At 71.3% G+C, this 227,047-nt stretch carries 208 protein-coding genes, 1 tRNA gene, 5 pseudogenes and 1 riboswitch (2 of these 215 only partly in view); of the genes and pseudogenes, 118 read left to right on the top strand and 96 right to left on the bottom strand.

Features of this window, described 5'->3' with window-relative positions; all coding sequences use genetic code 11:
• From AB0B39_RS06015 to AB0B39_RS05980, 8 genes are all read left to right on the top strand, one after another.
• Window positions 1-20, top strand: partial view of an FAD-dependent oxidoreductase gene (locus AB0B39_RS06015; RefSeq protein ID WP_357491385.1) — the 3' end only. 1,456 nt of this gene lie to the left of the window's left edge; 20 of the gene's 1,476 nt are visible here — the last part of the coding sequence; its start codon lies beyond the left edge, outside the window; it ends in the stop codon at window positions 18-20.
• A gap of 95 nt (window positions 21-115) precedes the next feature.
• Window positions 116-1,120: a LacI family DNA-binding transcriptional regulator gene (locus AB0B39_RS06010; protein WP_357491383.1), complete on the top strand. Its 1,005-nt coding sequence runs from the start codon at window positions 116-118 to the stop codon at window positions 1,118-1,120.
• Between the two features lie 346 nt (window positions 1,121-1,466).
• Window positions 1,467-2,846 (top strand): extracellular solute-binding protein, encoded by a 1,380-nt coding sequence (locus tag AB0B39_RS06005; protein WP_234583190.1) that lies wholly within the window; start codon window positions 1,467-1,469, stop codon window positions 2,844-2,846.
• A gap of 129 nt (window positions 2,847-2,975) precedes the next feature.
• Window positions 2,976-3,884: a sugar ABC transporter permease gene (locus tag AB0B39_RS06000; protein WP_234583191.1), complete on the top strand. Its 909-nt coding sequence runs from the start codon at window positions 2,976-2,978 to the stop codon at window positions 3,882-3,884.
• 11 nt (window positions 3,885-3,895) lie between these two features.
• Window positions 3,896-4,783: a carbohydrate ABC transporter permease gene (locus AB0B39_RS05995; protein WP_234583192.1), complete on the top strand. Its 888-nt coding sequence runs from the start codon at window positions 3,896-3,898 to the stop codon at window positions 4,781-4,783.
• A 142-nt stretch (window positions 4,784-4,925) separates the two neighbouring features.
• Window positions 4,926-6,548: a glycoside hydrolase family 13 protein gene (locus AB0B39_RS05990; protein ID WP_357573619.1), complete on the top strand. Its 1,623-nt coding sequence runs from the start codon at window positions 4,926-4,928 to the stop codon at window positions 6,546-6,548.
• A gap of 146 nt (window positions 6,549-6,694) precedes the next feature.
• Entirely contained in the window at window positions 6,695-9,601 is a 2,907-nt protein-coding gene (locus AB0B39_RS05985) for a discoidin domain-containing protein (RefSeq protein ID WP_357573618.1), read from the top strand.
• Between the two features lie 186 nt (window positions 9,602-9,787).
• Window positions 9,788-13,489, top strand: coding sequence for a discoidin domain-containing protein (locus AB0B39_RS05980; protein WP_357573617.1), 3,702 nt, complete (start codon window positions 9,788-9,790; stop codon window positions 13,487-13,489).
• A gap of 1 nt (window position 13,490) precedes the next feature.
• On the opposite strand, the gene AB0B39_RS05975 is transcribed toward AB0B39_RS05980, so the two are convergent.
• Window positions 13,491-14,291 carry a crotonase/enoyl-CoA hydratase family protein gene (locus tag AB0B39_RS05975; protein WP_357573616.1) on the bottom strand — a complete coding sequence of 267 codons (801 nt, stop codon included), beginning with the start codon at window positions 14,289-14,291 and terminating at the stop codon, window positions 13,491-13,493.
• Between the two features lie 196 nt (window positions 14,292-14,487).
• Between AB0B39_RS05975 and AB0B39_RS05970 the strand changes: the two genes are divergently transcribed.
• Window positions 14,488-15,342, top strand: a complete 855-nt coding sequence (locus tag AB0B39_RS05970; protein WP_234583197.1) for a Rieske 2Fe-2S domain-containing protein — start codon at window positions 14,488-14,490, stop codon at window positions 15,340-15,342.
• A gap of 573 nt (window positions 15,343-15,915) precedes the next feature.
• Here the strand turns inward: AB0B39_RS05970 and AB0B39_RS05965 are convergent.
• The 12 genes and pseudogenes from AB0B39_RS05965 to AB0B39_RS05910 form a co-directional block, all read right to left on the bottom strand.
• Window positions 15,916-16,938: pseudogene (locus AB0B39_RS05965) on the bottom strand (LysM domain-containing protein); the annotation flags it as partial.
• Between the two features lie 14 nt (window positions 16,939-16,952).
• Window positions 16,953-17,384: a pilus assembly protein TadG-related protein gene (locus AB0B39_RS05960; RefSeq protein ID WP_357491374.1), complete on the bottom strand. Its 432-nt coding sequence runs from the start codon at window positions 17,382-17,384 to the stop codon at window positions 16,953-16,955.
• On the bottom strand, window positions 17,381-17,848 hold the full coding sequence (locus AB0B39_RS05955; protein WP_357573615.1) for a TadE/TadG family type IV pilus assembly protein: 468 nt from the start codon (window positions 17,846-17,848) through the stop codon (window positions 17,381-17,383). Before AB0B39_RS05955 ends, AB0B39_RS05960 begins: the two co-directional genes overlap by 4 nt.
• Window positions 17,845-18,291 (bottom strand): TadE family protein, encoded by a 447-nt coding sequence (locus AB0B39_RS05950; protein WP_357573614.1) that lies wholly within the window; start codon window positions 18,289-18,291, stop codon window positions 17,845-17,847. The genes AB0B39_RS05955 and AB0B39_RS05950 overlap by 4 nt, the downstream gene beginning before the upstream one ends.
• Window positions 18,292-18,298: 7 nt before the next feature.
• Window positions 18,299-18,502 (bottom strand): hypothetical protein, encoded by a 204-nt coding sequence (locus tag AB0B39_RS05945; RefSeq protein ID WP_234583202.1) that lies wholly within the window; start codon window positions 18,500-18,502, stop codon window positions 18,299-18,301.
• A 25-nt stretch (window positions 18,503-18,527) separates the two neighbouring features.
• Entirely contained in the window at window positions 18,528-19,397 is an 870-nt protein-coding gene (locus tag AB0B39_RS05940; protein ID WP_357573784.1) for a type II secretion system F family protein, read from the bottom strand.
• Between the two features lie 37 nt (window positions 19,398-19,434).
• The gene (locus AB0B39_RS05935; protein WP_357573613.1) at window positions 19,435-20,337 is read right to left on the bottom strand and encodes a type II secretion system F family protein; all 903 of its coding nucleotides are present in this window, start codon (window positions 20,335-20,337) and stop codon (window positions 19,435-19,437) included.
• 4 nt (window positions 20,338-20,341) lie between these two features.
• Complete coding sequence (locus AB0B39_RS05930) at window positions 20,342-21,883, bottom strand: CpaF/VirB11 family protein (RefSeq protein WP_357573612.1); 1,542 nt, start codon at window positions 21,881-21,883, stop codon at window positions 20,342-20,344.
• Entirely contained in the window at window positions 21,873-22,673 is an 801-nt protein-coding gene (locus tag AB0B39_RS05925; protein WP_234583205.1) for a ParA family protein, read from the bottom strand. The genes AB0B39_RS05930 and AB0B39_RS05925 overlap by 11 nt, the downstream gene beginning before the upstream one ends.
• A 2-nt stretch (window positions 22,674-22,675) precedes the next feature.
• Window positions 22,676-23,335, bottom strand: coding sequence for an SAF domain-containing protein (locus AB0B39_RS05920; protein ID WP_234583206.1), 660 nt, complete (start codon window positions 23,333-23,335; stop codon window positions 22,676-22,678).
• Between the two features lie 46 nt (window positions 23,336-23,381).
• The gene (locus tag AB0B39_RS05915; RefSeq protein WP_357573783.1) at window positions 23,382-24,287 is read right to left on the bottom strand and encodes a hypothetical protein; all 906 of its coding nucleotides are present in this window, start codon (window positions 24,285-24,287) and stop codon (window positions 23,382-23,384) included.
• Between the two features lie 47 nt (window positions 24,288-24,334).
• Window positions 24,335-24,901, bottom strand: coding sequence for a hypothetical protein (locus AB0B39_RS05910; protein WP_357573611.1), 567 nt, complete (start codon window positions 24,899-24,901; stop codon window positions 24,335-24,337).
• Window positions 24,902-25,597: 696 nt separating this feature from the next.
• Here AB0B39_RS05910 and AB0B39_RS05905 point away from each other — a divergent pair.
• Window positions 25,598-26,305 carry an A24 family peptidase gene (locus tag AB0B39_RS05905; RefSeq protein WP_357573782.1) on the top strand — a complete coding sequence of 236 codons (708 nt, stop codon included), beginning with the start codon at window positions 25,598-25,600 and terminating at the stop codon, window positions 26,303-26,305.
• 174 nt (window positions 26,306-26,479) lie between these two features.
• On the opposite strand, the gene AB0B39_RS05900 is transcribed toward AB0B39_RS05905, so the two are convergent.
• The 5 genes from AB0B39_RS05900 to AB0B39_RS05880 form a co-directional block, all read right to left on the bottom strand.
• Entirely contained in the window at window positions 26,480-27,106 is a 627-nt protein-coding gene (locus AB0B39_RS05900) for a phosphatase PAP2 family protein (RefSeq protein ID WP_357573610.1), read from the bottom strand.
• 410 nt (window positions 27,107-27,516) lie between these two features.
• Complete coding sequence (locus AB0B39_RS05895; RefSeq protein ID WP_357573609.1) at window positions 27,517-28,494, bottom strand: zeta toxin family protein; 978 nt, start codon at window positions 28,492-28,494, stop codon at window positions 27,517-27,519.
• Between the two features lie 17 nt (window positions 28,495-28,511).
• Window positions 28,512-28,784, bottom strand: a complete 273-nt coding sequence (locus AB0B39_RS05890) for a hypothetical protein (protein WP_357573608.1) — start codon at window positions 28,782-28,784, stop codon at window positions 28,512-28,514.
• A gap of 7 nt (window positions 28,785-28,791) precedes the next feature.
• Window positions 28,792-29,520, bottom strand: coding sequence for a histidine phosphatase family protein (locus tag AB0B39_RS05885; protein ID WP_357491358.1), 729 nt, complete (start codon window positions 29,518-29,520; stop codon window positions 28,792-28,794).
• A gap of 62 nt (window positions 29,521-29,582) precedes the next feature.
• The gene (locus tag AB0B39_RS05880; protein ID WP_234588520.1) at window positions 29,583-30,047 is read right to left on the bottom strand and encodes a hypothetical protein; all 465 of its coding nucleotides are present in this window, start codon (window positions 30,045-30,047) and stop codon (window positions 29,583-29,585) included.
• A gap of 141 nt (window positions 30,048-30,188) precedes the next feature.
• Between AB0B39_RS05880 and AB0B39_RS05875 the strand changes: the two genes are divergently transcribed.
• Both AB0B39_RS05875 and AB0B39_RS05870 read left to right on the top strand, forming a co-directional pair.
• Complete coding sequence (locus AB0B39_RS05875) at window positions 30,189-30,986, top strand: SAM-dependent methyltransferase (protein ID WP_357573607.1); 798 nt, start codon at window positions 30,189-30,191, stop codon at window positions 30,984-30,986.
• Between the two features lie 72 nt (window positions 30,987-31,058).
• Entirely contained in the window at window positions 31,059-32,222 is a 1,164-nt protein-coding gene (locus tag AB0B39_RS05870) for a low temperature requirement protein A (RefSeq protein WP_357573606.1), read from the top strand.
• Between the two features lie 132 nt (window positions 32,223-32,354).
• Here the strand turns inward: AB0B39_RS05870 and AB0B39_RS05865 are convergent, their stop codons facing one another.
• The 3 genes from AB0B39_RS05865 to AB0B39_RS05855 form a co-directional block, all read right to left on the bottom strand.
• Window positions 32,355-34,376 carry an ABC transporter permease subunit gene (locus tag AB0B39_RS05865; RefSeq protein WP_357573605.1) on the bottom strand — a complete coding sequence of 674 codons (2,022 nt, stop codon included), beginning with the start codon at window positions 34,374-34,376 and terminating at the stop codon, window positions 32,355-32,357.
• Window positions 34,373-35,803 (bottom strand): extracellular solute-binding protein, encoded by a 1,431-nt coding sequence (locus AB0B39_RS05860; RefSeq protein WP_357491352.1) that lies wholly within the window; start codon window positions 35,801-35,803, stop codon window positions 34,373-34,375. Before AB0B39_RS05860 ends, AB0B39_RS05865 begins: the two co-directional genes overlap by 4 nt.
• Window positions 35,804-36,058: 255 nt before the next feature.
• Window positions 36,059-36,829: an IclR family transcriptional regulator gene (locus AB0B39_RS05855; RefSeq protein ID WP_357491350.1), complete on the bottom strand. Its 771-nt coding sequence runs from the start codon at window positions 36,827-36,829 to the stop codon at window positions 36,059-36,061.
• 217 nt (window positions 36,830-37,046) lie between these two features.
• On the opposite strand from AB0B39_RS05855, the gene AB0B39_RS05850 reads away from it, so the two are divergent.
• From AB0B39_RS05850 to AB0B39_RS05830, 5 genes are read left to right on the top strand one after another with little or no spacing between them, the layout of a single operon-like run.
• A complete protein-coding gene (locus AB0B39_RS05850; RefSeq protein ID WP_357491349.1) occupies window positions 37,047-37,598 on the top strand; it encodes a sigma-70 family RNA polymerase sigma factor in 552 nt (183 codons plus the stop codon).
• Complete coding sequence (locus AB0B39_RS05845) at window positions 37,595-38,401, top strand: zf-HC2 domain-containing protein (protein ID WP_357491347.1); 807 nt, start codon at window positions 37,595-37,597, stop codon at window positions 38,399-38,401. The genes AB0B39_RS05850 and AB0B39_RS05845 overlap by 4 nt, the downstream gene beginning before the upstream one ends.
• 11 nt (window positions 38,402-38,412) lie before the next feature.
• On the top strand, window positions 38,413-39,213 hold the full coding sequence (locus AB0B39_RS05840; protein WP_234588531.1) for an ATP-binding cassette domain-containing protein: 801 nt from the start codon (window positions 38,413-38,415) through the stop codon (window positions 39,211-39,213).
• On the top strand, window positions 39,210-40,532 hold the full coding sequence (locus AB0B39_RS05835; RefSeq protein WP_357573604.1) for a hypothetical protein: 1,323 nt from the start codon (window positions 39,210-39,212) through the stop codon (window positions 40,530-40,532). The genes AB0B39_RS05840 and AB0B39_RS05835 overlap by 4 nt, the downstream gene beginning before the upstream one ends.
• A complete protein-coding gene (locus tag AB0B39_RS05830) occupies window positions 40,529-41,101 on the top strand; it encodes a hypothetical protein (protein WP_357573603.1) in 573 nt (190 codons plus the stop codon). The genes AB0B39_RS05835 and AB0B39_RS05830 overlap by 4 nt, the downstream gene beginning before the upstream one ends.
• A gap of 21 nt (window positions 41,102-41,122) precedes the next feature.
• On the opposite strand, the gene AB0B39_RS05825 is transcribed toward AB0B39_RS05830, so the two are convergent.
• The 5 genes from AB0B39_RS05825 to AB0B39_RS05805 form a co-directional block, all read right to left on the bottom strand.
• The gene (locus AB0B39_RS05825) at window positions 41,123-41,380 is read right to left on the bottom strand and encodes a Txe/YoeB family addiction module toxin (protein WP_208569020.1); all 258 of its coding nucleotides are present in this window, start codon (window positions 41,378-41,380) and stop codon (window positions 41,123-41,125) included.
• Window positions 41,377-41,652, bottom strand: a complete 276-nt coding sequence (locus AB0B39_RS05820) for a type II toxin-antitoxin system prevent-host-death family antitoxin (protein ID WP_357573602.1) — start codon at window positions 41,650-41,652, stop codon at window positions 41,377-41,379. Before AB0B39_RS05820 ends, AB0B39_RS05825 begins: the two co-directional genes overlap by 4 nt.
• 666 nt (window positions 41,653-42,318) lie before the next feature.
• Window positions 42,319-45,996 (bottom strand): hypothetical protein, encoded by a 3,678-nt coding sequence (locus AB0B39_RS05815; RefSeq protein ID WP_357573601.1) that lies wholly within the window; start codon window positions 45,994-45,996, stop codon window positions 42,319-42,321.
• Between the two features lie 118 nt (window positions 45,997-46,114).
• Window positions 46,115-46,438: a hypothetical protein gene (locus tag AB0B39_RS05810; protein ID WP_357573600.1), complete on the bottom strand. Its 324-nt coding sequence runs from the start codon at window positions 46,436-46,438 to the stop codon at window positions 46,115-46,117.
• Between the two features lie 902 nt (window positions 46,439-47,340).
• Window positions 47,341-49,389, bottom strand: a complete 2,049-nt coding sequence (locus AB0B39_RS05805; protein WP_357573599.1) for a WD40 repeat domain-containing protein — start codon at window positions 49,387-49,389, stop codon at window positions 47,341-47,343.
• Between the two features lie 273 nt (window positions 49,390-49,662).
• Here AB0B39_RS05805 and AB0B39_RS05800 point away from each other — a divergent pair, with 273 nt between their 5' ends.
• Window positions 49,663-49,815 carry a hypothetical protein gene (locus AB0B39_RS05800; protein ID WP_357573598.1) on the top strand — a complete coding sequence of 51 codons (153 nt, stop codon included), beginning with the start codon at window positions 49,663-49,665 and terminating at the stop codon, window positions 49,813-49,815.
• 193 nt (window positions 49,816-50,008) lie between these two features.
• Here AB0B39_RS05800 and AB0B39_RS05795 read toward each other — a convergent pair.
• Window positions 50,009-50,506: pseudogene (locus tag AB0B39_RS05795) on the bottom strand (IS5 family transposase); the annotation flags it as partial.
• Window positions 50,507-50,869: 363 nt separating this feature from the next.
• Complete coding sequence (locus AB0B39_RS05790) at window positions 50,870-51,184, bottom strand: hypothetical protein (RefSeq protein WP_357573597.1); 315 nt, start codon at window positions 51,182-51,184, stop codon at window positions 50,870-50,872.
• 56 nt (window positions 51,185-51,240) lie between these two features.
• On the opposite strand from AB0B39_RS05790, the gene AB0B39_RS05785 reads away from it, so the two are divergent.
• Window positions 51,241-51,648, top strand: a complete 408-nt coding sequence (locus tag AB0B39_RS05785) for a DUF6188 family protein (protein ID WP_357573596.1) — start codon at window positions 51,241-51,243, stop codon at window positions 51,646-51,648.
• A gap of 863 nt (window positions 51,649-52,511) precedes the next feature.
• On the opposite strand, the pseudogene AB0B39_RS05780 reads toward AB0B39_RS05785, so the two are convergent.
• Window positions 52,512-52,973: pseudogene (locus tag AB0B39_RS05780) on the bottom strand (HAD hydrolase-like protein); the annotation flags it as partial.
• On the opposite strand from AB0B39_RS05780, the gene AB0B39_RS05775 reads away from it, so the two are divergent.
• Window positions 52,972-53,157 carry a hypothetical protein gene (locus AB0B39_RS05775; RefSeq protein WP_357573595.1) on the top strand — a complete coding sequence of 62 codons (186 nt, stop codon included), beginning with the start codon at window positions 52,972-52,974 and terminating at the stop codon, window positions 53,155-53,157. The pseudogene AB0B39_RS05780 and the gene AB0B39_RS05775 overlap by 2 nt on opposite strands.
• Window positions 53,158-53,372: 215 nt before the next feature.
• Here AB0B39_RS05775 and AB0B39_RS05770 read toward each other — a convergent pair whose 3' ends face one another.
• Together AB0B39_RS05770 and AB0B39_RS05765 are read right to left on the bottom strand one after the other, a co-directional pair.
• Window positions 53,373-53,546, bottom strand: coding sequence for a hypothetical protein (locus AB0B39_RS05770; RefSeq protein WP_357573594.1), 174 nt, complete (start codon window positions 53,544-53,546; stop codon window positions 53,373-53,375).
• Window positions 53,543-53,761 carry a flavin reductase gene (locus AB0B39_RS05765; RefSeq protein WP_357573593.1) on the bottom strand — a complete coding sequence of 73 codons (219 nt, stop codon included), beginning with the start codon at window positions 53,759-53,761 and terminating at the stop codon, window positions 53,543-53,545. The genes AB0B39_RS05770 and AB0B39_RS05765 overlap by 4 nt, the downstream gene beginning before the upstream one ends.
• A gap of 484 nt (window positions 53,762-54,245) precedes the next feature.
• Between AB0B39_RS05765 and AB0B39_RS05760 the strand changes: the two genes are divergently transcribed.
• Window positions 54,246-54,470: a winged helix-turn-helix domain-containing protein gene (locus AB0B39_RS05760; protein WP_357573592.1), complete on the top strand. Its 225-nt coding sequence runs from the start codon at window positions 54,246-54,248 to the stop codon at window positions 54,468-54,470.
• 157 nt (window positions 54,471-54,627) lie between these two features.
• Here the strand turns inward: AB0B39_RS05760 and AB0B39_RS05755 are convergent, their stop codons facing one another.
• The gene (locus tag AB0B39_RS05755) at window positions 54,628-54,972 is read right to left on the bottom strand and encodes a hypothetical protein (RefSeq protein WP_357573591.1); all 345 of its coding nucleotides are present in this window, start codon (window positions 54,970-54,972) and stop codon (window positions 54,628-54,630) included.
• A 747-nt stretch (window positions 54,973-55,719) separates the two neighbouring features.
• Window positions 55,720-56,097, bottom strand: a complete 378-nt coding sequence (locus AB0B39_RS05750; RefSeq protein WP_357573590.1) for a hypothetical protein — start codon at window positions 56,095-56,097, stop codon at window positions 55,720-55,722.
• 239 nt (window positions 56,098-56,336) lie between these two features.
• Here AB0B39_RS05750 and AB0B39_RS05745 point away from each other — a divergent pair.
• Window positions 56,337-56,712, top strand: a pseudogene (locus tag AB0B39_RS05745) (tyrosine-type recombinase/integrase); the annotation flags it as partial.
• A gap of 83 nt (window positions 56,713-56,795) precedes the next feature.
• Here AB0B39_RS05745 and AB0B39_RS05740 read toward each other — a convergent pair.
• A tRNA-Lys gene (locus tag AB0B39_RS05740) sits at window positions 56,796-56,867 on the bottom strand.
• A 202-nt stretch (window positions 56,868-57,069) separates the two neighbouring features.
• Between AB0B39_RS05740 and AB0B39_RS05735 the strand changes: the two genes are divergently transcribed.
• Window positions 57,070-57,372: a hypothetical protein gene (locus tag AB0B39_RS05735; RefSeq protein ID WP_357573589.1), complete on the top strand. Its 303-nt coding sequence runs from the start codon at window positions 57,070-57,072 to the stop codon at window positions 57,370-57,372.
• A gap of 129 nt (window positions 57,373-57,501) precedes the next feature.
• Window positions 57,502-58,584 carry an NAD-dependent epimerase/dehydratase family protein gene (locus AB0B39_RS05730; RefSeq protein WP_357573588.1) on the top strand — a complete coding sequence of 361 codons (1,083 nt, stop codon included), beginning with the start codon at window positions 57,502-57,504 and terminating at the stop codon, window positions 58,582-58,584.
• Between the two features lie 94 nt (window positions 58,585-58,678).
• Here the strand turns inward: AB0B39_RS05730 and AB0B39_RS05725 are convergent, their stop codons facing one another.
• From AB0B39_RS05725 to AB0B39_RS05695, 7 genes are all read right to left on the bottom strand, one after another.
• Window positions 58,679-59,875 (bottom strand): hypothetical protein, encoded by a 1,197-nt coding sequence (locus AB0B39_RS05725; RefSeq protein WP_357573781.1) that lies wholly within the window; start codon window positions 59,873-59,875, stop codon window positions 58,679-58,681.
• A gap of 104 nt (window positions 59,876-59,979) precedes the next feature.
• Window positions 59,980-60,729 (bottom strand): ZIP family zinc transporter, encoded by a 750-nt coding sequence (locus tag AB0B39_RS05720; RefSeq protein WP_357491332.1) that lies wholly within the window; start codon window positions 60,727-60,729, stop codon window positions 59,980-59,982.
• A 42-nt stretch (window positions 60,730-60,771) separates the two neighbouring features.
• A complete protein-coding gene (locus AB0B39_RS05715; protein WP_357573587.1) occupies window positions 60,772-61,962 on the bottom strand; it encodes a GNAT family N-acetyltransferase in 1,191 nt (396 codons plus the stop codon).
• A 90-nt stretch (window positions 61,963-62,052) separates the two neighbouring features.
• Window positions 62,053-62,745 carry a hypothetical protein gene (locus tag AB0B39_RS05710; RefSeq protein ID WP_357491328.1) on the bottom strand — a complete coding sequence of 231 codons (693 nt, stop codon included), beginning with the start codon at window positions 62,743-62,745 and terminating at the stop codon, window positions 62,053-62,055.
• Window positions 62,742-63,587: an ATP-binding cassette domain-containing protein gene (locus AB0B39_RS05705; protein ID WP_234588551.1), complete on the bottom strand. Its 846-nt coding sequence runs from the start codon at window positions 63,585-63,587 to the stop codon at window positions 62,742-62,744. The genes AB0B39_RS05710 and AB0B39_RS05705 overlap by 4 nt, the downstream gene beginning before the upstream one ends.
• Window positions 63,584-63,922: a PadR family transcriptional regulator gene (locus tag AB0B39_RS05700; protein ID WP_357491326.1), complete on the bottom strand. Its 339-nt coding sequence runs from the start codon at window positions 63,920-63,922 to the stop codon at window positions 63,584-63,586. The genes AB0B39_RS05705 and AB0B39_RS05700 overlap by 4 nt, the downstream gene beginning before the upstream one ends.
• A 101-nt stretch (window positions 63,923-64,023) precedes the next feature.
• Window positions 64,024-64,743, bottom strand: a complete 720-nt coding sequence (locus AB0B39_RS05695) for a protein phosphatase 2C domain-containing protein (protein WP_234588555.1) — start codon at window positions 64,741-64,743, stop codon at window positions 64,024-64,026.
• Window positions 64,744-64,805: 62 nt separating this feature from the next.
• Here AB0B39_RS05695 and AB0B39_RS05690 point away from each other — a divergent pair, with 62 nt between their 5' ends.
• A complete protein-coding gene (locus tag AB0B39_RS05690; protein WP_357573586.1) occupies window positions 64,806-65,861 on the top strand; it encodes a LuxR C-terminal-related transcriptional regulator in 1,056 nt (351 codons plus the stop codon).
• A 7-nt stretch (window positions 65,862-65,868) separates the two neighbouring features.
• Here the strand turns inward: AB0B39_RS05690 and AB0B39_RS05685 are convergent, their stop codons facing one another.
• Window positions 65,869-66,429, bottom strand: coding sequence for an XRE family transcriptional regulator (locus AB0B39_RS05685; protein ID WP_234588557.1), 561 nt, complete (start codon window positions 66,427-66,429; stop codon window positions 65,869-65,871).
• A 55-nt stretch (window positions 66,430-66,484) separates the two neighbouring features.
• Here AB0B39_RS05685 and AB0B39_RS05680 point away from each other — a divergent pair, with 55 nt between their 5' ends.
• Window positions 66,485-67,717: a benzoate/H(+) symporter BenE family transporter gene (locus tag AB0B39_RS05680; protein ID WP_357491321.1), complete on the top strand. Its 1,233-nt coding sequence runs from the start codon at window positions 66,485-66,487 to the stop codon at window positions 67,715-67,717.
• Between the two features lie 43 nt (window positions 67,718-67,760).
• Here AB0B39_RS05680 and AB0B39_RS05675 read toward each other — a convergent pair whose 3' ends face one another.
• The 4 genes from AB0B39_RS05675 to AB0B39_RS05660 form a co-directional block, all read right to left on the bottom strand.
• Window positions 67,761-68,129, bottom strand: coding sequence for a hypothetical protein (locus AB0B39_RS05675; protein ID WP_234588559.1), 369 nt, complete (start codon window positions 68,127-68,129; stop codon window positions 67,761-67,763).
• A gap of 79 nt (window positions 68,130-68,208) precedes the next feature.
• A complete protein-coding gene (locus tag AB0B39_RS05670) occupies window positions 68,209-68,460 on the bottom strand; it encodes a hypothetical protein (protein WP_357573585.1) in 252 nt (83 codons plus the stop codon).
• 81 nt (window positions 68,461-68,541) lie between these two features.
• Window positions 68,542-69,015, bottom strand: a complete 474-nt coding sequence (gene mscL / locus AB0B39_RS05665) for a large conductance mechanosensitive channel protein MscL (RefSeq protein ID WP_357573584.1) — start codon at window positions 69,013-69,015, stop codon at window positions 68,542-68,544.
• Between the two features lie 39 nt (window positions 69,016-69,054).
• The gene (locus AB0B39_RS05660; RefSeq protein ID WP_234588561.1) at window positions 69,055-69,771 is read right to left on the bottom strand and encodes an FCD domain-containing protein; all 717 of its coding nucleotides are present in this window, start codon (window positions 69,769-69,771) and stop codon (window positions 69,055-69,057) included.
• Window positions 69,772-69,947: 176 nt separating this feature from the next.
• Between AB0B39_RS05660 and AB0B39_RS05655 the strand changes: the two genes are divergently transcribed.
• A complete protein-coding gene (locus AB0B39_RS05655; protein WP_357492063.1) occupies window positions 69,948-71,099 on the top strand; it encodes an MFS transporter in 1,152 nt (383 codons plus the stop codon).
• Window positions 71,100-71,112: 13 nt separating this feature from the next.
• Here AB0B39_RS05655 and AB0B39_RS05650 read toward each other — a convergent pair whose 3' ends face one another.
• Window positions 71,113-71,469 carry an STAS domain-containing protein gene (locus AB0B39_RS05650; protein WP_007454464.1) on the bottom strand — a complete coding sequence of 119 codons (357 nt, stop codon included), beginning with the start codon at window positions 71,467-71,469 and terminating at the stop codon, window positions 71,113-71,115.
• Between the two features lie 165 nt (window positions 71,470-71,634).
• On the opposite strand from AB0B39_RS05650, the gene AB0B39_RS05645 reads away from it, so the two are divergent.
• Genes AB0B39_RS05645 through AB0B39_RS05620 form a run of 6 tightly spaced genes read left to right on the top strand, consistent with a single transcriptional unit; the run spans window position 71,635 to window position 77,223 of the window.
• Window positions 71,635-72,495: an STAS domain-containing protein gene (locus AB0B39_RS05645; RefSeq protein ID WP_357491316.1), complete on the top strand. Its 861-nt coding sequence runs from the start codon at window positions 71,635-71,637 to the stop codon at window positions 72,493-72,495.
• Window positions 72,495-72,905, top strand: coding sequence for an STAS domain-containing protein (locus tag AB0B39_RS05640; RefSeq protein WP_234587807.1), 411 nt, complete (start codon window positions 72,495-72,497; stop codon window positions 72,903-72,905). Before AB0B39_RS05645 ends, AB0B39_RS05640 begins: the two co-directional genes overlap by 1 nt.
• A complete protein-coding gene (locus AB0B39_RS05635) occupies window positions 72,902-73,321 on the top strand; it encodes an ATP-binding protein (protein WP_234587805.1) in 420 nt (139 codons plus the stop codon). Before AB0B39_RS05640 ends, AB0B39_RS05635 begins: the two co-directional genes overlap by 4 nt.
• Window positions 73,309-74,325 carry an ATP-binding SpoIIE family protein phosphatase gene (locus AB0B39_RS05630; RefSeq protein ID WP_357573583.1) on the top strand — a complete coding sequence of 339 codons (1,017 nt, stop codon included), beginning with the start codon at window positions 73,309-73,311 and terminating at the stop codon, window positions 74,323-74,325. The genes AB0B39_RS05635 and AB0B39_RS05630 overlap by 13 nt, the downstream gene beginning before the upstream one ends.
• A complete protein-coding gene (locus tag AB0B39_RS05625) occupies window positions 74,322-75,683 on the top strand; it encodes an ATP-binding protein (RefSeq protein ID WP_357491311.1) in 1,362 nt (453 codons plus the stop codon). Before AB0B39_RS05630 ends, AB0B39_RS05625 begins: the two co-directional genes overlap by 4 nt.
• 1 nt (window position 75,684) lies before the next feature.
• Entirely contained in the window at window positions 75,685-77,223 is a 1,539-nt protein-coding gene (locus tag AB0B39_RS05620) for a SpoIIE family protein phosphatase (protein ID WP_234587802.1), read from the top strand.
• 37 nt (window positions 77,224-77,260) lie between these two features.
• Here AB0B39_RS05620 and AB0B39_RS05615 read toward each other — a convergent pair whose 3' ends face one another.
• A complete protein-coding gene (locus AB0B39_RS05615) occupies window positions 77,261-78,064 on the bottom strand; it encodes an AraC family transcriptional regulator (RefSeq protein ID WP_357573582.1) in 804 nt (267 codons plus the stop codon).
• Window positions 78,065-78,095: 31 nt separating this feature from the next.
• Here AB0B39_RS05615 and AB0B39_RS05610 point away from each other — a divergent pair, with 31 nt between their 5' ends.
• The 4 genes from AB0B39_RS05610 (at window position 78,096) to AB0B39_RS05595 (ending at window position 81,592) form a co-directional block, all read left to right on the top strand.
• On the top strand, window positions 78,096-78,674 hold the full coding sequence (locus AB0B39_RS05610; protein ID WP_357573581.1) for a TIGR03086 family metal-binding protein: 579 nt from the start codon (window positions 78,096-78,098) through the stop codon (window positions 78,672-78,674).
• A gap of 163 nt (window positions 78,675-78,837) precedes the next feature.
• A complete protein-coding gene (locus tag AB0B39_RS05605; RefSeq protein ID WP_234587799.1) occupies window positions 78,838-79,374 on the top strand; it encodes a PadR family transcriptional regulator in 537 nt (178 codons plus the stop codon).
• Window positions 79,371-80,072 carry an ABC transporter ATP-binding protein gene (locus AB0B39_RS05600; RefSeq protein WP_234587798.1) on the top strand — a complete coding sequence of 234 codons (702 nt, stop codon included), beginning with the start codon at window positions 79,371-79,373 and terminating at the stop codon, window positions 80,070-80,072. The genes AB0B39_RS05605 and AB0B39_RS05600 overlap by 4 nt, the downstream gene beginning before the upstream one ends.
• Entirely contained in the window at window positions 80,069-81,592 is a 1,524-nt protein-coding gene (locus AB0B39_RS05595; protein WP_357573580.1) for an FtsX-like permease family protein, read from the top strand. The genes AB0B39_RS05600 and AB0B39_RS05595 overlap by 4 nt, the downstream gene beginning before the upstream one ends.
• Window positions 81,593-81,628: 36 nt before the next feature.
• Here AB0B39_RS05595 and AB0B39_RS05590 read toward each other — a convergent pair whose 3' ends face one another.
• On the bottom strand, window positions 81,629-81,814 hold the full coding sequence (locus AB0B39_RS05590; RefSeq protein WP_357573579.1) for a hypothetical protein: 186 nt from the start codon (window positions 81,812-81,814) through the stop codon (window positions 81,629-81,631).
• A gap of 153 nt (window positions 81,815-81,967) precedes the next feature.
• Complete coding sequence (locus AB0B39_RS05585) at window positions 81,968-84,064, bottom strand: S9 family peptidase (RefSeq protein WP_357491300.1); 2,097 nt, start codon at window positions 84,062-84,064, stop codon at window positions 81,968-81,970.
• 96 nt (window positions 84,065-84,160) lie between these two features.
• Here AB0B39_RS05585 and AB0B39_RS05580 point away from each other — a divergent pair, with 96 nt between their 5' ends.
• Window positions 84,161-85,519 carry an FAD-binding oxidoreductase gene (locus tag AB0B39_RS05580; RefSeq protein ID WP_357491298.1) on the top strand — a complete coding sequence of 453 codons (1,359 nt, stop codon included), beginning with the start codon at window positions 84,161-84,163 and terminating at the stop codon, window positions 85,517-85,519.
• 22 nt (window positions 85,520-85,541) lie between these two features.
• Here AB0B39_RS05580 and AB0B39_RS05575 read toward each other — a convergent pair whose 3' ends face one another.
• Window positions 85,542-87,611, bottom strand: coding sequence for a SpoIIE family protein phosphatase (locus AB0B39_RS05575; protein ID WP_357491296.1), 2,070 nt, complete (start codon window positions 87,609-87,611; stop codon window positions 85,542-85,544).
• A gap of 355 nt (window positions 87,612-87,966) precedes the next feature.
• Between AB0B39_RS05575 and AB0B39_RS05570 the strand changes: the two genes are divergently transcribed.
• Both AB0B39_RS05570 and AB0B39_RS05565 read left to right on the top strand, forming a co-directional pair.
• On the top strand, window positions 87,967-92,334 hold the full coding sequence (locus AB0B39_RS05570) for a HAMP domain-containing protein (protein WP_357491294.1): 4,368 nt from the start codon (window positions 87,967-87,969) through the stop codon (window positions 92,332-92,334).
• A complete protein-coding gene (locus AB0B39_RS05565; RefSeq protein WP_357491292.1) occupies window positions 92,331-92,885 on the top strand; it encodes a response regulator in 555 nt (184 codons plus the stop codon). Before AB0B39_RS05570 ends, AB0B39_RS05565 begins: the two co-directional genes overlap by 4 nt.
• Before the next feature lie 9 nt (window positions 92,886-92,894).
• Here the strand turns inward: AB0B39_RS05565 and AB0B39_RS05560 are convergent, their stop codons facing one another.
• Complete coding sequence (locus AB0B39_RS05560) at window positions 92,895-93,392, bottom strand: helix-turn-helix domain-containing protein (RefSeq protein ID WP_234587782.1); 498 nt, start codon at window positions 93,390-93,392, stop codon at window positions 92,895-92,897.
• A gap of 92 nt (window positions 93,393-93,484) precedes the next feature.
• Here AB0B39_RS05560 and AB0B39_RS05555 point away from each other — a divergent pair, with 92 nt between their 5' ends.
• Window positions 93,485-94,381 (top strand): ABC transporter ATP-binding protein, encoded by an 897-nt coding sequence (locus AB0B39_RS05555; RefSeq protein WP_357573578.1) that lies wholly within the window; start codon window positions 93,485-93,487, stop codon window positions 94,379-94,381.
• On the top strand, window positions 94,378-95,991 hold the full coding sequence (locus AB0B39_RS05550) for an ABC transporter permease (RefSeq protein WP_357573577.1): 1,614 nt from the start codon (window positions 94,378-94,380) through the stop codon (window positions 95,989-95,991). Before AB0B39_RS05555 ends, AB0B39_RS05550 begins: the two co-directional genes overlap by 4 nt.
• 118 nt (window positions 95,992-96,109) lie before the next feature.
• Here the strand turns inward: AB0B39_RS05550 and AB0B39_RS05545 are convergent, their stop codons facing one another.
• Window positions 96,110-96,445: an STAS domain-containing protein gene (locus AB0B39_RS05545; RefSeq protein WP_007454492.1), complete on the bottom strand. Its 336-nt coding sequence runs from the start codon at window positions 96,443-96,445 to the stop codon at window positions 96,110-96,112.
• 164 nt (window positions 96,446-96,609) lie between these two features.
• Here AB0B39_RS05545 and hemL point away from each other — a divergent pair, with 164 nt between their 5' ends.
• Genes hemL through ccsB form a run of 6 tightly spaced genes read left to right on the top strand, consistent with a single transcriptional unit; the run spans window position 96,610 to window position 102,629 of the window.
• Window positions 96,610-97,950: a glutamate-1-semialdehyde 2,1-aminomutase gene (hemL, locus tag AB0B39_RS05540; RefSeq protein WP_357491285.1), complete on the top strand. Its 1,341-nt coding sequence runs from the start codon at window positions 96,610-96,612 to the stop codon at window positions 97,948-97,950.
• A gap of 3 nt (window positions 97,951-97,953) precedes the next feature.
• Complete coding sequence (locus tag AB0B39_RS05535; protein WP_234587777.1) at window positions 97,954-98,601, top strand: histidine phosphatase family protein; 648 nt, start codon at window positions 97,954-97,956, stop codon at window positions 98,599-98,601.
• On the top strand, window positions 98,601-99,170 hold the full coding sequence (locus AB0B39_RS05530) for a TlpA disulfide reductase family protein (protein ID WP_357573576.1): 570 nt from the start codon (window positions 98,601-98,603) through the stop codon (window positions 99,168-99,170). Before AB0B39_RS05535 ends, AB0B39_RS05530 begins: the two co-directional genes overlap by 1 nt.
• Complete coding sequence (locus tag AB0B39_RS05525; RefSeq protein ID WP_357573575.1) at window positions 99,170-99,997, top strand: cytochrome c biogenesis protein CcdA; 828 nt, start codon at window positions 99,170-99,172, stop codon at window positions 99,995-99,997. The genes AB0B39_RS05530 and AB0B39_RS05525 overlap by 1 nt, the downstream gene beginning before the upstream one ends.
• A complete protein-coding gene (locus AB0B39_RS05520; protein WP_357573574.1) occupies window positions 99,997-101,652 on the top strand; it encodes a cytochrome c biogenesis protein ResB in 1,656 nt (551 codons plus the stop codon). The genes AB0B39_RS05525 and AB0B39_RS05520 overlap by 1 nt, the downstream gene beginning before the upstream one ends.
• Entirely contained in the window at window positions 101,652-102,629 is a 978-nt protein-coding gene (gene ccsB / locus AB0B39_RS05515; RefSeq protein WP_357573573.1) for a c-type cytochrome biogenesis protein CcsB, read from the top strand. The genes AB0B39_RS05520 and ccsB overlap by 1 nt, the downstream gene beginning before the upstream one ends.
• 70 nt (window positions 102,630-102,699) lie before the next feature.
• Here the strand turns inward: ccsB and AB0B39_RS05510 are convergent, their stop codons facing one another.
• The 3 genes from AB0B39_RS05510 to AB0B39_RS05500 all read right to left on the bottom strand — a co-directional run bounded on the left by AB0B39_RS05510 (window position 102,700) and on the right by AB0B39_RS05500 (window position 105,072).
• On the bottom strand, window positions 102,700-104,061 hold the full coding sequence (locus tag AB0B39_RS05510; RefSeq protein ID WP_357573572.1) for a hypothetical protein: 1,362 nt from the start codon (window positions 104,059-104,061) through the stop codon (window positions 102,700-102,702).
• Between the two features lie 78 nt (window positions 104,062-104,139).
• Window positions 104,140-104,415 carry a hypothetical protein gene (locus tag AB0B39_RS05505; protein ID WP_357573571.1) on the bottom strand — a complete coding sequence of 92 codons (276 nt, stop codon included), beginning with the start codon at window positions 104,413-104,415 and terminating at the stop codon, window positions 104,140-104,142.
• 180 nt (window positions 104,416-104,595) lie between these two features.
• Window positions 104,596-105,072 (bottom strand): MarR family winged helix-turn-helix transcriptional regulator, encoded by a 477-nt coding sequence (locus AB0B39_RS05500; RefSeq protein ID WP_357573570.1) that lies wholly within the window; start codon window positions 105,070-105,072, stop codon window positions 104,596-104,598.
• Window positions 105,073-105,146: 74 nt separating this feature from the next.
• On the opposite strand from AB0B39_RS05500, the gene AB0B39_RS05495 reads away from it, so the two are divergent.
• On the top strand, window positions 105,147-105,701 hold the full coding sequence (locus AB0B39_RS05495) for a carboxymuconolactone decarboxylase family protein (RefSeq protein WP_357491274.1): 555 nt from the start codon (window positions 105,147-105,149) through the stop codon (window positions 105,699-105,701).
• Window positions 105,702-105,705: 4 nt separating this feature from the next.
• On the opposite strand, the gene AB0B39_RS05490 is transcribed toward AB0B39_RS05495, so the two are convergent.
• Entirely contained in the window at window positions 105,706-106,581 is an 876-nt protein-coding gene (locus AB0B39_RS05490; RefSeq protein WP_357491272.1) for an alpha/beta hydrolase, read from the bottom strand.
• Window positions 106,582-106,873: 292 nt separating this feature from the next.
• Between AB0B39_RS05490 and AB0B39_RS05485 the strand changes: the two genes are divergently transcribed.
• A complete protein-coding gene (locus AB0B39_RS05485; protein ID WP_357573569.1) occupies window positions 106,874-108,334 on the top strand; it encodes a menaquinone biosynthesis decarboxylase in 1,461 nt (486 codons plus the stop codon).
• Window positions 108,334-109,245 carry a menaquinone biosynthesis prenyltransferase MqnP gene (gene mqnP, locus AB0B39_RS05480; RefSeq protein ID WP_357491268.1) on the top strand — a complete coding sequence of 304 codons (912 nt, stop codon included), beginning with the start codon at window positions 108,334-108,336 and terminating at the stop codon, window positions 109,243-109,245. The genes AB0B39_RS05485 and mqnP overlap by 1 nt, the downstream gene beginning before the upstream one ends.
• On the opposite strand, the gene AB0B39_RS05475 is transcribed toward mqnP, so the two are convergent.
• A complete protein-coding gene (locus tag AB0B39_RS05475; protein ID WP_357491266.1) occupies window positions 109,242-110,204 on the bottom strand; it encodes a terpene synthase in 963 nt (320 codons plus the stop codon). The genes mqnP and AB0B39_RS05475 overlap by 4 nt on opposite strands.
• Window positions 110,205-110,365: 161 nt before the next feature.
• On the opposite strand from AB0B39_RS05475, the gene AB0B39_RS05470 reads away from it, so the two are divergent.
• Window positions 110,366-110,995: a UbiX family flavin prenyltransferase gene (locus tag AB0B39_RS05470; protein ID WP_357573568.1), complete on the top strand. Its 630-nt coding sequence runs from the start codon at window positions 110,366-110,368 to the stop codon at window positions 110,993-110,995.
• A gap of 100 nt (window positions 110,996-111,095) precedes the next feature.
• On the opposite strand, the gene AB0B39_RS05465 is transcribed toward AB0B39_RS05470, so the two are convergent.
• A complete protein-coding gene (locus tag AB0B39_RS05465) occupies window positions 111,096-111,362 on the bottom strand; it encodes a BldC family transcriptional regulator (protein WP_007454516.1) in 267 nt (88 codons plus the stop codon).
• Between the two features lie 269 nt (window positions 111,363-111,631).
• On the opposite strand from AB0B39_RS05465, the gene AB0B39_RS05460 reads away from it, so the two are divergent.
• The 3 genes from AB0B39_RS05460 to AB0B39_RS05450 are packed head-to-tail and all read left to right on the top strand — an operon-like array spanning window position 111,632 to window position 114,100.
• Entirely contained in the window at window positions 111,632-112,090 is a 459-nt protein-coding gene (locus AB0B39_RS05460) for an Lrp/AsnC family transcriptional regulator (protein WP_234587753.1), read from the top strand.
• A 56-nt stretch (window positions 112,091-112,146) separates the two neighbouring features.
• Window positions 112,147-112,977 carry an SDR family oxidoreductase gene (locus AB0B39_RS05455; RefSeq protein ID WP_357573567.1) on the top strand — a complete coding sequence of 277 codons (831 nt, stop codon included), beginning with the start codon at window positions 112,147-112,149 and terminating at the stop codon, window positions 112,975-112,977.
• 31 nt (window positions 112,978-113,008) lie between these two features.
• Window positions 113,009-114,100 (top strand): PLP-dependent cysteine synthase family protein, encoded by a 1,092-nt coding sequence (locus tag AB0B39_RS05450; protein ID WP_357491259.1) that lies wholly within the window; start codon window positions 113,009-113,011, stop codon window positions 114,098-114,100.
• A gap of 72 nt (window positions 114,101-114,172) precedes the next feature.
• On the opposite strand, the gene AB0B39_RS05445 is transcribed toward AB0B39_RS05450, so the two are convergent.
• The 4 genes from AB0B39_RS05445 to AB0B39_RS05430 all read right to left on the bottom strand — a co-directional run bounded on the left by AB0B39_RS05445 (window position 114,173) and on the right by AB0B39_RS05430 (window position 120,615).
• Window positions 114,173-114,793, bottom strand: coding sequence for a putative glycolipid-binding domain-containing protein (locus AB0B39_RS05445; RefSeq protein WP_234587810.1), 621 nt, complete (start codon window positions 114,791-114,793; stop codon window positions 114,173-114,175).
• Window positions 114,794-114,901: 108 nt separating this feature from the next.
• Window positions 114,902-116,737 carry a DEAD/DEAH box helicase gene (locus AB0B39_RS05440; protein WP_357573780.1) on the bottom strand — a complete coding sequence of 612 codons (1,836 nt, stop codon included), beginning with the start codon at window positions 116,735-116,737 and terminating at the stop codon, window positions 114,902-114,904.
• 361 nt (window positions 116,738-117,098) lie between these two features.
• Window positions 117,099-118,964, bottom strand: a complete 1,866-nt coding sequence (locus AB0B39_RS05435; RefSeq protein ID WP_357573566.1) for a hypothetical protein — start codon at window positions 118,962-118,964, stop codon at window positions 117,099-117,101.
• 112 nt (window positions 118,965-119,076) lie between these two features.
• Window positions 119,077-120,615, bottom strand: a complete 1,539-nt coding sequence (locus AB0B39_RS05430; RefSeq protein ID WP_357573565.1) for a C40 family peptidase — start codon at window positions 120,613-120,615, stop codon at window positions 119,077-119,079.
• A gap of 237 nt (window positions 120,616-120,852) precedes the next feature.
• Here AB0B39_RS05430 and mqnE point away from each other — a divergent pair, with 237 nt between their 5' ends.
• The 3 genes from mqnE to AB0B39_RS05415 all read left to right on the top strand — a co-directional run bounded on the left by mqnE (window position 120,853) and on the right by AB0B39_RS05415 (window position 122,824).
• On the top strand, window positions 120,853-122,022 hold the full coding sequence (gene mqnE, locus AB0B39_RS05425; protein ID WP_354853815.1) for an aminofutalosine synthase MqnE: 1,170 nt from the start codon (window positions 120,853-120,855) through the stop codon (window positions 122,020-122,022).
• A 23-nt stretch (window positions 122,023-122,045) separates the two neighbouring features.
• Entirely contained in the window at window positions 122,046-122,483 is a 438-nt protein-coding gene (locus AB0B39_RS05420) for a hypothetical protein (protein WP_357491253.1), read from the top strand.
• Between the two features lie 62 nt (window positions 122,484-122,545).
• On the top strand, window positions 122,546-122,824 hold the full coding sequence (locus AB0B39_RS05415) for a DUF4229 domain-containing protein (RefSeq protein WP_357491251.1): 279 nt from the start codon (window positions 122,546-122,548) through the stop codon (window positions 122,822-122,824).
• 103 nt (window positions 122,825-122,927) lie between these two features.
• Here the strand turns inward: AB0B39_RS05415 and AB0B39_RS05410 are convergent, their stop codons facing one another.
• Entirely contained in the window at window positions 122,928-124,265 is a 1,338-nt protein-coding gene (locus tag AB0B39_RS05410; protein ID WP_357573564.1) for a C39 family peptidase, read from the bottom strand.
• Between the two features lie 213 nt (window positions 124,266-124,478).
• On the opposite strand from AB0B39_RS05410, the gene AB0B39_RS05405 reads away from it, so the two are divergent.
• The 4 genes from AB0B39_RS05405 (at window position 124,479) to AB0B39_RS05390 (ending at window position 129,631) form a co-directional block, all read left to right on the top strand.
• Complete coding sequence (locus tag AB0B39_RS05405) at window positions 124,479-126,356, top strand: M14 family metallopeptidase (RefSeq protein ID WP_357573563.1); 1,878 nt, start codon at window positions 124,479-124,481, stop codon at window positions 126,354-126,356.
• Between the two features lie 176 nt (window positions 126,357-126,532).
• Window positions 126,533-126,597: riboswitch (cobalamin riboswitch) on the top strand.
• Window positions 126,598-126,706: 109 nt separating this feature from the next.
• Window positions 126,707-127,636 (top strand): ABC transporter substrate-binding protein, encoded by a 930-nt coding sequence (locus AB0B39_RS05400; RefSeq protein WP_357491245.1) that lies wholly within the window; start codon window positions 126,707-126,709, stop codon window positions 127,634-127,636.
• Window positions 127,637-127,667: 31 nt separating this feature from the next.
• Window positions 127,668-128,765 carry an iron ABC transporter permease gene (locus AB0B39_RS05395; protein WP_357573562.1) on the top strand — a complete coding sequence of 366 codons (1,098 nt, stop codon included), beginning with the start codon at window positions 127,668-127,670 and terminating at the stop codon, window positions 128,763-128,765.
• A gap of 71 nt (window positions 128,766-128,836) precedes the next feature.
• Window positions 128,837-129,631: an ABC transporter ATP-binding protein gene (locus AB0B39_RS05390; RefSeq protein WP_357492058.1), complete on the top strand. Its 795-nt coding sequence runs from the start codon at window positions 128,837-128,839 to the stop codon at window positions 129,629-129,631.
• Here AB0B39_RS05390 and AB0B39_RS05385 read toward each other — a convergent pair.
• From AB0B39_RS05385 to AB0B39_RS05365, 5 genes are all read right to left on the bottom strand, one after another.
• Window positions 129,603-130,376: a VOC family protein gene (locus tag AB0B39_RS05385; RefSeq protein ID WP_357573561.1), complete on the bottom strand. Its 774-nt coding sequence runs from the start codon at window positions 130,374-130,376 to the stop codon at window positions 129,603-129,605. The genes AB0B39_RS05390 and AB0B39_RS05385 overlap by 29 nt on opposite strands.
• Before the next feature lie 93 nt (window positions 130,377-130,469).
• Window positions 130,470-131,207, bottom strand: coding sequence for an ABC transporter permease (locus tag AB0B39_RS05380; protein ID WP_357573560.1), 738 nt, complete (start codon window positions 131,205-131,207; stop codon window positions 130,470-130,472).
• 11 nt (window positions 131,208-131,218) lie between these two features.
• Window positions 131,219-132,172, bottom strand: coding sequence for an ABC transporter ATP-binding protein (locus tag AB0B39_RS05375; RefSeq protein ID WP_357491237.1), 954 nt, complete (start codon window positions 132,170-132,172; stop codon window positions 131,219-131,221).
• Complete coding sequence (locus tag AB0B39_RS05370; RefSeq protein WP_234584813.1) at window positions 132,169-132,495, bottom strand: transcriptional regulator; 327 nt, start codon at window positions 132,493-132,495, stop codon at window positions 132,169-132,171. The genes AB0B39_RS05375 and AB0B39_RS05370 overlap by 4 nt, the downstream gene beginning before the upstream one ends.
• The gene (locus tag AB0B39_RS05365) at window positions 132,492-133,130 is read right to left on the bottom strand and encodes a transporter (protein ID WP_357573559.1); all 639 of its coding nucleotides are present in this window, start codon (window positions 133,128-133,130) and stop codon (window positions 132,492-132,494) included. Before AB0B39_RS05365 ends, AB0B39_RS05370 begins: the two co-directional genes overlap by 4 nt.
• Before the next feature lie 180 nt (window positions 133,131-133,310).
• Between AB0B39_RS05365 and AB0B39_RS05360 the strand changes: the two genes are divergently transcribed.
• Window positions 133,311-133,874 (top strand): hypothetical protein, encoded by a 564-nt coding sequence (locus tag AB0B39_RS05360; RefSeq protein ID WP_357573558.1) that lies wholly within the window; start codon window positions 133,311-133,313, stop codon window positions 133,872-133,874.
• A gap of 71 nt (window positions 133,875-133,945) precedes the next feature.
• Here the strand turns inward: AB0B39_RS05360 and AB0B39_RS05355 are convergent, their stop codons facing one another.
• Together AB0B39_RS05355 and AB0B39_RS05350 are read right to left on the bottom strand one after the other, a co-directional pair.
• A complete protein-coding gene (locus AB0B39_RS05355) occupies window positions 133,946-136,273 on the bottom strand; it encodes an AAA family ATPase (protein WP_357573557.1) in 2,328 nt (775 codons plus the stop codon).
• 695 nt (window positions 136,274-136,968) lie between these two features.
• Entirely contained in the window at window positions 136,969-138,219 is a 1,251-nt protein-coding gene (locus AB0B39_RS05350; protein ID WP_357491229.1) for a DUF222 domain-containing protein, read from the bottom strand.
• A gap of 353 nt (window positions 138,220-138,572) precedes the next feature.
• Between AB0B39_RS05350 and AB0B39_RS05345 the strand changes: the two genes are divergently transcribed.
• From AB0B39_RS05345 to AB0B39_RS05330, 4 genes and pseudogenes are all read left to right on the top strand, one after another.
• Window positions 138,573-139,151: a winged helix-turn-helix domain-containing protein gene (locus tag AB0B39_RS05345; RefSeq protein ID WP_357573556.1), complete on the top strand. Its 579-nt coding sequence runs from the start codon at window positions 138,573-138,575 to the stop codon at window positions 139,149-139,151.
• A 43-nt stretch (window positions 139,152-139,194) separates the two neighbouring features.
• Window positions 139,195-139,788: pseudogene (locus tag AB0B39_RS05340) on the top strand (MFS transporter); the annotation flags it as partial.
• Window positions 139,789-140,229: 441 nt separating this feature from the next.
• Window positions 140,230-141,000 (top strand): MFS transporter, encoded by a 771-nt coding sequence (locus AB0B39_RS05335; RefSeq protein ID WP_357573779.1) that lies wholly within the window; start codon window positions 140,230-140,232, stop codon window positions 140,998-141,000.
• On the top strand, window positions 140,952-141,803 hold the full coding sequence (locus AB0B39_RS05330; RefSeq protein ID WP_357491221.1) for a menaquinone biosynthesis protein: 852 nt from the start codon (window positions 140,952-140,954) through the stop codon (window positions 141,801-141,803). Before AB0B39_RS05335 ends, AB0B39_RS05330 begins: the two co-directional genes overlap by 49 nt.
• 183 nt (window positions 141,804-141,986) lie before the next feature.
• On the opposite strand, the gene AB0B39_RS05325 is transcribed toward AB0B39_RS05330, so the two are convergent.
• Complete coding sequence (locus AB0B39_RS05325; RefSeq protein ID WP_357491219.1) at window positions 141,987-142,949, bottom strand: hypothetical protein; 963 nt, start codon at window positions 142,947-142,949, stop codon at window positions 141,987-141,989.
• Complete coding sequence (locus AB0B39_RS05320) at window positions 142,949-143,938, bottom strand: hypothetical protein (protein WP_357573555.1); 990 nt, start codon at window positions 143,936-143,938, stop codon at window positions 142,949-142,951. The genes AB0B39_RS05325 and AB0B39_RS05320 overlap by 1 nt, the downstream gene beginning before the upstream one ends.
• A 371-nt stretch (window positions 143,939-144,309) precedes the next feature.
• Here AB0B39_RS05320 and paaA point away from each other — a divergent pair, with 371 nt between their 5' ends.
• The 29 genes from paaA (at window position 144,310) to AB0B39_RS05175 (ending at window position 173,774) form a co-directional block, all read left to right on the top strand.
• Entirely contained in the window at window positions 144,310-145,389 is a 1,080-nt protein-coding gene (gene paaA, locus AB0B39_RS05315; protein ID WP_357491215.1) for a 1,2-phenylacetyl-CoA epoxidase subunit PaaA, read from the top strand.
• A complete protein-coding gene (gene paaB / locus AB0B39_RS05310) occupies window positions 145,386-145,673 on the top strand; it encodes a 1,2-phenylacetyl-CoA epoxidase subunit PaaB (protein ID WP_234584771.1) in 288 nt (95 codons plus the stop codon). Before paaA ends, paaB begins: the two co-directional genes overlap by 4 nt.
• On the top strand, window positions 145,670-146,395 hold the full coding sequence (paaC, locus tag AB0B39_RS05305; protein WP_357491213.1) for a 1,2-phenylacetyl-CoA epoxidase subunit PaaC: 726 nt from the start codon (window positions 145,670-145,672) through the stop codon (window positions 146,393-146,395). The genes paaB and paaC overlap by 4 nt, the downstream gene beginning before the upstream one ends.
• Entirely contained in the window at window positions 146,392-146,868 is a 477-nt protein-coding gene (gene paaD / locus AB0B39_RS05300) for a 1,2-phenylacetyl-CoA epoxidase subunit PaaD (protein WP_357491211.1), read from the top strand. Before paaC ends, paaD begins: the two co-directional genes overlap by 4 nt.
• Entirely contained in the window at window positions 146,865-147,974 is a 1,110-nt protein-coding gene (gene paaE, locus AB0B39_RS05295) for a 1,2-phenylacetyl-CoA epoxidase subunit PaaE (RefSeq protein ID WP_357491209.1), read from the top strand. The genes paaD and paaE overlap by 4 nt, the downstream gene beginning before the upstream one ends.
• Window positions 147,971-148,372 (top strand): hypothetical protein, encoded by a 402-nt coding sequence (locus tag AB0B39_RS05290; RefSeq protein WP_357573554.1) that lies wholly within the window; start codon window positions 147,971-147,973, stop codon window positions 148,370-148,372. Before paaE ends, AB0B39_RS05290 begins: the two co-directional genes overlap by 4 nt.
• Window positions 148,373-148,424: 52 nt before the next feature.
• The gene (locus tag AB0B39_RS05285) at window positions 148,425-148,703 is read left to right on the top strand and encodes a type II toxin-antitoxin system prevent-host-death family antitoxin (RefSeq protein ID WP_357573553.1); all 279 of its coding nucleotides are present in this window, start codon (window positions 148,425-148,427) and stop codon (window positions 148,701-148,703) included.
• Entirely contained in the window at window positions 148,700-149,110 is a 411-nt protein-coding gene (locus AB0B39_RS05280; protein ID WP_357573552.1) for a type II toxin-antitoxin system VapC family toxin, read from the top strand. The genes AB0B39_RS05285 and AB0B39_RS05280 overlap by 4 nt, the downstream gene beginning before the upstream one ends.
• A 75-nt stretch (window positions 149,111-149,185) precedes the next feature.
• On the top strand, window positions 149,186-150,376 hold the full coding sequence (mqnC, locus tag AB0B39_RS05275) for a cyclic dehypoxanthinyl futalosine synthase (protein WP_357573551.1): 1,191 nt from the start codon (window positions 149,186-149,188) through the stop codon (window positions 150,374-150,376).
• 217 nt (window positions 150,377-150,593) lie between these two features.
• Window positions 150,594-151,802: a hypothetical protein gene (locus AB0B39_RS05270; protein WP_357573550.1), complete on the top strand. Its 1,209-nt coding sequence runs from the start codon at window positions 150,594-150,596 to the stop codon at window positions 151,800-151,802.
• Between the two features lie 203 nt (window positions 151,803-152,005).
• Window positions 152,006-153,268, top strand: a complete 1,263-nt coding sequence (locus AB0B39_RS05265; protein ID WP_357573549.1) for an LPXTG cell wall anchor domain-containing protein — start codon at window positions 152,006-152,008, stop codon at window positions 153,266-153,268.
• Between the two features lie 188 nt (window positions 153,269-153,456).
• Window positions 153,457-154,167 carry a demethylmenaquinone methyltransferase gene (locus AB0B39_RS05260; RefSeq protein WP_357491203.1) on the top strand — a complete coding sequence of 237 codons (711 nt, stop codon included), beginning with the start codon at window positions 153,457-153,459 and terminating at the stop codon, window positions 154,165-154,167.
• Window positions 154,168-154,235: 68 nt separating this feature from the next.
• Window positions 154,236-154,460, top strand: a complete 225-nt coding sequence (locus AB0B39_RS05255; protein WP_357573548.1) for a hypothetical protein — start codon at window positions 154,236-154,238, stop codon at window positions 154,458-154,460.
• Window positions 154,461-154,599: 139 nt separating this feature from the next.
• Window positions 154,600-155,877 carry a geranylgeranyl reductase family protein gene (locus AB0B39_RS05250; protein ID WP_234584654.1) on the top strand — a complete coding sequence of 426 codons (1,278 nt, stop codon included), beginning with the start codon at window positions 154,600-154,602 and terminating at the stop codon, window positions 155,875-155,877.
• A 135-nt stretch (window positions 155,878-156,012) separates the two neighbouring features.
• Window positions 156,013-156,378 (top strand): NADH-quinone oxidoreductase subunit A, encoded by a 366-nt coding sequence (locus AB0B39_RS05245; protein WP_007454588.1) that lies wholly within the window; start codon window positions 156,013-156,015, stop codon window positions 156,376-156,378.
• A 14-nt stretch (window positions 156,379-156,392) separates the two neighbouring features.
• Window positions 156,393-157,070: an NADH-quinone oxidoreductase subunit B gene (locus AB0B39_RS05240; protein WP_234584640.1), complete on the top strand. Its 678-nt coding sequence runs from the start codon at window positions 156,393-156,395 to the stop codon at window positions 157,068-157,070.
• A gap of 55 nt (window positions 157,071-157,125) precedes the next feature.
• Window positions 157,126-157,863, top strand: coding sequence for an NADH-quinone oxidoreductase subunit C (locus AB0B39_RS05235; RefSeq protein ID WP_357491199.1), 738 nt, complete (start codon window positions 157,126-157,128; stop codon window positions 157,861-157,863).
• 112 nt (window positions 157,864-157,975) lie between these two features.
• Window positions 157,976-159,301: an NADH-quinone oxidoreductase subunit D gene (locus AB0B39_RS05230; protein ID WP_234584613.1), complete on the top strand. Its 1,326-nt coding sequence runs from the start codon at window positions 157,976-157,978 to the stop codon at window positions 159,299-159,301.
• The gene (nuoE, locus tag AB0B39_RS05225) at window positions 159,298-160,458 is read left to right on the top strand and encodes an NADH-quinone oxidoreductase subunit NuoE (RefSeq protein WP_357573547.1); all 1,161 of its coding nucleotides are present in this window, start codon (window positions 159,298-159,300) and stop codon (window positions 160,456-160,458) included. The genes AB0B39_RS05230 and nuoE overlap by 4 nt, the downstream gene beginning before the upstream one ends.
• Window positions 160,455-161,771, top strand: a complete 1,317-nt coding sequence (gene nuoF, locus AB0B39_RS05220; protein ID WP_234584607.1) for an NADH-quinone oxidoreductase subunit NuoF — start codon at window positions 160,455-160,457, stop codon at window positions 161,769-161,771. Before nuoE ends, nuoF begins: the two co-directional genes overlap by 4 nt.
• The gene (locus AB0B39_RS05215; RefSeq protein ID WP_357573546.1) at window positions 161,771-164,278 is read left to right on the top strand and encodes an NADH-quinone oxidoreductase subunit G; all 2,508 of its coding nucleotides are present in this window, start codon (window positions 161,771-161,773) and stop codon (window positions 164,276-164,278) included. Before nuoF ends, AB0B39_RS05215 begins: the two co-directional genes overlap by 1 nt.
• Window positions 164,275-165,627, top strand: a complete 1,353-nt coding sequence (gene nuoH, locus AB0B39_RS05210) for an NADH-quinone oxidoreductase subunit NuoH (RefSeq protein WP_357573545.1) — start codon at window positions 164,275-164,277, stop codon at window positions 165,625-165,627. The genes AB0B39_RS05215 and nuoH overlap by 4 nt, the downstream gene beginning before the upstream one ends.
• Before the next feature lies 1 nt (window position 165,628).
• On the top strand, window positions 165,629-166,270 hold the full coding sequence (gene nuoI, locus AB0B39_RS05205) for an NADH-quinone oxidoreductase subunit NuoI (RefSeq protein WP_234584599.1): 642 nt from the start codon (window positions 165,629-165,631) through the stop codon (window positions 166,268-166,270).
• The gene (locus AB0B39_RS05200; RefSeq protein ID WP_357573544.1) at window positions 166,267-167,037 is read left to right on the top strand and encodes an NADH-quinone oxidoreductase subunit J; all 771 of its coding nucleotides are present in this window, start codon (window positions 166,267-166,269) and stop codon (window positions 167,035-167,037) included. The genes nuoI and AB0B39_RS05200 overlap by 4 nt, the downstream gene beginning before the upstream one ends.
• A 58-nt stretch (window positions 167,038-167,095) precedes the next feature.
• Window positions 167,096-167,395, top strand: a complete 300-nt coding sequence (gene nuoK / locus AB0B39_RS05195) for an NADH-quinone oxidoreductase subunit NuoK (RefSeq protein ID WP_357491189.1) — start codon at window positions 167,096-167,098, stop codon at window positions 167,393-167,395.
• An 11-nt stretch (window positions 167,396-167,406) separates the two neighbouring features.
• A complete protein-coding gene (gene nuoL / locus AB0B39_RS05190) occupies window positions 167,407-169,332 on the top strand; it encodes an NADH-quinone oxidoreductase subunit L (protein ID WP_357491187.1) in 1,926 nt (641 codons plus the stop codon).
• A 64-nt stretch (window positions 169,333-169,396) separates the two neighbouring features.
• On the top strand, window positions 169,397-170,932 hold the full coding sequence (locus tag AB0B39_RS05185) for an NADH-quinone oxidoreductase subunit M (RefSeq protein WP_357573543.1): 1,536 nt from the start codon (window positions 169,397-169,399) through the stop codon (window positions 170,930-170,932).
• A 112-nt stretch (window positions 170,933-171,044) separates the two neighbouring features.
• Window positions 171,045-172,598, top strand: a complete 1,554-nt coding sequence (nuoN, locus tag AB0B39_RS05180; protein ID WP_234584574.1) for an NADH-quinone oxidoreductase subunit NuoN — start codon at window positions 171,045-171,047, stop codon at window positions 172,596-172,598.
• A 90-nt stretch (window positions 172,599-172,688) separates the two neighbouring features.
• Complete coding sequence (locus tag AB0B39_RS05175; RefSeq protein ID WP_234584573.1) at window positions 172,689-173,774, top strand: polyprenyl synthetase family protein; 1,086 nt, start codon at window positions 172,689-172,691, stop codon at window positions 173,772-173,774.
• Window positions 173,775-173,853: 79 nt separating this feature from the next.
• On the opposite strand, the gene AB0B39_RS05170 is transcribed toward AB0B39_RS05175, so the two are convergent.
• Complete coding sequence (locus AB0B39_RS05170) at window positions 173,854-175,053, bottom strand: MFS transporter (protein ID WP_357491184.1); 1,200 nt, start codon at window positions 175,051-175,053, stop codon at window positions 173,854-173,856.
• Between the two features lie 154 nt (window positions 175,054-175,207).
• Here AB0B39_RS05170 and AB0B39_RS05165 point away from each other — a divergent pair, with 154 nt between their 5' ends.
• Window positions 175,208-175,990, top strand: a complete 783-nt coding sequence (locus AB0B39_RS05165) for an IclR family transcriptional regulator C-terminal domain-containing protein (RefSeq protein ID WP_234584571.1) — start codon at window positions 175,208-175,210, stop codon at window positions 175,988-175,990.
• A 111-nt stretch (window positions 175,991-176,101) separates the two neighbouring features.
• Here the strand turns inward: AB0B39_RS05165 and AB0B39_RS05160 are convergent, their stop codons facing one another.
• On the bottom strand, window positions 176,102-178,231 hold the full coding sequence (locus AB0B39_RS05160) for a PhoX family phosphatase (RefSeq protein WP_357573542.1): 2,130 nt from the start codon (window positions 178,229-178,231) through the stop codon (window positions 176,102-176,104).
• 215 nt (window positions 178,232-178,446) lie between these two features.
• Here AB0B39_RS05160 and AB0B39_RS05155 point away from each other — a divergent pair, with 215 nt between their 5' ends.
• Together AB0B39_RS05155 and AB0B39_RS05150 are read left to right on the top strand one after the other, a co-directional pair.
• A complete protein-coding gene (locus AB0B39_RS05155; protein WP_266249813.1) occupies window positions 178,447-178,962 on the top strand; it encodes a sigma-70 family RNA polymerase sigma factor in 516 nt (171 codons plus the stop codon).
• On the top strand, window positions 178,959-179,678 hold the full coding sequence (locus AB0B39_RS05150) for a zf-HC2 domain-containing protein (protein WP_357491179.1): 720 nt from the start codon (window positions 178,959-178,961) through the stop codon (window positions 179,676-179,678). The genes AB0B39_RS05155 and AB0B39_RS05150 overlap by 4 nt, the downstream gene beginning before the upstream one ends.
• Window positions 179,679-179,863: 185 nt before the next feature.
• On the opposite strand, the gene rarD is transcribed toward AB0B39_RS05150, so the two are convergent.
• The 4 genes from rarD to eccE all read right to left on the bottom strand — a co-directional run bounded on the left by rarD (window position 179,864) and on the right by eccE (window position 183,885).
• A complete protein-coding gene (gene rarD / locus AB0B39_RS05145) occupies window positions 179,864-180,781 on the bottom strand; it encodes an EamA family transporter RarD (protein ID WP_357491177.1) in 918 nt (305 codons plus the stop codon).
• Complete coding sequence (locus AB0B39_RS05140) at window positions 180,778-181,275, bottom strand: GNAT family N-acetyltransferase (protein WP_357491175.1); 498 nt, start codon at window positions 181,273-181,275, stop codon at window positions 180,778-180,780. Before AB0B39_RS05140 ends, rarD begins: the two co-directional genes overlap by 4 nt.
• A 118-nt stretch (window positions 181,276-181,393) precedes the next feature.
• Window positions 181,394-181,780: a phage holin family protein gene (locus AB0B39_RS05135; protein WP_234584566.1), complete on the bottom strand. Its 387-nt coding sequence runs from the start codon at window positions 181,778-181,780 to the stop codon at window positions 181,394-181,396.
• A gap of 110 nt (window positions 181,781-181,890) precedes the next feature.
• Window positions 181,891-183,885 (bottom strand): type VII secretion protein EccE, encoded by a 1,995-nt coding sequence (gene eccE / locus AB0B39_RS05130; RefSeq protein WP_357573541.1) that lies wholly within the window; start codon window positions 183,883-183,885, stop codon window positions 181,891-181,893.
• A 287-nt stretch (window positions 183,886-184,172) separates the two neighbouring features.
• Here eccE and AB0B39_RS05125 point away from each other — a divergent pair, with 287 nt between their 5' ends.
• The gene (locus tag AB0B39_RS05125) at window positions 184,173-184,493 is read left to right on the top strand and encodes a WXG100 family type VII secretion target (protein WP_234584564.1); all 321 of its coding nucleotides are present in this window, start codon (window positions 184,173-184,175) and stop codon (window positions 184,491-184,493) included.
• 20 nt (window positions 184,494-184,513) lie between these two features.
• On the top strand, window positions 184,514-184,807 hold the full coding sequence (locus AB0B39_RS05120) for a WXG100 family type VII secretion target (protein ID WP_234584563.1): 294 nt from the start codon (window positions 184,514-184,516) through the stop codon (window positions 184,805-184,807).
• A gap of 85 nt (window positions 184,808-184,892) precedes the next feature.
• Here AB0B39_RS05120 and mycP read toward each other — a convergent pair whose 3' ends face one another.
• Window positions 184,893-186,116 (bottom strand): type VII secretion-associated serine protease mycosin, encoded by a 1,224-nt coding sequence (gene mycP, locus AB0B39_RS05115; protein WP_357573540.1) that lies wholly within the window; start codon window positions 186,114-186,116, stop codon window positions 184,893-184,895.
• Between the two features lie 152 nt (window positions 186,117-186,268).
• On the opposite strand from mycP, the gene AB0B39_RS05110 reads away from it, so the two are divergent.
• Window positions 186,269-189,427 carry an SseB family protein gene (locus AB0B39_RS05110; RefSeq protein WP_357573539.1) on the top strand — a complete coding sequence of 1,053 codons (3,159 nt, stop codon included), beginning with the start codon at window positions 186,269-186,271 and terminating at the stop codon, window positions 189,425-189,427.
• Complete coding sequence (locus AB0B39_RS05105; protein ID WP_234591389.1) at window positions 189,424-189,789, top strand: hypothetical protein; 366 nt, start codon at window positions 189,424-189,426, stop codon at window positions 189,787-189,789. Before AB0B39_RS05110 ends, AB0B39_RS05105 begins: the two co-directional genes overlap by 4 nt.
• Before the next feature lie 4 nt (window positions 189,790-189,793).
• Here AB0B39_RS05105 and AB0B39_RS05100 read toward each other — a convergent pair whose 3' ends face one another.
• From AB0B39_RS05100 to acs, 5 genes are all read right to left on the bottom strand, one after another.
• Window positions 189,794-190,726: an alpha/beta hydrolase gene (locus tag AB0B39_RS05100; RefSeq protein WP_357491166.1), complete on the bottom strand. Its 933-nt coding sequence runs from the start codon at window positions 190,724-190,726 to the stop codon at window positions 189,794-189,796.
• A 65-nt stretch (window positions 190,727-190,791) separates the two neighbouring features.
• A complete protein-coding gene (locus AB0B39_RS05095; RefSeq protein ID WP_357573538.1) occupies window positions 190,792-191,193 on the bottom strand; it encodes a hypothetical protein in 402 nt (133 codons plus the stop codon).
• 205 nt (window positions 191,194-191,398) lie between these two features.
• Window positions 191,399-193,825, bottom strand: coding sequence for an immune inhibitor A domain-containing protein (locus AB0B39_RS05090; RefSeq protein ID WP_234591394.1), 2,427 nt, complete (start codon window positions 193,823-193,825; stop codon window positions 191,399-191,401).
• Window positions 193,826-194,157: 332 nt separating this feature from the next.
• Window positions 194,158-196,950, bottom strand: a complete 2,793-nt coding sequence (locus AB0B39_RS05085; protein ID WP_357491162.1) for an immune inhibitor A domain-containing protein — start codon at window positions 196,948-196,950, stop codon at window positions 194,158-194,160.
• 242 nt (window positions 196,951-197,192) lie between these two features.
• Complete coding sequence (gene acs / locus AB0B39_RS05080; RefSeq protein WP_357491160.1) at window positions 197,193-199,157, bottom strand: acetate--CoA ligase; 1,965 nt, start codon at window positions 199,155-199,157, stop codon at window positions 197,193-197,195.
• Window positions 199,158-199,540: 383 nt separating this feature from the next.
• On the opposite strand from acs, the gene AB0B39_RS05075 reads away from it, so the two are divergent.
• Window positions 199,541-200,287, top strand: a complete 747-nt coding sequence (locus AB0B39_RS05075; RefSeq protein WP_357491158.1) for an oxidoreductase — start codon at window positions 199,541-199,543, stop codon at window positions 200,285-200,287.
• A gap of 6 nt (window positions 200,288-200,293) precedes the next feature.
• On the opposite strand, the gene AB0B39_RS05070 is transcribed toward AB0B39_RS05075, so the two are convergent.
• The 7 genes from AB0B39_RS05070 to AB0B39_RS05040 form a co-directional block, all read right to left on the bottom strand.
• Window positions 200,294-200,926: a TetR/AcrR family transcriptional regulator gene (locus AB0B39_RS05070; protein WP_234584132.1), complete on the bottom strand. Its 633-nt coding sequence runs from the start codon at window positions 200,924-200,926 to the stop codon at window positions 200,294-200,296.
• Window positions 200,821-202,185 carry a methyltransferase gene (locus tag AB0B39_RS05065; RefSeq protein WP_357573537.1) on the bottom strand — a complete coding sequence of 455 codons (1,365 nt, stop codon included), beginning with the start codon at window positions 202,183-202,185 and terminating at the stop codon, window positions 200,821-200,823. Before AB0B39_RS05065 ends, AB0B39_RS05070 begins: the two co-directional genes overlap by 106 nt.
• On the bottom strand, window positions 202,182-203,114 hold the full coding sequence (locus AB0B39_RS05060; RefSeq protein ID WP_357573536.1) for a hypothetical protein: 933 nt from the start codon (window positions 203,112-203,114) through the stop codon (window positions 202,182-202,184). Before AB0B39_RS05060 ends, AB0B39_RS05065 begins: the two co-directional genes overlap by 4 nt.
• A 201-nt stretch (window positions 203,115-203,315) precedes the next feature.
• Window positions 203,316-204,119, bottom strand: a complete 804-nt coding sequence (locus tag AB0B39_RS05055; protein ID WP_234584135.1) for an HAD-IB family hydrolase — start codon at window positions 204,117-204,119, stop codon at window positions 203,316-203,318.
• A 581-nt stretch (window positions 204,120-204,700) separates the two neighbouring features.
• A complete protein-coding gene (locus tag AB0B39_RS05050) occupies window positions 204,701-205,420 on the bottom strand; it encodes a hypothetical protein (protein WP_357573535.1) in 720 nt (239 codons plus the stop codon).
• A gap of 208 nt (window positions 205,421-205,628) precedes the next feature.
• Entirely contained in the window at window positions 205,629-206,165 is a 537-nt protein-coding gene (locus AB0B39_RS05045; protein ID WP_357573534.1) for a hypothetical protein, read from the bottom strand.
• A 205-nt stretch (window positions 206,166-206,370) separates the two neighbouring features.
• Complete coding sequence (locus AB0B39_RS05040; protein ID WP_357573533.1) at window positions 206,371-206,985, bottom strand: DUF4240 domain-containing protein; 615 nt, start codon at window positions 206,983-206,985, stop codon at window positions 206,371-206,373.
• A 396-nt stretch (window positions 206,986-207,381) separates the two neighbouring features.
• On the opposite strand from AB0B39_RS05040, the gene ssd reads away from it, so the two are divergent.
• From ssd to AB0B39_RS05005, 7 genes are all read left to right on the top strand, one after another.
• On the top strand, window positions 207,382-208,485 hold the full coding sequence (ssd, locus tag AB0B39_RS05035; protein ID WP_234584139.1) for a septum site-determining protein Ssd: 1,104 nt from the start codon (window positions 207,382-207,384) through the stop codon (window positions 208,483-208,485).
• Window positions 208,482-209,693, top strand: a complete 1,212-nt coding sequence (locus AB0B39_RS05030; protein WP_357491148.1) for a TadA family conjugal transfer-associated ATPase — start codon at window positions 208,482-208,484, stop codon at window positions 209,691-209,693. The genes ssd and AB0B39_RS05030 overlap by 4 nt, the downstream gene beginning before the upstream one ends.
• Window positions 209,690-210,877: a hypothetical protein gene (locus tag AB0B39_RS05025; protein WP_357573532.1), complete on the top strand. Its 1,188-nt coding sequence runs from the start codon at window positions 209,690-209,692 to the stop codon at window positions 210,875-210,877. The genes AB0B39_RS05030 and AB0B39_RS05025 overlap by 4 nt, the downstream gene beginning before the upstream one ends.
• A gap of 119 nt (window positions 210,878-210,996) precedes the next feature.
• Window positions 210,997-211,560, top strand: coding sequence for a type II secretion system F family protein (locus AB0B39_RS05020; RefSeq protein ID WP_357573778.1), 564 nt, complete (start codon window positions 210,997-210,999; stop codon window positions 211,558-211,560).
• 22 nt (window positions 211,561-211,582) lie between these two features.
• The gene (locus AB0B39_RS05015; RefSeq protein ID WP_234584142.1) at window positions 211,583-211,750 is read left to right on the top strand and encodes a DUF4244 domain-containing protein; all 168 of its coding nucleotides are present in this window, start codon (window positions 211,583-211,585) and stop codon (window positions 211,748-211,750) included.
• Window positions 211,751-211,863: 113 nt separating this feature from the next.
• Window positions 211,864-212,178, top strand: coding sequence for a TadE family type IV pilus minor pilin (locus tag AB0B39_RS05010; RefSeq protein ID WP_357492050.1), 315 nt, complete (start codon window positions 211,864-211,866; stop codon window positions 212,176-212,178).
• Window positions 212,178-212,621, top strand: a complete 444-nt coding sequence (locus AB0B39_RS05005) for an Rv3654c family TadE-like protein (RefSeq protein ID WP_357491144.1) — start codon at window positions 212,178-212,180, stop codon at window positions 212,619-212,621. The genes AB0B39_RS05010 and AB0B39_RS05005 overlap by 1 nt, the downstream gene beginning before the upstream one ends.
• A gap of 123 nt (window positions 212,622-212,744) precedes the next feature.
• On the opposite strand, the gene AB0B39_RS05000 is transcribed toward AB0B39_RS05005, so the two are convergent.
• From AB0B39_RS05000 to AB0B39_RS04990, 3 genes are all read right to left on the bottom strand, one after another.
• Window positions 212,745-213,323 (bottom strand): hypothetical protein, encoded by a 579-nt coding sequence (locus AB0B39_RS05000; RefSeq protein ID WP_234584144.1) that lies wholly within the window; start codon window positions 213,321-213,323, stop codon window positions 212,745-212,747.
• Between the two features lie 119 nt (window positions 213,324-213,442).
• A complete protein-coding gene (locus AB0B39_RS04995) occupies window positions 213,443-213,646 on the bottom strand; it encodes a hypothetical protein (protein WP_234584145.1) in 204 nt (67 codons plus the stop codon).
• A 99-nt stretch (window positions 213,647-213,745) separates the two neighbouring features.
• The gene (locus AB0B39_RS04990; RefSeq protein ID WP_357573777.1) at window positions 213,746-216,124 is read right to left on the bottom strand and encodes a DEAD/DEAH box helicase; all 2,379 of its coding nucleotides are present in this window, start codon (window positions 216,122-216,124) and stop codon (window positions 213,746-213,748) included.
• A gap of 188 nt (window positions 216,125-216,312) precedes the next feature.
• On the opposite strand from AB0B39_RS04990, the gene AB0B39_RS04985 reads away from it, so the two are divergent.
• From AB0B39_RS04985 to AB0B39_RS04955, 7 genes are all read left to right on the top strand, one after another.
• Window positions 216,313-216,669 carry an STAS domain-containing protein gene (locus AB0B39_RS04985; RefSeq protein ID WP_007454668.1) on the top strand — a complete coding sequence of 119 codons (357 nt, stop codon included), beginning with the start codon at window positions 216,313-216,315 and terminating at the stop codon, window positions 216,667-216,669.
• Window positions 216,669-217,103, top strand: a complete 435-nt coding sequence (locus tag AB0B39_RS04980; protein ID WP_234584146.1) for an ATP-binding protein — start codon at window positions 216,669-216,671, stop codon at window positions 217,101-217,103. The genes AB0B39_RS04985 and AB0B39_RS04980 overlap by 1 nt, the downstream gene beginning before the upstream one ends.
• Window positions 217,104-217,441: 338 nt before the next feature.
• Window positions 217,442-219,802: a sodium-translocating pyrophosphatase gene (locus AB0B39_RS04975; RefSeq protein ID WP_357573531.1), complete on the top strand. Its 2,361-nt coding sequence runs from the start codon at window positions 217,442-217,444 to the stop codon at window positions 219,800-219,802.
• A 102-nt stretch (window positions 219,803-219,904) separates the two neighbouring features.
• Entirely contained in the window at window positions 219,905-220,447 is a 543-nt protein-coding gene (locus tag AB0B39_RS04970; protein WP_357491139.1) for a hypothetical protein, read from the top strand.
• A complete protein-coding gene (locus AB0B39_RS04965) occupies window positions 220,438-221,187 on the top strand; it encodes a hypothetical protein (protein ID WP_357491137.1) in 750 nt (249 codons plus the stop codon). Before AB0B39_RS04970 ends, AB0B39_RS04965 begins: the two co-directional genes overlap by 10 nt.
• Window positions 221,188-221,620: 433 nt before the next feature.
• Entirely contained in the window at window positions 221,621-224,467 is a 2,847-nt protein-coding gene (topA, locus tag AB0B39_RS04960; RefSeq protein ID WP_357573530.1) for a type I DNA topoisomerase, read from the top strand.
• 79 nt (window positions 224,468-224,546) lie between these two features.
• Window positions 224,547-225,773 carry a CapA family protein gene (locus AB0B39_RS04955; RefSeq protein ID WP_357573529.1) on the top strand — a complete coding sequence of 409 codons (1,227 nt, stop codon included), beginning with the start codon at window positions 224,547-224,549 and terminating at the stop codon, window positions 225,771-225,773.
• Between the two features lie 47 nt (window positions 225,774-225,820).
• Here the strand turns inward: AB0B39_RS04955 and AB0B39_RS04950 are convergent, their stop codons facing one another.
• Window positions 225,821-227,047: the 3' portion of a D-arabinono-1,4-lactone oxidase gene (locus AB0B39_RS04950; protein ID WP_357573528.1), read on the bottom strand. Its footprint extends 90 nt past the window's final position; 1,227 of the gene's 1,317 nt are visible here — the last part of the coding sequence; the start codon falls outside the window, past its right edge; the stop codon is at window positions 225,821-225,823.

Raw genomic sequence — 227,047 nt, 5'->3', positions numbered from 1 at the left:
CGCTGCGCAACCTGTCCTGACGGCGCTGAACGGTGACGAGGCACAACAGCGTGACAGCAAAATTCGACCATTCTGCTGTTCATTTCTTTCATCCAGGTGACGTACGATTGCGGCCGTGACCAAGCGGTTGACTGAAGTTGCCAAGAAGGCGGGCGTCAGCGAGGCCACCGTCAGTCGGGTGCTCAACGGCCGGGACGGGGTCTCCGAGACGACCCGGACGGCGGTGCTGACCGCGCTGGACGTGCTCGGCTACGAGCGGCCGACCAAGCTGCGCGGGGAGCGGGCCCGGCTGGTCGGGCTGGTGCTGCCCGAGCTGCAGAACCCGATCTTCCCGGCGCTCGCCGAGGTGGTCACCGGGACCCTTGCCCAGCGGGGCTACACCCCGGCGCTCTGCGCCCGCACCATCGGTGGCGTGTCCGAGATGGACTACGTGGAGATGCTCCTCGACCACCAGGTCTCTGGCGTGATCTTCGCGGGTGGCTCGTACGCGCTCGCCGACGCCAAGCACGACCACTACCGGCGGCTCACCGATCGGGGCCTTCCCGTGGTCCTGGTTAACGCCGGTGTGGACGAGTTGGGCTTTCCCCGGGTCTCCACCGATGACGCGGTGGCGGTGGAGCAGGCGTACGGACACCTGCGTTCGCTCGGCCACGAGCGGATCGGGATGGTGCTCGGCCCCGAGGGGCACGTGCCGTCCCGTCGCAAGCTGGACGCCATGGTCCAGGCCGCGGGTTGGGGCGACGCCGAGCGGGAGTGCGTCGAGCGATCCAGCTTCTCGATGGAGGGCGCGCGGGTCGCCGCGACGAAACTGGTCGAGCGCGGCGTGACCGGCATCATCTGCGCGAGCGACGTGCTGGCCCTGGGCACCATCCGAGCCGCCCGGCGGTTGGGTCGCGCGGTGCCGGCGGACATCTCGGTGGTGGGCTTCGACGACTCGGCGTTCATGACCTGCACCGACCCGCCGCTGACCACCGTGCGGCAGCCGATCGAGACGATGGGGCAGGCCGCGGTGGACCTGCTGGTCACCCAGATCGAGGGTGCCGGCGTCCTGCAGGACGAGCTGCTGTTCGAGCCGGAGCTGGTGGTTCGCGGCTCCACGGCGCCCGCGCCCGGCCGCTGAGCGTGCCCCTGTCGTACTAGACCGACCGCCCACCGGCCGTCGACCGCTTCCCGCGGTCGGCGGCCGGTTTTTCGTGGTCGTCCGCAGCGCGGCGATCACTGCCGGATCACCCGTGGGCCAGAGCGGCCGGAAAGCCATCAAACCCGGCGCAAAACACGTCACTGTCGGTGTCTGCCGTAACTATGTCGTGTCTTTTCAAAACCCCGTCGACACCTTGCTGAAATGAGTCGCCCTCGTTACAGTGACTCCACTCACACCTGGCTCCGGCGCAGCTACAGGGCGTCAGGTCGCATCACCGCAGATCAGCGCATCTCATGGAGACACCCGTTCCCGAAGGGATGGACAGATGTCCGTACCGCAATACCGAAGGGCTGCGGCGCTGGCGCTCGTGGCCGGCCTGGGGTTCAGCCTCACGGCATGCTCCACGAAGAGCGACGACAAGGACACGACCGCCGGCGGCAAGGTCACCATCACCGTCGACTGCCAGCCGGTCGGCGCCCAGAAAGAGCTGTTGAAGAACTGGAACGACGACGTCGTCGAGTTCCAGAAGCAGAACCCGGACATCGTCGTCAAGAGCGTGAGCGTCGGCGAGCAGTGCAACAACCCGCCGGACTTCACCGCCCGCCTCGCCGGCGGCACGGTGACCGACGTGTTCTACGGGTACATGACCGATCTCCAGCAGGTGCTCGACTCCGGCCAGGCGATGGACATCACCGGTGTCGTCAACAAGGACACGATCCCCACCTGGGACAGCGTCGACCCGGCGCTCAAGGAGGCCTTCACCGACGGCGGCAAGCTGTACGCCGTCCCGGTGAAGAACTACTCGATGGGCCTGGTCTACAACAAGGTCCTGTTCGAAAAGGCCGGGCTCGACGTCAACAACCCGCCCAAGACCTGGGCCGACGTCCGGGCCGCCGCCAAGAAGATCTCCGCCCTCGGCAACGGCATCGCCGGCTACTCCGAGTACAGCGCCGGCAACACCGGCGGCTGGCACTTCACCTCGCTGCTCTACTCGCAGGGCGGCCAGGTGCTGACCCCGGACGGCAAGAAGGCCGACTTCAACAACGCGATGGGCAAGCAGGTCCTGCAGAACATCAAGGACATGCGGTACGGCGACAACAGCATGGGCTCCCGCCAGCTGCTCCAGTGGGGTGACCTGCTGACCAACGCCGGAGCGGGCAAGGTCGGCATGTTCATCGGCGCCCCGGACGCCACCCAGGCGATCGTCAGCCAGTTCCAGGGCAAGTTCCAGGACTGGGCGATGGCTCCGCTGCCCGGCCAGGACGGTCCGGCGAAGGGCACGCTCGGCGGCGGCGAGGGCTACTTCTTCAAGAAGGACCTGTCTCCGGAGCAGGTCAAGGCCGGTCTGAAGTGGATCGCCTACCAGAAGCTCACGCCGGGCAAGGGTCAGTTCGACTACGTCCGGGCGAAGCCGCAGAACTACCCGGTGGGTCTGCCCCAGCCGTTGCTGTTCGCCAACGGCAGCGACGCGCAGAAGCAGGAACTCGAACTGCGTAAGGCGAACGCGAACGTCGACACCGCGAACTTCGCGATCTTCGAGGCGACTCCGGTGCCGATCAAGGGTGAGCCCCGCAACGCGCAGGCGATCTACGCGGTCCTCGACGCCGCGATGTCCGGGGTGCTGACGAACCCGAACGCGAACATCGACGCGCTGCTCAAGACGGCCGAAGAGAAGGTCAACCAGCTCCTGGCCGCCGAGAGCTGACCGGCAGGTGTGGGGGCCGGTCAGCCGGCCCCCACACCCGGCGCCGCACCGTCCGCGTCACTGACTTCCGCAGGAGTTGCCTTGGCGATCACCGCCGTCCCCCAGGCCCCCAGGAAACCGGGTCGCCCGATGTCGCCGTACGCGACAGGGCCGCAGCGCACGAGCCTCGGCCGCAAGGTACGGGACAACCTCACCGGGCACGCGTTCCTGATCGGCGCCGTGCTCTGCTTCGTGGTCTTCTCCTGGTACCCGATGGTCCGCGGCATCGTCATGAGCTTCCAGCGGACCAGGCGCGGCGAGACGACCTGGGTGGGCTGGGACAACTACTCCCGTCTCATCGCCGACCCCAGCTTCTGGCCCGCCTGGAAGAACACGCTCTACTTCACGGTGCTCGCGCTCGTGCTCGGCTACGCGGTGCCGTTCTTCGTGGCGATCCTGCTCAACGAGTTCCGCCACGCCAAGGGATACCTGCGGGTCCTGGTCTACCTGCCGGTCATGCTGCCGCCGGCCTCGGCGCTGTTCCTCTTCAAGTTCTACGCGTACGACCCCAGCGAGGCGGGGCTGTTCAACGCGATCCTGAAGGCACTGCACCTGCCCACCTCGCAGTGGATGCAGTCACCGGAGATGACGATGCCGGCGATGGTGATCGCGTCCACCTGGATGAACATGGGTGGCGCGGTGCTGATCTACCTGGCGTCGTTGCAGAACATTCCCGGTGAGCTGTACGAGGCGGCGGAGCTCGACGGCGCGGGGATCTGGCGGCGGATCCGCCACGTCACGATCCCGCAGACCCGGCTGATCCTCGCGCTCCTGGCGATGCTGCAGATCGTCGCCACGATGCAGCTCTTCATCGAGCCGCTGATCCTCGCCAACGGCGCGGGCGCCGAGGATTCCGCGACCTCGGTGGCGTACCTCATCTACCAGCACGGGTTCTTCCAGAACGACCTCAACGGCGCCGCCGCGCTGGGCGTGATCATGCTCGTGGTGCTGGCCGGCTTCTCCGCCGTCTACGTGCGACTGACTGCGAAACAGGACTAGGACGGCGGCCAATGGCACAGGATTCCGGTACCCGGACCCTCATCTCCCACTCCCAGCTGAGCCGGGGGCGCGGCAAGGTCATCTACTGGACGCTGCTCGTGGTCGTCGTCGCGGGTTTCACGCTCGTCTTCCTCGGGCCCCTCTACTGGATGGTCACCGGCGCGCTCAAGTCCGGCCAGGAGATCGCGCAGACGCCGCCGTCGCTGTTCCCGAAGGACCCGCAGCCGCAGAACTACATCGACGCGTGGAACAACCTGGCCCTCGCCAAGCTGCTGTTCAACACGTTCTACTACGCCATCGGGGCGGTGCTGTTCCAACTCGTCCTCGACAGCGCCGCCGCGTACTCCCTGTCGAAGCTCCGGCCGATCTTCGGCAACACGATCCTCGCCCTGATGCTGGGCACCCTGATGATCCCGGCGATGGTCCTCATCGTTCCGCAGTACGTGACGGTGCTCGACCTGCCGATCCTGCACATCAACCTGCTCGACTCGCCGTTCGCGATCTGGCTGCCGATGGTCGCGAACGCCTTCAACATCTTCCTGTTGAAGCGGTTCTTCGACTCGATCCCGGAGGAGTTGATGGCCGCCGCCCTGATGGACGGGGCGTCGTCGCTGCGCACGCTCTGGTCGATCATCCTGCCGCTGTCGCGTCCCATTCTCGGCGTCGTCTCGATCTTCGCCGTGACCGCGGTCTGGAAGGACTTCCTCTGGCCGAAGCTGGTCATGCCGTCGCCCGAGACCCGGACGGTGAGTGTCGGCATCTACACCTTCGCCGGTGGTACGCCGATGAACGTGGTGATCGCCGCGTCGGTCATCGCCGCCATCCCGACTGTCATCATCTTCCTGATCTTCCAACGGAACATCATGTCCGGTCTGACCACGGGCGGCATCAAGGGATAGCCCACGACCGCATCCACCCGCGCGACGAACGACGACAGTTCGTCCCGACACATATCTCCCTGCGGCGAACCCGCCGACGTACTGACGCAGAAAGCAGGTGCTCGTGTCCACAGCTGACAGAAGTCCGTGGTGGCGTGGAGCCGTGATCTACCAGGTGTATCCCCGGAGCTTCGCCGACGGCAACGGCGACGGCATCGGTGACATCGCCGGCATCCGGTCCCGGTTGAACCACCTGTCCGCGCTCGGCGTCGACGCGATCTGGTTCAGCCCCTGGTACCCGTCGCCGATGGCCGACGCCGGGTACGACGTGTCCGACTACCGCGACATCGATCCGGTCTTCGGCACGCTCGCCGAGGTGGAGGCGCTGATCGCGGAGGCGCACGACCTCGGCATCCGGACGATCGTCGACGTGGTGCCCAACCACTGCTCCGACGCGCACCCGTGGTTCCAGGCCGCGCTGGCCGGCGGCCCGGGAGCGCCCGAACGGGACCTGTTCTGGTTCCGTCCCGGCCGGGGCCCGAACGGTGACCAGCGGCCCACCGACTGGGTCGGCGAGTTCGGCGGCGAGACCTGGACCCGCACCACCAACCCGGACGGCACGCCCGGTGACTGGTACCTGCACCTGTTCGCCCCCCAGCAGCCGGACTTCAACTGGGACCACCCCCGTGTGCGGGCCGAATTCGAGGACATCCTGCGGTTCTGGTTCGACCGGGGCGTCGACGGCATCCGGATCGACTCCGCCGGCCTGCTGGTGAAGGACGGGACGCTGCCCGAGGTCGAGCCGGACCGGCCGCACCCGTTCCACGACCTGGACGGGGTGCACGACATCTACCGGGGCTGGCGTCGCGTCGCCGACGAGTACGCCGACCGGGCGCTGATCGGTGAGGTGTGGCTGCCGGACCGGCAGCGGTTCGCCAACTACCTGCGCCCCGACGAGCTGCACGCGGCGTTCAACTTCGACTTCCTCGGTTGCGCGTGGGACGCCTCGGCGCTGCGCGAGAGTATCGACGGGACGCTCAGCGCGCACGCGCCGGTCAACGCGCCGGCCACCTGGGTGCTCTCCAACCACGACGTGACGCGGCACGTCACCCGCTACGGCCGGGCGGACACCACGTTCAGCTTCGCTGCCAAGCGCGAGGGGATCCCCACCGACCTGGAGCTGGGCACCCGCCGGGCCCGGGCCGCCGCGCTGCTGTCCCTGTCGCTGCCCGGCGCCGCCTACGTCTATCAGGGCGAGGAGCTGGGGCTCTGGGAGGTCGAGGACATCCCGTACGCGCTGCGGCAGGACCCGATGTGGGAACGCTCCGGTCGAATCGACCCCGGTCGCGACGGCTGCCGCGTGCCGCTGCCCTGGGCCGGGGACGAGCCGCCGTTCGAGTTCAGCCCCGAGGGTGCCGCCGCGCCGTGGCTGCCCCAGCCGGCCGACTGGAAGGACCGCACGGCGCTGGCGCAGACCGGCGACGCGGCCTCGATGCTGGAGCTGTACCGGGCGGCGATCCACCTCCGGCGGGCCGAGGCGGCGCTCGGCGACGGTGAGCTGACGTGGCTGCCCGCCCCGGACGGGGTGCTGGCGTTCAGCCGCGGCGGTGGCTTCCGCTGCCTGGTCAACCTCACCGACGGTGCGGTGCCGCTGCCCGCCGACGGGGAGTTGCTGCTGGCCAGCGGCCCTCTCGACGACGGTCTGCTGCCGTCGGACACGGCCGTCTGGCTGCGTACCCCCGAAGAGGTGGACGGACCGCGCGCGGACGCCGCCGCCCTGACCTGATCCGACCGACGTGGTGCCGGCGGTCCCGTCCCGACCGCCGGCACCGCACCACCCGAGCACCGCGCCCGAGGAGGGAGTACGAGGGACCGCTACGCCGCACCGACACGGGGGACCTGGCCTGCCTGACGAAAGGGAGAGCGCAGCTCATGGCCAACCACACCACCGCCACCCCGCACCACCTCCGACACCCGGCGCGCGCCGGGCTGGCCGCGATCGCCGCCACCCTGCTCGCCGCCACCTCGCTGACCGTCCTCGCGGTCACCGGCAGTGCCACCCCGGCCTCGGCGGCGGGGTTGTCCCCCTTCGACATCTCCGGCCGTGGGGCCACCGTCCCGTTTCTCGAACAGGAAGCCGAGAAGGCCGCTCACAACGGCACGAAGATCGGCCCGGACCGGCGCTACGGCACGCTGCCGTCGGAGGCGTCCGGCCGCGAGGCGGTCACCCTCGACGCCGTCGGCGAGTACGTCGAGTTCACGCTCACCGCCCCGGCCAACGCGGTCACCTTCCGGCACAGCCTGCCGGACAGCCCCTCCGGCACCGGCCGGGACGCCGCCCTCGACCTGCGGGCCAACGGCACGCTGCTGAAGTCGGTGCCGGTGACGTCGAGGTACGGCTGGTACTACGGCGGATACCCGTTCAACAACAACCCGGGCGACACGAACCCGCACCACTTCTACGACGAGACCCGGACGATGTTCGGCACCACCTACCCGGCCGGTACGAAGATCCGGTTCCAGGTCTCCTCGACCGCCCAGTCGCCGTCCTTCACGATCGACCTGGCGGACTTCGAGCTGGTCGCTCCGGCGATCGCCAAACCCTCCGGTGTCATCGACGTGGTCACTGACTTCGGCGCCGACCCGAGCGGCGCGACCGATTCGACAGCGAAGTTCCAGGCCGCGGTCGACGCCGGAAAGGCCCAGGGCCGCGCCGTCTGGATCCCGACCGGCACGTTCACCCTCTGGGACCACGTCGTGGTCGACGGGGTGACCCTGCGCGGCGCGGGCCCGTGGTATTCGGTGCTCGGCGGGCGGCACCCCACCGACCGCAAGCGGGCCGCCGGCATCTACGGCAAGTACGTCCCCGGCGGCGGCTACACGGGTGAGATCCGGTCGCACGAGGCCGGCGGGCCGAGCCGCAACGTCACGCTGCGGGACTTCGCCATCATCGGCGACATCCGCGAACGGGTGGACGAGGACCAGGTCAACGCCCTGGGCGGGGCGATGACCAACTCGGTGGTGGACAACCTGTGGCTGGAGAACACCAAGGTCGGGGCGTGGATGGACGGCCCGATGGACAACTTCACCATCCGCAACAGCCGGATCCTGGACCAGACCGCCGACGGGGTGAACTTCCATACCGGCGTCACCAACTCGACGGTGACCAACACGTTCGTGCGCAACACCGGCGACGACGCCCTGGCGATGTGGGCGCAGAGCGTGCCGAACGTCAACAACTCGTTCACGCACAACACCATCGGCGTGACGCTGCTGGCGAACCACCTGGTCAGCTACGGCGGCCGGGACATCAAGATCACCGACAACGTGACCGCCGACTCGCTCACCAACGGCGGTGGCATCCACGTCGCCAACCGCTACCCGGGCGTGCAGGGTGACACCGCGGTCCGGGGCACCTGGACGATCGCCCGGAACACGCTGATCCGCAACGGCAACTCGGACTACAACTGGAACTTCGGCGTCGGGGCGATCTGGTTCTCCGCCCTCAACGAGGCGTTCAGCCAGGCCACCATCAACATCACCGACACCGACATCCTGGACAGCTCGTACGCCGCGCTGCACTGGATCGAAGGCCAGACCAGCGGGATCAACCTCACCAACGTACGGATCGACGGCGCCGGCACGTACGCGCTCCAGGTGCAGGCGCCCAGTCAGGTGTCGTTCACGAACGTGCGGGCCACCAACATCGCGCAGAGCAACCCGATGCACAACTGCGTGGGCGGCGGCTTCCAGATCACCCAGGGCTCCGGCAACTCGGGCTGGTACACCCCGACCCCGTACTGCGGCCCGTGGCCGGAGCCGCAGTGGGGTGGCGGCCCCAGCACCCCGCCGACCACCGGCCCCACCACCCCGCCACCGACCACCGCACCCCCGACCACGCCGCCCCCGACCACGCCGCCGCCCACCGGCGGGAACCTGGCGCTGAACCGGTCGACGACCGCGACCAGCACCAACCAGAGCTACTCGGCGGGCAACGCCGTCGACGGCAACGCGGCCACCTACTGGGAGAGCGCCAACAACGCCTTCCCGCAGTCGATCACCGTGGACCTGGGTGCGGTCCGCTCGGTCGACCGGGTGGTGCTCAAGCTGCCCGCCGGCTGGGAGCAGCGCACCGAGACGCTGTCGGTGCTGGGCTCCACCGACGGCTCGTCGTACGCCACGCTGGCGTCGTCCGCCGGTCGGGTCTTCGCCCCGGGCACGGGCAACACCGTGTCGATTCCGCTGCCCTCCGGTGACCGCCGCTACGTCCGGGTCACCGTCACCGGCAACACCGGCTGGCCGGCCGCCCAGCTCAGCGAGGTCGAGGTGTACGGGGGAACCGCCACCACGCCGCCGCCGACCACCGCACCCCCGACGACGGCCCCGCCGACCACCGCCCCGCCGACGACGCCCCCGCCCAGTGGCAACCTCGCCGCCGGACGGTCGATCACCGAGACCAGCCACTCCGACGTGTACGCCGCGCCCAACGCGGTGGACGGCAACGCCAACACCTACTGGGAAAGCGCCAACAACGCCTTCCCGCAGTCGCTGACGGTGGACCTGGGCGCCACCCGTTCGGTGTCCCGGGTCGTGCTGAAGCTGCCGCCGTCGTCCGCGTGGCAGACCCGTACGCAGACGCTGTCGGTGCTCGGCTCCACGAACGGCTCGACCTTCAGCACCCTGAAGTCGTCCGCCGGCTACACCTTCAACCCGGCCAGCGGCAACACGGTCACCGTGACCTTCACGGCGACCAGCCAGCGGTACCTGCGGCTGACCGTCACCGGCAACACCGGCTGGCCCGCCGGCCAGCTCAGCGAGTTCGAGGTCTACTCCAGCTAGGCCGACGGCCCCCGCCCGAGCGGGGCGGGGGCCACCGGTCGGGAGCCCGGCGCAGCGCGGCGCCGGCCCGCCCACACCCGTCCCGCACCGCACCGTCCCCCACCTGTCGCGGCACGACGGGCGTACCCCTGCACCCGTCACCGGGCAACGCACCCCACACCACCCCCGAAAGAGGTGTAGCCACCGATGTCCAGAAACGGCACCACCCGAGGCACCCCGCGAACCGGCTCGCCCGGTTCCGCCCACCCGGGCGGCCGAGCGCCGGCCCGCCGGCGGCTGCTCGCCGGCGCACTCGCCGGACTGCTCCTCGCCGCCGTTCCCGCCGTCACCCCCGCGACCGCGGCACCGGCAGCGACGCCCGCCTCCGCCCCGGCGGGCTCCGCCCGCGCGGCCCTGCTCGCCGGGCTCTCGGCCACCATGAGCGCCAGCAGCTACAACCAGAACTACGTGGCGGGCAACGCCAACGACGGCAACGCCACGACCTACTGGGAGAGCGCCAACAACGCGTTCCCGCAGTGGATCCAGGCCGACCTGGGCGCCACCGTCAGCGTGGACCGGGTGGTGCTCAAGCTGCCGCCCTCGGCGGACTGGCAGACCCGCACCCAGACCCTGTCGGTGCTCGGATCCACCAACGGCTCGACCTTCAGCACCCTGAAGTCGTCCGCCGACTACACCTTCAACCCGAGCAGCGGCAACACCGCGACCGCCAGCTTCACCGCCACCAGCACCCGTTACGTGCGGGTGCAGGTCACCGGCAACACCGGCTGGCCGGCCGCACAGTTCTCCGAGGTGGAGGTGTACGGCGCCAGCGGCAGCACCGACACCCAGGCGCCGAGCGCCCCCGGCAACCTGGCGTACACCCAGCCCGCCAGCGGGCAGATCCGGCTCACCTGGTCGGCGTCGAGCGACAACGTCGGGGTGACCGGCTACGACGTCTACGCCAACGGCGCGCTGCGCGGCAGCGTCAGCGGCTCGACGCTGACGTACACCGACAGCCAGGCGGACACCGCCACGGTCTCGTACTACGTGCGGGCCAAGGACGCGGCCGGCAACCAGTCGTCGAACAGCAACACGGTGACCCGTACCGGCACCGGCAACCCGACCGGGACCAACCTGGCGGTCGGCAAGCCGATCACCGCGTCCGGCTTCGTGCACACGTTCGTGGCGACGAACGCCAACGACAACAACGTGGCCACCTACTGGGAGGGCAACGGCAACCCGAGCACGCTGACCGTGCAGCTCGGTGCGAACGCCAGCCTCAGCCAGGTCGTGTTGAAGCTCAACCCGGACTCGGCGTGGGGCACGCGTACCCAGAACATCACAGTCCTCGGCCGGGACCAGGGCTCGTCGACCTTCACCACGCTCGTCGGCGCGACGAACTACACCTTCAACCCGGGCAGCGGCAACACGGTGACCATCCCGGTCTCCGCGACCGCCGCCGACGTGCGGCTCTCGATCGCCTCGAACACCGGCGCCCCGGCCGGCCAGGTAGCCGAGTTCCAGGTCTTCGGCACTGCCGCGCCGAACCCGGACCTCACCGTGACGGGCATGTCGTTCAGCCCGTCCGCGCCCGTGGAGACCAGCACCGTCACGCTCTCCGCGACCGTGCGGAACGCCGGCTCGGCGGCCTCCGCCGCGACCACCGTCAACTTCTACCTGGGCTCCACGCGGGTCGGCACCGCGTCGGTCGGTGGCCTCGCGGCCGGCGCGTCGACCACCGTCAGCGCCAGCATCGGCACCCGCGACGCGGGCAGCTACCCGCTCAGCGCGAAGGTCGACGAGTCGAACACCGTCGTCGAGACCGACGACACCAACAACAGCTACACCAACCCCAGCCCGCTGGTGGTCAGCGCGGTCGCCACCAGTGACCTGGTCTCCTCGGCGGTCGCCTGGTCGCCGGGTAACCCGTCGGCCGGCAACACCGTCACGTTCTCCGTGTCGATCCGCAACGCCGGCAGCGTGGCGTCCGCGTCCGGCGCGCACGGCATCACCCTCACCGTGCTCAACGAGTCCGGCACGGTCGTGCGTACGCTGACCGGCTCGTACTCCGGTGTGATCAACGCCGGGGCCACCGTCGGCCCGGTCAACCTGGGCACCTGGACGGCCGCGAACGGCAAGTACACCGTCCGGGTCGTGCTCGCCGCCGACGCCAACGAGCTGCCGGTCAAGCAGACCAACAACAGCAGCGACCGTCCGCTCTTCGTCGGGCGCGGCGCCAACATGCCGTACGACATGTACGAGGCCGAGGACGGCGTGGTCGGCGGCGGCGCGGCAGTCGTGGGCCCGAACCGGACCGTCGGCGACCTGGCCGGTGAGGCATCCGGCCGGCGTGCGGTGACCCTCAACTCGACCGGCAGCTACGTCGAGTTCACCACCCGGGCCAGCACCAACACGCTCGTCACCCGCTTCTCCATCCCGGACGCGTCCGGCGGCGGGGGCATCAACTCGACGCTCAACATCTACGTCAACGGCACCTTCCACAAGGCCATCGACCTGACGTCCCGCTACGCCTGGCTGTACGGCAACGAAACCAGCCCGGGCAACTCGCCGAGCGCGGGCGGACCGCGGCACATCTACGACGAAGCCAACGTCATGCTCAACTCGACAGTGCCGGCCGGCAGCAAGATCCGCCTCCAGAAGGACGCGGCCAACACCACCAACTACGCGATCGACTTCATCAACACCGAGCAGGTCTCGCCGATCGCGAACCCGGACTCGGCCCGCTACGTGACGCCGGCCGGCTTCACCCACCAGGACGTGCAGAACGCCCTGGACCGGGTGCGGATGGACACCACCGGCAACCTGATCGGGGTGTACCTGCCCGCCGGCAACTACTCCACCTCGTCGAAGTTCCAGGTGTACGGCAAGGCGGTCAAGGTGACCGGCGCCGGGCCCTGGTACACCCGGTTCAACGCCCCCTCCGGCCAGGACAACACCGACATCGGCTTCCGGGCCGAGAACTCGGCGGCCGGATCGTCGTTCGCGAACTTCGCCTACTTCGGCAACTACACCTCGCGCATCGACGGCCCGGGCAAGGTGTTCGACTTCGCCAACGTGTCGAACATCGTGATCGACAACATCTGGGCCGAGCACCAGGTCTGCCTCTACTGGGGCGCCAACACCGACTACATGACGATCAAGAACTCGCGGATCCGCAACCTGTTCGCCGACGGCATCAACATGACCAACGGCAGCACCAACAACCTGGTCAGCAACAACGACGCCCGGGCCACCGGCGATGACAGCTTCGCGCTGTTCTCGGCGATCGACGCGGGCGGCGCGGACATGCGGGACAACATCTACGAGAACCTGTCGTCGACCCTGACCTGGCGGGCCGCCGGTGTGGCCGTCTACGGCGGCTACGGCAACACGTTCCGCAACATCTACATCGCGGACACGCTCGTCTACTCCGGCATCACCATCAGCTCGCTCGACTTCGGCTACCCGATGAACGGCTTCGGCGCGAGCCCGCCGACCCGTTTCGAGAACATCTCGATCGTCCGGGCCGGTGGGCACTTCTGGGGCGCGCAGACCTTCCCGGCGATCTGGGTCTTCTCCGCCTCGAAGGTGTTCCAGGGCATCAGGGTCAGCGACGTGGACATCGTCGACCCGACCTACAGCGGCATCATGTTCCAGACCAACTACGTCGGTGGGCAGCCGCAGTTCCCGGTCACCGACACGGTCTTCACCAACATTTCGATCAGCGGCGCCCGCAAGAGCGGTGACGCCTACGACGCGAAGTCCGGCTTCGGTATCTGGGTGAACGAGATGCCCGAGTCCGGGCAGGGGCCGGCCGTCGGGTCGGTGACCTTCAACAACCTGCAGTTGAGCAACAACGCGGTGGACATCCGCAACACCACGTCGACCTTCACCATCAACCGCAACTGAGCTAGCCGGTAGCCGACGCCGTCGGGGGGTCCCACCCTCCCGGCGGCGTCGTGCCGTGCCGGCCCTCGCCCGCGGCGAACCGGGCCGCGCCGGCCGCCGCGTCGGTGGCCAGCGAATCCATCCCGTACGCCAGTTCGGTCGCCAGCGCCTCGGCCTCGGGACGTCCAGCGCCGGCCAGCACGGCCGCCCGGTCGTTGCGCAGGCAGGTCTGGGGATGCCTGGCGATCGCCGCGGCCAGCTCCTCGGCCGCCGCCCGCGCCTGGCCCGGCGGCACCACCCGGTTGACCAACCCCATGGCGTACGCCTCGTCGGCCGGCACCGCCCGCCCGGTGAGGATCAGGTCCATCGCGCGGCTCTCCCCGATCAACCGGGGCAGCCGGACCGTCCCGCCGTCGATGAGCGGCACTCCCCAGCGACGGCAGAACACCCCGAGCGTGGCGTCGGACTCGGCGACCCGCAGGTCGCACCAGAGCGCCAGCTCCAAGCCGCCGGCCACCGCGTACCCGGAGATCGCCGCGATCACCGGCTTGCTGAGCGCCATGCGGGTCGGACCCATCGGGCCGTCTCCCTCCGGCTCGACCCGATTGCCGCTGGGCGTGCCGATCGCCTTGAGGTCGGCGCCCGAGCAGAACGTGCCACCGGCACCCCAGAGCACGGCCACCGCCGCCGTCGGGTCGGCCTCAAAGGCCCGAAAGGCATCCGCCAGGGCCCGCGCGGTAGGCCCGTCCACAGCGTTCCGAGCCTCCGGACGATCCACGATCACCGTGCTGACGGCCCCCACCCGCTCCACCCGCACACCCATCCCCCCAGCATCCCCCCGAACCTCCCACCCCCGCACCCCCACACCCGCCCCGTCGATCTTGCACTTTCGGTCGGCGGATCGCGGCTTGTGCCCTGGTTCGTCGGGACAGAAAGTGCAAGATCGGCGCGTACGGGGACGCGGCAGGTTTGTCGCCGGTGGTCGGTTTGTGATGGCGATCGCCGGGAAGTCGGTACCTGTGCGAGCGCTATTGACGAAAGTTGAGCAGGACTCCCGGCTGGACCGCACGGGAGACCGTCTGCAGAAGGTGGTTCTCGGGACGCTGCGTCCGCGGCGGCTGCGGGACCTGCTGCACGGCGTGACGTTGGGGCATCCGCTGCATCCGGCGATGGTGCAGGTGCCGGTCGGCGCGTGGATCAGCGCCGCCGTGCTGGACCTGATGCCGGGGCAGCGCCGGCCGGCCACCGTGCTGGTCGGCCTGGGCACGGTCAGCGCGCTGCCGGCGGCGGTCGCCGGTCTGAACGACTGGGCGGCGCTCTCCCGGGACCAGCGCCGGGTCGGCCTGGTGCACGCCGCAGCGAACACCGTCGGCGTGGGTCTCTACGCCGGCTCGTTGGCGGCGCGGCTGTCCGGGCGGCACGGTGTCGGTCGGGCGCTCGGTTTCCTCGGCCTCTCCGCCGTGAGCCTCGGCGCGTACATCGGAGGCCACCTGGCGTACAAGCAGGGCGCCCAGGTCAACCAGAGCGTGTCCGAGCTGCACCGGATGAGCGACGGCTGGCACTCACTTGCCGACATGGCCACCCTGCCGCAGCGCACACTGATCACCCGGGAGGTCGACGATGACATCTCGGTGATCCTCTACCGCCACGGTGACGAGGTCACCGTGATGCTGGAGCGCTGCCCGCACCAGAGCGGACCGCTCGGCGAGGGCGAGGTCCAGGAGATCGACGGCCACGCCTGCGTGGTCTGTCCGTGGCACGGCAGCGCTTTCCGGCTCAACGGCGGCGAGGTCGTGCAGGGGCCCTCCGGCAACGACCAGCAGATCCTGCCGACCCGCATCCAGGACGGCGTCCTGCAGACCCGCCTGCCCTGACACGCTCCGCTGAGCGTGGCCGGACGGCGTCGGTGTTCCCGCGCGCCGTCGGGCTGGTGTGGCCCTCATCGAATGCCGTCGGCGTCTCCGCGCGGTCGGGCTGGTGTTGCTGTCATTGGATGCCGTCGGCATCTCCGCGCCGCCGGAGCGGTGTTGGTCTCGGCTGACATACCTCAGAGTCATAGATATACCTCTGAGGTATGTCGCTCTTCAGGCCGCGTGCCGCCGCGTGGCCGGTCAGCTTCGTCGGTGTCGACCGGTCGATGGCTCGTCCGGCACGGCATCCCAGCCGGACCCGTCGGCACCCAATCCGTGCTGGTCACGGCCGGTCCAGCCGGCCTGACCCGTCGAGCCCGCCGGGCCAGCCCAGCCCTCCTCGCCGGTCCGGGCCGGCACGCCGCTGGGGGCCGGGCCTCCGGTCGGCGGTGCCGTGCTCTCGGTGGCGGCTGCCGCACGGCTGGCGGCCCACGCGGCGCCGCTGCTCCGACGACCACTGCGGGAGCTGCCGCTGCTCCGACCCGCGCCGCGTCGGGGTGCGCGGGCAGCCGCGGCCATCCGGGGGGCGGCACCGGCGGTGGCGGGACGGCGGCGCAGCCCGAGAACCGCGCCGATCTGTGCACCCACGATGCTCGCCACGGCCAGCACGGCGGAGACCGCGAGCGGTCGGTTCACCCGGTCGGTGGTTGCGGCCCGAGCCGCGCCGACTGTCATCGGGGGTACCTGACCTGTCGACTCCGTACCGCCGGGGGGCGCCTGTTCCGCCCGCTCCGGCGCGGTCCGCTCGGGGGCCGGCCGCTGAGCCGGCGGCTTGGGCGCGGCGGGCCGGCCGACGAGTTTGCCTGTGGCGTGCGTGCGGGCGCCCTGGTCGGCGGCCTCCGTCGGCAGCCGGAGCAGTTGGCCGGGGCGAATCCGGTCCGGGTCGTCCAGCCGGTTCAGCTTGGCGAGCTGTCGATAGTCGCCGAACTCGTCGAGGTACCGCTCGGCCACCTCGCCGAGGTAGTCGCCCCGCGCCACGCGATACACCGGCGCCGCCTGGTCACCGGCGCTCGGCCCACCCGGCGCGACCAGCCCGAGCGGCCCGCTGCCCGTCGTCGCGAGCGGCCCGCTACCGGCCATCCCGAGCGCCCCACCGTCGGGCAGCCGGGCGGCGCTGCTCGAAGCGCTCGACTGGGCGTACGCCGGACCGGTGTAGACCGCCGCGGCGCTGGCGGCGGCCGGGCTGGCGGCGAGGATCAGCGCGACCGAACCGACAAGCGCGGCGGCGGCCTTCTGCTGGCGGCTCATCCCCGGCAACTTCGGCGCCGGTCGGCGCAGAATCTGCGCACCCAGCTCCACCACCACGGAGAAGGCGAACGTGGCCCAGCCGAACCAGCCCGCCAGCGCCAGGGCCCGCAGGAAGAGCTGCCCGTCGTCGCGGCTGGTCAGGACGGTGCCCACCTCGGCGAGGCTGGGCAGATGGTCGGGCAGGGGATTGCCCGCGAAGGCGAGCAGCGCGACCGGCGCACCCGCCACCAGAGCGAAGAGCACGACGAGCGCGCCGACGCCGGTGAGGACGCGTCCGGTCCGCCGTACGACGGACCGACCCGATGCGGACATGGCGGCCTTCCTTCCTACGGTCCTGCGGTGATGGCCCGCGCGGTCGCCTCGCCGGTGACGGTGACCCGGTCGGCGAAGCCGAACAGCCCGAGCATCGAGCGGCGGTAGGTGATCGTGACGCGTACCCGGACGACTGTCTCCCCGGCGATCTGCGGGAAGCTCACGGTGTGGCCGGTGGTGCCGGCTGCGGAGAGGTAGTTGGCGACCGCGACGCGGGCCTGCGGCTGGTCGATCCGCGTCGGCCCGCCCTCGATCGCGGTGGCCCGGTCGATGGCCTGCCCGCCCGCGCGGGCCGCCTCGGCGGCCAGGTTGTCGGCGCGTTGCAGCGTGCGCAGCTGGCCGGCGCCGTCGAACGAGAGCCCCACGATGGCCAGTACGCCGACCATCGCCACCGCCAGGAAGATGCTGACCCGGCCGTGGTCGCCGGAGATCGTCCGGTCGTTCATCCCCGACTCCGGTAGCGGTCCAGTGGTGAGGTGAAGCTGGCCTCGATGCGGTTCTCGCTGGGCATGCCGGGCACCGCCGAGAGGCGCAGATCCCGGAAGGACACCCGGCAGGCGACAGTGACGGTGACCGTCGCGTCCTGGCCGAGCGCGCTGCGGTAGGCCCGGTCGAAGCTGGTGACGGCGCCTCCGACCGTGCCGCTGAACGTCACGGTCGGAGTGCCGGTGCAGTTCAGCCCCCGCCAGTCCAGCTGCTGCTGAGCCGCCTCGCGTGCTTCCTCGCGGGCGTCGGCCGGATTCCGGGAGATCGAGGCGGCGCGGGCCGCGTCGTGTGCTGCGGCGTCGAGGGCCTCCGCCGCCACCGCACTGCGTCCGGCCACTCCGGCCAGCACCATCAGCGCGATGAACGCGGGCGCGAGCACCGCCACCTCGATGGAGACCGAGCCCCGCTCGGCGGGCCGGTTCACGGCGGGGTCACCCGCTCCACCGTCCCGTGCGCGGTCTGCTCCACCTCGAAGTCCACGCCGGGCACCACGGACAGGGACCGGCCGGTCACCGTGCAGGTCACCTCGACATCGGTGGTCACACAGCTCGGGCCGCCGGCCTTGTTCCAGCCCAGCAGCCAGCCGCCGGTGGCGGACAGGAACCGGGTGGCGCTTGCCGTCCCGGCACCGTCGGACGCGTTGTAGAGCCGCTGGGCGTTGACCCCGCTCTGGGCGGCGTTCAACGCCGTCGAACGGGCCAGGAAGACGGCCGAGACCTGGAGCGAGGCGAACAGCAGCACCAGGATCAGCGGCATCACCACGGCCAGCTCCACCGGGTTGGCGCCCCGCTCCCGGTCGCCGGCCACGAGGCGACACCGGGCGGCGTGAACCGCCCGGCGCCACCTTGCGAACGCGGCTCGGCGCATCTGCCGGCTACTTCGGGTTCGTGTGGCTCGGGATGGCCTTCATCCAGTCGTTGGCCTTGCCGAGGGCCAGGCCGGTGACGATTGTCGCCACGAAGACCAGACCGAAGATGATCACGGCGGTCGGTACCGGGCTGTCGCCCCGCTCGCCGTCGCGCCGCAGCTCGGCGAAGCGCGTCGTCACCACGACGTGCAGGTAGGTGAGGATGGACATGGCGTACTCCTTCTCGGGGGTCGGATCAGACACGGGCGATGAACGGATAGACGACGAAGCCGAGCAGCACGAAGACGAGAAGTGCGCCCGGGATGTCGAGTCGGCTGGTCACGCCCTCGGCGCGGGCCAGGTTGTCGGTGCGGATCTGGTCGCGCAGCGAGTCGGCCCGGCTGCGCAGCGTCTCGTGCACCTGCGCACCCTCGCTGCCGGAGGAGCGCATGATCGCGCCGACGTCGCCCAGCTCCGGGATGCCGATCTTGTCGGCGAGGTCACGCAGCTCGTCCCAGGGCGCGTGCATCTGCATCTGGGCGATCCGCAGCGACTCCCGCAGCCTGTCGAACACCCAGCCGTCACAGACCGCTGCGGCCCGCTCCAGCGACTGCACCGGCCCGTGCGCGGCGGAGAGCTGCAGCGCCACCAGATCCAGGTACGTGCAGACGGCCTGGCGGAACTCGTCGCGGGCGGCGTCCGCCTTGGCCAGCACCGAGCGGTGCGCCAGCAGAGCGGCGATCAGCGCCATGCCGAGGCCACCCAGCACCGGTACGACAAGCGGCAGCGAGACGCCGAGCACGAACAGCGCCACCCCGAGCAGCGTCGGCGTGGCCAGTCCGATGAGCGCGGACAGCAGCACCGACAGGGCGTACTGCTCGGGGGTCTGGCCGATCAGGGCGAGCTGCCGGTGCGGCGGTCGCAACCAGCGGGACAGCCCGGTCAGCCAGTCCAACCGGCGGGAGGCGGGAGCGGCCACCCGCCCGGTGCCCGGCGGCTGGTGCAGGCGGCGCAGCGCCGGCCCGAGCGCGGGGGTCGCCGGCACCAGCTCCCGGATCACCAGGAACAGGCCCAACCCGATCGCCGCTCCACCGGACACGGCGACGCCGAGGAGCCAGTTGACGATCACCGCAGGCTCCTTCCGGGGACGGTGGCACTCGCGCTCACGCGATCACCTCCTGGGGGTCGGGCGCCGGCAGGAACCGGGCCGGCCGCTGCGGCTGGCTCATCGACCGCACCCAGGCCAGCAGGCCGATGAAGGCGGCACCGAGAGCGGCCATCACCACCTGACCCGTCGGTGTGCCGTACGGCGTGATGTATTCGGTGTTGACCAGCCCGTACGCCAGCGTCGCGAGCGTCATCCCGGTCAGGAAGCGGACCGTGAACCGGGGCTGGGTGCGCTTGGCCTCGATCTCCCGGCGGGTCGCCACCTCCGCGGCCGCCGCGCCGGCGATCGAGCCCAGCACGTCGCCCAGCCGCTCACCCCGGTCGGTGAGGTGCAGGATCAGCGCCGCCACGACCTGGTCGCACACCGGGTCGCCGATCTCGTCGGCGAACGCCAGCAGCGCGGAACGGGCCAGCCAGCCGGCCTGCAACCGGGCGGCGAGCAGCCGTACCTCGTCCTCGATGCCGGGTGGCACGCTGCCGATCGTGCTGATGATCGCCTGTTGGAGGCCCTGGCCCGTACCGGAGACGTCCTTGAGCCGGCGGGTCCACTCGCCGACGGCCTCGATCCGGGCGATCGCCCGCTGCTCGGCCTTGCCCACGGCGAACAGCCACGGCGTGCCGGGCACCGCCACCGCCACCAGCAGGCCCACCACCGGCAGCCCGGTCAGCAGGAACGCCAACGCCCCGGCGACCACAGCGGTGAGCAGCAGCGCCTGGTAGGCCCGCCGCTCGGCAGGTGTGGCGCCGGAGCCACGCCAGAGGCGGCTCAGCCCGGGCCCTGCTCCCGGGGCGGGCCCGGCGGGCCGACGGCTGCCCACCAGCGCGACGACAGCCAGCAGCAGTCCGGCCACACAGGCGGCCCCGGAGACCACCGCGATCAACTCCAGGCTGTTCCCCATCAGGTCACCGCCGGGCCAGTCGGGTCTGTCGGGGACGCCGCCAGGCACCCGTACCGGCCTCGATCCAGCGGGTCAGCAGCCGGGAGTCGTACCCCACCCGCAGCAACTGGTCGCGGACCCGTTCTGGGAGGTGCCGGGGGACGGCGCGGCCGTCCGGCCCGGGACCGAAGACGGTGGTGGTGGTGATCTGTCCGGCCTCACCGGCCCCGATCACCTCCTCCACGTGCGAGACGAACCGGTGCTTACGGCCGCCGATCGCGCTCTCGTCCTCGACGGTGACGTAGACGATCAGATCGAGGGCGTTGCCGGCCATCCGGCGGGCCTGGTCGACTGTCATCTCCCGGCCGTGCGCCAGCGCCAGCTCGACGATCCGTTCACCCACCCCGGCCGCGGTACGGGCGTGAATGGTGCACATCGAGCCCCGGCTGGTGGTCATGGCCTGGAGCATCGGCACGATCTCCCGGGACCGGACCTCGCCCACGATGATCCGCAGCACGCCCATCCGCAGCGAGAGCGGGATGAGGTCGGCGATCGTCACCTCACCCGCCGGCCGGCCGTCGAAGCCGCGCTCGCCGTGCCCCTCCCGCGCCTCGAAGCTCATCACCGCCCGGTGCCGCTCCCGGCGACGGGCCGGCAACAACTCCCGGCTCTCCTCCAGCAGCACGTACGGCTCGTCGGGCGGGATCTCGTTCATCAGCGCCCGGATGATCGTGGTCTTCCCGGCGCCGGCCAGCCCGGCGACCATGATGTTCAACCCGGCGCGCATCGCCGCACGCAGGAAGTCGCGCAGCAGCGGGTCGATCATCTCGTCCAGGTCACCCCGGGCGCCGGCCACGTCGTCCAGGCTCACGTCCAGGGTGTTGTGCTTGCGGATCACCGCGTACGGCCGGTGGCTGACCAGGAACACCGCGGCCAGTCGGCTGCCGTCGGGCAGTTGCAGGTCCAGGGTCGGCTTCACGGTGGACAGTGACCGTTCGGTCGCGCCGGCCCGCCGCGCCGCCGCCTGAAGGATCTCCACCAGTTCGGCGTCGCTGTCGGCGATCGGCTCGGCCCAGTCCACCCCACCGCCGTGCCGGGTGATGCGCACGACGTCGCAGCCGAGGATGTGCACCTCCTCGATGGTGTCGTCGACCAGCAGGGTCTGCAGCCGGCCCAGCCCCACCAGCTCGGCGGTCACCTGGTCGAGCAGCAGGCGCTCCTCGCCGGCGGCCATCGGCGTTCCGGCGCGACGGACCGCGTCCGCGTACTCGGCGACCACGGTGACGGCCAGCCGGGCCCGCTCGGTGTCCTCCTCGTCGACAGTGAACTCCCGGCCGCGCTGCCACAGGGTGAGCCGCTCGGTGAGTTCCCGGCGCAGCTCCCGGACCACCTGGAAGTCCATCCGGGGTCGGGGTGCCACCTCCGGCGGCGGCGTGGCCGTGGGCATCGGCTGCGGCACCGCAGCCGACTGGTGGTGCCGGCCGTTCGGTGGGGCCAGCGGCGGCGCGGTGGACGTCGCGGCCGGCGGCTGCTGACGCGGGTCGGTGGAGACGGGCTCAAACCGCATCCGGCACCCCCTGCTGCACCGGCCAGGCCAGCCGCGCCCGCCGGCGTTCCAGCAGCGCGCCGACCGGCACCTCCAGCGCGGCGGCCGCGCGCAGCAGCGGCCGTCCGGACCGCACGGTCCCACCGAGGGCCAGCACCCCTGCGGTACGCGGGTCGTGCGGCAGCCGGGCGATCACCGGCAGTTTCAGTCCGCGACTGATCTCCGCGCGCCCGTGCCCGTCGCCGACCAGCAGCAGCCGCAGGGTGCCCGGCGGCACCCGGTGTTCGGCGAAGTCCCGCTCGATCGCGGTGACCACCGCCCGGGTGCCGGACAGGTCGGGCAGGTGGGCCCGGGTCACCAGCAGCACCACCGAAGCGGCCCGCAGCAGTGGCCACGGTGGGCCGGTGACGTGCAGCCGGCCGCAGTCGACGAGCACGTCGTAGCCGGGGGTACCCCGGTCCAGGGCGTTGAAGTAGTCGGCGAAGCGCTGCCAGAGCGGGGTGACGCTGCCGGCCTGCGCCGGATCTACCAACCCGGGCAGCAGCAGCCGTTCCCGGCGCGGCGCGTCCAGGTCGACCAGCTGGGACCAGAACGCGGTCTCCAGGTTGCCGTCGCGCAGCTCCCCGACGGCCAGCTCGCCGATGCCGCGCGGCCCGTCCAGCTGACCACCCAGGTAGCCGGCGAGGACCGACCCGCCGGCCGGGTCGCACTCGGCCAGGACCAGCCGGCGGTGCCAGGTCAGGGCACAGGCCAACGCCGAGGTGGTCACGCCGGGCGAACCCTTCGCGGACACCAACGCGATGATCGCCATGCTCAGGCCGCCTCGGTCAGCACGACCGCGATCCGCTCCTGGGCGGCCAACGCCACCACTGCGGGTACGTCCCGGATGAGCAGCGCCAGGTACAGCACCTTCTCGTCGTCCGTCGGGCTGACCATGTCGATGACGGTGGCCGCGAACCGGGTGCCCGCTCCGGCAGCCGCCCCGGTGGCGTTCTCGTCCGGGGTGCTGACCAGCAGCACCTTGTCGCCGGGGTGCAGTGCGCGGGCCGGCACCTGGGCGGTCTTCAGGCCGAGCGCGATCTGTTGCTGACCCGGGCCGAGCAGCGGGTCGTCGGTGACCTGCCCGAGGGTGAGCAGGGTGCCGGGCACCAGCGCCACGGCGGCACGCTTGCCGACCACCTCGTTCAGCCGTGCCGCAGGCACCGGGTGCAACCCCTGGCCGCCGGCGACCTGCACGGTGATCAGATCGGCGGCGCTGACCTCCCGACCGACCTCCACCGGACGGGCCACCGCGAGGTAGCTGCCGGTGGCCCGGACCGAGGTGACCGCGAACGCCGCACCCAGCCCACCGAGGGCGATCAGGAGTACGGCGAGACCCAGCAGCCCCGGGCGGACGCGGCGCTGCCGGACCACCTTGGGCGGGCTGACCGGCGCGTCCACCGGCCCGGTCGCGTTACGCGTTGCCAGACTCACCGTTCGATCTCCATTCCCGACTGTGTGGCTCGCAGAACCGGCTCACTCACCTGGTCACCACCTGGAGTTCCTTGATCTGGACCGGCACGGTGCCGCTGGTCCGGGTCTGCGGGATCGGGTCACCCTCGTCGCCGTCGTCGGTCCACCAGCGCACCGTCCAGTACGTGGTGGCGCCCACCCGGTAGGTGCCGGCCTTCGGATAGCCGTGGTCGTAGCCGCAGTCCGGGGAGGTGCGGCCGGCCCGCTTGCCCTTCGGGTCGTACGGAGTGCCGGCCTTGGTGCAGGTGACCGTGTCGCCGTTGCCCATGCTCCAGACGATCCGGTCGACCTTGGCCTCGATGGAGACCGTCAGCCCGCGGTCGGACGCGGAGGCGCGCAGCGGCCCGAAGTAGCTGGCGCTCGGGGTGGCCCACATCCAGACCGGCAGGCCGACCAGGCCGGGGCCGATGTCCTTGCGGGGTGCCACCTTGAGTCGTGCCGGCAGCAGCTTGATCGACGCGAGAGCCCGCCGGGCCAGTTCCTCCGGGTCCGGCGGAGCGCCGAAGCCGGGCGGTGGCCCGTCGCGCAGCACCGTGTCCTGTGCGCCGAGATCGCCGCCGTTGCAGGTCTGCACGTACCACTGCTGACCCTCGGGTGCCGGCTTCTGCGGCGAGGCGAGCTTGTAGTAGCACCCGTCACCGTTGTTGAACCAGCCCAGCAGGTCGTCGTAGCAGGGGATCGTCCGCCCGCCCCACTGACAGACACCGCCGCCCCCGCCGCCGCCGTTGTCGCCCCCGCCGCCGTTGTCGCCTCCGCCGCCGGGGCCGCCCGGCGTGCCGGGCTCGTCGTCCCAGACGTTGCAGTCCGGTTGGCCGGGCGGACATTCGGCCCCCGGGTCGGCGCGGTGGGCCGCGGCGGCCGGCAGGGACGCGCCGGCCACCAGCAGCAGCGCCAGACCGGCCCCCGCGAGCATCCGCCGGGCCGCGCCGACCTCGCCGGTGCGGGCTCCCTGCCCCCGGGTCAGCACGGCTGGTCCGGGTGCGCCGAGCCGGAGCTGATCAGCCAGCGACCGTCGGGGTAGCGGGTGGCGGTGGCGGTGGCCAGATGTCTGCCGCCACCGCTGCCCGGGACCACGCGCTGGTCCTTGGTGTAGATCAGCCGGTAGCCGGTCGCGTCCAGGCAGTCCTGGATCTCCACGGTTGCCGGATCTGAGTCCAGGCTCACGGCGGTCACGCTGGGATCGGACGCCAACGTCCCGGTACGCATCGCGCCGTGCTCCTTTGCGTCGCGAATGGACAATTGCACCCGGGTCAGCAGCGGATCAGCGAGAAACCGGGACAGTTCCGGCGCGTGTGGATCGCTGCGTCGACTCGCCGTCCGCGATGCCGCGAGATAACCGGAGTACGCGTCGAGCGCCGCCTTTTCGGCAGCTTCCCGTTCGACGCCCGAATCGGCCCGCACCCCGTCGCCCCGCGTCGTCGCCGGCCGGTCGACCGTCTCCTGCCCGCTGCCGCAGGCGGTGACCGGCACCGCCGCCACGACCGCCAGCAGGCAGATTGCCGCTCGCCTGAGCTGCCGTCCGTGCACCGCTGAACCCTCCTCGTGATCGCCCGACGTGCGACGAAGCACCGCCGCCGGGCATGCGGAAGCGCGCCCGGATCAGTGCCTTCCGGAGCTGTTCATTGCGCTTCTGCATTCACCGTTACGGATCTTCTACAAATGCAAGGTCCCGTGTTGTCCGGTCATTGAGGTGAGGCTTGCGTCACACCCAAGGGGCGAGCATAGGCTGACGCTCGCCGATGCAACAGAGGCAATTCAAGTGAACACTCTGAGTGATGATGGGTGGTGGTGGCGGGTGTCCGTGCTGCACTGCGGACGATTGCCGGTCGAGGGGCCGCCGATGGTCCGGCCTCGCTGGCCGGGGTTGATCCGCCGCACCCCCCGGGTCGGTCCTGAGAGTGGGACATCGTGCATCCATCCCGGCATCCGGACGGCACCCCGGAGCGGCGGACGGGCTGCCCCGACCGGCACGCCGCCGAGCCTGGCCTCCGACGGGAGGGCGGTCGTGCGACGACTGGCAAGCGTCGGTTTCCGCGCCATCCGCTACACCCGAGCGAGCGTTCAGTCACGATCCGTGTTCACCTTTACGAGGGGTGGCCGGCGTTCGGCGTGGTCCACGTGGCGCTGACCGGCCCCCCAGCGGCGGCACCCGGCCGGCGGAACCCGACCGATCAGGCAACTGGGCCGGTCTCGGGAACTGACCGCCCTCGGCTCGCGACCGGGCTGGCGATCGTGGCGGTCAGTCCGCTGTTGCGGTTCGCCGTCGTGCGCTACGCCGTACCCTCGGGCACCCCCAGCCGGACCGGCTGCGACGCGTGCGGCGCGGCGATCGGCCTGACCCGGCCCTGGCCGGCGCTCGGCCCCTTCGGCAGGTGCGGCAGGTGCCGGGCCCGGGTCGGCCCGCCGCCCGGCACTGTCGAGCTGGCCGCGCTCGCCGCAGTGGCGCTGCTGGCGCTGGTCGGCCCGTCGGGCGGGGGTCTGCCGGCGTTGGCCTGGTGGCTCGCGTGGACCGTGCCGGCGGTCCTCGTCGACCTGGCCGTGCACCGGCTGCCCGACCGGCTCACCCTGCCGGCGGCGGCCGGAACCTGGCTGCTGCTCGGCGCGGCCGCGCTCGCCGACACCGACGCGGGCCCCTGGCTGCGGGCCGTCGCCTCCGGCGCGGGGCTGGCGCTGTTCTTCGCCGTCAGCACACTGCTGCTCGGCCGCCGGGGCTTCGGCCTGGGCGACGCCAAACTGGCGCTCAGCGTGGGAGCGCTGCTCGGCTGGTACGGCCTGCCCGTCCTGCTCCTCGGGCTGCTGCTCGCGTTCGGGCTGTCCGCGCTGGTGAGTGTGGGACTGCTGGTCGCCCGACGGGCCCGGTGGGGCACGCACCTGCCGTTCGGCCCGTTCCTGCTGCTCGGCACGGTGGCCGCCCTCCTCCTGACCTCCTGACACGCGGCCCCGCCGCCAGCGGCTCGCAAGATCGTGCTCGATCCAAGATGTAGTGGCCTCCCGCGCGACCGAGGCCACTAGAACCAGGATCGAGCACGATCTTGTGGGCGAGGCGCGTGGCGCTCCGCGCGGGCGGCGCCCCGCGCGGAGGGCACGTGCCGTTGGGTGGCGGGGTCAGGGGCGGGGTCGGCTGGCGAGGTCCGGTACCGGGCGGCGGGCATCGGCGCGACGGCGCAGCGCCTCAGCGGTCGGGCGGGCCAGAAGCGGGGTCGCCACCATGGCGACCAGGGCGCCGAGCAGCAGGCCGGCGGCCACGTCGTGCGGGTAGTGCACGCCCACGAAGACCCGGGAGAAGGCGGCAAGCACGGCCAGCGGCAGCGCGACCAGCCCGAGCCGTCGGGAGAGCAGCAGTGTGGTGATCGCCAGCGCGCCGGCAATTGTGGCGTGGTTGCTGGGGAACGACCAGTCACCGGGTGGTGGGCAGGTGCCGGCGATGATCGCCCGGCCCACCGTCCGGCACGGCCGGTCCTCGTCCACCACTGTCTTGAGCCATTCGCTGCCCGCGTACGCCAGGAGGGTCGGCAGCGGCGCGACCAGGGCGAGTGCCCGGTCGTGCGGGCCGCCGACCAGGCGGCGCACCGCGGCCGCCACCAGCAGCGCGCCGAGCAGCAGGATCACCCCCTCGGTGGCGTGCCCGACGAACCACTGCACCGGGGTCGGGGTGCCGGCTGCCGCGTCGACGATGTCGCGGTACCACTCGGCGCTGATCTCTGGAACGTCCGTGCTGCCGTTGGCGGCCATGAATCACCTCACTAGACGTTCATACCTCGTTCATCTGGGAGACACCCTAGGAACGCGGCAGCGGGCGGCGCCGCAGTCGAAGGTCGAGCCGGCCGCACGACTTTCGTCCAGCGATCGCACAGGCGCCTCATGGCTGCGGACCTCGGGGACAAGACCGCCGACGGACTGCACCTGGCGTCGCCTGCGACGGTCCGATCACCCGGCCGATGCCGCCGGTGCCCGACCCCGGGCCCGAGCCGACGTCGCCACCGGGTCGCCGCCCCACCCGCCGCTCGGCCGAGGCCGGCTCAGGTCGCGTCTGCAAACTACGGACCGGCCTCAAACGTGAGGATCAGGAGCTGGTTACGTCGAGTTGTCCGGAGGCCGGGCGCCCTTGTTTCCACACAGCAGGCTCGATGGCCGACGGGTCGTCACCGGCCCAGGTCGCGTTGGCTAGGGGCTGAGCGGTCAATGGCAGGACCCGGCCTGGTAACCCCCGGAGCATCGGTCCTGCCTCGAATCGCCTGCCGGGTACTGCCGTACATAGCCAGGGCAGCCCGCCGGGCGTGGGCGCTGGCGGGCGTTGTCAGCAGCGGTGCCGCTGCCGTGTCGATCGCATCGAGGACTGGATGCCAGCGGGGATCGATGGCGCTACGTAGCCGGTGAGAGTTGTCGAGGTACCAGGCCCGCTCGGTGGGCGTCCAGGGGCGCTGGCGTTCGGCGCTGATGGCGGCCGTGAGCGCAGGAGAGCGTTGCCAAGCGGCGGCGGTGCTGGTGTTGGCGTAGACGACCTCGCCATTGCGTCGAAACGCGAAGGCGACGTGCGCCAAGTCTTGGGTGTCGACGGCGTGTGCACCGCGGATGACGCCGCGGTAGCACTCGTCGTGAACGGCGGTGTCGATCAGTCGGCCGCGGCCGACTGCCTCGACCTCGCTCCAGTACCGGTGCAGGATCCCCAGGCGGCTGAGGGCCTCGGGGACCGCGACGATGGCGACCTCGACGCGGTAGCCGGCGTCGTGGAACCGGCGGGCGATGTCCTCGAACTCGCTCTCGTAGCGCATGGCCGACTCGAGGACGACGTGACAGCGGTTGTCGATGGCGTACTGCTGGGCCTTGCCCCACCAGCGTTCCCCGTCTGGTCGCACCTTCGCGCTGGCCGTGGTTTCGTCCTCGGCCTGCCAGCGGTGGAAGCTGGGGTGCATCGGGTTGTAGAAGTCCATATTGATGTTGATGAAGGCACTGCCCGCGCCCAGCGCTCGCTTCACCATCGCGGTGACCGCCGTCTTGCCCGCGCCGGTCTGTCCTCCCACGATGACCACCACCGGCCGCTGCTGGGATGGGGCGCCGGTGAGGAACATCGGGACGATCTGCTCGCGGAAGATCCGCTCGTTGGCGTCCTCGGAGAGCACGCCGTCAGGGAACTCGGTCAACGGCGTGCCTGACGCAGCACGGCGACGCACTCCTCACGGAGCCGGGCGACCTTGTCGATGTCGGCGGGATCGAGATCCCGTAGGGCCCCCGCGAGACGGCTCTGAGACGCGATGACCTGCTCCAGGGAGCCCTGGTCACCGCCGGCCTGCTCCAGCTCGTAGCGGCGAGCGGACTGGGCCGCGAGGGCCTGGGCGATCAGGTCTCGGGTGACCTGGTGATCGTGGAGCTGCTCCGGTGTCAACGACGACGGGGTGAGGCTCCCCAACACCGACTCATCATTTCCCGACGAAGGCATGCTCGTCCCTTCCTGGCTCAAGGTGCGGGGTCGCGGCGAACTCCACCAGCGTGAGACCGCCGGCGGTGCCGTCGTACCGGGTGATCGACGTGTTCGCGACCGGAGTCGTCGCGACGATGGCAGCGATCTCGTCGAACCCGAGACCTTCGATGAGGTGGCGCATCACCACGACCACGGCGTCGTGGGCCACGAGCAGGACGCGCCGGCCCGCGTGCTGGGTGTTCAGGTCCGCCAGCACGGCCGCCAGGCGTCGAGCGATGTCGGCGAACGACTCACCACCAGGAGGCTGGTAGGAGAACTCGCCTTCGGCCGCGAGCCGGGCTGCCTCCGCGGGGAACCGTTGAGCGATCATGGCGGGGGTCAGTAGCTCCAGGTCGCCCATGAGCCGATCGCAGAGACGGTGATCGACGACGGCGAGGGGGTAGTCGGCACCCGACTGCGCCGCGGTTTCCGCCGCTCGTGACCAGGTCTGCCGAGCGCGGACATAGGGGGAACAGACGACGACTTGGGGCCGGCGGTGACTGGGTAGAGCGGCGAGCCAGTGACCGAGTCGGGTTGCCTGCCCCCATCCCAGCGACGACAGCTCGATGTCGGCATCTCGCCCGGTCAGACCATGATCGGTCAGCCCTCGTGCGTGTGCATCGGCGAAGGCGACGTTAGCCAGGCTCTGCCCGTGTCGGATGAGGGTCAGCTCAGCGACGGTGTCCATGTCTCCATTCTTCATAGTGGGGGCCACGGGTCCGTTGTAGGCGCGGGTCTGCCGGTTGGCGCTCAGGTCGGCGCGGGTCCGCCCGCCATGCGCTCGCGCACGGCCTCCAGCGCCTCGAAGGCGTACGCCCAGTTGTGGCACTTGAAGCTGCGCAGGCCGTCGATCGCGGTGTGGCAGTCGGCGCAGCGCACCCCGGCGATGGCCTCCGGCACCTCGGTGTTGACGTACCGGTGTTCGCCGAGGATGACCGTGGCGATCATGTTCTTGTCGTGCAGGCCCGTGAGGGCCGACGAGACGATGTCGTACCAGGTGATCCGCCGGCCGCACTTCGGGCAGTCCGGTTCGTCGCCGCTGACCCACAGCGGGGCGCCGATGGTGCGTGCCGGCATTCCCAGCAGCTTCTCCAGACGCCGGACGTCCGACTCCGGTGTGGTCCACCGGTGCCGGCCGGGCAGCGACGCGGGCGAGTCGTACACGGCGCGGAACAGGTCGTGGTCGACCCGCACGGTTTCCCGCTGACCGGTCATCGCGTCCCCCTCGGTGATTCGGTGCCCCCACCGTGGTCGGCACTGACCAGGGGTGCAGCCGGATCAACGACACGAGGGGTCAGCGGGTCGTCGCCCCGGCTGCTAGACATCGAGATCCGACCGCGGCGAAGGGACCCCCTCGTGACCGACCAGCCGGCACCCGACACCACCGACGTCACCGCCCGACCCAACGTCGCCCGGATGTACGACTACTTCCTGGGTGGCAGCAACAACTTCGCCGCCGACCGCGCCGCAGCCGAGCGGGTGTTGGAGATCTTCCCGGGCACCGGGCTCGCCGCGCAGACCAACCGGCACTTCCTGCGCCGGGCCGTCCGGTACGCCGCCGGGCAGGGCGTCCACCAGTTCCTGGACATCGGGGCGGGTCTGCCCACCCAGGGGACCGTGCACGAGGTGGTGCGGGCCGTGGCGCCGGACGCCCGGGTGGTCTACGTCGACTACGACGAGGTGGCCGTCGCGTACGCCCGGCGGTTGTTGACCGACGTGCCCGGCACGGCCGTCGTGCAGGGTGACCTGCGGCGGCCGGACGACCTGCTGGCCCACCCGCAGGTGCGGGCCACGCTCGACCTGGACCGTCCGGTGGCCGTGCTGCTGCTCGCGGTGCTGCACTTCGTGCCGGACGACGACGACCCGTGGGCCGCGGTCGCCCGGCTGCGCGACGCCACAGTGCCCGGCAGCCACCTGGTGCTGTCGCACCTGACGCTGGACGGCGTCCCGCCGGAGGTGGCCGAGCGGGGGCAGGCCGTCTACCGCGCCAGCAGCGCTCCGCTGGTGCCCCGCACCCACGCCGAGACGTTGCGCTTCTTCGACGGGTACGACCTGGTGGAGCCCGGCCTGGTCGAGACCACCAGGTGGCGGCCGGACGCCGAGCCGGAGGCCGGGGACGCACACGGCTACGCCGGGGTCGGTGTGCGCCGCTGACGCGTTTTCGCCTCCGGTGCCCGGCCCCGGGTGGTACGACGGATCCAGCGCCTGCCACCGGGAGGAGCGCCGATGGCGAGCAGGCCCGAGCGGCTGTTGCGGGGAAGCGACGTGCCGTTGAGCGCCTCGTTCCTGGAGCTCTTCTTCGACCTGGCGTTCGTGCTCGCCCTCAGCCAGTCGGCAGTGCACCTGCTGAACGACCTCACGCTGGCCGGCGCCCTGCGCACCGCCCTGCTGCTGGCCGGCGTCTGGTGGATCTGGGTGACCACCACCTGGAGCGCCGACTGGTACGACCCGGAGACCCCGGCGATCCGCGTGGTGCTGGTCGCCGCCACGCTGGGGAGCCTGCTGGCCGGGGTGGCGACCCCGCAGGCGCTCGGGGAGCGGGGGGTGCTCTTCGCCGGCGCGTACGTCGCGGTCCACCTCGTCCGGGGTGTGGTCACCGCCTCGATGCTGCGCGGTCATCCCCGGCAGCGCCGGGCGCTGCGGATCCTCTGCTGGTACGCGGCCACCGCGGTGCCGTGGCTGGCGGGCGCGTTCCTGCCGCAGTGGCGGGTGCCGCTCTGGGTGCTCGCCCTCGCGATCGACGTGACCGGTCCACGGCTCGGCTGGCCCACGCCGAGGTTGGGTCGCGCCCGTCAGCAGGAGTTGCGCCTCGCTGGAGCGCACTTCGCCGAGCGCTACCAGCAGATCATGATCATCGCGCTCGGCGAACTCGTCCTGGCCGCCGGGCTCTCGTACGCCGGCACCCGCCTGGATCTCGCCGAGACCGCCGCCTTCCTGCTGGTCTTCGTCACGGCCGTGCTGATCGGGCTGCTCTACGTGACCCCTGCCGGTCGGCACCTGGGCTCGGCCATCGAGCACGCCGATCCGTCCCGGCTCGGTGTCGTCACCGGGTACCTGCACCTCGTGATGATCGCCGGCATAGTGGTGACGGCCGTCGGAGCCGAGCTGAGCATCGCCCACCCCTCCGAGGTCGGTGACCTGGCGGCTGTCGCGGCCATCCTGGGCGGCCCCACGCTGTTCCTCGTCGGCCGGATCCTGTTCTCGCTGGCCATCCACCGGCGGTTGTCCTGGCCTCGGGTCGGCGCGCTGCTCGTGCTGGCCGGCGCGGCGGCCGCCCTGCGGCTGCCGCTGCTAATGATCAGCGCGGTCGCCACCGCCGTGGTGCTCGTGGTGGCGGTCCTGGACCACGCCGCTCTCTTCACCTACCGCCGGCGCGGGTCGACTGACTGACGGCAGGCGAAAGACAGTCGGCTGGCGGGCGGCGTGCCGTAGCGGAATCTGCCGTGCCGGGCCGCTGGTGCCCGATCGGCGCCAGCGGCCCGTCCGGACCACGCCACGCGACGGGTTCGGCGTCCACGTGCGTCAGCCCTTCACCGCGCCCGCGGTGAGCCCTTCGGTGAGGAAGCGCTGCCCGAGGGCGTACATGATCACCACGGGGATGCTGACGAGCAGCGACGCCGCGGCGAGTTGTCCCTGGGGCACGACATCTCCGGCGATCATCGACTGCATCCCCACCGGCAGCGTCTTGTACTCGTCCTTCGTGATGAACACGAAAGCGAACAGGAACTCGTTCCAGGCGTTGGTCAGGGTGAAGAGCGCGACCGCCAGCAGCCCCGGCTTGGCCAGGGGCAGCACCACCCGGCCGAACGCCTGGATGCGGCTGCACCCGTCGACGAGCGCGGCCTCCTCCAGCTCGACGGGGATCGACGAGAAGTACCCGACCAGCAGCCAGGTGGCGAACGGCAGCGTGAACGTCGGGTACGTGACCACCAGCGACCACAACGAGTCGGTGAGCCGCGCGCCGATGAGCATCTGGTAGAGCGGGATGAACAGCAGTGCGCCCGGCATCACGTAGGTGAGCAGGACCGTGACGGTGAAGCCCTGCGCGCCCCGGAACCGCAGCCGGGCCAGCGCGTATCCCGCGAGGGCCGCGCAGACCAGCGCCACCGCCGTGGACGCCGCGGACACCAGGAGGGTGTTGAGGTACCAGCGGCCGAACGGCTGGTTGGCGAAGAGCGCGGTGAACTGCTCGGTGGTCCAGGGTGTCGGCCACAGGTCGTCCGTCCGCATCACGACCTGGCCCTCGGACTTGAAGGCCGTGACCCCGATCCAGTACAGCGGACCCAGCACGAAGAAGAGCAGCCCGGCCAGCGCGACCCAGGAGCCCAGGCCCGACACCGTCGAGGATGCCCGGCGACCGCCGCGCGACTGGAGGGTCGAGACCACGCGGCCGACCGCCGCCGCGATCAGCAGGATCACCCCGAGGATCACCGCCGCCTTCCAGAAGATCTGCGGCGAAGCCCAGAGCAGCAGGCCGGTGACCACCGCGGTGATCACCCACGGCAGGGCCTTGCGCGCCCGCGTACCGACCCGCAGCGCCGCGCGTCGTGCCCGGGGCAGGTTCGCTCCCGAGTCCTGACGCAGCAGCCGGACCAGGAGGAACACCAGCCCGCCGATGACCGGAAGCATGATGAGCGTGACCGCCGCACCGGCGCCGTACTGCAACTGCAGAATCGCCTTCGAGTACGCGACGAGCACGTACGGCGCTGTCACGTCACCCGGGCCGCCCTGGGTCAGCAGCCAGACCAGGTCGAAGTTGTTGAACGTCCAGATCGACGACAGGGTCACCGTCACGGTGATCACGTGACGCAGTCCGGGCAGCGTCACGTTGACGAACCGCTGCATCGACGAGGCACCGTCGATTGTCGCCGCCTCGTACAGGTCCGCCGGGATGGCCTTCAACCCGGCCAGGAAGCACACGGTGAAGAACGGCACCCCCTTCCAGACGTTCACGAGGATCACCGACGGCATGGCCAGCTCCGGGTCGGACAGCCAGCCCGCCGGCCAGCTGTCGACCAGGTGCAGGTCGACCAGCAGCGGTCCGATCCCGGTGGCGGTGAGCAGGTTGTTGACGCTGCCGAAGATCGGGTCGAGCAGCGCGCGCCAACTGAACGCCGTCACCACGGTCGGCACCACCCACGGCACCAGGAGCAACCCCGCCAGCACCGCCCGCCCGCGGCGCCGGTGGTGCAGCAGCAGGGCCGCGGCCAGCCCGAGCACGACCTTGAAGATCTCGGCGTACGCGGTGAAGACGAACGAGTTCACCACGCCCGTGTGGAACTGGCCGTCGTCGACGAGGTGCAGGTAGTTGTCCAGGCCGACGAAAACGGTGTCCTGCCCGTGTCGTTCCGTGGTGCTGGTGATGATCGACCGAGCGATCGGCACGAGGACGAGCCCGCCGACCAGTACGGCCATCGGGGCGAGGAACAGCGCGGCCAGTCGCCAGTCACGCCCCAGCCGCCGCTGGACCGCCGTGAGGGAGCCGGGTCCCGGCGGCGGGGAGACCCTCGCCGCCGGAACCCGCGCGGGACGGACCGACCTCACTGCGGCAGCCCCTGCTGGTTGAAGATCTGCACCATCTTCGCGTGGGCCGCCTTCACGGCCTGCGCCGGCGCGGTGCCCTGCACGACCTGCTGCATCATGTCGGTGAGGACGTACGCCGAGCCGACGGCCTGCTGGCCGGCGCTGGCCTTCTGCGGGAAGGTCAGGCCGTTCTTGGTGTTCAGCGGCAGTTTCAGTTCGGTGATCCTGCGGAGCATCGGGAACGCCGGGTCACCGCTGGTGAAGAACGGGTCGGCGTCCCAGACCTTCTCCCAGGCGGGCATCACCAGGCCGGGCGCCTCCTTCGCCACGCCGAGCAGCGCGGGCGCGCTGACCAGGTACTGCGCGAGGAGCTTGGCGAGCTGAGGGTTCTTGGCGCCCTTGAAGACGACGAAGCCCTGCGACTGGCCGAGCAGCAGGGGATTGTTGGTCGCCGGCCCGATGCAGTCGGAGAACACGTGGGTGTTGGCGTGCACCGGGTTCTTCTTGGTCCGGGAGTCCGCGTAGACGCTGAACTGGTTGCGGGTGTAGCCGAGGATCCCGGCGAGCCAGTTCTCGTTGTTGCTGGTGTCGGTCCAGCTCGCGATCCCCGGCGGCAGCATCGGCTTGTACTTGGGATTGGTGTAGATGTCGCCGAGGAAGGTCACCGCCTGCACCGTCTCGGGGGAGTCGAACGTGACCTTCCGGGCGTCGTTGGAGGCGATCGATCCGCCGTACGCGTTGATCAGCGCCTCGATCATGCCGTTGCCGTCACCGGACCGGTTGACCGTCATGCCCCAGCCGAACCGCCGCTTGCCCGGATCGGAGATCTCCAGGCACAGGTCCCGCAGCTCCTCCCAGCTGTAGATGTCCTTCGGGGTGATGCCCTTGTCCTGCATCCAGTCCTTACGCAGGAACGATCCGATCCCGATGAAGTGGTACGGGATCGCGAACCACCTGCCGTCGAAGACGCAGAAGTTCTTGGCCTCGGCGCAGGGTTCGCCGTACTTGGCGGTCAGCGCCTGGACGACGTCCGTCACGTCCTCCAGGTCGCCCAGCGACTGGAACTGCGCGACGAACCGTGAGTCGGTCATGAACGCCAGGTCGCGCGCCACCCCACCCTTGACCTCGGCGTCGATCTTGGCCACCACGTCACCGGCGTCGGCCTGGACCAGACTGTTCTCGATCTTCGTGCCGGTGGTGTCGGCGAACTTCTTGATCGAGCTGTCGAGGGCCTCGTTCGCAGCCGTCGAGTACAGCTTCTGGGACAGCATCCCCATCGAGGAGCCCTTCATCGACGACGCGGCGTCGATCAGCTCCTGTGGAACGTCCGGTTGCACCTTGCTGGGTGATTCGGAGCTGCCCCCACACGCGGCCAGGCCGGTCGCGCCGAGCACTCCCACCCCCACCCCCAGAAAGCCGCGCCGAGACCACGCCGACTTTTCCTCCATGGAACTTCGCCTCCTTCGTTTCCCCGCGCACGGCGGCACGCCGAAGGCTCGCCTGGCGAACGCCGTGATGGTTGTGTGTTCCAGTTGGGTTTCTGTGGCGGCGACCACCTGCGGTCGCCCGTCGAGAAGGGACCACCGCCGTTCGAGATTTCGAACTAGGTTCGATATACCGGATCGAGTGGACGCGACGCTAGAGCAGCTTGGTGAGTTATGTCAATGTTTCGATGTTGTTTCGAGCCGAAAGCGGGAGGTCGGCTATCGAGACTGGGCCCGGTAGCCCATGCGAGCCGACAGCGCAGCAGCGCCGTCCCGAACCAGCCCGGTCCACTCCACCTGCACCTCAGGCGTCCAGCGAATGATCGGCGCGGACAGGCTCATCGCGGCGATGGTGGCACCGGAGTGGTCCCGGATCGCCGCCGCGACGCAGCGCATCGCGCTGTCCGACTCGCCGACGTCTACCGCGACGCCGTCCGCCCGGACACGTTCCAGGTGCTCACGCAGCAGCTCCGGGTCGGTGATGCTGGCCGGCGTCATCCCCGGCAGAGGATCCTTCAACAGGACGCCGTCCAGGTCCGCCTGATCGAGGGCTGACAGCAGCACCTTGCCGACCGCCGTGCAGTGGGCCGGCAGGCGCAGCCCGACACCGGACACCATCCGCACGGGGTGCGTGCTGTCGAACTTGACGAGGTAGATGACATCGGCGCCGTCGAGCACCGCCACATGAACCGCCTCGTCACACTTGGCGGCCACGTCCCGCGCGACCCCCTGCGCCTCGCGTACCAGATCAAGCCGGCCCGCGAACGCCGCGCCCAGCTGGAACAGCGGCATGCCGAGCCGGTACTGCACCGGCTGGCCCGGTACGGAGATCAGATACGAGCGGGCCTCGAGGGTGACGAGCAACTCGTGGACTGTGGTGCGGGGCAGGTCGAGTCGCTCCATCACCTGACGGGCCGACAGCTGGGGGCAGTCCAGGAACAGTTCGAGGACGTCAAGCGCGCGGATGACTGCCGGTACCACACGGGGCATGTCGAAAGTCCCTTCGCAGTGCCGGACTCGTGCCAACGATCTCCACACGGACCAGCACCCGAAGAGGATAACTACGTCAACTCCGAGCGCGCCACGAACGTGGCTGGACAGTAAGGGAGGCCGGGCACGCTCACGTGCCCAGACCGCCGCCGAGGTTGGTGACGGCGGTCACACCGGTGCGTGACCCGATCGCGAGGAGGTCGTCGTCTTACCTGTTGTGAGACGAAGCCTGGACGCGGCCGACGAGCAGGAACTCGTACGCCGCGTGGCCCGCGGTGACCGGCGGGCCTTCGACGAGCTCTACCGGCGTACCGCACCGTGGCTGGAGGTGCGGCTGCGGCGTCGGTGCGCCGACCCGGACGTGGTCGCCGACGTCCTCCAGGAGACCTACCTGACCATCTGGCGGGCGGCCGGCAGCTTCGCCGGCGACCAGGCCAGCGGCAGCGCCGTCGGCTGGCTGTGGACCATCGCCGCGCACCGCCTGGTCGACGCGTTCCGGCGTCGCTCCCGGCAGGCCCGGACGCCGCAGGTGCACCCGGCCGAGACGGTCGTGCCCGCCGCCGAGGACGAGGTGCTCGCCGGCCGCGTCGGGCAGGAACTCGAACAGGCCCTCGCCGTACTGCCGCCCGAGGTCCGCGCGGTGCTCCGCGCCACAGTCCTCGACGGCTTCACCGTCCGCGAGACGTCGGTGCTGCTGGGCGTACCCGAGAACACCGTCAAGTCCCGGATCCGCCGCGCCCGGATCGTCCTGCGGGAGGCCCTGTCATGACCACGCATCCCACCCTGAACGACATCGACCGCTACGCCGACGGCGATCCCGGCCTCGACGAGGCGACCGTCTGGTCGATCGAGGTGCACCTGGAGAGCTGCGCCGACTGCCGCGCGCGCCTGGCCGGCAGCACCACCGCCGAGTCGCGCGCCCTGGTCGCCGAGGTCGCGGCAGCCGTCGACCGTGGGATCGCCGCCGGCCCCGCCCCACGATCAAGGGCATTTTTCCGTACGCCGGTGCGCCAGCGCTGGTTCGTGGCGGCGCTGCTGCCGTGGGTCGCCATGACCGCCGGCGTGCTCGGCAGCGCGGCCCTGCTCACGTACTTCCTGGCCGAGTTGCCGTCGATCGTGTTGCTGCTCGCGCCTCTGGCGCCGCTGCCCGGGGTCGCGGCTGCCTGGAGCAGACGCGGCGACCCGGCCTGGGAGCTGATCGTCGGCACCCCCTCGGCCGGTCTGACGATGCTGCTGCGCCGTACCGCAGTGGTGCTCGTCCTCGTCATCCCGGTCCTCGCCGCGTTCGCCGTCCTCGGCGCCAGCCGTGCGAACCTCGCGCTGATGCTGCTGCCGTGCCTGGCCTTCACCGCCGCCACGCTGCTGCTCGGCTCCCTCGTCGGCGTCCACCGCGCCGCGATCGGCCTGATGGTGGCCTGGGCCGCCGCCGTGGTCGCGCCCAGCCTCGCCACCGCCGAACTGCCGGTGCTCCTGCAACCGGCGGCCACCGGTGGGTGGGCTGTCGTCACTGTCGTGCTGGCCGCCCTGACCCTCCTGCGCGCCAACAGCTTCCGGCGCCTCACCTCGTTCTGAAGGGAACCACCATGCGAGCGGTGAGTACGGTCGAGACGGCCGCCACCATCCACCCCTGGGCCATCCACGCCGAGGCGCTGAAGGTACGAGCCGGCCGCCACCTGGCCGTCGACGGGCTCGACCTGAGCCTGGGTACGGGCGTGCACGGCCTGCTGGGGCGCAACGGCGCGGGCAAGACGACGTTGATGCGTGCCCTCGCCACGGTGCTCAAGCCGGCCGGAGGTCGGCTCACCCTGCTCGGCAGTTCCGTCGACGGCCGCGCCGACCTGCGCCAGGCCCGGCGCGCGCTGGGCTACCTCCCGCAGCACTTCGGCTACTACCCGCGGTTCACCGTGCGCGAGTTCGTGTCGTACCTGGCCTGGTTGAAGGAGATGCCGAAGCCCGACATCCCGGCGGCCACACAGCGGGCGATCGACCGCGTCGGGCTCAGCGCCAAGGCCGATGCCCGTCTGCGGACACTCTCCGGCGGGATGCTGCGCCGGGCCGGCGTTGCCCAGGCCATCGTCAACGACCCGCAGGTGCTGCTGCTGGACGAGCCGACCGTCGGCCTCGACCCCGAGCAGCGCCTCGACCTGCGCGAGTTGCTGCGCGACCTGGGTACTGACGCCTGCGTACTGGTCTCCACCCACCTCGTCGAGGACGTGGTAGCCGCCTGCACCGAGGTCGTGCTGATCAACGAGGGCCGGCTGGTGTGGCAGGGCACCCCCGCCGCGCTGGCCGAGCAGGGCGACGAACACCACCCGGGCGACAGCCCCGCCGAACGCGGCTACTCCGCTCTGCTCCGCCGCCACCTCGCGGAGGCCGCCCGATGAGCGTCCTGGGGATCGAACTGCGGCGCTCCGCCGCGGCCGGCGCCGCCCTGATCACGTTGACGGTCGGCGTCGCCGCCCTCTACACCGCCCCGGGACGCTGGTCGCAGGGCTGGATGTCCCTCGCGCTGACCGTGAAGGAGTACATGATCCTGCTGTGGCCGATCGCCCTGGCCGCCGGAGCGTGGCAGGGCCGCCGCGAGCACCGGGCCAAGGTCGGCGAACTGTTCGCCACCACACCCCGGTCCCGTGCCCGCCGGATGCTGCCGGTCCTCGTCGCGATGGGGGCGTCGGCCGGGCTCGCCTTCCTGCTCGTGATCGCCGCAGGCGGCCTGCGGATCGCCTCGACCGCCGCCTACTTCCCGCCGGACGTCGTCGCCATCACGCTTGTCGGCGCGCTCTCCCTCGTCGCGGCGGCCTGGCTCGGCCTGGGCATCGGGCGGCTGCTGCCCACTCTGGTGACCGCTCCCGTGCTCGCCGTGGCCGGCGTGCTGCTGGTCTTCTTCACCGCGATCATGCGACCGGACTGGATGGGCGCGATCCTGTCGCCCGCCTACGGCAGCAGCCCGTTCTACGCGTTCCAGACCATCGACCCGCGGGTCACCGCCGTGCTCGCCCTCTTCATGGGCGGGCTCGCGCTGACCGGCGTACTCCTGCTGGTCGCCGGTGGCCGACGGGCCTCGATCGCCGCCGCGTTGCCGGTGCTGCTCGGCTTCGGCGTCGCGGCGGCGATCGTCCCCCGCGACGAGGCAGCGCTCGTCGCGCCGGTCGACCCCGTCGCCCGCGAACTCGTCTGCACCGACGACGCGCCGAAGGTCTGCGTCACCCGCGTCAACGCGAACGTGCTGGACGCGCTGACCCCACTCGCCCGCCAGGGCCTGGCCGTCCTCGCGAAAATGCCGGACGCCCCCACGCAGGTGTACGAGGACCGGCGGGCCTACCTCATCGAGGACGCGCCCGCCCGCGACACCGACATCGTCACGATCGTCGTCCGGATCGACGACCACGGTGGCCTGGCCCACCCCGACGCCGTGGTCCCCGAGATGGTCTTCGGCCTGGGCACCGGGTACGGCAACCCGGAATGCGAGCGCAACGGCGCTGTCGAACGGGCGGCCGCCTACCACCTGCTCGGCCGCGAGCCGGTCTCCGACGTCGGCGTCATCCCCGAGATGATCGAGGAAGAACCGCAGCTCAACGCCGAGGCGATCACACTGTGGCGGGGCCTGCAGAAGCTAGGAGCACCGGAGGCGATGTCCCGCGTGACTGCGGTACGCGACGCGATCCTGGCCTGCCAGGACCCCACCGGACTGCTGTCGCGATGACCCTGCACCTGCGCGCGCGACGCGTACCCCTGGCGCTGGCCGCCTCCGTCGGCGCCGCCGCCCTGATCTGGGCGCTGTGGCTGACCCTCGCCAAGGAACGCGACGCCATCCTCCTGCTCGTCGTACTGACGGTCATGCTGATGGTGGCGGTCCTGTCGACCACGCTCGCCGCCCCCGACGAAGACCTGGAACGCACCGCCGCACTGCACTGGCCGTGGCGCCGAGCCGTGCATCTGCTGGCCGCACTGGCGCTCGTACTCGTCGTGCTGCTCGCCACCCAGTTCACCGGCGCCCGTTTCGGCCCCGCCGCGCTCGTGATCCGCGACGCCGCCGGCCTGCTCGGTCTGACCGCCCTCTGCGCGACGGTCGTGGGCGCGGCCCGCGCCTGGTTCCTCCCCATGGGCTGGGCGGTCGTTGCCGCCATGTTCCCTCAGCCGGGCACGTGGGGGGCGCTCGCCACCTGGCCGGGCCAGCCCCACACCAGCCGGCCGGCGGCGGCGGTCGCGGTCGTCCTGGCGGTCACGGGCCTTCTGACGTACGCCATCGGTGGAGCCGCCCGGCGCGAATGACCTGCCGACCTGTCCAGTCCGCTACCGGTCGCCGTAGTGGTACCGGCAGGCGATGATCTCGACGTCGTCCTTGGTGATCCGATACACCAGTCGGTGTTCGCGATCGATCCGGCGGGACCAGAAGCCGGAAAGTTCGCCCCTGAGGGGCTCCGGCTTGCCGATGCCCTCGTATTCGTTGCGCATGACGTCCGCGATGAGATCGTTGATGCGCTTGACCAACTTGCGGTCGGTGTGGCTGAGGTACTGGTTCCAGGCCGTCGCGGTGAAGACCAGCCTCACGCGACATCCCGCATGGTGGCCGGATCGATCAGGTCCCGCTCGACCGCATCACCCTTCTCCAGTTCTGCCATCGACCGGCGCAGGGCTGCGGCGTTGGCCGGGTTACGAAGGAGGTACTCGGTTTCCTTCATCGACTCGTACTCGGCGAGCGGCACGATGACCACGGGCTCGTGGCCGGACCGGGTCACCACCACTTCCTCCGCGTCGTTGATGACGCTGTCGAGTTCGGCGGCCAGGTTCTGTCGAAGCTGGGTGAAGTTCACGGTCCGCATGACCACCTCCAAGGCAAGTACAGAAAATTGTACCTGGGGCGGAACGGTCGCGACACGCAGCGGCGAGCCCGGAGGAGGGCTCGTTGACCTGCGGAGGAGTGGGCCGCCAGGGACTCGAACCCTGAACCTATGAATTAAAAGTGCCCAGGCAAGGGCATAATCCCACGAAAGCCCTCTGTCGTCGCGGCATTGGCCTGCGGTCCAAGTAGAAGCAAGGCTGTCCGGTCGTGTCCGCGCTGGTCCAGGTGCCGGTGCGGAGTGCGACGCGGTTGTGTGCGGCCCCCTCGAGGTGAAGTCCGGGGTTTGCCAGTTGGGTCCGTCCTGGATTGGGGACGTCCGAGCACTCAAGGAGCGACCACGGCTATGGCCCATCTGTGGGACGACGGGGCTACACCCGCCTTCTTAGGCCGAACGTCTGACTCCCTGTAGCGCGCCCCGGTGGGGTCGGAGGGGTCGAGGAGGAAATGGGGACGCGGGCTCTGTTCTTCAATGGCAATACTGGTTGCTCATGAAGCACTGGGCGGAGACGTTAAAAACTGTTATCCCACCCGGCCGTGATCGAAATCGACTGTCTTGACTGGGTTGCCTGACGGCGGCGTGGCATGAGCGACGCCGAAGCGGCGGCCATGCCGAGGATCAGCGCAGGGTGTTTACGCCATGCGCGTGTCATTGACGCATGTTGACCCGGATGCCGCCGCGCTTCGACGGGCGGTACGAGCTGACCCTGCCGCGATGCCTTAGTTCCCTGAGTAGTTCATCGGTTCCAGGCAGTTCTTTCAACCTGGGACGGCGACCGAGCTCGGTGAGCGTCTCGTAGTCGCCGCCCAGCGCCCGAAGGATCTGGTGCAACACAGGTAGCTCGATGTCGGGGAGATGGGGTTTCAGCAGGCTCAGGATGTGCTCGGCGGGTGCTTCCGCTTCACATAGCTTGACCAGCAGGTCCACCGTGACTGGGTTGCCCGTGGCCGCCCATTCGCAGAAGGCGACGGCGCCGGGTGTGGACAGCCGGCCGTGTACGTACTCCGGGTTATCGGCGATCGCTCGCTTGACGGCCGAAGTCACACGAGGACTCCGCAAAATCTTCAGTAGGTCGTCGCTTGAAAGTGGAAGCTCGCACACGTAGGACGCGAGTAGTTGCGAGCTCGCGAAGTACTCCTCGCGGACCTCGAACGAACTACCTACCAAGCGCGCATACGCCTCCGGGGTATCGGGCATCAGGTCGGCCTCCAGTAGCGCCGGCAGCAGCCTGAGTCCGCCGCCGGTCACGCGTTCTGGACTCAACTTGCCGGGAAGGTCGAGCTGCTTTATAAGCCGGACCCGCGCCACCGGGTCCAGGTTGTCCGCATGGACCAGCGCGTACCCGAGGCCGTACCTGGAATCCTCCTCCACCTCGTCGGCGTCGGTGAGGTCGTGCCTGCTCAGGATCTTCGCCAGTTCTTCGCTGATGCCGAGCTTCTCGACGAATTGGCTGACGTTCCAGACGGTCGGTGTGAGCCGACTCGCCGCTACCGTCGCGGCCCATGCCGAAGCATCGAGTTCCTCTAGGTCGGCCACCTCGCACCTCTGCGACGCCCCCTCCGCTACCGGTAGCACCGCCGACTCGGCGGCGGCGGCAACGTCATTCAGCACCGATACGAACTCCTCCGGGGCATCGACGGTCACCTCGTGGTCCTCACGGGCATGGAGGTAGCTGTCGAGGTTGCCGAGGACGTGCTGGTAGATGGTCGTGTTGGTTGCCTTCAGCACGTCGAGGGCCAGCATGGTGTTTTCACCGAGTGCCGCGAACAGGTTCGTCCTCGTGACGGGGTACAGGCTGGCCGCCACCACTGCCCTGCGCTGCGCGGTGCCCAGCACCGTCAGGTCGTTGAGCTGAGCGCCGAAACGAGCGACTACGGCGGCCACGTCAGCCGCCTTCGAGGTCTCCGAGGTGCCGGCGAAGGCCCGCATCTCGGCGTAATGCGCCGCTAGGAACTCTGTCACCCGGCCCGAGGAGTCGTAGTCGACATCTAGATCTGCGTGCTGGATAGCGGCGTCGACGAGTGCTACGGCCGCCGCGAGGTTGATTGGGGTGTTCTCGACGAGATGGACGAAGACACCCTTCCAACGAGGAGCCAGCTGGCTGACGAAGACGTCTCCGAACGCGCCGTCCGTTAGGTACGCGTCGATGAACGATGGGCCGGTTCCGGCGCGCATGACGAGATTGTTGAGTGCGGTGTCGAGCCGCTCGGGGTGCGTGGGCAGGTAGTGGTCGAAGACCTCGATGTTGAAGACGCTGTTGCCGTCGAGGAATCGGGCACCCATCTCGGTCTCGACCGTGTCGATGGAGGCAGGCTCGTCGAACCGGAAGCGGGGGTCTGCGCGGTCGGGCTGGACGCAGTGGAGGATGAAGTTCATCGCGCTGACGCTGATGGCGATGCCGTGATAGTCCGAGCAGTACAGAGTGAAGTTCTCATCCATGTAGCCCATCGTGAGCAGATCGTGGGCCAAGGGCGACACGAGGTCGGCGACGATGACGTCTAGGTTGCGATTGGCGTCGTCGTCCCTGGGCATGGCCAGGTCGGGACGGGCCATGAGCTGCGCCATCGTGGCCTTCGCGACAAAGTCTCTCGTCTCCAGCGCCGACCCCGAGGTGCGCCGGAGACCTGCGTCATCGGCTTCTATGGCGGCCTCCAGCGCAGCGGCTTCATCTCCGGCCAGCGCGATCACGTCATCGAACGACAGCTTCACGATGCGGTATCCGGGCTGAATAATTTGCACCCTTTGGCGGGTCTCGTGAAGCGATCTCCAGAAGTCGCCGGACGTAAGGTCCGAGATCAAATACTGCTGCGACTGGTACTGAACGACCAGATCGCCACCAAGACCCGCCGTGCGCTGAACAATCGGTAGCACCTTCTGGAGCCGTTCGCCGGCGACCTTCGCGTGCTTGTCCCACAGGGCGTTGGACCCGATCCGGCCCAGCGCCTCCTTGCTGACCGTGGCTTGGTGCACCGTCTGATACGTGACCATGTCGCGGAAAGCCCGGTAAGCCTCGTCGATTTTGCTCGTGCCGAGTCGGATGGCCTCGAAGTCCTCCAGATGCAGGTTCTTGTAGACCATCATGGCGAACAGTCGGTCCGCAGTGAGGCCCTTGAGGCCCTTCTTTCCCAGGACCGAGACGCGGTAGATCTCGAACTCGTTCCGAATGTTGCGAATTAGGCGCATGTCGGTTAGGTGCCTCGCGACCAGGTTCACCAGCGCGGCCGACGGTCGCTCATCCGATTCGGCGAACTCCGCCGCCAACAAATCCCGCGACGAACGGTGCGTGATGAACGGCACCATCGGCACGACCAGATCGAAGAACTTTGTCCTGTTGGCCGACGGGGCGGTCTCCAGAGCTGATGCGCGAGGCATGGCCGTGCTGTGTTCCGCGTCCGCGTCACCGTCCGGGGCGGCAGCGATTTGGAGTTGCTCGAAGATGCTGTCGCGGACCGCGTAGACGAAACGAACCGGGCGCGACCTAACCTGCTCGGAGTGGTTGAGGACCGTGTTCAGCTCGCGCAGCGTCTCGAAGATGTGCGGATCCCGGAACCGGTCGAGGTCCTCAAAGATCGCGACCTGGGTCTTCGTCCGTTGGAAGAAGTAGACGATCTCGTCGAGATACTCATCGAAAAATGAGTTCTCCTTCGCGCTCAGCTTGACGGCTGCTCCGGCCGCGGAGAAGCTCTCCACCCGTACCTGGCTCCGCAGAGCACGCCACAGCAGGAAACAGATCACGCCCAGGAACACGCCGAGCCCACCGACGATGGCCCATGGCACCCAGTCACGACTGGTGACCAAAGCCTGCGGCCCCATCTTCTCTACACGATCAACCAGTCCGAACAGGACCGCGATCACGAAGAACACCACCGCAACCGCCGCGCCCCCGCACGCAGCCGGCCAGAGCCTGAATGAGTCGATACGGAAGTACCTTGACCCCGGCATGTCCGCGGGTGCCTTTCGGTAGAGCAACTGCTTGACGATCTCCTTCTGAATGAGGTTCGTCAGTGGCGGGAGTGTCCCGTCCTGCTGGATGCGCGCCCGCTTCGTGTCGTCGATGCCCAGGCTTGACAGCGACAGGTTGACCCAGTTGATCTTTCGCTGGTTCAGGCCCGACTGGACGCCGAGGATGACACTGCTCTTTCCGCTGCCGTAGTGCCCCGCAAGCGCAATGTTTGTCGCGGCGTTTGCGGACCTGTCGGCCAGAACCTCGAGGAGGACCGCGGCGTGCCGCCCGTGCAGGTCTTCCTCGAACCGTGGTCCGAGACTCCGAAGGACCGGCACGTCGGGCTGGGATGCGGACTGCCGGAACGGCCACACTCGCGACATGGACGAAATCTTACGATCGAGGTCTGACGTGTCCCCGGCATAAGCCGTCCACCCGAGCGGGGCGGGAGTCAATGCTGCGGCACTTGTCGTCGTTACTCATGCAACCCTCCGATGAAGATCACTTGTTGACGTCACCGCCGAGCAACCGCGGAACCTCCGCTTCTACCCGGTCTGACAGGGCGTTGACCTGCTCCCCTGGCAGTGCACATACCGTTAGTGGTAGGCCGCACATCAGGGTGTCGAGAGTGATTAATCTGTTCGTGGCGCCATCGCCGCGGCGGAGGTGCCGGAGCAGGTCACTGACCATCCCAACGGCACGATCGGGCTCGGCAACCCACATCCACTCCAGCACCGTGCCGAAGGGATCTGGAGGCTGCAAGATCCCGTCCGGCTCCCAATGCTGGAGCATGAACGCGGCCGTCTCCTTGACCAACGCGCCCACCAGGTGAGTGAGAATGCTGTCGGGTACCTCGCGAGGCTGCCCCATAGGCATGAGATCTCCAATCGGTCGTGCGATGTCACGCTGGATCGTTGCCGCCGGGCCTGGGCGGGTTTGCCACTCTGTCGGGCAATGGACAGTCGGTGTGCGGGTACCACGGACAGTCGGAGGATCCCACCCATGGCCGTCGTTCCCATAGACCCCGCTCAGGGGCTGCTCTCGGCAGGCAGTTACCTCGTGATGTCCTGTGACCAGCGCAACGCCCAGCTCGCGGTTTTCGATGAACACTCCTACATGGAGGGCAACATCAGCGAGCCCATCGAAGAGGCAAAGCACGGCGCCCAGCAGGCTGCGCGCTCGGACTCCCGCTCCAATTCCTCGTCGTGCGGGTGTCCACCGCGCAGGGATTCAAGCCGGCGACAGGGGCAGGGCAGTGATCCCGGCGCAGGGCACACACCTGGCCGAGTTCCGGCGTACGGCAGACGCTGGCAACAGTTACACCACCACCATGCGGGTGGAGGCATGGGACGACGAAGGGCTGCACTTGGTTGTCGGGAGGAATGGCCTCGTGTTGGCCCAAGCCATCGAGGGATTCCTCGGTTTGAGGAAGAATGAAGAAACTATTCGGGCCGTGATCCCCGGGGGTGGGTGGCGGGTCCGAGTTAAGAACACCAAAGATACCTGGGAAGAACTCGTCGTGGCGTGAACAATTGACCACGACGGATGGTGACGCCCCTAACGCCGCAGTGGAGCGAGCCCGAAAGGATGGCCCCGATCGCCGGACCAGCCGAGGGTGAAGTTGAACTTCTGCCGCCGCAGGCCGGCGGCGGTGCAGCCGTCAACTGAGGGCATCAGCGAATTTACCGCGCCCTGGACCCAGTGGCGGCAAAGGTGCCCTTACTCGCCTACCGCCTATCGACGGCGAATAGTACGCCGTCCGCGTCCGATATCCCGATAAGGATCACCTTGTCGCTGGCGGGCCGGATCGGCTCGCCAATCGCTGCATGACTTTCGAGATCCCAGAACCGCACGGTGCCGGTTTCGTCGGCCGTCGCCACGATGGTTCGACCGTCAGGTATCGAGCCAGCGGCGACTGCGGTGACTGCTCCTCGCTGCCCTGTATCCAAGGCCGCCAACAACTGACCGTTCTCAAGGTCTCGCACTAAGAGCCTGCCCGTCGAATGACCGGTGATGACCGATGGCCGCTCATCAGACGTGAACACTATTGCCATCGACGTGACGTGGTCGCCCAACTGTAGACGGCCTAGATGTTGGCTTGCGCCTTCATGCAAGGCCCAGTCAAGAATGGTTCTACTGTCGCTGATCGTGCAAAGGACGGTGCGTCTGTCAGGTAGCACGGCTGCGGCAATCGCTGTAACCGGCGAGGTGTTGGCTGGCGGCATCGCAGCAATCTGGCTGCCCGGACCCCAGTTCCACCACTCGAGTGCGCCACCACTGCCGGTCGCGAGCATCACAATGCGACCGCCGGCGACTGCAGCCAGCGTTAGGACTTCGACACGGTGGATCGGCACTTCAGAAGCGCCGCCCGAGTCGGGCGTGGAGCTATTGTCGCGCGGGTTCCAGAGACGGATGGTTCGGTGAGCACCTTTACTGGCTACGAAAATCCCCTGACCGGTTCGATCGACTACAGCTAGATCGTTAGCCGACGCAGCAACCGGTGGAGCAGCCGTGCGGGTCAACTTCAGCCGGTCATTGACATGCCAGACAGAACGCCAGGTCGAACCTCGGTCGCACAGCAGACCGTCCAGCTGAATCTGGTCGCCGTCGTTGAGGTGAGCCCTTCGTAAAGCGTGCCAATGCTGCGCCTTGGCTCGCCCGGCCAACTGAGCATGAAGGAATGCCATGCTCTTGCCGCTGCCAGTTGCGGCCAAAACCTGAACGAGCCCGGACGAGAACGCGGATAGATTCGGACCCTCTTCGGCACTATTAGCCAAGACGAAAGTCCTGCGCTGCAAAGAATCCGAACCAGCGTTGTGGGGCTCTTCGGGAGACGGTCGAGTCGGCAGCACAATCGTTCGTCGTTCCGAACTGTTGTCGAAGCATACGTCGACGATCAAGACGAGTTGCTTAACTGGACTCAATGCCAGTAGGTATCGGAAATCTCGCACGCTGATGGCGTCGACCGTGAACCCGTCAGCGGTGGTGGTGGTGTCCGCGGCGGTCAGGTACACCTCGGACGTTCGGGCATCGCGTATTCCGTGACCGATGTAATAAATGACCAGTGTTTCCCGCGTCTGGGACGCCGCCTCGACGAACGACGACCAAAGACGCTCCCGCGTGGGATTCAGCAGGAGCTCGTTAGTGGCCGGCGAAGGTCCGTCCCCGGAATTATAAAAGATGTCGGCGAGCTGCCTGGCTGGTGTCAAGTCGCGATGGACGACTGGTGTTGCTTCGGTCGTCAGGTAGCTGTCGACGCCAACGAAAAGTGCTCGCCACTCGTCTTGAGGCGCGTCCGGAACGGAGTCGCGCGTGGCTCCGTCGTTGGAGGATGGTGCCGCCGGCTCGCCGGCGGTGGGAGGTGTGCTCACTCCTCCGCCAGCTGGCCCGACTGGGCCGGGCGGACTGGGCCGGGCACCAGCCTCAGGAGGCCCGAAGCCCTCGTCGTCATCACTGTCAGTGTTCGACGACGGGAAGAGGTCCGGCACCCGCTCCGCCATGGCAGCTTCCCACAGCTGGTCAAAACGGTCGCACTGCATGTCCGGATCGGCCATCCGGTCGAGCTTGGCAAGGAACTCGACGATCTTGAGCAGCCGCGGCAAGTGGGGGATCTGAGGCAGCGAGAAGACGTTCTTGACGACGTTCGGACCGCAGTCGCAGGCACGCGCCATGTCGCGGACCGATGGCCATCCGGCGCGGGCATGGAGGCGGTGCAGCTCATGGTTGAGCTGCTTCAATCCTCCGGTCACGCCAGGAGCGCGACTCAGCGCCGCCATGCCACCCCTGAAGGTCAAGGCTCGCCCGCCGGGTGGCAGGCGCGATCAAGCGTAGTGACCTTCGATGTGGTGGTCGAATTGAACGCTTCCTCAGGCTTTCGGTGTACCGGAATGTACCGGGACTCCCCGGGCCGTAACCCACCGGTGGGCGAACGCCCCCGTGCGGTTCGGGACAGTCCATGTTGTCGTCTCCCGTAACGCAGCGTGTCTGCGGGCCTGATGCGGCCGCGAGAATTTTCGTCAGGTCCGGAAGGGTAGAAGGAGGACACGCCGATGATCAACGAGCTTTTCGCTGCGGCGCTGGACGGCATCGTCGAGAACCTGCCCACAGCGCTGATCATGGCCGGGCTGGCAGCAGCAACCATGGTTGCTCGCCGTCGTAGCCGCAGGCGCAACGCGCAACGCAGCGGTGAAGGCTCCGCCTGATCCCGCCGAGCGCTCAGGGCCGTCAACGATTCACCGACGGCCCTGAGCGCTCCACCGGGTGAAGGTGCCGCGTGCGCTTACACCGACCACGCCTGCCAAGGGTCCCGACTTCCGCTCCGCCTCAGCTCCGTTGGTGAGAAGAAACAGGTAGGGCGTGCGCCCCAACTTGCGCGGCTCCAGTTGGACAAGGCGCCTAGGCTGTGTCTTCAAAGGTTCGCAGCCATTGGAGTAGCGCGGCGATGGTGACGGTGGCCTGCAACGAGGTCGAGGTCTTGTCGTAGCGGGTCGCGACGCTGCGGCATTGCTTGAGCCGGTTGAAGCACCGTTCGACGACGTTGCGCTGTTTGTAGAGCTGCTTGTCGAACACCGGTGGCCGGCCGCCGCGGTTGCCGCGTCGGCGGCGGTTGGCCTGCTGGTCGGCGCGTTCAGGGATCGTGTGCCCGATGCCGCGTCGGCGCAGGTCCGCCCGGATGGCCTTGGAGCTGTAGCCCTTGTCAGCGACGACATGGTCCGGGCGGACCCGAGGTCGGCCGGGACCCGGCCGCTCGACCCGGATGGCAGCCAAGACGTGGGTGAAACGGGTGCAGTCGCTGACGTTGCCGCCGGAGAGCACGAACGCCAGAGTCCGACCCCAGCCGTCGCAGGCGAGGTGAATCTTGGTGGTCAGTCCACCTCGACTTCGACCGAGGGCGTGATGGGCAACAGTTCTGGCTCGGCCCGGCCAGGGCCGGACTCACCATCCGACTTTGGGCCGACACCACCGTGGTCCACCTGCTCCTCGACGGCGTCCGACTAAAGACCGTCCCCTCCCGGCTCGCCCCCGCCCACCTGTGCCCAACTCCTCACCGACGGCGGCCACCGCGCCGGGCCACCCCCGGTCACCGTCGGCCCGATCAAGCCGGGGACTCCCATCGAGGTCGACCGCCTCGTCAACCCCATCGGCCTGGTCAGCCTCGCTGGCCGGCAACACCCATCGGCTACCACCTCGCCGGCCGACGCGTCACCATCCGCCTCGACCGGCGTCCTGCGCCTGCTCGACACCGACCGGACCCTGCTACGCAGCCTGCCCAACCCGCTCACCCCAGCCGAGCAGGCACGCAGCCGCGACGCCCGCCCCGCCGGACCTCCACCCACCCCGGCAACCCAGCCACTCCGCGTCGGGGGCCGCGTCAGCAGCCGCGGCGTCCTCGTCATCGCCGGCCAACGCATCCACGTCGGCATCGGCCACGCCGGTCAAACGCTCACTGTCGAAGACGCCGACACCACCTTCCGCGTCCACGACGGCGACCAACTCCTCACCGAAGTCCCCCGCACCACGACCAAGCAGATCGCTAGATTCAAGGTCCGCAAGCCCGAACCACCACGCCACCGCGTGACGCCGACAGGCACTGAATCAGGGCAGGCCCGATGAGAGTTCCCACCCCGTTGACCGGCTGCCGTGTCGACCGAACAGCCTTCGACTACCAGGTCCGGCTCAGCCTCTCCACGCTCGACCCCGACGAGGGCTACCGTGTAGACGCCGAACTGGCCATCGAAACTCCGTTCCTGCTCCGCGACCCGGGCGGGCAATGGCACGAACTTGACCCCGGCACGTGCACCCGCCTGGCACCCGTCCTGGACCTGTTCGGCCAGACCATCAGCAGCGTTGAGATCCACGGCAACGGCGCCCTCCACCTGACCTTCGACAACGGCGCCGAGTTACACATCGGCCCCGATCACCACTACGAGTCCTGGCACCTCACCGGCACGGGAGTCGACCCGATAACCGTCGGCCCAGGCGGGGAAACCGACTGGCAGCCGGCTCCCCAGCCCGAACCACCCCACATCGACTAACGCCCACAACCAAGATCGTCTAGCCGGAAGAGTCACGGATCAAGTGACAGCGATCCGTAACGCATCAAGTGGAGCCCGACAGGGCCCTGGTCGCTGCCCGTCGCAGGGGCGTCAATCGTTCATGGCTCAGTTTGCGGAACCGCTTCGGCAAGCGTGGCGATAAGCGCGCTGTCGGCAGGCATTGGAACAGAAGGCGCGGTCATTCCGAGAGCTCGGATCTACTGGCACCCCGCATCCCAGCCTGGCGCACAGTTTGGGTAGCCGCTCTACCTGAAACGGCATGCGGAATTCACGTCTGATTTCGAGCGCAATATCAGCTGGCGAAACTGGCTCTTCCAGGCGTCGAGCGGCCGACCAGACCAGGCTATGCCGCATGGCCTGTTGCATAATGTATGTGTCAGGATCGATGCCGCCAAACCGCCATTTGTTGTAGTGCCAGCGCTGTCGGCAACGGTCGGAGCAGTACTTCCTGTCTCTCCTGCTTCGCTCAGGGAGCGGAGAGCTGCACATCTGGCATCCACGGTCGTTACCAGGCACTGGCACATCGTAGAGCGTTACGGCTAATCCTGACGGCTGTGAACCTTCGAGGGGTGGTGAGCAGGCATGACGCGCTTGCCCACGGCTGCACACGGCACCGGATAACTGGCTAGCTCCGCTCCCGTCGCCCTCCACGCTTCTTGTGATGGCGCAACGGAAGGAAGCCAATGACTCTGCGGGTCCTATTGATCTTGGCTGTAGGCGCATGTGCAGGAGTTTTCCTGGGCCTCTTCACCTCGGTTCAAGAAGGAATCACTTGTGCTCTTGGTGTGGCCACGCTTCTTCACACAATGATCGAACCTGGACCACCCAAGAAGAGGACAACGTCAGATGCTGAGTCGGTTGACTAGCACGTCGGCGATTTCCCGCATGCTGGTGACGACTACATCTGCTCCGGCCGACTGGAACCTTTCAACCTTGGCTGAACGGTTCGCGTACCCGATCACTCGCACCCCGGCTGCCGCGCCCCTTCGATGTCCGTGAGTGAGTCGCCAACCAGTACACAGGCAGGCGCTCACGGCACCGGCAGAATTGTTGCTTACCACGGCCACGGGAAGGCTGGCCTGCCGGGCCGCCACGATGACTTCTCGGCCGTATGGGGTCGGCGCGGCGGTCGTGATGGCCTGGAGCTCAGCCGCGCACAGGGCGTCGTCTACCGCCTGCGTGGCGTTCTTGTCGCCGGTGGCCCCAATGCGGGGTAGGCCCTCAAGCGGGTCCGGCTCCCTGGCAAGTTCCGACGGGACCTCGGTGCCGGTCCGGTGCAACATCCCGACCAGTTCCGCGCTGATGAGCAACGGTGTGGAGCCCCAGGAGGTGCAGAAGGCGCTACGGCACGCCAACCTGCGGATCACGCTGGAGACCTACGTGCACTGGCTGCCGAAGAGGGACCGTCCGCGTGGTCTGGTAGGTGACCTGCTGCGACATGCGGGCGGCACGCGGCCGGAGTCTCCCACCAATCAAGATCGAGACTGAGTTGTGCCCTCGTTGTGCCCGATGATCTTCTCTTGGCATTCTTGCAGCTCAGAGGCGGTAGATGGTGGGCCGCCAGGGACTCGAACCCTGAACCTATGGATTGCCGGTGTCCCGGTCTTCTGCGGTGTGGTTCGAGGTCAATCCGGGCTGCTGGCGTGCGTCTCGGCCGGGTTCGGCTGGCATGGTTGCTGTGCTTCGCTGCTGTACTGCTGGCGTCAGACGAGGCGCTGGATGCGGACCTTCGGGTGCTCGTTCCTGAGGTGGCCGTGCTTGTGTTGGCGGACCTGCTCGTCCCAGACCTCCTGGTCGTAGTCCGGGTTCGGTGGGATCCACTTGTGGGAGCCGTCGCTGTAGTGGAACTTCTCGTCACCCGGCCGCAGGATGCTCAACGGGTCCAGCCGACGAATCGGTGGTGGAGGTGGCCGGCGGGGACATGGGCCAGGTCCTGGGCGGCGTCGACGAGCTGGGCGGCCAGGTAAAGGGCCAGGGATACGGGGGCGGGGTCATACTCCGCTTGCAACTCCCGTCGCCGCGTCTGGCAGGGCCAGTCGGCACCGCAGCCGCCGCACCTCCAGCTAGGGGTGATCGGAAGGTGGGTCGTCATCGTGGCGCATCCTGGCTCGGCCAGTGGCCGCGGTTGATCGGGATGGGATGACGGCTTCGGCAGGGTAGGTCGCTTCCGCAGCGGCAGATGCGACGCCAGTGCTGCCATGACCAGACGGGTCGGTGTCGGCGGGCGAGGGTGAGCGCCACCGCCAGGACGTACTCGTCGTAGGAGACGCGCCGCCGGCTGTTGTCCTGCCTCGGGTTGAACCCGCTATCGGACACGGCACCTGCAGTCGGATCAGTTGCATCGTTCGGCCTGGTCATCACGCCTCCCGCCGACGCTTGGGGTTCCGTGGGCGCCCGGCCAGCCGTGTCCAGAGACAGGGCACCCACGGCAGGACGACCCGGCCGCCAAGCTGGGTAGCCCTACGAGCAACTTAGGACGCAATGTGCGCAGGGTCAACAGCTACGACACATAGCGTTGTAAGTCGAGCCCGCGATGTGGTCTGCTTGCACCAGCCGCCAAGCTGGGAGCACCACCTATGTCTGAAGCCGCCTACCTACAGGTAGCCCGGGATATCCGCGAGCAGGTCAGCTCCGGCCAGTTGAAGCCGGGCGACAAGCTGCCCTCGTTCTCCGCCCTCTGCGAGCACTACAAGGTCAGCAACACCGTCATCCGGGCCGCCATGCTGGTGCTCAAGGCCGAAGGGCTGATCGACGGCCGGCAGGGCAAGGGCGTCTACGTCTCCGACCCGCTGCCCCGATAAACCCGGGCGCGACACCTCGCTTACAAGCTCTGTGCAGGCAGTCCGGAGGGGTCCGCCCTCGTCCGCGACCTCGGACAGCTGTGCAGGGCCGGCGGCCGATGGCCACCCCAATCCGGGCCAGGTGCTGTCGACAGCTCCGCACAGTTTCACCTGAGCGTCACCAGCCCATGTCTCGACTTACCTCTGCCTTCGCCGCCTCGATCTCGTCGTGCGAGGCTCCCGCCGCGTCCGTCTCATTCAGGCGGGTCAGGAGGTCCATCAAAGCCTGCTTCTGAGCCGGATGACTGATCGGCACCGCGTTCAGGTCGACGTCCTGAAGCCAGTCAAACAGAACAAGGGCATCGGCTCGCCAGAGAATTAGGGTGACCTTTGGAAGATCGTCCTGCACGCCAGAAGTATCCGGCGTGCAGGTCGACTCGTCCGTCGCCCACCAGGCCGGCCGTCCTGACGCGGGGGCGGACCTGCTGTTCCTTAGGCGCTGCCGGTCGTCGCTGGTCGTCATCGGTCGACGCTAGACGGCCGGGCGACGGCCCAGACAGCCCATGGACGACCCAGATGCGCAGTCAATTTGATGGTTGACGCATGCCGGGGGAGTCGGTAGATCATCTGGCGTGATTGATCAATCAGGACAGGGCCAAGCGGAGCGGCGGGCAGCCGTCCGTGCCTACCGGCAGGTGCCTGCGGCTGTGCGTCGCGACGTCATCCGGTACTCCAACAAGAGACGCTCCCACCCGGATCCTCAGGTCGCTGCGGCCGCCGAACAGTGGGCACGGGCGGTTCTCCGGCCCGCCTGGTGGAACCGGATCCCACCCTTCGTGTTACCGCTGTTGAGCGTGGTGCTCATCGCCGGTGGATTGACCTCTGGGGGTTTTTCCCTTGCCTGGTGGTGCGGGGTAGGAGGTTTCGTAGCTCTCGTTTTCGGCCTCGTATCGTGGAATCAACGGCAGGCGGCCAAGCAGATACTCGAGTCGTCAAACGACGTGACGCGACCCTGAGCTGGAGCGGGGTCCTCAAGCTGAAGCGTTCCCAACTCCTGGATAACAGTTGCTCAGGCATGAGCGAGCTGAGCGGTCCGGTTCAGAGGTTGAAGCGGAACTTAGAGCCCTGATCGGACTACCAGCGAGAACGGCGCTCCACGACTGCTTGGACGCCGTCCGACGCTGCAATGACTCCTTATCGGGTGACAAAATTTGACGATGTCTTGTGCCCCCTGGGTGCCCCAGACCGCCGCCGCTGCCGGCTCCGGAAGTTAGGCGACTGCTCCTCCATTGCCGGGCCGGAGCCGGTTCCACTGCGGGTCGAAGCAGATCAACCCTTGCTCTGCCGCCATCCTGGCCGCCTCGGCCGATACCTCCTCGCACATGCTGTATCTCATCGCGAAGTAGATGATGGGCCCAGAGGCGTTACCGATCATGGGGCCGTCGGACCACGGGCTGACGTCCTCCTCGTCCTCGGTCATGTCGATCCACCGCTCAAGGAGCGCATCGACGTAGGCCCGGATACGCGGTGTCGGAGGTGTCTCATCCTCCGTGTCGATGTACTTGCGGTACAGCTGCTGGAAGACCCGACCGCCCTCGCCATCGTCCGTGGGCTCGTCGCCTTCCCACACCGCCAAGTCGTAACTCACGCGGGGAGTGTGCCAGTACGCGGATGCCAGAGGAGCCTCGGCTGGTCGTTGCGTCCGGCCTGGACGCCGTCAGCGCCGCTACCCCAGGGACTTGAACCCTTAAACCGAGACGTGACGGAGAAGCCTGCTAAGACGGACGTACCGAAGCGCTGGTCTGGCCTGTATCCCTCGGCAACTCTGAGCGCACACGGTTTAGGAAGGGTCTAGCGTCAACCTAGGCAGGTTGTCGCCTACCAGGGCCGCTGCCGGACATCTGCACCGTGGCGCTGAACCGTCGCCGTGCCGCGCAGACCGCAGCCCGGGATGCCGCAGGCCCGGCCTGGCAGCCGCCCGACCTGATCTTCACCACCCGCTATGGCCGGCCGGTCGAGCCGCGCAACTTCAACCGCTTCTGGGACCGGCGCTGCGACCGCGGCAGGAGTCCGGCGGATCACCGTCAGGGACGCCCGGCGGACTTGCGCCTCGCTTCTGGCGGACCTGGACGTGCACCCCCGGGTGGCGATGCAGATCCTCCGGCACGCCCAGTTCGCCATCACCATGGAGATCTACACGGTGGTCTCGTCGGCAGCCACCCGCGACACCCTCAAGCGGCTCGGCAATGCCCTGGACCGGTAAGACCTACTGCTGTACTTCGCTGCGGTACGAGCCGTGCTGACAAAGTCAGCGACCCCGCAAAGGGCCGCTGAGCTGGAACGGAGTGGGCCGCCAGGGACTCGAACCCTGAACCTATGGATTAAAAGTCCACAGCTCTGCCATTGAGCTAGCGGCCCGCGCGCTCAGGTTACCTGACAGTCAGCGTCACTGACTCTCGGCTTCCAGTCGGCCGTCGATGCCTGGTGAGCCCACGTGATCAACACCAGGTCGGCGATGTGGTGGTGTCCGGGGCGGTGGATGCCGCCAGGTCGGGGATGTGGAGTGGATCAAGCGGGCCCAGCGTGCATGGCGGGGGACGGCTGGGGAATGGGGACGGGCATGAGCGCGAGCGGCAGCCCGGCGGTGGCGGCCTCCGGGGAGGAGATCGGGCCGGACGGCGTACGTCAGCCGGGCGGGGAGGTGCACGCGTGGCTGCCCGGCCAGAACCAGACCGTCTGCGGTCTGGCGCTCAGCCGGACCCGGCTGCGCCGCTTTCCGCACGTGCGCTTCGACTACCTGGGCACCGACGTGCTCACCGAGGCGGACGCGGTGGGCTGGATCTGCCCGCGTTGCCTGGCGGCCACCCTCGGCCGCCGTGGCAAGGAGAAGCACGGCTGGGTGCGCGACTCGCCACGTCCTTGATCGACTCGGGTTCAGGGAAGTCGGGCTGTTCCGCCCACGCCGATACCCCGACGTGCAGGAAGCCGAGTCGATCACGGGCGCGGCGCGCGGCGGCGGTTGACCGGCTGCTGGACGGGTACGGGGTCGGGCATGCGGATCGTGGTGGTGGGGGCGAGTGGCAACGTCGGCACGGCGGTGCTGCGGCGGCTGCGCCGGGAGCGCGGCGTGGAGCTGGCCGGGGTCGTCCGGCGGTTGCCCGGCCCGGATTCCGGTACGCCGTACGAGCAGGTGGAGTGGCACTCCTGCGACATCGGTGCGCCGGGCGGGGTGGGCCAGCTCACCGAGATCTTCGCGGGTGCGGACGCGGTGGTGCACCTGGCCTGGCAGATCCAGCCTAGTCACGACCAGCGGTTGCTGCGCCGGACGAACGTCGACGGCAGCCGGGCGGTGTTCGAGGCGGTGGCGCGGGCCGGGGTGCCCGCTCTGGTGTACGCCTCGTCGGTCGGCACGTACGCGCCCGGCCCGAAGGACCATCCGATCAGCGAGCGGTGGCCGGCGACCGGAGTCTCCGGCTCGTCGTACAGCGAGCACAAGGCCGAGGTCGAGGCGCTGCTGGACGGGCTGGAACGGGAGCACCCGGCGCTGCGGGTGGTTCGGCTGCGGCCCGGTCTGATCTTCCAGCGGGACGCAGGTACGGAGATCACACGCTACTTTCTCGGCCCGTTCGCGCCGGTGCGGCTGCTGCGCTTCGGCCGGATCCCCCTCGTACCGACGAACCGACGGCTGCGGATGCAGGCGGTCCACGCCGACGATGTGGCTGACGCGTACGCCCGGGCGGTTCTGGGTGATGCGCGCGGCGCGTTCAACGTCGCCGCGGACCCGGTGCTGACCCCGGAGCTGGTGGCTCGGCACTTCCACGGCTGGACGGTGCCGGTCGCCGCACCGGTGCTGCGGGTGGCGGCCGCGCTGACCTGGCGGGCGCGGTTGCAGCCGGTGGACGCGGGCTGGGTCGAGTTGGGCCTGAACGCGCCGCTGATGTCCAGCGAGCGGGCCGAGACCGAGCTGGGTTGGATACCCAGGATCGATGCGCTGACCGCGCTCAAGGAGCTGTTCGCCGGCATGGCCGGTGGCGACCACACGGCCAGCCCGCCGCTCTCGGCGGCGCGGACCCTGCCCGGCCGCCCCGGCGGCCTCCTGCACGCCCACCCGCCGGGCGAGAAGAACCCCTACTGACGCGGTGATCAAGAGCTTTGAGTCGCAAAACCCGGCCTTGGTGACCCAAAGCTCTTGATCACCCACGGCAGGCGGCGGGACCACAGACCGGCGGTCAGGCGGGCTTGGGGCCGATCACCTCGGGGTTGCGGGCGCCCAGGAAGAAGATGCCGCGGTAGCCGGGGGTCTCGAACTTGCCGCTGGGATTGCGGCGCAGCGTCGAGTTTTCGATCTTCATCGTGCCGGTGCGGTTGTTGCTGACGAAGAAGATCGCGCCGCCGCCCTCGTTGGCCTTGTTGTTCTCGATGACGCTGCCGGCGATCCGTACGGTGAACTCGTTGCCGTCGCAGTAGATCGCGCCGCCGCTGCCGCCGCCGGGCGTGCCGGACTTGGCCGGGTTGGCGCCGCTGCCGATCGCCTCGTTGTTCCGCAGCAGGCTGTTCAGCACCACCCAGGACACGCCGATGCTGCTCAGCGCCCCTCCGTTCGAGCAGGAACCGCCGTCGAAGGTGCTGCTCACGACGTACACCGGCTTGTTCTCGTACTGGCTCAGCACTCGGACTGCCGCGCCCCCCAGGTCGGGGCCGGTACGGTCGCAGCGGTTGTGGACGAAGCGCGAGTTGACCACCTTGAACCGCCCGCCGCGGACGAAGATCGCGCCCCCGCCGCCGCCCTCGGTCCGGTCGCCGGTGGAGTTGCCGTCGGCGAAGGTCAGGTTCTGCACGGTGAGCTGTGGGTGGTCCTGGTTCTGGCAGTGCGAGGTGGTGAAGCCCTGGGCCTCGTCGCAGGTGTTCATGTAGAGGATGCGGCGCTGCCCCTGGCCGCTCAGCGTGACCCGGCCGCCGCCGTCGAGCACGATCTTCGGCCCGTTGGCGTTGCGGACCTTCGCGGTGGCGGCCATCTTGATCGTCACGGGGGCCGGTCCACAGTTGAACGTGATGACGCCCCCGGCGGCCACGGCCTTCACCACCGCCGCCGAGGTGCAGCTCGCCGGGGTGCCGGTGCCGATGGTGCGGGTCGGCTTCGACGTGTCCACCGCGCGGGCCTCGGTCGGCACGCTGGCGTGGCCGTTCGTGTTGCCGGCCGCCAGCGCCTTGGCGGCCGGGGCGGTCGGCTTCGGGCTCGCGCTGGCTCCGGGGCCGCCGAGACCGTCCCGGCCCGCCGGTGCGACACCCTGGTCGCCAGTCGCGAGGGCGTCCGGCGTGGCCTGAGGGGTGGCCGACGTGCCGGCCGGAGCCGGATCGGTGGACCCGCAGGCGGGCAGGGTAGCGGTGGCGACACCGAGGACGAGCAGAGCGGCAAGCGACGTCATGCGCACCCGGGTGATGCTAGGAGCCGCGACGGCGTCACCACTAATCCGCCGTGCCGGTTTAATGCCCCGCTAAGCCACGCCGGGCATCGGGACCACCGGGGCGCTCACGCGTGGGAGAGCGCGAAGGCCGTCAGGAAACCGGCGACCGTGATGAGGCCGACCAGCAGGTGGGCGTTCTCGAACGCCTCCGGGACCATGGTGTCGGTGATCATGGCGAGGATCGCGCCGGCAGCCAGGGCGGTGATGGCGGCCAGCACCTCCGGCGGTGCGCCGCCCAGCAGGGTGTTGCCGACCAGCGCCGCCACGCCGCTGATCAGCGCGATCCCGGTCCACAGCAGGAAGACGTACCGCCGGGTGCGGCCCGCCTGACGCATGCCTGCCGCGCTGGACAGCCCCTCCGGGACGTTGCTGAGGAACACCGCCGCCACAGTGACCAGGCTGACCGTGCCGCCGGCGAGCAGGCTGGCGCCGATCACCACCGATTCCGGTACGCCGTCCAGCAGCGCCCCGACCGCGATCGCCGACCCCGAGCCGGGCTGCTCGCCCTCGGACGGCTGCTGGTCCCCCGAGCGCTTGCGGTGCCGCGCGCCGTGTCGGGCGAGACCCACGTTGGCCAGGGTGTAGGCGGTCGCGCCACCCGCCGCGCCGAGCACGGTGGGCAGCATCCCGCCCTGCTCGTGGGCCACCTCGATCAGCTCGTACGAGACGGCCGAGATCAGCACCCCCGCGCCGAACGCCATGATCGACGCGGTGATCCGCTGCGGCACCCGGGCGAAGAAGCCGACCGCCGCCCCGATCAGCAGAGCCGACCCGGCCAGCAATCCCCAACCACCCGCCTGCAACCACTCCGGCATTCCGGGGACCGTACCCGCCGGAGCGAGGTCGGCAAACCGCGCTCAGAAGTCGGCGAAGAGGTACGGCACCCGGCGTCCGAAGATGTCGCGCAGCTCGGTGGCGGCGTCCGCCGGTACGTCGCCCAGCCCTCGCAGCGGCAGCTCGGCCGGGTCCAGCACCCCGTACGCCAGGGCGGACAGCCCGGCCGCGGTCAGCGTGGCCGTCGGCGTGCGGCCGTCGTCGTCGGCGACCAGTTCCAACGCGCCTGTCGTACCGTCGAGCAGGTGGGTGCCGGCCAGCCACCGGTCCCCGGTCAGTTCGATCCGGACCCGGCCCGGGCCGACGGGCAGCCCGTGCAGCGCGTCCAGCGACAGCAGCCGGGCCATCGGGGCGGACGAGCCCGGCCGGCCCACCCGCGCCTCGACGTGCACGTCCAGATCGGTCAGCCACAGCTCCGGCAGCTCGTCCGGCGGGACCTGGACGGTGACCCGCTCGACCTGGTCGACGTGCCTGGCGAAGAACTGCAGCAGCAGCGTACGGGCGAGGGGGTCGCTGGCGAGCAGTTCGTTGCCGTGCAGCGTGCCGCCGTGCTCGTCGATCCGGTACGTGACCGCGCCGGTGACCTCGCCGTCCACCTTGGCGGTGAGCAACCAGTGCTCGTCGCGGTCCCGCAGGCCGGCCGCCCGGTGGTCGGGGAACACCGAGAAGCCGTGCCGGGTCTGCAGGCAGCGCTCGGTGAACGCCCGCCACGTTGGATAACCGGCGGCGATCCGCTCCCAGCCCACCTCGCCGGGCAGCTCGGCGCGGAGGAGTGAGCCCAGGTCGGCCGGGGAGAAGGCGACCGTACGCGGCTTGGGCAGCCCGACGTAGCCGAACCGGGCGTAGAAGCTGGGCCGGAACGGGTAGAGCGCGCTGAGCACGTGCCCCTCGTCGCGCATCTCGTCGAGGAGCTGGTGCAGCAGCTTGCGGACGTGCCCCTGCCGGCGGGCCAGCGGGTGGGTGGCCACCCCGGCGACACCGGCCATCGGCAGCACCACCCCGCGCAGGTTCTGCCGCATCGGAATGGCCGAGACGGCCGCCAGCGTGGTGCCGTCCTCCTCCACGATCAGCGTCCGGTTGCCCTGGTTGTAGGGCAGGTAGTCGCGGAACTCCTCCACCCGGGCGGCACTGAGCGGCGATGCCTCGAAGGCGTACGCGGCCAGCGGAAAACTCGTCGTGAGACGTTCGTCGGCGGTCACCCGTCGGATGGTCATCCGCCTATCTCAACCCGCCGGCCGGGTGACAGCAACCGGATTGGCCCGATCCGTGGGCGACCGCGGCCCGATCCGCTGTGCCGACGCCCCTCAGCCGACCGGCAGGTGCCGCAGGTGTCGACGGCGGCGCAGCCGGACGGTGGCCACGGAGGCCACACCGAGGGCGAGCAGAGCGGTGACGACGATGCCGTGCACCACTCCCCGGGCGAGGTAACCGCCGTCGGTGTGGTCCACCGACCAGGTCGCGATCTCCCGGCTCGACCAGAACGGCGTCAGCTTCGCCCCCGATCCGGCCGGGTCGATCAGCATCTGCACCGTCACCACGGTGAGCAGCAGGAGCGTCCCCTCAAGTTCGCGGGGCAACAGCGCGCCGATCAGCATCCCGAACGGCGCGGCCACCCCGACGGAGCAGAGCAGCGCCGCGGCCAGACCGCCGTACCGCAGATCCGCGCCGTCGAGCATGGGGAGCAGGAAGAACGGTACCGAGATGACCAGGCCGACCGTCCACAGACCGAGCATCCGACCCAGATAGAGGTGATGCGGCCGATAGCCGGCCAACCGCAGCCTCGGCTCCAGCTCCCGCGCGGCGGTGGTGGCGAACAGCGCGGCGGTGCTCACCGCCCAGCCCACGCCGAGCAGCAGCGAGCGGACGGACTGCCCGAGGTAGGCGTCCCGCCGGATCAGGTAGAAGGTCAACGGCATCAACAACAACAGCAGGAGTACGCCCCGACGCCGCAGCAGTTCCCGCAGGGTCATCTCGGCGACTGTGACGAGCCGGTTCACGGGTGGCCTCCCTGGACGCCGGGCGTGCGCCACCCGGACTGTTGCGCCGGGGTCAGGTCGAGCACGGTGTCCACCCGGTCGAGTTGGTTGAGCAGGTGCGTCACCACGACGATCGCCGTGCCCGCGTCGCGTAGCGCGCGGAGCTGGTCCCAGAAGTTGACGTAGGTGCCCTGGTCGAAGCCCTGGTACGGCTCGTCGAGCAGCAGCACGTCCGGGTTGCTGAGCGCGGACATCGTCAGGTTGAGCTTCTGACGGGTACCGCCGGAGAGATGTCGGGCCTGCACGGCGCCGCCCGCCTCCCAGCCCAGCTGTCGGGCCGCCGCCCGGCCGGCGCGGCGGGCCGGCCCTCTGGCGACGCCCTGGCCGGCGCCGACCAGGACGAAGTGCTCGTCGGGCAGCAGGAAGTCGGCGGTGCCACCGGACTGGGGGCAGTAGCCGAGCTGCCCGGAGACCGTCACCTCGCCGCTGTCGGGTGAGATCAGCCCGGCGCAGATCCGCAGGAAGGTGCTCTTGCCGCAGCCGTTCGCGCCGACGACGGCGGCGATCTGTCCGGCCCGGACGGTAAGTGTCGCGTCGCGCAGCACTGTCTGCCGGCCGTACCGTTTGGTGATGCCCCTCGCGTGCAGCCGCACCGGCCCGGGCCGTGGCCCGGGGGCGGTGCCGATGCTCTCGACGATCGCGTTCGCGTAGTCCTGGGGCGGGCCGAAGACGACCCAGGGGTTCCCGCCCCCCTCACGCAGGTGTGTGGCGGCCTCGGCGACCACGTGCCGGGCGGCGTCGGCCGCGACCCGGCGCTGGTGCAGTTCCGCCGTGAGCGCGCGTAGCCAGTCGTCGGAGTTCACCGGGCGACCCCCTTCGTGACGATGTCGTTCACCGGCCGGACGAAGGTGAGCCAGGCGGTGCCGCCCTGGCGCAGCGCGGAGTGCCCGTCGTCGGTGAGCCGGTAGTACTTGCGGGCCGGCCCGGCGGTGCCTTCCCGCCACTGGGCCGTCACCAGGCCGGTCTTCTGCAGGCGCAGCAGAACGGGATAGAGCGTGCCGCCCTGGATCGGCCCGACGCCCGCCGCGTCGAGCGCCTGGGCGAGCTGGTAGCCGTAGGACTCGCGTTCGGCCAGCAGGGCCAGTACGCAGATGTCGAGCACCCCCCGCAGCCACTGCCCGCGCCGGTCCGATTCCACAGGCCGGACACTAGCGGTGCCAGCTAGATGGCACAACTACCTAGTAGCTCCGACGGAACCCGCCCGGCCGGTCCCGGGGACCGCCGAGCAGCCCGCGTGGGTCAGCGGGTCGTGACGTCGGAGACGACGACTGTGACGTTGTCCGGGGCGCCGGCGTGGTGGGCGAGCTTCACCAACTGCTCGCCGCACTGCTGGCGGTCGGCGTACATGCCCAGCGTCGTCGCGATGGCCTCGTCCTCGACGTAGTCGGAGAGCCCGTCGCTGCACAGCAGCAGCCGGTCGCCGGGGACCACAGTGAGCACGCCGACGGCCGGCGGGGTGTCGGCGCCCTGCACGGCCCGGGTCACCAGGGACCGCTGCGGGTGGTGCCGGGCCTGCTCGGGGGAGAGCGTGCCCTGGTCGACGAGCGCCTGCACGAACGTGTCGTCCCGGGTGAGCTGGGTCAGCTCCCCGTCGCGCAGCAGGTAGCAGCGGGAGTCGCCGACCTGGGCCAGCACCAGCGTCTCGGTGGCCAGCAGCGCGGCGGTGAGCGTGGTGCCCATCCCCTCGCGGGCCGGGTCGACGGTGATCGCGGCGTGGATGCGCTGGTTGGCGGTGCTGACCACGGCACGGAGGGCGTCGGCGGCCTCGTCCGGGTCGGTGGGCGGGGCCAGCTCGTCCAGGATCCGGATCACGATCTCGCTCGCCACCTCGCCCGCGGGCAGTCCGCCCATGCCGTCGGCGACGGCGATCAGGCGGTCACCGGCGAGGGCGGAGTCCTCGTTGTTGGTGCGGACCAGGCCGATGTCGTTGAGGATGACCGAGCGGAGGATCAGCGTCATGGTGTCAGCTTGCCAAGAACACCCTGCCTTCGTCTCTACGCACTACTGCGTAGGGTTGAGAAATGATGCCGGTGTCCATGGTCGGACGCGTCGGCGAGCTCGCCGAGCTCGACCGGGCATGGTCCGCCGTGGCGGCCGTACGCCGCTCGTCGCCCGCCGTCGCGGTGCTCACCGGAGCGGCGGGGGTGGGCAAGAGTCTGCTGGTCGCGGCCGCTGTGGACGCCTTCGCGCCGCGTCCCGCGCTGATCCTCTCCGGTGCCGCCCGGGTGCACGGCCCGGCCCCGTACGACTGGCTGGCGGCGGTGCTCACCGGTCGGGACACCAGCCGGCTCGGTCTGCCGTCGGACGCGCTGGCCTGGTTGGCCCAGCAGCCCACCGCACCCCGCGAGCGGTACGCGCCGGGCACCCTGCTCCGCCTCGCCGTGCGGACCGTCCAGTTGCTGGTCGGCGCCGGCCCGGCCGTGCTGGTCGTGGATGACCTGCACGCGCTCGACCCGGCCAGCGTCAACCTGGTCGGGGAGCTGGCCACGGTCGCCGACCTGCCCGCCCTGCTCGTGGTGGCCAGCCGACCGCCGACCGACGCGGTGGCACCGGACCTCACCCGCCGCGCGCTGGCCCGCCTCAGCGGCGTGCCCGGCGCCGTCCGGCAACATCTTGGCCCGCTGCGCCCGGCCGAGGTCGCCGAGGTGCTGACCCAGGTGTACGCGGGCAGCAACCCGTCCGGTCGGCTGGTCACCTCGCTCTGGCGGTGCACCGGCGGCAACCCGTACGCGCTTACCGAACTGCTGGCCGCGCACGCGTCGGAGGGGCCGGAGGCGTTGCTGCGGCGGCTGCCCGGCCCGCGTCAGCCGACCGCGCCGCGCGCTCCGGCGGCCGCGGCCGATCCGGTCGTCGACGTGCCGCTCGACCCGGAGCTGACCGCCCGCGAGGTCGAGGTGCTGGGCTGCCTGGTCGCCGGGATGTCCAACAAGCAGGTGGCGAAGGCGCTGGGTATCTCGGTGCGTACGGTCACCGTGCACGTGTCGAACCTGCTGCGCAAGACCGGCTCGGTGTCGCGTACCGAGGTGGCGCTCTGGGCGGTCCGGCACCGGCTGCCGGTGCCCGCGCCGGTGGACTGAGTCGGGTTCAGCGGCGCGGGTAGCGCAGCAGCAGGCTCGCGGCGACCTCGTCGTCGCCCACCGCCGCGTAGCTGTGCGGCACGTCGGAGACCCAGCGCAGGTGCCCGCCGGCCGGGGCGGTCAGCGGCGCGTCGGCCGGGCCGGCCCGCAGTACGCCGGCGAACACGGTGATGTGTTCGGTGACGCCCGGTTGATGGGCGGGGGAGATCTGCACGATGCCGGGCGCGACGCGCATCCGGTACAGCTCGTAGGTCGCGTCGGTGTCGTCGAACACCTCCAGCAGGGTGGCGGTGACAGCGGTGCCGTGCACGGTGGGCTCGGCGGCCGGCTCGGCCAGCAGCGCGGTGAACGGCACGCCGAGCTGCGCGGTGACCGCCCAGAGCGTCTCCAGCGTCGGGTTGCGGGTGCCGTTCTCCAGGCCGGAGAGGGTGGCCTTTCCGACGCCGGCGAGCCGCGCCAGTGTGGACAGCGAGATCCCCCGCTCCTCGCGCAGGGCACGGACGCGCCGGCCGACGACTGCGGGATCCACGTCGAGGCCCGGACGGCGGGCTGGTGGTGGCTGCGGCACCCGGCTATCGTGCTACACACTGTCGTTCCGTAAACGGAACACTTGGGGGGTCGGGATGGCGGGACGGGCGCAACCGGTGCTGGCCGGCGTCGTGACCGCGCTGGTCGGCTTCGCCAGCTCGTTCACAGTCGTGCTGGCCGGGCTCCGCGCGGCGGGCGCGTCGGACGCGCAGGCAGCCTCCGGCCTGCTCGCTCTCTGCGTGGCGTGCGGGCTCGCCGCCGCCTGGCTGGGCTGGCGGCACCGGATCCCGATGAGCGTGGCCTGGTCGACGCCCGGCGCTGCGCTGTTGGTGGCGACCGGGCCGCCGACGGGCGGTTGGCCGGTCGCGGTGGGCGCCTTCCTCGTCTCCGGAGCGCTGATCGTCGCGGCCGGGCTCTTCCCACCGCTGGGCCGGGCGGTGGCCGCGATCCCCAAGCCGGTGGCCGGCGCGATGCTCGCCGGAGTGCTGCTGCCCCTGTGCACCGCCCCGGTCCGCGCGCTCGTCGAGCTGCCCCGGGTGGCCGGCCCGGTGGTGCTCGGCTGGCTGCTGCTGCACCGGTTCGCCCGTCGTTGGGCCGTGCCGGGCGCGCTGCTGGTGGCGGTGGTGGCGATCGCCCTGACCGCGCCGCCGGCCGGACTGAGCGGTGCCACGCTGACCCCGTCGCTCGCCCTGACCGCGCCCGCCTGGAACGCGTCCGCTCTGGTCGGGCTCGCCCTCCCGCTGTTTCTGGTCACGATGGCGGCGCAGAACGTGCCCGGCATGGCGGTGCTGGTCGGCTACGGCTACCGGCCGCCGTTCGGCGCGGCGCTGCGGGCCACGGGTCTGGCCAGCCTGCTCGCCGCCCCGGCCGGCGGGCACGCGGTGAACCTCGCGGCGATCACCGCCGCGCTGGCCGCCGGCCCCGACGCCCATCCGGAGCCGGAGCGCCGATGGGTCGCCTCGGTCACCGCCGGGCTCGGGCTGGCCCTGCTCGGGCTGGGCGCCGGCGTGGCCACGGCCCTGGTCGCTGTCGCGCCGCCGATCCTCATCGAGGCGGTCGCCGGTCTGGCCCTGCTGGGCGCGCTCGCCACGGCGCTCGCCGCGGCGGTGACCGACCCGGCGACCAGGGAGGCCGCAGTCGTCACCTTCGTGGTGACGGCCTCCGGTGTGACGCTGATCGGCGTGGGCGGCGCGTTCTGGGGGCTGGTCGCCGGCTGCCTGATGCTGCTGCTCTTCCACCGCCGCCCAGCCGCGCCCGTCCCGCCCGCCCCGGAGGCCCGCCCTGATCAACTCGGGTTCGTGGAAGGCGGGGTGTCCGGGCTGCGGTGACGCCCCGGGTTTGCGGAAACCCGAGTTGATCAGGGCGACCGGGTCACTCCTCGGGCGGCAGGTCGGCCACGCCGACCGAGAGGCGTACCCGGCCCTCGGCGACGGCGGCGATCCGGTCGGCCGGCACGTAGACGGCACCGACCGGCGAGTCGGTGGAGACCTTCAGGTAGCCGGTGTGCAGCAGCCGCGCCGCCAGGTCGGCCGGAACGTCCGGCTCCTCGACAGCCGTCGCCTCGATCAGCTCGTCCAGGCTGCTGCCCGGGTCCGCGGTCGGTGTCTGCACGGTCACCGCGTTGGGGTCGCCCCGCTGAACGAGGTCCACGGTGCCGACCTCGGTGCCGGCGGAGTCGATCACCGACATCCCGGTGGTGATCCGCGAGATGGTCGCCTGCTGCTCGTCCTGCTGGTCCATCCCTCAGCGGTTCCCGGGGCGCAACGCCGCTAAACGCCGTCACCGCCCCGCCGGCGGCTCAGCCCACCCGCCCGCCCGCTCAGCCGTTCGGGAGCGTCCAGCCGCCCGGTGGGCGCGGGGACAGTTCCCGCCAGGCGTCCGAGCCGTCGAGCAGCGCCCGGACCGTCTCCTCGGCCTCGTCGGCGCTGCCGTACTCGTAGAACCGGGAAATGCCCTCGGCGCCGCCGGCCCGCTGCTCGACGTGCCAGCGGTCGGCGTCCACCCGCAGGAAGACGTCCCGCCGGGCCAGCCGCCCCCATTTCCCGTTCCACCAGTGCTTTCGCTGCTCCATGGCCGGACTCTATCGAACACACGTACGAGAAGGCGCGGCCCCTGCGGGATTCCCGCAGGGGCCGATGTGCATCCGTTCGGGTCAGCGCGGCGCCGGCGGTTCGGTGCGGCGGCCCAGCACGTCGTCCAGCGCCCCGCGCTGCTGGCCGGGGGTGGTGTGGCCGGCGGAGACGAGCGCGTCCCGGATCTCGGTGAGCAGCTTGACCTCCTCGCTGGGCGCGGAGGGCGGCGGCTCCTCGCCCCGCTTGCGCCGCTCGGCCAGCCGGTTCATCGGGTAGACGACCAGGAAGTAGAGCGCAGCGGCGGTGAGCAGGAAGGTGATCACCGCGTTGACGAAGGCGATCCAGTCGAACGCGATGCCGCGGAACTCGGGTGCCGTCCCGGCGAGACCCTTGTCGCTGCCGGTGATGAGCAGCACGATCACCCGGATCAGCGGTTCGAGGAACGACTTGGTGAGCTGGGTGACCACGCCGGTGAACGCGGCGCCGATGACGACACCGACCGCCAGGTCGACGACGTTGCCGCGCATGATGAAATCTTTGAAGCCCTTGAACATCCGTACTCCCGAGGTGTCCGGTTTTCCGTCCGGCACAACCTATGCCCCGGCGGCGGGCTCCAGAAAAGCGCCGGCTTCGATCGCCGCCCGGCCCGCGTCGCCGGCCCGGATCGCCTCGATCAGCCGGGTGTGGTCGACGTAGCGCTCGGGCGTGAGCGCGCCGCCCATCGCCTGGGCGACGGTGCTGCGCAGGGCGGTGCCGACCGAGGCGTACAGCTCGGCGAGCATGGTGTTGTGCGCGGCGGCGACCACCGCGACGTGCAGGGCCGCGTCGGCCTCGACGAACGCGTCGACCCGGCCGCCGCGCCAGGCCGCCTCGCGCTCGGCGAGCGCGCCGTCGAGGGCCACCAGGTCCTCCGGTGTACGCCGCAACGCGGCGAGCCGGGCCGCCTCCACCTCGAACGCGCGCCGGACCTCGATGACCTCGGTCATCCGGTCGTCGCCCAGTCGGCGGGCCACCACCGGCGCCAGCTCGTCGGTGGACACCACGTACGTGCCGGAGCCCTGCCGGCACTCGAGCACCCCGGCGTGCACGAGGGCGCGGACCGCCTCGCGGACCGTGTTGCGCCCGACGCCCAGCGTGGCGACCAGTTGCGGCTCGGTGGGGATGCGCCCGCCGATCGGCCACTCGCCGCCCAGGATCCGGGCCCGGAGCTGCTCGATGGTCTGCCGCACGCGGTGCCCGCGGGGCGGCACGGCGGGCTGGTCGCGAGGCGGCGCCGACGGCGCGGAGGGGGAATCGACCGACGGTGGCACTGGTTACATCACCGGCCCTAAATTCATCCCATGATTGTAGGTTAGAGGTCATGACCCCGCCACCCATCGCCGCTCCGGCCCCGCCCGCTCCCGCCGCCGTCGACACCCGCCCGACGCGCGACTCCGCGGGCCGGCGGACCCACCCGGCGACCGGTGGCGCGCTCGTGCTGGTCGGGATGCTGCTGGTCGCGCTCAACCTGCGCACCGCGGTAACCAGCCTCGGCGCCCTGCTCGACGAGATCCGCGACGGGCTGGGGCTCTCCGGCACCATGGCCGGTCTGGTCACCACCCTGCCGACCATCGCGTTCGCCGGCCTCGGCGCGCTCACCCCGTGGCTGGTCCGCCGGGTCGCGCCGGCCCGGGTGCTGGTGGTCGCCATGATCGTCCTGGCCGCCGGTCAGGTGCTCCGGGCGGCCACCGACTCGGCCTGGATCTTCGTGTTCACCAGCGCGCTGGCCCTGGCCGGCATCGCGGTCGCCAACATCCTGCTGCCGATGCTCGTCAAGCAGCACTTCGGCCACCGGACCGGCCTCGTCACCGGGGCGTACACGATGGCGTTGACCCTGGGCACGACGGTGGCCGCGGCCAGCGCGGTGCCGATCGCGCACGCCTTCGGCTCCTGGCGGGCCGGGCTGGGCGTCTGGGCCGTGCTGGCCGCGGTGGCCGTACTCCCGTGGGTGCCGCTGGCGCTGCGGACCCGGGCGGGCGCGCGGCGCGCGACGCCGACGGCGGCCGTCGCCGCGCCGACGCGGATCCGCCCGGCGCGGACCCGGCTGGGCTGGGCCATGGCGGTCTACTTCGGGGCGCAGTCACTCAGCGGGTACGCGATCATGGGCTGGCTGGCCCAGCTCTTCCGCGATGCCGGCTACCGGCCGGAGTCGGCCGGGCTGCTGCTCGCCGGGGTGACCGCGCTCGGCGTGCCGATCGCGCTGCTGATGCCCACCCTCGCCGGCCGGCTCGCCACCCTGCGTCCGCTGGTGCTCGGCCTGACGGCCGCCTCGACGCTGGCCTACCTGGGGCTGGCGCTGGCCCCGCACGGCGCCGCACTGCTCTGGGTGGCCCTGCTGGCGATCGGCCAGGGCGCGTTCCCGATGATCCTCACTACGATCGGCCTGCGTGCGCGCACCGCCGAGGGAACCGTCGCGCTCTCCGCGTTCGCGCAGAGCACCGGCTACGTGATCGCCGCCCTCGGCCCGCTGATGGTCGGCATCCTCTACGAGGTCACCGGCGGCTGGACGGCACCGATCGGATTCCTGCTGGCCGCACTCGCCGTGCAGACGACGGCGGGCATGGCGATCGCCCGTCCCCGCTACGTCGAGGACGAGTAGGTCGCAACAGCGATCAGGAGGACGCCGGGGTGGGTTCGCCGGCGACGGCCTCATCAACCGTCGGGTAGGTGTGCAGCACCTCGACGAGCCCGCTCACCTCGAGGATGCGCAGCACCCCGCGCTGCGGAGCGGCCAACCGCACCACACCGCCGGCCTCGTCACAGCTGTTCTTGGCACGAACGAACACCGACAGACCGGTCGAGTCGCAGAACGAGACGTCCGCCAGGTCGAACACCAGCCGGTTACGGCCCTTGTCGAGCAGGTCGGTGATCTGATCCTGCAACTGCGGTGCGGTTGCCATGTCCAGCTCGCCCGCGACCGACACGACGACCACGTCGCCGCGTTGTTCCGTATGCACCGTCAGGGACATTCGCCAGACCTCCTGTTATCGGGGGAACGGTATCCCACGAACGCGATCCGACGAAGAACGGGAGCCGGCACCCGGTGGCCATCATCATTCCATTGCTACGGAGCAAGTAGTTGCCCAGACCCCGGTGATAGAGTCCGGCCGGTCCAGGTCGAGGGGGGTTTCACGATGGCGTTGAACGCCGAGGAAAGTGGTCGGCTCGCCGCGCTGCTGGGTGGGCATGCCGAGCAGGTCACGCAGCGGTGGACCGACATCGTCGCGAGCTCGCTGCGGGGCCGGCTGAGTCACGCCGAGCTGCGCCGGCAGGTCGAGGACCTGCACCGTGCCATCGTCGGCGCGGGTGAGCAGGGCGCGATCGACCTGTCCGCCGAGCACGCCGCAGAACTGCGCGCTGCGCTCTCCGAACTGTCCCGGGGCAGGGCCCGACAGGGCTTCTCCGCCACCGAGACGACGATCAGCATCTTCGCGCTCAAGGACGTGCTGGCCGACCTGGTGCAGGGGTCCGGCACCGCCGACGCGCTGCACGACTACGTCGCCTTCTCCAAGCTGGTCGACGAGCTGGGCCTGTTCACCTTCGAGAGCTTCGTCCGCACCCGCGAGAGCCTGATCGCCGACCAGGCCGAGCAGCTGCTCGAACTCTCCACCCCGGTGGTCAAGCTCTGGGAGGGTGTGGTTGCCGTCCCGCTGGTCGGCACGCTGGACTCGGCCCGCGCCCAGGTGGTCATGGAGCGGCTGCTGCAGACCCTGGTCGACACCGGCTCCCCGTACGCGATCATCGACATCACCGGCGTCCCCGCCGTGGACACCCAGGTCGCCCAGCACATCCTGAAGACAGTGGTGGCCGCCCGGCTGATGGGCGCCGACTGCATCATCTCCGGCATCCGTCCGCAGATCGCGCAGACGATCGTGGCGCTCGGCATCGAGTTCGGTGACATCGCCACCAAGGCGAGCCTGGCCGACGCGCTGCGGCACGTGCTGCGGCTCAACGGGGTGGAGACCGCCCGTCGCCAACCACGCCGGGACGTCTGATGGAACGCGTACCGATCCTCAAGATCGGTGACATCCTGCTCGTCTCCATCCAGCTCGACATGTCCGACCAGACGGCGGTCCAGCTCCAGGAGGACCTCGCCGAGCGGATCGTGGCCACCGGCTGCCACGGCGTCATCATCGACATCACCGCGCTGGACATCGTCGACTCGTTCGTCGGGCGGATGCTCTCCACCATCGCGTCGATCTCCAAGGTTCTCGACGCGGAGACGGTGGTGGTCGGCATGCGACCCGCCGTCGCCATCACCCTTGTCGAACTGGGGCTGTCACTGAACGGCATCCGTACCGCGCTGAACGTCGAGCGCGGCATGGAGCTGATCGCGGCGGCCCGCGCCGACGAGCTCGACCACCAGCTCGACGACGATCCGGACGCCGAGACGGCCACGCCGTGACCACGGGCGTCGACCTGGGCCAGCCGCAGGCACAGGCGGTCCGCAGCGATGAGGACGTCGTCCGCGTCCGGCAACTGGTCCGCACGGTGGCGGTCGCCGTCAAGCTGTCCCTCGTCGACCAGACCAAGGTGGTCACCGCGGCGAGCGAGCTGGCCCGCAACACCCTGGTGTACGGCGGTGGCGGCACCGTCGAGGTGACGACGGTGGAGAACGGTCGTCGCAAGGGCGTCCGGATCGTCTTCGCCGACTCCGGCCCCGGCATCGCCGACCTCGACCTGGCCCTGACCGACGGCTACACCACCGGCGGTGGCCTCGGCCTCGGGCTCAGTGGGTCCCGCCGACTGGTCGACGAGTTCGAGATCGACACGTCGGCGGAGACCGGCACGCGCATCACGGTGACCAAGTGGTCGCGGTGAACGGGGACCCGGTCACCGACAGCGGCATCTGGTTCCGGGTGGAGGCCGGCAGCACCGCCAGCGCCGTACGACGCGCAGCGGAACGCCTCGGCGAGCAGATCGAGATGGGTGCGGCGCGCATCGCCGACCTGGCCATCGTCGCCGCCGAGTTGACCAGCAACCTCGTCAAGCACGCCGACAACGGTGTCCTGCTGCTCCGGCCGGTCCGCCGCGCCGGGCAGGCCGGCGTGGAGTTGGTGGCGATCGACTCCGGGCCCGGCATGGCCGACCTCGCCGTCTCGTCCCGCGACGGGCACTCCACCACCGGCACGCTCGGCATCGGCCTGGGCGCCATCGTGCGGCAGGCGAGCTGGTTCGACGGGTACTCCGTGCCCGGTCAGGGCACCGTCCTCGCCGTGCAGGTCTGGCCGGCCGAACCGGCCCAACCCTCCTGGGCCGGCGCCCTCACCCGGCCCATTACCGGCGAGACGGTCAGCGGCGACGGGTACGCCGTCCGCCTCGCCGACGGCCGCCACCAGGTCCTCGTCAGCGACGGGCTGGGGCACGGCCCGCTGGCCGCCGCCGCCACCGAGGCGGCGCTCGCGGCCTTCCGCGACGCCCCGGCCAGCCCGCCGGCAGCGGTGGTCAGCCACCTGCACCGGAGCATGTCGCACACCCGCGGCGCCGCGCTCGCGGTCGCCGAACTGGCGGCCGACGTGCTGCACTACGCCGGCCTGGGCAACATCACCGGCGTGATCGTCGAGGGCGACGGCAAGCGCCGGGGGCTGGTGTCGCTGCCCGGCATCGCCGGGCACCAGCGGCCGACGGTCCGGGGCTACGAGTACCCGTTCAGCCCCGGCGCCCGGCTGGTGATGCACAGCGACGGCGTGGTCGACCGCTGGCGGTTGACCGACTACCCGGGTCTCGCCGAACGATCACCGCTGGTGATGGCGGCGGCCCTGCTGCGCGACGCCGGCGTGCGACGCGACGACGCCTGCGTTCTGGTCGCGAGGTCGTGGACATGAGCGCGGAGCCGGCCGCGCCGCCGCTGCTGCAGATGGCGCTGCGGGTCGAGCAGGACATCTTCGTCATCCGCCAGCGGGGCCGCGAGGTGGCCAACGTGGTGGGCCTCGAACACCAGGACCAGGTCCGGATCGCCACCGCGCTCAGCGAGGTCGCCCGGGACCTGCTGCGGACGACAGGCGGCGCGGACGTCGCGTTCCACATCGACGCGGGACCCGACGGCAGGTTCCACCTCCGCGCGGACCTGGCCCCGGTGACCCCGCTGCCCGACGGCCGGTACGAGCCGCAGTCGGGTGCGGTGTCCCGCCTGGTCGACTCACTCAGCGTGTCGACCGCCGAGGGGGTTACGGTCGTACGGATGTCCCGAAGAGTCCCGGCCAACGCGCCGACGCCGACTCCGGAGCGGCTGGCCGAGTTCCGTGCGGAGCTGGGCCGCACCGCCCCGGCCAGCGCGCTGGACGAGCTGACCGTGCAGAACGGCCAGCTCATCGCGGCACTCGACGAGGTACGCAGCCAGCGCGACGAGCTGGCCGTGCTGAACGAGGAGCTGGCCGAGACCAACCGGGGTGTGCTGGCGCTCTACAACCAGCTCACCGAGGAGCTGGAGGAGACCAACCGGGGCGTGGTCGCTCTCTACGCCGAGCTGGACGAGAAGTCGGCCCAACTGCGCGCCGCGAGCGAGTCGAAGAGCCGCTTTCTGGCCAACGTGAGCCACGAGCTGCGCGCCCCGGTCACCGCGATCATCGGGTTGGGGCGGCTGCTCGCCGACTCCTCCTCCGACCCGCTCACCGCCGAACAGGCCCGCCAGGTGGGCCTCATCCGCTCGTCGGCGGAGGACCTGCTCGGGCTGGTCAACGAACTGCTGGATCTCGCCAAGGCCGAGTCGGGCCGGATCGAGCCGGACTGGGCGGACGTGGATCTGCGCCCGGTCTTCGGCCAACTGCGCGGCACCATGCGGGCGCTGGCCACCCGGCCGGGGGTGGAGCTCACCGTGGAGGAGCCGACCGCGCCGGCCGTGCTCCGCACCGACGAGGTGCTGCTCGGCCAGGTGCTGCGCAACCTGCTGCACAACGGGTTGAAGTTCACCGCGAGCGGCGAGGTGCGGCTGCGCGCCTGGCACCGCGACGACAGGTGGAACTTCGAGGTCAGTGACACCGGGCCGGGCATCGCGCCCGAGCTGCACGATCGGATCTTCGAGGAGTTCTACCAGGTGCCGGGGGCGACCCGGGTCGGCGGCACCGGCCTCGGCCTGCCGTACGCCCGGCGGCTGGTGACCCTGCTCGGGGGCACGTTGGAGCTGGCCAGCGAGCCCGGCCGGGGCAGCACGTTCACCGTCTCCCTGCCCACCGGCGGAGCGTGACGTGGACGGCGGCCCGGCGACAGTCCTGGTGGTCGATGACAGTCGCACCAAGCGTTACCTGCTGGTCAGTTGGCTGACCCGGGCCGGGTACACGGTCCTCGAAGCGGAGAGCGGCACCGAGGCGCTCGCCCGGGTCGAGACGGAGCGGATCGACCTGGTGGTGCTCGACGTCCGGCTGCCCGACCTGAGCGGCTACGAGGTGTGCGAGCGGATCAAGGCGAACCAGCCGGCGATGCCGGTGATCCACGTCTCCGCGCACGCTGTCGATGTCGCCGACCGCGCCCAGGGGCTGACCCGGGGAGCGGACGCGTACCTGGCCGAGCCGATCGAGCCCGAGGAGCTGATCGCCACCACCCGGGCGGTCCTGCGCTACTACCGGGCCCGCCAGCGTGCCGAACTGCTCGCCGAGCGGCTGCTGGGCCTCGCCGACACGACAGTAGCGGTGCACGCCGCGTCGACCTTCGCACGGCTGCTCGAGGTCGCGGCGGAGGGCGCCGCGCAGATCTTCAAGAGCCCCGCCGCCGTCATCGCCGAGACGTTCGACGGTGACTGCATCGCCGGCATCTGCGCCGGCCCCGGCGCCGAGGCCGCCATCGTGCCGTGGGTCGTCGACGACACCGGGGTGCCCACCGGCGCCACGGTCCGGGTGGAGTCCCCGGCGAACTGGGGGCTGCTCACCTGGCCGGCGGACGACTCGGTGACGGTGGCCGCCGCTCGACTGCGGGAGGACCGGGCACCGCTGTACGTGGTGGTCCCCACCGCCACCCAGACCGCCCGAACGCCGGTCCTCGTGCAGCTGGCCCAGGCCGTGGCCGCGGCGGTCGAGGCCCAGCGCTCCTTCGACGAGGAGCACCGCATCGCCGTCACCCTCCAGCGCAGCCTGCTCCCGCGCAGCCTGCCCACGGTGACCGGACTCGATTTCGCGGTGCGCTACGAGCCCGCCAGCGCGCAAACCGAGGTGGGTGGCGACTTCTACGAGCTGGTGATGCTCGACGGGCACCTCCTGCTGGCGATCGGCGACGTGGCCGGCCACTCGCTGCATGCGGCCACCGTGATGGCCGAGCTGCGGCACGCGGTGCGGGCGTACGCCGTCGAGGGGCACCAGCCCGGCGAGATCCTGCACCGGGTCAACGAGCTGATGCGCACCCTGCTGCCGAACGAACTGGCCACGCTCTGCGTCCTGTTGCTACACCCGCCGAGCGGGCGGGTCCGGCTAGCCAGCGCCGGACACCTGCCGCCGCTGCTCAACCAGAACGGCACGGTCGAGTTCGTGCAGCACTCGGCGCCGCTGCTCGGCGTCCGCGCGCCCCGACCGGCCGACCTGGAGTTCGTCCTGCCGGCCGGCGCCACCCTGGTGTTCTACACCGACGGGCTGATCGAGCGCCGGGACGCCACGATCGACGAGGGGCTGGCCGCGCTCGCGGCGGTCGCCACCACCGTGGACGAGAACCTGGACGACTTCTGTGCCCGCCTGCTGGTGGAACTGGCCCCGGCCAAGATCCAGGACGACGTCGCAGTGGTCGTCCTGCGCCGTCGCTGAGCACGGCGACGGCTGTCCGGTGGTCGCTGCGCGCGGCTCAGTGCACCGAGCGGGCGTACGCGGCGGGTGACACTCCGGCGACTGCGGTGAAGTCGCGGACCAGGTGGGCCTGGTCGCTGTAGCCGAGGGTGGCGGCGAGGCCCGCCCAGTCGAGGGGAGCCCCCGCGGCCTGCTCGACGGCCTCCTGGAGGCGGTAGCGCCGGATCACCCACTTCGGGCCGACCCCCACGCGCTCGGTGAAGAGCCGCTGGAGCCGGCGGACCGGAACGCCGTGCCGCGCGGCGAAGTCGTCGACGCGCAGCACCGTACGGTCGGCCCGGATGGACTCGGCCAGCCGGACGGCCTCCGCCGCGGCCGGGTCCGGGTCGGGCGCCCACGCGGTGAGCGCCGCGTCGAGCGCGCGACAGCGGTCGGTGTCGGTGCCCGCGCAGACGGGATGGGCGGGACGGGTCAGCCGGCCGGCGGGCAGCGGCAGCCGACGGCCGGTCAGCTCGGCCACGGGCCGACGCCAGAACGGGTGGAAGCCACCGGGACGGAACTGGATCCCGCAGACCCGGCCGGTGCCGGTGAGCGTGATCCGGAACAGGTCGCGGCCCACCCCGGCCACCTCGCCGGTCTCCGCCGCGTCGCCGTCGCCGTCGCTGCGGAACACCACGTTCACGGCGGGGTGCGGCACGACCCGTTGCTCGAACGGCGCGCTCAACGTCCAGTCGATCAACCAGTAGTGCTCGACCCATCCGCGCAGCGGTTCGGCCGGCAGGTGCCGCCGGAAGCGGACCTCGCGCAGCAACCGCGCCGGGTCGAGAATGCCCCGGCTGTCGCCGCGCGGTCGCTGTCGCATTTCTTCAAGACCACCCTCATACGCTGGCCGTATGGCCACTCAGACTAGCGATCTGCTGGCGGCTGCCGCGCCGCGAACCGTCGACGTCGTACGCGGTATCGCGGACGACCAGCTCGACAGCCCCACGCCGTGCCGCGACTACGTGGTCCGGGATCTGCTCAACCACCTGTTCGAGGTGGTGGTGAACTTCCAGGACCTGGCCGAGAAGAGACCGGTGGAGTGGGCCGAGAAACCCGATCACCTGGACGACGGCTGGCGGGACCGGTTCGCTGTCGAGACCGACCGCCTGATCGCCGCCTGGTCGGACCCGTCCACGCTGGAGGGCGTGTCGCCGGGCATGGGCCTGCCGCAGACCGTCGTCGGCGGCATGGCGCTGCTGGACCTGACCGTGCACGGCTGGGATCTCGCCGTGGCGACCGGCCAGCCCTATCAGCCCGCCCCGGAGGCGGTGACCGAGCTGCACGCCCTGGTCGAGCGGTTGGGCCCGACCGCCCGCAAGATGGGCGTCTTCGCCGACCCCACCCCGACGCCACCCACCTCCACGACTGCCGACCTGGACCACCTCCTGACCCAGACCGGCCGAACCCCCACCTGGCCCCAAACCCACTAACCCCGGGTCCACCCACCCCTTTCGCCCCGGTGATCAAGAGGTTTGCGTCATCAGCGGGGCCGGATCTGACCCGAACCTCTTGATCACCAGGGGTCAGGGTCCGGAGGGGGCGGGGCGGGAGGGGTGGTTGACGTTGGTATTCGCTGGGTGAATAGTGGGCGGGGTGTCCACGCCGCATGTGCTGCTCGGGTTGCTCGCTGGGGGCAGCCGGCACGGGTATGAGCTCAAGCGTGCGCACGACCAGCGGTTGCCGCGGGCTCGGCCGTTGGCCTTCGGGCAGGTCTACGCCACCCTCGGCCGCCTGGAACGGGACGGTCTGGTGGCCACCGCGGGTCAGGACCGCGCCTCCGGGCCCGACCGCACGACGTACGAACTGACCGACGAGGGTCGCTCCACGCTGGACCACTGGCTGTCCGCTGTGGAACCACCGATGCCGTACGTGGCCAGCACGCTCTTCGCCAAGGTGGTGGTGGCGCTGCTGGTCGCCGACGTCGACCGGGCGCGGTCGTACCTGGTGTCCCAGCGCGCGGCGCACACCGCACGGCTGCGGGAGCTGACGGCGGTCAAGACCGACCCGGCCGCCACCCTCAACGACGTGGTCGCGGCCGACTTCGCGATCGCCCATCTCGACGCGGACCTGCGGTGGCTGCACACCACCCTGGGCCGGGTCGCCGACTGGCACCGGGAGGTGCACGCGTGACGCAACTCCAGGCTCGCGGCGTGGTTCGGGCGTACGGCCCGACGCCCGCCCTGCGCGGTGTGACGCTCGACGTGGCCGAGGGCGAGATCGTCGCGGTCACCGGTCCGAGTGGCTGCGGCAAGTCGACCCTGCTGCACTGCCTGGCCGGGATCCTCCGGCCCGACGCGGGCGAGGTCACCTGGCGTGGCCACCGGATCGACACCTGGTCGGAGGCGGCCCGGTCCCGGCTGCGGCGCACCGAGTTCGGCGTGCTGTTCCAGTTCGGGCAGCTGGTCGCCGAGCTGACCGCGGCCGAGAACGTGGCCCTACCCCTGCTCCTCGCCGGCACGGGGCGGCGAGAGGCACGGACGGCGGCCATCACCTGGCTGGAACGGTTCGGGGTGGCCGACCTGGCCGACCTCCGGCCGGGTGAGATGTCCGGCGGTCAGCAGCAGCGGTGCGCCACGGCCCGGGCGCTGGTCACCGAACCGTGGGTGCTCTTCGCCGACGAGCCGACCGGCGCGCTGGACACGCTCACCGGCGAGCAGGTGCTCACCCAGCTGGTCCGGCTCGCCCGCGAGCAGCGCACGGCCGTCGTGCTGGTCACGCACGAGCCCCGGATCGCCGCGTACGCCGATCGGGAGATCGTGCTGCGCGACGGCCTGGTGGACCACACCGGCCTGGGGCTCGACGTGCCGTTGGCGGGCGGCTCCCGGTGAGGCCGGCGACGCTGGTGCGGCTCGCGCTGGCCGGCAACCGGACCGACACGGCACGGGTGGTGCTGACCGCGCTCAGTGCGCTGCTGGCGGCGCTGGCCGGGCTCGCGGCGCTCACCGTGCTGGCCATCCAGAAGCCGGCCGGCGACGCCTGGGCGCAGTCCGAGCAGTACCGCAACGCGCTGCTGCGTGAGCCGGGGCTGCGCGGGGGGACGGCGTTCGCGTTGCTGATGCTGGCCGTGCCGGTGCTGGCGCTGGCCGGTCAGTGCGCCCGGCTCGGGGCGCCGGCCCGGGACCGGCGACTCGCCGCGCTCCGGCTGGCCGGCGCCACCCCCGGTCAGGTCACCCGCCTGGCGGTGCTGGAGACCGGCCTGGCCAGCCTGCTCGGCACCCTCGCCGGGTTGGGCGTCTACCTGGCCGGCCGCGAGCTGCTGCACCGGCCGGACGAGCAGGGTCGGCTGGCCCTGCCCACCGACGTGCTGCCGTCGGCCGGCGCGGCTGTCGCGGTGGTGCTGGGTCTGCCGGTGGTCGCGGCGCTGGCCACCGCCCTGATGCTGCGGACGGTCACGACCAGCCCGCTCGGGATCAGTCGCAAGGCCGCCCGGGAGCGGGGTCCACGCCCCTGGGCCGGGCTGCTGATCGGCCTGGGGCTGGCCTGCTTCGTCGCCGTACGCCCGGTGCTGTCCTGGGTCGACGGGAACCGCTTGGTGCTGGGCTGGCTGGTGCCGCTGCTGTTCCTGGTGGGCGGGCTCACCGCGATGATCGGGGTGGTCATCGGCACCGGTTGGATCTCGCACACCTGCGGACGGTTGCTGCGCCGGCACGCCCGGGGCGCGTCGGCGCTGCTCGCCGCGGGTCGGCTGATGGCGGACCCGTGGGCGGGCAGCCGGACGTTCGCCGCGTTGCTGGCCGCCGTGATCTTCGGTGCCGGCGCGGCGGCGCAGCGCGCCTACTTCGTCGCGCAGGACGAGGCGGAACGGGAACAGAACCGGCTCGCCGGGGTGGACGCGGGCACCAACCCCTTCTACCTGTCGACGATGAATCTGGTCGACGCCGCGGTGGCCGTGGCGGTGCTGATCGCGGCGGGTGGCCTGATCGTCGCGCTGGTCGAGGGGATCGTGGCCCGCCGACGCGCCTACGCCGCGCTGGTCGCCACCGGCGTGCCCCGCAGCACGCTCAGCGCATCGGTTGCCTGGCAGGCGCTCACCCCGGCCGTGCCGGCGATCCTGCTGGCGCTCACCGTGGGCCTGCTGCTCGGCCGGGGGCTCTTTCGCAACATCACCACGAGCGGGTCGTCGGTTGCGGTCTGCGACGCCGGCGCGGCGCTCTGCGACGATCCGGCCACCCGCGACCAGTACACGCGGATCGTGCAGACACCTGGGGTGGAGCGGGCGATCGCCGTACCCCTGGAACAGCTGGCCTGGCTCGGCGCCGGCGCCCTGGCGGCGGTGCTGGTGACGGTCGGCGTCGGCCTGCTCTTCCTCCGGGTGAGCACGGCGGTGGACGAGCTGCGGACGGCCTGACCCGGGGTGGCCCGCCGTGGCCGTCGTCGGGCGGCGTCAGGCGCTGAGCAGGCCGGCGGAGAGCGCGACAAGCGTGCCGACGACGGCCGAGCAGCAGCACACCAGAAGGCCGGCGACCACGGCGAGGATCAGCCAGACGCGACGGTCCCGGGCGAGGACCGCGATGCTCGGCCGGCGGACCTCGTCGGCCGACCCGCCGTCATTCTCCGTTGCCCTGGTCACGCCGGAAGTCTAGGCCGTGACCACTTCGGCTCGGCCCGGACGACGCCTGACCGGTCATGATCGCGCTCGATCCTGGAAACAGTGGCCTCCCGAGCCGTCGAGGGGACTACTTCCAGGATCGAGCGCGATCATGCCAACGTGCGGCGGGGCCGGTCAGGCGCGACCGAGGCGGTCCAGGACCCAGGCGTTGATGAACGCCTCCTCGCGCCAGGCGTCGTAGCGACCGCTTGGGCCACCGTGCCCGGCACCCATCTCGGTCTTGAGCAGGTAGTCGCCCTGCGGCGCGGTCGCCCGCAGCCGCGCGATCCACTTCGCCGGCTCGGAGTAGAGCACGCGCGTGTCGTTGAGGCTGGTCACCGCGAGGATCGCCGGGTAGTCCACCGCCGCGACGTTCTCGTACGGCGTGTACGACTTCATGTACGCGTAGACCTCGGGGTCGTCGAGGGGGTTGCCCCACTCCTCCCACTCGGTGACGGTCAGCGGCAGCGACGGGTCGAGGATCGACGTGAGCGCGTCCACGAACGGCACCTGCGCCACGATCCCCGCGAACGCGTCCGGCGCGAGGTTGGCGACCGCGCCCATCAGCAGGCCGCCGGCCGAGGCGCCCCGGGCGACCAGCCGGTCGCTGGCCGTCCAGCCGGCCTTGACGAGGTGCCGGGCGCAGGCGACGAAGTCGGTGAAGGTGTTCTTCTTGGCCAGCATCTTGCCCTGGTCGTACCAGCGCCGGCCCAGCTCGCCACCGCCACGGATGTGCGCCACCGCGAAGACCACGCCCCGGTCCAGCAGGGACAGGCGGGCCACCGAGAACCATGGGTCCATGCTGGCCTCGTACGAGCCGTAGCCGTACAGCTCGCACGGCGCCGAGCCGTCCCGGGGCGTACCGACCCGACAGACCAGCGAGATCGGCACCCGCGTGCCGTCGTCGGCGAGCGCCCAGTCGCGGTGCTGCTCGTACTCGGCCGGGTCGTACGGCCGACCGTCCGGCCCGGGCAGCACGGGCTTCTGCTTGCGCAGCACCATCTGTCGGGTGACCAGGTCGAAGTCGTACACCGAGTCGGGGGTGACCAGCGAGGAGTAGCGCAGCCGGATCTGCCCCGTGCGGTACTCCGGGTTGGCGTCCAACCCCACGCTGTAGAGCGGCTCGGGGAAGTCGATGTCGTACGAGTCGTCGCTGCCGACCGGCAGCACCCGCAGGCCGGTGAGCCCGTCGGTGCGCAGCGACACCACCAGGTGGTTGGCGAACGCGTCGACCGCCTCCAGGCGGGTGCCGGGGGTGTGCTCGATCAGCGGCACCCAGTCGCCCGGGACGTCCGCCGAGGTGAACGCCAGCGCGAAGTCCTCCGCGCCGTCGTTGTGCAGGATCAGGAAGCGGTGGCCGTGGTGCTCCACGGCGTACTCGACACCCTGCCGGCGGGGCGCGATCACGGCCGGCGCCCCGGTGGGGTTGCCGGCCGGGATCACCAGCACCTCGCTGGTGATCTTGCTGTGGATGTCGATGAGGATGAACTTCTCCGACCGGGTCAGCTCGACGCCCACCCAGAACCGCTCGTCGTCCTCCTGGTGGACCACGACGTCGTCGGCGGCGGCTGAGCCGATGGTGTGCCGCCAGACCTTGTTCGGCCGCCAGGCGTCGTCGACAGTCACGTAGAACAGCACCGAGGCGTCGGCCGACCAGGCGGTGCCGTAGAACGTGTCGGGCACCTCGTCCGGCAGCAGCTCGCCGGTGCTCAGGTCCTTCACGCGCAGGGTGAACCGCTCGTCACCGGAGAAGTCGGTCGAGTACGCCAACCAGCGCCCGTCCGGGCTGACGTCGAACGCGCCAAGCGAGAAGAAGTCGTGCCCCTCGGCCAGCAGGTTACCGTCGAGCAGCACCTCCTCACCGTCGAGCGGTGCGCCGTCCGCGCTGACCGGCGGGTCGGTCTCGCCGTCACGGACCGCGCGTCGGCAGTGCACCCCGTACTGCTGCCCCTCGATCGTCCGGGTGTAGTACCAGTGCCCGCCCTTGCGGGTGGGCACGGACAGGTCCGTCTCCCGGGTCCGCTGACGGGTCTCCTCGAACAGCTCACCCCGCAGGGCGGCTAGATGCGCGGTGCGCTCCTCGGTGAACGCGTTCTCGGCGGTCAGGTAGGCGATCGTCTCCGGGTCGTCCTTGGCGGCGAGCCAGGCGTACTCGTCGACGACCGTGTCGCCGTGGTGGGTGCGCTCGGTGGGCACCCGCTTCGCCGCGGGCGGGGCAGTCTCGGTGGTCACGGCGGCCACGTTACCGGCCGGCTCACCCTGCGTGCCGGACCAGTGGCATCCCGAAGGCCATCACCACGGCTTTCGAACACATGTACGATAGCCGGCATGGCGGCAGCAGCGAGTTCCCTCGGTCGGTCCGGAGCCCTCGAGATCACCCGGCGACTGACGGCGATCTGCGGTCCGCCGTTCGCCCGACTCGCCGGCCCGGCCGACGAGGTTGCCGGGCGTCCGGCCCGCTGGGTGGCGGTGCCCGGTGGCCCGCACGCCGCAGCCGAGGTGCTGCGGCTGGCCGCCGTGCACGACCTGGCGGTGGTGCCCCGAGGCGCCGGCACGAAGATCGACTGGGGTGCCACCCCCACACAGGTCGACATCATGCTCGACACCGGCCGGCTGGCGGGTATCGGCCACGAGCCGGTGGGCGCTCCGGTGGCCGAGGTGGGTGCGGGCACCCCGCTGCGGGCGGTGCAGGCCACTCTGGAGCGCACCGGGCAGCGGCTCGCGATGGACGCCCCGTCGCCGGGCGCGACGCTGGGCGGGGTGCTCGCGGCCGGGGAGGCCGGGCCGCTCCGGCACCGCCACGGCAGCCCGTGCGACCAGCTCCTCGGCGTCCGCTACCTGGGCGCCGACGGTGAATTGGTGAGCGCCGGTGGTGGCGCACCGGGGCTCGACCTGGCCCGCCTGCTCTGCGGCTCGCAGGGCGCCCTCGGCGTGCTCGTCTCGGCGAGCCTGCGGGTGCAGCCGGTGCCGGCCACCCGGCTCTGGGTGTCGCGTCCGGTGTGGACGCCGCTGGAGGTCCACGACCTGGTCCGGGTGATTCTCGCCGCCCGACTCGAGCCGGCGGCCATCGAGCTGGACCTGCCCGGCGGGCCGCCCCGGCCGCGCACCGCCTACCCGCCCGGCCATCCCGCCGCCACCGCCCGCGAGCGCCACCCGTCGATGTCCGGCCGGCCCAGCGCCCCGTCCCGGGCGGGCAGCCTGGTCGTGCTGCTGGAGGGTGGCCCGGCCGAGGTCACCGAGCGCGCTGAGCGGCTGGTCGGGCTGCTGCACGGCGAGGCGACGGTCGCCCACTCCGCCCCGCCGTGGTGGCGGCGTTACCCGTTCGCGCCCGGCGACACGGCGCTGCGCCTGGAGGTGCCGATCAGCGATCTCCACGCCGCCGTCTACGCGCTGCGGGACGCGGCCGGCGCCCCCGTGCCGGTGCGGGGCTCGGCCGGGATGGGCGTGGTGCATGCAGCCCTGCCCGGCGCGGTGGCACCCGACCGGGTGGCGTCCATCCTGGCCGCGGTCCGTGGCGTGCTGCTGGCCCGGCAGGGTCGCTGCGTGGTCGTCTCCGCCCCCGCGGCGGTGCGCCAGGCCGTCGACCTGTGGGGCGAGCTGGCCGGCCTGGCCCGGCTCCGGGCCGCCAAGGAACACCTCGACCCGGAGCACCGCCTCGCCCCCGGCCGCCTCCCCGGCGGCCTGTGACCCGGGATCGGGCGTGTCGGCGTCAGGCCGCGTCGTTGCGCAGCACCAGCACGGCGATGTCGTCCCGGGGCGGCTCGACCGAGAAGTTGATCGCGGCGGCGCGTAGGCGGGCGGCGACCACGTCGGCCGAGTAGCCGGCCAACGGCGCTGCCGCGTCCCGCAGCCGGTCGGTGCCGAACAGCTCCCGGCCGCGCCGCCGCTCGGTGACCCCGTCGGTGTAGAAGATCAGCGAGTCACCCGGGGCGAGGGTGATCTCGGCGGTCGGCGAGGTGATCGTGTCGAGCAGGCCCAGCGCCGTGCCGCCGGTGCCGACGAACCGGGCGCCGCCTCCACCGGCCAGCAGCACCGGCCGGTCGTGCCCCGCGAGGTGCAGGGAGACGTCCAGGCGGTCACCGTCACCCGGCCCGACCGCCGCCAGGGCCAGCGTGCAGTACCGGCCGCCACCCCGCTCGACAAGCGTCTCGTTGAGCCGGGCCAGCGCCTCCGGCAGCGGCTTGCCGTCGCCGACCAGCACCCGGATCACGTCGCGGACCAGTCCGGTGACCGCCGCCGCCTGGACGCCCTTGCCCGAGACGTCCCCGATCACCACGAGCCAGCGCCCGTCGGGCAGCGGCACCACGTCGTAGAAGTCGCCACCCACCTCGGCGTCGTCGCCGGTCGGCACGTACTCGGCGGCGAAGCCGATGCCGTCCACCACGGGCAGGACGGGCGGCAGCAGGGAGTGCTGGAGTGTCTGCGCGACCCGTCGGCGCTCGGCGTGGATGCGGGCGTTCTCGATCGCCAGCGCGGCCCGCCGGGCCACGTCCTCCAGCACCGCCACCTCGTCCGGGTCGTGCCGGTGCCGTTGGTGCCGGCCCACCGCCAGGGTCCCGAGCCGCTGGCCGCGGGCGATCAGCGGGACCGCGAAACCCTCCATCGGCCCGCCCAGCGGGATCTGCGCCGCGCTGCGGGTCGCCTCGCGCAGCCGGGCCTGGATGGAGTCCTGGCCGGTCTCGGCCAGCACCTTGTGCAGTTGCGGCAGCATCGACTCGTCGGCGTGGCTGGCCGCCGCCAGCCGCAGTCGGCCCCACTCGTCGGTGGTGTGCACCGCGCACCACTGGCCGAGGCGGGGCACCACCAACTGCGGGATCAGCGCCATGGTCAGCTCGACGTCCAGCGACTGGGCCAGCAGTTCGCTCGCCTCGGCCAGGAACGTCAACCACGCCTGGCGGCGTACGTCCGCCCGGCGCAGCCGGTCGTTCTCCAGGTGCAGCGACAGGCGCTCGGCGGTGAGCACCGCCAGCGGTCGGGCGTACGCCGACGGCGCGGCGTCCAGCTCCAGCTCCCCGGCGTACGGGCGGTGCACAGTCAGCGGCACCCGGAGCAGCTCGCTGTCGGGGCGGGGCTGCCGGCCGAAACGGGCCAGCAACTGTCGCCCCTGACCGTCGCCCCGGTCCAGTCGGATCGCGCCGCCGGCCGCGCCGACCATCTCGGCGACCCGGCTGAGCAGGCTGGCGGCGAAGTCGGGCAGCGGGTCGTCCGCGTACACGTCGGGGGCGGTCTGCATGAGTTCGCTCATCGCGCCGGCGCTCGGCGCCGAGCTGTCGACGGCCTCGGGGTTGCCGGCCATCGACGTGCCGCCGGAGCTGGCCCCGGCCACCGGCTCGGCGCCGGGACGGTCCAACCGGAACCAGACGCCCTTGCCGGTGGGCAGGTACGTGGTGCCCCAGCGGCTCGCGAAGTGGTCGACGAGGAGCAGTCCGCGACCGCGTACGGAAACCTCGTTGATCTCGGTCGCGTCGTTGCGGGTGCCGACGGTCAGCTCGTCGTTGCCCGAGCTGGGCGCGAAGTCGGAGACGGTCACGGAGAGCCCGACGCCGTCCGCGACGACCTCGATGTCCAGTTCGGTGCCGGCGTGCTCGACGGCGTTGGTGGTCAGCTCGGTGGTGAGCAGCAGCGCCTCGTTGACCAGGTCGTCCAGGTGCGCCTCGGCGAGGACGGAGCGGACGACCGCGCGGGCGGCGGCGGGCGTACGGCGGTCGGCGGGCAGGCGGACACGCCGGACGGCCCCGCTTTCGGCCCCGGCCGTCGCGGCCCCCGCCTCGGCTGACACCCCCGTATCCTCCACCGTTCCCCCGTCGGGTGCCAAGCCGATGCGCGATCGGCGGGGCGGGCCTCGGTCGGCGGAGTGCGGCGGGTGCGTGTCGGCGGGCTGGGCGCGAAAGGCCCGCACCGGTGACGACGGGGCCTGGCAGCGTCCCGCCAACTCGGGGTCGGCCACGCGATCCCTCCGGTGACCAGCGCCACTCGGCGAGGTCTGTGCCGGGTTGGGCGTCGCCGGGGGGATCGCGGAGGCCACCAGGGCCGATCGGCGGGTCGCGCACCCTGGCACTACGGCGCGCGCGGGCACAATATGGGGTGCCGGTGTGTCCGTACGGGCACGGGCCCCCCGAGCTGAGCGAGGAATGATGACCACGGCGAAGCAGTCGGTCGCGGATCCGTCCGCGCCCGACCACGAGGCGCTCCTCGGTGAGTTGACCGAGGCGCTGCGACGGATCGGTCGCGGCGACCTGAAGGTCCGGCTGCCCCGCCGTGCCGGCAAGGCCGGCGAGGTGGCGGACGCCTTCAACGAGGTGGTTTCGCTCCAGGAGCGGCAGTACCTGGACCTGCGGCGGATCAGCCGGATCGTCGGTCGGGACGGCCGGCTCACCGAGCGACTCGACGACGAGGGGCTGGACGGCTCCTGGGCGGAGGGGCAGCGGGCGATCAACTCGCTGATCGACGACCTGGGCCGGCCCACCACCGAGATCGCCCGGGTGATCGTGGCGGTCGCGGACGGCGACCTGTCCCAGCACATGGCGTTGGAGATCGACGGTCGGCCGCTGCGCGGTGAGTACCTGCGCATCGGGCGCACCGTGAACACGATGGTCGACCAGCTGTCGTCGTTCTCCAACGAGGTGACCCGGGTGGCCCGTGAGGTGGGCACCGAGGGCAAGCTGGGCGGCCAGGCCGACGTCCGGGGCGTCGCCGGCACCTGGAAGGACCTCACCGACTCGGTGAACACCATGGCGTCGAACCTGACCGGCCAGGTGCGATCGATCTCGCAGGTGGCGACGGCGGTGGCCAAGGGCGACCTGTCGCAGAAGATCACGGTCGGCGCGCGCGGTGAGGTCGCCGAGCTGGCCGCCACGATGAACTACCTCACCGACACGCTGCGGCTCTTCGCCGAGCAGGTGACCCGGGTGGCCCGCGAGGTGGGCACCGAGGGCAAGCTGGGCGGCCAGGCCGAGGTGCCGAACGTGGCCGGCACCTGGAAGGACCTGACCGACAGCGTCAACTCGATGGCGTCGAACCTGACCGCCCAGGTCCGCAACATCGCGCAGGTCTCCACGGCTGTCGCGCGCGGTGACCTCTCCCAGAAGATCACCGTGGCGGCGCAGGGCGAGATCCTGGAGCTGAAGGACACCGTCAACACGATGGTGGACCAGTTGTCGTCGTTCGCCGACGAGGTGACGCGGGTCGCCCGTGAGGTGGGCATCGAGGGCAAGCTCGGTGGTCAGGCGCAGGTGCGCGGCGTCTCCGGCACCTGGCGGGACCTCACCGAGAACGTCAACCAGCTCGCCGGCAACCTGACCAGCCAGGTCCGCAACATCTCCCAGGTCTCCACCGCAGTGGCGAAGGGTGACCTGTCGCAGAAGATCACCGTCGACGCCCAGGGCGAGATCCTGGAGCTGAAGAACACCGTCAACACCATGGTCGACCAGTTGTCGTCGTTCGCCGACGAGGTGACGCGGGTGGCCCGTGAGGTGGGCACCGAGGGCAACCTGGGCGGTCAGGCGCAGGTGAAGGGTGTCTCCGGCACCTGGCGGGATCTGACCGACAACGTGAACTCGATGGCGTCGAACCTGACCAGCCAGGTCCGCAACATCGCGTCGGTGACCACGGCGGTGGCCAAGGGCGACCTGTCGCAGAAGATCACGGTGGACGCGCGGGGCGAGATCCTGGAGTTGAAGTCGACCGTCAACACGATGGTGGATCAGCTGTCGTCGTTCGCCGACGAGGTGACGCGGGTCGCGCGTGAGGTGGGCACCGAGGGCAAGCTCGGCGGCCAGGCGCAGGTGCGCGGGGTCGCCGGCACCTGGCGGGACCTGACCGACAACGTGAACTCGATGGCGTCGAACCTGACCGCCCAGGTGCGCAACATCGCGCAGGTCTCCACGGCGGTGGCGAAGGGTGACCTGTCGCAGAAGATCACCGTCGACGCGCGGGGCGAGATCCTGGAGCTGAAGTCGACCGTCAACACGATGGTGGATCAGCTGTCGTCGTTCGCCGACGAGGTGACCCGGGTGGCCCGTGAGGTGGGCACCGAGGGCAAGCTGGGCGGCCAGGCGCAGGTCAAGGGCGTCTCCGGCACCTGGCGGGACCTGACCGACAACGTGAACTCCATGGCGTCGAACCTGACCAGCCAGGTCCGCAACATCGCCTCGGTGACCACGGCCGTGGCGAAGGGTGACCTGAGCCAGAAGATCACCGTCGACGCGCAGGGCGAGATCCTGGAACTCAAGTCGACTGTCAACACGATGGTGGATCAGCTGTCGTCGTTCGCCGACGAGGTGACCCGGGTGGCCCGCGAGGTCGGCATCGAGGGCAAGCTGGGCGGTCAGGCCCAGGTGAAGGGTGTCTCCGGCACCTGGCGCGACCTCACCGAGAACGTCAACCAGCTCGCCTCGACCCTGACCACCCAGCTGCGGGCCATCGCCCAGGTGTCCACGTCGGTGACCCGGGGCGACCTGACCCAGCGGATCGCGGTCAAGGCGCAGGGCGAGGTCGCGGAGCTGAAGGACAACATCAACCAGATGATCGTCACCCTCCGGGAGACGACCAAGAAGAACGCCGAGCAGGGCTGGCTGGACTCCAACCTGGCCCGCATCGGTGGGCTCCTGCAGGGCCAGCGGGACCTGGGCGAGGTCTGCCGCATGATCATGATGGAGGTGACCCCGCTGGTCGACGCCCAGCTCGGCGCCTTCTTCCTGGCCGACGACACCGACGGCAGCATGCGGCTGCGGTTGACCTCGTCGTACGGGTACGTGGCGCGCGGGCACGACGTCACCTTCGGCCCGGGTGAGGGGTTGGTCGGTCAGACCGCCCTCTCGCGCCGGACGATCCGGGTCAGCGCCTCCCCGAACAGCCGCCTCACGCTGCGCTCCGGCCTGGCCGAGACACCCCCGTCCGACCTGGTGGTGCTCCCCGTGCTGTTCGAGGGGGAGCTGCTCGGGGTGATCGAGTTCGCCAGCGTGGCCGCGTTCTCCGAGCTGCACCTGTCGTTCCTGGAGCGGCTGGTGCTCACCATCGGCATCGCGGTCAACACCATCCAGGCCAACCGGCGTACGGAGGAGCTGCTGGCCCAGTCGCAGCGGCTCGCGCACGAGTTGCAGGAGCAGTCGGCGGAGTTGCAGCGCACCAACGCCGAGCTGGAGGAGAAGGCCACCCTGCTCTCCGAGCAGAAGGGCAACATCGAGACCAAGAACCGGGAGATCGAGCTGGCCCGGCTGGGCCTGGAGGAGAAGGCGCAGCAGCTCACGCGGGCTTCGGCGTACAAGTCGGAGTTCCTGGCCAACATGAGCCACGAGCTGCGTACGCCGCTGAACTCGCTGCTGCTGCTGGCCCGGCTGCTGGCCGAGAACTCGGAGCAGAACCTCAACCCGAAGCAGATCGAGTTCGCCCGGACCATCCACAGCGCCGGTTCGGACCTGCTCTCGCTGATCGACGACATCCTGGACCTGTCCAAGATCGAGGCCGGCCGGATGGACGTCGAGCCCACCGAGATCCGCTTCGCGGAGATCCGTGGCTACGTGGAGCAGGCGTTCGCGCCGCAGGCCGAGGAGAAGCACCTCGACTTCCAGGTACGGGTCAGCAAGGATCTGCCGCCGGCGTTGGTCACCGATGCGCAGCGGTTGCAGCAGATCCTGCGCAACCTGCTCTCCAACGCGGTGAAGTTCACCGACAACGGCGCGGTGACGTTGCGGATCGCCCCGGCGGCCGAGAACGCGGTCTTCGACGTGCCGGCGCTCACCAACGCCCAGCAGGTGATCGCGTTCACGGTGATCGACACCGGCATCGGCATCTCCGACGACAAACTGTCGATCATCTTCGAGGCGTTCCAGCAGGCGGACGGCACGACCAGCCGTCGCTATGGCGGCACCGGCCTGGGGCTGTCGATCAGCCGTGACCTGGCCCGGCTGATCGGCGGCACCATCACGGTGTCGTCGGCGCCCGGACAGGGTTCGACGTTCACGTTGTTCGTGCCGCAGGTCCTCGCTCCGGACGCGGTGGTCGCGCCCCAGGCGCCGTCACCGCAGCGCGCCGGCCTGCCGTCGTCGCTGCTGATGCCGCCGCTGGAGCTGCTGCCGGCGCGGCCCGAGGCACCGGCCACCCGTCAGCTGGACGGCGCCACAGTGCTGATCGTGGACGACGACGTCCGCAACGTCTTCGCTCTGACCAGCGCGTTGGAGCTGCACGGCATGACCGTGCTGTACTCGGACAACGGGGCGGACGGCGTCCGCCTGCTGGCCGAGCACCCGGAGGTGGACATCGTGCTGATGGACGCCATGATGCCGGACCAGGACGGATACGAGACGACCCGCCAGATTCGCCGTAACCACCGGTTCGCCGATCTTCCGGTCGTCTTCCTGACCGCGAAGGCGATGCCGGGTGACCGCGAGTCCGCGCTGGCGGCCGGCGGAAGCGACTACATCACCAAGCCGGTCGACCTGGACGACCTGATCGAGCTGATGTCGTCCTGGATCAGCGGCGGCCGGACCGAGGAGACTTCGTGACCCAGATGGCCAAGGCGCTGCTCGTGGACGACCGCCGCGAGAATCTGATGGCACTGGAGGCGATCCTGCAGGGCCTTCCGGTGCAGTCGGTGGCCGTGGAGAGCGGCGAGGCGGCGCTCAAGCAGCTGCTGGTGGACGACTTCGCGGTGATCCTGTTGGACGCGCAGATGCCGGACATGGACGGCTTCGAGACGGCCAGCCACATCAAGCGCCGGGAGCGGACCCGGCACGTGCCGATCATCTTCCTCACCGCCGCCGACCGGGACGCCCAGCTCGCGCTCCGGGGCTACCAGGTGGGCGCGGTGGACTACCTGACCAAGCCGTTCGACCCCTGGGTGCTGCGGGCCAAGGTGTCGGTCTTCGTCGAGCTGTGGGTGAAGACCCGGCAGTTGGCCGCCCAGTCGGACCTGGTGCGCGAGCGTGACACGCAGTGGCGGCGGCTCACCGACGCGGTCGACGAGGCGACCACCCTGCTCCGCTCCGACGACGAGGAGTCGCAGAGGCGTGCGGTGGAGCTGCTTGAGCAGGCCCGCTGGGGCAGCTCCGCCTGACCGGGCCGGTCAGCCCTCGCCGGGGCGCAGATGGCCGGTCTGGGCCCGGCGGACCCGCCAGCGTTCGCCCAGCGAGTCAATTTCCTCCTGGACGAAGATGAAGAAGTCGCGCATCTCGGCGACCCGTTCGCCGGCCGGTGTCTCGGGGCCGTTGAGGGCGGCTACTCCGCCCTCGGCTACGTCGATGAACGTCTTGTAGATCGCGGTCTTGGTGATGGTCCCCTCGTACCAGGGGTTCTCCGGCATCCGGTAGCGATCGCGGCGGGACCGGGGGACGGGCTCGCGGATCAGCATGCCGAACTGGGTGAGATAGCGGACCGCGCCGCTGACCGCCGCCGCGCTGACGCCGAGCCGCTCGCCGATCTCGGCGGCGGTCAGGGGGTCGTCGGCGCTCATCACGGTGAACAACACCCGGGCGGCCATCCGTGGGAAGCCGACCTCGGCGAACGTGAGGGCCATCCGTTCGACGAAGAGGTGCACGGGGTCGTGGCCGTCGTCGGCTGCCATGGCGGTCCCTCCCTGCGCGGTTCGTGGGCACCGATGGTGCCCCGACTCTCACTGTCTTCACAACTTTGTGAAACGAGTGTAGCTTCCGATATATGGAAACTCCGATTGAGGTGTCCGGCCTGGTCAAGACCTTCGGCCGGACCCGGGCGCTGGACGGTCTGGACCTGACCGTCCGCGCCGGCGAGGTGCACGGCTTCCTCGGCCCGAACGGCGCCGGCAAGTCGACGGCCATCCGGGCCCTGCTCGGGCTGCTGCGGACGGACGCGGGGGACGTCCGACTGCTCGGCGGCGACCCGTGGCGCGACGCGGTGGCCCTGCACCGCCGGCTGGCGTACGTGCCGGGCGACGTGACGCTCTGGCCCAACCTCTCCGGGGGCGAGGTCATCGACCTGCTCGGCCGGATGCGCGGCGGCCTCGACCCGGCCCGCCGAGCCGAACTGCTCGACTCCTTCGAGCTGGACCCCCGCAAGAAGGGCCGGGCGTACTCCAAGGGCAACCGGCAGAAGGTCGGCCTGGTGGCCGCCCTCGCGTCGGATGTCGAACTGCTCATCCTGGACGAGCCGACCTCCGGCCTGGACCCGCTCATGGAGGAGGTCTTCCAGCACTGGGTGCGCCGGGCCAGGACCGACGGTCGCACGGTGCTGCTCTCCAGCCACATCCTGGCCGAGGTGGAGGCGCTCTGTGACCGGGTGACGATCATCCGCAACGGGCGGGACGTGGAAACCGGCACCCTGAGCGAGCTGCGGCACCTACGACGCACCTCGATCCAGGCCGAAGTGACCGGGTCGGTGGACGGCCTGGGTCAGCTCGGCGGCGTACACGACCTGCGGGTGGACGGGCAGCGGGTGCGCTTCGACGTGGAGGACGCCGCGCTGGACGCCGCGCTGCGCCGGCTCACCGAGATCGGCGTACGCAGCCTGACCAGCCAGCCGCCGACGCTGGAGGAGCTGTTCCTGCGGCACTACCAGGCCGAGCAGGTGCGGTCATGAGCGCCTTCACCGGCACCCGGCACCTGGTGCGGCTGATCCTGCGGCGGGACCGGGTCGTGCTGCCGATCTGGATCCTCCTGCTGGCCGTGCTGCCGGCCAGCTACGCCAGCGCGTACGCCGAGCTGTACCAGACCGCCGACGAGCGGGCCGCGTACCTGGCCAACACGGCGAGCAACCCGTCGATCGTCGCGTTGCTCGGCCCGGTGTTCGGCGACAGCATCGGCGCGCTCACCGTCCAGCGGGCCGGCATCCTGGTGCTGGTCGCCGCGTTGGCCAGCCTGCTGACGGTGGTGCGGCACACCCGCACCGAGGAGGAGGCCGGCCGGCGGGAACTGCTCGGCGCGACGGTCCTCGGCCGGTACGCGGGTCTGACCGCGGCGCTGCTGGTGACGTACGCCGCGAATGTGCTTCTCGGCCTGCTCATCGCCGGCGGCCTGGTCGCCGCGGGTCTGCCCGGTGCGGGCTCGCTGATCTTCGGTGCCGGCCTGGCGCTCACCGGCGTCGCCTTCGCCACTGTCGGCGGTCTCGCCGCGCAGCTCACCGAAAGCGCCGGCGGGGCGCGCGGCATCGGCCTGGGCGTGCTCGGGTTGGCCTTCGTGCTGCGGCTGGCGGGCGACGCCGGAGGGTCCGGCGGCGCCGGTGGAAAGGCCGAGTGGCTGAGCTGGGTCTCGCCGCTGGGCTGGGCGCCCCGGGTGCGGGCCTTCGCCGGTGAGCGCTGGTGGGTGCTCCTGCTGCCGGTGCTGTTCGCCGCGGTGGTCGCGCTCGTCGCGTACCCGATCTCGGTGCGCCGCGACCTCGGCGCGGGGGTGCTGCCGCCACGACTCGGCCCGGCCACCGCGGGTCCGCGGCTGGCCGGTCCGTTCGGCCTGGCCTGGCGGCTGCACCGGGGCCAGTTGCTCGGCTGGACGCTCGGCTTCGGGCTGCTCGGTCTGGTGCTGGGTGGCGCGGCCGACGCGGCCGCCGACGCGGTGCAGGGCAACCAGCAGGTCGCCGACATCCTGGCCCGGTTGGGCGGCACGGCGACGCTTGCCGAGGCGTACCTCGGGAGTTCGTTGAGCCTGACCGCGTTGGCCGCCGCCGGGTACGGCATCCAGGCCGCACTGCGGGCGCGGGCCGAGGAGACCGCCGGGCGGGCCGAGCCGCTGCTCGCCACGGCGGTGAGCCGGTCCCGCTGGCTGGCGGCGCACCTGCTCTTCGCGCTGCTCGGCCCGGTGGTGGTGCTGGCCGTGGCGGGGCTCGCGACCGGGCTGTCGTACGGTCTCAGCGTGGGCGACGTCGGTGGTGAGCTGCTCCGGCTGCTCGGCGTCGGGCTGGCACAGGTGCCGGCGGTGTGGGTGCTCGCCGGGCTCGCCGCGCTGCTGGTGGGCTGGCTGCCCCGGTTCTCCTCGGCGGCCTGGGCCGTGCTCGCCGGCTGCCTGCTGCTCGGTCAGATCGGCGCGGTGCTGAAGCTGAGCCAGTGGGCGCTGGACGTCTCCCCGTTCACGCACACCCCCCAGGTCCTGGGCGACAACTGGACGGCCACCCCCCTGGTGGCCCTCACGGTGATCACCGCAGCCCTCCTGGCCCTGGCCCTGCGCACCTTCCAAACCCGCGACATCCCCACCCAGTAACCGACCCCCGGCCCCGACCCGAGTTGATCATGAAGTTATTGCCGACAAATGGGACAGAATTTGCCAATAACTTCATGGTCAACCCCGGGAACCGGCGGGAGGTGGGGCCGGGTGGGGGTCAGCCGGTTGGTTGGTCGTTGCGGATCATCAGGGCGCTGCGCAGGCCGGTGATGTCCAGGACGCGGATCAGGAAGTCGCCGACGTGGGTGAGCATCAGCAGGCTCTGCGCGTGACTGGCCTTGCGGCTGAGCACCACGAGCGTGCCCAGGCCCTGCGAGTCGCAGAAGGTGACGCCGCCGAGATCGAGCACGATCCGCGGGGGCGGATCGGCCAGCACCTCGTTGACGACGGTGCTGAGCTGGGCGGCCGTGAGCATGTCGATCTCACCGGCCAGGCGCAGCACTGCTTCGTCGCCCGTCCGGTGTAGCGTGATGGACAGTTCGGCACGATCCACCCGGTCAGCCTAGCGCGATCCAGCTGACCCGGCCTGTTGAGGCCGCGAGCCGCCGGCCGGCAGGTGTCGGGGCTGGTGACGGGCGCCGGCAGCGGGTGAGCCTGGTAACCCCGGCCCGGGGTGGCTGCTGGTTGACCGTCCGTCGCTGACACAATGGCGGCATCGTGACCGACATCGTTTCCGCCGGAAGAGGCCGTTACCCGGCCGACGCGCCGGCTTCCGAGGCCCTGTTCGACCGCGCCCGCGCCATCGTGCCGGGCGGGGTCAACTCCCCCGTGCGCGCCTTCCAGGCGGTCGGCGGCACCCCACGTTTCATGGTCCGTGGCGAGGGCCCGTGGCTGTACGACGCCGACGGTCGCCGCTACGTCGACCTGGTCTGCTCGTGGGGTCCGCTGATCCTCGGGCACGCCCACCCGGAGGTGGTGGAGGCCGTGCAGGCCGCCGCCGCCCGGGGCACCAGCTTCGGCACGCCCACCCCGGGTGAGGTGGAGCTGGCCGCCGAGATCGTCGACCGGACGCCGGTTGAGCAGGTACGCCTGGTCAACTCCGGTACCGAGGCCACCATGTCGGCGATCCGGCTGGCTCGCGGCTTCACCGGCCGTTCCAAGATCGTCAAGTTCGCCGGTTGCTACCACGGCCATGTCGACGCGCTGCTCGCCTCCGCCGGCTCCGGCGTGGCGACCCTGGGCCTGCCCGACTCGCCCGGCGTGACCGGCGCGGCGGCCAGCGAGACGATCGTGCTGCCGTACAACGACATCCGGGCCGTCGAGGAGGCGTTCGCCGCCGAGGGCCCGCACATCGCCGCGGTGATCACCGAGGCCGCCGCCGGCAACATGGGCGTGGTCGCCCCCCGCGACGGGTTCAACCAGCAGCTAGCCCGGATCGCGCACGCGCACGGCGCCCTGCTGGTGGTCGACGAGGTGATGACCGGGTTCCGGGTCTCCCGCGCCGGGTGGCACGGCCTCGACCCCTCCGACGCCGACCTGTGGACGTACGGCAAGGTCATGGGTGGTGGCCTGCCCGCCGCGGCCTTCGGTGGCCGCGCGGACATCATGGCGCGGCTGGCCCCGGCCGGCCCGGTCTACCAGGCCGGCACGCTCTCCGGTAACCCCCTCGCGTGCGCCGCCGGCCTGGCCACGCTGCGTCTCGCCGACGACGCGCTGTACCAGCGCCTCGACGACACGGCCGCCGTCGTGGGCAAGCTCGCGTCCGACGCGCTGGCCGCCGCCGGGGTCCCGCACCGGCTGTCGTACGCGGGCAGCATGTTCTCGATCTTCTTCACCGACGCCGATGTGGTCGACTACGACAGCGCCCGCACCCAGCAGGTGCCGGCGTTCAAGGCGTTCTTCCACGCGATGCTCGCCGCCGGCGTCTACCTGCCGCCGAGCGCGTTCGAGTCGTGGTTCGTGTCGGCGGCGCTCGACGACGCCGCTCTGGAGCACATCGCCGCAGCGCTGCCCACGGCGGCGAACGCGGCGGCGGCGGCTGGTCACGGGGGGTCGTAAACGGTGAGCAAGACGGTGGTCCACGTGCTCCGGCACGGCGAGGTGCACAACCCCGACCAGATCCTGTACGGGCGGCTGCCCGGTTTCCGCCTGTCCGAGCTGGGCGTGCAGATGGCCAAGGCCGCCGCGCAGGGGCTGGCCGATCGGGAGATCGTGCACGTGGTGGCCAGTCCGCTGGAGCGCGCCCAGCAGACCGCCGAGCCGATCGCCGCCCAGTTCGGGCTGCCGGTCGGGGTGGACGAGCGGCTGATCGAGAGCGCCAACTGGTTCGAGGGCAAGAAGGTCTCCCCGGGTGACGGGTCGTTCCGCGACCCGCGCAACTGGTGGGTGCTGCGCGACCCGGTGACGCCGTCCTGGGGTGAGGCGTACCGGGTGATCGCCGAGCGGATGTTCGCCGCCGTGCACGCCGCCCGGGTCGCCGCCGAGGGCCGCGAGGCCGTGCTGGTGTCGCACCAGCTCCCGATCTGGACGCTGCGCCGCCACGTCGAACGCAAGCGGCTGTGGCACGACCCGCGCAAGCGGCAGTGCGGGCTGGCGAGCCTCACCTCGTTCCACTTCGACGGCGCGAAGGTGGTCGGCATCGGCTACAGCGAGCCGGCCGCGCACCTCATCGCCCTCTCCGCGACAGCCCGGACGGCCAAGGGGGCCTGATGACCGCCCGGAGGTGGACCGCGGGTCTGCTCGCCGCCGTCGCAGCGGTGGCGCTGGTGGGCTGCACGTCGTCGAAGGGGCAGGAGAAGACCTGCTCGACCACCTCCGACGGCATCATCGAGTGCGCACCGGACCAGCGTTCGGCCCCTCCGAAACTCGCCGGTGAGCTGCTCACCGGCGGCACCTACGACGTCAACCAGGCCCGCGGCCAGGTCGTGGTGGTCAACTTCTGGGGCTCCTGGTGCGCGCCGTGCCGCGCCGAGGCCGACGACCTGGAAGCCACCTACCAGGCCACCAAGGGCTCCGGGGTGAGCTTCCTCGGCATCAACGTGCAGGACCAGCGGGACAAGGCCAAGGCGTTCGAGGAGGGCCGGGTCACCTATCCGAGCCTCTTCGACCCGTCCAGCCGTCTGGCACTCGACCTGGACATCCCGCCGAACACCGTCCCGGCGACAGTGGTGCTCGACCGGGAGGGCCGGGTCGCGGTGGTGATCCGCGCCGCCGTCAAGCAGGAGGGCCTGCAACCGATCGTCGAGCGGGTCGCGGCCGAGAAGCCGGCGCCGAACTGATGGGTGAGACCTTCAAGGAGTTGGCCCAGAGCGGGCCGCTGGTGCTCGCGATCGGCGCGGCGGCGCTCGCCGGGCTGGTCAGCTTCCTCTCCCCGTGCGTGCTCCCGCTGGTCCCCGGCTACCTGTCGTACGTCACCGGTCTGGCCGGCGCCGACCTGGAGGGCCGCCGCCCGGTGACAGCTCCCGCGCCCGCCGAGACGACCGGCGGGGGTGTCGCGGTCCGGGAGCGGACGGCGCCGTCGGCGGCGGTCAAGGGTCGGGTGCTCGCCGGCACCCTGCTCTTCATCGCCGGCTTCACTGTCGTCTTCGTCGCCACCGCGATCCTCTTCGCCGGCATCGGTCGGGTCTTCTTCGACTACAAGCGCGAACTCCAGATCGGCATCGGCGCGCTGATCACCGTGCTCGGCCTGGGCTACCTCGGCATGATCCCCGCCCTGCAACGTGAGTTCCGGATCTCCCGGCTGCCGTCCGCCGGCCTGCTCGGCGCACCCGTGTTCGGTGCGGTCTTCGCGCTCAGCTGGGTGCCGTGCACCGGTCCGACCCTCGGCGCGGTGATGGGCATGGCCGCCACCAGTGGTCAGAGCGACCGCGCGGTGGTGCTCGCCGTGGCGTACTGCCTCGGGTTGGGGATACCGTTCGTCGTCTTCGGGCTGGGCTTCCAGCGCCTGCTCGGAGTCTTCCGTGCCATCCGGCGCAACAGCCGCTGGGTCACCCGGGTCGGCGGCGCCCTGCTCATCCTGATCGGCCTGGCGCTGGTCACCGGCGGATGGCAGAGCTTCGTGATCTGGTTGCAGACCACCGTCGGGGTGGGCGAGGTGAGCATCTGATGACTGTCGTCGACGACCGACCGGAGGCCGAGGCCCCGGCGCCCCGGCGCCGGCCCAACCGGCTGCTGGCCCTGCTGCGCAACTCGTGGCGGCAGCTCACCAGCATGCGTACGGCGCTGATCCTGCTCTTCCTGCTGGCCATCGCCGCGATTCCCGGTTCGGTGCTGCCGCAGCGGGGGATCAGCCCGGAGAAGGTCAACCAGTACTTCGTCGACCACCCGGACTGGGCCCCCCGACTGGACCGGATCGGCGCGTTCCAGGTCTTCGGTTCGGTCTGGTTCTCCGCGATCTACCTGCTGCTGTTCACGTCGCTGATCGGCTGCATCACGCCCCGGCTGCGCGACCACGTCCGGGCGCTCCGGTCCCGGCCACCTGTCGCGCCGAAGCAGCTGGCGCGGCTGCCGCAGCACGCCGTGCTGCAGGCCCCCGCCGGTGGCGCGGCCGCCGTCGCCGAGGTGTTGCGCAAGCGACGCTGGCGGGTCGAGGTCCGCGGCGACGAGGTCTCCGCCGAGAAGGGCTATCTCAAGGAGACCGGCAACCTGCTGTTCCACACCTCGCTGATCGCGGTGCTGATCGGTGTCGCGCTCGGCTCGTGGTACGGCTGGAGCGGCAACCGCCTGCTCGTGGCCGGCGCGGACAACGCGTTCTGCAACACCCGCCAGCAGTACGCCGAGGCCAAGCTCGGCCCCCGCGTCGACAGCGGGGACCTGCCCCGCTTCTGCCTGCGGCTGGACGACTTCCAGGCCCGGTTCCTGCCGTCCGGCCAGCCGGAGTACTTCAACGCCCGGGTGACCGTCGACGGTCCGGACGAGCCGACCCGTAGCGCGGACTTCTCGGTGAACTCACCACTGCGACTCGCCGACGCGAGCGTCTACCTGCTCGGTCACGGGTACGCCCCGGTGATCCGCTACACCGACCGGTTCGGCAACAGCCAGGTCAGTGACGAGCCGTTCCTGACCACCGGCGACATGGGCCTGACCAGCGAGGGACTGGCGGCCTTCCCGGACGCGAACGTCGACCCGGCCACCGGCAAGCGGACCCCTGGTGAGCAGATGGCGTTCACCGGCATCTACCTGCCCACCGCGCCGCAGCAGGCCCCGTTCGTCCGCTCGGAGTACCCGACCGAGCGCAACCCGGCGCTGAACCTGGTCGCCTACCGGGGCAACCTCGGCCTGGACGCCGGCATCCCCGGCTCGGTCTACCAGCTCGACCAGCGGCAGGTGCGCAACGGCAAGGTCAAGGAGATCGGCAGCAAGCTGCTGCGCAAGGGCGAGAAGTGGACGCTGGATGACGGCACGACAGTCGAGTTCCTGGGCACCGAGCGGTACGTGACGCTCTCCGTCCGGCACGACCCGGGCTCGACGCCGCTGCTGGTGAGCTGCGGCGCGCTGCTGGTCGGGCTGATGGGCTCGCTGTTCGGCCGGCGCCGCCGGGTGTTCTTCCGGGTGGCACCGGCCGACCCGGCGAATGGATCTCCGACGGGCGGTAGTAGCTTGATGGAGGCCGGTGGGTTGCCACGCACCGACTATCCAGGGTTCGCCGACGAGTTCGCCCAGCTCGTCACCGCTGTGAGCGGTGCCGACGGGGCTGCCGAGCGGGCCGGCACCGACGCTGACTCCAGCGACCGGGCCGGTGTGCGAGAAGGGACCGAGTGATGTCCGCGCTCTCCGACAATCTGGTGACCTTCGCGATCCTGACGTACCTGGTCGCGATGATCAGTCACGCCGTCGAGTACGCGCTGGGCAACGCGCGTACCCGGGTCGCCGTGGCGTCGCCCGCCCGCGAGCTGGTGGGGGCGGGGGTCGGCGGTGGCGGCGGCGTCCTCCCGGAGCCGCCCGCGCCGGTCCCACCGACTGCCGACGGCGCGGCGCGTCGGGCCCGGATCGCCGGCCTGGTCGCGGTGGCTGCCACCGCGCTGGCCGCCGTGCTGCACCTCGCGGCGCTGGTCACGCGGGGTCTGGCCGCCGACCGGATGCCCTGGGGCAACATGTACGAGTTCGTGCTCACGGTGACGTTCATCGGGGTCGCGGCCTGGCTCGTGGTGCTCTGGAAGCGGCCGTCGCTGCGCAAGCTCGGGCTGTTCCTGACCCTGGTGATGGTGCTGCTGGTGGCCACCGCCGAGCTGGTCCTGTACGTGCCGATCGTGCCGCTGGTGCCAGCCCTGAACTCGTACTGGTTCGTCATCCACGTCTCGACGATCGTCTTCGCGTCCGGCATCTTCCTGCTCGGCGCGGTGCCGGCGGTCGGCTTCCTGATGCGCAACGGGTACGAGCAGGGCAAGCGGAGCTTCCCGTACACCCTGGCGAAGCGGCTGCCGCCCGCGGTCAGTCTGGAACGGCTCACCTTCACGCTGCACGCGTTCGCGTTCCCGATCTTCACGTTCGCGGTCATCGCCGGCGCGATCTGGGCCGAGGCGGCCTGGGGTCGGCCGTGGGGCTGGGACCCGAAGGAGACCTGGGCGTTCATCTCCTGGGTCGTCTACGCCGGCTACCTGCACGCTCGCGCCACGCCGAGCGTGAAGCGCAACGTGGCCACCTGGATCGCGGTGCTCGGCTTCCTCACCATGCTGATGAACCTGTTCGGCGTGAACATCTTCTTCACCGGCCTGCACTCGTACGGTGGGCTGAACTGACAGCTGTCGACGACGCGCGGGCCGGCCACGGATTCGTCCGTGACCGGCCCGTCGTCTTTCGGTGCCCTGGTCAGCTCACGGTCACCGGGGCGATGTCGTTGCTCGGGTCGTCGTCCACGCGCGGGTAACGCTGGTACGGCTGGATCTCGCCGGGCGTACCGGAGAGGCTGTCGATGCGCAGGTCGAACGCGACGGTACGGCTCGTCCCGGCCGGGAACACGGAACCCGGCCCGTTGCAGTACCAGGTTGTCGGGGCGTCCCCGGCGCTCTCCTCGTCCCCGTTGAGCCAGCAGCCCGACGGGTTGCCGAGCACTGTGGTGCCGGCCGGCGGCACGAAGAGGAAGGCGCCGACGCCGTCACCCGAGTTGGTGGCGTCCGGGACGCCGGGGCCCTCGTTGCGCAGGCCCACCGTGACCCGCACGGTGTCACCGACGGCCCCGGTGACTGTCGCGCCCTGGGCGACGATGTCGAAGGCGCCCTGGACCTTGCGCAGGTAGGTCTGCCCGCCGGCGCCGGTCACCTCGACCGGGATCACGTCGAGCGGCCGTCCGACCGCCCGCAGCCGCAGCGCCTGGTCGGCCTCGCGGTGCGCGAGTTTCACACCGCTGGGCAGCGGCCCGGCGGTGGTCAGCGGCTCCACGATCTGCGTGATCCGCTTGTCGCCGAGGGTGGCCGGGCCGACCGTGGTGGCGAGCCCGCCGCGCAGCTCGTGCCGCTGACCTGGCGCGAAGGTGCCCCGCACGGTGCAGACGGCCACTGTGGCGAGCACCCGGTCGGTGCCGTACCGGCAGTTGCGGTAGCTGGCGGGCGTCAGACCCACCGGGAAGCGCATGGTGAGCCGCAGGTCCACGGTCGGCTGGTCACCGGCGTTGACCACGACCACCGGGACCTGGCGCGTGTCGCCCACCTCGACGCCCGAGACGTACTCGTCGACCATGTCGAGCAGGGCGGGCCCGGACCGCACGGTGATCGTCGCCTGCTGGGCGTACGCCTCGGTCTGCTCGCCGAACGCGGTGTAGTCGAGCGTGCCTGTCGCGCCGTCGGCGGCGCCGGGAGCGGCCCGGAACACCACCGGCACGGTGCCGGTGAGCGTGCCGAACTCGTCGACGGCCGTCGGGGGCATCGGGCAGGTCGTCGAGGTGCCCGCGGTGACGCACCCGGCGGGGAAGCTGGCGGTGGCCACGCCGGCCAGACCGGCCAGGTCGATGCTCACCCGGGGCTCGGTGGCGCCGGTGCTGGTCAGGGTCAGCGAGACCGTCCGGGCGGGAGCGCCGGGACCGCCCACCGTCACGTCTTCCATCCAGGCGTTGACCCAGCCGGGGTCGTCAACCGCGAGGGCGGGTGCTGCCGTCGCACCGACCCCCGCGGCGGTCACGACCAGCGCGGTGAGCCCGCGCAGGAGCCGGCCACGCGTAACGCGCACAGATCTCATCGATCTCCTTGGTGAGGGTGAGCCGGTCGGAAGAAGCCGGAGTTGCTGCCGCCCCGACCCGACCGGGCACCCCTGATCCTAGAGATCACTTGTGACAGTTCTCGATCCGTCGATCGGTGCGCGACCACCGTCGAAACGGGCCCCGCCGCGCGGCTGCGACCCGGGTCGCCAGAGGCGCAACGCCCGCTCGACCTGGATGGTGACCTGATAGGACACCTCGGGCAGGTCGGCCAGCTCGATCCGCTCGCCCCGCAGCGCCACCTGCGCGTGCAGCTCCCGGGCGATGGTGTCGCGCAGCTCGACCAGCAGGGGCGACAACCCGTCCGGGTCGCCGACCACGTACGCGTCCGACATGCCTCCAGCCTGCGCTGCGGTTCGGCCGTTGCGCCACGAACGGTGAGATGTGTCCGCAGGGCTTGACCCGCCTTGATCCACACCACATCGGGGAGGTGGGGGTGTCACGCCGCCGGCAAACCGCCACCTCGCCGATGTGGTGTCGATCAAGGGCCGCAGCGCCGGCGATCTGGGGTGGGGTCAGCCGCCGAACCAGCCCGGCACGTCGAGGCGGAACCAGTTGGCCGAGGCCATCGTGCGCAGGTCGTCCTCCAGGGCGGCGACGCGCTCCTCGCCCAGTGCCTCGGCCCACTGCTCGCGCAACCGGTCGAAGGTCTCCGCCGAGCGGCGTAGCCCGTCGGCGCCGTGTTCGGTCACCCGGACCAGCCGGCGGCGGGCGTCGGACGGATCGTCGACCCGTTCCAGGTAGCCGACGGCGACCAGCCGGTCGACCGTCTTGCCGGCCGCCTGCTTGGAGATGCCCAGCCGTTGGCCCAGCTCGGTGGCGGTGGTGCCGTGCACCCCGACGGCCTGCAACACGAAGCCGTGCAACGGGCGCAGCTCGGGGTGCCCCTGTCGGGCCAGTTCGGCGTGCAGGTCGTCGATCAGGGTGCGGAAGCCCGCCAGCAGCAACAGCGGAAGCTGGAAGCCGGGCCGGGCGGGATCAGAGGTTGCCATGTTCGACAACCACGTTTACTATTTCGTCAACCACGTTGACCATCTTACGGCGTACGCCGTGGAAGCAGGTAACCATGTCCGTCTTCACCGTCCACACCGCCGAGACCGCACCGACCGCAGCCCGCCGGACCGTCGAGAGCGTGCGCGGCCGGTTCGGCTGGCTTCCCACCGGGGTGGGGCTGATGGCCGAGTCGCCGCAGCTGCTCAACGGCTTCCTCGCCGCCAGCGCCGGATTCGAGCAGACCAGCCTCGCGCCCGTGGAGCGGGAGGTGGTCATCCTGACCGTCTCCACCTCCCACGAATGCCACTTCTGCGTGGCCCTGCACAGCGGCAAGATCACTGAGCTCGGCGCGAGCGCCGCGCTGATCACCGCGCTCCGCGCCGGCGCGGAGCTGCCCGAGCCGCGGCTGGAGGCGCTGCGCCAGTTCACGCTTGCCGTGCTCACGCACCACGGCGCGGTGCCCGACGAGGAGCTGGAGGCCTTCCTGGCCGCCGGCTACCAGCCCCGGCAGGCGCTGGACGTGGTGCTGGGCGTCGGGGCGTACACCATGTCGACCTTCGCCAACCGGCTCACCCGCGCACCGCTCGACCCGCCGCTGGCCGCCCACGCCTGGACGCCCGCCGCCTGACCGGTCATTTCGCGCCGAGGAAGTCGCGCAGCAGGGCCAGCATCTCGTCCGGGCGTTCCTCGTACAGCCAGTGCCCGCAGTCGTCGATCACCTCGCCGCGGACCGTGTCGGCGTACCGGCGGACCTGCTCGGCGACCTGTCCGCCGAGGCTTGCCGACGCGCCGACGGCCAGCACCGGCATCGTCAGCTTCGTGGCCCGGTACGCCGCGTTGTCGACGATGTCCTGATCGAACGCCCGGAAGTAGGCGAAGCTGGCCCGCAGGTGCGCCGGGTCGCGCAGGTGGCGGGCGAACTCCTCGATGTCGGGCGCGGCGATGCTGCCCTTGCGCACCATCAGGGCATCGGTGAACCGGTCCACCCAGAGCGACTCGCGCCCCCGGACCAGCTCCTCCGCGAGCCCGTTGCCGATCGAGAAGAAGCCGAAGTTCCACACCCCCGGCCCGGCGGCGGTGAGCGCGGGGAACGTGTAGATGCTCTCGTCGGGGATCGGCGCCTCGGTGAGCGCCAGCCGGCTCACCCGCTCCGGATGGGCGGCGGCGTACGCGTACGCCACCATCGTCCCGAGGTCGTGCCCGACCACCCGCAGGTCACCGGTCAGGCCGAGCTGGTCGAGCAGTCCGTGCAGGTCGGCGGCGACGGTCTTCTTGTCGTAGCCGCCGGCTGGGGCGTCGCTGGCCCCGAAGCCGCGCAGGTCGGGCGCGACCACGTCGAAGGAGCGCCCCAGCTCGGGCAGCAGGTGCCGCCACATGTGCGAACACTGCGGATAGCCGTGCAGCAGCACCAGTGGCGGGCCGCTGCCGCCCCGGACGTAGTTCAGGGTGATCTCGCCGACCCGTGCCCGTTGCTCGGTGAACCCCGCCGGCACCGTTTCGCCGCCCATCGCTGCCTCCATCCGCCGGCAGCCCGGCTACCCGCTCAACCGCCCGCCACGCCCGGGAGATGTGGGTTGATCCACTCGCCTTTCTTGAAGTCGGGGCATCCGGGCAGCAGGGACACCCCGACTTCATGGATCCCGAGTGGATCTTGCGGTGGTGACCCGCCGAAGCGGGCGGTACGGCAGGGTCGATGCTCGCTGGTCGAGCCGATCTTGGATCGCCGCCGACCCGGGCCGTCGCGGGTGTCACAGCACCCGCTGTGGGTCGCCCCGGACCCGGTGCGGGAGACTGGGCGTCATGGCGGCTCGTGGCTTCCCGTACACCGATCTCAAGGACTTTCTCGCGGCGCTGGAGCGCGCGGGGGAGCTGCGCCGGGTCGACGTGCCCGTCGACCCGACCCTGGAGATCAGCGAGGTGGTCACCCGGACGGTGCGGGCCGGCGGGCCGGCGCTGCTCTTCGAGCACCCCACCCGGGGCGAGATGCCGGTCGCGATCAACCTGTTCGGCACCGAGAAGCGGATGGCGATGGCCCTCGGCGTCGACTCGCTGGACGAGATCGGCGAGCGGATCGGCGCGATGATCAAGCCGGAGCTGCCGGTCGGTTGGTCCGGCATCCGCGAAGGCCTCGGCAAGGTCATGCAGCTCAAGTCGCTGCCCCCACGCAAGGTCAAGACCGCGCCCTGCCAGGAGGTCGTCTACCGGGGCGACGACGTCGACCTGGGCCGCCTGCCGGGGCTGCAGGTCTGGCCCGGCGACGGCGGGATCTTCCACAACTACGGGCTGACCCACACCAAGCACCCGGAGACCGGCAAGCGCAACCTGGGCCTCTACCGGCTCCAGCAGCACGGCCGCAACACCCTCGGCATGCACTGGCAGATCCACAAGGACTCCACCGCGCACCACGCGGTCGCCGAGCGGCTCGGCCAGCGCCTGCCGGTCGCGATCGCGATCGGCTGCGACCCCGTCGTCTCGTACGCGGCAAGCGCGCCGCTGCCCGGCGACATCGACGAATACCTGTTCGCCGGGTTCCTGCGCGGCGAACGGGTGGAGATGGTCGACTGCCTCACCGTCCCGTTGCAGGTGCCGGCGCACGCGCAGATCGTCCTGGAGGGCTACCTGGAGCCCGGCGAGCGACTGCCCGAGGGGCCGTTCGGCGACCACACCGGCTACTACACGCCCGTCGAGCCGTTCCCGGTGCTGCACATCGAAGCGATGACCATGCAGCGCGACCCGGTCTACCACTCGATCGTCACGTCGAAGCCGCCGCAGGAGGACCACGGCCTCGGCAAGGCCACCGAGCGGATCTTCCAGCCGCTGCTCAAGCTGATGATCCCGGACATCGTCGACTACGACCTGCCGGCCGCCGGGGTGTTCCACAACTGCGCGATCGTCTCCATCCGCAAGCGCTACCCGAAGCACGCGCAGAAGGTCATGAACGCGATCTGGGGCGCGCACCTCATGTCGCTCACCAAGCTGATCGTGATCGTCGACGAGGACTGCGACGTGCACGACTACAACGAGGTCGCCTTCCGCGCGTTCGGCAACGTCGACTACGCCCGTGACCTGCTGCTGACCGAGGGGCCGGTGGACCACCTCGACCACTCGTCGTACCAGCAGTTCTGGGGCGGCAAGGCAGGCGTCGACGCGACCCGCAAGCTGCCCACCGAGGGCTACACCCGAGGCTGGCCGGAGGAGATGACCATGGCCCCGGAAGTCGCGGCCCTGGTCGACAAGCGCTGGAAGGAGTACGGGATCTGATGGCCGTCCTCGACGCACCCGTGGAGAAGCCGGGCCGGGTCAAGTCCTTCCTCAAGCTCGTCGCGATCGAGCACTCGGTGTTCGCGCTGCCGTTCGCGTACCTGTCGGCACTGACCGCCATGCAGGTCAACGGCGGGCACGTGCGGTGGCTCGACCTGCTACTGATCACCGTGGCGATGGTCGGCGCGCGGACGTTCGCGATGGCCGCCAACCGGATCCTCGACCGGCGCATCGACGCCCGGAACCCGCGTACCGCCGGACGGGAACTGGTCACCGGGGCCGTGAGCGTGCGCACGGCCTGGACCGGCGCGGCCGTCGCGCTCGTGGTGTTCCTCGTCGCCGCCGCGCTGCTCAACCCCCTCTGCCTGGTGCTGGCGCCGCTCGCCGTGGTGCCGCTGGTCGTCTACCCGTACGGCAAGCGGTTCACCAACTGGCCGCACGCCATCCTCGCGATCGCCCAGGCGGTCGGCCCGGTCGGCGCCTGGCTCGCGGTCACCGGCACCCTGGACGGCTCCTGGCCGGCCTGGCTGCTCGGCGCGGCGGTCGGCCTGTGGATCGGCGGCTTCGACCTGATCTACGCCTGCCAGGACTCCGAGATCGACCAGGAGATCGGCGTGCACAGCGTGCCCGCCCGGTACGGCCGGCGCTTCGCCCTGCACGCCTCCACCGTGGCGCACGTGGTGACGTTCGCGCTGTTCATCTGGTTCGGCGCGCTGGTTGGCTTCGGCTGGCTCTGGTGGATCGGGCTGGCGTTGACAGCTGTCGCGTTCGGCTACCAGCACCTGGTGGTCAGCCCGACCGACCTCAGCAAGGTCAACCGGGCGTTCTTCACCGCCAACGGCTTCGTCGGCATCGCGCTGTTCGTGTTCGCCCTGCTCGACCTGGTGATCCGCCTCGACCTGCGCGGCTAGGCGTTGGTCGGGTAGCGGGCGCTCTCCAGCGTCCAGTCGATGGTGCCGCGCACCGCGTACGCGACCCCGTCGAGATGGTCGGTGACCGCCTCGTCCAACGCCGGCCCGAACGACGGCACGGCGGCGCGCAGCGCCACGAACTGTCGCATCGACTCCCGCCAGCGCTCGGCCACCCGGTCGACCGCCTCCGCCGCCGACACGCCCTGCTCGGCCTGCGTGGCCAGGACCAGGTTGTGCCCGCCCGAGGTGGCCCGGTCCCGGTCCAGCGAGGCGACGTCGTTGTACCAGGAGAGCAGGTCGTTGCCGGTGCGCGCGATCTGCCGCAGCAGCGGGTGGTGGTAGACCGGGTCGGGCAGCGGTCGGCCGCTGACGAACTCCACCAGCGGGTACGACACCTCCGCCGCCGACGTTTCCCGGCGCAGCTCGACGTACTCGCCGACGCTGGGCCGGCGGCCGGCCTCCTTGTTGACCGCCTCCCGCCAGGTGCCGTCGAGGTGCCGGGCCACCGCGTCGGCGAAGCGCAGGCGCCACCGGGCCGGCATCCGTCGGCGCGGCTCCCGCCAGGCCAGCACCAGCAGCCGCCGCAGCGGACCGGTCAGGCCGCCGTGCCGCAGCCGGGGGCCGTCGTGCAGCAGTGCCAGCGTGCCGTCGCGCAGCGCCCGGATCTGCGCCGGATCGAGCCGGTTCGGCCCGTCGCACGCGTCGTCGACGAGGAAGAACCAGGTGAAGAGAGCGGTCAGCACCCGCAGGTCGGCTTCGCTGGCGTCCGGGTAGAGCCGCCCCGCGTACCGTGCGAAGCCGCCCCGGGCCAGCCGGTGCAGGGCGGCGTCGTCCAGCGGCAGACCCAGCTCGGGCAACAGACCGAGCAGCCACTGTTGGACCCGGTCCGCGTGCGGTGAGAGCCGGGCAGGAATCGGGCACTCGGCGCGCAGCGCCCAGAGGACCTCGCCGGTCGTCACCCCTGCCTCCCGCGCGATCTGCTTCCGGCGCGAATCGCCACCGGCAGCATGTCAGGTCGCCGGGACGAGCAGATACCCGCCCGGACATCTCGGACGGCTCGCGTCGAGGAGATCGCGGGGGTGCCCACCGGCGTGCGACGCCGACCAGGCAGGCTGAGGGCATGCGGGAACCATGGGTGGTCGGAGTCTCCGGAGCCTCCGGCACGCCGTACGCGGCGGCCGTCGTCGGCGGGCTCCTCGACGCGGGCGAGCCGGTGGACCTCATCGTGTCCCGGGCGGCACGGCTCACCGTGCTCGACGAGACCGGACGGTCGTTCCGCGACGCGCACTGGGCCGAGGACCTCGCCGCCTGGCTCGGCCGGGACCTGACCGACGCGGACGTGCGGCACTGGCCGGCGGGTGACCTGGCGGCCGGGCCCAGCAGCGGCTCCTACCGGGTCCGCGGAATGGCAGTGGTGCCCGCGAGCACGGCGGCCTGCGCGGGCATCGCGATAGGGCTCTCCAAGGACCTGCTGCAACGCGCCGCCGAGGTCAATCTCAAGGAGCGTCGACCGGTGGTGGTGGTGCCCCGGGAGACGCCGGTGACCCGCAGTCACCTGGAGCATCTCATCGCGTTGCACGACGCCGGCGCTGTGGTGCTCCCGGCCAGCCCCGGCTTCTACGGCGCGGGCGCGGCGGCCAGCGCGCAGCAACTTGTCGATTTCGTGGCCGGCAAGGTGCTGGACGCTCTCGGCGTGCCACACACCCTGTTCCGCCGCTGGTCCGGCCAGCTCGGCGCCGCCCGGGGCTGAGCCGTCGGCTCAGCCCGTCCGGCCCGGACGCCGCACGGGTCGTCGCAGCGGGACGCGGACCGGACTGGTGTCCGGTCCGCCTGACGTTGTCCGCACCAGTTCAGTACATGCCGGCGTTGGCCGGACCCGGCCCGGTGGAGGCAGCCGGACCCACGTTGCGTGGCTTTCCGACCTCGTCCACCTCGTCCAGCATGCCCTCCCCCTCAAGCAGGGCCCGCACCTCGGATTCCCGAAACCGGCGATGCCCGCCTGGAGTCCGGATGCTTCCTATCCGGCCGGCCGCCGCCCATCTCGTCACAGTTTTCGGGTCCACCCGAAACAGCGCGGCGACCTCACCCGGTGTCAGCAGGCGATCTCCAGTGTCCACAGCCCCCTCCTCGCGTCGACGAAGCCCCTGGCTGAACACACTGCCCCCGGCTGGTGCGAGCCCAGAGCCGTCATGAGGGACGTATGGCAATTACAGCACCAGGGACCTGGCCTGTCCGCCAAACGCGAAAAATGCACTGACTGGGAAGTTAGTAAATGGTACTGGTGCAACCCCTACCTAGACCGTCAGTTTATGAACAGTTACTCACTGTTCTGACCAACGGATGCCGAAGGCATCGCGTTACGCCCAACCCGTTAAGGTCACTCTCCGTGGACGCCATCGACCTGAGCCTCGTCGACCTGCTGCGGGGCAACGCCCGCCTCTCGTACGCCGAGCTTGCCCGGCAGGTGGGCCTCTCCGCCCCCGCCGTGCACGAACGCGTCGGCAAGCTGGAGAGCAGCGGCGTGGTCCGGGGCTACCGCGCGGACGTCGAACCCGAGGCGATCGGGCTGGGCGTCACGGCGCTCATCGGCATCGTCGAGGACTCCGGCGCGGACTCCGACGACATGCTGGAGTCGCTGCGGGTGCTGCCCGAGATCGAGTCCTGCTACTTCATGGCCGGCGTCGAGTCGTTCCTGCTCAAGGCCCGGGTCGGCACGATCGCCGAGCTGGAGCAGCTCATCGTGCGGCTGAACCGGACCCCCGGGGTCGCCTCCACGCGCACCGCCATCGCCCTCTCCACCAAGTGGGAGAACCGCCCCCAGGCGGTCGGCCCGCAGCCCGCCTGACCCTGCTGCACCGCGTACCCCTGGTGTCGTGCCGCACACGGCGGTAGCGTGCGCCGATGACCTCGCCGGAACGCGGCGCCGCAGTGGTGACCGGGGCCGCCGGCGGCTTGGGCCGCGCCGTCGCCGCCGCGCTGCACGCCGACGGCTGGTCGGTGCTGCTCACCGACCTCGACCCGGCCGCGGCGGCAGCAGCCGCCGTGCCGTTCGGTGGCTGGTCGGCCGCACTGGACGTCCGCGACGAGGCCGCGTGCGCCGAGATCGCGGCGCACGCCGCGAGCCGAGCCGGCCTCGGCCTCTGGGTCAACAACGCCGGCATCCTGGTCACCGGCCCCTCCTGGGAGCACGACGGGCCGACCCGCCGCCGCGTGCTCGACGTCAACGCGCTCGGCGCCATGAACGGCACACTCGCCGCGCTGGCGGTCATGCGCGGCCAGGGCCACGGCCACGTCCTGAACATCGTCTCGCTGGCCGGGCTCATCGCCGCACCCGGCGAGACGGTGTACGCCGCCAGCAAGCACGCACTGCTGGCATTCAGCCTCGGCACCCTGTCCGACCTGCGGATGGCCGGGTACCGGCGGGTGCACGTCTCCTGCCTCTGCCCGGACGGCATCTGGACCCCGATGCTGCACGACCGGCTGGACGATCCGGGCGCGCTGGCCTCGTTCACCGGGTCGATGCTGACCCCGCAGCGGGTGGCCGCCCGGGCGGCCCGGCTGGCCCGCCGGCCCCGCCCGGTGGTCAGCCTGCCCCGCTGGCGGGGCGCTCAGGTCCGGCTCCTGGACGCCCTGCCCCGACTCGCCGTCGGACTGAATCCTCTCGTTGAGGCCGTGGGTCGGGCCGGGCAACGCCGACAGTCACGCCGGTCGACGCCTCCGGACCGCGGCTGAGCGCCGCTGGCCTGCTTGCTAGGTTTCCCGCGTGACTCATCTCGACCGGTGCGACGAGGCCAGCCGCAGCTGGGTGACCGAGGCGATCGCCGCCGTCGAGGCGGACGCGAACCGCTCGGCCGACACCCACCTGCTGCCGTTCCCCCTGCCCCGGGCCTGGGGAATCGACCTCTACCTCAAGGACGAGTCGTCCCACCCGACCGGCTCGCTGAAGCACCGGCTGGCCCGTTCGCTGTTCCTCTACGGCCTCTGCAACGGTTGGATCGGGCCGCGCACCACGATCGTCGAGGCGTCCTCCGGCTCCACGGCGGTCTCCGAGGCGTACTTCGCCCGGATGCTCGGGCTGCCGTTCATCGCCGTGATGCCCGCCTCCACCTCGCCCGAGAAGATCACGCAGATCGAGTTCCAGGGCGGCCGCTGCCACCTGGTGGACGACCCGGCGAGCGTCGTGGTCGAGGCCCGCTGGCTGGCCGAGGACTCCGGCGGCCACTTCATGGACCAGTTCACGTACGCCGAGCGGGCCACCGACTGGCGGGGCAACAACAACATCGCCGAGTCGATCTACGCGCAGCTGGGGCTGGAACGCCACCCCATCCCGGCGTGGGTCGTCGTGGGCGCCGGCACCGGGGGCACCAGCGCCACCATCGGCCGGTACGCCCGCTACCGCCGCCTGGCCACCAAGCTCTGCGTCGTCGACCCGGAGAACTCCGCCTTCTATCCGGCCTGGCTGGCCGCCGACTGGTCGGTACGCACCGGCAGGGGCTCCCGCATCGAGGGGATCGGCCGGCCCACCGTCGAGGCATCCTTCCTGCCATCGGTCGTGGACCGAATGGTCCAGGTGCCGGACGCCGCCTCGCTGGCCGCGATGCGCGCCGGCTCGGCGGTGCTCGGCCGGCGGGTGGGCGGTTCCACCGGCACCAACCTGTGGGGCGCGTTCGGCCTGATCGCCGAGATGCTCGCCGAGGGCCGGACCGGCTCGGTGGTCAGCCTGATCTGCGACGCCGGTGACCGGTACGCCGACACGTACTACTCCGACGACTGGGTGGCCGCCCAGGGGCTCGATCTGGCACCCCATGCCGCGACCATCGAGCGCTTCCTGACCAGCGGCGCCTGGCCCGCCTGAGCAGCGCGTTCCCGCCCGCAGGTCGCGCGGGCGCTGGCCTGCGAGCGGGCCCGGTCTGGGCTGTCGGCCCGGTCACCGTGGGTCGATGCGCTCCGCCAGGCCGGGGTAGCGCACCACGTAGCCGTCGGCGTCCAGGTCGATGTCCGCCGTGAAGGTGCCGCTGGCGAACCGGACCCGGCCCGGCCCGAGCCCCGTGTAGATCTGCTCGGCCGGCACCACCTCCAGGCCGGGCAGCAGCACCCACGCGACGGTGATCCGGCGCGGCATGTCGGCCGGCCCGCTGGTCAGCCCGAGCCGGCGCACCGGCACGGCGTTGAACAGCGGCGAACCGCTCAGGTCGACGTCGAGCGCCTCGGCCAGGCGATCCGGGTCGTCGGTGCCCGGCAGGCCGGACCGGGGATGCCCGGCCCTGGTCAGCGCCGCGTCCAGGTCGCCCTGCTCGGCGGTGGTCACCCGCCACCGGGACGCCGCCCGCTCCAACGTCACCCGGCGCAACCAGCCCGACCCCTCGGCCTCGACCTCGACCCGGGCGGTGCTCCAGTCGGGCGCCGTGGCCAGCCGGTAGCGGGCGGTGAACGGAATCGGGTCCACGGCGAGGAGCGTGCCCCGCGCCGCCAACCCGTCGCCGTCGGTGAACAGAGCCTGCTCACTGCCGGCGGTGTCCGTCCGGGACCAGAAGATCGACTTCGCCATGGTCGCCATGAGCCGGACGTTACGCGACCGGACCGACATCGGCCACGGCATGCGAGAACGCCGCCGCGAAGCGTGCGCTCCGCGACGGCGTTCCGGTGGATCAGTGGATCAGTGGGTACGCGCCGCCGGCCGGCCGCCGAAACCGCGACGGTCGTCGCGCGGCCGGTCGTCCCGACCGCGGCCCTCGGAGCGGTAACCACCCCGGGTGTCCCGGTCGGCGAAACGCCGCTCACCTGCCGGCCGGTCACCCCGGTCAGCCTGCGGACGGTCGCCGAAGCGCCGCTCGCCGGTGGGCCGGTCGCCGTACTGCCGGTCGCCGGTGGGTCGGTCGCCGTAGCGGCGCTCGCCCTGCGGACGGTCCCCGTACTGCCGGTCGCCCTGCGGCCGGTCGCTGAAGCGGCGCTCGCCGGTGGGCCGGTCGCCGTACTGCCGGTCGCCCTGCGGGCGGTCGCCGTAGCGGCGCTCGCCCTGCGGACGGTCGCCGTACTGCCGGTCGCCCTGCGGGCGGTCGCTGAAGCGGCGCTCGCCGGTGGGCCGGTCGCCGTAACCCCGGCTGTCCCGATCGGCGTAGCGGCGCTCGCCGGTCGGTCGGTCGCCGTACTGCCGGTCGCCGGTGGGTCGGTCGCCGTAGCGGCGCTCGCCCTGCGGACGGTCGCCGTAGCGGCGCTCGCCACTCGGCCGGTCACCGAAGCGGCGCGGGCCCCCGGAACGGTCGTCGAAGCGGCGTGCGCCGCCGGAGCGGTCACCGAAGCCGCGAGGCTCCGCCTCCAGGCGAACCGGGACGCCGCTGGGCTCGCGGGCACCGATCAGCTCGGCCAGCGCCGGGTCGCCGAGCCGGACGCGGGTCTCGGCCGGCTCCACGCCGGCCTTCTCCAGCATGGCGAGGGTGGTACGACGCTGCTTGGGCAGCACCAGCGTGGCGACCGCGCCGGACTCGCCGGCCCGGGCGGTACGGCCGGCGCGGTGCAGGTAGTCCTTCGGGTCCTTCGGGGGGTCGACGTGCAGCACCAGGGTGACCCCGTCGACGTGGATGCCACGGGCCGCCACATCCGTGGCGACCAGGACGTTCATCCGGCCCTCACGGAACTCGGCAAGGGTCTTGGTCCGCATCCGCTGGGTCTTGCCCCCGTGCAGCCCACCGGCCCGTACGCCGACCGCCGCGAGCTGCTCGACGAGCCGGTCCACACCCAGCTGGGTGCGGGCGAAGACCATGGTCCGCCCGTCGCGAGCGGCGATCGACGCGGCCACCGGGAACTTCTCGTGCGGCGGGATCAGGAGCATGTGGTGATCCATGGTGGACACCGACGCGGTGGACGGCGCGGTGGAGTGGGTCACCGGGTCGTTCATGAACCGCTTGACCAGCGCGTCGACGTCACCGTCGAGGGTGGCCGAGAAGAGCAGCCGCTGACCGTTGGCCGGCGTCTTCGCCAGCAGTTCGGTCACCTCGGGCAGGAAGCCCATGTCGGCCATCTGGTCGGCCTCGTCGAGCACCGTCACCTCGACGTCGTCGAGCTGGCAGATGCCCCGCTCGATGAGGTCGCCGAGCCGACCCGGGGTCGCCACGATGATCTCCACGCCGCGCCGCAGCGCGTCGATCTGGCGGTCGTACGGAACACCGCCGACGGCGGTCTTGAGGAAGATGCCGACGGACTTGCCCAGCGGCACCAGGGCGTCGTTGACCTGCATGGCCAGCTCGCGGGTGGGCACCAGGACCAGGGCGCGCGGACGCATCGGCCGGGCCCGGTTGCGGTTGGCCAGCCGGGCGATCATCGGCAGACCGAAGGCGAGCGTCTTACCCGAACCGGTCTGCCCGCGGCCCAGCACGTCGCGGCCGGCGAGCGCGTCCGGAACGGTGGCCCGCTGGATCTCGAACGGGCTGGTGATGCCCTGCTGCGCCAGCGCGCGGACCAGCGGCTCGGGCAGGCCGAGAGCGGCGAAGCTCATCGGCTCGGTGGTCTCGGTCGGCTCGGCCTGCGCGGTCGCTGCCGGCGCGGTGCCGGCCTCGCTCGGGGCGACGTCGAGCTGCTCCCGGGCGGTGTCGGCCGCCGGGACTGAGTTGAAAACGGACGTAACGGTGCTGGGGTCAGCAGAGGTGGTCAACAAATGCCTTTCGAGCGGGGCGCATCTTCGCGATGGCCTGCCGCGGCTGTGCCGCCGGATCGCCCGCAAGATCGCCCAGGGGCGCGCACCACGCGCGCCGGGTCAGTGATCTCGACCAGTGTACGGCGGTTCGGCGAAGCCGCCAGCCGGTTGACCGACGGTAGTGGGCGGACTCACGGACCGGCGAACCCGTCCGGTCGCCGGATCAGCCGTTGAGCACGCCGCCCACCAGGCCGTCCAGGGCGTCGTTCGCGAGCAGGACGACGAGCACGCTGATCCCCACCAGCAGCGCCAACGCGGCGATCAGGACGATCACCACCCGGGTGTTTCGCGACCGCTCGGCCGGCGTGTCCGACCAACCCTGGGCGAGGATGTGCCCGGTCAGCGAGCCGGAATTCTCCACCGCCGCGTTGGCCGGCAGGGCGATCGTGGCGAACCCCGGGCCCTCACCGCCGCCGTAGACGGTGCCCGCCAGGTCGGTGCCGCCGTCGCGCCTTCCGGCGGGCGGGCCCGCCGGCGCGTCGCGCCGGGCAGCGCCGCCCGGCGGCGTGGTCGTCCGGTAACCCGTGCCACCGGCCGCCGGCGTGCCGGCGGTGGACGGTGGCCAGCTCGGCAACGCGGGCGCGGGCACCACAGGTGGGGCCGAGACGGGAACCTCGGCCCGGGTGCTGCTCGTGGCCGACGACGTGGCCTCCGACGCCCGTGCGCCACTCGGGGCCGACGACGCGGCACCCGACGTCCAGGCACTGCTCGGGGTCGACGACGTGGCACCCGACGTCCAGGCACTGCTCGGGGTCGACGACGCGGCACCCGACGCCCCTGCGCTGCTGGAGGCCGACCAGGCGGCCTCCGACGTCCGTGCGCCGCCCGGTGCCGACGGTGCGGCATCCGGCGACGGCTGTGTCCCGGTCGGGGCGGCGTGTGGGGCGCTGACGGTTCGCGGTGCGGCGTCGGTCATGGACGGCCAGGCGGCCGGCGGCGCGGAGACCGGGGCGGTGGCCCGTACGCCCGGCGTGCCGATCGTCGCCGGGGGCGGCGGGAATGGTGGCGCCGGCATCGGACCGGGCGGCGGCGGTGGCGCGGGCACCGGCGGGCCGGGCGGGGGCATCGGAGGCCCGGGGACGGGTGGCGTCGGCGGGCCCGGCATGGGCGGCAGCGGCGAGGGCGGCGGCACGGGTGGCCCTGGCACGGGCGGCACCGGGTCCGGCGGCGGCGTGGGGGAGGGGCCCGGGGTCGGCGACGGACCGGGCGGGTACGGACCCGGACTCGGCGCGGGCTCCGGGTCACCCGGCCCGGGGGGCGTCGGTTCCGGGGTCGGCGGCTCGGGAGGCTGCACCGGCTCGGGGGGCTGCACCGGCTCCGGAGGCTCGGTATTGACCGGCGCCGACCGGTAGACGGCGGACGTGCTGGCCCGGGAGTCCGGCGTGCCCTCGCTGCCGGCCACGACCCGGCTGCTGCCCGGCACCGTGGCGCTGGCCCGCGCCGGAGCCGTCGAGGCGGCCCGCTGGCCGGGCAACGGGACACCTACCGGGCTGGCTGAGCCGGTCGCCCGGTAGGTGGTCGCGCTGGCCGGAGCGCTCGCCGGGAGATCGCCGGGCAGCGCTCCGACGGTCGCGACGCTCGCGCGGGCCCGCACCGGGGCCGCGACGATCGAGCCAGGGGCAGCGTCGTCCGGCGTCGGCTGCTCGACGTCCGCCTCGCTGGGCTGGGCAGTGGCGGCGTTGTCGGCGGGAGCGTCGCCGGTGCCGGTGTCGTTCGCGGCGTCGTCCTCTGGCGGGTCGGCCTCCGCGTCGCCGGGCGCGGCCTTGGCGTGGGATGCGTTGTTCGCCACGTTCGCGTCGTTGGGCGCTGCCTTCGCGTCGGGCGCGTTGTTCACCGCCTCCGCGTCGCCGGGGGCGGCCTTCGCGTGGGGCGCGGCGGCCTCCGCGTCGTCTGCGGCGGCCTTCGCGTCGGGCGCGGTTGCCTGCGCGGGGGCCCGCCCGTCGAGCGTGGCGGGGGCTTCGCCGTCGAGCGGGTCGGCCTCCGTCAGTGCGGAGTCGACACTCTCCGCCGGATCTCTCTGCTCGGCCATCTCCGCCCTCCGCGCCACGCTCGCACCCGGCCCGTGACATCGGACCGGATGTGCCTGGTTGTCACCGTGCCACAGATCGCCCCGGGCGGACAGCCGGAGCCCGTGTGGCGGCTCAGCCGGCGGTGCTCGGGCTGTTCGTCGGGCCGTCGGTGGACGTCCCGCTGCGGCTGGTGGACGGCGTGGCGCTGGCGGAGGCCGACGCGCTGGCCGGTGGCGTGGTGGGTGGCGGCGGCGGGGTCTGCGGGGTGTTGGTCGGGCCGCCCGTCGGGGGCGGCGTGCTGCCTGTCGGCTTCGGGGTCGGGGTGCCGGTGGGCTTGGGGGTGGCCGTCCCGGTCGGCTTGGGCGTCGGCTTGGTGGTCGGCGTCGGCTTCGCGGTGGGGGTCGGCTTGGTGGGCGGGGTCGGCTTGGTGGTGGGGGGCGGCGGAAGGGGCACGTTCGGAGTCGGCACCGCGCCGATCACCCGGGTCGCGGCGTAGAGCCGGGACCAGCCGACCACCGAGATCTTGACCACGTCGCCGGTCGTGGGCGCCTGTACCATCTTGCCGTTGCCGATGTACATGCCGACGTGGTGGATCGTGGTCCAGCTGCTGCCGGAGGCGAAGAAGAGCAGGTCGCCGGGGAGCAGTGCGCTCTGCGGCACGGTGCGGGAACGGGTGGCCGCGTACTGGTCGCGGGAGACCCGGGGCAGGTCGAAGTAGTCGGCGCCCGGGGACCGGTACGCCGCCCACATCAGACCCGAGCAGTCGAACTCGTCCGGCCCCTCCTCCGACCACCTGTACGGGTCGCCGAGCTGGGCGAGCGCGTACCGGACAGCGGCCAGCGCCCGCGGGTGCGCGGACATCCCGCTGGTGCTCTGGCCGGCGACGTAGCCCGCGCCCAGCTGCTGCTCGGTGGCCTCCTGCTGACGCTCGATCTCGATCAGCTGTGCGGCGTTGTCCTTGCGCAGTTTGAGCAGGCCGGCCTCGGCGGTGCGCAGCGCCTTCTCGCCGGTGGCGAACTCGGCCTCGGCGGCGTCGACGGCGGCCTTGGCCCTGGTGTGCTCCTGGTAGGCGGACTGCTCGTTGGCGCGGGCCCGGGACAACTCGCCGGCCACGGCGGTGGTCGCGCCCTCGACCTTCTCGCCACGGTTGATCCGCTGGAGCCGGCTCAACCCCTGGATGTCGTTGGCGAAGTCACCGGGCGGCAGGGCGGCGGCCGCCTTGACCGCGTCCGAGGCGGCCGCGTCGGCTGCCTGCTGGGCACGGAGGAGGGCGTCCTGCGTGGTCGCCAGCACCTTGCCGGCGGCGGCGAGCTGGGCCTGCGCGTCGGTGCGTTTCTGCCGGGTCAGCAGGAGCTGGTCGCCGAGCAGGCCGACCTGGCTCTCAGCGGCGGCGATCTGGGCGGCCAGCGGGCCGGCGCCGATGTTGACCACCGGTGGGGCGGGGATGCCGGCGACGGGCGGGCTGCCGGGCAACTGCGGCGCCCCGATCGACGGCGGGCGGGCGCCGGTGTCCGGCACCGTCGCGGGCACGGCCGGATCGGCGTACGCGGGAGTGGCCAGCACAGCTGCGGCGATCGCGCCGAGCAGGGCTGCCCAGAGCTTCGGCCGCAGCACCGGCGAGATCACCGGGCTCCGTCGTCGCTGCCGCCGCCCGCGCCCGCTGTCGACCATTCCACTCCCCGTCCGGTGCTCGGCGCCGCGCTCGGTGGGCGCGGCCGTCGGGACGGTACCAGTGTGTGAGTTCCGCCCCACCTTGTCTTACCGCACGATGGCAGTGATGTCGATGCATCCGTGGGTTACGGGAGGCTGAGAGTCCGGTGAAGTGGATCGCTGCCGCCGACCGTGCCGCCGGGGCCACCGGAACGCCGACGTACCCTCGGGAGGGACCGCAGGTGGAAGGGACGTGCCATGGACGCCGGACTCAAGCGTGAGCTCGAAGCGAAGGTGTACGCCGGTGAGCGGCTGAGCCGCGAGGACGGCATCGCCCTCTACGACAGCGACGACCTGACCTGGTTGGGGCGGCTGGCGCACCACAAGCGCACCGAGCTCAACGGCGAACGGGTGATGTTCAACGTCAACCGTCACCTCAACCTCACCAACGTGTGTTCGGCGTCGTGTGCGTACTGCTCGTTCCAGCGCAAGCCGGGCGAGAAGGACGCGTACACGATGCGCATCGACGAGGCTGTCCGCAAGGCCAAGGAGATGGAGGACGAGCAGCTCACCGAGCTGCACATCGTCAACGGTCTGCACCCGACGCTGCCGTGGCGCTACTACCCCAAGGTGCTGCGCGAGCTGAAGGCGGCGCTGCCGAACGTCAAGCTCAAGTGCTTCACGGCGACCGAGGTCCAGTGGTTCGAGAAGATCAGCGGCCTGAGCGCCGACGAGATCCTCGACGAGCTGATGGACGCCGGCCTGGAGTCGCTGACCGGCGGTGGCGCGGAGATCTTCGACTGGGAGGTCCGGCAGCACATCGTCGACCACGCCTGCCACTGGGAGGACTGGTCGCGCATCCACGCCCTGGCGCACCGCAAGGGCATGAAGACCCCGGCGACCATGCTGTACGGCCACATCGAGGAGCCCCGGCACCGCGTCGACCACGTGCTGCGGCTGCGTGAGTTGCAGGACGAGACGGGCGGCTTCGCGGTCTTCATCCCGCTGCGCTACCAGCACGACTTCGTGGACTCGGCGGACGGCAAGATCCGCAACCGGATCCAGGCGCGCACCACGATGGCCTCGCCGGCCGAGTCGCTGAAGACGTTCGCCGTGTCCCGGCTGCTCTTCGACAACGTGCCGCACCTGAAGAACTTCTGGGTGATGCACGGTCTCTCGGTGGCCCAGCTCTCGTTGAACTTCGGTGTGGACGACCTGGACGGCTCGGTGGTCGAATACAAGATCACGCACGACGCCGACTCGTACGGCACCCCGAACACCATGCACCGCGACGACCTGCTGCACCTGATCTGGGATGCCGGGTTCCAGCCGGTCGAGCGGGACACCCGCTACAACGTGGTCCGGGAGTACGACAAGGCGCCGTCGCTGGCCGAGCGCCGCGCCGAGCCGCAGCAGGTCTGGGCCTGAGGCACCACGTACCCTCGCAGTCGATGACCGAGCAGCGCGGATCCGAGCAGCAGGGTGGGTTTCCCCGTCGGGACGCCGAGGGGCGCGTGCGTACCCTGGGCGACCTGCTCGGGGTGTGCCTGGCCGGCCTGGTCATCGGCGTGTTGGCGCTCGTGCTGTTCGAGTGGGCGTTCGCCTCGTTCGGTGCCGGCGACTTTGGCCACACCAACGGTTGGCTGGCGGTGATCCTGCCGGCCTGGCTGTTCTGGGACGACTTCCGGGCCTGGGACTTCGGCGCGGCCCGGGTGGCGGCGGCGTTCGTCGCGTTGGCGGTCGCGGTGCTCGTGGGGCTGCTGGTCGCCGGGCTGGCTGCCGGGTTCCCGCCGTTGCTGTCCGGGGCGTTGGGGGCGGCGGCGTTCACCGTGGCGTACGCGCTGGTCTGGTTTCCCGGCGTCCGTTGGCTGGCCCGCCGGACCGGCTGACCCGACCAGGTTGACTCTTCCGCCGGCACCGGCGGCTGACGGAGAGAACGGAAGTGGTGCAGGTGAGCGCGGCGGTCAAGTACACGCTGGGCCGGATCGGGCTGTTCGTCGCCGTGCTGGCGGGTCTCTGGCTGGTCGACATGAACGTGTTTTTGAAGCTGATGCTGGCGCTGGTCTTCTCCGCCGCCCTCTCCTTCTTCCTGTTGCGCGGCTGGCGCGACGAGATGGCCGGGGAGATGGCCAGTGCCGCCGAACGCCGCCGCACCGAGAAGGAACGCCTCCGCGCGGCCCTGGCCGGCGACGACGACCAGCCCGACGAGGCGGAGCGCCAGCAGCCGTAGGACCCCACCCCACCCCCCCCCGACAACCAGCGTCGATCATGAAGTTATTGCCGCGACACGCCGGGCGGTCGGGCAATAACTTCATGATCGACGGCGTCTGGGCTTACCAGTTGGTGGAGCCGGGGACCTTGGGCCAGGGCTTTGACAGGGGCTTGATCAGGTACGCGACGCCGCCGGAGCCGCCGGAGACGCCGCCGGTGGCGTTGGTGCGCTTGGTTCGCAGCCAGATCTGCTCGAACTGTGCCCGCTTGTAGACGTTGCGCACGACGTCGTTGCTGGACGACGCCGGGTCGTTGACGATGACGTCGCCGTCGGCGGTGAAGCCGACCACCACGAACAGGTGCCCGGAGGTGCCGTAGTTGGCCCCGTCCAGCTCGCTGGCGAGGAAGGACTGGCTGGTCACCACGGGGATGCCCGCGGCGATGAAACGCTCCAGCTCGTCCAGCGAGTGCAGCCGGGTCACCCGCCCCTCCAGTCCGGGGTAGCTGGCCGCGTACGCGGTGTTGAACGGCCAGTTGCCGGCACCGTCGTACGCGTAGTCGAAGGTCATCCGGGCGGCGTGGTTGACCGTGGGGTCCGGGTAGGTCGGGTCAACCCAGGAGGTGTCGGCCTCCGAGGGCTTGCGCCCCCAGTACTCGACGACCATCTCCGTGGAGGTGGGCGAGCACCAGGCCTCGCCCCCGCCGTCGTACTCGGGGTAGTGGCCCTTGTGGACGTTCTGCGAGTAGCGCGGCACCGGCAGTTCGACACCCCAGGCGATGTGTCCGGCGCTCGGCGGCACGGTGAACCGGTCCGGCACGGTGGAGCTCATCGCGCCGAGCATCCGCACCACCGGCGCGGCGGCCTGCCCCGGCGCGCGGTAGAGGGTCAGCCGCAGCTGGTACGACCGCAGCAGCACCCCGGCGTCGGCGTCGTCGATGCTGAAGGTGTCGGTCCAGATCGTCGACCAGGGGTCACCCTGCTTGTTGACACTGGTCCGCTTGATGTCGGTGTCGCCGGAGGCCCAGCGGCCCATGACGTACCACGGGGTCTGGTCGCCGCTGGTGTAGCTGCCCTGCATCTCCACCTGGATCCAGGTGCCGGCGGGGGTCTCCGCGTTCCAGGAGGCGATCAGCTCGGTCGCGTCGAAGCCGATCCGGGTCACCGGCGAGGTCCAGGTGCCGTACTCCCAGGTGCGGGTGGTGCCGGTGTGCGGGTCGGCGTACTCGATGGTGCCGGCCGGGCGGGCCAGGGTGACGCCCGCCCGCGCGCCGGGCACGACGCGGGTGCCGTCCCGGCTACCCCGGTGCCAGTCGGCGGGGCCGGACCAGTCCTGGAAGGTGATCTGCTCGTCGTGGGTGGGGGCAGGCGGCCGGGCCGCCGTCGCGGGGGTCGCGGTGGCGAGCAGGGTGAGCGCGCTGACGCCGGCGAGGGCGGCCGCGTGCAGGCGGGAGGAGGCCATGGGTGCTCCGCGGGTGTCGAGTGGGGGCATCGTCGCTGGTCAGTGTTCCGCTTGGAGGGAAGTTTCGCCAGATGTTCAGCGGCAGAAAATCTTTGCCGCAGCGATGGTCAACCTGGGATGCATAAGGCAGCGATCAATATTGATATGACCATGTGACTGATGGTGAAGTGTGCTTCACCGAGCGGGACATCCCGCCCTCCGAGGAGGTAGTCCATGACCCTGGGCAGACCCCACCCTCTCCGTCGCCTCCTGGCGCTCGCCGTCGTCACCGGGCTGGGAATCGTCACCGTCGCCGCCGGACCGGTCGCTGCCAAACCGGCGCCGGACCGCACCGCCGAGCCCGTCGCCGCCGGCTACCGGGTGCTCGGGCCCCGGACCCTCGCCGACCGCAACGCGGTGGCCCGCACCGGGGCCGCCATCGACTACTCCGAACACGGCGTCCTGCACGTCTCGGCCACCGCCGGCGAGGCCGCCGCCATCGGCAAGCTCGGCTTCCGGTTGGAACCGCTCGCCCCACCACCGAACGCCGAACGCGGCGCCGGTGAGATGGGCACGCTGGCGTTCCCGCCCGCCGACTCCAACTACCACGACTACGCGGAACTGACCGCCGTGGTGAACCAGGCCGTCGCCGACCACCCGGCCATCGCCCGCAAGATCAGCATTGGTACGTCGTACGAGGGCCGCGACCTGATGGCCGTGAAGATCTCCGACAACGTCGGCACCGACGAGAACGAGCCGGAGATCCTGTTCAACGCCCAACAGCACGCGCGCGAGCACCTGACCGTCGAGATGGCGATCTACCTGCTCAACCTCTTCACCGACAGCTACGGCAGCGACTCCCGGATCACCAACATCGTCAACAGCCGGGAGATCTGGATCGTGCCGACGGTCAACCCGGACGGCAGCGAGTACGACATCGCCACCGGCTCGTACCGGTCCTGGCGCAAGAACCGGCAGCCCAACAGCGGTTCGTCGAACGTCGGCACCGACCTGAACCGCAACTGGGGCTACAACTGGGGCTGCTGCGGCGGCTCCTCCGGGTCGACGTCGTCGGAGACCTACCGCGGTCCGTCCGCGTTCTCCGCACCCGAGACGCAGGCGCTGCGCAACTTCGTCAACAGTCGCGTCGTCGGCGGCACCCAGCAGATCAAGGCCAACATCGACTTCCACACCTACTCGGAGCTGGTGCTCTGGCCGTACGGCTACACGACCGCGAACACCGCCACCGGGATGAGCGCCGACCAGTACAACACCTTCGCCACCATCGGCCAGCAGATGGCGGCCACCAACAACTACACCCCGGAGCAGTCCAGCGACCTCTACATCACCGACGGGGACAGCCTCGACTGGATGTGGGCCACCCACAACATCTGGGCGTACACGTTCGAGATGTACCCCGGCTCGTCCGGCGGCGGCGGCTTCTACCCGCCCGACGAGGTGATCACCGCGCAGACCACCCGCAACCGGGAGGCGGTGCTGCTGCTCAGCGAGTACGCCGACTGCCCGTACCGGGCCATCGGCAAGCAGTCGCAGTACTGCGGCGGTGGCGGCGGCACCACGGTCTGGTCGGACACCTTCGAGACCGCCACCGGCTGGACGATCAACCCGGCCGGCACCGACACCGCGACCCTCGGGGTCTTCGAACGGGGTGCCGCCCAGGCCACCACGTCCTCCGGCGCCAAGCAGCTCACCCCGTACGCCGGATCCAACGACCTGGTGACCGGCCGGCTCGCGGGCTCGGCGGCGGGTGACTACGACCTCGACGGTGGGGTGAGCAGCGCCCGGTCCCCGGCGGTGACCCTGCCGTCGTCCGGCACGCTGACCCTCTCGCTGGCCTGGTACCTGGCCCACGGCTCGAACGCCTCGTCGGCCGACTACCTGCGGGTGAGCGTGGTGCACAACGGCGGCACCACGGCCCTGCTCACCCAGGCCGGCGCGGCCGCCAACCGCAACGGGACCTGGGCGGTGGCGAACCTCAACCTCACCCCGTACGCCGGTCAGTCCGTGCGGATCCTCGTCGAGGCGGCGGACGCCTCCGGCGCGAGCCTCGTGGAGGCGGCTGTGGACAACGTCACCATCACCGCCTCCTGATCGGGTGGGGCCCCGCTCCGCCCCCGGCGGGGCCCCGCCACCCGCTCCCGAGCCTCAGATCCGGGACAAATGCCGCTCCTGCGACCGCACACCGATCGACGAGTGTTGATCAACACTTGATCGATCCGGCACGTCCCGGCGGTGCGCTACCGTCTTACCGACCACTCCGCAGCGAAGCCGGTGTGAAACCGGCGCTGTCCCGCAACTGTGATGCCCCGCCCGACGGCGGGGACGAGCCAGGTCGCCTGCGGAGGGGTCGCGACACGCGCTCTCGAGGAAGGGCGCCTCGTGGGCGGGCGTACGAGTCCTGTCGGCGAAGCACCACACTCCTCGACCGACAGGAGGCCCCCATGTCCAGACGTACCCCCCGGCTCCTCGCCGCGACCCTCGCGGTCGCCGCGCTCGCCCTCGGCGCCTGCGCCGAGAAGACCGACGACAAGCCGAGCGCGGGCACCGCCGCCGCCAGCTACCCGGTGACGGTCGGCGCGCTGACCCTCGACAAGCGTCCCGAGAAGATCGTGTCGCTCTCGCCCAGCGCCACCGAGATGCTCTTCGCGATCGGTGCCGGCCCGCAGGTGACCGCGGTCGACGACCAGTCCAATCACCCGGCCGACGCGCCCAAGACGGACCTGTCCGGCTTCCAGCCCAACGCCGAGGCGATCGCCGGCAAGAACCCTGACCTGGTGGTGCTCTCCAACGACATCAACAAGATCGTCGACCAGCTCGGCAAGCTGAAGATCCCGGTGTATCTGACCCCGGCGGCCAGCACGCTTGACGACTCGTACCGGCAGATCACCGAGCTGGGCACCCTGACCGGGCACGCCGACCAGGCCACCGACGTCGCCGGCCGGATGAAGGACGACATCGCCAAGCTGGTCAAGGACCTGCCGCAGCGCACCGAGAAGCTCACCTACTACCACGAGTTGGGCCCGGAGCTGTACAGCGCGACCAGCAAGACCTTCATCGGCTCGCTCTACGGGCTGGTCGGCCTGACCAACATCGCCGACGCGGCGGACGCCGACGGCAAGAACGGCGGCTACCCGCAGCTGTCCCAGGAGTTCATCGTCAAGGCCGACCCGGACTTCGTGTTCCTGGCCGACTCCAAGTGCTGCCAGCAGAACGGCGACTCGGTCAAGGCCCGCAGCGGCTGGTCCGGGATCACCGCAGTGAAGAACAACCAGGTCGTCGCGCTGGACGATGACATCGCCTCCCGGTGGGGCCCGCGGGTCGTGGACCTGCTCCGGGTGATCATCGACGCGGTCGCCAAGGTGCCCGCGTGACGGTCGTCCGTCAGTGACCGGAACGTCGCAGATGACCGCTGGAGCACCCGCCACCCGGCCGGCCGGTACGCCTCGCGCGTCCCGGCCCGCCGGGCTGCGCAAAGGCTGGGTGGTCGCCGGCGTCCTCGCGGTGCTCGTCGCCCTCCTCGCCGGGGCGTCGCTCGGGCCGGTAAGCCTCCCGCCGGGCAGCGTCGCCGCCGAGTTGCTCAACCTGATCCCCGGGGTGCACCTCGACAGCGGGCTGAGCGAGCGGGAGATCGCCATCATCACCGAACTGCGGCTGCCCCGGGTCGTGCTGGGCCTCCTCGTCGGCGGCCTGCTCGCCCTGGCCGGCGGCTGCTACCAGGGTGTGTTCCGCAACCCGCTGGCCGACCCGTACCTGCTCGGCGTCGCCGCCGGCGCGGGCCTCGCGGTCACCGCGGTGATCGCCCTCGGCGGCGCCGGTCGGCAGGGGGCGATCTCCGGGCTGCCGCTGACCATCCCGCTGGCCGCGTTCGTCGGCTCGTTGCTCGCCGTGACGATGACCTACCTGCTCGGCGCGGCCGGCGGGCGGAGCAGGTCCCCGGCGATGCTGATCCTGGCCGGCGTCGCGGTCTCCGCCTTCCTCTCCGCCGGGCAGACGTACCTGCTCCAGCGGCACTCCGACAGCATCCAGCCGGTCTACTCCTGGCTGCTCGGCCGGCTGGCCACCGCCGGCTGGCACGACGTGCTGCTGGTGCTGCCGTACGCCGCCCTGACCACGGTGGTGGTGCTGCTGCACCGCCGCGAGCTGGACGTCCTCGCGGTCGGCGACGACGAGGCGAGGAGCCTCGGCCTGCACCCGCAGCGCTCCCGCTACCTGCTGATCGCCGCAGCGTCGCTGGGCACCGCCGCGGCGGTCTCCGCGACGGGGCTCATCGGCTTCGTCGGCATCATCGTGCCGCACACCGTCCGGCTGCTCGCCGGGTCGAGCTACCGCGTGATCCTGCCGCTGTCACTGCTGTTCGGGGCCGCTTTCCTGGCCCTGACCGACGTGGTGGCCCGTACCGCCGCCGCCCCGGCCGAGGTGCCCATCGGCGTGGTCACCGCACTGCTCGGCGGCCCGTTCTTCGTCCTCGTGCTGCGCACCGCCCGACGGGTGCTCACGTGAGCCCCGATCCCGGGCCGGCGGGCGTGCCGGCTCCCGGGCCGGCGGGCGTGCCGGCTCCCGGGCCGGCCGGCGTGCCGGCCGTCGAGGTGCGGGGTCTGCACGTCAGTCTGGATGGCACGCCGATCCTCACCGGCGTCGACCTCACCGTCGCGGCCGGCGAGTGGGTCACCGTGATCGGCCCGAACGGCGCCGGCAAATCCACCCTGCTGCGCGCCGTCGGCGGCCTGCTGCCCGCGCCGGAGGCCATCACCCTGTTCGGTACGCCGAGCACCGCGCTGCGCCGCCGCGACCGCGCCCGGGTGGTGGCGACGGTGACACAGTCCCCGGTGGTGCCGCCCGGCATGTCGGTGCTGGACTACGTGCTGCTCGGCCGCACCCCCTACATCCCGCCGCTGGGTCGGGAGTCGACAGCGGACATCGCCGCCGTGCAGGAGGTGCTGGACCGCCTGGACCTCACCGGCTTTCACCGCCGCGAGCTGGCAACCCTCTCCGGGGGCGAACGACAGCGGGTCTTCCTCGCCCGCGCGCTCGCCCAGGGCGCGACGCTGCTGCTGCTCGACGAGCCGACCAGCGCGCTGGACATCGGTCACCAGCAGGAGGTGCTGGAGCTGGTCGACCAGCTGCGTCGCGCGCACGGTCTAACGGTGCTCGCCACCATGCACGATCTCTCCCTGGCCGGGGAGTACGCGGACCGGATGGTGCTGCTGGCCGGCGGTCGGGTGGTGGCGACCGGGACGCCGCACGAGGTGCTGACCGAACACCTCCTCGCCACCCACTACCGGGCCAGCGTCCGGGTGGTCCCCGGCACCAACGGCCCGTTGGTGGTTCCCGTGCGCCCTAACTCCCGTCGTCACCCAGGTCGATGACCGAGAAGAGTGCGCCCTGGGGATCGCGGAGGGCGGCGAACCGGCCGGTCGGGATGTCGCGGGGTGGCACGAGGATGGTTCCGCCGAGTTCGGCGGCGCGGGCGGCGGCGGCGTCCGCGTCGGTCACCGCGAAGTACACCGTCCAGTAGGCCGGGAGGTCGGCCGGGAAGTCGTCGGCGAGCGGCGGCATCATTCCGGCGACGATCCGCGCGCCGAGCCGCCACCCGGTGTACGTCATGCCGCCGACCGGCTGCTCGTCCGGCTGCCACCCGAACACCAGCTCGTAGAAGACCTTCGCCCCGTCCGGGTCGGGGGTGACCAGTTCGTTCCAGCTCATCGCGCCGGGCACGTTGAACGCCTCGGCGCCGGGCATCGCCAGTGGCTGCCAGACGCTGAACGTGGCGCCCGCCGGGTCGGCGAACACCGCCATCCGGCCCCGGTCGAAGACCTCGAACGGCGGCACCACTACCTGCCCACCGGCGCGTTCGACCCGCCCGGCGGCCAGTTCCGCGTCGTCGGTGGCGACGTACGTTGACCAGATCGGCACCTGGTCGGGAATGGCCGGCGGGCCGACACCGGCCACCGGCCGGCCGTCGAGCAGGAAGACGGTGTAGCCGCCGGCCTCGGGCTCCGGTGTCACCCGTCCGGTCCAGCCGAAGAGTTCGGGGTAGAAGCGGCGCGCGTCGGTCAGGTCCGGGGTTGCCAGGTCGGCCCAGCACGGCGTACCCGGCGGGACGGTGCTCACGTCAGACCCCTCTCGGCCGGCGGCCACGGGCGGCCCCCCTGCCGGAATCCTGGCACCGTCCCGCCGTCGTACGGGGCGGAAACGGACGAATCGTCAGCTGAACCGGCGACCCTCGTCCCGTCGGTACGCCCAGGCGGCGAGTGAGGCGAGCAGCGCGACCCAGACGCCGAGCATGATCAGCGCCAGCGGCTCGACCGGGTAGTCCCCGACCGCCGACCACATGAGTTCGGCCGCGCCCCGGGTGGGCAGGTACGGCGCGATCGTCTCGATGAACCCGGGCGCGTCTCCCGGTGCGGAGAGCAGCCCACCGCCGAACGCGAGCGGCAGGAAGACGACCTGCGCCACCACGACCGCCGCCTTGCTGGGCAGCGAGTAGCCGATGGCGAGCCCCATCAGCGTGAACGGCACCGAGATGACGGCAACCGTCACGGCGGTCACCAGGAACGCCAGCGGGGTGATCCGGGCCGGGGTCAGCGTCGCGCCGATCACCACGACCGGGATCAGCGAGAGGTACGTCAGCGCGAGACCGGCCAGCACCCGACCCGCGAAGCGCGGCGCGGGTCCGGCCGGCAGAGTCCGCGTGTACGGGTTCCACGGCTGGTCGCGGTCCTCGGCGACGCCGACGCCGTACTGGAAGATGTTGGCGCTCATCACCGAGAAGGTGATCATCGACGCGGTGGCGAAGGTGGCGCCGACCGCGTCGTCACCGGTGAACGGCACCACGAAGAAGATCATGGCGGCGGCGGGGAAGAAAGCGCTGCCGACGACGGCCACCGGGATCCGGATGATCTCCAGAAGTTGGTAGCGGGCGTGGACCAGGGCGAGCTGCACGGTGCGCCTCCTCAGCGGGTGGTGGGTCGGCCGCCGGCAGCGGCGGGGGCGGGGTCTTCGGGGGCGGGCTGCGCGGCGACGTGGGCCTGCTCCTGGCTGCCCGTCCCGCTGGTGATGGCGAGGAACGCCTCCTCCAGCGAGGTGGGCCGCACCTCCAGGTCGGTGAACGCCGCCCGGGAGCCGACCAGCGCCCGGACCAGCTCGTCGGCGTCGGTGGTGAGCAGGTGCAGTCGTCCGTCGACCCGTTCGGCGCGTACGACGCCGGGCAGTTCGGGCAGCTCATCGGCGACCAGGCTGACCCGGCGTACGCCGACGATGCCGCGCACGGCCTCCACGGTGTCGTCGGCGAGCACCCGGCCCTGCCCGATCACCACCACGCGGTGGGCGAGCGCCTCCACCTCCTCCAGGTAGTGGCTGCTCAGCAGGACGGTTCCGCCGTCGGAGTGGAACGCGCGGATCGCGTCCCACAGGGTGTGCCGGGCCTCGACGTCCAGGCCGGTGGTCGGCTCGTCGAGCAGTACGAGCCGGGGTCGGCCGACGAACGCCAGCGCCACGGCCAGCCGGCGACGCTGGCCGCCGGAGAGCCCGCCGGTCTGCCGCCGGGCGAGGTCGCCGAGGCCGAAGCGGTCGAGCAGCTCACCCCGGGGCACCGGGTCGGGGTAGTGCGCGGAGACGAAGTCGACGACCTCGCCGACCCGCAGCGTGCCCGGCAGACCGGTCTCCTGCGGGGTGACGCCGATCTGCCGCCGCGACGCCGGGTCGCGGGGGTCGCGCCCGAACAACTCGACACGGCCCGAACTGGGCCGACGCAGACCGACCAGCAGATTCATCAGGGTGCTCTTGCCGGCGCCGTTGGGGCCGAGCAGGCCGACGAGCTCGCCGGCCCGGACCTCCAGGTCGACGCGGTCGAGGGCGAGGACGTCGCCGTACCGGCGGCTGGCCTGGTCGGCGCGGGCGAGGGTCATGACTGCTCCTTCGACGGGGTGGGGCCGAGCTGGGAGGGATCGAGCAGGGTGCGGATGGCTTCGGTGTACTCCTCGAACGCCAGCCGGCCCCGCCGGCTGAGCCGGATCAGGGTGGCCGGGGTACGTCCACGATGGGTCTTGCTGATCTCGACGTACCCGGCGTCCTCCAGCTTTCGCAGGTGGACGGAGAGGTTGCCGGCGGTCATCGCGAGCAGTTCCTGGAGCCGGGGAAAGGTGATCCGGTCCCCGTCGCCGAGCGCGGAGAGCGCGGCGACCACCCGCAGCCGTGCCTGGGCGTGGATGACCGGATCGAGGTCGGTCATGGCCGGCGTCGCTGTCGCAGCCGGGCGATGGTTCCGGCGACCAGGATCCCGGCCCCGCCGGCCACCGAGATGACGAGGGCGTGCCAGCCCGGCCCGGCGATCACCCCGAGCACGTTGATCACGCTGATCCAGACGCCCAGCCGGAAGAGGTCCCGGTCCAGCCAGATCGCGCCGCCCGCCATGTGCAACGCCCCGGTCAACCCCACGGCGGCAGCGGACCAGAGCAGCGCCGCCAGATCGTGCGGCAGGTGTTCCGAGACCCGGCCGACCGCCGCGTACACGCTCACCGACCCCAGGGCCCAGGCCCACCCGTACCACCGGCCGCGCCGGGCCGAGTCCCCGCTGACCTGGCCGTACGCCCGCGCGCCGGCCACGGCCTGGATCGCGCCGGCGGCCACCAGCAGGGCGAAGAGCGCGGTCAGGGGCAGCCAGTCGGGCAACCGGACCAGCACCCGCCCGTCCGGGGAGTAGCGCAGGAAGAACAGCCCGAAGCCGACCAGCCACGCCACGCCCCACGGCCAGTAGATGAGCCGGGCGTCGGGTTCCAACCGGGAGACCGTGGCCGCCCGCTGGTCGCGGATCAGTTGGAGTGCCGTCGCGGCGTCGGCGGGCGGTCGATCGTCGTCGTGTTCCACGCAAACAACTTTACGGCGCAAAGTCGAAGCCGTGTGCCCCGCTCCCGTGGCGGGTACCCGACAGCGGCGCGGAGTGCCTACGGTGGGAGTCGTCTGTGGCTGACCCGTCGCACAGGACAGAGGAGGGCCGGCATCAATTACCAGGCACGGCTGACCGACCTTGTCGAGCCGGACGAACAGTTGCTCGCCGTCGCGAAGGCGGAGATCGCCCAGGGCGTCGGGCCAGCCGATCCGCCCGCCGCCGATCCGCCCGCCGTTGACCGCCCAGCCTCCTCCCGTGCCGCCGGCGTTGTCTCCGGGGTCCTGCTCAACCTGCTCGTACCGCTGCTGTCCTTTTCGGCGGGCGACCGGATCGTCGACCGCGTGGCCTTCGGGGTCGCCGGCCGGGGCGTCCCCGGCTCGGCCGCCTCCACCCTGCGGTACGCCCGGCGGCCGGTGCCTCCGGTGACCTCGATCGAGGACACCGTCCTCGCGGTCACCGACCGGCGGTTGCTCGTGTGCGCGTCCGGGCCGATGACAATCTGGTCGAGCCGGGCCGACGACGAGCGGGCCGCCGCCGCAACCCGGATCGTCTGGTCCGTGCCCCGGCCGGCGGTGGCCGACGCCCGGGTGCGTTGGCACCGGCTCAACCCGAAGCGGCTGCGGATCGAGTTCACCGACGGCTCGTGGCTGGCGTTCACGGTGCCGATCGCCGAGCACGGCAAGCCACTGCGCGAGATCGCCGCCGCGCTGACCGGCCGCTGACCCGCCCGACCCGCCGCGAGCACCGGCGAGCTGGCCGTGGCCCGCGCCAACGCCGCCGGGGACAGCGCGGTCTACAGCGGCGCCGGCTCCAGTGGCGCGGCCTGCGCCGGCGTCTGCGGCGGCGCGGTCAGCAGTGGCGCGGGCAGCGGTTCGCTGTGCAGCACCGAGAGGCGGGACACCGCACGGGTGAGCACCACGTACAGCCGGTGCAGCCCGCGTGGCTCGGCCGCGACGATCGCGGCCGGCTCGACCACCACCACGTGGTCGTACTCCAGACCCTTGACCAGCGTCGCGGGCACCACTGTGACCCGCTCCGCGGCGGTGACGTCGTCGGCGGTCGCGGTGGCCACGCCCGCGGCGGCCAGCGCCGCGCGCAGCTCGTCGACCGCGTCGTCCGCGGCGATCACACCTACCGAACCGTCGTGCGCGAGCGCCGTCCGCACCTCGGCCACCGTCGCGGCGGTCAGATCGGCCACGGTACGCACATCCAGGCCGCCGTCGTGACGCAGCGACTCGGCCGGCGGTACGTCCACCGCCAGCGCCGGCAGCAGCAGGTTGGCGAACGCGACCACCGCAGCGGGCACCCGGAAACCGACAGTCAACGGCACCACCACGGCGTCCGGCTTGCCCAGGTGGGTCAGGGACTCCCGCCAGTCGGTCGCCGCCCACGGCGCGGTGCCCTGCGCGAGGTCACCGAGCAGGGTGACCGAGCCGTGCTCACTGCGCCGGGCGATGGCCCGACACTGCATGGGGGAGAGATCCTGAGCCTCGTCCACCACCACGTGCCCGAACCCGGAGGGGCGCTCCAGCAGCCCGGCAGCCTCGTCGACAAGCACCGCGTCGGCGGCGGTCCAGCGGGCGGCCTTCGGCGTACGGGCCGGCTTCGCCCAGACCAGCTGCGCCTGCTCGGCGTCGCTGAGCAACCCGTCCGCAGCCGTGGCGAGTCGGGCCGGGTCGGAGAGCAGACCGTGTACCAGCCCCTCCGGGGTGAGCGCCGGCCAGACCGCGTCCAGGAAGTCCACCACCGGCCGGCACCGGCTCATCCGGCGCAGCCACGCGTCGCTGGGCGACTCCGCTCGCCGTGCCTCGGCCTGCCGTTGCAGGAGACTCACCACGCGCGCCCGCACCCGCTCCCGGCCGGTGCCGTACGGCAGCCCCTCCCGACGGGTCTCCTCGACGATCCGGTGCAGCGGCTCCAAGCCGATCCGCCACCGGAACGAACCGTCCGACACGGTGATCGAGTCGGTCGGCGTACCGATCCGTGTCTGCACCGCGCGCCGCAGGACGCTCGCCATCCGCGCGTCGTGCTTGAGCGCCGCCACGGCCGGCGCCTCCACCGCCCGCACCGGCACCCGTGAGATCAACTCCTCCACGGTGGCCTGCTCGACCTCGACCTCACCGAGCGCCGGCAGCACCGCCGCGATGTACGACAGGAACGCCCTGTTCGGCCCGACGATCAGCACGCCCGCCCGCCGCAACCGCTCCCGGTGCAGATAGAGCAGGTACGCGGCCCGATGCAGGCCGACAGCTGTCTTGCCGGTGCCCGGCGCCCCCTGCACGCAGATCGAGTCGGCCAGGTCGGCCCGGACCAGCTCGTCCTGCTCCGGCTGGATCGTGGCGACGATGTCGCGCATCGGCCCGACGCGCGGTCGCTCGATCTCGGAGGTGAGGATCCGACTGGCCGTGCCCAGTTCCTCGCCCCGGTCCAGCCGCTCATCCTCGAAACTGGTCAACACCCCGTTGCTGAACCCGAACCGCCGCCGGACCGCCACTCCCTGCGGATCGCGCGCGCTGGCCCGGTAGAACGACCGGGAGACCGGTGCCCGCCAGTCCAGCACCAGCGGCTCGCCGTGCTCGTCGGTGACATGCCGCCGCCCCACGTGATACCGCCGACCATAATGATCGCCGCTGCCGCTGCCGCTGCCTTCGCGGCCACTGCTTCCGCGGCCGCTGCCTCCGCTGCCTCCGCTGCCGCTGCGTCCGGTGCTGCCTCCGCTGCCGCTGCCTCCGCTTGCCTCGCCGGCGCTGGTGGTGGTCGTGCTGCTGGTGGCGGTGCCTGCGCTGGTGGTGGCTGCGCTGTTTGTGGTGTCGGCGTTGGTCGTGGTGGCGCTGGTCGTGGGTCCGGTGGCCGTCTTGTCGTCGCTCGTGGTTCCACCGAAGTCGAGGCGGCCGAAGAACAGCGGCGTGGTGGGGTCGTCGGCCAGTTCGGCCACCCGGCGGGCCAGCGTACGGCCGAGCATCTCCGCCGCGTACGGGTCGCCGGCCACCTGGTCGCCGGTCGAGAAGAGGGCTTCGGCCCGCTCCCGCATCCGGCGCAGCGCCGCGCGCGAGGTGGCCAGATGGGCGCGTTCGGCGACCAGATCCGTTTCGGGGTGGGTGTCCAGGTCAGGTGCGGGCATGCTGACGTCCCATCGTTCACATCTGCTGCGCGCTCGCGTGTCCGGTGGCGGATGGCCGCCCGCCCGGCGCGGTGACGTCCGTTCCGGTGCAGCTCACCTCGGCCGTCAAGCGGGCTGCAACCCTACGCCCTCCCGAGGGCCCCTTCCACCGAATTACCGACGAGACCACCCGTTCGCGTTGGCGTGGCGCAGAACGACGTAGCGCCGGGCGCGCACTGCCCGGGCCTGGTGCTGGTCTCGTCGGTCTTCGTCTGGCCGTCGGTCCTGAGCGACGCAGGATCATCGCGTGCGGTTGCCCTGGTGTTGCGGGCGCTACCTCGCGGGTGGATCCACGGGCCGGTGTTGGGCAGGTAGGCAGGCGGGTCGACCTGGGCCGAGCCGGCCGGGCCTATCCGCAAAGTAGCGCCACGCGCTCCCGAGCCGGGCCGGGGTCCGACGTGGGCCGGGCCAGCCGGGCCTATCCGCAAAGTAGCGCCAGGCGCACCCGAGCGGGGCCGGGGTCCGACGTGGGCCGGGCCGGCCGGGCCTATCCGCGAGGTAGCGCCGGGCGCACCCGAGCCGGGCCGGCGTCCGACGTGGGCCGGGCCAGCCGGGCGGCCAGTGCGTCGGGGGGCCTGGCTAGGCGTGGGCGAACGGGCCGCCGGGGCTTGGTCGCTGGTCTCGGCCGGTTTCGCGATGAGTGAGCTTGGCCGGTCTCAGCAGCGCCGGTGGTAGAGGTTGCGCCGTGGGGTGCGGAGCGGGTCCATCCAGTCGGGCGGGAGGAATTCGGCCTGGCCGTCCGGCGCGATGCGGACGATCCAGTCACCCTGGTGAAGGAGCCGGTGATGGTGGCCGCACAGCAGGACCGCGTTGCCCAGCGTCGTCGTGCCGCCGTCGGCCCAGTGGCGGACGTGGTGGCCGTCGCACCAACGGGATGGCCGGTCGCAGCCGGGGAAGGCGCAGCCACCGTCGCGTAGCACCAGCGCGCGCCGCAGTGGGCCGGTGAAGAGTCGGCGTTGACGCCCGACGTCCAGGATCTGGCTGTTGCCGCCCAACACGGCCGGGAGGACCGAGGAGTCGCAGGCCAGGCGTCGGACCGCGCCCGGTGTGAGGCGCACCCCGGTTTCCAGGGTGCCTGCGCGTACGCCGTTGACCAGCGCGTCCAGTGACATGGTGACCACCAGTTGCGGGCGGTCCCCACCGTTGTCGGGCAGGTCGCCGGTGCGCAGTGCCAGCCGGCAGATCTCACCGAGTGCGTCCGCCCGGCGTTGACCGGGACTGCGCTCGTCGTGCTCACCGGCCGGGGCGCAGAGCGGATCGATGGCCTCGCGCAGCAGGCTCGCGGTTTCGGTGTCGAGGGTGCCGCTCAGACGTATCTGACCATTTTGCTGGTCGGAGAGGGTGACGTGCCGGCGGGCCTCGGCTCGCTCGGTGGCTCGCTTGAGAGCTGCCAGCTCTGCCTGGTCGGCCACGTCGGGCGCGACGTGTGCGAGGACGCGCTCCCCGAGGCGGCTCAGGGTGGCCGGGTCGAACCGATCGGCCCACGTGATCAGCAGCTCGGTGGCTTTGTCGGCCACCTCCGGCCCGGCCTCGACGGGCAGGGCGGCGATGGTCTCCGCCAGCACCCGGCCCTGCTCCACGGTGATGGTGCCGGCGTGCACGGCAGCGCGGACCGCTGGTGGCGCGGCGTCGAGGGTGGCCGCGAGCTGAACGAGCTGGCGGGCGGACCGGCTGGAGAGCCGAAGGCGATCCCGCAACCAGACCGCGGTGGACGAGGCGCCTTCGGCGACGGCCAGACCTCGGGCGTCCAGCTCGCGCACCAGACCGAGCTGGACGGCGGCCAATCGCTGCGCCACCTGGTGAGCTGCGTCGAGCGAGGCGAGCAGTTCGTTGTCGGGGAGGGCCCACGCCGCAGCCTCGACGCAGTCGTCGACGGCACCGCTCGCCTGTGCCAACGCCCCCAACATGAAGCCACGATAGAACAGGTGTACGACAACTTTGCGCCGCCGGATGACTCTCCCGCCCGGCTCAGCCAATTCGCCAATACGGGGTGCGCGGCTCCCGGCGGCGACAACCTGGCAGCCGGTTCCCGGGTGAAATGAGCGAACCCGGGCTCGGGGACGCGCAGGCGGGCCGCCGATGCTGAGCGCCTCCGCCACCGCCAACCTGCGGTATCGACGCAGCCCGCGACCCCGGTTCGACCTTCGGGGCGGTCGGCCGGCTGTCGGATGATCGCGGCACGGTGCCTGCGCCGGGCGTCCGACGTGGCGGGATGTGCGGGGTGATGGCGGGTCGGGTGGGCGGCCGGGATCATGGAGGCATGACCGAGGCCCGTCCCGAGCCGCGTCGGATGGTCAGTGACCCGCAGGTGATGCGGGCGCTGGCCCATCCGGCCCGGATCGCGATCATGGAGTATCTCCACAGCCATGTCGATGGCAGCACCGCCACCGAGTGTGCGGAGATCGTCAGGCTGTCACCGAGCGCGACCAGTTATCACCTGCGGGCGTTGGCGAAGTTCGGCTTGGTGGAGCAGGCGCCGAGCCGAGGGGACGCCCGGGAACGGGTGTGGCGCACGTCGAACCCAAGCCTCATGGTCGACGCGGGCCGCGAGGCCGGGCCCGAGGCGCGGGCCGCGGAACAGGCCCTGGTGGAGGCGCATGCGGCGCGCGCCATGGAGCGGACCCGGGACTGGTTGCGCCGCGCCGGGGATGAACCTCCTGAGTGGTACGACGCGGCGCTGTTCAACGAGGCGCTGCTCGTGCTCACAGCGGAGGAGTTGGCCGCCCTCAACGAAGCGGTCCTGGCGCTGCTGAGGCCGTACTACCCGCGGCACCGCACGGAGGTGCCGCCGGACGCGCGCTCCGTCGCCGTGCAGTACCGGACGGTGCCGCTGGCATAGACGGGGGTTGTGCTGATCAGTTGTGAAGGATTATTTTCGAAGTATGTCCTTCACAACTGGTCCGCCGCGCTGGTCCGACGTGTGGCTCGCCGCCTCGGCTCGTGGAATCACGATCTGTGGCGACTTCCTCGCCGCCACCGCGCTCGCCCTCGCCCTCCAGGGTTCCGGAGCTGGCGGGCTCGCCGTGTCGGGGCTGCTGCTCGCGGCCACCCTGCCCCTGGTGGTGCTGGCACCGCTCGCCGGCCGGCTCGCCGACCGGGTCGACAGCCGTACCCTGCTGGTGACCGTCGGGCTGGCCCAGGCCGCGATCTGCACGTTGCTCGCCGTCGTCACCCACCCGGTTTTGGTGGTGGGGCTCGTCGCGCTGCTCGCCTGCGGGCTCGCGGTGACCCAGCCCTGCCTGGCGGCGCTGCTCCCGGCGATGGTCCGCCCGGCCGACCTGCCCCGCGCCAGTGCGATCAGTCAGACCGCTGTCTCTCTCGGCGCGCTCGGCGGCCCGGTGCTGGCTGGCCTGCTGGTGGGGCAGTTCGGCACCCGCGTACCGCTGCTGGTCGACGCCGCGACCTACCTGGCGCTGGTGGCGGCCGGCCTGCTGCTGCGGACCCGACGCGGTGGTCGCCGGACCGCAGCCGCCGTGCCGACCGCCCCCGTACCGACCGCCGCCGCCGGACCGCGCGCTGCTGGACCGCGCGCTGCTGGGCCGGCCGCTGCCGAACCGTGCGCTGCCGAACCGACCGCTGCCGGCTCGGGAACGCCGACCATAGGCCCGGAGGCGCAGGCCGGTCCGACCGAGACCGGTCCGACCGAGACCGGTCCGACCGAGACCGGTCCGACCGAGACCGGTCCGACCGAGACCGGTCCGACCGAGGCCGGTCCGACCGAGGCCGGTCCGACCGAGACCGGTCCGACCGAGACCGGTCCGACCGAGACCGGTCCGACCGAGGCCGGTCCGACCGAGACCGGTCCGACCGCGGGCGGATCGGCTGGGGCCGTACCGACCGCGGCCGGGCCATCGGTGGCCGGGCTGCCTGCTGCGGGTGGTACGGCGGAGGGCTGGCGACTGCGGCTGGATCCGCTGATGCTCGTCATGGTGGCGAGCACCGCAGTGGTGATCGCGGCGGTCGGCGGCATCAACGTGATCGAGGTCTTCTTCATCCGGGAGACGCTGAACGGCTCTGCCACCACGTACGGCCTCGTGGGTGCCGCCTGGATGGCCGGGATGTTGCCCGGTGGCTGGCTGGCGGCGCGGCTCGCGCGTCGGCTGGACGACGACGGCGCGCTGGTCCGTGCGGTGCTGATCGCGCTCGCCGGGTGCAGCCTGATGGTGCTGCTGGCGGCGTTGGTGCCGACGGCGGGTGTGCTGGTGCCGCTCTGGCTGGTGGCGGGAGCGGCGAACGCCGGGGAGAACGTCTTCGCCAACCTTCTCATCGCTCGCCGGGTGCCGGAGGCCATGCACGCCCGCGCGTACGCCAGTTTCGGCGCGGCGGTGCAGGGCGGTTCGATGACCGGTTATCTGCTCGGCGGTGCGCTGCTCACGCGCGTTTCGCCCCGGCCGTTGATCGCGGCGGCCGGCGCGGCGGGGCTCCTGGTGGTGCTGGTGTTCGTGCCGGTCGTCGCCAGGGCGGTACGCAGGCCGGGGCGTGAGCGGTCGGCCGGACCGGTACCTCCGCAGTCGACCGGCCCCGAGCGCGAGGTAACGACGGCACCGGAGGGACCGCGACCGGGTGGGACGGATGCGGGGTTGGCCACTCCGGGCCGGCCCGCCGGGCCCGAGCCGGAGGCCGGGGATACGGTCGGGTCATGGCTGAGCGCGTCGCACGCCCGCGGGTCGGGCACATCCAGTTCCTGAACTGTCTGCCCATCTACTGGGGGCTGATGCGCTCGGGCACCCTCCTCGACGTGGACCTGCACAAGGACTCGCCGGACCGGCTGAGCGCGGCGCTGGTGGCCGGCGACCTCGACATCGGCCCCATCACGCTGATGGAGTACCTGAAGCACACCGACGAGCTGCTCCTCCTGCCGGACCTCGCGGTGGGCAGCGACGGGCCGGTGCTCTCGGTCAACATGGTCTCCACCCGTCCCCTCGCCGAGCTGGACGGTGCCCGGGTGGCACTCGGCTCGACCTCGCGGACCGGGGTCATGCTGGCGCAGTTGTTGCTCGCCGAGCGGTACGACGTGCGGCCCGACTACTTCCGCTGCCCTCCGGATCTGACCCAGATGCTGCTGGAAGCCGACGCCGGGGTGCTGATCGGGGACGTGGCGCTCCGGGCCTACTACGAGGCGCCGTTGCGGGGGCTCACCGTGACCGACCTCGGGCAGGCGTGGCGGGACTGGAGCGGGCTGCCGATGGTCTTCGCCGTCTGGGCGGTCCGCCGCGACTTCGCCGCCGCACACCCGGGCCTGGTGAAAGAGGTGCACGAGGCGTTCCTCCGCTCGCGCGACCTCTGCCTCTCCGAGCTGGACCAGGTCGCCGAGGCGGCAGCGCGTTGGGAGGCGTTCGACGCCGCGACGCTGGCCACGTACTTCCGGACTCTGGACTTCTCGCTCGGCGAGCGGCAGGTCGCCGGGCTGCGCGAGTTCGCCCGGCGGGTCGCCGCGCTCGGCGAGGTCCCGGCGCTGCCCGAGGGTGGCCCGGAGTTCTTCGCCGGCTGAGCAGCCGGCGCGAGCCTGCCGCGACTCGCTGACCGCCGCGCCAGACCGACAGCCCCGGGCCAAGCCGACAGCCCCGGGCCAGACCGACAGCCCCGGGCAGAGCCGACCGTCGGGCCGAGCCGAGCCGACCGCCGGGCCGAGCCGACCGTCGGGCCGAGCCGACAGCCCGCGGTCGGCAGTTGATCAGGTGCCGGGGCGCAGCAGCGCCTCGGTGATCTTCTCGCAGTTCTTCATGCCGTAGTCGTAGCCCATGCCGATCGGGTACTTGACCATCACGCCCATCGTCCAGGTGTCGCCGATGGCCAGGCAGTTGATGTGCATCTCCTGCTCTTTGGTCCGGTCGATCCACCCGTTCTTGATGGCGATCTGCTTCTGCTCGGCGGCCGGGAACGCCTTGCGGATGCCGAAGTCGCCGGCGCCGCGAACGAGCTTCATCTCGTTGAGCAGCCACTTGGTCCACTTCGGACCGGCGGCGGTGCCGGTGGCGATGCAGTTGCCCAGGCGGGCGGTGTCGCGGGGGGAGAGGGCCGTGCGGGACCACCCCTTGTCGGGGGCGACGCTGCTGTCGGTCAGCTTGCACATGGAGAGCAGCCGCTTGATCGAGGCGTCCCGGCCGACCGAGTTGTAGAACTGTTCGGCCCGGGTGTTGTCGCTGTCCCGGATGATCCGGGTGGCGTCGGCGAGCTTCGCGTCGCTCGGCGTCTCGCCGGCGTCGGCCGCGCGACGCAGGTAGTCGGCGACGATCCAGGATTTGATCATCGAGGCGGTGGTGCTGGTCTCGTCCATGTTCTTCGAACCGATGATCTTTCCGGTCCGGCGGTCGAGCACGCTCCAGGAGTACCAGCCCTGAATGTCGAGGTTGAGGTCCTTGGCCTGGAACGGCAGCGGCTCCAGGGCGGCGCTGGGGCTCGGCGACGGCGGGGCCGGCTGACGGGCGCTGCGGTCGGTGGCCGCGCCGGTGGACCGGTCGCTGGTCGTCGCCTCGGAGTCACCCCACTTCGCGGCGGCTGCCGACTCGAACGGCGACCCGGGCAGGAGGCGGAGCGACACCAGGACCAGCCCGATGAGGATTACCGCGACAGCGATCAGGCGCAGCGGCGAGGTCTCGCCCGCGCCGCGCCGGTCGGCACGCCGGTTGCCGGCCATCAGAGCTTTCCGACCGGCTGCTGCGGCACCTTGAGCGCGGCACCCGGCTGCGGGGTGACCAGTTGGGTGGCCACGCTGGCGCAGACCTGCGCGCCGTAGTCCAGGCCGCTCCTGATCGGGTAGCGCAGCATCACCGCGAGACTCCACTTGTCGTTGACGGCGAGGCAGTTGACGTGCCAGTTGCCGTCGTAGCTGATCGGGGTCCACCCGTTCTTGATGCTGACCGGACCCTGAGCGGTGATCGACTTCGGCAGACCGTCGATGATGCCCCAGCGGCCACCGCCGTACTCCGACTTCTGGTCCTTCTTCGCGGTGCTGCCGCGGACCTTGCTCATCTGATCCAGCACCCACTTGGTCCACGTCGGGCCGGCGGCCTTGCCGTCGGCGATGCAGTCGCCGAGCCGGACCGCGTCGCGGGGCGACATGCGGGTGAAGCTCCACCAGCCCGTGTAGGGCTCCACGTTGCCGCGCTTGGTGTCGGTCAGTCCGCAGATCTTGATCGCCCGCTGGATCACCGCGTCGGGGATGCTGCTCTTCGACCGCGCATACGACCCGCCCGCGGCGGCGTGGACCTTGTTGGCCGCGGTGTCGTTGCTGTCGACGATGGCGAGCCGAGCCGCTTCTTTCAGCGCGGCGGTTGGCTGCTTCTTGGGGCCGAGCTGGCGCAGATAGTCCGAGACGATCCACGCCTTGATCATCGACTCGGTGGAGCTGGTCGCGGTCATGTTCGACGACCCGGAGATCTTGCCGGTCTGCCGGTCCATCAACGCCCAGGAGAAGAAATCGCCCTTGAAGCTCACCGATACCCGGCCAGCCGCCAGCGTGGGCGGTGGCGGCGGAGTCGGCTTGGGCGCGGCGACGCTGGCACCGCCACCGCTGCCGCCAGAGCTGTCGTCGGTGGAGAGCCGGGCGTACGCGGTGGGGACCAGCAGGACGCCACCGAGAAGAACTGCCACGACGGCGAACACCATGGTCACGCGAGATCGCATGAGTTGGGTGAGCTCCAGATGTCAGGGCCGGGGGGACCGGCTGTGTTGTCCGGGGCGACCGGTGCGTTCGCCAAGGCCGGGGGAGGTGGCCTCTGTGGAGACGGCGTGGGGGCAGCCGATCGTGTGACCGGCAGAAGTCTACGTCCGGACAGGCCGGGCACCAGAGTTCGACACCAGGCAACGTGCGAAATCGGTGGAAAATCCCGCTGGTATGCGGCTTCTGAGGGGTTTCATCTTCTCCCCGTGACCCAAGTCATACAGGCCGGGGTCACGACCCGTAGCCAGGAACTGCCCATCGGTGACGGAACGTCATTCGGGTTTCCTGTTACACCCCCTGGTGCATCGAGGCGCAAGCTGTAACACTTGTCCGCATGTATGGCAACGACTTCTCCGCCCCTGGCGATGCGCCGGACGACGCGCCCGGCGCCGGCCTGCTCGGCGAGGTCGAGGCCGCCGAGGCGGAGCTGCGTGCCGCCGCCGCGCGCGAGCGCCGCGGCGGCCCCGCACCGGACGAGGACCTGGCCGCGTACTTCACCGAGGTGGTCGACGCGGAGCAGAAGATCGAGCCGCGCGACTGGATGCCCGAGGCGTACCGCCGGACGTTGATCCGGCAGATCGCCCAGCACGCCCACTCGGAGATCATCGGCATGCAGCCGGAGGGCAACTGGATCAGTCGGGCGCCCTCGCTCAAGCGCAAGGCGATCCTGCTGGCCAAGGTGCAGGACGAGGCGGGCCACGGCCTCTACCTCTACGCCGCCGCCGAGACCCTCGGCATCAGCCGCGACGAACTGGTCCAGCTGCTGCTCGACGGAAAGCAGAAGTACAGCTCGATCTTCAACTACCCCACGTTGACCTGGGCTGACGTGGGCGCGATCGGCTGGCTGGTGGACGGCGCGGCGATCGTCAACCAGGTGCCGCTGTGCCGGTGCTCCTACGGCCCGTACGCGCGAGCGATGATCCGGGTCTGCAAGGAGGAGTCGTTCCACCAGCGCCAGGGCTACGAGATCCTGCACACCCTGGCGCACGGCACCCCGGCCCAGCAGGCCATGGCCCAGGACGCGGTGGATCGCTGGTGGTACCCGTCGCTGGCCATGTTCGGCCCGCCGGACGGCGACTCCACCCACTCCGCCCAGTCGATGGCGTGGAAGATCAAGCGCTTCTCCAACGACGACCTGCGGCAGCGCTTCGTCGACATGTGCGTCCAGCAGGCGGAGATCCTCGGGCTGCGTATCCCCGATGACGGCCTGCGCTGGAACGAGGAACGGCAGGCGTACGACTACACGCAGCCCGACTACGACGAGCTGATGCAGGTCATCAAGGGCAACGGGCCGTGCAACCGGGAGCGGATGGCGCACCGCCGGGCCGCCCACGCCGACGGCGCATGGGTACGCGAGGCCGCCGCGGCGTACGCCGCCAAGCGGGCCGACAAGAGGGAGAAGGTGGCCGCGTGAGCAACGAGCACTCGCCTCTGTGGGAGGTCTTCGTGCGGGCGCGGCGCGGGCTGTCGCACACCCACGTCGGCAGCCTGCACGCCCCGGACGCCGAGCTGGCCCTGCGCAACGCCCGCGACCTCTACACCCGCCGGCAGGAGGGCGTGTCGATCTGGGTGGTGCCGGCGGGCGCGATCACCGCGTCCAGCCCGGACGAGAAGGACTCCTTCTTCGACCCGGCCGCCGACAAGGTCTACCGCCACCCCACGTTCTACGAGGTGCCGGACGGGGTGGCGCACCTGTGAACGGCCCCTTCGCCTTCGCTCTCGGCCTCGGTGACGACGCGCTGATCGCCGCACAGCGGCTGGCCGAGTGGACGACCCGCGCGCCGGAGATGGAAGAGGACATCGCGCTCGCCAACATCGCCCTCGACCAGCTCGGCGCGGCCCGCTTGCTGCTGTCGTACGCGGGTGAGCTGGAGGCGGCAGGTCGGGACGAGGACGCGCTGGCGTACCTGCGTGACGACCGCGAGTTCCGCAACGCACTGCTGGTCGAGCTGCCCAACGGCGACTTCGCGGTGACCATGGCGAAGCTGTTCTTCCTCGCGGCGTACCAGTTGCCGCTCTACACCGCGCTGGCGTCCTGCCCGGACGAGCGGCTGGCCGCCATCGGAGCGAAGGCGCGCAAGGAGTCGGCGTACCACCTGGACCACGGCGCGCTGTGGGTCAGGCGGCTCGGCGACGGCACCGAGGAGTCGCACCGCCGGATGCAGGACGCCGTCGACCACGTCTGGCCGTACACCCACGAGCTGTTCGCCGCGGACCCGGCGGCGCCGGTCGACCCGGCGGGCCTGCGGGCGGCGTTCGACGAGACCGTCGGCCCGGTGCTGGCCGAGGCGACGCTCACCCGCCCGGAGCGCGGCTGGGCGCCGACGGGAGGGCGCAAGGGCGTGCACACCGAGCACCTGTCCTACCTGCTGGCCGAGATGCAGGTGCTGCACCGCGCGCACCCCGGGGCGCAGTGGTGACCGACGCGCGACTGGCGGCGGCGAGCGTGGTGGACCCGGAGATCCGGGTGATCACCATCGACGAGTTGGGGATCCTGCGTGCGGTCGAGGAGGACCGGGCCAGTGGACGGGTCACCGTCACCATCACCCCGACGTACACAGGCTGCCCCGCCATGGACGTGATCCGGGCCGACGTCCGGCGCGCGCTGGCCACGGCCGGTTATCCGGACGCCGAGGTGCGGACGGTCTACAGCCCACCGTGGAGCACCGACTGGATCTCCGATGTCGGGCGGGCCAAGCTGGCCGCCGCCGGGATCGCCCCGCCGTCGCCGGTGCCCGCCCCGGGCGTGGTGGCGTTGACCCTCGCGGTCCGCTGCCCGCTCTGCGGCTCGCCGGAGACCGAGCAGGTCAGCCGGTTCGGCTCGACCGCGTGCAAGGCGTTGTGGCGCTGCCGTTCCTGCTCCGAACCCTTCGACCACCTGAAGGCGCTGTGACAGTCACCATCTCCCGCCCGGTCCGCCGCCGGCCGGCCTTCCACCCGCTGCCCGTCGCCGCAGTCGACAGGCTCACCGACGACTCGGTAGCGGTCACCTTCGACGTACCGGAGGAGTTGCGGGAGGCTTTCGCGTTCCGCGCCGGTCAGCACCTCACCGTGCGGCGGGTGACCGACGACGGCGACGACGTGCGCCGGTCGTACTCCATCTGCTCCACCCCCGACGACCTGGCCCGGCACGGCCGGCTGCGGATCGGGGTGCGGGAGATTCCCGGCGGCGCGTTCTCGGCGTTCGCCTGCGGCGCGCTGCGCCGCGGCGACACCGTCGAGGTGATGACGCCGCTGGGCACCTTCACCACGGCGTTCGCGGCGGACCGGGTGCGGCACTACGGCGCGGTCGTCGCCGGCTCGGGCATCACCCCGGTGCTCGCGCTCGTCGGGACGGCCCTGGCCGTCGAGCCGGCCAGCACCTTCACCCTGGTGTACGGCAACCGCACGGCCAACCGGGTCATGTTCGCCGAGGAGTTGGCCGACCTGAAGGACCGCTACCCCACCCGGCTGCACCTGGTGCACGTGCTGTCCCGGGAGCAGGGTGAGTCGCCGTTGCTGTCCGGGCGGATCGACGCCGACCGGCTGGAGCGCCTGCTGGGCACCATCGTGCCGGGCGAGGTCATCGAGGAGTGGTTCCTCTGCGGCCCGTACGGCATGGTGGTCGACGCCCGCGACGTGCTGACCGCGCGCGGGCTGCCGGAGTCGGCGGTGCACACCGAGCTGTTCCACGTCGACGCGCCACCGGAGCCGGTGGCCCGCCCCGCCGACCAGCCGGGCACCGGGACGGACGTCACCATCGTGCTCGACGGCCGGTCGTCGAGCTTCACGATGGGCCGCGAGGAGCGGGTGCTGGACGCCGCGCTCAAGGTGCGCGGCGAGCTGCCGTACGCCTGCAAGGGTGGTGTCTGCTCGACCTGCAAGGCGAAGGTCGTCGACGGGGCGGTCACGATGGCCCGCAACTACGCCCTGGAGCCCGACGAGCTGGCCGCCGGCTACGTGCTGACCTGCCAGTCCAGCCCGACCACCGACAGGCTCACGGTGGACTACGACGCGTGAGGACGCCGAATGACCGGGAGTTCGTCGAGCGGTTCGCCGAGGTCACCGGGGGGCGCCGTCCAACCGGTTACGTGCAGGGGTGGGAGCAGTTCGTCGGGTTCTGCGAGGACGGCTACGACGACATTCTCGAGGAGTACCGGTTCGACCTGAGCGTCCGGCACGCGATCGAGAACGTGCTGACCGACGAGAGGTTGTTCGGCTTTCCGCAGATGGGCTGGGTGCGTGAGCGGATAGAGGCGGCGGACGAGCGGTTCCGAGCGGTGCTCTCCGAGCAGCGGATGCCGGGGCCGGACGAACGGCAGTGGTGGGAGGCGCACGTGCTGGCGTGGGCGGGTCCGACGCTCGCGGCGGATCTGCGGGACGCGTACGGCATACACGTCCAGGTGCGCGAAAGCTGACGCTCCGACTACGAGGCGTGACGTGTAGAACAGGTCGTACTACACTCGTCGCGTGGAACAGGTAGCTGTTCGAGAGCTCAACCAGCACACCAGTAGGGTGCTGGCTCGGGTGCGTGCCGGCGAGACGGTCGAGGTGACGGATCGCGGCGAGCCGATCGCCCGGCTGGTTCCGATCGTCGCCGGTGGTGCTCTGCTGTCCCGGCTCGTCGCCGAAGGACGGGCGACCGCGCCGACGGACGGTGGGCCCCTGCCGCTGCCTCCGGTGCTCGGTGACCCTGATGTCGATGTGGCTGCTGGGCTCGCCGCCGCCCGCGAGGAAGAACGCTGGTGATCTACCTCGACTCGGCGGCGATCATCAAGTTGCTTCGACGTGAGCCAGCGACCGAAGAGTTGATCGCGTGGCTGAACGAGCGGTCCGGGATGTCTCTCGTCGCGTCCGCGCTGGTCGAGGTCGAGGTGCCGAGGGCATTGCGTCGGTCGGCCCCCCTGGCTCTGGTGGGCGTGCCCGGGGCGCTGTCCCGTCTGTACCGGGTGGAGATCGACGCCTCCGTCCGGGCTGCGGCCGGTGCCTATCGCGATCCGTTGCTGCGCAGCCTCGACGCCATCCACCTCGCCACGGCGGAGATCCTCGCCGCGCAGTCCGGCTCGGACTTCGCCGCCTTCGTCACGTATGACCGTCGCCTGTTGGACGCGGCGAAAGGGGTCGGGCTTCCGGTGGCGAGTCCGGGGATGGACTGACACCGTCCTGGGGCGCTCGTCACCGGTCACGGAGGGGCGTGCCGGCGGCTGAGCGGGCGACGTAGGCTCGGGGGCGTGACGGTGAGCCGGGAGATCGACGACATCCTGCAGCGTGGCGCGGACGGCGGGCGGATCACGCCCGAGGAGGCCCTGCTGCTCTACACCGAGGCGCCCTTCCACGCGTTGGGCGAGGCGGCGGACGCGGTGCGCCGGCGGCGCTACCCGGACAACGTCGTCACGTACCTGATCGATCGCAACATCAACTACACGAACGTCTGCGTGACGGCGTGCAAGTTCTGTGCGTTCTACCGGGCGCCGAAGCACGCCGAGGGGTGGACCCACCCCACCGAGGAGATCCTGCGTCGCTGCGGCGAGGCGGTCGAGCTGGGCGCGACCCAGGTGATGCTCCAGGGCGGCCACCACCCGGACTACGGCGTCGAGTACTACGAGGAGCTGTTCTCCTCGGTCAAGCAGGCGTACCCGCAGCTCGTCATCCACTCGATCGGGCCGAGCGAGATCCTGCACATGGCCAAGGTCTCCGGCGTGAGCCTGGACGAGGCCATCGCCCGGATCAAGGCCGCCGGCCTGGACTCCATCGCCGGCGCCGGTGCGGAGATGCTGCCCGAGCGCCCGCGCCGGGCCATCGCCCCGCTCAAGGAGTCGGGTGAGCGCTGGCTGGAGGTCATGGAGCTGGCCCACCGGCAGGGCGTCGAGTCGACCGCGACCATGATGATGGGCACCGGTGAGACGCACGCCGAGCGGATCGAGCACCTGCGGATGATCCGCGACGTGCAGGACCGCACCCGTGGGTTCCGGTCGTTCATCCCGTGGACGTACCAGCCGGAGAACAACCACCTCAAGGGCCGCACCCAGGCGACCACGCTGGAGTACCTGCGCCTGGTCGCGGTGGCCCGGCTCTTCTTCGAGACGGTGCCGCACCTGCAGGCGTCCTGGCTGACCACCGGCAAGGACGTCGGGCAGTTGTCGCTGCACATGGGCGTGGACGACCTCGGCTCGATCATGCTGGAGGAGAACGTCATCTCCTCGGCCGGCGCCCGGCACCGCTCCAACCTGCACGAGCTGATCGGCATGATCCGCTCCGCCGACCGGATCCCGGCCCAGCGGGACACCCTCTACAACCGGCTCGCCGTGCACCACACGCCGGCCGACGACCCGACCGACGATCGTGTGGTCTCGCACTTCTCCTCGATCGCGCTGCCCGGCGGCGGCGCCGGGAAATCGCTGCCACTTGTCGACGCCCGTTGACCGTTCGGGTGATCGGGCCAGGTCCACAGGTATCGATTGGGTGAACGTTGCCCCGACGGCTGCCGCCGATCGGGGGCCACAGCCGCCATCAATCTGGACAATTCTCGATTCGCTCGCGCCGCCGCGCCCGGATAAGCCGGGTTCGGGGCTGCGGGGTTGATCGAGGCCCGCTAACGTCCCCGCCCGAACCCATCCTTCACTCACGGGCGGACCCTTCATGATCTACCGTAACCGGCCGCTGGCGCGGCTCGGCGCGGCGGCGCTCCTCGCGTCCTGCGCTCTCACCGCTTTTGGGGTCCCGGCGCACGCCGCCGGCACCCCCACCGACCTGTCGGTCGCGTTGGCAGGCACCAAAGTCGCGGCGGGCGCCGAGGCCAAGGTGGCGTTTGCCAAGATCATGAACAACGGGCCCGGCACCCCGAGCAACTTCCTGATCAAGCTCGACGTCTCGAAGGTTGACTTCGACCGCGTCGAGGTGGTGCCGCTGGCCGACACGCCGTGCACCATCGACGGCGCCGAGCGTCCGGTGAACATCACCTGCCGCATCCAGGACGACGAGGTCCCCGCTCCCGGTGAGACCATCGAGATCCCGATCATCATGTTCAAGGCCGAGCAGGGCGCTGAGCTGCCGTACACGGCTCCGCTCACGTTCGCGCTCGAATCCGAGGACGACACCACGCCGGGCAACAACGCGGCGTCCGCCGACCTCGTGCTGACCGACGAGAGCGGCGTCGACATGGGCATCGTCGTGCCGGACGTCAAGTTCCAGGTCTCGCCGTCGGAGCAGCCCCCGCTGCTCACGCCCGGCACCGAGACCGAGGTGCTCGTCGAGATCATCAACCAGGGCGACGTGATCGCCGACGGCGTCAAGCTCGACCTCACCCTGCCGAACGGCGTCACCTTCACTGAGGACCTGCGGGAGTGCACGTACTCGCCGGACCGCCGGATCGCGAACTGCCCCGCACCGCTGATCCAGCTGGGGCCGCAGGATGTTCTCGTGGGCGTCTTCCCGGTCAAGGTCGCCGCGAACGTCAAGGCGCCGGTCGCTCTCCAGGGGGGCAACGGCACCGTCGCCGCGATCGGCCAACTGCCGGCGACCAACGCCAACCTCGCCGCCCGGAAGTCGGCTCTCCCGTCGTTCCTCAAGGCCGCCACGACCGCGCAGGCCACGGCGGTGCGCGACATCGACGACACCGACAACACCGACGCGTACGCGGTGCTCGTGGCCGCCAAGGGCGGCACCGGCGGCGGCGACGGCGGCGGCACCGGCGGCGGCGACGGCGGCCTCCCGGTGACGGGCGCCAAGGCGGGTCTCATCGGTGGAATCGGCGTGGCCGTGCTGCTCGCGGGTGGTGTGATGTTCCTGATCGCCCGGCGGCGTCGGGTGGTCCTGGTGGCGCCGGCCGACGAGAGGCCGACCGCCTGAGAAGGTCCTCCATCGGCCCAGGCGGGCCGTTCATATAACGCACGGCGGTACGGGCGGGATGGGTGACCATCCCGCCCGTACCGTTTGCCCGGTCCAGTCCGGACGGTTGAACTTCATCGCCCAGGCTGGCGGGGGAGTTTGACCTTCGATAACGTCCGCTCGTTCCGCAACCCATTCTTTCTTCCCTACCCCCCGGGGGACTGATGACAGCCTTCCACCGCTCGACGCTGGCTCGTGTCGGCGTCGTGGCACTGCTCGCGGCCGGTGGCCTGGCCACCGTTGCCGCCCCGGCGCAGGCCGCCGACCAGGCCGACCTGGCCCTGGTGCCCCTCAGCTACGAGCTGGCCCAGGGCGTCAAGGCGGCCAAGGCGAAGCCGTTCAAGTTTCAGGTCGACAACACCCGCAGCACTGTCGACGCCAAGGACGTCCGGGTCACCGTGGAGACGAAGGGCCTGAAGAACCGCAAGGTCGGCGTGCTCATCCCGGTCGGGTGCGACGTCACCGGAACGACCTTCACCTGCCTGCTCGGCGATCTGGCGGCCGGCACCACCGAGGACTTCGGCATCCCGATCTTCTCTACCGGCGGTCGCGGTGACGCCGGCACGCTGGTGGTCACCATCAGCTCGGCCACCGCCGACCCCAATCCGCGCGACAACAAGGTGCGGCACGACATCACGGTGGCCAAGCCCGGTTACGACCTGACCTCCTGGGTGCAGGATGTCTACGCCGACGTGACGGTGGACGGCGACGAGGCCGGCGAGGCCGGTCTCAAGCCGGTCAAGCTCGGCGAGACCGCGCCACTGGACTGGGCGGTCTACAACGCCGGCAGCCGCAAGGCGACCGGCGTGGCGTACGGCATCACCCTGCCGGCGGGCGTCACCTTCGCCGAGCTGCCGGACGGCTGCGTCGAGCAGCCGCTGGGTGGGTTCGCGAACGCGTACTGCGAGGACACCGGCGTGGTGCTGAAGCCGGGGCAGTTCTACACCGCCGACGTGCGGGTGAAGGTCGGCGCGGACGTCACCGAGCCGGTGCTCCGGCCCGGGTTCGTCTGGGCCGCCGGCTTGGAGGCCGCCGAGGGCAGCCCCGAGGAGCAGCCCCGGGTGGCCTCCAGCGCGCAGCGCCGGGCGTTCACCGAGACCGACGAGGTGGACAACACCGCGCAGTTCGATGTCTTCGTCGACCTGAGCGCGCAGCCGACCCCGACCCCGACCGCCACGCCGACGCCGACGGCGACCCCGACGGCGACTCCGACGCCGGGTGGCACGACGACGCCGGGCGCGACCACGTCGCCGACCTCCGGTGGCGGTGGTTCCGGTGGCGGTGGGCTGCCGGTGACCGGTGTGCAGGCCGGCCTGATCGGCGGCATCGGCGGGCTGATCCTGCTCGCGGGCGGGGCGCTGCTGGTGCTCTCCCGCCGGCGCAAGGTAGTCCTGGTCGCCCCGGGCGACGAGAAGTCGACCGACTGACGTCGGCACGAGCTGACGGACGTGGGCACGATCTGACGTAGGCACGACGTGAGGGCGGGGTGGGCGACCACCCCGCCCTCACGCATGCCGGGCCGCGCGGTCGTCCGTCGCGTCGGCGCTTCCGGTTGCCACGGGGGTACGCGGACCCAGCGGCCGAGGGCTTGAACGTGGCTGGCAGAGTGGGGCGGGTGAGCCGTACACCGCAGGGTCAGCGCGCCAGTCTGGACAAGCAGCCGCACGAGGTCGCCGCGATGTTCGACGGCGTGGCAGAGCGTTACGACCTGACCAACACCGTGATCTCGCTGGGCCAGGACCGCTCCTGGCGTCGGGCCACCCGGGCGGCGCTCGGGCTGCGGCCGGGCGAGCGGGTGCTGGACGTGGGCGCGGGCACCGGCGTCTCGACGCGCGAGCTGGCCCAGTCCGGGGCGTACGCGGTCGGGGTCGACCTGTCGCTGGGCATGCTGTACGCGGGCAAGCGCGCCCGGCCCGAGGTGCCGCTCCTGGCCGGGGACGCGCTGCGACTGCCGTTCGCCGACGCGAGCTTCGACGCGGTGACCATCTCCTTCGCGCTGCGCAACGTCAACGACACCGACGCGGCCCTGCGCGAGCTGGCCCGGGTCACCCGGCCAGGTGGACGGCTGGTGGTGTGCGAGTTCAGCACCCCGGTCAACCCGGCGTTCCGGACGGTCTACCTGTCGTACCTGATGCGGTCGCTGCCGGTGGTCGCCCGCGCGGTGTCGAGCAACCCCGAGGCGTACGTCTACCTGGCCGAGTCGGTCCGGGCCTGGCCGGACCAGGCCGCGCTGGCCGGGCGGGTCGCGGCGGCCGGGTGGGGTCGGGTGGCGTGGCGCAACCTGACCGGCGGCGTGGTCGCGCTGCACCGGGGGGTCCGTCAGTAGCACGCGAGACGGCCACGCCTTTCAGGAATATCCGACTTTAGTCCACTTTGCCCCGTACGCTCGTCGGCATGACCGGAGCAGACCCGGCGGACCCGGTGGCCGCCACCGACGACGACGCGGCCGAACTCATCGCGCAGTTGCGCGCGCTGGCCGGCGCGGATCCGGCGGACGTCCGGCAGGTGGTGGCCGAGGTGCTGGCCGCGCTGGACCGGGCGGCGGGCGGCGCCCTGCGGGAGCATCTGCCGGAGGCGATCCGGGTCGACGCGGGCCTGGACGCCTCCCGATCGGCCTGACAGGCGCCTGCTGTGGACGGTCGCCAAGTGTCACATCGGCGAGTTAGGTACCCCTGATCCTGCGCAGGTATGACGCCGGTCATACACTCGTCCCGTCTGGCTTGTGAAGCATTTCACGAGCGTGCGGGAGGAGGCGCGAATGACCGCGGTGGAACACGACGCCGACGTCATCGTCGTTGGCGCCGGTCCCGGTGGATCGGCAACTGCGTACCACCTGGCCCGGCACGGCGTACGGGTGTTGGTGTTGGAGAAGACCGAGTTCCCCCGGGAGAAGGTCTGCGGCGACGGGCTGACCCCGCGCGCGGTGCGCCAGCTCATCCGGATGGGCGTGGACACCTCGCCCGAGGCCGGCTGGCTGCACAACAAGGGCCTGCGGGTGATCGGCGGCGGCGTACGGCTGGAACTGGACTGGCCCGAGCTGGCCAGCTTCCCCAACTACGGCCTGGTCCGCACCCGACTGGACTTCGACGACCTGCTCGCCCAGCGGGCGGTGGCGGCCGGCGCCAAACTGCGGACCAACGTCAACGTGCTGGGCCCGGTGCTCGACGGCGACGGCCGGGTGACCGGCGTCGAGGCGGAGGTGGGGCCCGGCAAGGAGCCCGCCACCTTCCACGCCCCGCTGGTCGTGGCGGCCGACGGGGTCTCCGGTCGGTTCCCGCTCGCGCTCGGGCTGGCCAAGCGGGAGGACCGGCCGATCGGCGTGGCCGTCCGCCGCTACTACCACTCCCCGGTGAAGCACGACGACGACTACCTGGAGTCGTGGCTGGAGCTGCGCAGCAAGGACAGCGGCGACAACCTGCTGCCCGGGTACGGCTGGATCTTCGGCCTCGGTGACGGGCGGGTCAACGTCGGCCTCGGCGTGCTCAACTCGTCGTCCGCGTTCGGCAAGACCAACTACCGCCGGCTGCTCACCGACTGGCTGGCCAACACGCCCGCCGACTGGGGCATGACCGACGAGGCGAACGCCGACGGTCCGATCCTCGGCGCCGCGCTGCCGATGGGCTTCAACCGGGTGCCGCACTACACCCGCGGCGTCCTGCTCGTCGGCGACTCCGGCGGGATGGTCAACCCCTTCAACGGCGAAGGCATCGCGTACGCCATGGAGTCCGGCGAGCTGGCCGCGGAGGTGGCGGTGCAGGCCCTCGCGCGTCCCGCCGGGCCGGAGCGGGAGCGGGCGCTGATGGCCTACCCGAACGAGCTGAAGGCCCGGCTCGGCGGCTACTACCGACTCGGCGGCATCTTCGTGAAGCTGATCGGCCGTCCGGAGATCATGCGGATCGCCACCAAGCACGGCATGCCGCACCCGACGCTGATGCGTTTCGTCCTCAAGCTGCTGGCCAATCTGACCGACCCCCGTGGCGGGGACGCGATGGACCGGGTCATCAACGCGATGACGAAGGCCGCGCCAGCTGTGTAAGTAGGACGGCATCGGTGCTGGTCACAGCCCCGACGCCGACAAAGATCGACCCCCGCCGGCAGCCACCGCGAGGGACGTGAATAGTGTGATTTTCGTCAAGCACCGAGGGCAGGGAAGGACGAGCAGGAGAAAACGATGTCGCTCTCGCCTTACGCACCGATCATCGGGCTGTTCGCCCTCGCCGCGGCGTTCTCGCTGTTCTCTGTCGGCGCCGCCCGCTTCGCCGGTCCACGTCGCTACAACAAGGCCAAACTCGAGGCTTACGAGTGCGGCATCGAGCCCAGCCCCCAGCCGGTCGGCGGCGGCCGGTTCCCGATCAAGTTCTACCTGACGGCGATGCTCTTCATCGTCTTCGACATCGAGATCATCTTCCTCTACCCCTGGGCGGTCTCGTTCGACGCTCTGCCGATCTTCGGCTTCGTGGAGATGGTCCTGTTCATCGTCGCGGTCTTCGTCGCGTACGCCTATGTGTGGCGGCGCGGCGGCTTGGACTGGGACTGAGGAAGGAACGTCAGATGGGCATCGAGGAGAAGCTCCCCGCCGGCGTCCTGCTCACCTCGGTGGAGAAGCTGGTCAACTGGTCTCGGAAGTCGTCCGTGTGGGGCGCCACCTTCGGCCTGGCCTGCTGCGCCATCGAGATGATGGCCGCCGGTGGTCCGCACTACGACATGGGTCGCTGGGGCATGGAGGTCTTCCGGGCCTCGCCCCGGCAGGCCGACCTGATGATCGTGGCCGGCCGGGTGAGCCAGAAGATGGCACCGGTGCTGCGCCAGATCTACGACCAGATGGCCGAGCCCCGCTGGGTGCTTTCCATGGGCGTCTGCGCCAGCAGCGGCGGCATGTTCAACAACTACGCGATCGTGCAGGGCGTCGACCACGTCGTGCCTGTCGACATGTACCTGCCCGGCTGCCCGCCCCGGCCGGAGATGCTCATCGACGCGATCCTCAAGCTCCGCGAGAAGATCATGTATGAGCCGCTGGGCCCGAACGGTCGCAAGATGCTGGCGGCCCGCCAGGAGCGCGGCGACGTTCCGGTAGTGCCGTACGGCTCCATGCCGTCCTCGTACCGTAACGACAAGGCCCGGCGTGCCGAGTGGACCCAGGCGGTCCGCGAAGGGCGCGAGGAGCAGTTGCGGATCGAGAACTGGATGAACGCCCAGAACCACCTTCACGCGCAGCGGGGCCCCAAGTGAGCGCGAGGAGTGCAGCGAAGCGGAGCCCCGCAGGCGCGAACGGAGGGCAGGCGCAGTGACCGCACCGAACGACAGGACCAACGACGGGGGTGTGCCGGTGCCGGTCACCCCGGCCGGCGCCAGCGGCACCGCCCCGGCCGAGTACCCGCCGTCCAGCCCGGCGGGGCGCGGCATGTTCGGCAACCAGGGCACGGGCGACGTGTCCGGCTACGGCGGCCTGGTCCGCCAGCGCCAGCCCATCGAGGAGGCGTCCCGCCCGTACGGGGGCTACTTCGACGAGGTCCGCGACGCTCTCGAAGAGGCGTACCCGGCCTTCGGCGACGCGATCGAGAAGGTGGTCGTCGACCGGGGCGAGCTGACCCTGCACGTCCGCCCGGAGCGGATCGCCGAGGTCTGCCAGGTGCTGCGGGACGACCTGGCGTTGCGCTTCGAGCTGTGCTCCTCGGTGTCCGGGGTGGACTACCTCGGCGCCGACGAGCGCCGGCTGCACGTGGTCTACCTGCTCACCTCGATGACCTACCGGCGTCGGATCCGGCTGGAGGCTGCGGTCTCCGTCGAAGCGCCGCACCTGCCCAGCGTCACCGCCATCTACCCGACCGCGGACTGGCAGGAGCGGGAGGCGTACGACATGTTCGGCATCGTCTTCGACGGCCACCCCAACCTGACCCGGATCCTCATGCCGGACGACTGGGAGGGCCACCCGCAGCGCAAGGACTACCCGCTCGGTGGCGTGCCTGTCGAGTACAAGGGCGCCGAGATCCCGCCGCCGGACCGCAGGAGGTCGTACCAGTGAGCGCGAGGAGTGCAGCAGGTCGGCGCCCCATCCGCCCGCGCGAGGAGCGAGCGGAGCGAGCCCCGCAGTCGCGGGCAGGGGACCACCCAGTCGCGAACGGAAGGCCGGTGCTGTGACCACGTCGAACTACGCGACCGAACGCGAGACCACCGAGGGTCGGGTCTTCACCGTCACCGGTGGGGACTGGGACACGGTCGTCTCGGGCACCGACCCGATCAACGACGAGCGGATCGTTGTCAACATGGGTCCGCAGCACCCGTCCACGCACGGGGTGCTGCGACTGATCCTGGAGCTGGAGGGCGAGACGGTCCGCGAGGCCCGCTCGGTCGTCGGCTACCTGCACACGGGCATCGAGAAGAACCTCGAATACCGCAACTGGGTCCAGGGTTCGACGTTCGTGACCCGGATGGACTACCTCGCCCCGATCTTCAACGAGACGGGTTACGCCCTCGCGGTCGAGAAGCTGCTCGGCATCACCGACGACATCACCGAGCGGGCCACCACCATCCGCGTGCTGATGATGGAGCTCAACCGGATCTCGTCGCACCTGGTCTGGCTGGCCACCACCGGCATGGAGCTGGGCGCGATCTCGATCATGCTGTACGGCTTCCGCGAGCGGGAGTACATCCTCGACATCTTCGAGACCATCACCGGCCTGCGGATGAACCACGCGTACGTCCGCCCGGGCGGTGTCGCGCAGGACGTGCCGGACGAGGCGATCGTCAAGATCCGCGAGTTCCTGAAGATGATGCCGAAGAAGCTCAAGGAGTACGAGGACCTGCTCTCCGGCCAGCCCATCTGGCTCGAACGGACGAAGAACGTCGCGGTGCTGGACGTGACCGGCTGCGTGGCGCTCGGCATCACCGGTCCGGTGCTGCGTTCGGCCGGGCTCGCCTGGGACCTGCGCAAGACCATGCCGTACTGCGGCTACGAGACGTACGAGTTCGACGTGCCGACCCACCCCGACGGCGACGTGTGGGGCCGCTACCAGGTGCGGCTCGCCGAGATCCGCGAGTCGATGAAGCTGGTCGAGCAGGCGTTGGACCGGCTGCGGCCGGGCCCGGTGATGGTCGCCGACCGCAAGATCGCGTGGCCCGCGCAGCTCGCCATCGGCGTCGACGGCATGGGCAACTCGCTGGAGCACGTCGCGAAGATCATGGGTCAGTCGATGGAGTCGCTGATCCACCACTTCAAGCTGGTGACCGAGGGTTTCCGGGTTCCGCCCGGCCAGGTGTACGTCGCCATCGAGGCGCCCCGGGGCGAGTTGGGCGTGCACGCGGTCTCCGACGGCGGCACCCGGCCGTACCGGGTGCACTACCGGGAGCCGAGCTTCGTCAACCTCCAGGCCCTCCCGGCGATGGCCGAGGGTGGCCTCATCGCCGACGTGATCGCCGGCGGCGCCTCGCTGGACCCCGTGATGGGTGGTTGTGACCGATGAGTGTTTTCACCGAAGAGACGCGGGAGCGGGCACGCGAGATCATCGCCCGCTATCCGGCGGACCGGTCCCGCTCGGCGCTGCTGCCGCTGCTGCACCTGGTCCAGTCCCAGGAGGGGTACGTGTCCCCGGCCGGGGTCACGTTCTGCGCCGAGGTGCTCGGGCTGAACAAGGCCCAGGTCGGCGCGGTGGCCACCTTCTACACGATGTACAAGCGCAAGCCCACCGGTGACTTCCTGGTCAGCGTCTGCACCAACACCATGTGCAACGTGCTGGGCGGCCAGGAGGTCTACGACACCCTCGTCGAGCATCTGGGTGTCGGGCACGACGAGACGACGGCGGACGGCACGATCACGCTGGAGCACGCCGAGTGCCTGGCGGCCTGCGACTACGGCCCGGTGATGACCGTCAACTACGACTTCTTCGACGGCGTGGACCCGTCCACGGCGGTCGGCGTGGTCGACGAGCTGCGCGCGGGTGGCCGGCCGATGCCGACCCGCGGGGCGCGGCTCTGCACGCTCAAGGAGATGGCGGTGCAGCTCGCCGGTTTCGCCGACGAGCGCGACGGCGCGGTAGCCGACGGCGGGCCGGGCGAGCCGACCCTGCAGGGTCTGCGGCTGGCGCAGGAGCACAACGTCTCGGTGCCGGGCTTCGACCCGAACACCCCGATCCGCAGCAAGGCCGAGGCCGACAAGGCCGCCGCCGAGGCGAAGGCGAAGGCGGAGGCCGCCAAGCCGGCGCCCGCCGAGGCCAGCGCGGCACCGGTAAAGGGTGGCGACGGGGCGTCCGCCCCGACCGGGGTCGCCGAGCCGGCGAAGCCGGAGGCCGCCACCGGCAGCACCGCACCCGACGTCAAGGCACCTGACGACAAGTCGCCGCAGGTGCGTGCCGCCGAGACCCGGCAGCCGGACGCGGGCACGGCGGTGCCGGACGCTCCTGGCACCAAGGTTCCGGTGGACGGCACCGGCACGGCGCCCGAAGCTGGCGACGCACGGTCGGCCGAGGCCGCCGGCGCGGCGGCCAACCCGCCGGCCGGCGACGGCAAGCCCGCCGGCGACGAAGCCGGGGCGCAGGAGCGCAACCTCACCGAAGCGAAGGCTGGGACGGACGCCGACGGCGCCGGATCGGCGGACGCGAGCGAAACGGGGGCCCAGAAGTGACCACTCCCCGCCCGGAGACGCTGGCCAAGCTGACGCCGGTGCTGACCAAGCGCTGGCTGTCGCCGGACGCCTGGCGGATCGGCACGTACGAGCAGCTCGACGGCTACGCCGCGCTGCGCAAGGCGCTCAAGGCACACCCGGACGACCTGATCCAGCTGATCAAGGATTCCGGTCTGCGCGGTCGGGGTGGCGCCGGCTTCCCCACCGGCCTCAAGTGGGGCTTCATCCCGCAGGGCGACGGCAAGCCGCACTACCTGGTGGTCAACGCCGACGAGGGCGAGCCGGGCACCTGCAAGGACCTGCCGCTGATGACCCACGACCCGCACGCGCTGGTCGAGGGCGTGATCATCGCGTCGTACGCGATCCGGGCCAGCCGCGCGTACATCTACATCCGGGGTGAGGCGGTGCACGCCGCGCGCCGGCTGCGCAACGCGGTCCAGGAGGCGTACGACAAGGGCTACCTCGGCCGGAACATCCTGCGCAGCGGCTACGACCTGGAGCTGGTGGTGCACTCCGGCGCCGGGGCGTACATCTGCGGCGAGGAGACGGCGCTGCTGGACTCGCTGGAGGGGTTCCGGGGTCAGCCCCGGCTGCGCCCGCCGTTCCCGGCCACCCACGGCCTGTACGCGAGCCCGACGGTGGTCAACAACGTCGGCACCATCGCCAGCGTGCCGCCGATCGTGCTCGGTGGCGCCGACTGGTGGAAGACCATGGGCACCGAGAAGTCCTCCGGTCCGATGATCTACTCGCTCTCCGGCCGCATCAACAACCCCGGCCAGTACGAGTGCTCGATGGGCATCACGCTGCGCGAGCTGCTGGAGCTGGCCGGTGGCATGCAGCCCGGCCACAACCTGAAGTTCTGGACCCCGGGCGGCTCGTCCACCCCGCTGCTCGCCGCCGAGCACCTGGACGTGCCACTGGACTTCGAGGGGGTGGCGGCGGCCGGCTCGATCCTCGGCACCACTGCCACGCAGATCTTCTCCGACCAGGACTGCCCGGTCTACGCGACGTACCGGTGGCTGGAGTTCTACCACCACGAGTCGTGCGGCAAGTGCACCCCGTGCCGCGAGGGCAACTACTGGATGGTCCGGGTCTACCGGCGGATCCTCTCGGGTCAGGGCACCCACGAGGACCTGGACACCCTTCTGGACACCTGCGACAACATCCTCGGCCGCTCGTTCTGCGGCCTCGGTGACGGTGCGACCAGCTCGGTGACCTCGTCGCTGAAGTACTTCAAGCAGGACTACCTCGACTACATCGAGGGACGTACCGCACCCAAGCTGTCGGAGAAGACCCTGGTAGGGGCGCACTGATGACCGACGTAGCCAAGCAGACCGAAACCGTCACGCTCACCATCGACGGCGTCGAGGTCACCGCCCCGAAGGGGACGCTGCTGATCCGGGCCGCCGAGCAGATGGGCACCGAGATCCCCCGGTTCTGCGACCACCCGCTGCTGGCCCCGGCCGGCGCGTGCCGCCAGTGCCTGGTCGAGGTGGAGGGGCAGCGCAAGCCGGTCGCCTCCTGCACCCAGACCGTCGCCGACGGCATGGTGGTCCGCACCCAGCTCACCTCGCCGGTCGCCAAGAAGGCGCAGGAGGGGGTGATGGAGCTGCTGCTGCTCAACCACCCCCTGGACTGCCCCATGTGTGACAAGGGCGGCGAGTGCCCCCTGCAGAACCAGGCGATGTCCACCGGCCGCACCGACTCGCGCTTCCACGAGCACAAGCGGGAGTACGAGAAGCCGATGGCGATCAGCAGCCAGGTGCTGCTGGACCGCGAGCGGTGCGTGCTGTGCCAGCGCTGCACCCGGTTCTCCGAGGAGATCGCCGGCGACAAGTTCATCGACCTGATGGGCCGGTCGTCCGCCGAGGAGATCAACATCTACCGGGACGACGCGTACGGCGAGGAGGGGGACGCCGGTGACGTGCCGTTCAACTCCTACTTCTCCGGCAACACCGTGCAGATCTGCCCGGTGGGCGCACTGACCGGCGCGCAGTACCGGTTCCGGGCCCGCCCGTTCGACCTGGTGTCCAGCCCGAGCGTCTGCGAGCACTGCTCGGCCGGCTGTGGGCAGCGCACCGACTGGCGGCGCGGCAAGGTGCTGCGCCGGCTCGCCGGTGACGAGCCGGCGGTGAACGAGGAGTGGAACTGCGACAAGGGCCGCTGGGGTTTCCAGTACACCCGCGCCGCCGACCGCCTGACCAACCCGCTGGTCCGCGACGAGCACACCGGTGAGCTGCGGGAGGCGTCCTGGAGTGAGGCGCTGACCCGGGCCGCCGAGGGGCTGCACGCGGCCCGTGAGGGCGGCCAGGGCACTGCGGTGCTCACCGGCGGTCGGCTGACCGTCGAGGACGCGTACGCGTACGCCAAGTTCGCCCGCGTCGCGCTGAACACCAACGACATCGACTTCCGGGCCCGGCCGGTCTCCCGCGAGGAGGCCGACTTCCTGGCCAGCTCGGTCGCCGGGGTCACCGACGTCACCTACACCGACGTGGAGAACGCGCCGGCGGTGGTGCTTGTCGGCCTGGAGCCGGAGGAGGAGTGCCCGATCCTCTTCCTGCGGCTGCGCAAGGCGTACCTCAAGAAGACCCTGACGGTGTACGCGCTGGCGCCGTTCGCCACCCGCGGCCTGGAGAAGCTCGGCGCCAAGCTGGCCCGGGTCGTGCCGGGCGAGGAGGCCAGCGTGCTCGCCGAGCACGCCACGGTCACCGAGGCGCTCAGCGCCCCGGGCGCGATCCTCATCGTCGGTGAGCGGCTGGCCACCGTGCCGGGCGGGCTCTCCGCCGCGGCCGACGTGGCCCGGCGTACCGGCGCGAAGCTGGCCTGGGTGCCGCGGCGCGCGGGTGACCGCGGCGCTGTCGACGCCGGCTGCCTGCCCAACCTGCTCCCCGGTGGCCGACTGGTCACCGAGCCGGCGGCGCGGGCCGAGCTGGGCGAGGCGTGGGACATCCCGGCCGGGGTGATCCCGAGCCAGGCCGGTCGGGACACCGACGGCATCCTCGCGGCGGCGGCCAATGGGCAGCTCGGTGCGCTGGTGGTCGGCGGTGTCGACCCGGCCGACCTGGCCGACCCGCGGCTGGCCGAGTCCGCTCTGGACGCGGTGCCGTTCCTGGTCAGCCTGGAGCTGCGCGCGAGCGCGGTAACCCGCCGGGCCGACGTGGTGCTGCCGGTGGCGCCGGTGGTCGAGAAGGCCGGCAGCTTCCTGGACTGGGAGGGCCGCCTGCGTCCGTTCGAGGCGGTGCTGAACACGGCCGCGATGACCGACGGCCGGGTGCTCGACGCGCTGGCCGCCCTGCTCGACGTGCGGCTCGGCACCGCCGACGTGCCGAGTGTGCGTCGCGAGCTGGGCTCGCTGCCGGCCACGCGCACGTCCCGGCCGTCCGCACCGTCGGTGTCGCCGGGGACGGTGCCGCACCCGCGTGCCGGGGAGGCAGTGCTGGCGACCTGGCACCAGCTGGTCGACCTCGGCACCCTGACCGACGGCGACGAGCACCTCGCCGGCACCGCCCGCCCGCCGGTCGTCCGGCTGGGCAAGGGCACCGCCGAGGCGCTCGGTGTCGCCGACGGGGACGCGGTCACGGTGGGCACCGACCGCGGGGCGCTGACCCTGCCGGCGGAGCTGACCGAGATGCCGGACGGCGTCGTCTGGCTGCCGACCAACTCACCCGGTTCGACAGTGCGGCGCAGCCTCGGGGCGGCATCCGGCACGGTCGTCCGGATCTCCGTTCCCGCACCGAGCGCTACCGTTCCGGCCGGGCGGGTCGCGGCGGACGAGGCCGGTCTCCCGGGTCCGCTGCTCAACACTGGGGGTAACCAGTGACTCCGTCACTCCTGGCCCAGGACCCGACGCTTGCCGACTTCGGTCGGGATCCGTGGTGGCTGGTCCTTGGCAAGATCGTCTTCGCGTTCGCCTTCGGTCTGCTGGCCACCCTGCTCGGTGTCTGGTTCGAGCGGCGTGTCGTGGGCTACATGCAGGTGCGGCCCGGCCCCAACCAGGTCGGCCCGTTCGGCCTGCTGCAGACCCTCGCCGACGGCCTCAAGATGGCCTTCAAGGAGGACATCCTGCCGAAGGCGGCCGACAAGGTCGTCTACTTCTTCGCCCCGACGATCTCGGTGATCTGCGCGGTCACCGCCCTGTCGGTGGTGCCGTTCGGCCCGATGGTGAGCATCGCCGGTCACCACACGCCGTTGCAGGTCACCGACGTGCCGGTGGCGGTGCTGCTGCTGCTGGCCTGCTCCTCGATGGGCGTCTACGGCATCGTGCTGGGCGGGTGGGCCTCCGGCTCGACGTACCCGCTGCTCGGCGGCCTGCGGTCGAGCGCCCAGATGATCTCGTACGAGGTCGCCATGGGACTCTCCATCGTGGCCGTCTTCATGACTGCCGGCACGATGAGCACGAGCGGGATCGTCGCCGCCCAGGGTGACGCGACCCGACTGACCATCGGCGGCTACGAGATCCCGGCGCCGGGCTGGTACGCGATCCTGCTGCTGCCCAGCTTCATCATCTTCTTCATCGCCACCGTCGGCGAGACCAACCGGGCGCCCTTCGACCTGCCCGAGGCCGAGTCGGAGCTGGTCGCCGGCTTCATGACGGAGTACAGCTCGCTGAAGTTCGCGCTCTTCATGCTCAGCGAGTACGTCGCCATGGTGACCATGTCCGCGGTCACCACCACGCTGTTCCTGGGGGGCTGGCGGGCGCCGTGGCCGATCACGCTGTGGGAGGGCGCCAACTCCGGTTGGTGGCCGATGCTCTGGTTCTTCGGCAAGGTGATCGCGCTGGTCTTCGTCTTCGTGTGGCTGCGTGGCACGCTGCCTCGGCTGCGCTACGACCAGTTCATGCGCTTCGGCTGGAAGGTGCTGCTGCCGATCAACCTGGTCTGGATCCTGGTCCTGTCGGGCCTGCGTTCCATCGAGGGTTGGGACTGGAAGGGCAAGGCGATCGCGGTCGGCATTCCGGCCGGCATCGCGCTGATCGCCACGCTCTTCTGGCCGAGTCGGAGGCCGCAGCCGACGCCGACGACGCAGGAACAGGTCGACAACCGGCCGTACGGGAGCTTCCCGTTGCCGCCGATGGATCTACAGGTACCACCGAGCCCGCGTATCACGCGCGTGGTCGCCGAGCGGGAGCCGGCCAACATCGTCGCCGGCTCGGACTCCAGGGAGGTGTGACGTGGGCGCGATCACCGGAACGTTCAAGGGATTCGGTGTCACCTTCTCGCACATGTTCAGGAAGGTCGTCACCACCGACTATCCGTTCAAGCCGCCGGTGTCGGCGCCGCGCTACCACGGGCGGCACATCCTCAACCGGCACCCGGACGGCCTGGAGAAGTGCATCGGCTGCGAGCTGTGCGCCTGGGCCTGCCCGGCGGACGCGATCTACGTCGAGGGCGGCGACAACACCGACGAGCAGCGTTTCTCGCCCGGTGAGCGGTTCGCCAGCACCTACCAGATCAACTACGCGCGGTGCATCTTCTGCGGGCTCTGCATCGAGGCCTGCCCGACCCGTTCGCTCACGATGAGCAACGAGTACGAGCTGGCCCGGGACAACCGGCAGGACCTGATCTTCACGAAGGAGCAGCTGCTCGCTCCGCTGCTCGAGGGCATGGAGCAGCCGCCGCACCCGATGCGACTGGGCGACAGCGAGAAGGACTACTACGTCGGCGCGCTGGACAACCCGGGCACCTCCGCCGGTGCCGAGACGTCCCCCATGGGTCCCGGCCGCTACCAGGTCGAGGAGCACCCCGGCGTGACGTTCCCGGGTGCCGAGCAGGCCGCCCAGCGCGCGGCGGCCGGCAAGGGAGAGGGAGCATGACCACGTCTACGGTGCTGGCCGCGGCGGGCGGTGTGTCCGGCGGCGAGGAGGTCACCTTCTGGATCCTCGCGCCGCTCGCGCTCATCGGCGCGATCGGGATGGTGGCGGCCCGCAACGCGGTGCACTCGGCGCTCTGGCTGGTGCTCACGATGCTCTGCCTGGGCGTGTTCTACGTGCTCCAGGCCGGGCCGTTCATCGGCATGGTGCAGATCATCGTCTACACCGGCGCGATCATGATGCTCTTCCTGTTCGTGCTGATGCTGGTCGGCCGGGACGCCTCCGACTCCCTGATCGAGACGCTGCGCGGCCAGCGGGTCGCCGCGATCCTGCTGGGGCTCGGCTTCGCCGGCCTGGTCGGCACCGCCGTCTACAACGCCATGGACAAGACCACTGCGGTCGGCCTGGACGAGGCCAACGCCGAAGGCAACGTGCAGGGCATCGCCCGGCTGCTGTTCACCAAGTACGTCTTCGCGTTCGAGCTGACCTCGGCGCTGCTGATCACCGCGGCGGTCGGCGCCATGGTGCTCGCGCACATCGAGCGGCGTAAGCAGGACAAGGTCGACCAGGTGTCGACCATGCGGGCGCGCTTCGCGCCGGGCAACTACCCCGGACCCAAGCCGGGCCCCGGCGTCTTCGCCACCTCCTCCTCGGTGGCCACCCCGGCACGGTTGCCGGACGGCCGGCTCACCGAGCGGAGCACGCCGGACATCCTGCCGGTCCGCGAGCTGACCGCGCAGGAGACCACGCTGAAGGGGACCGACAGGTGAGCGCGAGGAGTGCAGCGAAGCGGAGCCCCGCAGTCGCGAACGAAAGGCTGGCCCAGCGATGACACCCAATCATTACCTCGTGCTGGCGGCGGTGCTGTTCACCATCGGCGCGTCCGGGGTGCTCGTCCGGCGCAACGCGATCGTGCTGTTCATGTGTGTCGAGCTGATGCTCAACGCGGCCAACCTGACGCTGGTCACCTTCAGCCGTATCAACGGTGACCTCAACGGCCAGATCATGGCGTTCTTCGTGATGGTGGTGGCCGCGGCCGAGGTCGTCGTCGGCCTCGCGATCATCATGTCCATCTTCCGGACCCGGCGCTCGGCGAGTGTCGACGACGCCAACCTGCTCAAGTACTAAGGGGCAAGCGAGTGGAAGAGACTGTGCAGTACGCAGAGGCCACGGGCTTGCTCGGCAGCGTCTGGCTGCTGGTGGCGATCCCGCTGGTCAGCGCGGCCATCCTGCTGCTGCTCGGCCGGCGGGCCGACCGCTGGGGGCACTGGTTGGGCGTCGCGGCCATCGGCGCCGCGTTCGTGCTCGGGCTGGCGTCCTTCTTCCAGCTGCGCGGCCTGGAGAACAAGTCGGCCGAGCTGAGCCTCTGGGACTTCATCGCGGTCGGTGACCTGCGGGTCGACTTCGGTCTGCTGTTCGACCCGCTGGCCGCGGTCTTCGTCCTCCTGATCACGGGCGTCGGATTCCTGATCCACCTGTACGCCGTCGAGTACATGGCGCACGACGCGGGTCGCCGCCGGTTCTTCGCGTACTTCAACCTGTTCGTCGCGGCCATGCTGCTGCTGGTGCTCGGCAACAACTACGTGATGCTGTACTTCGGCTGGGAGGGCGTCGGTCTGGCGTCGTACCTGCTGATCTCCTTCTGGTACGGGCGGCCGAGCGCCGCCACGGCCGGCAAGAAGGCGTTCCTGATGAACCGGGTCGGCGACACCGGCCTCGCCATCGGCATCTTCATCATGTTCGCGACCCTGGGCACCACCCAGTACGACGAGGTGTTCAACGGTGTCGGCGCGCTGACCGGCACCACGGTCCTGGTGCTCGGCCTGCTGCTGCTGCTCGGTGCGGCCGGTAAGTCCGGCCAGTTCCCGCTCCAGGCGTGGCTGCCGGACGCGATGGAGGGCCCCACCCCGGTGTCGGCGCTCATCCACGCCGCCACGATGGTCACCGCCGGCGTCTACCTGATCGCCCGGTCGAACCCGATCTTCTCCGCCAACTCGACGCTCCAGCTCGTGGTGGTCAGCGTCGGTGCGCTCACCCTGCTGATGGGCTGCATCATCGGCGCGGCGAAGGACGACATCAAGCGGGTGCTGGCCTGGTCGACGGTCAGCCAGATCGGCTACATGTTCCTCGGCGTCGGCCTGGGCGGTGGCGCGTACGCGCTGGCCATCGTGCACCTGCTGGCGCACGGCTTCTTCAAGGCCAACATGTTCCTGGGCGCCGGCTCGGTCATGCACGGGATGAAGGACCAGGTGGACATCCGCCGCTTCGGTGGGCTGTCGACGTACATGAAGGTCACCTGGCTGACGTTCATGATGGGCTGGCTGGCCATCATCGGCATGTTCCCGTTCTCGGGCTTCTTCTCGAAGGAGCCGATCATCGTGGCCGCCTTCGAGCGGGACGACTGGACCGCCTGGCTCTTCGGTGGTGCTGCGCTGCTCGGCGCCGGGCTGACCGCGTTCTACATGACGCGGCTGTTCGTGCTCACCTTCCACGGCCCGAAGCGGTGGACCGAGGACATCGAGCACCCGCACGAGTCGCCGAAGCTGATGACCATCCCGCTGATCCTGCTGGCGGTCGGTTCGGTCGGCGCCGGCTTCCTGCTCTCCACGTCCGTTCCGGACTGGCTGACCTCCACCGCCGGCCTGGGCGGTGAGCACGCCGAGCACGAGCCGGTCCTCTCGCACCTCGTGATCACCACGCTGTCGCTGCTGGTGACCGTGCTCGGCGCCGGCCTCGCCTGGTTCCTGTTCCGGGCCGGTACGGCCACCGCGCCGCAGCCGGCCGGGGTGCTGGTCACCGCCGCCCGCCGCAACCTCTACACCGACGCGGTCAACGAGGCGGTCTTCGAGAAGCCGGGCATCTTCCTCACCCGGGCGCTGGTCTTCCTCGACAACCGGGGCATCGACGGGCTGGTCAACGGTCTCGCCGCTGGCGTCGGCGGCGGTTCGGGCCGGCTCCGGCGGCTGCAGACCGGTTTCGTCCGCTCGTACGCCACCTCGATCCTGGCCGGTGCGCTGCTGGTGATGGCGGCGTTCCTGGCGGTGCAGGCGGGGTGGTTGGCGTGATCGACCTGAATACGCCCGCCCCCGCCGGCGGACCACGCATCCACGACGGAGGTAAGGCCGCATAATGTCCAACTTCCCGTTCCTCTCGGTGCTCACCGTGGCGCCGCTGGTGGGCGCCCTGGTGGTGGCCTTCCTGCCGCGCCACCGGCCGGAGCTGGCCAAGCAGGTGGCGTTCGTCTGGTCGCTGCTGGTGCTGGTGCTCTCGGTGGTGATGTGGGTCAGCTTCAACGCGGGCGGTGACCGGTTCCAGTTCCGGGAGTCGTACACCTGGATCCCGAACTGGGGCGTCAGCTTCACCTTCGCCGCCGACGGCATCGCGCTGGTGATGCTCATGCTGATCGCGGTGCTGGTGCCGCTGGTGATCCTGGCCTCCTGGCACGACGCGGAGTCCTCCAAGCGGTCCATTCCGGTCTACTTCGCGCTGCTGCTGATCCTCGAGAGCACGATGATCGGCGTCTTCGCCGCCGCCGACGTCTTCCTGTTCTACGTGTTCTTCGAGGTCATGCTGGTGCCGATGTACTTCCTGATCGGCAGCTACGGAGGTCACCAGCGGCAGTACGCGGCGGTGAAGTTCTTCCTCTACTCGCTGGTCGGCGGCCTGTTCATGCTGGCCGCGGTGATCGGCCTCTGGGTGGTCGGCGGGAAGACCTTCGACTGGCAGGCGCTCTCGCAGGTGGACATCAGCACCGGCACCGAGCGGTGGCTGTTCCTCGGCTTCTTCCTCGCGTTCGCCATCAAGGCCCCGTTCTTCCCGTTCCACACCTGGCTGCCGGACGCCGGTGGTGCCGCCCCGGCGGGCGCCGCCGCGCTGCTGGTCGGCGTGCTGGACAAGGTCGGCACGTTCGGGATCCTGCGCTACTGCCTGCCGCTGTTCCCAGAGGCGTCGAAGTGGTTCGCGCCGTGGGCGCTGGCGCTGGGCGTGATCGGCATCATCTACGCGGCGCTGCTGGCGGTCGGCCAGAACGACCTCAAGCGGCTCGTGTCGTACACGTCGATCGCGCACTTCGGGTTCATCGGGGTGGGCATCTTCGCCTTCACCACGCAGGCCGGCACGGGCGCGGTGCTCTACATGCTCAACCACGGTCTGGCCACCGGCCTGCTGTTCCTGGTGGTCGGCATGCTGATCTCCCGGCGCGGCTCGTCGTTGATCAGTGACTTCGGTGGCGCCGGCAAGCTGGTCCCGGTGCTCGCCGGCGTGCTGTTCTTCGCCGGTCTCGCCTCGCTCGCGCTGCCCGGCACCGCGCCGTTCATCTCCGAGTTCCTGGTGCTGATCGGCACCTTCACGGTGAACAAGCCGGTGGCTGTCATCGCCACTGTCGGCATCATCCTGGCGGCGGCGTACGTGCTGTGGATGGTGCAGCGCACCACGCAGGGCACGCTCAATCCGGCGCTGACCGAGGTCGACGGGATGCGCCGGGACCTCAACCTGCGCGAGAAGGTGGTGGTCGCCCCGCTGATCGCGCTGATCGTGCTGCTCGGCTTCTATCCCAAGCCGGTCACCGATGTGATCAACCCGGCCGTCCAGGCGACCATGGACGACATCGGCAGAACCGACCCGGCCCCGTCCCTGGGCGGCACCGTCCAGGAGGCGCGCCGGTGAGCGCGAGGAGTGCAGCGAAGCGGAGCCCCCGGCGCCCGCGCGAGGAGAGAGCGAAGCGAGCCCCGCAGTCGCGGGCAGAGGCTTGCGCAGTCGCGAACGGAAGGCTGGCCCAGTGACCGAGTTGAAATTGCCGTCGCTCGACTACGCGGCACTCGCCCCGATCATGATCATGCTGGGCACCGCGTTGCTCGGTGTGCTTGTCGAGGCGTTCGTGCCGCGGCGCTCGCGGCACGTGGTGCAGCTGACGCTGGCGCTGCTGGCCGTCCTCGCCGCGCTGACCATGGTGGTCCTCAACGCCGACGACCGGCTCGTCACGGCCGGTCAGGCCATCGCGGTGGACGGGCCGACGCTCTTCCTCCAGGGCGCCATCCTGGTGCTGGCCGCGATGGCGCTGCTGCTGATCGGTGACCGTACCGTCGAGCGGGGCGGCGCGTTCGTCGCCCAGGCCGCGGTGACCGCCGAGTCCGCCGACGACCGGAAGCAGGCCGAGGGGCGCAACGGGCTCACCGAGGTATACCCGCTCATCACGTTCGCGATCGGCGGCATGCTGATCTTCGTGGCGGCGAACGACCTGCTGACCATGTTCATCGCGCTGGAGGTCTTCTCCCTGCCGCTGTACCTGCTCTGCGCGCTGGCCCGCCGCCGGCGTCTGCTGAGCCAGGAGGCGGCGATGAAGTACTTCCTGCTCGGCGCGTACGCCTCGGCGTTCTTCCTGTTCGGGGTGGCCCTGATCTACGGCTTCACCGCAGGTGTTCCGGGCCGTTCGGCAGGTGTCGACTTCGCCACCGTCAACGCGGCGGTCAGCGAGTCGCCGGCCAGCCAGGTGCTGCTCTTCGCCGGCATGGCGCTGCTCGCCATCGGTCTGCTCTTCAAGGCCGCTGCCGCCCCGTTCCACGTGTGGACGCCGGACGTCTACCAGGGTGCGCCGACGCCGATCACTGGTTTCATGGCCGCCTGCACCAAGGTCGCGGCGTTCGGCGCGCTGCTGCGCGTCTTCCACGTCGCGTTCGAGGGCGGGGGCTGGGACTTCACGCCGGTGCTCGGTGCGGTGGCGGTGCTGACCATGCTGGTCGGCGCGGTGCTGGCGGTCACCCAGACGGACATCAAGCGGCTGCTCGCGTACTCCTCGATCGCCAACGCCGGCTACCTGCTGGTCGGTGTGCTGGCGCCGAGCCGGGACGGGCTCTCCGGCACGATGTTCTACCTGGTCGCGTACGGCTTCTCGGTGCTGGCCGCGTTCGCGGTGGTGACCCTGGTGCGCGACGCCGACGGCGAGGCCACCCACCTGTCCCGCTGGGCCGGGCTGGGACGGCGCTCGCCGTTCTACGCCGGGCTGTTCACGTTCATCCTGCTCGCGTTCGCCGGTATCCCGCTGACCAGCGGCTTCACCAGCAAGTTCGCGGTCTTCGGGCCGGCGCTGGACGGCGGTCAGGCCTGGCTCGTCATCGCGGGTGTGCTGACCAGCATGGTGCTGGCGTTCCCGTACCTGCGGGTCGTGGTGATGATGTGGCTGTCCGAGCCGGGCGAGTCCACGCCGACGGTCACCGTGCCGGGCGGCCTCACGTCCGCCGCGCTGATGGTCGGCGTGCTGGCCACCCTGGTGCTGGGTGTCGCCCCTGGTCCGTTGCTCGACCTGGCTACCGGAGCCGCAGAATTCGTGCGGTGAGACGTACCTCGGACACCGGGGGTCGGCGCGCGGACGCGTGCCGGCCCCCGCTGCGTATCCCCGACCCGGAGCAGGTCGAACGGGTGTGGCATGGTTGATGGTGTGGTGATTCCGGCTGGCGAGCGTTCAGGTGCCACCGGTTCCGGCGGTCGCCGGGGTCGGGCGAGCACGAGTCAGTTCGGCGCGCTCGGCCTTCATCTTGCCGATCCCCGCGTCGAGGCGTCCGTGCTGGGGCTGCTGGACGCGGTCGAGATCGAGCTGCGCGCCAGTGTGGCCAGCGCCGACCCGTTCGTCACGGAGGCTGCCCGGCACCTCCTGGAGGCCGGCGGGAAGCGGTTCCGGCCGCTGCTGGTGGCGCTCGGCGCACAGTTCGGCGATCCGTCGGGCGCGCAGGTGGTCCCGGCGGCCGTGGTGATGGAGCTCACCCACCTGGCCACCCTCTACCACGACGACGTGATGGACGAGGCCGCCGTGCGGCGGGGCGCACCGAGCGCCAACTCGCGCTGGACCAACTCGGTCGCCATCCTGGTCGGCGACTACCTCTTCGCCCGCGCCGCGGACATCGCGGCCGATCTGGGCCCCGAGGCCGTCCGGTTGCAGGCGCGCACCTTCGCCCGGCTGGTGCACGGTCAGATCGCGGAGACGGTGGGCCCGCGCGCCGGGGAGGACCCGGTCGCGCACTACCTGAGCGTGATCGCCGAGAAGACCGGCTCGCTGATCGCCACGTCGGTCCGGTTCGGCGGCATGTTCGGTGGCGCCCCCGCCGAGCAGGTCGAGGCGCTCGCCGGTTACGGCGAGACGATCGGCGTCGCGTTCCAGCTCACCGACGACCTGCTGGACATCGCGTCCGAGTCGGTGCAGTCGGGCAAGACGCCCGGCACGGACCTGCGCGAGGGTGTCCCGACGCTGCCGGTGCTCTACGCCCGTGCGGCCGACGACTCCGACGCGGCGTCGGTGCGGCTGCGGGAGATCCTGGCGACCGGCCCGTTGACCGACGACGCGCTGCACGCCGAGGCCCTGGGGCTGCTCCGGGAGAGCCCGGCGCTCAAGCGCGCCCGGGAGACCGTCCGCAGCTACGCCGAGGACGCCCGCGCGCGCCTGGCGCCGCTCCCGGCGAGCGCGTCCCGCCAGGCGCTGGAGTCGCTCTGCGACTACATCGCCGACCGCACCAGCTAACCTCCCATCCGGTCCGTCCCCCGGTTGATCGTGAAGTTACCGCCCCGACACGTCGTGTGATCGGGCAACAACTTCATGGTCACGCGCGGGTTGGGGGTGCGGCGGCTGTCAGTAGGCGGCTGCCCATCAGCATCAGGGCGGCGGCGAGCAGCATCGCCACCGCCGCCGTGACCCACATGGTCGGATAGCCGAAGTGGGCGGCGAGGGGGCCGAGGCTCAGCGGGCCGAGGCAGCCGCCCGCGTACACCCCGGTCTGCGTGATCGAGGTGGCGGCGGCCGGAGCCTGCGGATGCAGCCGGACCACCGCGAAGTTCACCAGGCCGGGCCACGCCCAGCCGAGGCCGAAGCCGAGCACCACGCCGGCCACCAACGGCACCGGACCGGCCACCGCGAGCAGACCGAGCCCGGCCGCCCCGACCACCAGCATCGCGGCGATGAGGGCGACGTGCCCGCTGGCCCGGCGGTCGGCCAGTCCGCCGGCACCCACCCGGGCGGCCACGCAGACCGCGCTGCCCAGCGTCAGGGTGAGGCCGGCGAGGCCCGGCGACAGACCCCGGGCGGCGGCCGAGTCCACCAGGAAGGTGCCCAGCGCGTTGGCCGCGCCCGCCGCCAACGTCGCCGCCGCGCCGATCACCACCAGGGCCGTCGTGGCCCGGCCCGCGCGTGCCGCGTCGGCCCGTCGGTCCCGGCCGGGCAGTTGCCGGGGTACGGCCGGCAGCGTCGTCAGCGCCGCGACCGCTGCGGCCACGAACGCCCAGCGCCAACCGGCGGTGAGCGCGATGGTGGGCACCGCCGCGCCGGCCAGCAGGGTGGAGACCGGAATGGCCGCCTGCTTCACACCGAACGACAGCCCCTGCCGGTTCGGGGGCACGTGCTGGGCCAGCGCTGCGTTGCTGGCGAGTTGGCCGAGGGCGTTCGCTGCGGCGCTGAGCGCCAGCAGGGCGAGCAGCACCTCGTACGAGCGGGCGAACACCGCCACGGCCAGCATGGACCCGGAGGCCAGCACGATGCCGCTGCGGGCCACCACTGCCGGCCCGTACCGCTCGACGAGCCGGCCCGACGGCACCGAGGCCAGCGCGCTCACGCCGAAGTAGACGGACACGGCCAGGCCCAGCCCGGCCGGGGAGAAGTCGAGGTCGGCTCCCATCTGCACGGCGAGGCCGCCGAGCAGGAAGACGGGCAGTACGCAGGCCACGGTGGTGGCGACGGCACCGGCGCTGGCCCGGATCGGGCGGGTGCGGGTGCGGTCTTCAGCGGGGGTGAGGGCGGTGTCGGTCATCGTCCGGCAAACCTACGCGAGTCAGGCTCAGACCACTCCTGGTGACCATCGGCCTACAAGGAGTGGATGGTGATCTGGCATCCTCGACCCGAACAGGCATTTCGCGCCCGGCCTGTTTTTCATATGGTGTAAGTCCCCGGCGGCGGAGGTGGTTGTGCGCGACCCCTTGGCAGAACCCTCGGACCTGATCCGCAGCGTGTCCCGAGCCCTGCGGGTGCTCGAGTCGGTCGGTCGCGCCCCGAAGGGCCTGACCGTCAAGCAGATCGCCCGACGGTGCGAGCTGACCGTGGCCACCACCTACCACCTGGTCCGCACCCTCGCCTACGAGGGCTACGTGATCCGTCGCGAGGACGGCACGTACATCGTGGGGCTGGAGGTGGCCGACCGCTACCGCGAGCTGGTGACCGCGTTCCGGGGCCCGCCGGTGGTCGGTGAGACGTTGCGCCGGGCCGCCGTGGACACCGGCTACAGCCACTACCTGGGCCGCTTCGTCGGCGGTCAGGTCGCCATCACCGCGGTGGCCGAGGGGCACCGCTCGCCCTACCTGGAAGACCTGGTTCCCGGCTTCGACGAGGGGGCGCACGCGACGGCCCTCGGCAAGTCCCTGCTCGCCACTCTCACCACCGAGCAGCGTTTCCGCTACCTGCGCGAGTACGGCATGCGCCCGTTCACCACCGCCACGCTGACCACCACCGAGGCGTTCGAGGCCGACCTGGCCGCCGGCGACCGACGCGGGATGCAGCTGGAGCTGGGGCAGTTCCGCCAGGGCGTGGCCTGCGCGGCGGTGCTCGTCACGCCGGACAAGGACATGGAACGCCGGGTCGTACTGGCCTGCGCCCTGCCGGCGAGCGAGATGATGACGTCCGCGCGCGTCGTCCGGGCCAAGCTGCTCACCGTCGCCCGCACGGTCGCCGACGGCATCGCCTCCGACCACTGACCCACCGGATACCGAAAGGCCCTCTCCCGGGCTGGGAGAGGGCCTCTCGGGGCGGTCCAGCGCCGAACCGCCTGGGGGAACGTCAGCGGCCCGCCGGCCGCGGGGGCACCGTCAGCTGCCCACCGGGCCGCCGTCGAGACGCCAGGTGACCACCACGCCCGGCTTGGCGTAGTCGCCGTCCGGCCAGTTCGAGGCCGGGTTCTCCACCGACGCGCCGGTGATCTCACCCGGGTGCTGCACCGCGACGAACACCGAGCGGTTGTCGCCGGTGATGAACGGGCCGCAGGTCTCCGCACCGAGTGGCACGGTCAGGAACTGCTTGAGGTGACCCTTCTCCGGACCCTCGACGGCGGTGGCGAAGAGGCCGTCGTTGCTGCCCAGCGCGTTGCCGTCGGTGGAGATCCACAGGTTGCCGGTGGCGTCGAAGGCGACGTTGTCCGGGCAGGAGATCGGGGAGACCTTGGTCTTGTCGTACCCGGAGAAGAAGGTCGACGGGTCGGTCGGGTCGCCGCACACGATCGGCAGCGACCAGGCGAAGGTCTCCGAGGTGTTGTCGTTGCGGTCCTCGACCAGCTCCAGGATCTGCCCGTGCTTGTTGGCGTTGCGCGGGTTGGCCTCGTCGGCCGTCGCCTTGCCGGCCTTGCCGCGGTCGGTGTTGTTGGTCAGCGCCACGTAGACCTTGCCGGTGAGCAGGCTCGGCTCGACGTCCTCCGGGCGGTCCATCTTGGTCGCCCCGACCTTGTCGCCGGCGAGCCGGGTGAAGGTCAGCACGTCCGCGGCGGTCATCCCGTCGACGAACGAGCGGTTACCGCTGACCAGCTTGATCCAGCGCCCACGACCGTTGAACGCGCCGTCGGCGGGGACGTTGCCCGAGCCGTCGATCTCGCCCGCGCTGGTCTGGTCGAGCTGCGCGACGTAGAGCGTGCCGGACTCCAGCAGCGTGAGGTTGTGCTTGCGGGCCGCCCACGAGTTGCCCTTGAGGAACTTCTTGTCCGAGACGAACTTGTAGAGGTAGTCGAACCGCTCGTCGTCGCCCATGTACGCGACCACGTGCCCGTCCTTGGCGACGATGACGTTCGCGCCCTCGTGCTTGAAGCGGCCCATCGCCGTGTGCTTGCGCGGGCGGCTCTCCGGGTCGAACGGGTCGATCTCGACGATCCAGCCGAACCGGTGCGCCTCGTTGGGGTGCTTGGCCAGGTCGAAACGCTCGTCGGCGCGCTCCCACTTACGGCTGCCGCTGGGGTAGCGGGACGCGGTGGTGATGCCGTAGCGGTCCAGCTTCGGCTTGAGGTCGGCCGGAGCGGCGTCCGCGCCGACGAAGTACTGGTTGAAGTTCTCCTCGCCGGAGAGCACCGTCCCCCACGGGGTCACGCCACCGGAGCAGTTGTTCAGCGTGCCGACGACCGTACGACCCCTGGGGTCGGCGGCGGTCTTCAGCCAGGCCGAGCCGGCGGCCGGGCCGGTCAGGTCGAACGTGGTGCCCAGGGCGGTGACCCGCCGGTTGTACGGCCGGCGACCGTTGTCCACGGGCTTCCACTGCCCGGTGCCGGCGACCCGCTCCAACTCCACCACGGACATGCCGTGCGCGGCCATCGCCGTGCGCAGCTGCTCCACGGAGAGCCCGTCCAGGCCGGGAAAGCCGGGGAACATCAGGTCCTCGTTGGTGTACTCGTGGTTGACCACGAGCAGCGCCCGCCTGCCCTGCCTGTCCAGCGGCAGCACCCCGACGAAGTCGTTGTTGTAACCGAACTGCTTCGACTGGGCGGCGGCGGTCTGGTGGTGCAGATTGAACTCCGGCGCCCCCGGCAGCACCGCGTCGCCCCACTTGATCACCACGGCGTGGTCGTAGCCGTTCGGCACGACAAGGGTGTCCAATTTGTTCGGCGGGATCGGCTTGAAAGTCAGCGCGCCGCTGCCGACACCCGTGGTGGGACGGCCGAAGCCGAAGTTTTCCGGCACGTCCGGGGTGGCGGGGGCCGCGGCGGCGGCGGGGGCCGCGCCGGCCAGCGCGCCGGCCGCCGCGCCACCGAAGCCGAGGACCAGGGCGCCGACCGCGCCGGCCCGGACGACGCCGCGCCGGGAGACCTCCGCGTTCACCACGTCCCCGAAGTACGCGTTGTCCGACGTGTTCGGGACGGGGTGGTCACAGGCGTTGCCGCAGCGGTACAGACAGGTCATGGCATCACGGGTGCCGTGACGGTTGCCGGTCAACAGGGGGAGCAGCCGGGGACGGTCGCTCATGGAAGTGGCCTCCAGGAAAGTCGGTGGCACGACAGGCGGCGTACCAGCCGGACGCTAGGAGGACGTGGTGAGCGGTCGTCGGCCGCAGTGTGAACCAGGCGTGAACACCTGCGCGGGCACCAGCGGTCTGACCTCGGTCTGAACCGTTCGGCGTGACCGCACGTATTCCCGAGCGGACACACCGCCGGACGCGCGCCGGAAGTGAGGAGACCGCCATCAGCGACCATGACGCCCAACTGCTGCGGGCGCTGCACGACGAGCACGCGGAGGCGCTGTACGCACACGCCCTGCGGCTGGTCAACGGCGACCGGCAGCGGGCCGAGGACCTGGTGCAGGAGACGCTGCTGCGGGCCTGGCGGCACCCCGAGTCCCTCGACCCGCGACGCGGCTCCGTACGCGCCTGGCTGTTCACCACCGCCCGTAACCTGGCCATCGACGCCTGGCGGCGACGGTCCACCCGGGTCGGCGAGGTGTTCACCGACGAGCTGCCCGAGCCGCCCGAAGTGGTCGACGAGGCGGAGCGCGCGGTGGAGGCGTGGACCGTCGCCGAGGCCTTGAACCGGCTCAGTCCCACCCACCGTGAAGTGCTTGTCGAATGCTTCTACCAGGGACGGTCGGTGGCCGAGGCGGCATCGAGGCTGGGCGTACCGCCGGGCACGGTGAAGTCGCGCACCCACTACGCCCTGCGCTCACTACGGTTGGTCCTGGCCGAGATGGGGGTGACGGGATGACTCGGTGCGAGTTCGCGCACGACGACGGCGCGTACGTGCTGGGCGCCCTGGCCCCCGCCGAACGGGCGGCCTACGAGCGGCACCTCGCCGGCTGCGCCTCCTGCCGGGACGCGGTCGCCGAGATCGCCGTCCTGCCGGGACTGCTCGGTCGTCTCGACCCTGCGGGTCTGGAGCAGTTCCTGCCGCCGCCGTCCCCGCCCCGGGTGCCCGCGCTGCTCGAGGAGGCCCGGAACCGCCGGCGCCGCGAGCGTGCAGCGACCCGTCGGCGGTACGCCCTCACGACGCTGGCCGCCGCCGCGCTCGCCCTCGTGGTGGGTGTCGGCACGGCCGCGGTGCTGCCCCGACCGGTCGCCCCACCGGTGACCCCGGGCGCACAGGGCACCCACCCCGGCCCGCAGGTGTCGATGGTCGCCATGCGGCCGGTGGCGACAGCCGGGCCGGTGCACGCCGAGATCGGGCTGGCCGGCAGCAAGTGGGGCACCGAGGTGACCATGCACTGCGGGTACGACGCGCGGACGAGCTACGGCAAGGCGTACCCGTTCCGGCTGGTGGCCCACGGCCCGAACGGCAGCAGCGAGCAGATCGGCTCCTGGCTGGCCGCCCCCGGCGACGACCTCAGCTTCACCGGCGTCACCCGCTTCACCGACGCCGAGCTGGTCAGCGTGGAACTCCAACGTTCCGACGGCACCCCCCTGCTCACCTACGCAGTCCCGTAACCCCGCCCGCCCTTCGCCGCCTCCCGCGACCCCGCCCGCCCTTCGCCGCGATCTTGCACTTTCTGTCGTCCCGTAACGGGTCAAGAACCGCAAATCGACGACACAAACTGCAAGATCGCGGGGCGGGGGCGGGGTGCGGGGTGGGGCGGGGCGGGGTGGGGGTGTGGGGTGGGGCGGGGTGTGGGTTAGGGGGTTGGGACGGGGCTGGGGAGGCGTGGGGTGCTTCTGGAGTGGCGGGCCTGGCGAATGGCGTCGGCGGTGAAGACGACCAGGGCCAGCCAGACCAGTGCGAAGCCGGCGAGGCGGGCCGGCGGCATCGGCTCGTGGAAGATCAGCACGCCGCAGGCGAGCTGGAGGATCGGCGCCAGGTACTGGATCATCCCGAGGCCGGTCAGTGGCAACCGGTTGGCAGCCCCGGCGAAGAGCAGCAGCGGAATCGCGGTGGCCGCGCCGGCCAGCACCAGCAGCGCGGTGTGCCCGGCCGAGACGTGCCCGAAGGTCAACCCGCCATGCCGGCTCAGCCAGGCGAGATAGCCCAGCGCGGGCAGCGCCAGCACCGCCGACTCGACGAAGAGCCCCTCGGCGGCGGGCAACCCGAGCTGCTTCTTGATCAGGCCGTAGCCGGCGAAGCTGAACGCCAGGCTCAGGGCCAGCCAGGGCAGCCGGCCGTAGTCGACGGCGAGCACCGCGACGGCCGACGCGCCGATGCCCAGCGCCACCCACTGCGCCGGGCGGAGTCGTTCCCGCAGCACCGTCACCCCGAGCAGCACCACCACGAGGGGGTTGATGAAGTAGCCGAGCGCGGTCTCCACCACCCGGTTGGAGCTGACTCCATAGATGTAGATGCCCCAGTTGATGGCGATCAGCGCGGACGCGGCGACGATCCCGGCGACCGTCCGGCGGCGGCGTAGCAGCGCCCGCAGGAAGCCGATGTTGCGCAGCGCGCCGAGCAGCAGGGCCACGAAGAGCACCGACCAGACGATCCGGTGGGCCAGGATCTCCAGCGGGCCGGTGGGTCGCAGCAGCTTGAAGTAGAGCGGAAAGAAACCCCAGAGCAGGTACGCGCCGATGCCGTAGAGGTATCCCAGGCGGAGTGGCGTCACGCCTCCACCGTAAGGGGTGAACCTCCGCTTTGTTCCTTTCCGGTGATCGGCGTCACCGGTGGGCGCCGGTCGAGCTGCATCCACCGCTGCGGAACGTCCAACGGGGTGAAGCCGACCCGCGCGTACACCTCGTGCGCGTCGCTGGTCGACAGCAGAATCCGGCGTACGCCCAGCTCGGCGAGGTGGTCGCGGACCGCGCCGGCCAGCCAACCGCCCAGCCCGCGGCCCCGGGAGGCACGGTCGACGTACACGTCGCAGAGCCAGGCGAAGGTGGCGCCGTCGGTGACCACCCGGGCCACCGCCACCTGGTGGCCGTCCCCGGGTCGGTAGACGCCGAACGGGAGTGACCCGGCGAACGCCCGCACCACCGTCTCCCGGTCACGCCCCAGCGCCCAGTAGGCGTCGGTGGACAGCCAGTGGTGGATCCGGTCCAGGTCGAGCCGGGCGGGGTCGGTGCTGATCAGGTGGCCGTCGGAGCGGGTCAGCGAGAACACGTCTGTGAGGCTAACCAACCCGATCGGCTCGCCGGCCCGCCAATTCCCGAACTCTGGTCACCGGACCGCCCGGCCCATCGGGGGCCGGGCGGTCCGGGTCGGTGGTGGTCGGTCGCCGTCAGTCCCGGTCGAGAACGGCGCCCAGGATCCAGGTCACGATGCTCACGAACAGGGCGCCGAGCACGGCGGCCGGCCAGAAGCCGTCCACCGAGAACGGCAACCCGGCCTGGTCGGCGATCCAGCTCGTGAGCAGGAACAGCAGCCCGTTCACCACCAGCGCGATGAGACCCAGGGTGAGCAGGTAGAAGCCGCAGCCGACGGTCTTGATGACCGGCTGGAGCACCGCGTTGACGACGCCGAAGATCACCGCCACCAGGATCAGCGTGGTGACCGTCTCCACTGCCGAGGTCGACTCCAGGTCGATGCCCGGAATGAGCAGTGTGGCCAACCAGAAGGCCAGCGCCGTGGTGGCCAGCCGAATCAGCAACCCTTTCAGAAAACCCATGGCCGGGATCGTGCCACGGACCACTCACCGGCGTAACCCACCAGTTGACCATCCACGACGACGCGGCCCCGGGAGCGCCCGGCAGCACTCGGGTCGGCGTCCCCGCCGGCTCAGCCGCGTGCCGGCGGGCCGATCAGCTGGGCCTCGATCGGGGTGGGGGAGAGCAGCGCCCAGCGCAGGGCTCGGCGGTTCACCACCGCCACCATGTCGTCCCGGATCCGGGTGAGCCAGTCGGCCGAGCCGCCCAGCCCCAGCGCCGTTCCAGCCAGCGCGGCCTCGGCCCCGTGCAGCGGCTGCAACACGGCCAGATCCGCGCGGCTCAACGCGTCCACATCGGCCGGGGTCAGCTCGTCGCGCACCACGAGGGTGGCCCGCCACGCCGGACCCGGCTCGGTCTCGGCCGGCACCGGCCCGGCGTCGACCACCAGCAGCAACGGTTGAAGCGCGGTACCCACCGAGTCGGCGACCGGTCGGCCCGGCGGGATCAGCGGGATCGTTCCGCCCGGAGCGCCCACACCCCGCACGAACGGCTCCCAGGCGCGGGGTCGCGCCGTCTGCACCACCACCAGCGCGCCCAGGGCCATCGCCCGCAGCGCCACCAGCTGCGCGGCCCGCACCCCGCCCACCAGCATCACCCGGGTGCTCTCCGGCCGGAACAACCGTACGGTCACCGCGCCGCCGTGCCGGTTGGTGCCGACCATCATCCCCGCCTCGCCCAGGGTCAGCTCCCAGTCGTCCAGCGCCACAGCCGATTGCCCCCCGGCGCTGGTGAGCGCCACCGGCAGCGTGCCAGCCAGCCCGCTCAGGTGCGCGCCGTCGAGTCTGCGCAGCGTCCCGCCGACGCCGTCGACCAGTCGACTCAGCGCGTCGACGGCCACGGTCAGCTCGGCGGTCGACGTGGCGGCCAGGCGTACGGCCATCTCGGTCGGCGCGGCGCCGGTGTCGCCGGCCGCCGGCCCGACGCAGAGCGACACCGTCGTCGCGGTCGCCGGCAGCGCGAGCAGCCGGGGCACCAGCCGCCGCGCGGCCGGTGCGCCGGTCTGCGGCCAGTCGACCAGCCGGAACGTGGCCTGGACGAGTGCGCCCGAGCGGAGCAGCGGCCACGACTCCCGCACCGGCTGGCCGTCGTGGTGGGCCAGCTCGCCCAGCACGCGCAGTGCCGCAGGCACGCCGAGCGGCCGGGCGGTCAGCGGCCCGAGTCGGCGGACGATCCGGCGTACCGTGCCGGCGAGCGCCCGACGCAGGGCCTCCTGCGTCCACCCGTCCGCCCGCAGCACCCGAACCGCCAGCACCGCCCGCTCCCGCCCGGCGAGCCGGCCGTCGGTGAGCTGCCGGTACGAGGTGCCGACGGTGCCACCCGCCGTCGGGACGGGTGCCGGCGTCCCGCTGAGAAGCAGTTGGATCCGCACCGGCGGGACGTCCGGACCGGGCGTCGGCAGGAGCGCGGCCGGCGCGGGGATCTCCCGGGACGCGTCGCCGAGCAGGTCGCCGGGGTCGCCGAGCTCCAGAAGCGCCACCATGCCGCCGGTGTCCTCCAGCACCGCCGCCGGCCCGCCCGACAGCTCCGTCGAGTGGACCACGGCACCGGGTGCGACAAGGGCGAGCAACCCGGCCGGGTCGGCCTGCCGACCCAGCACGCGCCGCCGGGTCAGATGCGCGGCGGCGGTGCCCAGCCACTCGAAGAGCCACCTGCCGCGCACCCGCACGCCGGCGACCGCGACCAGGAGCGCGGCCACGAGCAGTGCGGCGACGGTGAGCGGCGTGCCCCGACCCAGCGCGGCGAGGACGACCGCGACGGCGACCTGCCCGGTGACCAGTTGGCCCGCGCGGATCCCCGCGCCGCGTCGGCTGAACGCGGCCCAGCGACCGCGGGATCGTCGACCGGGTGCGCCGTCCCTGGCCGCCCTCGGCCCGGGAACGCCGAGCGCGGCCGGCGCGGCGGTGACGGCTTCGGTCGCTCCGGTGTCGACACCCGGCGCGGTGCCGACAGACGCTCCGACGGCGGTGGGGGCGCCCAACCCGGCTGTCGGGGCGGCGGCGGCCGGGACCGGGCCCCAACCCTGCCGGCTCGCCGGGTGCGGGCCTCCGGTGGTGATCGGCGACACCGCGCCTCCTCGACCAGTTTGGACGTGCCGGGCGGCCGACCGCCCCGGGACTGCCCGTCACGCGCCGCGACGTGGCTGCGGCACATAGTAAGCGACCGATGGCTGCCGTGGTTGTCCACAGGGGAGCCCGGTGGGGTAGCAGAACTGCTACCGGGCCGCTACCGTCAGCCACGAAGTTCATCGCTGACCCGCGTCCAGCCATGCTCGTCGACCGGGCCACGCGATAGTGCGCTCCCCCTGGGCGCACAGCCGGCCAGGCACGACCGAGGAGACGAGGTGATGTTCGGGTGTCCCAGACCCAGGCAGAAGCGGCGGTGATGCGGCAGACCGCCGCGAAGTTCGAGCAGGTGGACCAGTCGTTGCAGTCCATGCTGACCGGCCTGCTGGCCGAGCTGGAGGTGTTGCAGCAGGCCTGGCGCGGCGCCGGTGGGCGGTCGTTCGAGCAGGTCAAGCGGCAGTGGTCACAGGATCAGGCCGCGTTGCACCGGGCCCTGCGGGAGACCGCCGGGGCCATCCGCACCGCCGGCCGACAGTACGACGTCTCGGACGACGAGGCGGCCAGCCGGGTGGCCGGCACCAACCGCGGCGGCATCCAGCTGCCGCTCTGACCTGCCGGGAGGGAGTTCCGATGGACCACGGTGTGCTGGTCGTCAACTTCGCCGCGCTGCAACAGGCCGGCGTGGACATTCAACGGGCGCTGAACACGCTCGACTCACAGCTCGGCCAGCTCGAACGCGACGCCGCGCCGCTGGTGTCGGCCTGGGCGGGTGACGCCCGACAGGCGTATGAACAGCGCCAGGCGCGGTGGCGGTCCGCCTCGCAGGACCTGCAGGCGATGCTGCGCGCCATCAAGGTGGCGGTGGACGACTCTGCGGCCGACTATCTGGACACGGAGAAGAAGAACACCGGGCTGTTCCAGTGACGCCGGTGGGCCGGGAGCGCTGACCGTGCCCGCGTCGGCGCCCCGGCCGCCCTCCGACGAGGGCCACCGAGGCGACCCGGTCGGGTCAGACCGGCTCGGCCGGTCGCCAACGCCGGCGCGCGCCGCGGGGCAGCACGACCGCGAGCAACACCACGGCGACCGCCGTCAGGCCGATCGCCGCGCCGGCCACCAGAGCCCGGTCCCGGGCGGCCGCGCGGCGGGCCTGGCGGGCGAGCACCGCCGGATCGGGCCGGTCCTCGGCGAGTACGGCAACCGACCGCGCGGCGGCCGACCGGCCGCCGCCCGTCTCGGTGACCGCCCGGTAGGGGTTCAGCACACCGGCGCCGTACCCGCCGCCGTGTCCCGGGCCGGGCGCCGGATCGACAGTGGCGACGATCCGCTCCACCACCTCGGCGGCGGTCAACTCGGGTCGGTACGCGCGCAGCAACGCAGCGGTGGCGGCCACGAACGGCACCGCGTAGCTGGTGCCCTCGACCTGCTGGTGGCCCTGCACGGGCGCGGCGACCAGCACTCCGCTGCCCGGGGCGACCAGATCGACGTACGAGCCGGTCTGGGAGAAGGTCGCCCGTGCACCGTCCGCCCCGATCGCGCCCACCCCGAGCACCCCGTCGTACGCGGCGGGGAACGGGCGCGGGTCGCCGCTGTCGTGCAGGTTGCCCACGGCGGCCACCAGCACCACGTCCCGCTCGACGGCGTACCGCACGGCGGAGCGGACCTCCGGGTCGTCGGCGTACAGCACCACGGAGAGGTTCACCACGTCGGCGTCGTGGTTGACGGCCCAGCGGATGGCGTGGGCGAACTCGTCGGCGCTCACCGTGCGCCCCGACTCCCGACCCTGCACCACCTGCTGCTCACTCACCCGTACCGGCAGGATCCGGGCGGCCGGGGCCAGGCCGTGGAAGGCGACACCGGGCCGGGGCGCCGCCGCGATGATGCTCGCCACGCCGGTGCCGTGCCCAGCGCAGTCCCGGCTGCCGTCCCCACCCGGGTCGAGCAGGTCGGTGCCGGCCAGCACCCGTCCGGTCAACTGGGGATGCGCCCGGTCGACTCCGGAGTCGACCACCGCGACCGTCACACCGGCGCCCGTGGTCAGCGGCGCGAGCCGCGTGGGGTCGTACCGCTGCTGGGGCCAGGGTGTGGCCTCGACCGGCCGGACGGGCGCCAGTGGCGTCGCGCAGGCCGGGGCCATCCCCAGCCCGGCGCTGGCGGCGACGGCCGGACCGGCCGCAGCGGTCAGCAGAGCAGCCGCCAGACCTGCCAGGACGGGGCGCGCGATCGACCGGGACATCGACAGCCTCCGTATCGTGTCGGCTCCGGAACGGGATGTTATCGCCTCGACGCCGCCCCGGCGGACCGCCACCGGCCAGCCATTGTGATCTTGATACCACCTTGTAGGTTGTACGCGATACCTGTGGCCTGTTCTCGGAAGGAGAGGTGGCCGTGACCGAATGGGAGCCGGCCACGGAGGCCGAGGTGGCGATGCGGGACGCGCTGCGCGCCAACGACCAGGAGCTCTACTTCCGCCTCCTGTCCCGCACCGATCTGCTGTTGCCGGTCTCCACGCCGGCGCCGTCCGGCCAGTCCTCCGCCGGCTGGGGCACCTGGACCACCGGCGGCCGGACCCACGTGCTGGCCTTCACCTCCGCCGCGGCGCTGCGGGCCTGCCTCGGTGAACACGCCGGCACCAACCGGCGCGTGCCGTTCACCGACCTCGCCCTCGGTTGGCCCAACCACGAGTGGTGGCTCGCGGTCAACCCCGGGTTGCCGGTCGAGGGCTACCTGCCCGCCTGGTTCGTGTCGCAGCTCTCCCGTGGGGACGTCCGGCTGCCGGGCCGTGCCATGGGCGCCCGCGCCCGGCTGGAGCGCGCCGAGACGCTGGCCCGATCGAGAGCCGGTACGACCGGCCGGGACGGCTCGCCCGCCACCGGGTTCGTGCCGCCCATGCCGCCCACGCCGCCCGCGTCGGACCCGACGCCGTCGGGACGGTCCGCGCCGAGGAACGCGGTGCCGCCGGTGGGCACACCCTCGGGATCGGCCACCCCGACCCGCGCGCCCGGCCCGGGTGAGCTTTCGCGCCGGTCCGGCCCGGAGGATCTGCCCGCCGCCGGTCAGCGGCAGCCGACCGCCCCGCCCCGACCGGCCCGCCCCGGCGTCGGCCCCGTGCCGGGCGCGAGCCGTGCCGGCGCATCCCGGTACGTGCCGCTGGCCTCCACCGACCGCGCCCAGGTCGCCCCGGTCGACCAGCCGGGTCCACGCGCCGGCCGGCCGTCCGCGAGCCGTCCGGCGGGTGACGGCGACGGCCCGGCCGCCGGTGACGGCAACACCCAGGGTGGCCGGCGCTCCTTCTTCGAGCCGACGTCCGGTCGAGCGTCCGGGCCGGTCTCCGGGGACGGCCGGCCGGGCGACCGCGCGGTGCCCCCGTCCCGGTTCGGGCGGGGCAGCCAGCCCTTCCCGCGTCGCCGTCCCGCGGACGCGCCGGGCGGCGACAGCGCGGCCTCGGCCTTCCCGATGCCGACACCGGACGCCACCCGACCGCTGCGGCCACCGGCCGGCGACCTGGGCGCGTCACGGGTGGTACGAGCGCCCGCGACCGACGACGAGGCCACCCAACCTCTGCCACCGCGACGGCCCACACCGTTGGCCGAGGAACCCACCCATGCGTTCCGGGTGCCCGGCCCAGCCGCGGGTGAGCCGTCACCGACAGGCGTCGGAGGGCACGTTCCCACGGCCGACGAGACCCAGGCGATCCCGCGTGGCCGCCCCGGTGACCGGCAGCGTTTCGAGCCGGTGGAGGAACTGCCGCCGTCGGTCGCGGAGCCGGTCTCCGGCCCACCCGCCCCGCGTCGCGGCTTCACGCCCATCGTCATCGAGGGCACCATCATCGAGTCCCGCGATCTCCTCGACCCGACCGAGGGCGCTCCCGCCTTCGACACGACACGGCGACCCGGCCCGACGACGGCCGGCCCGACGACGGCCGGCCCACCGCCGTTCGGCCCGGCGACGGCCGGCCCACCGCCGTTCGGCCCGGCGACCGCCGGCCCGCCGCCGTTCGGCCCGCCCGCGCCCGACCCGGCCGCACCCGGTCCCGCTGTTCCCGGGGCCTCGATGCCCGGCCCCTTCGTTCCCGGACCCGCCGCCGCGGCCCCGGATCCGTTCGGCGTGCCCTCGTCGTTCGCGCCCGCCTCGTCCGGCACAGCTCCGTTCGAACCGGCCGACACCGGCACGGGTCTGGCCGATCCCCCCGAGACCGCCGCCGGCCTGTTCGGCACGGACAGCACCGGCGCGGGCCCGTTCGATCCGGCCGGCTCCGACCTGAGCGGCGCTGGCTTGAGCGGCGCTGGCCCGAGCGGCTCCGACCTGAGCGGCGCTGGCCTGAGCGGCTCCGACCTGAGCGGCGCTGGCCTGAGCGGCTCCGACCTGAGCGGCTCCGACCTGAGCGGCTCCGACCTGAGCGGCGCTGGCTTGAGCGGCGCTGGCCTCAGCGGTGACGACCTGAGCGGTGGCGGCTCGGCCGGTTGGTCGGCGCCCCGATCCCCGGTGGGCTACGAGCCGGAGACGGTACGCGCCGACGACGAACGCCCGGTCGTGGACGACAAGCGTGCGGTGGTCGACGAGCCGGCTCCGGTGCAGTTCGAGCCGGCCAACACGGTCGAGGAGGACCTGCTCGGCGCGGCCGGCGCGGGCAGCACGGACACGTTCCTGTCCACCCTGCTGTTGGCGAGGGTCCTGCTTCCGTCGGCGGCGGACTCGGTGCGCGGCAGCCGTCCCGGCGACCCGGGCTTCGTGTGGCGTACCGCCCAGCTCGACGGCGAGACGTACGTGGTGGTTTACACGTCCCCGGAGCGTCTCGCCGACCACGTCGAGGGTGACGTCGACACCGTCCGGGTGAAGTTCGCCCAGCTGATCCGGCGTTGGCCGGACGAGGACTGGTCGTTCGCCGTCAACCCGGGCACGCCCGTCGGCGCGAAGCTGCCCGGCGACCAGATCGTCGCGTTGGCCAACTGGGCCGCCGAGGTGGGGCTCGGCGACGATCTGGAGGTCGACCCGCAGGAGCCGGCGGTCGAGGCGGAACCCACGGCCCGCCCCCGGTACGCTCCGGCGGCGGTCGACCCGGCCCGTCCGACGGTGATGCAGAAGGCGATCGCGCCGAGTCAGCTCGCGTACTACCTGGAGCGCGGGTACGACCGGGTGTCCGGCTTCGTGCACCGGGCCGGCGAGTTGGCGCACCTGACCACGCCGGCCGAGCTGCACGATGCACTGGGCCTGAGCTACCCGGGGTCACCGTTCGTACGCGACGCGGAGGAGATCTACGTGCTGCGCTGGCCGGCGCACCGGCCCAGCCTCTACCGGATCCCGTACGGCGGTCAGAACGAGCCGGCGATGCGGGCAATGGAGGGTTGGGTCATCGAACGCCCGCCGTTCCGGGGCAACGGCTTCGCCCCGGGTGAGAGCAGCGACGTGGTGGCGGAGTTCAAGGTGGACAGTGCCCGCCTCCCGCACGGCGCGCAGCTCTGGCGCATCGGCGGGGACGGCACCGAGCGGGTGATCGCGGTGCTCGACACGGACGCGGTCATCTGGCGACGGGTTCCGGAGGCGTGATGCGCGACGGCTACGTGGCCCGCTGGCGGGGCCGGGAGTACCAGGCGAGCCCGGACGGCGACGACATCCGGCTCTACCAGCCGGAGCCGGGTGAGGGCTTCGAGGAGATCCGTCCGGGCCGGTACGTGCGGGTGCTGCCGGCGAGCGAGATCGAGGACCTGGCGTACGTGCGGACCACCTGCACGTGGCAGGGGCAACCGTTCATCGTGCTCGGGAAACACGACGCCTGGCTGCGGGTGGAGTACACCGGCGGTCGCTGGCCGGTGGCCGAGGCCATGCGGCTGGAGGTCTTCGACTTCGGCGTCTACCAGGGCTGGGCGCCGGCCGCCGAGGTCACCGACCTGCGCGAGCAGCGGGTCTGATCGATCAGGACTTGGCCCACCGCAGGATCTCGCCGAGGACCAGCTCGGGAGCTTCCAGGTGGGGGAAGTGCCCCACCCCGTCGAGCAGGCGCCACTCGTACGGCGCCACGACGTACCGGCCGGACCCCAGGGCGGTTCGTGGCAGGGCGGCGACGTCCCGTGCGCCGTGCAGTTGCAGGGTCGGGGTGACCAGCGGCTTCTGCATGAGGCGGACGAACCGGTAGCCGTGCAGCCGCAGCACCGACCGGAAGGCCCAGCGGTAGCCTTCCAACGCGCAGAACGCGGCCTGCGGGATGCGCATCGCCTCCCGGCACCGCTCGGCGTACGCCTCGAAGCCCGAGCTGGCCGCCCAGCGCGGCCCGGCCCAGCGGCGCAGGATCTCCCCGACGGCCGCCCCGCCGTCCTTGGTGAGCACGTGCTCGTAGCGGGGAAGCTGGAACTTCAACGCCGGGGTGGAGGCGGCGAACTGCCCGCGTGGGTCGGCGAAGATGGCGGCGCGCAGCCGCAGCGGGTGGGGTGCTCCCAGGACCACCAACCGCCGGACCAGCGACGGGTGGAACGACGCCACAGTCCAGGCGACCATGCCGCCGACGCCGCTGCCGACGACAGTCGCCGAGCGTTCGCCCAGCGCACGGATCAGACCGGCGATGTCGGCGGCGAGCGTGTAGCCGTCGTACCCCCGGGGTGGTTTGTCGCTGGCGCCGTAACCGCGCAGGTCCACGGCGACCGCGCGGAAGCCGGCGTCGGCGACCGCCGGGAGCATCTGGTGCCAGGCCCACCAGTGCTCGGGGAAGCCGTGCAGGAAGAGCACCATCGGCCCGGTGCCGGCCTCGACCACGTGGAACCGGGTGCCGTTGGCGCCGACGAAACGGTGCGTCCACGGCCCCTCGGTGAGGACACAGGACTCGTCGACGGCTCCGCCGCGCTGGTCGGTCATGGTTGACAGCCTAGGACCCCGTCGACGGGCAGCCGTTTCGCCGGCCCGGGAGCGTCGGGCGACGGTCAGCCGACCGGGCTGATGTCGACGATGCTGGCCGGGGTGCCCGGGCCGCAGTCGGTGGTCGGGTCGGCCGGGCCGATGGTCACCCGGACCGTCGTGCCGACGGCGAAGGTGCCCTTGCCGGTGCCGTGCAGCGCGTACTGCCGGCCGTCGTCGGTGACCAGGCCGTAGCAGGGGCCGGCGCCGCCCCGGTTGATCCGTCCGGCCAGCACGTTGGCCTTGCGGGCGTCGGTCGGCTCGCGCGGTGGGCCGGTCGGCGGGCGCAGGGTGGGCAGCGGGACGCGCGAGCGCGACGGTCGTCCGGAGGGGGACGACGGCGTCGGATCGGTGGGCCCGGTCGGCGCGGTGGCGGACGAGGGTGCGCCGGTCGACGGGGCGTCGGACGGGGTCTGCTCGGTGGACACGCCGTCTCCTTCGTTCCGCGCTCCGGCGCAGCCGGTGAGCGCCAGCAGGGCGGCCAGACCAGCGCCGGTCACAGTGGTGCGGGTTCGCGGTTGCACGGGTGATCGGACGCGCGGGGCGTGGCCGGGGTTCCCGCAAACGGGCGATGCCCGGGCAGGTGACCTGCCCGGGCATCGCCGTGGTGCGGGTGTCGCGGTGATCCGAGGATCAGAAGAAGCGGACGGTGGTGTTGATGCCGTCCTGCGACACGACCTTGATCTTCCGGCCGGTCGCCGGGAGCTTGACGCCGTGGTTCGGCAGCTCCGGGTACCAGTACTGCTGGGTGTCGTCGAACAGCGGCTGCGCGGCCTGGCCACGGACGTAGTTGGCCTGGCTGTCGATGTGCAGCGTGAACGAGTCGGCCTTCTTCAGGCTGAACGGAGCGTCGTAGACCTGGACGCGGGCCCGCCAGGGGGCACCGGTCAGGTTGTACAGCGGCTCCGGGTGCGCGTCGATGATCAGGTTCCGACCCTCACCCGGGTGCGCGAACGTGTCGTTGTCCGCCCAACGGGTGTTGTGGTACGAGATCAGCAGACCCTCCTGGTACGCGTAGTGGTCCACGTAGTCCGGGCGGGTGTTCGCGTAGCCGAAGTAGTACGGGCCGGTCTTGAGGTACTTGTCGTACGAGGTGTACGACCGGGTACCGGCGATGTAGTAGTTGTCGAACGAGCGGGTGTAGGTGGCCGCGGCGATCTCGAACTTCCCGGCGAAGGTCCAGCCGTTGGCACCGTTCTCGGCACCGTCGGTGAACACGGTCTGGCCGTCGGCGGTCACGGTGATCGCGTCACCGTAGAAACCGCCCTTGGACAGGCCGCCGTCGGTCTGGTAGCGCAGCCGGAACTGCACGACCTTGCCCGCCACGGAGTTCATCGGGATGTTGACGTCGACCCACTTGCCGTTGCTGGAGCCGTCCAGGGCGAAGCGCCCGGGGGAGATCTCCTTCAGCGGGTTGCCGTTGACGGTGCCGGGCAGGGTCGCCCAGGTCTTGCCACCGTCGGTCGAGGCCTCGAAGAACAGGTAGTCGAACCCGCTCTCGATGTTGTAGCGGCCCTTCATGGCCAGGGCGGCCGACGACTTCCCGGTGAGGTCCAGCGTCCGGGTCATCGTGCTGTTGAGGTCGTCCTCGTTGCCGGTGAAGAACTGCTTGCTGCCCTCGAACGGTGCGCCGTTCGAGAAGGTGTACTCGCGGTCCGGGAGCACGACGACCGCGCCCTGCGCCTCCGGCGAGTTGTACTCCTGCGGGCCGAGAACCAGCGTCTTCTTCTGCCCGATACCGATCGTCTCGTAGTCGAGCCAGCCGAGCTGGTACTTGTTCCACGCGCCGAGGTCGCCACCGCGCTCGCCGATGCCACCGTCGTTCTTGGCACCGAGCCGGCTCTGGGCCATCAGGGTCCAGTGCTCGTTGTTGTTGTCGCCACCACTGACCACGTTGTAGTCGTCCGGCAGACCGAGGTCGTGACCGTACTCGTGGTAGAAGACGCTCCGGCCACCGTTCTCCGGCTGGATCGTGTAGTCACCGATCCAGACGCCGGTGTCGCCGATCTCGGTGCCGCCGGCCGGGAAGTTCGCCGGGCCGGTATTGCCCTGGTCCGAGGCGTACGCGTACCAGCGGTGGCTCCAGATGGCGTCCTCACCCTGGATCGGGTCACCGTCGGCCTGGTCGCCGCCGGAGTGGACGATCTGGAAGTGGTCGATGTAGCCGTCCGACTCGTTGAAGTCGCCGTCACCGTCGAAGTCGTACCGGTCGTACTGGTCCATCGACTTGACGTCGGCGGCGATCTGCGCGTCGGTGCGACCGGCGGCCTTCTGGTCGAGGACCCACTGGTTGGCGGCGTCGCGGACCAGGTCCCAGGTGTTGCTGCAGACGTTGCTGTCGCAGACGTTCGGGTCACCGGTCGGGTCGTCGTCGGCCTTCGGGTCGTCGGAACGACCGTAGCGGGCCTCGTTGTACTTGACCTTGACCCAGTCGGTGACCTCGCCCTCGACGCTGTAGCGACCCGAGGACTGGGCCTCGTAGTACTGCTTCAGCGACTCGTCACCGGGGTTGGTGCCGAAGTAGAGCTGCCGGTAGTGGTCGGCGTTGTAGTCCGGCTGCCAGACGGTGGAGTTGTCCACCGCCCGGTTGGGCGCCGGGATCTGGTTGTGCAGCGGCCCGTCGAACTTGGTCGGCCCCGCGGTGTTGGGGTCGATGTTCTTGTCCGGGAAGTCCGGGTGCCGCTCGTTGCCGAACTCGGCGAGGATCACGAAGATCTTGTCGGTCCGCTGACGGGAGAGTTCGACGTACTGGTCTTCCGTCTGGGCCGTGCCCGCCCCGGTGGTGCGGGCGCTGGCCCCGTCGGCCTGGGTCTTACCGACCTTGACGACGGTGCTGCCGTTGATCTTCTCTGCCTTGGCCTTGCCCTTGAGGACCTCGTTGAGGCCCTCCTGGCGCAGCGCTCGCCGCTTGTCCTCCAGCGGGTTCGGCAGGTCGTGGTCGGCAAGGGCGGGCTCGGCGACCGACGGAGCGGCCGTCGGCAACTTCGGCTGCGGCGCGGCACTGGCGGACGGTCCGAACGCCAGCCCCGTCGCCGTCAGCGAAAGCCCGAGCAGACCCACTGCGACTTTGCGCACGTGGTACCTCCGGTGTGAGGGAACCGACCCAACGGGGGTACGGGCCGGTGATAGATCGATCCCACTAGTGGGACCAATGGTGAACATAGACACTGCCGGGACGGGTGGGAAGATGCGCGCGTCGATTTGTTGCAAGATTTTGTTGGGAACGCTTTTCACCGTCACACCCCTGCGCTTCATCTGCGCCGCGAACCAGGGCGGACTGGCCGCGCGCAAAGACAGCGACATTTTTCGATCAATATGATCGGGTGTACGACAGTGGGGCCGGCGGCGTTCCCGCCACCGGCCCCACCATCAGTTGTTGCTCCGCGAAACCGCTACTTCTTCGCCGGGGTGACGTAGATCGTGGCGGACGTGTTGTCCCGCGCGGTCTTACGGATCGTCAACGACACGCCGTTCTGCACGCCCGCGTCGCCCGGGTTACCGGTGCCGAGCACGATCGCGCCGCCGCCCAGCGTCACGCCGTAGAACTCCGGCGCCGGGCTGCCGTCCGGGTTGGTCACCCGGGTGGTGTACGGCGCGTTGCCACGCGACGGCACCACCACGGAGGCGTCGTTGTCCCGCGCGTACGGTGCCCCGTCGCGCATCTCGATGCCCGGGTACCAGCCCTTGGCGTCGGTGAAGCTCTTCACCGGTGCCTGCGCCTTGAACTTCGTGCAGTACGCGCTGTACGGCTCGTCCGCCGCCTCCAGGCACTCCGTGAAGGGGTACGTCTTCTGGAGCGTGAACGCCGCGTTGGCCGACTGCGGACGGCTGGGCAGGTTGTCCGTCACCGACGGGTCCTTCTCGGCCGCCGTGCCGGTCCGCCGGTACGGGTCGAAGTGCGAGTCCACGATGAGCAGACCGCCCTTCGCGCCGTAGCTGGGCAGCGCGGTCATCTGCCCGGTGACGTGGTTGACGTCGCCGAGCGCGCTGTCCCGATACCACACCAGCATGCCCGGCGCGTTGTAGGAGATCCGGTCGACCTTCCACGCCTCGTGGGAGTAGATGGTGTCGTAGGCGTACTTCAGGCCCTTGTCGAAGCCGTCGAAGTTGCGCCACTCGGCCAGGTAGTACTGCGCGTGCACCTCGGTGCCACCGGAGACCTTCCAGCCCGCGCCGGTGGTGTCCACGAAGGTGCCGCCGGTGGCCGTCCAGCCGTTGGCGCCGCCCTCGACGTCGTCGCTCCAGGTGGTGGCGCCGCCGCCGGTGACCGAGAAGTCGTCGACGAACCAGTTGCGCTCCTCGAACGCCTCATCGGTGGCCAGGCGCAGCCGCACCTGGACGGTCTTGCCCGCGTACGCCGACAGGTCGACGTAGTCGTGGCGCCAGCCGTCGGTGCTGCCGGTCAGGCCGTACTTCTTGCCGCCGAAGTCGTTCATCCGGCCGTTCGGGTCCGGGTAGTTGTCCGGCGTGGTGACCACGGAGCCACCCTCGGCGTACACCTTCTGCTCGGTCCAGGTCGCGCCGCCGTCGGTCGACAGCTCGACGAAGCCGAAGTCCCAGTCTTCTTCGATGATGTAGTTGTTCCACATCCAGAACTTGGCGTCCGCGGCGTTGGGCACGTCGACCGAGCGGCTCAGCTTGACGTCGGCCCAGCTCTGGTCGTTGTTGCTGTGCCACATCTTGGTGCCGCTGTGCGGCGTGGCCAGGACCGTCACCTTGTCCGGCAGGTCGACCTTGATGCCGTCCTCGGCGTCGATAGGCGTACGCGAGGTCTGCCCGAGCTTGACCTCACGCGGGTTGGACCCGGGGCGGATGGTCAACGGGTCGGCCCAGCCGAGCACCCACTTGTCCCAGATGCCCATGTGCGTCGGGAGCGCCTGGAAGATCTCACCCGAGTGCGAACCCGAGGCCATCAGGTCCCAGAAGTCCACGTCGGAGTCGGCGTTGCCGGAGGTGTCGTAGAGGTCCGGCAGACCGAGGTCGTGGCCGAACTCGTGGGCGAAGACACCGACGCCGGCGTCCTCCGGCTGCACGATGTAGTTCGACACCTTCAGGTTGGTGCCCGGGATGCTGTAGCCACCGGGGACCGAGGAGGAGTGCGCCCAGACGGCGTACACGCCCTGGTCGCCGCCGCCGCGCGACTTGCCCTGGCCGGCGTGCACCAGCACCAGGTGGTCGATCACGCCGTCCGGCTCGAAGAGGTTGCCGTCACCGTCGCGGTCGGCCTGGTCTTCCTTGTCGTACTCGGCCCACGGGAAGCTCGGGTCCTTGGCGGCGAGCGCGTCGATCGCGTCGGCCGCCAGCTTGCCCGCGCCAGCCGGGTTGTCCGGGTGGCCGTTCATCGACTGCTCCCGGCCGGGGACCCAGTTGCCGTTCTCGTCCTGGGTGCAGCGGTTGGCCGCGTACCAGCCCTCGGAGTGCGGAACGGTGATCCACGGGCTGGCCTGCCCGTCGACCGTGTACGCGTTCTTGGACATCTCCAGGTACATGTTGTGCATCGTGCGACCGGAGAGGTCGATGCCCTTCTTGCCGTCCGGGCCCTTCAGGTCCTTGCGGACCCGCTCGGTGATGCCCTTCTTGCTGTACAGCATCTTGTCGTAGTGCGACGGCGAGAAGTCCGGCACCCACATCGAGTTGTTGTCCTCGTGCGGCAGCGTCGCCGGGTTCGCGATGGTGTTGTGCTTCGGCCCGTTCTGCACGGTGCCGGGGACACAGGTCCGATCCTCGAACACCGTCTTCGGGACCATCACGTTCGTGAAGTCGTCGTTCGCCTTGTCGTTGAACTCGACAAGCAGCGTCAGCAGCTTCGCCGTCTGCGTGGTCGGCGACTGCTTGATCTGCCGCGGGCTCTTGCCCGTCTTGATCGACTTGGCTTCGATCTGCGCGAGCTGGCGCGCGGTCACCGGGTTGCCCCGCGCGTGCTTCTGGTCGAACGCGCGCGCGGCGTCGACGGCGGGGGTGTAGACGCCACCCTTGCCCTTGACCTCACGGCCGGTGGTGTCCGTCTGCACCTCGGGCTCGGCGTAGTTGATGTAGTACTCGTCAGCCCCGATCACCGCCCGGGGGGTGGTGGACGGCTGCGCCGCCGCACTTCCACTCACGGTCAGTGAGGTGGCCGCGAGGGCGATGACGGGCAGCGCGACGAGTAGTCGTCGACGCGACCCCGGATGGGAGTTTCTGTTCATGCCGCTCCGTTTCTCGGGCATGGGCGGAGGAAGCCGGCCGACTCCGGGCGCGCAGGGGCGCATCGAGGCCCACCGACCTCCGTGAAACTAAATGAGAAACACGCCGAACGGCGGGAACGTGATGGAGGCGTTATTCGTCCAACCTCCGCGGCCGGCGGCACGCGGTGGTCGTACCTCCACAAAAGACGACGGTGGGTGACGGTCCGGACGGACCGTCACCCACCGATGGGGTACGCCTGTCGTCAGTCCTCGTCGGACTTCGTGCCGCTCATCCCGGACGAGATCAGCTCCATCACCGAGGAGTCCTGCAGCGTGGTGACGTCGCCGAGCGACCGGTTCTCGGCCACGTCCCGCAGCAGGCGACGCATGATCTTGCCCGAACGGGTCTTCGGCAGCTCCGGCACCAGCATGATCTGTCGCGGCTTGGCGATCGGGCCGAGCGTCTTCGCCACGTGGTTGCGCAGGTCCGCGATGAGCTGCTCACCTGCCGCGCCGGCGATGTCCGTGCTGCCCCGCGGGATGGCGAACGCGACGATCGCCTGGCCGGTGGTCGGGTCGGTCGCGCCCACCACCGCCGCCTCGGCCACCGACGGGTGCGACACCAGCGCCGACTCGACCTCGGTGGTGGAGATGTTGTGCCCGGACACCAGCATCACGTCGTCGACCCGACCGAGCAGCCAGATGTGCCCGTCGTCGTCCTTCTTCGCCCCGTCGCCGGCGAAGTACATGCCCTCGAACCGTGACCAGTACGTCTCGATGAACCGGTTGTCGTCACCCCAGATGGTGCGCAGCATCGACGGCCACGGCTCGCGCAGCACCAGGTAGCCGCCCCCGCCGTTGGGCACCGACTGGCCCTGGTCGTCCACCACGTCGGCGACGATGCCCGGCAGCGGAGTCATCGCCGAACCCGGCTTCGCCGCCGTCACCCCTGGCAGCGGGGAGATCATGATGGAGCCCGTCTCGGTCTGCCACCAGGTGTCCACGATGGGCAGCTCGCCCCGGCCGACGTGCTGCCTGTACCACATCCACGCCTCGGGGTTGATCGGCTCACCGACGCTGCCCAGGAGCCGCAGCGACGACAGGTCGAAGCCGGCGGGGATGTCCTCGCCCCACTTCATCATCGTCCGGATCAGGGTCGGCGCGGTGTAGAGGATGCTGACCTTGTACCGGTCGACGATCTCCCAGAACCGCCCCTTGTGCGGCGTGTCCGGGGTGCCCTCGTACATGACCTGGGTGGCGCCGTTGGAGAGCGGGCCGTACACGATGTAGGAGTGCCCGGTGACCCAGCCGATGTCGGCGGTGCACCAGTAGACGTCCGTCTCCGGCTTCAGGTCGAAGACCGCGTGCGTGGTGTACGACGCCTGCGTCAGGTAGCCGCCCGTGGTGTGCAGGATGCCCTTCGGCCGGGCCGTGGTGCCGCTCGTGTAGAGAATGAACAGCGGGTGCTCGGCGTCGAACGGCTGCGCCGTGTGCTCGGCCGACGCCGTCTCCACCACCTCGTGCCACCAGTGGTCCTTCTCCGACCAGGCCACGTCCTCGCCGGTACGGCGGACCACCAGCACGTGCTCGATCGACGGGCAGTTCGCCACCGCCTCGTCCACCGTCGGCTTCAACGCCGACGGCTTGCCCCGCCGGTAACCACCGTCGGCGGTGATCACCACCTTGGCGTTGGCGTCCTGGATGCGGTTGCTCAACGAGTCGGCGGAGAACCCACCGAAGACCACGCTGTGCGCCGCGCCGATCCGGGCGCAGGCCAGCATCGCGACCGCCGCCTCCGGGATCATCGGCAGGTAGATCGCCACCCGGTCGCCCGCCGTCACCCCCAGGTCGGTGAGCGCGTTCGCCGCCCGGCAGGTCAGCTCGTGCAGATCGGCGTACGTGAGAGTGCGGGTGTCACCCGGCTCGCCCTCCCAGTGGATCGCCACCTTGTCACCCCGACCGGCCTCGACGTGCCGATCAAGACAGTTGTACGCCACGTTGAGCTGCCCACCGACGAACCACTTCGCGAACGGCGGGTTCGACCAGTCGAGCACCTCGTCCCACTTCTTCGACCAGGCCAGGCGGTCGGCCTGCTTCGCCCAGAAGGCGAGCCGGTCGGCCTGCGCCTCGGCGTACGCGTCGACTGTGACGTTGGCGTGCGCGGCGAGTTCGGCCGGCGGGGGGAACTGGCGCGTCTCGTTCAGCAGATTGGCCAATGCCTCGCTCATGCCGTGACTCCTCGTCCTCGGGTGACCTGCGTCTCGCTGGGCACGAGGGTAGTCGCGGGGTCCCCGACCGGCGACCGCTGCCCACCCCGTCGCGCCGAGCGGCCCCCGCCGCGCGCCCGACGGCCGGCCCTGCCCGTCCCGCCCGGCCCCGGCCCGCCCTGCCCGGCCCGCCCCGGCCCGGTCTTGATCGACACGGGTTCGGCGATGTTGCGGTATCCGGACCGGTGGGACACCCCGATATCGCCGATCTCGTGTCGACCTTGCCCAGCGGCGGGACGGGAGCGGCGGAGGCGGGAGCGGCGGAACAGGGTCGCCGGGTGGCCGGGGTCGCGTTGCGGGCGGGTGCGGCCCGTCGGGCCGGGCCGGGTCGCTAGCGTGACGGGGTGACCACCGACCCGCTCGCCCCGCTGCTCGCGCTCACCGACGTCGCCGCTGCCGTCGACCGGGCCCGTGAGCGCTTCGACCAGGCGCTCGGGCACCGCGCGCTGCGCCGCAACGGTGGCCAGGTCGCGGCCGAGGTCAGCCTGCGGTCGGCGGTGGCCAGCGCCGCGCTCGAAGGCGCCGTCCACGAGCGTGAGGAGGTCCGGGCCGGCACCGTCACCGACCCGGTGCTCCAGGGGGCGCTGCGGGTCGCCGGGGCGCTGCCCGGCCTGAGTGAACTCTGGCCGAAGGCACCCCGGCAGGCACTCGCCCGGCTGCACGTCCTCGCCGCCCGCGACATCGTGGGCGAGGCCGAGCTGGGCCGACCGGTGCCCGACCCGGTGGTCGCCGCCCGTCTCGACGGGCTCGCCGCTCTGGTGGCCGGCGGCACGAGGGTCTCGCCGCTGGTGCTCGCCGCCGTCGTACACGGGGAGTTGCTGAACCTGCGTCCGTTCGCCGGGCCGTCCGGCGTGGTGGCGCGCGGTGCCGCCCGACTGGTGCTGCTCGCCAGCGGCCTCGACCCGCGCGGCCTGCTCGGCGTCGACGTCGGTCACCGGGAACGGGAGCCCGAGTACGTCGGCTCGGCCGGCGCGTTCGCCACCGGCACCCCGGACGGGTTGCGCTCCTGGCTGCGCCACTACATGGCGGCCGTCGAGGTGGGCGCCGACCAGCTCACCGCCATCGGCGACGAGATCCTCGCGGCCGCCTGAGGTCGTTCAGGCCCGTCGTACCGCCCGGTTGACCTTGGCTTGGAGCGCCCGGCGGGCGATGGGCCCGAGGTCGTCGACGACCTCCAGCAGCAGCGCGAGTTGGTCGAGCGCGGCCATCGCCTGGTCGGCGCCGGCCCGGTCCACCCCGTCGTAGAGTTCCAGCCCGATGAACGCGGCCGAGACCGCACGGGCCAGGCCGGGTACGTCGGCGACCTCGGCGAACGGGGAACCGGCGAGCAGCCTGCGCAGGACTGCCTCGATCTCGTCCACCCACAGTTGGAGCGCGCCGGCGGTGGGGGCGGCCATCCGCTGGTCCGCCTGTGCGGCAGCGAGCATCTGGGCCAGGAACGTGACGTTGCCGAGTTGGCGTTCCTCCTCGTGCAGCGCACGCCCGACCGCGAGCAGTTCGCGCAGCGACCCGGCCGAGGCCAGGCGGGCGGACCAGTGCTCGACCCGCTTCGCGGTGCTGTCGCGGCAGGCCGCCGCGAGCAGGTCGTCGACGGTGCCGTAGTGGTAGAAGACCAGGGCCTGGTTCACCCCGGCGGCAGCGGCGATGGTCCGTGCGGAGACGCCCGCGATGCCGTGTTCGCGGATGGCGGCGATGGCGCCGTCAAGGAGACGCTGCTTGGTGTCGGACATGGCGCTCCTCGCGGGCGGGCCGGGTGCGGTGGTGCGATCATCGCATCGGTGACCAGTTGGGCGAGCCAGGCGACGCCCGGTAGCCGGACGGCCCAGCCGACCACTGCCCAACCGAGGTGCACGTGTTCGAGCGCGCGGGCGACGGCGGCCACCCCCCGTTGCGCGTGACCGTCGCCGCCCACGTACTCCGCCCGCCACAACACACGGTCGTGTTCCCGGGCGGGCCGGATGCGCAGCCCCACCGGGTGGCGCCGGGCCAGCATCCGCCAGATCGCCGCGCAGGGTCCGCAGTCGTCGTCCAGCCAGAGCACCGCGGGTGGCCCGGGCGCGTACGGCCGCCACCGGGGCCACCAGTCACGAACCTGCCGCCGGTACGACCGCCAGGAGTCCCCGTACCGGGCTCGCAGGTCGTGTCGCTCGTGCGGCGTCGCGACCGCCGCGCCGAACGCCACCGCCGACACCGCCGCCAGGACGAGCGTGGCGCTGCGCGTCACCGCTGCGGTGAGCAGCAGCAACACCACCGCGCTGAGTTGCATGGGGTTGGCCAGGTAGGCGTACGGGCCGGTGGTGACCAGTCGACGCGGCGGGTCCCACGGGTACGGCGTGCCGCCTCCCCGGGTGACGAACTCCGCGACCGCGGCCAGCGCCGGGGTGGCCGTCAGGAGGGCCAGTTGCGCCAGCACCAGCAACTCGGTGCGGTTCAGCCCGGTCAGTCGGGCCCACGACCCGTCGCCGAGTTCGAAGGCCAGGCTGGGCAGGAACCAGAGGAGCAGCGCGGTGAAGAGCCCTACCTGCAGCAGTGTCCTGGTGCGCAGGCGCCGCCGGTCGGCGCCGGACCGACCGAGCAGTTGGGCGGGTAGGGCCACCAGGAGCAACCCGGCCACCTCCCCGACGAGCCAGTACGGGCCGAGGTGGACAAGCGGGTGCAGCGCCGGCATCGCCACCACGTCGACCCAGAGCAGCAGACCCAGTGCGACAGGCAGGGGCAGCAACCGGCGCAGCAGCACGGGCAGCGGCCCCCAGAGCGCAGCCCAGCCGATCCACAGGTCCACCGGCATCCCCCGGTACGCGCCGTCGACCGGGGCGAACGCGTACCAGCCGGCCGTCCGGGCGGCCTCGTGCAGTGCGGCGATGCCGACCCCGGCGGCCACGAACGCCAACAGCGCGGCACCACGGGCGGCGCGGTCCCGCTCCCATGCGCCGACGGCGAGCACCGCGAGAAGCGGCACCCCCAGGCTCAACCACCTGGCGACTGTCACTTGAGTGCCAGCATGTCGAGCAGGTGGCCGACCCCGGCGCCGAGCAGCGCCTGCTGGATGGGGCCGAAGTACCAGGACGGGTCCAGACCCCGCGTGTAGTCGACCCGGATCTGGACCTCGGTGTGCCCGGCGTCGATCGCCCGCCAGGTCAGCGTCGCGTGCCGCCAGGTGAACCAGCGCGCGGTGATCGAACTGTCCTCGACGAACCGGAAATCCACACGTTCCGGCGTTACGTTCTCGACCTCGGCGAGCAGATGGCCGCCCGGGCCGTGCGCGCTGCCGTGGTAGCCGAACATCCACCTGTCGCCGGGATCGAGCCCGTCGCCGCTGACCCGCCCGGGTGTGGGCACGCCCAGCAGGCGCAACGGCGCAGACCGTACGGCCGTCGGGCGTGGACCGGCGGCAAGGCGCTCGGCCACCCGGTCGGCGGGTAGCTCGACGACGCGGGTCACCTCCACCGTCTGCTCCGGACCGAGCCGGGGAGCCATGCCACTGCCCTCCAGGCCGGGCAGGAGCAGCAGCGGCACGGCGACGAGCACGTAGGGCCGGTTGGCCTCCCGCAGGGCGCGGATCAGCGCGGTGGTGCCGTGGGCCACCGCGTACACCAGGGGGGCCGCCAGGATGACGCAGATCGCTCCCTCGTGCAGCGCCACCGCCGCCAGCAGCAGGGCCACGGTGGTGGCGGCGAAGACCTGGCCGTGGGCCGTCCGGCGCGGGGTCAGCGCGAGGGCGGCGGCCAGCAGCACCGGGAGCGCCACGAAGAGTACGGCGCTGTCGGCGCGGCCCTCACGCACCACCGCGACGAAGACCACCAGCCCGAAGAGCGTTATCAGGCCGGCCAGAGTCCAGTGGGCGGCGGTGCGCTGTGGTGGTGGTTCGGTGGTGTTGGTCCATCCGGACGGTTCGGGTGTCTCGTCGACGTCGGCCATGCTGATCTCCCCGTTTTAAGCGATCGCTCAAATCCGAGCGTACGACGATTTGAGCGATCGCTCAAGACGTTGCTGAGGGGAGGTGCGAAGGTGGGGCGGGCGGCTGGATCCGTCGATGCGGCGCTCGGCTGTCGGAGAGGCGGCGCCGCCCTGCTGTTGCCGGACCGGTCCTCGGTCTGGCCGGGCTGCTGCCTGAGGTGATCAGGCGGTGGTGGCGGCGCGGGTCCGGCGATGCCTGCCGTACCAGGCGATGCCGATGGCCACCCCGACCCCCACGCCCAGGGCCGCCGCGGCGACCGGAACGGCCGGCCGCTCCCGCAGCCGGCGACCCAGCGGAATCGGGTGCCGGAACTCCAGCACCGGCCAGGCGTTCTCCGAGGCCAGCTTGCGGAGCTGCCGGTCCGGGTTGACCACGCTCGGGTGACCCACGCACTCCAGCAGCGGACGATCGCTGTACGAGTCGGAGTAGGCGTACGAGTCGGCCAGGTCGTAGCCGCGCACGGCGGCCAGCTCGCCAACCGCCTCGACCTTGCTCGGACCGGCGGCGTAGAACTCGACCTCGCCGCTGTACCGGCCGTCCTGCACCGCCATCCGGGTGGCGATCACGTCGGTCACCCCGAGCAGCTCGCCGATCGGCCGGACCATCTCCTCGCCGGACGCGGAGACCAGCACCACGTCCCGCCCGGCTGCCTGGTGCTCCTCGATCAGAGCGGCAGCCTCGGCGTACACATAGGGGTTGATCAGCTCGTGGAGCGTCTCCGCGACGATCTGGCGGACCTGTTCCACCTGCCAGCCCTTGCAGAGCGCGGCCAGGTAGTCCCGTGTTCGGGCCATGGTCTGCTCGTCGGTGCCGCCCAGCCGGAACATCAGCTGCGCGTACGCCGACTTGACCACGTCACGCCGGGTGATCAGCCCGTCCCGGTAGAACGGCCGACCAAACGCCAGGGCGCTCGACTTGGCGATGACGGTCTTGTCCAGATCGAAGAAAGCGGCACTTCGGCCCACGGCGCGAAAGTCTAGCCGGATGGTCTATCGTCGGCGGGTGCCCGGGGTCAGGCCACCCCTCGGACCTGCGGGCGGGTGCCTCCAACTCCGCTGGGCGTGACCGTGCTCACACTCCGCGAGGAGAATTTCGCGCTGAGTGGAGTGAACACCACTCGACGTGACGGTTCCGCTCAGGCAGACTTGTCCGCACGACAAGCTCTCACATCCCCGAAACAGACAGACCCTCAGCGGTTGCACCCCCCGTGACCGCTGAGTGGTTCGGCTCGACCCCCCCGGAGCCGAACCGTCGACGACCCCCGTCTCCCCCCGACGGGGGTCGTCCCTTTGCGGGGAGCGCTCCCGCCCTGGTGGAAGCGCCTTTGCCGGCTCGGTCGGGCCCAACGCCGGGCGGAAAGTCAGCGAATCACCAGGGAACGTCAGCCGGACCCGGTCGGCGTAGTCGTCGGGCGTGTGCGTGTACCGGTCCAGCGTCGTCGACGCCTTCTCGTGGCCCGCCACCCGCCGCCGGAAGTTCGACTGCCGTTGCGGCTCACCGTGTCGGCGATGAGGCCAGCGTCCGCAAAGACATGGGAACACCGGACTCAGCGGTCATCAGCGGGCCGAATGGCGGCGAGGTTCGTTCCGTCGGTGGTCTTGGCGATGAGTTCCTTGAACCGGACCGGGTCGGATTCAGCGATCGCGCGGGCCGCAGCCACCCCGCGGTGCAGGCTCGCCGGATAGTAGGACTCATCCAGAATGAAGCCTCGGGCCAGCCATTCACGTGTGGCGTCGTGATCGCACTCGACGAAGGCGGTGAGACAGGCTGCGCGGTACCACCCGCGCAGGTCAGCAACCTCATCATCGTGGGCTTGGCTACCCGTTATGGGCTGTTTGCCAGTCAGCGCTTGAGGCGACTCGTACACGAGCACGGCCTGCGACCAATACCAGGCGCGGACTGCGCAGACGCGTTGCAGTAGCGGGCCGGACGTAACGACCGAGATGAGGTACTCCTGGACCCGGCGACGGCCGACCGCCGTCAACACCGGTTCGATGAGTTGACGATTGGCGGCCACATCTTCGTCGCAGACCACTGCGGCCAGGACTCGGCTAGCCAGGGTGGCGGCCAGGTCAGGACGTTCTCGAAGAACGCAGGCAAGCTGCCAGCGCTTGCCGTTCCTCCGGTGGTAGCGACGGAACGACTCGTTGCTGGCGAACCTCGGCTGCAGTTCGGGCTCTACCCAGGCTGAGTCCAGCTCGGCTAGGAGGTCATCAAGCTGCCGCTCGAACTCGTCAGCCAGGTCGCCGTCCACCCATGCGTCCATGTCGACATCATCTGCGCCGACCCCCTCCGTCATCGACTGGCCGAACGGATCTTGTAAAGGGCGCGGGACGCAAGTGGTCAAGCATGTCCGGTGACCGGACCACGTCCGCAAGGACACCACTGCCGAAACACCCGGACGAGTGCGGACGCGATGCACAGAGCTTGTAAGCGAGACGTCGGGTGACTGTCGTTGCCCGCCGACGGAGCGCTCACCGCAGCTCCGTCTGAGTAGCCCGGTCGGCTTCCAAGTCATCGTCATGCAAAACCGCCTCTGGGTCTTCTGCGCCGAGTTGGGCGCGGACCGCGCGGTAGAACTCTTGGAGAGCGTCGTTGAGGCGAGCTGTTGGCGACTTGGAGGGGTACTCCGCTGCCCGAGGGTCACGGCCGTCCTCGGCCTGAACCCGCACAGCATAGGCATGGCGAGTTACTACCCGTGCTGCAGTCTGGACCCTCTTGTTGCCCAGTAGCCGAAGCTGCTCGCAGGCTACCCGCATCCCCTGGTGCGCTTCGTCTAGCGCCTTCCGGTGACTGTTCTCATCCTCGCTACGCGAGGGATGCTCTGCCAGGTGGCGCAGGGTGCGCGCCGAAGCGACGAAGGCGCCGCTTCGCTCAAAGAGCGCGCTGTCCCAGCGAGCCCGGACCTCGGCTGCCATCCGCTGGTTGTTCGTCCTCACCACGACATAGGCCGCGACGGACGCCGAGATCAGGCCGCCGAGGAACGACAGGGCGGCGGTCAGCCATTGCATCCACCGAGTGTCGTCTCGATCATGCTTGAAATCTAGACAGAGGCAGCGACGAGGCAGCAGACCCTCCGTTGTGGAGCACCACCAGCCGTCACCTGACGATCCTCCCTACCTGCCAGTCGACACTGTCTGATGAGCACCGACACTGGCCGGCAAGCTGAGACCGCATCCCCCGACGGGGGTCGTCTCTTTCCGCTGGGAGCGCCCCCTAATCCAGCGCGAGTCGGCGGGCGCCGAACAGCTCGAAAAGCCTGGGCAGCCGCTTTCGCCACTCGGCCTCGTCGCTGAGGTCCCAGCGCTCGTCGGCTGGCTCCGGGCTCGGCGGTGGCGCAGTGGCCGCGGACTCCGCTGATTCGACGGCGTCCCAGAAGGCCTCATCGTCGCCGGTCAGTTGCTCGTACGCCTGCTGCGCGGCGAACTGGAGGGCTTCGTCGCCGATCCACAGGTCGCGGCCTTCCGATGCGCTGATCTGCCGTACCGCGGGATGGTCGGCGAGCGAGTCGGGGTCCCGCGCGGCTGACTCGAACGCCGCTCTGCCCAGGCCGACCAGCCCTGCCTGGAAATCGGAGAATCCGTCGTCGGAGAGGAACCCGTACTCGATGATCCAGCACGCCGCGCAGAGATCCCAGGTGTCGGCCTGGTCCATCACCTCGTTGAGCGTCTGGTCGAACGCCACGATGTGTGACAACGGGAGTCGCGTCAGCTCCGCGACCAGGGCGTCAGCGACCACATCCGGCTGACCGTCGGGGCGGGGTTGGTCCGCCGCTGCGCCGGCCGCTGCTCGTGCCCGCTCCACGATGCTCCAAAACTCTTCCAGCTCCACGGCCGGGAGTGTCCCCGACGGCTGTGACAGTCGATCTCGGCGGCTCAGTCTCTGCTGATCTTCGATCCGGCGACGGGTGAGCTGCTCGCCCACGAGTTGCTGACGCGGGCTCCGGTGCGGATCAGCGCGTACCGGCTGATCCTGGAGACGACCTGGACTGACCGGATCGGCTGACCGCCGACTTTGTGGGACCGCTCTCTCGGGAGCGGCCCCACGGTGTTTTCCCGGTAGCCGCCCTAGCTGCGCGGCAACCCGCGCGCATAGCAGATCAACCGTCTCGTCGGGCGTTGTCCACAGGCCCCGGAGTTGTCCACAGGCGAGGCGTCGGGGGGAGTCCGCGAGGCCGATCGCGAGCAGGGTCGGCGGTGCATCCGATCCCGACCGCTGGAGGCCGCGATGGCACCCCGTACCTCCGTTCCGCCGATCCGACGGCTCCCACTGGTCGTCACGGGGGACGGCGACCTGCTCGACGACCTGCTCCGGCTCGCCGCTGCCGGCGGCACCGAGGTGGAGCTCGCCGCCGACCCGGCCGCCGCCCGCACTCGCTGGGGTCCCGCGCCGCTGGTGCTGCTCGGCGCCGATCAGGCGCAGGCGTGCCTGCGCGCCCGACTGCCGAAGCGGCCCCGGCTGGTGCTGGTCGGCCGGGCCGGTCAACTCGACCCCGGCTGGCACATCGCCGAGCTGATCGGAGCCGAGCACGTCGCCGCACTGCCCGCCGCCGAGCCCTGGCTGGTGGACCGCCTGGCCGAACAGGGCCCCGACCAGCAGAACGGTCCGGGTGCCCGGGTCGTCGCGCTGTTCGGCGGTCGGGGCGGTGCCGGCGCGAGCGTCCTCGCGGGCGGGCTCGCCGTGACCGCGGCGCGGGCCCGACTGCGCACCCTGCTCATCGACGCCGACCCGCTCGGGGGTGGCCTGGACCTCGTGCTGGGCTGGGAGCAGCTGGAAGGGCTGCGCTGGCCGTCGCTCACCGACGCGGACGGGCGGGTGGACGCGCCCGCGCTTGTCGATGCGCTGCCCAGCCGGGGCGACCTGGTGGTGCTCTCCTGGGATCGCGGCGAGATGCTGGCGCTGCCCGCCTCCGCGATGGCCGCGACCGTCGACGCCGCGCACCGTGGCCGGGACTTCGTGGTGATCGACCTGCCCCGACAGTTGGACGACGCCGCCGTGGTCGCGTTGCAGGCAGCCGACCAGGCGTACGTCGTCGTGCCGGCGGAGCTGCGCGCCACCGCGGCCGCCGCCCGGGTGGTGGCCTCGGCCGCACCACACTGCGCCGCGCTCTCGGTGGTGGTGCGTGGGCCCGCCCCGGGCCGCCTGCGCGCCACCGAGGTGGCACGGGCACTCGGGCTTCCTCTCGCTGGCACGCTACGTCCCGAACCCGGGCTCTGCCGGGGGCTCGAACGCGGCGAGGCACCGGCGGCGGCCGGCAAAGGCCCGCTCGCCACGCTCTGCCGACGGATCGTCGCGGACCTCACCGGCGTCCCCGCGACGGGTGCGGCATGAGCGGCCGGCCGGAGGACGGCACCTTCGCGGCCCGGGTGCGCCAGCGGATCGCCGCCGCCACCGACCCCGTCACCCCGGCGGCGATCGTGTCCGCCGTACGCGCCGAGCCCACCGCGGCGGTGTTGGGCGACACCGCAGTACTGCGGATCGCCGACCGGGTGCACGACGACCTCGTGGGCGCCGGGCCGCTGGCCCCGCTGCTGGCCGATCCGGAGGTGACCGACGTCCTGGTCAACGGTGTCCGCGTCTGGGTCGACCGGGGCGCGGGGCTGCACCAGGTAGCGGTCCCGGTGGGCTCGGTCGAGGACGTCCGCCGGCTGGCGCAGCGACTGATCGCCAGCGCCGGGCGGCGGCTCGACGACGGCTCCCCGTACGCGGACGCTCGGCTTCCCGACGGCACCCGGCTGCACGCCGTGCTGCCGCCGGTGGCGACCGAGGGGCCCTACCTGTCCCTGCGGACGTTCCGGCACCGCCCGTTCACCCTCGACGAACTGGTGCGCCAGGGGACGGTGCCGCGACCGGTGGCGCCACTGCTCGCCGCCGTCGTCGCGGCCCGGCTGGCATACCTGGTCACCGGCGGCACAGGCTCGGGCAAGACGACCCTGCTCAACACGTTGCTCGGTTTGGTGCCCACCACGGAGCGGATCGTCCTGGTGGAGGACGCGGCCGAGTTGCAACCGGGGCACCCGCACGTGGTCGGGCTCCAGGCCCGCACCGCCAACGTCGAGGGGACGGGCGTCGTCAGCCTCGGCGACCTGGTTCGGCAGGCGTTGCGGATGCGCCCGGACCGGCTGGTGGTCGGGGAGTGCCGGGGCGCGGAGGTGGTCGACCTGCTGGCCGCGCTGAACACCGGCCACGACGGCGGCGCCGGCACGCTGCACGCCAACACCCCGTCCGACGTGCCGGCCCGGCTGGAGGCGCTCGGCATGCTGGGCGGGCTGCCCCGCTCCGCCCTGCACGCCCAGGTGGTCGCGGCGCTCCAAGTGTTGCTTCAGGTACGCCGAGGGGACCGCGGTCGTGTCCTCGAGTCGATCTGCCTGCTGCTCCCCGAGGGGCCCGAACGACTGGCCACTGTGGTGCCCGCCTGGATACGTGGACGTGGGTTGGGGTTGGCCGCACGTACCTTCGGCACGCTGCTGCGAGACCGGGGCGTGGCGGTGCCGCCGATCCTCAGCGAGCCGTGGCCCGGATCGGCGGGCCCGGCATGACCGGCGGAACGGCGCTCGTGGTGGCGCTGCTGCTGGCCGCCGCGGTCCTGGTGGCCTGGCCGGTGCAGAGCGTCCGGGCACGCCGCCGCCGAGTGCTGGCACCGGGCCGTGGCGCCACCGGCGCTGATCCGGACGACGCTCTGGTGGAATGGATCAGGGGCCTCGCTCGGGCGCGGGGCGGGCCGACCGATGAGCTTGGCGGGGTGTCGGACCAGGTCCATCCGGGTGCCCTCTCGTACCCGCCGGGAGCGTCGACGTCCGTCAGCGGGCGGACGGTTGTCGCCTGGTCCACTCGGGACCTCGACGACAGCCCGAGCCGTCCGAGGGCGACCGGCGGGCCGGGTGGATCCACGCGACCGGCAGGTCCGGCACGGCCGCCGATCCGTCGGGATCCTCGCCGCCCGGCTGCCACTGCCCGGCCGGAGACCGAGACCATCGAGGCCGTCGAGCATCCGGGCCGCAGCAGGGCCGACCCGGCGGACCATCGCACCGTTGGCCCGCCGGACCAACGCCTCGTTCGCCCGGCGGACCGAACGGCCGGCGCGTCGTACGAGGCCCGTCGGCTGCGCGTGCGTCGGTCGCCGAGGCGTGTGCTGCTGCTGGTTGGCCTGGTGGGGGCAGGGGTCGGTGCCGTGTCCGCCGGGCCGGTGGCCGCTGTCGCGGTGGCCGGCTACGGCACGCTGGCCGTGCGCGCCCTGCTCCGCTGGAGAGCGGGCCGGCACGCGGACCTGGTAAGGCGGCGCGGCCTGGACCTGCTCTGCGGTCTGGCAGCCGACCTCCGGGCGGGCCTGCCCGTCCCGCCAACCCTGGAGATCGCCGCCGTCGAGGGGACGGGTCGAGCCGACCGGCTTCGCGAGCTCACCTCGGCCGCCGTGCGGCTGGCGGACCGGACCGGCGCACCGCTGGCCGAGCTGATCGAGCGCATCGAGGCGGACGCCCGGGCGACCGACCGGGGCCTGGCCGCCGCGGCGGCACAGGCGGCGGGCGCCCGCGCCACGGCCTGGTTGCTGGCGGCCCTGCCGGTTGGCGGGATCGCGCTCGGCTACGGGATCGGAGTCGACCCCTTGGCGGTGCTCCTGCACAGCACTGTCGGCGGGGTCTGCGCGGTCATCGCGGTCGCCCTGCAGATAGTCGGCCTGTTCTGGGCCGAGCGGTTGGGCGCGGCGTCGGGGCGGGCCGCCTGATGTCCCCGGTGCGCCTGGGCGGTTCGGTCGGTCGGCGCGGCTCGCCGCACCGGGCCGGCTCGGGTGGCGGCGGTGTGGAGAGTCGGCGACGACCGGACGCGATCCGCCTCGCGGCAGCGATGGCCGGGCTCGCCGTCGCGGTGGTCGTCGGGGGCTGGTTCGGGCTGCTCGGTGCGGTTCCGGCCGCGGTCCTGCTGGACGTGCTCCTGCGCCGGATCGAGTCCCCGGCGGCGCGCGACCGGCGACTCCGGGAGGCCGCCGACCTGCCGCTCGCCGCCGACCTGCTGGCGGCGGCGATGCGGGCGGGTGCGCCGGTGGACCGCTCGGTGCTGGCCGTGGCCGAGGCGCTGGACGGCCCGCTCGCGAGCCGACTGGCCCGGGTCGGCCGCACCCTGCTCCTCGGCGGTGGCCAGGCCGAGGCGTGGTCGGCGTTGGACGGGGTGCCGGGAGCCGATCGGATGGCAGCGGCGGCCTTCCGCTCGGCCAACAGCGGCGCCGCGCTGGCCGGTGCGCTGACCCGTCTCGCCGACGACCTGCGGGCCGACCGGGCCACCGCCGCCGAAGCGTCGGCCCGCCGGGCTGGCGTCCTCATCGTGCTGCCGCTGGGGCTGTGCTTCCTGCCCGCGTTCATTCTCGCCGGCCTGGTGCCGGTGATCGTCGCCGTCCTCGGCGACGTGCTCTGACCCATCGAGAAAGGAAAGACGCATGCGCAAACTCATCGCCCGACTCCGCGGCGACGACGGGATGAACACCGCCGAGTACGCCGTGGGCACGCTCGCCGCGGTGGCCTTCGCCGGGATTCTGTTGAAGGTCCTGACCTCCGGCAATGTCCAGTCGGCGCTGACCGCGGTCATCGACCGGGCGCTCAAGTGAGCGGGCGCCGGCAGGTCGGCCATGGTCGGAAACCGGGTACCCCCGGGCGAGCGTGCGACGGCAACCGGTGGGCCCATTTCGTCGGCGGCGACCGGGGCTCCTTCACCGCCGAACTGGCGGCCGGCCTGCCGGCGCTACTCCTGCTGCTGCTCGCCGGCCTGACCGCGGTCAACGCCGTCAGCACCCAGGCGAGCTGTCTGCACACGGCCCGGGAGGTGGCGTTGGCCGCCGCCCGGGGAGCCGACAGCGCGGATGGGGAGCGCGCGGCGCCACCGGGGGCAGAGGTGTCGGTGTCGGTCGACGGCGACCGGGTGCAGGCGACGGTCCGCGCGCCCGTCCGCGCGCTGGGCGGCCGGCTACCGAAGATCACCGTTCTCGCCACCGCCGTCGCAGCCGTGGAACCCGGCGCGGACGAGGGGAGATGGTGATGCGGCATCCCGACACTCGGTCGCGTGGGCACGGCCCGGACGCCGAGCGACACGACGGCGACCGACCGGACGCCGAGCGACACCACGGCGGCCGACCGGACGCGGAGCGAGGCGGTGCAACCGTGCTGCTGCTCGCGTTGGGACTGGTCTTCGTGCTGGTTGGGACGTTCGGCGCCGCTGCCACCGCCGCCGGGATGGCGGCTCAGCGGGCGGCGGTGGCCGCTGATCTCGGTGCGCTGGCCGGGGCTGCCCGGGCGCTTGACGGCGACGCGGTGGCGTGCGCGTCCGCCGCGGACATCGCCCACCGCAACGCTGGCCGACTGATCGACTGTCTCCTCGACGGGCTGGACGTGCTGGTGACCGTCGAGGTGGCGTTCACACCGCTTCCGGGCGTGACCCGGGTCGTCGCGTCGACGGCCCGCGCCGGCCCGGTACGCGGCTGAGTCGATGGTCCGCGTGGACCGCGCCTGGCTGTTCGACCGCGGCCGGCTGGCCGGGGCAGGCTTTGGGGTCCTGTCCCGGTCAGCGGCCGAGAGGGTGGGTCGCCGGGTGTGAGCCGGGTTGCGTCAGCGGGACTGGAGCGCGTCGAGGGCGACGGCCATCGCGATGACGAGACGACGGTCGATCTGCGGGTTCTGCACCTCGACGACGTACTTGTCGCGCAGGCCCCACTTCTTCACCACCGAGAAGATCGGCTGACCGCCGGCGGTGAAGTCGAAGTGGTACGGCAGCCAGGACAGCGAGTCGACGAACCGGCGCAGCAGCGCCACCGGCAGGCTGCGCTCCTGGCCCGTCACCTGCGGCAGGCCGGCCTGCTCGACGTGCCAGGTGGAGCGGAGCAGCGACTGGGCGAAGTCCTTGCGGAACAGGCCGATCGCGTTACCGGCCGCGTCGGTGACGTCGTACGTCGCGCCGAGGTCGATGCGCTGGCGGGCCTTGAAGCCGAGCAGGGGCTGCTGCTTGGAGTCGTCGGTGTAGATCGTCACCTGCTCCTTGAAGGCGAGCCGCTTCTGCTGCGCGAACGCCAGCAGCTCACCCTCGGTGCCGTCCGGCGCGACCGCCCGGACCTCGTACTGGTTGACCATCATCCGCAGCCGCTGGCGGATGTGGAACTGCTGCAGGGCCTGCAAGTTGTCGAGCTGCATGTGTTCTCCTCAGGGGGATGGTGCGCCGGAGTCTCGCACAGCCAGGCAACCACCGTCGGCCCGTGCCCCTGGCGCTCCCACCCCCACCGGTCCGCCCCGCGGGACCGGGCCCGCGACGGTCAGCGACCGTCCACGGTCACGCGCAACGACCAGGTGTTGAGCACCTGGTGGATGCTGCGCAGCCGTTCGTTGATCTGCTCCAGTCGTTCCGCCTGGGCCAGGGCGGCCAGCGCCGCCCCAAGTGCGATCTGCTGATCAAGGGTGAGGTGGTCCTGGTCGATGGTGTAGAGCAGGTCGACGGTCTCAGCGATCGTGTCGGCCACGGCTTCTCCTCGGGCGCGGGGGCTAACTGGAACACAAGCATCGATGGAAGCGCTCCCATGCCATTGTGCCCAGTGCCGTCGGGATTCATGCAAGGTGCGTCAGGCGGGCAGATTCTCCAGCACCACGTCGAGCACCCGGATCGCGTCCGGCTTGGAGAGCGGGTTGTTGCCGTTGCCGCATTTCGGCGACTGCACGCAGGACGGGCAGCCGGTCTCGCAGCCGCACTCCGCGATGGCGTCCCGCGTGGCGCGCAGCCACGCCGACGCCGTCCCGTACGCCCGCTCGGAGAAGCCGGCGCCGCCCGGGTGCCCGTCGTAGACGAAGACCGTCGGTGCCTCGGTGTCCGGGTGCAGGGCGGTGGAGAGCCCGCCGATGTCCCACCTGTCGCACGTCGCCATCAGCGGAAGCAGGCCGATCGCGGCGTGTTCGGCGGCGTGCAGCGCACCCGGGACGTCGGCCTGCTGGACCCCTGCGGAGGCCAGCGACCGCGGTGACAGCGTGAACCAGACCGCCACCGTGCGCAGCTCCCGGGTGGGCAGGTCGAGCGGCCGGGTGTCGATCACCTCGCCGGTGGCGATCCGACGCCGCTGGTACGACACGACCTGGCTGGTCACGTCCACCTCGCCGAGGAACATCCCGACCGGCCCGGCGTCGACGTAGGAGCGCACCGACACCACGGACAGGTCCGTGACGTCCCGGGCGTGGGTGGACCAGTCCGGCTCCTCGACGTGCACCAGCGCACAGCCGTCGGCCAGGTCGAGGTCGTCGACCACGTACGAGATGCCCTGGTGCAGGTAGACCGCGCCGGGGTGGAGCAGGAAGTGCGACGAGCCGCCGTCGACGGTGCCGAGCAGCCGGCCCGTGGCGGACTCCACCACGCACACCGGGGCGCCGCCCTCACCGCGCAGGTCCACCTCGGGGCGCTCGCGGTGCCGCCAGTACCAGCCGGTGGGCCGCTGCCGCAGCGCGCCGGCCTCGACCAACTGGTCGATGGCCTCCTTCGCCCCGTCGCCGAAGAGCGCCAGGTCGGCCGGGGTGAGCGGCGCCTCGACTGCCGCGCAGGCCAACTGCGGCGCCAGCACGTACGGGTTGGCCGGGTCGAGCACCGTCGCCTCGACGGGCGCACCGAAGATCGCCTCCGGGTGGTGCACCAGGTAGGTGTCCAGCGGGTCGTCCCGTGCCACCAGTACGGCGAGGGCCTCCTGCCCGGATCGCCCGGCACGGCCCGCCTGCTGCCACAGCGACGCCCGGGTGCCCGGATAGCCGCAGATCAGCACGGCGTCCAGACCGACCAGGTCCACGCCCAGCTCCAGCGCGTTGGTGGAGGCGAGGCCGAGCAGGTCACCGTGCAGCAGGGCACGTTCCAGCTCGCGCCGCTCCTCGCGCAGGTAGCCGCCCCGGTAGGCGGCGACCCGGTCACCGAGCCCCGGGACCGCGTCGTCCAGGGCCCGGCGCGCGTTGGCCGCCACCACCTCGGCGCCCTTGCGGGATCGCACGAACGCGAGCGTGCGTACGCCCTCGGCGACCGTGTCGGCGAGCAGGTCCGCGGTCTCGCGCAGCGCCGACCGGCGGACCTGGACGAGGTCCGTGGTGGCGTCGTGGTCGCCGGCGGCCTGCGCGGGCACCGCGGGGGTGGCCGAGTCGGGTGGGAGCAGCGGCGGCTCCCAGAGCGCGAAGGTCACCCCGCCGCGCGGTGAGGCGTCCTCGGTGACCGCCGTCACCGGCAGGCCGGTCAGTCGGCCGGCGGCGGTCGCCGGGTCGCCGGACGTCGCCGAGGCGAGCACGAACACCGGGGTGGCGCCGAAGCGGGCGCACTGCCGGCGCAGTCGCCGCAGCACGTGCGCCACGTGCGAGCCGAACACCCCCCGGTAGGTGTGGCACTCGTCGATCACCACGTACGCGAGGCGGCGCAGGAAACCGGACCACTGGGCGTTCCCGGGCAGGATGCCGTGGTGCAGCATGTCGGGATTGGTCAGCACGAAACGGGAGTGCCGGCGGATCCACTCCCGTTCGGCGCGCGGCGTGTCCCCGTCGTAGCAGGCGGGGCGTACCCCGTCGAGCTCCAGGCCGGCGACGGCGCGCAGCTGGTCGGCGGCGAGGGCCTTGGTCGGCGCCAGGTAGAGAACTGTGGCCCGGGGGTCGGCGAGCAGGGTGGCCAGCGCCGGGAGCTGGTACGCAAGCGACTTGCCGGACGCGGTGCCGGTGGCGACGATCACGTGGCCGCCGTCGTACGCCAGGGTGGCCGCCTCGGCCTGGTGCTGCCAGGGCGCGACCACGCCGCGGCGGGCGAACGCCGCCCGCAGCTCCGGTGGTGCCCACGCCGGCCAGGGTGCGGGCACGCCGACCCGGGCCGGCACCCGCTCGACGTGGGTGACCGGGTCGCCGGCGCCCCGGGCGCGTAGCCGGCGCAGCAGGTCGACCGGCGCTGGTCCGACGTCGTGACCTGCGGATACGGTGGGCGCGGCGGACGACTCCAGGTCACGGCGCGGCGTAGGCCGCGCCGAGAGGAAGTCGTTGGAGGTCACGTCCTGCACTCTCGCACTGGTGTTCGGAGATGAAAAGCCGGGGCCGGGGGTAAGGGGAAGCCTCCGCCGGTGACCGCAGGGTGTCCCGGCGGTAGTGGTTAGATGCCCAGGAGAGTTTACGGCTCTGGCGAGGAGGACCGATGGAGCTGTCGCTGGCGACGCGCACCGTGGGCGAGCACACGGTGCTCGAGGTCGGCGGTGAGGTGGACGTCTACACCGCGCCCCGGCTCCGTGAACGACTCCTCGAGCTGATCGACGGTGGCGCCCGGCACGTGGTCGTCGACCTCGGGCGGGTGGACTTCCTCGACTCCACCGGTCTCGGCGTGCTGGTGGGTGCGCACAAGCGGCTGCGTACGGCCGGCGGCTCGTTCGCCCTGGTCTGTGACAAGGAGCCGCTGCTCAAGATCTTCCGGATCACGGCGCTGGACCAGGTGTTCCCGCTGCACCCCACGGTCGAGGCTGCGGTCGGTGCGGGCCCGACCGGCGCCAACGCGTGATGGCGACGGTCCGGCTCTCCTTCTCTCCGGCGCCGGTGCACGTGCGTACCGCCCGACTGGTCGGCGTCGCCGTCGCCCGGCGTGCCGGTGTCCGCGAGGATCTGCTGGACGAGGTGCGCCTGGCCATCGGTGAGGCCTGCACCCGGGCGGTCGCCCTGCACCGGCAGTACGGCCTGGCCGATCCGGTGCTGGTGGAAATGTCCGACGGCGGCACGTACGCGGTGCGGGTGGTGGACCGTGCGCCGATCGAGGCCGGCATCGGGTTGGCGGCGTTGCCGCCGGACGAGTTGGCCAACGAGTCGCTGACCGACGAGGCGCTGACCACGGGCGTCGGGTTCGCCCTGCTGGCGGGCTTCGTCGAGGATCTGCAGGTGCGCCCGGTCGACGAGGGCATCGGCACCGAGGTGCGGATGGTGTGGCCGGTCGGCCGCTGAGCCGAGGAACCGCTCAAGCCCGAGAACCGCTGAAGAAGGCCGTATCCCTGCCGAGGGTGCGGCCTTCTCGTCATGGATCGGGCCCTATATCAGATTTCGTTTCATAACACAGCGACGAAGATCATCGAGACACGGTGCCACCTCGGTGTGACCTCGAACACTGTGGAGGGCTACAGTACCCGGGTTGTCAGCAAGTGATCCAACCCGCAGCCAGCGGGTATGGGTGGTCATCGCTGGTCCGCTGGGGTGGGTTGGCGCGCGCTTGCGAGTCCGCATCCAGGCGTCGACCGGTGCGTCTCCACCCGTCGACGCGAGTGTTCGGTAACAGGAGGACACAGATGTCCGAGACCTTGGCCGCCGATGGCGGCGGGCTTTCCCTTACCGGAAGCAATGTCACATACGTCGTCATCGCCGCGGTCATCGCGCTGGTGGCGCTCGTCTTCGCCGCCGCGCTGACGAAGACGGTGCTGGCAGCCGGCAAGGGCACCACGAACATGCAGGAGATCTCGGGGGCGGTCCAGGAGGGCGCCTCGGCCTACCTGCTCCGCCAGTTCCGCACCTTGGCGATCTTCGTCGTCGTCGCCGTGGTGCTGCTCTTCCTGCTGCCGGTGCACGACACCGACGGCAGCGAGGTGGCCGTGAAGCTCGGCCGCTCGCTCTTCTTCATCGTGGGCGCCGTGTTCAGCGCGTCCATCGGCGGTGCCGGCATGTGGTTGGCGACCCGCGCCAACCTGCGTGTGGCCGCCGCCGCCCGGGAGCGGCAGGGTGGCCGCGAGGCGGCCATGAAGATCGCCTTCCGGACCGGCGGCGTGGTCGGCTTCCTCACCGTCGGCCTCGGTCTCTTCGGCGCCGCGCTCGTCGTCCTGGTCTACCGGGGTGACGCGCCGACGGTGCTGGAGGGCTTCGGCTTCGGCGCCGCGCTGCTGGCGATGTTCATGCGGGTCGGCGGCGGCATCTTCACCAAGGCCGCCGACGTCGGCGCCGACCTGGTCGGCAAGGTCGAGCAGGGCATCCCCGAGGACGACCCGCGCAACGCCGCCACCATCGCCGACAACGTGGGCGACAACGTCGGTGACTGCGCCGGCATGGCCGCCGACCTCTTCGAGTCGTACGCGGTGACGCTTGTCGCAGCGCTGATCCTCGGCCGCGCCGCCTTCGGCGAGGACGGGCTGGTCTTCCCGCTGATCATCTCCACCATCGGCGTGCTGGTCGCCATCGTCGGCGTCTTCATCACCCGGCTGCGCGCCTCCGACCGCAGCGGCCTCACCGCGATCAACCGGGCCTTCTACATCTCCGCCGTGCTCTCCGCGGTGCTGGTGGCGATCGCCGCGTACGCGTACCTGCCGGCGACCTTCGCCGAGCTGGAGGGTGGCCTCACCGACGTCGACCGTAACCCGCGACTGGTGGCCATCGGCGCGGTCGTGATCGGCATCGTGCTGGCCGCGGCGATCCAGGCGCTGACCGGGTACTTCACCGAGACCAACCGCCGGCCGGTGCAGGACATCGGCAAGAGCTCGCAGACCGGCGCCGCCACGGTGATCCTCGCCGGCATCAGCATCGGGCTGGAGTCGGCTGTCTACTCGGCGCTGCTGATCGGCGCTGGCGTCTTCGGGGCGTTCCTGCTCGGCGGCAGTTCCATCACGCTGTCGCTGTTCGCGGTGGCGCTGGCCGGCACCGGCCTGCTCACCACCGTCGGCGTCATCGTCGCCATGGACACCTTCGGACCGATCTCCGACAACGCGCAGGGCATCGCCGAGATGTCCGGCGACATCGACGAGCACGGCGCCCGGACGCTCACCGAGCTGGACGCGGTCGGCAACACCACCAAGGCGATCACCAAGGGCATCGCGATCGCCACGGCGGTGCTGGCGGCGACCGCGCTGTTCGGCTCGTACACCGACACGCTGCGCACCTCGTACGCGGACGCCGGTGTGGGCGACGTCGGGACCGAGATCCTCAACTCGCTGAACGTGGCCAACCCGCGCAACCTGGTCGGCCTGATCATCGGTGCGGCTGTCGTCTTCCTCTTCTCCGGGCTGGCCATCAACGCGGTGTCCCGCTCGGCCGGCGCCGTGGTGATGGAGGTCCGCCGGCAGTTCCGTGAGCTGCCCGGCATCATGGACCGCACCCAGCGCCCGGAGTACGGCAAGGTCGTCGACATCTGCACCCGGGACGCGCAGCGCGAGCTGATGACCCCCGGTCTGCTCGCCATCCTGGCGCCGATCGCTGTCGGCTTCGGCCTCGGGCCCGGCGCGCTGGCGGCGTACCTCGCCGGTGCGATCGGCGCCGGCACCCTGATGGCTGTCTTCCTGGCCAACTCCGGTGGCGCGTGGGACAACGCCAAGAAGCTGGTCGAGGACGGCGCGTACGGCGGTAAGGGCTCCGAGGCGCACGCCGCCACGGTCATCGGCGACACCGTCGGCGACCCGTTCAAGGACACCGCCGGCCCGGCGATCAACCCGCTGATCAAGGTGATGAACCTGGTCTCGCTGCTGATCGCGCCCGCCGTGGTGGCGTGGAGCGTCGGCGACGACCGCAACGTCGGCCTGCGGGTGACCATCGCGCTGGTGGCGACGGCGATCATCGTGGCGTCGGTGGTGTTCAGCAAGCGCAAGGGCATCGCGATGGACGACTCCGACGCCGGCGGCAACACCGGCGCGGGCAGCGCCGACCACCGGCCGGAGACGATCAACGCCTGAGCGACACCGGCACCGGGGTCCCCGTCCGACGTACCCGTCGGGCGGGGACCCCGGCCATCCGGACCGGTGCCAGGCCTGGCCGCAGGCCGTACGCTGCAACGCATGCGTACGTGCCGGGCGTCTGCCGCCGGAAAGCTCACGGTGGTCCTGGCCACGATCGTCGTCGTCCTCTCCGGTTGCGGTGGTGGGCCCAGCCCGCGGGCCTGGGCGGCGTCGGTCTGCGGCGCGCTCACGCCGTGGCGCTCCGAGATCAGCAAGTTGACCAGCAGCGCCGATCAGCAGATGACGGCGCAGACCACTCCGGCGCAGGCCAAGGAGAACCTGGTGCGGCTCTTCGGCGGTGCGGAGCAGGCCAGTGAGACCGCGCGCCGCAAGGTCGAGCAGGCCGGCGTCCCGGAGACCGACAACGGCGAGGCGATTTCCGCCGGGTTCCGCAGCTCGCTGAGCAAGATGCGGGACGCCTACGGCCGGGCCCGGGACACCATCGAGGGGCTGGGCACCAGCGAGCCGGCCGCCTTCTACGACGGCGTGCGGGCCGCCGTCGAGACGCTGAACAAGGAGTACGACGCCAGCGCCCTGGACACCAGCCAGCTCAACTCCGAGGAGTTGAAACAGGCATTCGACGAGGTGCCGGAGTGTCGCTGAAGGGGCTCGGGGACTCTCCTGCGGCGCAGCCGCTGCCGGCGCTGTTTCCCGCACCCGAGCCCGATCCGCCGGACACCGGCGCGGCGACGTCGGGTGCCGGCCGGCGACGCGGCGGCCCGGCCCGATCGGAGTCGGGTCGTCCCGGGCAGCCGCACGCCGACGACGCGGGGCGGCAACTGGTCTTCTTCGGCGCGGATGCCGCCGAACCGGCGGTCGCCGATCTGGCCGGCCTGCTGGCCGGGCCGGGCGAGGTGGTCCGGATGGGCGGCACGGCCCGGCTCGCGGTGCGGGTGGACGCCGCCTGGCGGGTGCACGTGCTCGTCGCCGAACTGGCGCTGCGCGGGCTGGCCGCGAGCTGGGAGCCGACCGAGGACGAGCGACACACCGTCCGGACGTCGTACACCCGGCTGTTGAAGCCGCTCGCGGTCGCGTGGCTGCACGGCTCGGCGAAGCGCCCGCCGGAGGTCTTCCACCTGACCGGCCGGCGGCTGCGGCTCTGGCTCGCCGCCGCCGGGACCCCGGAGCCGCCCGGCGGCTTCCTGCTGCGGCTCGGCGAGGGCGATCAGGAGTCGTGGGACGCGATCGGCGCCGCCCTCGCCGCCGCCGGCCTGGACGGCACGTTGCTCGGCCCCGGCGAGGGCGGCCCGGCGTACCGGATCACCGGCCGACGCCGGATGGCGCGGCTCGCCGAACTGGTCGGCGAACCGCCACCGGCCGCACCACCAGACGCCTGGCCCTGACCCGCCGCCCGTGGCCCGCCCCCTCGTTGCCGATCATGGAGTTGTGGTGGTGGACTTTCCTCTCCTTCGGGGCTGAACGCCCACCACAACCTCATGATCGACGCGGGTGGGGGGTATGGGACGGGGTGTCCGGTGACGGACAGCTGGCGGGCCGATCCAGAGGAAAACAGCCGGGTCGGGCCTCGGCCGAGGGTCCGCCATCGTCACAGTGACCCGCTTCGAGCCCTACTCACGGTGTACGGTGGCGCCGTCCGGCAGTGCCGAGCGCGGCGGGGCGGGGAGCGCCGCGCCGCAGCGGATTGCCGCCCGCGAAACCCGAAACGCGGACGGCGGGTTACGTTGGACATCCGGACCGCCGGTGCCACGGCGGGGTCGAGAGCGGTCGCTGTCCGGGCGCCGGAAGGCCACGAGCAGGAGTGAGGTCGACAGAGACGTGCCGAGCAAAGCTGGAACCACCCGTCTGGTCATCGTCGAGTCACCGGCGAAGGCCAAGACGATCTCGGGCTACCTGGGCCCGGGGTACGTCGTGGAGGCCAGCTTCGGTCACGTCCGCGACCTGCCGCGCAACGCCGCCGACGTGCCGGCCAAGTACAAGGGCGAGTCCTGGGCCCGCCTCGGGGTGGACGTGGACAACGGGTTCCACGCGCTCTACGTCGTCTCCGCCGACCGCCGCCAGCAGATCAGCAAGCTGGTGAAGCTGGCCAAGGAGGTCGACGAGATCTTCCTGGCCACGGATGAGGACCGCGAGGGCGAGGCGATCGCCTGGCACCTGGTGGAGACGCTCAAGCCCAAGGTGCCGGTCAAGCGGATGGTCTTCCACGAGATCACCAAGCCGGCGATCCAGGCGGCGGTGGCCAACCCCCGGGAGATCGACCGCGACCTGGTCGACGCCCAGGAGGCCCGGCGGATCCTCGACCGCCTCTACGGCTACGAGGTCTCCCCGGTGCTGTGGAAGAAGGTCATGCCGAAGCTCTCGGCCGGCCGGGTGCAGTCCGTGGCGACCCGGATCGTGGTCGAGCGGGAGCGGCAGCGGATGGCGTTCCGCACCGCCGAGTACTGGGACATCCTGGCCACCCTCGCCGTGGCGAACGCCGGTGAGGGGCCCCGGGCCTTCAACGCCACCCTGATCGCGTTGAACGGCGACCGGATCGCCACCGGTAAGGACTTCGAGCCGACCACGGGTCGGGTCCGGGCCGGCGCCGGCGTCGTCCACCTGGACGAGGGCGGTGCCCGAGGGCTCGCGGCCCGCCTTGAGGGCCGGCCGTTCACCGTCACCCGCGTCGAGGAGAAGCCCTACCGTCGCCGCCCCTACGCGCCGTTCATCACCTCGACGCTCCAGCAGGAGGCGGCCCGCAAGCTGCGCCTGTCCTCGCAGCAGACGATGCGTACCGCGCAGCGGCTCTACGAGAACGGCTACATCACCTATATGCGTACCGACTCGGTGAACCTGTCGGAGACCGCCATCTCGGCGGCCCGCCGGCAGATCGTCGAGCTGTACGGCGAGCGCAGCGTTCCGCCGGAGCCGCGCCGCTACACCGGCAAGGTGAAGAACGCGCAGGAGGCGCACGAGGCGATCCGCCCGGCGGGGGACAACTTCCGCACCCCGGGCGAGGTGGCCAAGGAGCTGTCCGCCGAGGAGTTCAAGCTCTACGAGCTGATCTGGCGGCGGACGATCGCCTCGCAGATGACCGACGCGGTCGGTTCCAGCGTGTCGGTGCGCATCCGGGCGGTCTCCACCTCGCAGGAGGAGGCCGACTTCGGCGCGACCGGCAAGACCATCACCGACCCGGGCTTCCTGCGCGCGTACGTCGAGTCCAGCGACGACGAGAACGCCGAGGCCGAGGACGCCGAGCGCCGGCTGCCCACCCTGGTCAAGGACCAGCCGCTGACCGCCGACGAGCTGGCCGCGCAGGGTCACCACACCCAGCCGCCGTCGCGCTACACCGAGGCGTCGCTGGTCAAGGCCCTGGAAGAGCTGGGCATCGGCCGTCCGTCGACCTACGCGTCGATCATGCAGACGATCCAGGACCGGGGGTACGTCACCAAGCGCGGCCAGGCGATGATCCCCACGTTCCTGGCCTTCGCGGTGATCGGCCTGATGGAACGGCACTATCCCCGCCTGATCGACTACGACTTCACGGCCAGCATGGAGAACGAGCTGGACGAGATCGCCGGCGGTGACCACGCGGCCGTCGACTTCCTCACCGCGTTCTACTTCGGCAGCTCCAACGGTGCCGGTGACCAGGACATCGCCCGTTCCGGCGGGTTGAAGAAGCTGGTCACCGAGAACCTCAGCGACATCGACGCCCGCAGCGTCAACTCCATCCCGCTCTTCACCGACGAGGAGGGCCGCGAGGTGGTCGTCCGGGTCGGCCGGTACGGGCCGTACCTCCAGCGGGAGCTGCCCGGCGGTGAGCAGCCGACGCCGGCCGCCACGGGTGAGGGCGAGGAGAGCGGCCCCCAGGGTGACCGGGCGCCGATCCCCGAGGGCCTCGCCCCGGACGAGCTGACCCCGGAGAAGGTGCACGAGCTGTTCCTCGGTGGCAGCGGCGAGCGCAAGCTCGGTGACGACCCCGCCACCGGCGAGCCGATCGTGCTGAAGTCCGGCCGCTTCGGCCCGTACGTGTCCAGTGGTGAGCGCAAGTCGTCGCTGCTGCGGTCGCAGACTCCGGATTCGCTGTCCCTGGAGGAGGCGCTGCGGCTGCTCAGCCTGCCTCGGCTGGTGGGCGTCGCGCCCGACGGCGTCGAGGTGTTCGCCAACAACGGTCGCTACGGCCCGTACGTGAAGCGGGGCGAGGAGTTCCGCTCGCTGGAGTCCGAAGAGCAGATGTTCACGGTCAGCCTGGACGACGCGTTGGCCCTGCTGGCCGCGCCGAAGACCCGGGGCCGGCGGGCCGCCGCGCCGCCACTGCGGGAGATGGGCGTCGACCCGCTGACCGAGAAACCGCTCGTGATCAAGGATGGGCGTTTCGGCCCGTACGTCACCGACGGCGAGTTCAACGCGTCCCTGCGGCGCGGGCAGACCCCGGAGGCGTTGAGCCTCGAGGAAGCCTCGGAGATGCTGGCCGACAAGCGTGCCAAGGGTCCGGCGCCGCGCAAGAAGGCGGCGGCGAAGAAGGCGCCCGCGAAGAAGGCGACGGCCACCAAGAAGACGGCCGCCGCCAGCAAGTCCACTGCCGCGAAGAAGACCACCACCGCCAAGGCGACGGCGGCCAGGAAGGCGGCCCCGGCGAAGAAGGCGGCCCCGAAGAAGGCCACCGCCAGTCCCGCCGAGGAGTGACAGCCAGCACACTGCCCCTAATGGGTTAAATGTCCGATTCGGTGGCGGGGCTCTGGTGTGGACTGCCTAACGTGAGGGGATGTTCGCAACCCCGGTCCCGCGCCGCCGCGTGCTCGTCGGTGCTGCGGCGGGTGCGCTGCTGCTCGCCGTGGCCGCGGTCGGCATCCGGACGATGGACGCCGACAGCCCCTCGCCGGCCGGCGCCATCGCGTCGCACGCTTCCCCGCCGACCGTCGCCCCCGGGTCGTCCACCGGGCCGAGCCGGGATCCCGCCAAAGGGCGGACCGTGCGGCTCGTCGCCGCGGGTGACGTTCTGATCCATCCAGCGGTGACCGAGCAGGCACGCCGGGACGCTGCCCGTGCCGGCGGCATGGACTTCGCCCCGATGTTCGCCGGGGTCGCCCCGGCGGTCCGCGGCGCCGACCTGGCGCTGTGCCACCTCGAGACGCCACTCGCCGATCCCGCCGGCCCGTTCGCCGGCTATCCGTCGTTCAACGCGCCCCCGCAGGTGCTCGACGGGCTGCGCACCACCGGCTTCGACGGCTGTTCGACCGCCTCCAACCACACCCTCGACCAGGGCGCCGACGGGGTGGCCCGGACCATCCGCGCACTCGACGCCGCCGGGCTGGGGCACACCGGCAGCGCCCGCAGCGCCGCCGAAGCGGCCCGGCCCCGGATCTACCAGGTCGGCGACGTCCGCGTCGCCCACCTGGCGTACAGCCTGAACTTCAACGGGCTGACCCGACCCCCGGGTCAGCCGTGGCTGGCCAACCTCATCGATCCGCCCAAGATCCTCGCCGCCGCCCACAAGGCGCGCGCCGCCGGCGCCGACATCGTCGTGCTCAGCCTGCACTGGGGTACGGAGTATCAGCACCTGCCGGACGCCGACCAGCGGGCCTGGGCCGAGCAGTTGATCTCGTCGCCCGACGTGGACCTCATCCTGGGCCATCACGCCCACGCGGTGCAGCCGTTCCAGCGCTTCGGCGACAAGTGGGTGGTCTTCGGCATGGGCAACGAACTGGCCCGGCACGAGGAGCCGATCAACGACAACCGCGAGGGTGTGATGGCCCGGGCGACCTTCACCGAGACCGCCCCGGGGCGCTGGACGGTGACCCGGATGGAGGCACTGCCCACCTGGACCGACCTGACACCGGCCCTCCGGCTGGTCGACCTGACCACAGCGCTTGCCGACCCGGGCACCCCGCCGAAACTGCGGGGCGACTACCGGGCGGCGTACCAGCGGGTGCTCGGCTACGTCCGGGCCCTGGGGGCCGGCGCGAACCAGGTGGTGGCGTCGGGCGGCTGAGCCCCTCTCGACACCGGCCGTGACCCAAGTCCTGGTCCAGCGCGCCGTCAGACCCCGAGGACGTGGGTCAGGTGGGGGTTGGTGAAGACCCGGTGGGGGTCCAGGCGGTCGCGGACCGCCTGGAAGTCGGCGAAGCGGGGGTACGCCGTGGCGAGTGACGCGGCGTCGCGGTAGTGCAGCTTGCCCCAGTGCGGGCGGCCACCCAACCCGGCGGCGACCTTCTCGAAGGCCTGGAAGTACGGCTCGTACGGCATGCCGACGTACTGGTGCACGGCGACGTACGCGTTGTCCCGGCCGTAGCCGTGCGACAGCCAGATGTCGTCGGCGGCGGTGAAGCGCACCTCGACCGGGAAGAGGACCTTGAACGGCAGCCCGTCCACTATCCGTCGCAGCGCGGCGAGCGCCTCGGGCAGCGCCTCGCGGGGCAGGCCGTACTCCATCTCGACGAAACGGACCCGGCGCGGGGTGCAGAACACCCGGTCGGAGCGCCCGGTGTACTGCCGTTCGGTGAGCGCGCGGGCGGAGACGGCGCTGATGCCCGGTGCCAGCGCCGGCACGGCTCGGCCGAGTCGGCAGGCCCCGGCGAAGACCGTGTTGGACAGGAAGTCGTCGTCCAGCCAGCCGCGCCAGCGGGGCAGCGGCCGGTCGTTGGCGGGCGCCCGGTTGTTGGTCTTGACCTGGACCCGGGACGTGTAGGGGAACCAGTAGAACTCGACGTGGTCGTGGCCGCCGATCAGCGTGGGCAGGTCGCCGAGCACGTCGGCCAGCGCGGCGGGGCGTTCGTGGGCGTGCAGGACGAAGGCGTCCACGCAGCGCAGGGTCACCTCGACCAGGACGCCGAGCGCGCCGAGCGCGACCCGGGCGGCGGCGAAGACGTCGGGATGCTCGTCGGCGGAGCAGCGCAGCACCTCGCCGGTGCCGGTGACCAGGGTGAGGGCCTCGACGAAGGTGGACAGGCAGCCGAAGCCGGCGCCGGTGCCGTGGGTGCCGGTGGAGATCGCGCCGGCGACTGTCTGCGCGTCGATGTCACCGAGGTTGGGCAGTGCGAGGCCGTGCCGGGCGAGGAGCCCGTTGAGCGTGTGCAGGGTCATTCCCGCCGGTACCGTGACGAGTCGGCGCGCGACGTCGACACTGACACCGGTGTCCAACTCGGACAGCTCCATCCGCCGGTCGTCGGCCAGGGCGACAGCGGTGAAGGAGTGGCCGCTGCCGGCGACGCGGATCCGGCCTCCGGCGGCGGCGGTGGCGCGTACGGCTTCGGCGACGTCGTCCGG

It is taken from the genome of Micromonospora sp. NPDC049114 (assembly GCF_040648635.1).
In the GTDB taxonomy this organism is placed as follows: domain Bacteria; phylum Actinomycetota; class Actinomycetes; order Mycobacteriales; family Micromonosporaceae; genus Micromonospora.
The sequence above is the reverse complement of the archived record's forward strand: the minus strand, read 5'-3'. Positions and strand labels throughout refer to the sequence as shown.

What these genes read in the sequence shown, in the direction of transcription:
- AB0B39_RS05650 (WP_007454464.1), bottom strand. Translation starts at nt 71,469, where the DNA reads ATGTCCCTGACGGTGCATACGGAACAACGCGGCGACGTGGTCGTCGTG.
- AB0B39_RS04980 (WP_234584146.1), top strand. Translation starts at nt 216,669, where the DNA reads ATGGCGACGGTCCGGCTCTCCTTCTCTCCGGCGCCGGTGCACGTGCGT.
- AB0B39_RS05370 (WP_234584813.1), bottom strand. Translation starts at nt 132,495, where the DNA reads ATGACCGACCTCGATCCGGTCATCCACGCCCAGGCACGGCTGCGGGTG.
- AB0B39_RS05840 (WP_234588531.1), top strand. Translation starts at nt 38,413, where the DNA reads ATGCGAGCGGTGAGTACGGTCGAGACGGCCGCCACCATCCACCCCTGG.
- AB0B39_RS05255 (WP_357573548.1), top strand. Translation starts at nt 154,236, where the DNA reads ATGACCGGAGCAGACCCGGCGGACCCGGTGGCCGCCACCGACGACGAC.
- AB0B39_RS05580 (WP_357491298.1), top strand. Translation starts at nt 84,161, where the DNA reads ATGGCGGCAGCAGCGAGTTCCCTCGGTCGGTCCGGAGCCCTCGAGATC.
- AB0B39_RS05980 (WP_357573617.1), top strand. Translation starts at nt 9,788, where the DNA reads ATGTCCAGAAACGGCACCACCCGAGGCACCCCGCGAACCGGCTCGCCC.
- AB0B39_RS05250 (WP_234584654.1), top strand. Translation starts at nt 154,600, where the DNA reads ATGACCGCGGTGGAACACGACGCCGACGTCATCGTCGTTGGCGCCGGT.
- AB0B39_RS05930 (WP_357573612.1), bottom strand. Translation starts at nt 21,883, where the DNA reads ATGCGGTTTGAGCCCGTCTCCACCGACCCGCGTCAGCAGCCGCCGGCC.
- AB0B39_RS05760 (WP_357573592.1), top strand. Translation starts at nt 54,246, where the DNA reads ATGTCTGAAGCCGCCTACCTACAGGTAGCCCGGGATATCCGCGAGCAG.
- AB0B39_RS05490 (WP_357491272.1), bottom strand. Translation starts at nt 106,581, where the DNA reads ATGGGCGGCGAAACGGTGCCGGCGGGGTTCACCGAGCAACGGGCACGG.
- AB0B39_RS05960 (WP_357491374.1), bottom strand. Translation starts at nt 17,384, where the DNA reads ATGAACGACCGGACGATCTCCGGCGACCACGGCCGGGTCAGCATCTTC.
- AB0B39_RS05455 (WP_357573567.1), top strand. Translation starts at nt 112,147, where the DNA reads ATGACCTCGCCGGAACGCGGCGCCGCAGTGGTGACCGGGGCCGCCGGC.
- AB0B39_RS05410 (WP_357573564.1), bottom strand. Translation starts at nt 124,265, where the DNA reads ATGGCCTCCTCCCGCCTGCACGCGGCCGCCCTCGCCGGCGTCAGCGCG.
- AB0B39_RS05345 (WP_357573556.1), top strand. Translation starts at nt 138,573, where the DNA reads ATGACCGAGGCCCGTCCCGAGCCGCGTCGGATGGTCAGTGACCCGCAG.
- AB0B39_RS05550 (WP_357573577.1), top strand. Translation starts at nt 94,378, where the DNA reads ATGAGCGCCTTCACCGGCACCCGGCACCTGGTGCGGCTGATCCTGCGG.
- AB0B39_RS05860 (WP_357491352.1), bottom strand. Translation starts at nt 35,803, where the DNA reads ATGGAGGAAAAGTCGGCGTGGTCTCGGCGCGGCTTTCTGGGGGTGGGG.
- AB0B39_RS05335 (WP_357573779.1), top strand. Translation starts at nt 140,230, where the DNA reads ATGCTCGTCATGGTGGCGAGCACCGCAGTGGTGATCGCGGCGGTCGGC.
- AB0B39_RS05560 (WP_234587782.1), bottom strand. Translation starts at nt 93,392, where the DNA reads ATGGCAGCCGACGACGGCCACGACCCCGTGCACCTCTTCGTCGAACGG.
- AB0B39_RS05135 (WP_234584566.1), bottom strand. Translation starts at nt 181,780, where the DNA reads ATGGGTTTTCTGAAAGGGTTGCTGATTCGGCTGGCCACCACGGCGCTG.
- AB0B39_RS05185 (WP_357573543.1), top strand. Translation starts at nt 169,397, where the DNA reads ATGTCCAACTTCCCGTTCCTCTCGGTGCTCACCGTGGCGCCGCTGGTG.
- AB0B39_RS05625 (WP_357491311.1), top strand. Translation starts at nt 74,322, where the DNA reads ATGAGCGCGGAGCCGGCCGCGCCGCCGCTGCTGCAGATGGCGCTGCGG.
- AB0B39_RS04970 (WP_357491139.1), top strand. Translation starts at nt 219,905, where the DNA reads ATGCGTACGTGCCGGGCGTCTGCCGCCGGAAAGCTCACGGTGGTCCTG.
- AB0B39_RS05395 (WP_357573562.1), top strand. Translation starts at nt 127,668, where the DNA reads ATGACCGCTGGAGCACCCGCCACCCGGCCGGCCGGTACGCCTCGCGCG.
- AB0B39_RS05245 (WP_007454588.1), top strand. Translation starts at nt 156,013, where the DNA reads ATGTCGCTCTCGCCTTACGCACCGATCATCGGGCTGTTCGCCCTCGCC.
- AB0B39_RS05405 (WP_357573563.1), top strand. Translation starts at nt 124,479, where the DNA reads ATGACCCTGGGCAGACCCCACCCTCTCCGTCGCCTCCTGGCGCTCGCC.
- AB0B39_RS05435 (WP_357573566.1), bottom strand. Translation starts at nt 118,964, where the DNA reads ATGGCCGAGCAGAGAGATCCGGCGGAGAGTGTCGACTCCGCACTGACG.
- AB0B39_RS05695 (WP_234588555.1), bottom strand. Translation starts at nt 64,743, where the DNA reads ATGACGCTGATCCTCCGCTCGGTCATCCTCAACGACATCGGCCTGGTC.
- AB0B39_RS05845 (WP_357491347.1), top strand. Translation starts at nt 37,595, where the DNA reads ATGACCACGCATCCCACCCTGAACGACATCGACCGCTACGCCGACGGC.
- AB0B39_RS05835 (WP_357573604.1), top strand. Translation starts at nt 39,210, where the DNA reads ATGAGCGTCCTGGGGATCGAACTGCGGCGCTCCGCCGCGGCCGGCGCC.
- AB0B39_RS05645 (WP_357491316.1), top strand. Translation starts at nt 71,635, where the DNA reads ATGGCGTTGAACGCCGAGGAAAGTGGTCGGCTCGCCGCGCTGCTGGGT.
- AB0B39_RS05800 (WP_357573598.1), top strand. Translation starts at nt 49,663, where the DNA reads ATGATCAACGAGCTTTTCGCTGCGGCGCTGGACGGCATCGTCGAGAAC.
- AB0B39_RS05775 (WP_357573595.1), top strand. Translation starts at nt 52,972, where the DNA reads ATGAGCAACGGTGTGGAGCCCCAGGAGGTGCAGAAGGCGCTACGGCAC.
- AB0B39_RS05610 (WP_357573581.1), top strand. Translation starts at nt 78,096, where the DNA reads ATGGCCACTCAGACTAGCGATCTGCTGGCGGCTGCCGCGCCGCGAACC.
- AB0B39_RS05830 (WP_357573603.1), top strand. Translation starts at nt 40,529, where the DNA reads ATGACCCTGCACCTGCGCGCGCGACGCGTACCCCTGGCGCTGGCCGCC.
- AB0B39_RS05870 (WP_357573606.1), top strand. Translation starts at nt 31,059, where the DNA reads ATGGCGAGCAGGCCCGAGCGGCTGTTGCGGGGAAGCGACGTGCCGTTG.
- AB0B39_RS05615 (WP_357573582.1), bottom strand. Translation starts at nt 78,064, where the DNA reads ATGCGACAGCGACCGCGCGGCGACAGCCGGGGCATTCTCGACCCGGCG.
- AB0B39_RS05915 (WP_357573783.1), bottom strand. Translation starts at nt 24,287, where the DNA reads ATGCTCGCGGGGGCCGGTCTGGCGCTGCTGCTGGTGGCCGGCGCGTCC.
- AB0B39_RS05520 (WP_357573574.1), top strand. Translation starts at nt 99,997, where the DNA reads ATGACTGTCGTCGACGACCGACCGGAGGCCGAGGCCCCGGCGCCCCGG.
- AB0B39_RS06005 (WP_234583190.1), top strand. Translation starts at nt 1,467, where the DNA reads ATGTCCGTACCGCAATACCGAAGGGCTGCGGCGCTGGCGCTCGTGGCC.
- AB0B39_RS04975 (WP_357573531.1), top strand. Translation starts at nt 217,442, where the DNA reads ATGTCCGAGACCTTGGCCGCCGATGGCGGCGGGCTTTCCCTTACCGGA.
- AB0B39_RS05325 (WP_357491219.1), bottom strand. Translation starts at nt 142,949, where the DNA reads ATGGCCGGCAACCGGCGTGCCGACCGGCGCGGCGCGGGCGAGACCTCG.
- AB0B39_RS05720 (WP_357491332.1), bottom strand. Translation starts at nt 60,729, where the DNA reads ATGCCGGAGTGGTTGCAGGCGGGTGGTTGGGGATTGCTGGCCGGGTCG.
- paaA (WP_357491215.1), top strand. Translation starts at nt 144,310, where the DNA reads ATGTATGGCAACGACTTCTCCGCCCCTGGCGATGCGCCGGACGACGCG.
- AB0B39_RS05020 (WP_357573778.1), top strand. Translation starts at nt 210,997, where the DNA reads ATGGCCGGGCTCGCCGTCGCGGTGGTCGTCGGGGGCTGGTTCGGGCTG.
- AB0B39_RS05150 (WP_357491179.1), top strand. Translation starts at nt 178,959, where the DNA reads ATGACTCGGTGCGAGTTCGCGCACGACGACGGCGCGTACGTGCTGGGC.
- AB0B39_RS05715 (WP_357573587.1), bottom strand. Translation starts at nt 61,962, where the DNA reads ATGACCATCCGACGGGTGACCGCCGACGAACGTCTCACGACGAGTTTT.
- AB0B39_RS05085 (WP_357491162.1), bottom strand. Translation starts at nt 196,950, where the DNA reads ATGAACAGAAACTCCCATCCGGGGTCGCGTCGACGACTACTCGTCGCG.
- AB0B39_RS05555 (WP_357573578.1), top strand. Translation starts at nt 93,485, where the DNA reads ATGGAAACTCCGATTGAGGTGTCCGGCCTGGTCAAGACCTTCGGCCGG.
- AB0B39_RS05925 (WP_234583205.1), bottom strand. Translation starts at nt 22,673, where the DNA reads ATGGCGATCATCGCGTTGGTGTCCGCGAAGGGTTCGCCCGGCGTGACC.
- AB0B39_RS05440 (WP_357573780.1), bottom strand. Translation starts at nt 116,737, where the DNA reads ATGAGCTTCGCCGCTCTCGGCCTGCCCGAGCCGCTGGTCCGCGCGCTG.
- AB0B39_RS05240 (WP_234584640.1), top strand. Translation starts at nt 156,393, where the DNA reads ATGGGCATCGAGGAGAAGCTCCCCGCCGGCGTCCTGCTCACCTCGGTG.
- AB0B39_RS05725 (WP_357573781.1), bottom strand. Translation starts at nt 59,875, where the DNA reads ATGACGTCGCTTGCCGCTCTGCTCGTCCTCGGTGTCGCCACCGCTACC.
- AB0B39_RS05160 (WP_357573542.1), bottom strand. Translation starts at nt 178,231, where the DNA reads ATGAGCGACCGTCCCCGGCTGCTCCCCCTGTTGACCGGCAACCGTCAC.
- AB0B39_RS05120 (WP_234584563.1), top strand. Translation starts at nt 184,514, where the DNA reads ATGGACCACGGTGTGCTGGTCGTCAACTTCGCCGCGCTGCAACAGGCC.
- AB0B39_RS05265 (WP_357573549.1), top strand. Translation starts at nt 152,006, where the DNA reads ATGACAGCCTTCCACCGCTCGACGCTGGCTCGTGTCGGCGTCGTGGCA.
- ccsB (WP_357573573.1), top strand. Translation starts at nt 101,652, where the DNA reads ATGTCCGCGCTCTCCGACAATCTGGTGACCTTCGCGATCCTGACGTAC.
- AB0B39_RS05330 (WP_357491221.1), top strand. Translation starts at nt 140,952, where the DNA reads ATGGCTGAGCGCGTCGCACGCCCGCGGGTCGGGCACATCCAGTTCCTG.
- AB0B39_RS04955 (WP_357573529.1), top strand. Translation starts at nt 224,547, where the DNA reads ATGTTCGCAACCCCGGTCCCGCGCCGCCGCGTGCTCGTCGGTGCTGCG.
- AB0B39_RS05320 (WP_357573555.1), bottom strand. Translation starts at nt 143,938, where the DNA reads ATGCGATCTCGCGTGACCATGGTGTTCGCCGTCGTGGCAGTTCTTCTC.
- AB0B39_RS05470 (WP_357573568.1), top strand. Translation starts at nt 110,366, where the DNA reads ATGCGGGAACCATGGGTGGTCGGAGTCTCCGGAGCCTCCGGCACGCCG.
- AB0B39_RS05640 (WP_234587807.1), top strand. Translation starts at nt 72,495, where the DNA reads ATGGAACGCGTACCGATCCTCAAGATCGGTGACATCCTGCTCGTCTCC.
- AB0B39_RS05945 (WP_234583202.1), bottom strand. Translation starts at nt 18,502, where the DNA reads ATGTCCATCCTCACCTACCTGCACGTCGTGGTGACGACGCGCTTCGCC.
- AB0B39_RS05525 (WP_357573575.1), top strand. Translation starts at nt 99,170, where the DNA reads ATGGGTGAGACCTTCAAGGAGTTGGCCCAGAGCGGGCCGCTGGTGCTC.
- AB0B39_RS06000 (WP_234583191.1), top strand. Translation starts at nt 2,976, where the DNA reads ATGTCGCCGTACGCGACAGGGCCGCAGCGCACGAGCCTCGGCCGCAAG.
- AB0B39_RS05935 (WP_357573613.1), bottom strand. Translation starts at nt 20,337, where the DNA reads ATGGGGAACAGCCTGGAGTTGATCGCGGTGGTCTCCGGGGCCGCCTGT.
- AB0B39_RS05445 (WP_234587810.1), bottom strand. Translation starts at nt 114,793, where the DNA reads ATGGCGAAGTCGATCTTCTGGTCCCGGACGGACACCGCCGGCAGTGAG.
- AB0B39_RS05880 (WP_234588520.1), bottom strand. Translation starts at nt 30,047, where the DNA reads ATGACCGGTCAGCGGGAAACCGTGCGGGTCGACCACGACCTGTTCCGC.
- nuoK (WP_357491189.1), top strand. Translation starts at nt 167,096, where the DNA reads ATGACACCCAATCATTACCTCGTGCTGGCGGCGGTGCTGTTCACCATC.
- AB0B39_RS05735 (WP_357573589.1), top strand. Translation starts at nt 57,070, where the DNA reads ATGAGCGCGAGCGGCAGCCCGGCGGTGGCGGCCTCCGGGGAGGAGATC.
- AB0B39_RS05505 (WP_357573571.1), bottom strand. Translation starts at nt 104,415, where the DNA reads ATGTCGGACGCGTACGTGGTCGGCGACCCGGACGGGTTGTCGCCCCTG.
- AB0B39_RS05995 (WP_234583192.1), top strand. Translation starts at nt 3,896, where the DNA reads ATGGCACAGGATTCCGGTACCCGGACCCTCATCTCCCACTCCCAGCTG.
- mqnP (WP_357491268.1), top strand. Translation starts at nt 108,334, where the DNA reads ATGGCCGTCCTCGACGCACCCGTGGAGAAGCCGGGCCGGGTCAAGTCC.
- nuoE (WP_357573547.1), top strand. Translation starts at nt 159,298, where the DNA reads ATGAGTGTTTTCACCGAAGAGACGCGGGAGCGGGCACGCGAGATCATC.
- AB0B39_RS05805 (WP_357573599.1), bottom strand. Translation starts at nt 49,389, where the DNA reads ATGGCGGCGCTGAGTCGCGCTCCTGGCGTGACCGGAGGATTGAAGCAG.
- AB0B39_RS05765 (WP_357573593.1), bottom strand. Translation starts at nt 53,761, where the DNA reads ATGACGACCCACCTTCCGATCACCCCTAGCTGGAGGTGCGGCGGCTGC.
- AB0B39_RS05950 (WP_357573614.1), bottom strand. Translation starts at nt 18,291, where the DNA reads ATGCGCCGAGCCGCGTTCGCAAGGTGGCGCCGGGCGGTTCACGCCGCC.
- AB0B39_RS05495 (WP_357491274.1), top strand. Translation starts at nt 105,147, where the DNA reads ATGTCCGTCTTCACCGTCCACACCGCCGAGACCGCACCGACCGCAGCC.
- AB0B39_RS05670 (WP_357573585.1), bottom strand. Translation starts at nt 68,460, where the DNA reads ATGGAGCAGCGAAAGCACTGGTGGAACGGGAAATGGGGGCGGCTGGCC.
- AB0B39_RS05885 (WP_357491358.1), bottom strand. Translation starts at nt 29,520, where the DNA reads ATGGACACCGTCGCTGAGCTGACCCTCATCCGACACGGGCAGAGCCTG.
- AB0B39_RS05000 (WP_234584144.1), bottom strand. Translation starts at nt 213,323, where the DNA reads ATGCAGCTCGACAACTTGCAGGCCCTGCAGCAGTTCCACATCCGCCAG.
- AB0B39_RS05215 (WP_357573546.1), top strand. Translation starts at nt 161,771, where the DNA reads ATGACCGACGTAGCCAAGCAGACCGAAACCGTCACGCTCACCATCGAC.
- AB0B39_RS05070 (WP_234584132.1), bottom strand. Translation starts at nt 200,926, where the DNA reads ATGTCCGACACCAAGCAGCGTCTCCTTGACGGCGCCATCGCCGCCATC.
- AB0B39_RS05045 (WP_357573534.1), bottom strand. Translation starts at nt 206,165, where the DNA reads ATGCAATGGCTGACCGCCGCCCTGTCGTTCCTCGGCGGCCTGATCTCG.
- AB0B39_RS05975 (WP_357573616.1), bottom strand. Translation starts at nt 14,291, where the DNA reads ATGGGTGTGCGGGTGGAGCGGGTGGGGGCCGTCAGCACGGTGATCGTG.
- AB0B39_RS05170 (WP_357491184.1), bottom strand. Translation starts at nt 175,053, where the DNA reads ATGACCGACACCGCCCTCACCCCCGCTGAAGACCGCACCCGCACCCGC.
- AB0B39_RS05025 (WP_357573532.1), top strand. Translation starts at nt 209,690, where the DNA reads ATGACCGGCGGAACGGCGCTCGTGGTGGCGCTGCTGCTGGCCGCCGCG.
- mycP (WP_357573540.1), bottom strand. Translation starts at nt 186,116, where the DNA reads ATGTCCCGGTCGATCGCGCGCCCCGTCCTGGCAGGTCTGGCGGCTGCT.
- AB0B39_RS05175 (WP_234584573.1), top strand. Translation starts at nt 172,689, where the DNA reads ATGGTTGATGGTGTGGTGATTCCGGCTGGCGAGCGTTCAGGTGCCACC.
- AB0B39_RS05485 (WP_357573569.1), top strand. Translation starts at nt 106,874, where the DNA reads ATGGCGGCTCGTGGCTTCCCGTACACCGATCTCAAGGACTTTCTCGCG.
- mscL (WP_357573584.1), bottom strand. Translation starts at nt 69,015, where the DNA reads ATGTTCAAGGGCTTCAAAGATTTCATCATGCGCGGCAACGTCGTCGAC.
- AB0B39_RS05400 (WP_357491245.1), top strand. Translation starts at nt 126,707, where the DNA reads ATGTCCAGACGTACCCCCCGGCTCCTCGCCGCGACCCTCGCGGTCGCC.
- AB0B39_RS05200 (WP_357573544.1), top strand. Translation starts at nt 166,267, where the DNA reads ATGACCACGTCTACGGTGCTGGCCGCGGCGGGCGGTGTGTCCGGCGGC.
- AB0B39_RS05350 (WP_357491229.1), bottom strand. Translation starts at nt 138,219, where the DNA reads ATGTTGGGGGCGTTGGCACAGGCGAGCGGTGCCGTCGACGACTGCGTC.
- AB0B39_RS05430 (WP_357573565.1), bottom strand. Translation starts at nt 120,615, where the DNA reads ATGGTCGACAGCGGGCGCGGGCGGCGGCAGCGACGACGGAGCCCGGTG.
- AB0B39_RS05690 (WP_357573586.1), top strand. Translation starts at nt 64,806, where the DNA reads ATGATGCCGGTGTCCATGGTCGGACGCGTCGGCGAGCTCGCCGAGCTC.
- AB0B39_RS05050 (WP_357573535.1), bottom strand. Translation starts at nt 205,420, where the DNA reads ATGGACGCATGGGTGGACGGCGACCTGGCTGACGAGTTCGAGCGGCAG.
- AB0B39_RS05855 (WP_357491350.1), bottom strand. Translation starts at nt 36,829, where the DNA reads ATGCCCCGTGTGGTACCGGCAGTCATCCGCGCGCTTGACGTCCTCGAA.
- AB0B39_RS05675 (WP_234588559.1), bottom strand. Translation starts at nt 68,129, where the DNA reads ATGGACCAGCAGGACGAGCAGCAGGCGACCATCTCGCGGATCACCACC.
- AB0B39_RS05375 (WP_357491237.1), bottom strand. Translation starts at nt 132,172, where the DNA reads ATGACCCTCGCCCGCGCCGACCAGGCCAGCCGCCGGTACGGCGACGTC.
- AB0B39_RS05015 (WP_234584142.1), top strand. Translation starts at nt 211,583, where the DNA reads ATGCGCAAACTCATCGCCCGACTCCGCGGCGACGACGGGATGAACACC.
- AB0B39_RS05030 (WP_357491148.1), top strand. Translation starts at nt 208,482, where the DNA reads ATGAGCGGCCGGCCGGAGGACGGCACCTTCGCGGCCCGGGTGCGCCAG.
- AB0B39_RS05570 (WP_357491294.1), top strand. Translation starts at nt 87,967, where the DNA reads ATGACCACGGCGAAGCAGTCGGTCGCGGATCCGTCCGCGCCCGACCAC.
- AB0B39_RS05985 (WP_357573618.1), top strand. Translation starts at nt 6,695, where the DNA reads ATGGCCAACCACACCACCGCCACCCCGCACCACCTCCGACACCCGGCG.
- AB0B39_RS05060 (WP_357573536.1), bottom strand. Translation starts at nt 203,114, where the DNA reads ATGGCCGACGTCGACGAGACACCCGAACCGTCCGGATGGACCAACACC.
- AB0B39_RS05755 (WP_357573591.1), bottom strand. Translation starts at nt 54,972, where the DNA reads ATGACGACCAGCGACGACCGGCAGCGCCTAAGGAACAGCAGGTCCGCC.
- AB0B39_RS05270 (WP_357573550.1), top strand. Translation starts at nt 150,594, where the DNA reads ATGATCTACCGTAACCGGCCGCTGGCGCGGCTCGGCGCGGCGGCGCTC.
- AB0B39_RS04985 (WP_007454668.1), top strand. Translation starts at nt 216,313, where the DNA reads ATGGAGCTGTCGCTGGCGACGCGCACCGTGGGCGAGCACACGGTGCTC.
- acs (WP_357491160.1), bottom strand. Translation starts at nt 199,157, where the DNA reads ATGAGCGAGGCATTGGCCAATCTGCTGAACGAGACGCGCCAGTTCCCC.
- AB0B39_RS05100 (WP_357491166.1), bottom strand. Translation starts at nt 190,726, where the DNA reads ATGACCGACCAGCGCGGCGGAGCCGTCGACGAGTCCTGTGTCCTCACC.
- AB0B39_RS05655 (WP_357492063.1), top strand. Translation starts at nt 69,948, where the DNA reads ATGCTGCTGGTCGCGCTCAACCTGCGCACCGCGGTAACCAGCCTCGGC.
- AB0B39_RS05500 (WP_357573570.1), bottom strand. Translation starts at nt 105,072, where the DNA reads ATGGCAACCTCTGATCCCGCCCGGCCCGGCTTCCAGCTTCCGCTGTTG.
- AB0B39_RS05005 (WP_357491144.1), top strand. Translation starts at nt 212,178, where the DNA reads ATGCGGCATCCCGACACTCGGTCGCGTGGGCACGGCCCGGACGCCGAG.
- AB0B39_RS05680 (WP_357491321.1), top strand. Translation starts at nt 66,485, where the DNA reads ATGGCGGGACGGGCGCAACCGGTGCTGGCCGGCGTCGTGACCGCGCTG.
- AB0B39_RS05420 (WP_357491253.1), top strand. Translation starts at nt 122,046, where the DNA reads ATGACCGAGCAGCGCGGATCCGAGCAGCAGGGTGGGTTTCCCCGTCGG.
- AB0B39_RS05900 (WP_357573610.1), bottom strand. Translation starts at nt 27,106, where the DNA reads ATGGCCGCCAACGGCAGCACGGACGTTCCAGAGATCAGCGCCGAGTGG.
- AB0B39_RS05510 (WP_357573572.1), bottom strand. Translation starts at nt 104,061, where the DNA reads ATGAGATCTGTGCGCGTTACGCGTGGCCGGCTCCTGCGCGGGCTCACC.
- ssd (WP_234584139.1), top strand. Translation starts at nt 207,382, where the DNA reads ATGGCACCCCGTACCTCCGTTCCGCCGATCCGACGGCTCCCACTGGTC.
- AB0B39_RS05355 (WP_357573557.1), bottom strand. Translation starts at nt 136,273, where the DNA reads ATGCCCGCACCTGACCTGGACACCCACCCCGAAACGGATCTGGTCGCC.
- AB0B39_RS05820 (WP_357573602.1), bottom strand. Translation starts at nt 41,652, where the DNA reads ATGCGGACCGTGAACTTCACCCAGCTTCGACAGAACCTGGCCGCCGAA.
- mqnE (WP_354853815.1), top strand. Translation starts at nt 120,853, where the DNA reads ATGGACGCCGGACTCAAGCGTGAGCTCGAAGCGAAGGTGTACGCCGGT.
- AB0B39_RS05815 (WP_357573601.1), bottom strand. Translation starts at nt 45,996, where the DNA reads ATGTCGCGAGTGTGGCCGTTCCGGCAGTCCGCATCCCAGCCCGACGTG.
- AB0B39_RS05530 (WP_357573576.1), top strand. Translation starts at nt 98,601, where the DNA reads ATGACCGCCCGGAGGTGGACCGCGGGTCTGCTCGCCGCCGTCGCAGCG.
- AB0B39_RS05730 (WP_357573588.1), top strand. Translation starts at nt 57,502, where the DNA reads ATGCGGATCGTGGTGGTGGGGGCGAGTGGCAACGTCGGCACGGCGGTG.